Raw genomic sequence first — 230,686 nt, 5'->3', positions numbered from 1 at the left:
ATATTGTTGGTTGATAATGAGGAATAAGGTGGTACATACTCCCAAAATCGCCATCACATGAATGTAGTACATCCATTTGGCGAAACCGGCCCATGTGGATTCCTGATTGTTAGTGGATTTCCAGAAGGAAAATGTAGCAAGTAAAGAAGTAACAAAGGCCACTATGACAAGCAAGTGGCCTAAATTTCCAATGAGAAGATGCACCATTTCTTAGACGTTAACTCCCTCTTCCTGATATTTTGATGGGCATTTAAGTAAGATCTTGTCGGCAATGAATTTGCCATTTTCATAGGAGCCTACCACTACCACCTGTTCTGACCTCAAGAAATCCGTCGGCATAGGGTTAGGATGAAAAACCTCTTGCTCGAAGTTATTTTCATCGAGCATGGTAAACTTGAATGAAAGCATATCCGGGCTTGTTTGAATACCCAGGATGTCTCCGTTTTCCGCTTTTTTCAATGTACCAACCACATGGATTTTGTTTTTATTTCCATGGTCGTACATCTCTTTAGCTTCTTTGAAAGTTACATAAGCACTGGCATCTCCCGCTGTGGAAATGATCACAATGATGGCCACGGCGATCACCAGAATTCCGATGATATGTGTTTTTTTCACTTTTCCTTGTCTTTTAGTTCTTCCTCGATTTGACCGATCTTCTTATCTAAGCGAAATAGATAAAAAAACATTCCCAAAAGGATGATCAAAATGATGGCTATGACTACATAAATTTTTCCGTCACTTCGAAAAGTGTCGGCCATAGGCACCTGTAATAACAGTGATAGTATGGTTAAAAGATTAATCATCAAGCTGATGGTTGATATTTTGTAATTTGATTCTAATGCTCGCAATCCAGAACCCGAGCAAGGTCCATCCGATCACTGCCGGATAGAAAACAGTTCTTAACCGGCTATCCAGGTCATAGCTGTTGAAGCCGGGGTTTCCACCATTTCCCGGATGAAGACTATCCGTTAATCGGGGCAGGATAAACAGTAAGGGGATGATGGCTGCGAAGGCAAAAATGTTGTAGACCGCAGAAATTTTAGATCGCTGCTGCTCGTCCTGAATCGAACCTCTTAGGATGAAATATGCAAAGTAAATCAGGAGACCGATGGCAGAGGCATTTTGCTTTGGATCACTGCTCCATGGCTCACCCCAGGTAAAGGTCGCCCAAAACATGCCGGTCACCATCCCCAAAATCCCAAAGAAAACTCCTACGGTAGCCAGGCTTTGGCTCATTGTATCATTGATTTGCTTTCCCGAAGAGAGGTATTTGATCGCATGAATGACTGATCCCATGAAAAGGAACAACATTCCGAACCACATGGGTACATGGAAGTGAAGCACCCTTATCGTTTCATTCAAAATGGGTAATCGAGGTGTGGGCATAAGCAGTCCGGCGATGACTACGTAAATCAACAATATGGCACATGCCCATTTCCACCAATTCGTCCTCAAAAGATATTGCATAGCTATGATTTCCAGGTAAATGGAAACAAGATAAAAGTCAGCGCAATGATAATCATATTCACACTCACGAGCGCAATGAAGTTGGTGGATATGTCTGCCCAGCCACCGCCTAAAATGACCATTTTAGAGTTGGAAATGGCGAGGATCAGTACCGGAATAATTACCGGGAAACCTAAGATGGCCATCATGATCGACTGGTTATTGGTCTTGGAGGCCAGGGCCGAGATCAATGTAAAGGCACTGGACAACCCAAGCGACCCCACGATCAGGTTTAGGTAGAACAATGGAAGATTGCCTGTCGGCCCTCCCAAAAACAGCGAAAAAGCCATTAATGCAATGGCGAGCAAAATCAACTGATACACGCAGTGATAGACCAGCTTGGCCAAAATGATGGCTATGGGTTTTGCTGTGAAAAAGTAATATAAAGATCGGTCATCCTCCTGGATAAAGCTTTTGGCAATGGCATTTACCGAGGTAAATAACAGGATGGTCCAGAATAGGGCATTCCAAACCTCCGGTTCTATGAAGTTAGCGAATGACAGGTAGCCGATGATTACCAGTACAATAATATAGAGGATAAGTCCGGCTACCGGGTAGCGGTTTCTCCAATCGACTTGTAAATCTTTTTTTACCAGGGCAATTACTTGGTCCATCATCGCCGCAAATTTATAACCTTATGCTAAAATCGGAGTTCGATATCAAAACACTCCAATACTGTCATATCGCAATGCAATGGAGGTATCTTCCTGGTATTTTGCTAGCTCCTACCTGATTTTGGCTCACCATAAAGAGGAGGAACGTTTTTCATAAGATCAAAAGGGCAGTGTTGGAGTGTTTTTAGAGTTTATTAATCGAACTTAGGTTAAGGCATTATTGTATTACTTTGGCCTGTCTTATAAGAATGCCATTACTTTTCATGAAGGAACTAAAGATAGAAGCGCAGCCGATACTAGTGACGGGCACTGCAGGGTTTATAGGATTTCATCTAGCCAGAAGGCTATTGAGGGAAGGTCACCAGGTGGTGGGGATAGATATGGTCAATGATTATTATGATGTGAATCTGAAGGAAGATCGTTTGAAGTTGCTGTCCGAATTTGATGGCTTCACTTTTTATCGATTCAACCTGATGGAGAAAGAAAGGCTTTTTGAATGCTTTGAAAAACATCAATTTAATTATGCTGTGAATCTGGCAGCACAGGCAGGCGTCAGGCATTCTCTCACCCATCCTCAGGATTATGTCGATTATAACATTACGGCTTTCCTGAATATTCTTGAAGCTTGTCGGCATTATGGGATTAAACATTTGGTGTACGCATCTTCGAGCTCGGTTTACGGAGCCAATACGACCCTCCCCTTTTCTGTAAAACACAATATTGATCATCCGGTCTCTTTGTATGCCGTTTCCAAGAAGACGAATGAATTAATGGCCCATGCCTATTCCGTAAATTATAAGATCCCTACTACAGGTTTGAGGTTCTTTTCCGTTTATGGGCCGTGGGGCCGTCCGGATATGGCGCTATTTATTTTTGCAACTAAAATGCTCAAAGGTGAATCTATAGATGTCTACAATCATGGAGACATGCTCAGAGATTTTACTTATATAGATGACATCCTGGAGGGAATCGTCCGGCTACTGCCAAATTCGTCCTTGCCCGATCCGAAGTGGAATTCTAACAACCCTAATCCTTCTACCAGTTTTGGGCCATACAGGATATTTAATATTGGTAACAACTCTCCTGTAAAATTGATGGATTTTATCAGAGCCATCGAGGAGGTAATCGGTAAAAAGGCGGAGATCAACTTCCTGCCCTTACAAATCGGGGACGTTCCGCAGAGCTTTGCGGATGCGACTGAATTGTATGAAATGGTTGACTTTAAGCCTTCTACTACGGTGGCTTATGGCATGAAGCAATTCCTGGATTGGTTTAGAAACTATTATAATGTGTAATTTCGTGGCCGGAATGAAGCTATTCAGATGAGTAAAAGTATATTGATAACGGGCGGAGCGGGTTTCATCGGTTCGCATGTGGTGAGGAGGTTTGTCAATGAGTATCCCAACTACAAGGTTTACAATTTGGACAAATTGACCTATGCGGGAAACCTGGAGAACCTGAAGGACATCGAAGGGAAGGATAACTATGAGTTCATCAAAGGGGACATTTGTGATGGCCCTTTCATCGTTTCCTTATTTGAGAAATATGATTTTGACGGGGTGATCCATTTAGCGGCGGAGTCGCACGTAGATCGTTCGATCAAAAACCCGATGGCTTTTGTGGAGACCAATGTCATTGGAACAGTGACCTTATTGAATGCCGCTAAAAATGCCTGGCAGGGAAAGGAAGGGAAAAGATTTTATCATGTGTCCACTGACGAAGTTTATGGTGCCCTCGGTGAAGAAGGATTTTTCCTGGAAACAACTCCCTACGATCCTAAATCGCCCTACTCTGCATCGAAGGCATCTTCCGATCATTTCGTGAGAGCCTATCAAAATACCTACGGGCTTCCTGTGGTCATTTCAAATTGCTCCAATAATTATGGCCCCAATCATTTTCCGGAGAAGTTGATTCCGTTGGTGATTAATAATATTCAGCAAAAGAAGCCCATCCCTGTTTACGGAAAGGGGGAAAATGTACGCGACTGGCTCTATGTGATCGATCATGCGAGAGCTATTGACGTGATCTTCCATAAGGGGGAAAATGGAGAAACCTATAATATCGGTGGATTCAATGAATGGAAAAACATAGACCTCGTTCGTCTCTTGTGTAACATTATGGATGAGAAGTTGGGGAGAGCAGCAGGTGAGTCTGAAGGGTTGATTACATATGTGACTGATCGGGCCGGTCACGACTTACGCTACGCCATAGATGCTACCAAGCTGAAAAACGAATTGGGCTGGGAACCGTCCTTACAGTTTGAAGAAGGTTTAGAAAAGACTGTGGATTGGTACCTCAATAACAAGGAATGGCTGGAAGATATCGTTTCCGGGGATTATCAAAATTATTATAAAGACCAGTACCAATAGACCATTCATGATTTAAGGCCTGTCTGAAAAAGGTCTATCAATGAAGTCAGCGATTTTGACAATAAAAAACAAGTAAAATGAAGGGAATAATATTAGCGGGAGGATCAGGGACGAGACTGCACCCATTGACCTTGTCAGTGAGTAAGCAGTTGCTTCCGGTTTATGATAAACCGATGATCTATTACCCGTTGTCTATCCTTATGCTCTCCGGCATTCGCGAAATACTGATCATTTCTACTCCAAGAGACCTCCCCTTGTTTCAGCAGATGTTGGGTGATGGGAAATCATTGGGCTGTGAGTTTAGCTATGCTGTCCAGGAAAAACCCGAGGGATTGGCACAAGCCTTTTTGATTGGAGAAGAATTTATAGGGAATGATAAGGTGGCGCTCGTGCTGGGGGACAATATTTTCTACGCTTCCGGCCTCTCAAAAAAGCTTCAGTCCTGTGTTGATCCGGATGGTGCGGTCGTTTTTGCTTATCGCGTGAATGACCCTGAGCGATATGGGGTGGTTGAATTTGATAAAGAAGGAAGAGCACTTTCCATTGAAGAAAAGCCTGCTGAACCCAAGTCGAATTATGCGATCCCGGGACTTTATTATTATGATAATGAAGTGGTGGATATCGCTAAGAATATTAAGCCAAGTGCAAGAGGGGAGCTGGAGATTACAGAGGTAAATAACCGATACCTGCAGAAGGGGAAATTAAATGTTATGCCGCTTGATCGAGGCACGGCCTGGCTGGATACAGGCACGATTGACTCATTGATGCAGGCGGGTGAATTTGTGAGAGCAATTGAAGAACGACAAGGCCTGAAGATTGGCTGTATAGAGGAAATCGCGTATAAAATGGGATTCATTAATGAAAAGGAGCTTTTGGGACTTGCCGAACCCTTGATTAAAAGCGGATACGGAGAATATCTAAAGAACGTATTGAAATGGAAATAATAAAGACTCCACTTCAGGATTGCTATATTATCAAAGCGAATTTGTTTGGGGATGAGCGTGGTTTTTTTATGGAGTCCTTCAATCAAAAGAACTTACAGCAAGAAGGAATCGACTTTGATGTGAAGCAAGTCAACTTTGCGAAATCTTCAAAGGGAGTATTGAGAGGGTTGCATTATCAAAAGGGGGATTATTCACAGGCAAAATTGGTAGGCGTGGTCTCAGGATCTGTGTTGGATGTGGTGGTGGATATCAGACCAGAGTCCGAAACCTATCTTCAGCACTTCAAATTAGAGATAAATTCTCCGGACATACTATTTTTGGTGCCTCGTGGATTTGCCCATGGGTATAGGGTGCTGGAGGATGATACCATATTTCATTATGCGGTAGACAACTTTTATGCTCCGGATCAGGAAGGTGGCATGAGATACGACGATCCAAAACTGAATATAGATTGGGGCTCAGGCCTTGATGAGGTGCTTGTGTCAGCCAAAGATTTGGTGCATCCATTGATTGAAATTTGATTACAAAAACTTGAATATATAAATGAAAATTGCCGTAGTAGGAACCGGATATGTAGGCTTAGTGACAGGGACCTGTTTTGCTGAAACAGGAAATCATGTGACCTGCGTGGATATTGATGAATCAAAAGTTAACAAGCTTAAGGGAGGTAAAATAACCATCTATGAGCCTGGATTAGAAGTGCTTTTCGAAAGAAACGTACGCCAGGGGAGATTGGATTTTACTACAGATCTTAAAGAGGGAATCGAGGGTGCTCAGATTATATTTCTGGCCTTGCCAACACCTCCGGGAGAAGATGGAAGCGCTGACCTAAAGTATGTGCTTAAAGTAGCCAATGACCTCGGTCCTATCCTTAAGGACTATACGGTAATTGTTGATAAGAGCACTGTGCCGGTTGGTACGGCAGATAAGGTGACTGCTGCAGTTGCCAAAGGTGCAAAAGTTGATTTCGATGTGGTATCTAACCCTGAGTTTCTAAGAGAAGGGGTAGCAGTCGAAGACTTTATGAAGCCTGATCGCGTAGTGATTGGTGCCGAGTCTGAAAAGGCCCAAAAGGTGATGGAAAAGCTGTACACACCATTTGTACGTCAGGGTAATCCGATCATCTTTATGGATGTGAAATCTGCAGAATTGACCAAATACGCAGCTAATTCCTTCCTGGCAACCAAGATCACTTTCATGAATGAAATCGCTAACATGTGCGAGCTACTGGGAGCAGATGTAGATATGGTAAGAAAGGGCGTAGGCACGGATACCAGGATTGGTAAGCGATTCCTTTTTGCGGGTATCGGTTACGGTGGAAGCTGCTTTCCTAAGGACGTTCAGGCGTTGGCTAAATCAGCTGATGAGGCGAACTACGATTTCAAAATCCTGAAATCTGTGATGGCCGTGAACAGCATCCAAAAAGAGAAATTGGTAGACCCATTAAAAGACTACTTTGGTGGTGACTTAAGTGGAAAAACCGTAGCGATTTGGGGGCTGGCTTTCAAGCCGTATACTGATGATATTCGTGAGGCACCGGCATTGGAAAACATCACCAAATTGTTGAGCCTTGGCGTAAAGGTGAAGGTATATGATCCGGAGGCCATGGAGAATGTGAAGGAGATTTTTGGGGACAAGATCTATTTTGCTCACGACGAGTACGATGCCCTTGAGAGTGCTGATGCGTTGATGATCATGACGGAATGGCCGGTTTTCCGCACTCCGGAATTCGACAAGGTGGCAACATCCCTTAAAAACAAAGTTATTTTTGATGGTCGTAATCTTTACGATTTGAATCAGATGCATGAGCTAGGATTTGACTACTTCAGCATTGGGCGAAAAACCATCAAAAAATGAAAAAGAAAGTTCTAATTACAGGAGGTGCGGGTTTCTTGGGCTCCCATTTATGCGATCGGTTTTTAGCCGAAGGCTATCATGTAGTGGCGATGGATAACCTGATCACTGGTGATTTAGCCAACATAGAACATTTATTAAAAGACAAGGATTTTGAATTTCATCATCACGATGTTTCAAAGTTCGTTCACGTGCCGGGTGAGCTGGAATATATCTTACACTTTGCTTCACCTGCCAGCCCGATAGATTATTTGAAAATGCCAATCCAGACCATGAAAGTGGGCTCGTTAGGTACACATAATTGCCTGGGATTGGCGAAAGCAAAGGGTGCACGCATGTTGATCGCCTCCACTTCGGAAGTCTATGGTGATCCATTGGTTCATCCTCAAAAGGAAGACTATTGGGGGAATGTGAATCCCGTAGGTCCACGCGGAGTTTATGACGAGGCCAAGCGCTTTCAGGAGGCCCTGACCATGGCGTATCATACCTTTCATGGACTGGAAACAAGGATCGTCAGGATCTTTAACACCTTTGGACCGCGTATGCGATTGGATGATGGCAGGGTGTTGCCGGCTTTTATTTCTCAGGCATTGAGAGGGGAAGACCTGACAGCCTTCGGAGACGGAACCCAAACGAGATCCTTCACCTATGTGGATGATTTGGTGGAGGGTATTTATCGATTGCTGCTGTCTGATTACACAGGTCCGGTCAACCTGGGGAACCCTGAAGAAATTACCATCAATGAATTTGGTGAGGAAATCCTAAGACTCACCGGAAGTAAATCCAAAATCATTTATCAGCCACTTCCTAAGGATGACCCGAAACAGCGAAAGCCGGACATCTCTCTGGCAAAGGAGATTTTGGACTGGGAGCCGAAATTTTCACGTGCCGAAGGATTGAAGCCGACGCTGGAGTATTTCACCAAAAAGGTGCTAGGCTAAACGAATAGCTGGATGGACTACCGGGTTGCTGTCATCGGTCTTGGATATGTTGGATTACCACTGGCAGTAACTGCGGGAAGACAGTACCCGACTGTCGGGTTTGACATTAATTCCAGACGCATTGCCGAGCTGGAGCAGGGCGTTGACAGGACGAAGGAAGTGGATGTTCAGGAACTTTCGTTAGCCAAATCCCTCAAATTCACATCGGATTCAAAGGATCTTGGAGAGGTGAACTTCTACATTATCACCGTCCCCACACCTATTGATGCTAACAAAAAACCGGACCTGCAACCATTAGCGAAGGCAAGCGCAACGATTGCGGGGTGTTTAAAACCTGGCGACATTGTCGTTTATGAGTCTACGGTGTATCCCGGATGCACGGAAGAGTTTTGTGTTCCGATTCTTGAAAGGGAAAGCGGCCTTAAATTCAATAAAGATTTTTATTGTGGTTATTCCCCTGAAAGAATCAACCCCGGAGATAAGGAGCATCGCCTGACCAATATCCTGAAGGTGACAAGTGGAAGCACGCCAGAAGTAGCTGAAAAAGTTGATAAGTTTTATCATTCGATCATCGACGCAGGGACTTTTAAAGCCTCAAGTATTAAGGTGGCAGAAGCGGCCAAAGTCATCGAAAACAGCCAGAGGGACATCAACATCGCCTTTGTCAATGAGCTGGCACATATCTTTCACAAAATGGGGATTGATACCCGGGAAGTACTGGAAGCTGCCGGCACCAAATGGAACTTTCTCCCGTTCACACCGGGTCTGGTCGGTGGACATTGTATAGGGGTGGACCCATACTACCTCACCCATAAATCTGAAGAGCTGGGATATCATCCGCAGGTAATATTGTCGGGAAGAAAGATCAATGATCATATGGGGGCAGAGGTGGCACAACGTACCATCAAACTCATGTCTCAAAAAAAGGTGCTTGGACCGAATGCTAAAGTGCTGATATTAGGGCTCACTTTTAAGGAAAATTGTCCCGATATACGCAATACCGGAGTGATTGAAGTTCTGAATGAGCTAAAGAGTTATGCGATTGACGTGGACGTGTATGATCCTCATGCCGATCCCGGGGAAGCGAAGGAGGAATACCAGGTGGACCTGATCTCGCAGATGGATCCGGGTCATTATCAGGCAATTATTCTAGCCGTAGCTCACAATGAATTTAAAGCCCTTCCATGGGCTGAAATTAGACTTAACACAGAAGTAATCTTCGATGTCAAGGGGATATTAAGTCCCGATTTAGTAGATTCGCGCCTCTAAAGCTTTAATTATTAGGCTTTTCAAATAAAGCACATATTTCCAGTGGACCACAGAGAAAATATCATACCTCACGACCATGCCATTAAATTGGAAGATCGCATTCGAAAGAATGGCTATCGTCCGAAATTAATTTGGTTTACAGGTCTTTCAGGGTCAGGTAAATCTACCCTGGCCAGCGCATTGGAGACCTTCCTGTATAATCAGGGACTGAATACCTACATTCTGGATGGGGATAATATCCGTTCGGGTCTGAATAATGACCTTGATTTCGGGGATGCCAGCAGAAAGGAAAACATCCGACGTATTGCAGAGGTATCCAAGCTTTTTGTCGATGCCGGCCTGGTGGTGATGACTGCGTTTATCTCTCCATTTAGAGAGGACAGACAAATGGCCAGGGAGCTGGTAGGTGAGGACAATTTCATTGAAGTATTTATTGATACCCCGCTGGAGGTATGTGAGCAGCGCGATGTCAAAGGTTTATATGCCAAGGCGAGAGCAGGGAAGATCCCTAATTTCACCGGGATAGATTCACCTTTTGAAAGACCTGAGAATCCTGACATCCATGTAGAAACCGCTGGAAAATCCGTTGAGGTTTCGTTGAAAGAGATTATTGACCAATTATTATCAAAAATAAAATAGCATGAGCAGCTATAATCTTACTCACTTAAAAGAGTTAGAAGCAGAATCTATTTATGTGTTGAGAGAGGTTTTTGCGCAGTTTGAAAATCCTGCCATTCTTTTCTCAGGAGGTAAAGATTCAATTGTGGTTACCCACCTGGCAAGAAAGGCCTTTCACCCGGCTAAAATTCCGTTCCAATTGGTTCACATTGACACCGGACACAACTTCCCGGAAACCATGGATTTCCGTGATAACCTGGTTGAGGAATTGGGGGCAAAATTGATCGTCGGTTCGGTGCAGAAATCAATCGATGAAGGAAAGGCCGCTGAAGAGCGAGGTAGAAATGCCAACAGAAACGCGATCCAGACGGTGACCCTATTGGATACCATCGAAGAAAACCAGTTTGACGCCTGTATCGGAGGAGCGAGAAGAGATGAGGAGAAGGCCAGAGCAAAAGAACGTTTCTTTTCTCACAGAGATGAGTTCGGACAGTGGGACCCAAAAAATCAGCGACCTGAGCTTTGGAACCTGTTCAACGGTAAGCATCATCATGGTGAGCATTTCCGAGTGTTCCCTTTGAGTAACTGGACAGAGATGGATGTTTGGCAGTATATCCTTTTGGAGAACATTGCGATTCCATCCCTTTACTTTGCGCATGAAAGACAGGTGATCCGAAGAAGCAACACATGGCTTCCGGTTTCAGACCATATTCAGGTAGATCCTAAAGAAGAAATTGTAACGAAAAAGATCCGATTCAGAACCCTGGGAGATATCACCATCACCGGAGGAGACGAGTCAGATGCTGATACCCTTGAGAAAATCGTAGAAGAAGTAGCTGCTGCGCGCCAGACGGAAAGAGGAAACAGAGAGGATGATAAGCGCTCAGAGACTTCAATGGAAGACAGGAAGAAGCAGGGGTATTTTTAGCAGTTGGCACTGAGGCTTTTGGTTTTTGGCGTTGGCTATTAGGCATTTGGTTTTAGCTTTTGGCGTTGGCCGTTTGCTTTGGCCATTAGCTGTTAGCCATAGTTTATGCGAGATTATACTAAATATGAAATATGGAATGATGGAATTGAAATTTGCACCCTTATCTATGGATTGACGAATTCGTTTCCTGTTGAGGAAAAGTTTGGACTCATATCACAATTAAGAAGAGCATCAGTTTCAATTTCATCTAATTTTGCAGAAGGTTGCAGTCGAACTTCGGAGAAGGACTTTAAAAGGTTTATTGAGATCGCCCTTGGATCCTGTTTTGAAGTGAGAACACAATTAGAAATTGCAGTAAAATTAAAATTTATTCATACTGATAGTTTAGAGGTGTTAATGTCACGATTGGAAAAAACCTCAAAGCAGTTGAATTCATTAAGAAATAAAATAAAATGACACAAAATTCAGAGCCAATGCAAGAGGCCAAAGCTAATGCTTACCTGGATATGGAACTACTACGTTTTACTACTGCGGGTAGTGTGGACGATGGTAAAAGTACTTTGATTGGTAGATTACTTTTTGACTCCAAGTCTATTTTTCAGGATCAGATGGATCAGGTGAAACTTTCGAGTGAAAGAAAAGGCCTGGAGCATACGGACCTGGCATTGCTTACCGACGGTCTGAAAGATGAGCGTGAGCAGGGAATCACCATTGATGTAGCTTACAGATATTTCGCTACGCCAAAGAGAAAATTCATTATCGCCGATACTCCGGGACACATCCAGTACACCCGAAACATGGTGACAGGAGCTTCTACAGCCAACTGTGCCCTGATCCTTATCGATGCGAGAAATGGTGTGGTAGACCAAACCTGCCGACACTCAATCATTGCTTCACTCCTTCAGATCCCGCACATCATCGTTTGTGTGAACAAGATGGATTTGGTTGACTACAGTGAAGAGCAGTACAACAAAATCGTTCATGACTTTGAGGACTTTGCGGCCAAGCTGGATGTGAAAGATGTACGTTTTATTCCGATCAGTGCCCTGAATGGAGATAACGTGGTGAACAGAAGTGAGAAAACACCGTGGTACGAAGGTTCTACACTACTTCATACCCTTGAGCATATCCACATCTCCAGTGACCAAAATCACATTGACTGTCGTTTCCCGGTGCAAACGGTGATCAGACCTAAGTCAGATAAATACCACGATTACAGAGGCTATGCCGGCCGTATCGCAGGAGGTATCTTCAAGCCGGGAGACGAAGTAACAGCATTACCGTCCGGCTTTAGCTCAAAAATCAAATCTATTGATACATTTGATGGCCCTATCGAGGAGGCCTTCGCACCAATGTCGGTGACGATTACTTTAGAAGATGACATTGACATCAGCAGAGGAGATATGTTGGTAAGATCAAACAATCAGCCGGAGCCGAAGCAGGACCTGGAGGTGATGATCTGCTGGTTGAATCCTAAGGGTCCGATGCCTAGAGCCAAATATACTTTGAGACATACGACTTCGGACATGAAGGCGATGATCAAAGAAGTAAGGTATAAACTGGATATCAATACGCTTCATCGTAATGAAGAGGACAAGGACATCAAGATGAATGACATCGCGAGGATCCAGATCCGTACGACGAAGCCGGTTTTGGTCGACTCTTATCGCAAAAACAGACAAACCGGAAGTATCATTTTAGTTGATGACGCTACTAATGAGACAGTAGCAGCCGGAATGATCATTTAATAAAATTGTAAAATATTTAGTGTAATAATATTCCCGCTCCCGGCGGGAATCTTTTTTATATGGCAGATTATCAAAAACTATTGGAGGTGGCCAAAGCGGCGGCCATCGATGCAGGCGAAAAAATTATCGAGATCTATGAATCCGGAGATTTTTCCGTTGAGGCAAAATCGGATGACTCCCCGCTGACCAAAGCGGATAAGGCTTCTCACCATGCGATTGTTGGTTATTTGGAGCAAACAGGTTTACCTATCTTAAGCGAAGAAGGCAGCGCAGTGGCTTATGAAGAACGAAAGGACTGGGACCTTTTCTGGATGATTGATCCCCTGGATGGTACGAAGGAGTTCATCAAAAAGAATGGGGAGTTTACCGTGAATATCGCTCTCATTGCAAAGAACACACCCGTAATGGGAGTGGTCTATACGCCGGTTTTGAAAGACCTGTTTTGGGCGGTCAAGGGAGAAGGAGCCTTTAAAAACGGTAGCCAAATCTCCGTTAACGATAAGAACCTTTCCGACCCACAACTAAAAGTAGTGGCCTCCAGGTCCCATTTGAATGAGGAGACCGAACAGTTCATGAGCCGGTTGACCGATCCTGAAATCGTCTCTAAAGGAAGCTCGCTGAAGTTGTTGATGGTGGCGGAAGGTGAAGCAGATCTTTATCCTCGCTATGCCCCTACCATGGAGTGGGATACCGCTGCTGCGCAGATCTTAGTGGAGGAAGCGGGTGGTGCGGTTAATATTGCAAATTCCTCAATTCCAGTAACTTATAACAAGGAAAATTTACTGAATCCTTATTTTTTGGTTAAGGGAAAGTTATGATTTAGTCTAACGTTCCATATCACCAATATGCTGACTTATATTTGCGGCTAACTATGACAGTGATGATTAAGAACCAGCTGGCTGCCATGATGGTCATATTATGTGTGGCTACACATCTGGGTGCTCAGAATTTAGGCACATCTGCGAACCTTCAAAATATTGAGGTTGATAACTTGACAGATGAACAGCTTGAAAATTTTTTAGAAAAGGCCAAGGCCAGTGGCTACACCGAGCAACAGCTCGAGGTATTGGCCCGGGCCCGGGGGATGTCTCCGGCCCAGATTGCCAAATTGAAAGCCAGAGCCTTACAAAGAGGCGCTGCAAGTGTTTCCGGACAAGTCAATGCCGATGCTCGGGTTCGAAGGCTGCCTCAAGTGGCTGAGGAGATTAACACTGATTTTGATCCCTATGCAGATCTTTATATTCATACTGATTCCCTTGACGAGCCATCTGAAATTTTTGGCATGGCATTTTTCACCAACGGTAAACTGACTTTTGAGCCGAGCATGAATATCCCGACTCCTGAGAATTATTTGTTAGGCCCGGGAGATGAAATGATCATTGATATCTGGGGGGCTTCTGAAGTCACCTATCGACTAACAATTTCTCCTGAAGGCTCAATCCTCATTCCGAGGCTGGGACCGGTTTACCTTAATGGCTTGACTGTAGAAAAGGCAGCATCCAAGCTGGGTATAAAGCTTAAATCTATTTTCTCCAGCCTGGGTAGCAATACTTTCTATCAGGTGTCTCTTGGTCAGATCAAGACCATATCAGTTAATGTAGTTGGTGAAGTTGCAAAACCCGGCACCTATCAATTATCCTCTTTTGGAACGGCGTTCAATGCGCTGTATCAGGCCGGAGGCCCGAGCGAGTCTGGTTCCCTAAGGGAAATTTTTGTATTTAGAAATGGGAAAAAGGTAGCTGAGCTGGATGCTTACAAATTTTTGATTTATGGCGAAGGTGAAGCAATCAAACTCCAGGATCAGGATGTGGTGCTGGTGAAACCTTATGTTGCTCATGTAAAAGTTGACGGAGAGGTGAAGCGCCCGATGATCTACGAAGTAAAAGCGGATGAAACGCTGGCATCGTTGCTGGATTTTTGTGGAGGTTTTAATGGCCAGGCCTATTCCAAAAGTGTTTCGTTGCAGCGTAATGCGGAAAACTTTAAGACCATTAGGACAGTGGGTAAAGGAGCATTTGAAAGCCTGAATCTTCAGGATGGGGACGAAGTAGAGATCGTCAAAATATCAAATTATTTTGTGAACCGGGTAAGGGTAGAAGGCGCAGTGAACCATCCTGGGTCTTTTGAGCTACAGGAAGGCATGAAGCTTTCAGATGCAATCGCGCTGGCTGATGGCCTGCGAAAGGATGCTTTCCTTTTGCGTGCCCTGATCATCCGTGAAAATGAAGATTTGACATTATCCAATATACCTTTTGAACCTGTTGAAGTTCTTTCAGGGTCTGTCGACTTTGAACTGAACAGCGGGGACCTGATCAAAATACAATCCATCTTTGATCTGCGTGAGGCGCTTATTCTGACCATTGACGGAGAAGCGAGGGCACCAGGAGATTTTCCTTTTGTAAGTGGTATGACCGTGGAAGATTTAATATTACTGGCCGGAGGATTTAGCGAAGCCGCAGCACGCTCTGTGGTGGAGATCTCTCGTAGGGTGACCAGTCAGCCTGATGAGGATACGAAGGCATCTGAGGTTTACAATTTTCCGATCAGTGAAAACCTGGGACTCTCTGAGGAGGCATCATCATTTAAACTGGCACCTTTTGATCTCGTGGTCATTCGCAAATCCCCTTTCTATGAAAGACAAGCCATTGTACAGGTTGATGGAGAGGTTCAGTTTCCCGGGAAATATGCTTTGGAAAGTAAAACGGAGCGTATTTCTGATTTGATCAGACGTTCCGGTGGCTTTACAAGCATTGCTTTTGTGGAAGGGGCTTCCCTGATCCGTAAGTCGGATTACTTTGCAGCGGAAGACGAGAATAAAACGGTAGCTGATGTGAGACGGGAGGAGTTGGAAGGCTTGATAAGGCGTGATACGCTGGTAGATAGCGGAGAAGAAGAATTCAAAGAATTAGAACCGATAGGGATTGAGCTGAAAAAAATAATGGATGATCCGGGATCTGAATATGACCTGATCTTAAAGTCCGGAGATATTTTGAATGTGCCTCGCAAATTACAAACAGTAAGAGTACGGGGAGAGGTGCTACGACCAGGAATCGTGAGATATAGCAAATCATCTTCTTTGAAGCAATTTGTGGGTCAGGCGGGAGGTTTTACAGAAGATGCCAGGAAGCGAAGGGCTTATGTGGTTTATGCCAATGGGACCACTGACAAGACGAATAGTTTTTTGTGGCTTAAGAATTATCCGGATGTGGAGCCGGGAGCAGAGATTATCATCCCGGAAAAACCGGAACGGAGGAAAATGCTGCCCCAGGAAGTGATTGGCATCAGTACAGGATTGGCCACATTGGCGTTGATTATTAATAATTTGGCTAACTAACTTATGAGTAAAGGTTCTTCAATTTATGAACAAAATAATGTAGACCTACTTGAGGTGGTGAATGTTATTTGGTTAAAACGAAATTTTCTACTGAAATGGACTGGAGTCTTTTTGCTCTTAGGCTTTCTAATCGCTTTTACTACGCCCAACGAATATAAGACCTTTTGTACGCTAATTCCCGAAAATAATTCTAGTCAGATGCCAGTCGGAGGACCTATCGGTGGAATTGCATCACTTGCTGGATTTAATTTGGGCAGTATGACTGGAGATCAAGTGATGATAAATCCAAGAATTTATGGCAGTGTTGCGCAAAGCACTCCTTTCCTAATGTCTTTGTTGAGCGAGAGATTTTATTTTCCAAGCTTAAATGACTCAATGACCCTTAACAACTATTATTTAAAGCATTATAAAAAGGGGATATTGTCGAAAATAGTAAAATTTCCTTTTACGATCCTAAATTGGTTGAACAAAGAAAAGGGCAATAAAGAATTCATCAATGAGATGTTAAAGGAAGATTTAATAGTCTTAACGGAAGAACAACAGAAGATAGTGGAAGATTTATTAGGCCGTATTCAAGTCGATAGGGATGAGGAGCTCGGAGTAATCAAGATCGAAGTGGAGATGCAAGACCCTATGGTAGCCGCAAAAATCGTAAGGTTTACAAAAACTTACATCACTGAATATTTGGAAAATTACGTCCTATCCAAAAAACAAAACAAGTTAAAATATGTGTCAGAACAATATCAAAATAAAAAGCAAGAATTCGAACGGGCACAAATGGCATTAGCTGTCTTTCGAGATCGTAATCAGTACGTAAATACTTCCAGAGCAAAGTCAGAAGAGGAAGGCTTAGAAGCAAGTTACAATTTGGCTTTTAGTGTATTTGATCAGCTCGCACGGGAAATGGAACAGGTTATGTTGGAAATCAATGAAGATAAGCCGGTTTTCACCGTATTAGAACCTACCAAAGTTCCTTTAAAAAAGGCAAGTCCCAAAAGGCTAGTAATGCTCTTGATTGCCTTAATTGCAGGATTTCTCAGTGGTTCAGGTTTCGTTTTTGTCACGAATTTGGTGCTTCCTTCATTGAGAGAGGAATTGAAGGTTTAACGTACTATACTGGTGCCAATTTATGTTAAAGGATACATTCATCTCAATTTTTTTGAAGGGAATAGGCGTTTGTAGTAGCTTCTTGATTAGTGTTTATTTAGGCAGAGAGTTAGGTTTGGAGGATTTTGGAAGGTTTGAATTTATTAATAACCTTTCTGTTTTTATTTTGGTTTTGTTTTCCTTTGGCATGCCTCACATAATAACTCGAGAGGTAGCAATTGCTAAAGCGGGCAATCAACTGGAAAGAATTTCGAATATTTTTTTATCAACCCAATACTTTTGTTTGGGAATATCTGTTCTGTTATCGCTGATTCTTGTTCTTTGTTCTCCTTTCATTTCGAGTATTTTTTTTTCTGATTCCTCTATTGAGGTTCCTCTTGCCCTATTTGTAATAAGCGTAGTATTACAATCATTAACAAAGAATATTTCGGCGGCCTTAAATGGATTTAATAAGGTGTGGCAGGGTAATCTTTTTGATCAGGTGATTGGAGTATTTCTGATTTGTATTGGCATTATTTTATTCTGTTCATGGTCTGTTAGTGTGATTGAATTACTTGACATAGCGATAATTTTTCTAGGGTGTAGAATAGTTGTCTTTATTGTATCTCTAGCATATTGGAAGCATGTATTCGAGTATAGGTTTCCATACAAAAACATTCTTAAAAAATTAAAACAATCTATTTCGAGACTTTTTCTGCTCTCGATAACGGCGAATATAACTTTAGTTATTTCACCTTTTATTATTGGTTTTTTTTGTGGTGCTGAAGAGATTGGGCTCTTTTCTATTGCTCAAAAATTGGCGTTTACAACGGTATTGTTGTTGCAAATAGTAAGTTCAGTTCTTGCACCTAAAATTGCGGAAATGTACAATCAAGGAAAGAGGCATGAATTGAAGGGGCTGATTGGTCGTACCTCTGGTTTGTTACTGGTAACTGGCGCATCAATTTTAGGGATGTTTGTTTTATACGGGAAAGTACTTGTTGGATTTTGGGGGGAAGAATTCTTGAGTGCATATCCGCTTTTAATAATTCTAGCAATTGGCCAGTTTGTGAATATGGCTACCGGGGTAGTTGGCATAACTTTAATTATGACAGGTCATGATCGTATAATAACGAATATATCCGTAATCTTTGTGGTACTTTCAGTGGGCTTAAATTTAATTTTGGTTTCTGAATTTGGAGTTCAGGGCGCCGCTTATGCTATTGCTCTAGTATTAATCGTGGAAAATTTGTTTAAGTTTTTGATGGTTAAGAAACTTAAGATAGTTTGAACCCTGCAATAATGCCTAAAAAGGCAATTGATACTTATTTCATTTTTCCATTGCTTTTTGCAGTGGTTTTCATTGATGCCAAGTTCATGGGGTACGATTTGTATCTCTGGTTAATGCCTGTTTTCGTAATTGTGGCATTTGATAACCTCGATAAATTTCGGTTGGCCTTTGACCAAACAAAAAGCTTTTTGTTGGTAATACTTGCACTTATTGGTTCAGAATTAGTTAATAATGGAAGCATAAATCATATTGCGTCTATTTTAGGTTTCGTTATCCGATATGTGGATTTGCTTCTGCTTGTTTGTGTACTTAATAAGTATTATCGGGTGGGCGAACTAGATAAGCTTTGGGTAAGGATGACGCTTGCTTTAATTTTTATCGGACTATTTGGGTTAGCACTTTATTTTGTTGGTTTGAAAACAAGTTTGGTTGCCCCAGGGCATAGAGAAGGGTTAATTCCGTCCATGAGATCGCTCACATTTGAACCGAATTTCTTAGCTCAGATTTGCCTAATGACTTTGTTTTTAAATAATCTGACAAAAGGAGAAAAATCCATTTTATTATCCGGTCTGATTTTGACGTTTACTCGATCAGCGATCCTTCTTTTCATAGTGGGAAAGCTATTTACATTTTTTCAAGTCTGGGTAATTGAAAAAGCTAGAATGAGCTACCTGAATTTAATGGTTGCATTTCTAGCGATTGCTAGCAGCATAGGTTTATTTGTATTATCATATAAGTTCTTATATAGTTTTTTAGAAGAATTATTTAATAATGCCTCTGCTTTTGGTAGGTTTTATGCGTATACTATTGCCTTTGAAGGGTTTATTGAAAGCCCAATTTTTGGTAAAGGGATTTTCAGCGCCGATACCTTGTTTAGTACCCAATTTGGTAATTCACATCACATATTTGGAGCAGAGGGTTGGTTGGGGTCAGGAATAGCACAAGTTGCACATGATTTAGGAATCGTGGGATTGCTTGCCTTAGGAAATTTCTATTATCGAGTTTATCGCAAGATTAATTCTAAATATGAAAAGATAGGATTTGTTCTTTTGGTTACTGCATCAATGTTGGCATCCTATAATATGACTGAGTTTTTCATTTATGGGTATATGTCGTTTGTAATTGCAAGCGGAATTGAAAACAGTTAAATATATGCAGTTGAAAGCGTTAAAAATCGTATTTTTAGTGCCTACGGTAGATGGTTATGGAGCGGAAAGGAGTATTGCTCCTGTGATTAATTCCCTTTCTCTGAATAACGAACTGACATTAATCGTTCCTGGTGAAGGAAGGTTGGCCACTATTATTAATTTGGACCGAGTCAAAGTGATTAGGTTACCACTTTATCATTTTGTGTCAAGTAAAAATAAGCCAGCCTGGAAGGTATTTGTGCATTCAAGCATAAAAAGGATTCTAACCCTGCTAATACTAACCTTGAACTATAATACTTTAAGAAGTAGAGGCAAATATGATCTGGCCTACAGTAATACATTTACTCCTTATCTGGGCCTTTACCTGAAAAGGCTTGGTATTGCGAAACGAGTGGTTTACCACTGTAGAGAACATTTTTCAGAACAATTTGATTGGCAATTGGAAATAGATATTAAAAGGGAGTTGATCAGTTTTGATGTGTTGATTTCGAATTCGGTATTGACTCAAAATCAGTTTAAGGATTTTCCAATAAAGAAGGAGGTATTGCCAAACCCAATTTTGAAGGAAGTCATCTGTAGCAATAATTGCGAAAGAAAAAGGAATAATCGAGCAATATTCATAGGGCGATTAGACGATTCCAAACAACCGCTTCAGGCTGTTAAAATAATTCATAATTATAATGCTGTAACCGGCCAGGATATTACCCTGGATATTTACGGTGATGGAATCCAGGTAGACGATGTTGAATCAATTGCCGCTAAATTTCCAGGTAAAGTCAACCTTATAGGATATCATCCAATTGATTCAATTGAATTCGATCAGTATGATTTTGCAATTTTGCCTTATAAATTCGAGGCATTTGGTCGCATTTACATCGAGTTATTAAACAATTCGATTCCAATAGTTTCAAATAGAAATGGAAATGCCGTCAATTTAATTACCGAAGGTGTGAATGGAGCATTTTATCAAGATTCGGACTTGAAAGAGGCTGTTAGAGCCATAGACTTAATATATTCGCGAGAGTTATTTGTGAAAATCAATGGACCTGACGATACTATAACAAGAGATACTGTGGCAGGTTTTCAATACGAAAATGTGCTAAGAATCTACAATCAGTTTTTCAATCAAATTACCAGCAATTAAAATAACTTTGGAATCGATTTATCTCTTCGACCCGGCATTTGATTCAAAGGGGCACTTTTTGCGTTTTCAAGATCATTACCTGAAGCTATTAGAAAGCGAGGATTCAGAGTGTAGATTATTGCATAACAGAGTCATTGCGAATATTCAATCCAAAATGAGTTCTACACAGGGACGGCCGGTAAGGAAGTTATTTTTATGGGTTGGTCTTTTTTATAATTATATGCTTTCATTATGGAGCTACAGAAAGGAAAAAATTTTATTTCTGTCTCAGGGGAATGTTCCATTTTGGTTGTTTGTCACATTATTTGCGAAGAACTATTCGGTTTGTATTATTTCAGCCCAGTATTTCGAAAAGGGAATATTTAAAGGGTTGTTTTTAAGGGTTGTTGAAAAAGCCAAACATGTCATTTTCACGAATAGTTACCATAAAGACCAATTTTATAGAAGTGGATTGGTGGTTCATGATAGAATTTATTCAGTTGCTGAGAGAAACATGAATTTTGATCAGAAAACAATAAAAGTGCTAGGTCACATTAATGATCAAAGGAATCCGATTAAGTTGGTACGGAGTACTAATGGCAATTTCCATTTTTATCTTAAAGGCAAAGTTGATGCAGGGGTCTTAGCTGAGCTATCATCATCAGACAATATAACATTTACGAATGAATATTTAAGTGATGCTCAATATCAGGCTGAAATTGGGGTAGGTCTTATCTATGTGCCTGTTTCAAGGCAGTATTCTGATTATTTTATTTCTGGAGTTTTGTTTGATATTATTGGATCTGGAGGAATACCATTAATCGATTTTCATCCTTTATATGAAGAGTTAATTGATAATGAACTGTGTTATTCGACTTCTGATTTTTTGGAAAAATCTCAGAAAATTTCAGGTTTAGATGAGTCAGCACATCAATATTTTAAAGGGCTTAACAAACTAACATATAATAATATTTCGAAAATAAAAGAGGAATGGATTTTATCATAATTACTTCAATTTTTGAGCCAACTGAGGCCGTCAAAAAATTTGCTGAAATACAACCTAACAGGGTGGTGGTTGTTGGGGATAAGAAATCTCCGGAGAATTGGGTATGCGAGGGCGCAGTATTCTTAAGCGTGAAGGATCAAATGGAACTCTATTCAGAATTCGCCAATTCTTTGCCCTTTAATCACTATTGCAGAAAAATGTTAGGATATGTTTATGCTATTCAGAGTGGGGCAACGGGTATTGTAGATACAGATGACGACAATATCCCTTTGAGTAATTGGGGGTTCCCTAAGCAAATTGACCAGGCCCAATCAATAAATGAATCTGGATTTGTTAATATCTATAAGTTATTTACAAATCATAGGATTTGGCCTAGAGGATTGCCTCTTAAAGAGATATTAAATCTGGAGCCCTTGCCAACTTCTACTATTAGTAGACCAACAGTGGGGGTTTGGCAGGGGTTGGCTGATGAAGACCCAGATGTGGATGCGATATATCGATTGGTTTCGGATGAGCATGTAGCTTTTTCCAAAAGACCTCCGGTAATTCTTGAGAAAAACTGTGTAACTCCATTTAATAGTCAGAATACCTGGATCGATCAGACTTTCTTTCCATTGCTCTATCTGCCTACAACAGTTACTTTTCGTTATACAGATATCTTGAGAGGAATTATTGCTCAACCAGTTCTTTGGTCTGAAGATGCGCATTTAGGGTTTTTAGAGTCAACAGTGCGTCAGTTGAGGAACCCGCATGACTATATAAAGGACTTTGAATCTGAAATACCAATGTATTTAACAATTGAAAAGGCCCTTGATATAGCCATCAGCCGAAGTAAGAAGGGACAAACAATAAAGGATAATGTGTACAATATCTACGACGGATTGGCTGAAAATGAAATCGTTCAAGCCAAAGAGCTAAAACTCATCGAATTATTTTTTAGTCATATATAATTTAATGGTGAAGGTTTGGATTTTATCAAGAAACATTTTTGGGCTTTAAAGGAGAAATACAACCGTAACAATCGATTCATAAGGAGCCTCAGAAAGCAAGGAGCAAAAGTGGGCGAACGTGTACAAATAGTTGATGCGTACGGTTTTCTCTATGAACCTTGGACGGCATATTTGATTGAGATTGGATCAGACGTGATAATTTCATCGGGTGTACGATTTGTAAATCATGATAGTTCATATTCTAATATTATTAAGGGTTATGATAAGGTTAGGTATGGAGTCATTCGGGTAAATAATAATGTTTACATCGGAGTAAATAGCATAGTTATGCCCGGTGTAGAAATTTGTTCAGATGTGATAGTTGGAGCGAATTCCCTAATTAACAAAACCATTACGGAATCTGGAATTTATGTGGGTAGTCCTGCACGAAAAATATCAAATTTGCCTTTAGATGAAGAGTTGAATAAGAAAACAGTCGACAGAACAAAGAGCTTTATTGTCAATCTTCCCGGGCAATTTGAAATTCCATCTTTTAATAAAAAAGGCTTTATTCTTCAACGCGTTAGGGAAAGTTATAGAAATTGGGAGCGTTCAAGGTTTGAATCGGATGATTGAATAAAGTGTGAAAAGAAATATTCTGATTGATGCAAAATGGCTTTTTTCAGGCCCAATAAGTGGTAAGGTGGTGCTTGAAGCATATCTGTCTAATCTGATAAATTATATTGACGAGGAGAACGAGATTGAATTATTACTTGATTCAAGAGATAGGGAAAATGGTTTAAGGTATTCTGCTTTGGGTTTTAAAGTATCCTATATATGGGCTAGAATCAATTTGTTATCAAATTTATTTCTAACATTCAGGCTAAAAAGTAGAGCGTATGATGTGCTATTACTTCACAATTTCGGACCATTTCTGTCAAGGGTTAACTACGTTTTGTTTATTCATGATGTCCTGTTTGACGATTTTCCGGAGTATTTTTCTTGGATCGAAAGGGTATATTTTAAATTCATAAAGCCGTCGGCTAAGAATGCAAATGGGATAATCACAATTTCTGAAACAGAAAAACAACGTTTGATTCGGAATGGGTATGGCGGAGCAGCTAAGGTGAAGGTTTTATATAATGGTGTTGATCTCGGAAGATTTGGGCAAATAGATAATTTCAATTATCAAGATGTTAAAGCGAAGTATGGAATTTTGAAAAACTACTTATTGTATTATGGAAGACTAAATGATCGGAAAAACATATTGGGTCTAATTAATGGAACCAGAGATTTTTGTAAATCCAAGGATACGCAACTGGTAATTGCTGGACAAAAAGACTCTTTGTATTCGGAATTGAAGGCTGTCGATACCCAGCATGTTTCATTTATTGGGTATGTGCCTGATGATCAACTAGGTGTCCTTATACGAGAAGCTATGGCATTTTGCTATTTAAGCTTTGCAGAGGGGTTTGGCTTGCCTCCTTTAGAGGCTATGGCTCTTGGAACCCCAACGGTTGTTTCAAGAATTCCTGTTTTTGAAGAACTATTTGAAACGGCATCTATTTTTGTGGATCCCAATAGTTTGGAGTCCATTGAAGACGGCCTTGAGTTGCTTGATTCCGAAGGAGTAAAGGAAAACTTAATTACAGAGGGTTTGCGAGTAGCGGATAAATTTTCTTGGGGAAGAAGCTCGGAAAATTTATTTAAAATTTTAATCGAGGCGACTATATGAAAATAGCAATAATTGGTTCACGTGGTTATCCTTATGTCTATTCAGGTTATGAAACCTTTGTTAAAGAGACTTTTGAATTATTAAAAGAGAAACATGAAATCCATGTTTATGCGCATAGGCATTTGTATACCGAAAGACCTAAAGAGGTCAATGGTATTCATATTCACTATATCCCCACCGTAGATACCAAAGCATTATCTCAATTGAGTAATAGTTTTTTGGCAACCTTGCATGCACTCCTTTTTCTGAGGTTTGATATTATTCTCTATGTCAATACAGCCAATGGACCCTTTGGATTGTTGACGAAGTTATTCAGGAAACGAACTGCGATCATTACAGATGGACTGGAATGGCAAAGGCCCAAATGGAAAGGTTTTGGGGCAAGGTATTTTTATTGGGCCTCCAGGTTATCCACAAAAGTATTTGATCAATTGATTTCGGATTCGGAAGAAATGCGTAGGATTTACCTGGAAGAATTTAACAAGGATTCCGTGGTGATTGAATATGGTGCGCATTTGAAAGAAAGTCGTCAGGCGGACCGGTTAGAGTCAATAGGGATAATACCGAGAGAGTATTATCTGATTGTGGGTAGATTAATTCCGGATAATAATGCAGACCTGATCGTTGAGGCTTTTTCCAAAACTTCATCTAAAAAGAAGCTCGTCATTGTTGGTGATGTGCCTTATGAAGACGAGTATGCAAGAAATATCAAATCCTTTGCTTCGGATAAAATAATTTTTACCGGATATGTAAAGGATCAGGAATTGTTAATGGAACTCTATTCCAATGCCTATATATACGTTCATGGCCATGAATATGGAGGCACGAATCCTACTCTGCTCAAAGCATTAGCTTATGGTTGTTGCATTTTGGCGCTGGATACACCTTTTAGCCGGGAGGTACTTCTGGATGATAAACATGGTTTCTATTTCCAAAAGAAAATACAATCAATCGTCGATCAGGTTGCATTTTTGGACAATCAGGAAGGCATGATTGAAGAAAAGAGGGTGATAAGCCGAAGCAGAATCACAGAAAAATATACCTGGGAGCGCATTGCACAGGAGTATGATCATCTGTTTAAGGGCTTGGTCAACAATTAATAATATCGGAGCTCATAGAAAGCTTCTGTTTTCGTCAAAATGGGATTCTGTACATACGCTATTTATTGCATTAAAAACAAAATAATACTGTTCTAGAGAGTGATTTTGAAATTTTCGCAATAAAAATTATCTACATTCAGTTAATTCTCAATTTGAAAGTTTCTTCAGAACGGATGTCGTACATTTGTATCCGGAACCGCTATTAGGAATGACTCGCGATCATAGATTCTCTCCGTTTTTCCCCATTGTTTTTTTAATGGTGGATTTGATTTGTGTCAATGTTGGCTTTTATATGTCCAACTGGATTGTCTTTGGGGTCCATTATCCTGCCTTGGAGCCGTCTGCGTTGTTCCATTGGCTCATGAATATCTTTTGGATAGTAGCTTTCCTCTTTTTTAAGTTGGGACAAATGCCCCGGGAAAGGAAAATTCCCGAGCATATCAATGATGCACTTACTGCAGTAGTTTTCAACGTGGGAGCCTGGTTTGCCGTATGGTTCTTCCTGCGTCCGGATTACTACCCCAGGTCTCATATATTCTATGCCTACACCATTATGGGTGCCCTGTTTATTAGCTGGAGGGTGCTTTGGCTCTTCATGATCAGGCATTACCGAACCAAGGGATATAATATAAGGCTTGCGGTGGTGTTGGGTAATGGGAGATCTGTTCAGAATCTGCTCCGTACCATTGAAAAGGATAAGGGACTTGGTTACCGGCTCATTGGTGTACATGAAGACACCAACTGGACGGACCTCGGATTCCTGGACCGCTTTATCAAGGATCATCCGATAGACATCATTTTTTGTTCGATGGAGCAGTTTGACGATCGTCAGCTACAGCAGGTAATGAACCTGGCGGAAAGTCGCCTGGTCAAGCTCAAAATGATCTCACCTTTTTCTCGTCTCAGTAGCCCGAGCATGGGCGTACAGTATGTGGGTGGCTCTACCGTGCTTAACGTGAATGAGATTCCCCTTGATTACCGGATTAACCGATTTTTCAAACGTTCCTTTGACCTGTTATTTGCAAGTATTTTTGCGGTGTTGATATTTCCGTGGTTGTTACCCATTGTGGCGTTATTGATCAAACTAGAGTCCAGAGGCCCGGTATTTTTCAAACAGTTGAGACATGGACGTGGTAACCAGCCTTTCTACTGCTATAAGTTCCGCACCATGAAAGTGAATGCGGAGGCCGATACAAAGCAGGCCACTAAAGGAGATAGCCGCATTACCAAAGTCGGCGCCATCTTGAGAAAGACCAGCATCGATGAGCTTCCTCAATTTATCAATGTGATCATCGGTGATATGTCGGTGGTAGGTCCAAGGCCTCATCCGCTGAAGCTGAACGAATCGTTCGAGTCCTACATCGAGAAGTTTGCGCAACGTCATGCCATTAAACCGGGTATCACCGGGCTGGCACAGGCCAAAGGATTCCGTGGAGAGACGGCACACCATACAGATATGAGTTCCCGCGTAAGGCTCGATCGCTTCTATGTAAAAAGGTGGTCCCTTTGGTTGGATTTTAAGATCCTGGTGCTGACCATCTACTCGATCCTTAACGGGAATGAGAATGCCTATTAACGAAAGCATCAGTACTTCCTGTTAATATTTTTGGAGTTCCTCAAGGCGAATAACGCCTGCTAAAAATTAATTCGACCTCCCTTCCAACATTTTCCATTGTTTGAGGGTCGGCTGTTGGGGCATGGCTGTCGGGTTTAACGGCGGCTAGGATAAGCCCTGATATTAAGCCTATTAAAGGGATTGAAGTTATCTGCACGCTATATATTTGCAGCCAAGAAAATTGATGATGGGAAAAAGACTCTTATTCGTAGCATTACTAATCGGTATCAATATAGTTCAGGTGCTGGGTCAGATTGATCCGGACAACCTGCAGAATGTGAATGTAGACGACATGTCCGATGCGCAGATCGAGATGTACCTGGAGCGTGCGGCTGCTACTGGCATGACAGAGCAACAGCTCGAGCAAATGGCCAGAGCCCGTGGGATGAGTTCCGCACAGATTTCCAAACTACGAAAGAGAATCAGGGAGGTACAGTCAAAATCAGGAAGTACAGAAACGACCATGGCAGAAGTGGGAGAAGATCGCTCGCGTCAGATGCCTGAAAAAATTGACAAGCCGGTTGAAGTGGCGGAAGGTACCGCTGAGGAAGAGTTGGAGCTGAAGGTTTTTGGCACGGATTTCTTTAACAATAAGAAACTTTCCTTTGAGCCCTCTTTGAATGTAGCCACGCCTCAAAATTATTTGTTGGGGCCGGGTGACCAGGTGCTGATAGATATCTGGGGTGCCTCAGAGCAAAGCTACCAGTTACCTATTAGCCCGGATGGTAATGTGAACATCATGGGTGTTGGGCCCATCTATTTGAATGGATTGACCATTGAGCAGGCAGATACCAAACTAAAATCAAAATTAAGAGCTATTTACAGTACGCTTGGGAGCAATACTTACGCCCAGGTAACGCTGGGGAAATTACGTACCATCAAGGTAAACGTGGTCGGTGAGGTGAAGCAGCCGGGTACCTACACCCTGTCCTCTTTTGCTACCGCTTTCAATGCCTTATACGTGGCAGGAGGGCCATCAGAAAATGGATCACTCAGGACGATAGCGGTATTTCGTGGCGGTAAGAAAGTGACTGACCTGGATGCTTATAGTTACATCGTCGAAGGTGGTGGAGAAAACATTGCCCTTCAGGATCAGGATGTGATTTTGGTGCAGCCATATGGCATCAGGGTGGGCATCAACGGCGAGGTAAAGAGGCCGGCTTATTATGAAATGCTGGAAACGGAGACGGTGGCAGATCTCGTGAAGTTTGCGGGAGGCTTTGGCATGGAGGCCTACACCAGGAGTATCTCCCTGCAACGAAATGAGCAAAATTTCAAAACGGTCAAAACCGTCTTTTCCGGAGAGTTTGAAAGTCTCACTTTGAAGAATGGAGATTATGCAGAAGTTGGAGTGATTTCCTCAAAGTTTAAAGGGCGTGTAAGAGTAGAAGGTGCCGTGAATCATGAGGGGGAATATGAGTTTGCAGAGGGGATGATGCTATCGGAACTGATCAATGCTGCTGATGGATTCCGGGGAGATGTTTTCAGGGAGCAGGCATTGATCGTTCGTGAAAATGGAGATTTTACCTTGAGCAACATCGCTTTCAGTCCTAAGGATCTGGTAGAGGGTGGCTTTGACATGGAGCTGCAAAGCGAAGACCTGATTAAGGTGCGATCCATTTTTGATCTGCGAGAAAACTATAACATCAAAGTGCAGGGTGAGGTAAGGATGCCGGGCGAGTATGACTATTTCGAAGGAATGACAGTGGAAAACCTCATTTACCTGTCAGGAGGGTTCAAGCAGGGTGCTGCAAAGTCCTTCGTTGAGGTAGCGAGAAGAATTTATGATGACCCAAAAGGTGAGACATACAGCGCTGAGATCTTCAACTTCTCGATCAGTGCCAATCTGAAGATCGATGAGGAGGCTTCCAATTTTGTGTTGGAGCCATTTGATCTGGTAGTGATCCGAACTTCACCTTTTTTCAATACACAGAAAATGATGGAGGTTGTAGGTGAGGTGGAATACCCGGGGAAATATGTGCTGGAAAAGAAAAATGAACGTATCTCCGACGTGTTGAAGCGTGCTGGAGGTCTGAATCAATATGCTTATGCAGAAGGCGCTTCTTTAGTGAGGTTATCAGAGTACAATCCGGATTCAGAGGAGTCACGTGACGAGGTGACCGAGGTGAAGAAGCAGAAACTGACAGCCCTTTATCAACGTGATACGTTGTTGAGGGACAATGAGCTGGACTTCAAAGGTAGGGAGACCATTGGTATCTACCTGGACGAGATTGTCAGGAATCCGGGGTCCAAGTATGACCTTATCTTGAAGGAAGGAGATATTCTCAATGTACCAAGGCAACTGGAGACGATCAAGGTGAGAGGTAAGGTGCTCTATCCGAGTACCATCCATTATGATGGTTCTACCTCCCTGGGGCGTTACATAGCCAAGGCCGGTGGGTTTGGAGACCGGGCCATGAAGCGCAAGATCTATGTGATCTATGCCAATGGGACCGCCAAGAAGACGAAGTCCTTCTTATTCTTTAAGGATTATCCTACGGTGACAGCCGGAGCAGAGGTCATTGTTCCTGAGAAGCGAGAGCGTGTCCGTATGACACCGGGAGAATGGATGGGGATTGCGACCAGCTTAGGTACGCTGGCATTAGTCATTAATACATTGGTAGCTAAATAACGCAGGAATCATGAGCGAAGAAAAGCAAAGCAAAGTTACCTACGATGATGAGATTGATCTGGTGGAGTTGGCGAAACATATTTGGTCCAGAAGGAAGTTCATTGCCAAGTTTACTGGGATATTCGTACTGGTTGGTCTATTTGTAGCTTTTACATCGAAGGACGAGTATACATCAACCTGTAAGCTTCTGCCGGAGACTCAGGAAGGTGGCCTGGGCAATTTGGGTACTTTGGGAGGTCTTGCTGGACTTGCGGGTATTGATTTAAGTTCAATGTCAGGATCAGCTGGGGGTCTTTCTCCTAGTTTGTATCCTGAGTTGGTTTCAAGTAAGCCATTTATGTATTCACTCATCAATGAACCCATTCGTTTTGAGAGCTTGGATACAACCATGTCTTCCTTTATATATTTTAAAGAGGTTTATTCTCCTGGATTGTTAGGTCTCCTTTTTGAATATACCGTTGGTCTTCCTGGTAAGATAAAATCAAAGCTTAATGCTACTAAACCAGAAGTTTCTGAAGCTACTGATGGAGAGTATGTGAGACTATCAAAAGAGCAGGCGAAGATAATTGAGAAAACGATTGATAGAATTGAGATTGGGACTAACCCCGAAAATGGTGTGATTTCGGTGGAGGTTGAAATGCCCGACCCATATGCGGCCGCGGTGCTGGCTAATATGGTGGTAGACAAGTTGACGAATGAGGTAATTCGGTATAAGATCGAAAAAGCTCAAATCAGTATGGAGTTTATTCAGGAGCGTTATAGGGAAGCAGAAAGGCTATATGGTCTGAAACAACAAAAATTGGCCATATACTCAGATAGAAATAGGAATGTGACAAGTTCATTGGTACAAATAGAGCAGAATCGTCTGGAAAATGAAGTTGATATAGCCTTTGAGGTTTTTAAAGGTTTAGCAAGTCAACTGGAGCAAGCAAAAATAAAGGTTAAAGAAGAAACCCCTGTATTTACGATTTTAGAGCCTGTTGACATTCCTTCGGAAAAAAGTAATATCCGATTGTCTATTTTGATGATTGTAATGTTATTCGGAGGTTTTACGTTAAGTGCTCTTTGGGTTCTAATAGTTTCCTTTTTGGATAATGAATGATTCTGGGACAATGAATAAAAAGTTGAAAGTAGGTATTATCTGGGCCAATCCATATAATCCCAATCTAGGCGTGTCAGCGTTGGCATATTCGGCGATAGCGTTGCTCGATAAAAGTGCTAAGTTGGCGAACATTCCAATTGAGCTTACCATTATTGGCTCATCAATTACCCATAGAGATAAAGTGGTTTTGGATGGGGAGGAAATAGAATTCGATAATATCATGGCTTTTGATTATTTCTCCATTAAATCCGTGGTAAAATATATTTTGAACCCCCGGAAATATGGACTGGGCAGAATTAGCACGATGAACTTAATTCTTGATGTAGGGGAAGGTGATAGCTTTTCAGACATTTATGGAAATAAAAGGTTTTACCGAATCCTTAACTCTAAGATATTCCTGTCATTATTAAAAAAGAGGCAAATTTTATTGCCACAAACCATAGGGCCATTCTTTTCAAGTAAGGCTTTGTCTGAATCAAAAAAGGCGTTGGAGCCGATTGATCTTATATACGCCCGAGACGAACAGAGCTTCGAATATGCACAAGAAAATTTTCCAGGGAAAGAAATTAATAAGTCCGTTGATATGGCTTTTTTATTACCATTTCAACAGAGAAAATTGGAAGGTGATCTCATTAAGGTAGGGTTAAATGTTTCGGGGTTGCTTTGGAAAGGTGGTTATACTCAATCGAATCAGTTCAATTTGAAAGTGAATTATCGTGATGTGATTGAGCGAATAATAGAATATTTTCTTGGATTGGGAGTAGAGCTGCACATTATTCCACATGTTGTTGATACTTCGAAAAGTGGCGAGGGAGATGTTCCGGTATGCGAGGAAATCGTTAATAGCCATGATGGTCTCCTCTTAGCTCCGATTTTTAAAAGTGCCATTGACGCAAAGTCATATATCGCCGGAATGGATTTTTTTATTGGCGCAAGAATGCACTCTTGTATTGCAGCATTTTCCGCCGGAGTACCTGTTTTTCCGATGGCATATAGTAGAAAGTTCATTGGATTGTTTGAGCATACATTGAAATATTCATTTATTGGAAACTGCATGACGTCGAATGATGAAGAATTAATTGAAGGTGTGAAAAACGCTTTTTTGAATAGAGTCGAATTAAAGAATATTATAGCCAAATCAGATGAGGACATAATCCGTCCTAGCATCGAATCATTGATTAATGAAATGGCGGAGGAGTTGAAGAAATGAAGAAGAATAAACCTTCTGTTGTAAGAGAGATTGATAAAGTTGGTTTATGTGTCGGATGCGGCATTTGCACTTCACTGTATGGAGAAGGTAGCCATATGTTTTTGGGGGAAGATGGGTTTTTGCATCCAAATGTTACTCGCTACGATAGTAATATTGAGAATCAGATAGAGAATATATGCCCGGGGGTTAACCTGGTATGCAAGGAAGAGAAAGAGAGTTTTTCAGAATTGTATGGCCCCAGCTTAAGTATTACTAAGGCCCATTCTCTGGATAAAGAGATTAGACAAAAATCTAGTTCAGGAGGGGTTATTACTGCTATAGCCAGCTATTTATTGGAATCGTCGTATGTAGACACAATACTTCAAGTGGGAGTGGATGACGATGACTATGAAAGGAATATCTTAAAAAGATCCAGGACCTCCGCTGATGTGCTCAGTAATGCATCTTCCCGTTACGCACCCTCACTAATTTTCGATGATATCATCGAAATACTAAATGGATCGAATGAAGTGTTCGGTTTTGTTGGAAAACCGTGTGATGTGGCAACAATTAAGAGGTTTATCAAAGGGTATCCGGAATTTCAGGATCGAATTAGGGTAACTATTGCCCTCCTATGTGCAGGAATACCCAGTTTAAATGCTACCAAGAAATTGATAGCAATGAGCAATCCATCTTATCCTATCAACAATTTACGGTATAGAGGTGATGGATGGCCAGGCAACTTTTCTTTTGTGGATAACAAAGGGGTAAGGCATAGCAGAAGTTATAATGATTCTTGGGGCCAGGTATTGGGTAAGGATATCTGTTTCCGATGTAAAATTTGCCCCGATGGCATAGGAATAATGGCGGACTTTGCTGTCGGAGATGCCTGGGACACGATAGACGGATACCCGGATTTTACTGAGAGGAAGGGTGAAAGCTTGGTGATTTGTAGAACAGATCAAGCCAAAATGCTCTATACAAAAATGCTCAATACACACATTGCATCTGCTGATCTCAATAAGGAAGATATAGGGAAGATGCAGCCATATCAATTGCACAGGAGGAAATATTACTCAATAAGAGCTTTGGCCTTTACGGTATTAACAAGAATGCCATTGAATACATTTAGGTTAAGTTCTTATAGGCATGTACCCTTTAAAAAATGTTTGACAATTCTTAAGGAATTTCTGGGAACCTTCTTAAGGCTCAAAAAAAAATTTAGAGGAGTTTAATAATGAGCACCAGCAGAAGAATTCTTTCAAATTCAATTTGGGCGCTTATCTCTAAATTTTCCACCGCTGCAGTACAATTTTTTATTGTCCCCTTGCTGATATCCCATTTTGGGAAAGGAGGCTATGGCCTTTTTGCTCTGGCTTTTTCTTTGAATGCTTATTTGCGTCTAATGGAAATGGGCTTGAATAATGGTTCAATAAGATATTTTTCAATGTGGTTTGCTGAAAGCAATCTTGAAAAGATTAAGTCAGTAGCCAGGTCAAGTATCGTTTTTTATTTGGCTATAGGAATAATCAATGTTACAATACTATCGGTCTTTGGCATTTATTCGAATGTTTTTTTTGACTTTGACAATGAGTTATATTCTCAATTTTTCTACATGATGATCATCCTTTCGGGGTTTTCATTAATTAATTGGCCATCTTTTGTAGTTATTCAGATCATTACGGCTTACGAGGGAGTGGGATGGGTCAATAAAGCACAAATAGTAAGGACGGTGTTAATTGTATTAGCGACCATACTGAGCATTCACTTTGATTTTACCCTCGTACAATTTTTCTTGTTCTATTCGGCATGTGCTCTCGGACCAATTGTGGTAATTTTGGTCAGGGTTCAAACAGTAGGACTACGACTACTTGATTTTATTAGACCAAAATGGGATTGGAATAAGTTTAGAGAAGTATTCCATTATAGCCTAAATCTTTTTGCGATGGCTGTTTTTCAGCTTTCAGCTTTAGAGCTTCAGCCAATATTATTGGGTGCTCGAAGTGAAATTGGAGTTGAGAGTGTTGCGGATTATCAAATTATTAAAACGATTTCGTCCTTCCTGGTAGTGATTGGTGGGATTTTCATGCAGGTTTTACTTCCGGAAGTATCCAAGTATTATGCAAAGAAGGATTTCGAAAAGCTTAAGAAGACCGTTGAGAATGGGACACTTTACATAACAATATTTTTAAGTCTGCTTATTTTCGGTCTTGTATTGAACTCTCAAGAAGTACTGACGCTATATGTTGGAACGACATTTACGAATTTGGGAGCTTGGCTAAATGTAGCCCTGATCACCTGCTTCTATTTACATATATCCGCGATTTCATCTGTTGTATTGGCATCTGGAAAAACAAAAGTTATTGCCCTAAGCTCGGCAATTGGTTGTGTGCTTTCTTTAATATTGGCCTGGTACATGATTCCAATTATGGATTATAGGGCCGCGGTTTTTGCTTATACATTTTATATCAGCATTCAGATGTTAACCTATTATTTCTATTACATTCCTCGGATCATGATGGTCAATTCATTTAAACTTTTTTTTAAAAGGGTTGTTCCTGTTTTTGTAATATCAGCGGTTTCTTTTTTGTTGGTGAACGAATTATTTAGCCAATACTCCGGTGAGCTAAAGCCTTTGGCCAGCTTGGTGTTAAAATCTATTTTATTTGGGTTGATTTATCTTATAATGATTAGTGTGTTCCTAATTAGAACCTCCCAAATGAAACCTTTGGTTGATCTAGTTTTTAAAAAAAGGTAAAGCTATAATTTACGAAGGATGTTAAATATCAACCTGGCAATTGTTATCCCTGCATATAAGCGTACATTCTTGCGTTCAACGTTACGCTCATTAAGCAATCAGTCTAATAAAAGCTTCAATGTTTACATAGGGGATGATTGTAGTCCTCACGATCTGGAAGAGATTGTTAAAGAGTTCAAGGATCATTTAAATATCGTTTACAGACGGTTTGAGAGAAACTTAGGATCCCAAAACTTAGTCAGTCATTGGGAAAGATGTATTGGATTGACCCAAAATGAGGAGTGGATTTGGTTGTTTTCAGATGATGATCTTATGGACCCCGATTGTGTTCAGCTATTTTACGATGAGTTACAATTAAAAGATGCTGTTGATCTTTTTCACTTGAATGTGGATGTAATTGATGAAAATGATGAAATAATAGAGAGGGGTTTATGTTTTGACCATCATATGACTGTTGAGGCTTTCTTTAAAGGCAAATCAAGGGGATATATCAAAAGCTACGTGGTTGAGTATATATTTAGAAAATCCGCATATCAGAAGTGCAATGGGTTCCAATTATTTGATTTGGCTTGGTTTAGTGATGATGCAACATGGATGAAATTGGGTCTTGCAAAAGGTATCCATACCATTTCAGGCGCAAGAGTAAAGTGGAGGAGGAGTGGTGAAAATATTTCCCCTAACATATCGAATGAAATAGTGCGTAGGAAAATAGGTGCATGTATAGACTATTTTGTTTGGCTGGATCGATTTGTTGAGAAAAATGACCTTGATTTGACAGCTCGTATTAGGAACAAGGCATTTAGAAGGTTTTTGAGAGTTCCTTCTTACTACGTGCCGTATTCATATCTTGGGTCTGCACTCCTTACTTATAGAAAGCGATTAACAATAAGTTATATACATGATTGTATCTACCTCTTGTCATATCGCATAACAAAACAATTATTGACAATTTTAGGAAGAGGGTGAAAAGGTTAGTCGTTATCATTTTGATTCTAAGCACCCATATCTCATCATTTGCGAGCCTTTTGTTATATCGCTTAACTTATAACCCAATATTTTTCAAATTACCTGCTATCAATGATGTCTTGCTATTATTATTGGGCACATTGGCTATTTCGAATGGCAAGTTAAAGTTTGGTTCATTTAATTATTTAATAACAATAGGTCTAATGATAGGCCTGTTGCTTTTTGATTTTTTTGTAATTACAGGAGCTGAAATCTCATTCCGTATTATGGCCCTAAGAAAGATACTAACGCTTATTTCAGCGTTCGTTATAGGTATTAATTTATTCAAAAATTTCAATTTGTCTGAGTACCTAAAATGGCATTACATATTATTTATTCCAATTGCGGTTTTTGGCCTTTTCGAATACTTAATAGATATAACCTTTTGGGATGACCTTATGCACCTTCCGCGATACTGGCAGGATAAAGGGGATCTGTTTGCTGCGGGAAAGTTAAGTGTTGAGTCATCGGGAAAATTTTATAGTTATGACTTATATCCTTTAATAGGAGATAAAACAAGAAGAATTGTCTCCTTCTATGCAGAAACCAAGCCACTAGCGTCCTACTGTATTTATCTAATCCCTTTTGCTTATTTTTCGAGGCAATCAGCTGTTAAATTTTTTGTTTGTCCGTTATTATTGATCGTTGGAGTTTTGACTTATTCTAAGGGGTTTATTATCGTTTTTTTTATGTGCTTGTTTCATAACTTCATACCTAAAAGGGCATACTTTATTTTGCTGATTTTGATTCCCTTTTTTGTCTTTGGAGCGATAATCTATTATTTAGGTATCGGAATAGGCCCACTTTCTCACATTAGTGGACTTTACTCTGGCCTACTGATCATTTTAAAAGGTAATATTTTTGGATTGGGTTTAGGTGCCACAGGCAATTATTCGTCGCCCCTATTGGAATCACTCGGTGGGGGCGAAAGCGGTTTTGGCTCAATGATGGGACAAATTGGAATCATTGCGTTCATTTTTTATTTGTTTCTATACAAAGTAGCCAAGTCAATATTAAATCGCTATCAGAAAACGGAGTTAAAACAATATTACGTGGTTTATATTGGTTTTGTAGGTTGGGTGGTGAATTTCCTGTATTCGGAAGCGGCGATGGGATTTAGGGGAAACGTTTTTGTTTTTTTGACCATCGGTTTATTACTCTCTCAACAGCTTGATGATAAGGAGAAAGAGCTTATCGTAAATGTCAACTAAATAAATTGGTTCAGGTTTAATTAAAGATTGCTATATGATAATTTCATGGGGGTCATATATTAGAAGGTCTTGTTCAATCTCTGTTATTACAGGCTTAAGAGATATTCATATTTCCCCAACTTTCAGAAGTAAGATTTTCAAACCCCTTGATTACTTAATGGCTTTCTTTAAAACCATTGCAGCAGTCTATAAGGAACGAAAAAAAATTGAAGTAATAGTATTGGTTAGCCCTCCAAATATTATTCTTTATACGATACCATTTATCAGGGTCATCGGTTCCTTCAAAATCATACTTGATTGTCATAATGGTACCTTCTCGGACTTTTGGTCCAAAATTCCATTCTTCCGACAATTAATTAAGTCTCCAGATCTTCTTTTATTTCACAATGAAGATTTTAAAGATGAAGTCGAACAAAAATTTCATTTGGTTGACGTTTTGGCCAAGGTTGTACCAGATCCTCCAGCAATTCCTACAGGCCAGATTCAGAGGAAAAAAATACTGATACCGTACTTTGTATTTCCTGCAAGTTTTGCCAGTGATGAACCGTTAGAAGTTCTTGTGTCATATCTTGAGTCTTCTGATTTTGTAAACAACGAATGCTTTGTATACATCACAGGGCCAAAACATAAATTGGACTTGGAACTTCGGAATAGATTAGAAAGTATTCAAAATGTAACATTGACAGGGTTTTTAGCTAATCAGGAATATGAAAAATTATTTTCTGGAGCCACAGGTATTTTTTGCTTTACTACAAAGGAGAATACTCAATTATGTGCAATAAATGAGGCTATTGGATACGAAAGGGTTCCAATTTATTCAGCTACGAAAACATTGAAGAAGATGTATGGAACAATAGGTATCGCTGTTAATAAGAACCTAATCGGTCTCGATAAATGCATCAAAAATTGCATTGACAATCAAAGGGTATTACAGCGTGGAATTAAGGAGGAAAAATCGCGAAGATTAAAACTTTGGAATAAGGAGTATTATGATTTGTTTAGTTGATCTAATTAATCGTTGATCGTGTCGGAAAAGGAGATATTAATTACAATACTACTTGCTTCTTATAATAGGCTTGAATTGCTTAAAGAGTGTATCAGGAGTGTAGTAGAGCAGGATTTAATCGAATGTGAGGTGTTGATTGTGGATGATGGTTCTGACAACGTAACTATTGAATGGTTAAGAGGTTTAAAAAATGGTATTAAAGTCATTTTTCAGGAAAATAAGGGAGTAGCTACGGCAAGGCAGGTGGGATTGCATGAGGCTTCAGGCAAATATGTATTAATTCTGGACTCCGATGACTTACTGGTGGAGGGGGCAATCTCCCATTGGAAGAAGACGCTGAGTGCTTCGCCCGAGATTGATTTTTTTTATTGTAACAATCAAGAATTGTATCCCAATGGAAAGGTAAAGAAATCAGACTATGTGGAGTTTAAAGATGCTCATAGTTTTAGAAATGCCATATTCAGAAATCCTAGAATACCATATAAGCACTCCGGACTTCTCTTTAAAAGAGATTTTGCAATTGAAGCCGGTGGGTACAATAAATCATTGACTTCAAAAGTAGATATAGATTTAGTCTTAAAGTTTTTAAAGGCAGAGGGGCAATTTGGTTTGATTCCTGAACCTCTGGTTTCATTTAGGTTTCATGGTAATGCAGTGAGTCGAAAAAAGAGGGTTAAAGACTTAAATCTATGGTGGAATCTGATAGATAAATATGGTTATTCATCTTTTATGAATTTCTATTTTAAAATGGCTCGTACAAGTTGGGAACTATTAAAATTTTTATTTGAGCAATTCATTTTTTACACATCGAGTAAAAAGAATGTAACGAAATAGAATTCTTTATCTTCGCTTGATTATTTGAAGAACCTCAATGGCATCCAAGCGCTATTCCAAATATTTCCCGATCATTTTCCTATTGGCAGATCTACTGGCGTTGAATCTGTCTATAGCGCTGGCCAATGTCCTGAAGTTTGATATTCTGTTCTTTAGTCAGAACGAGTATGATCTACTTTTCCTAACGATCAATGTGTTGTGGATTGGCGTATTCTTCGGCTCCAAGCTTCATGAGATCAACAGAGAAAATCGCCTGTTGGACCATCTCAATTCAGCGCTATCAGCGCTGGTGGTGAACCTGGCCATCATGTTCGCCCTGTGGTTTGTGACCAAACCATATCATTATTCTAGGGAGCACCTGTTTTATGTATATTTCTTTTTCTCCATGCTATGCGTCATTTGGCGCTCCATCTGGCATTATAGCATCAGATACTATCGATCAAAGGGGTTCAATGCCAGGAATGTGATTATCATTGGGAAAAGCCGGGTAGGAGACGACCTTGTTAACCTGTTTGAGGTAGATAAAGGAATAGGATATAAATTCCTGGGCTACTTTGACAAGAAAAAAGATGAGGACGTCATTGGAGATTTGGAGGATGTTCAGGAATTCGCACTTGCGAATGAAGTTGATATCATATTCTGTTACCTCCCTAAATTGAACGAACAGCAGGCCATGGACCTGATCAACTTTGCTGAAAACAATTTGATCCAGGTGAAAATCATCAGTCAGTTCAGTTCGCTGGGTTTGGGGAACATGGTCATACAGAGTTATGGATCTGTCCCTACCATTAACCTGACAGCGTTACCGCTGGATAAAAAACTGAACAAAGTTGTTAAAAGGTCATTTGATCTGGTCTTTTCATTATTCATCACCATTTGCTTACTCTCCTGGCTGCTTCCGATCGTGGCGTTATTAATAAAGCTGGAATCCAAAGGCCCTGTTTTCTTTAAGCAGGAGAGAAATGGACTGAACAATCAGAAGTTTTTGATCTGGAAATTCAGAACGATGTATGTTCACGATGATCGAAGGGTGGTACAGGCCAAAAAAGGGGATAGTAGAATTACCAAATTTGGTGCTTTACTGCGAAAGACCAGTATTGATGAACTTCCACAGTTTTTCAACGTCATAACCGGTGATATGTCGGTAGTTGGCCCCAGACCACATGCGGTGCAACATAATGAGGAGTTTCGGAAAAAAATTGATCGATTTATTCAGAGGCATGCCGTGAAACCCGGCATTACAGGGCTGGCACAGGCCAAGGGCTTTCGAGGGGAAACAGCGACACTCAGTGATATCCAGGGCAGGGTCAAACTGGATCGATTCTATGTGAAGAACTGGTCGTTGCTACTCGATTTTAAGATCATCGTGCTGACGGCCATCTCCATGATCAGAAGTAATGAAAATGCATACTAGCTAAGAAAAATAGATATGAAAAAGGCGTTAATAACGGGAATAACAGGACAGGATGGGGCATACTTATGTGAGCTTCTCCTGGAAAAGGGTTACGAAGTACATGGGATAAAACGACGCTCTTCCTTATTTAATACGGACAGGATTGATCACCTCTACCAGGATCCACATGGTAAAAACACCAAAATGTTTCTTCACTACGGTGATCTGACAGATTCGATGAACCTAACCAGACTCATTCAGGAAATCCAACCTGATGAGATTTATAATTTGGGGGCAATGTCACACGTACGTGTCAGTTTTGATACTCCGGAATATGTGGCTAATGTGGATGCTGTAGGTACGCTGAGATTGCTCGAGGCGGTAAGGTTGTTAGGCATGACTAAGAAGACCAAAGTTTATCAGGCATCTACCTCAGAACTTTATGGAAAAGTTCAGGAGGTGCCTCAGACTGAGAAGACTCCTTTTTATCCTCGCTCTCCATATGGAGTAGCCAAGATGTATGCCTACTGGATTACGGTTAATTATCGGGAGGCCTATGATATGTATGCTTGCAACGGCATACTTTTTAACCACGAATCACCACTACGCGGTGAAACTTTTGTAACACGCAAGATTACACGGGCAGTTTCAAAAATGGCTTACGGACTACAGGATAGTCTGTACATGGGTAACCTGGATGCGAAGCGAGATTGGGGGCATGCAAAGGATTATGTGCGTGGTATGTGGCTAATGCTGCAGCAGGAGAAGCCGGAAGATTTTGTGCTTTCTACCGGGGTGACTACCTCCATTCGCGACTTTCTGAAAATGGCTTTTGGCCATGTTGGAGTGGAACTGGAATTTAAAGGAGAAGGGGTCGATGAGGTTGGATATGTGAAGTCTGTTTCTACGGAGGAGTATGCTTTCAAAGTAGGCCAGCCGGTGATTTACATCGATCCAAAATATTTCAGACCTACGGAGGTGGATCTTTTGATCGGAGATTCAACTAAAGCCAGGGAAAAACTTGGGTGGAAACCGGAATATGATTTACCAATGCTTGTGGAGGAAATGATGGATGCTGACCTGAAATTGTTTGCCAAGGATAAATACCTACTGGAAGGCGGGCATGATATCCTGAACCAGGCAGAATAATTTGGTGTTGACTGCAAGACATAGTGCGAGATGAATAAGGATAGCAAAATATATATTGCCGGCCATAGAGGGATGGTGGGATCAGCCATCATGAGGAAACTGATTGATTTGGGCTACAATAATCTGGTGGTTAGAACATCCAAAGAGCTGGACTTAAAGGATCAAAAAGCGGTGGCTTCTTTTTTTGAGGCGGAGCGTCCCGAATATGTTTATTTGGCGGCTGCCAAAGTAGGTGGGATCAATGCCAATAATATCTATCGTGGTGAGTTTCTTTATGACAACCTGATGATCGAAGCCAATGTGATTCATCATGCCTATACCAATGGGGTGAAAAAATTATGTTTTCTTGGAAGCTCTTGTATCTATCCAAAATTTGCCGAGCAGCCCATTAAGGAGGAAAGCCTATTGACTGATTCTCTGGAGCCTACCAATGAGCCCTACGCTGTGGCGAAGATTGCCGGGATCAAACTCTGCGAGACATACAGAGATCAATATGGTGTAGACTTTATCAGTGCCATGCCTACTAACCTGTATGGTCCGAATGACAATTATGATCTCAATAATTCACATGTCCTGCCCGCACTGATTCGTAAATTCCATAAAGCCAAGGAAGAAGGGCAGCCTGTGGTTGAGGTATGGGGTACGGGCAAGCCATTACGTGAGTTCATGCACGTAGATGACCTGGCAGATGCCTGCATTTTTCTCATGGATAATTTTTCTGCACGGGAGCACATCAATGTCGGTTCGGGTCAGGAGGTGAGCATTGGAGAATTGGCTCAAATGGTCTCCGAAGTGGTCGGATATGAGGGTGAAATCGAGTTCAATACCTCCAAACCGGATGGCACTCCGCGAAAACTGATGGACAGCTCTAAGTTGAATAAGCTGGGATGGACTCCTAAAATTGATCTCAGAACGGGAATTCAGCAGGTTTATCAAGAGGTGGACACCTCCGCCTGGTAATATTGTGACTTAAGGAATAATTCTATAAATTATTAAAAATTTTATATTTGCTAATAGCAAATTCTGAATGTCACTTTTTATTGCCATCCTTACCGGTTTCCTGCTCACTTTTATATTGATGCCCATCATTATTAAAGTGTCCAAATCAATTGACTTACTGGATATGCCGGATCGGCGAAAGGTACATGATGTAAGCACGCCTTCGTTTGGTGGGGCAGCGGTCTTTGTGGGTTTTTTAATAGCGATCATTTTATCCATTTCTTTGGCTGACCTCGCAGTTTATAAATTCTTCCTGGCGGGAATGCTCATGATTTTTCTTTTAGGAGTGCGTGATGATGTGTCCAGCTTGCAGGCAAAACAAAAATTGGCGGTGCAGATTTTGTCAGCCTTTTTAGTAGTGTACTTTTCCGAAATCAAACTTCAGGGCCTTTATGGTTTATTTGGTCTACATGAGTTGCCCTACGGTCTGCAGGAGATCATTTCCATTTTCATGATTGTGGTGCTAACCAATTCATTCAACCTGGTGGATGGTATCGATGGGCTGGCTGGGTCAGTGGCGGTGTTTATCCTGACCGTTTTTGCCTACTTCTTTTATTTTTCAGGAGAGATAGTTCTGGCGGCAATGAGTCTGAGCCTGGTAGGTGCCCTCATGGCTTTTCTGTTCTTTAACTGGTATCCGTCTCAGGTTTTCATGGGAGATACGGGATCGATGTTTCTTGGATTTATGGTCTCCGTGCTCTGTATTAAATCCATTGACCTTGCTAATATTGGTGGCTATGGGCCCTTAGTGAATGTTGAGGCGCCGGTGGCTATGGGCATCGCTCTCTTGATTGTTCCGATCTATGATACGCTTCGGGTCTTTGCCATACGAATTTGGCACGGCCGCTCACCCATGGTTCCGGATAGAAACCATATCCACCATTCCCTGTTGAATCTTGGGATGACCCATTCAACAGCTACAATAGCTTTGATCATAGCCAATGTTTCGACAGCTGCGTTGTCGCTGGTTCTGGATCAGTTTCTCCGTCAGGAATTTATCATTTTGATCTGCTTTGCATTCATGGTTGCTTTTGGGGGTACCGTTGATCTCTTTGCTTCCAGAAAGGAGCAGAGGATGGCTTCTCTTGCAGAAAAGGACCAAAAATCCCTTTATATCTCGAAATCAGCCTAGTGATTAGTTGGCAGTTATTACTTTTGTGACCTCATAACTCGAGGAAATGAAGGAAAAGATTGAAAGCTACAAGGCAGAGCTACAAAGCGCAATGGCAAAGTCCAAACAGGAACTGGAGGATTTTCGCCTGAAGTTTATCAGCAAAAAAGGAGTTATTTCTGAACTTTTCGATGAATTCAAAAAAGTCCCAAACGAGCAAAAGCGGGAGTTCGGTGCGCTTTTAAATGAATTTAAAGAAGAAGCCCAGGCAAAATTCAATAGTCTCATTGAAGCGGTCAATAACCAAAGTGCCGATGAGGTAGTAGGACTTGATCTTACTTTGCCTCCTGTACCCAGTGCAGGGTCCATTCATCCTTTGACACAGGTTAAGAATCGTATCATTCAGATTTTTGAGCGACAGGGTTTTAACGTTTCGGATGGTCCTGAGATCGAAGATGACTTTCACAATTTTACGGCACTCAACTTTCCTGAAAATCACCCTGCAAGAGAGATGCAGGACACCTATTTCATCGAAAAGGATCCTGATATTCTCTTAAGAACGCATACCTCAAACGTTCAGACGCGGTTGATGGAAAAGGGAAAACCTCCGTTCAGATCGATTATGCCCGGAAGGGTTTATCGAAATGAGGCGATCTCTGCACGTGCGCATTGTTTCTTCAATCAGGTAGAGGGGCTTTACGTCGACAAAGAAGTAAGCTTCAAAGACCTGAAGCAGACGTTGTACCACTTTGCCAAGGAGTTTTTTGGACCGGAAACAAAAATCAGGTTCAGACCATCTTATTTTCCATTCACAGAACCTTCTGCTGAGATTGATATCAGTTGCTTCATCTGTAAAGGAGACGGGTGCAAAATCTGTAAATACTCGGGCTGGGTTGAAATTGGTGGTGCAGGAATGGTAGACCCTAATGTTTTGACGAGCTGTGGAATCGATCCAAAGGAGTACAGTGGTTTTGCATTCGGTATGGGCATCGAACGTATTGCTATGCTGAAATACCAGATTGATGATATCAGGCTGTTCTCAGAAAATGATATTCGCTTCCTGAAGCAATTCTGATCCCCTTCTCAGAGCAGCTGATCAATTATTTGTTCTTCAGTATACCCATCAGCCTCAGCACGGAAGTTTCTAACTATTCGATGGGTGAGAACAGGCTTGGCAACGGCTTGAATGTTTTCTATATCAGGAGAATACTTCCCATTTAATAGCGCATGACATTTTGCGGCCAGGATAAGGAACTGACTGGCACGAGGACCCGCTCCCCAATCTAGGTATTGATTTGCCAATTCTGAGGCGTGACTGGTATTTGGTCGGGTCTTATGTACCAACTCTACTGCGTATCGAAATACGGAGTCAGGAACCGGAACCTTGCGGATCAGACTTTGGAAAGTAATAATATCCTTTTTGGAAACCACTTTTTCTAGAACCGTATCCTGATTAGAAGTGGTCTGCTTCACAATATCCAGCTCTTCCTCCATTGTAGGGTAATCCAACTTGATCATGAACATGAAACGATCGAGCTGTGCCTCCGGAAGCGGATAGGTCCCTTCCTGTTCGATGGGGTTCTGAGTAGCTAAAACAAAGAAAGGTTTATCCAGTTGATGGTGGTGTCCTCCTATGGTGACAGCACCTTCCTGCATGGCTTCTAATAGCGCTGACTGCGTCTTAGGTGGGGTACGGTTGATTTCATCCGCCAGAACCACATTGGCAAAGATGGGCCCCTTGATAAAACGAAAGTTACGATCCTGGTCCAATGTTTCTGCCCCCAGCACGTCACTGGGCATCAGGTCTGGAGTAAACTGAATCCTGTTAAATTCCAGTCCGAGGCATTGAGAGATGGTTTGGATCAGGAGTGTCTTGGCAAGCCCGGGAACGCCGACTAAAAGGGAATGACCCCCACAAAATATTGAGGTGATCAACAAACGAACAACCTCCTTTTGACCTACAATAGATTTGCTTATTTCCTGCTCCAGTCTTTCAAACGTCTCGTGCAGGTAGTCAGCAATGGCTACATCATCTTTTAGTTCTTGCATACTTTATGGATTGCTATTCTACGAGATTACAATAGTCATATTCGGGATCGACCTCAATATAAACATTGTCTCTTGCCTCACCGAAATACTCATTGATTCGTTCATTCCTTTTACTATTGAGTGTGGCATTTGCGATTTTCTGGTAGTCCTGATCCAGGTTCGCCAAATGTGGAGGAACCTTGTCTTTAAAGTATAGAATGCGATAGGCATAGGACCCATCGGGTTGTTGAAATTTTTCAGGTTTGGTAATATTGCCGACGGTCATGGTGTCTAGTGTAAAGAAAATAGTCGGGTCTAGTTGCTCTACAGAGACCCTGAGACCTCCGTCCTGATCACTAAAAAAACCACCATTTGAAGAGGTTTGTTTGTCATCACTAAAATCCTTCGCAGCCTGCTGGAACGAAATACTGTCATTCAGGATCGCTGTTCTGATACTGTCCAGCATATTTTCTGCTTTAATCATGTCCTTCTCAGATGGTCTCGGGGAAATGAGTATATGCCGTGAACGGAAGGTGTTTCCTCTACGCTCCTGGAGTTCAATAAGGTGATAACCAAACTGGGTTTCTACCGGATCTGAAAGTTCACCAGGCTGAAGGGTCATGGCCGTCGCTTCAAACTCCGGAGCAAGCTCTCCGCGACTGTAAAACGGAAGTTGGCCGCCTCGGGCAGCTGATCCGGGATCCTCAGAGTATTGTCTGGCAAGCACACCAAAATCGATTCCCTGCTCAATTTGTTCTTTGATGTCATACATCTGATTTCTCACCTTTTGCTTTTGCTCTTTACCGGCTTTAGGCTGGATCACAATCTGAGCCACCGAAACTTCAGTAGAGAAGTATGGCAATGAATCCTGAGGGATTTTGTTAAAGAACCTTTTTACTTCTATCGGGGATACTTTCAGGTCCTGAGTGATCTCTTGTTGCATTTTTTGGACGATCATCTGCTCCTTGATTTCGTCAAAGTATTCTTCCTTCAACTGGTCGATGGATTTACCATAATGCTTTTCCAATTCCTCTTCTGACCCTATCCTCGCAATGACCGCTTCCATACGGTTGTCCAGCTGCAACTGCACCATGGCATCCTCAACAAAAACCGAGTCGAGCACAGCCTTGGCCAAAAACATTTTCTCCTGCACCAACTGTTGTAGTATGGCGCATTTGACATTGGCGGTTCTAAATTCACCTCTCGAAAGGTAATCCAAATAGGCCTTCTCCAAATCAGACTTTAGGATAATATAGTCATCCACTTTAGCAATGATTCTATCAATATTCACTGGCTCCTGGCCAGTGGCCGATAGGTGGATGGTTAAGCAGAATATATTAACGATCAAAAACCTCAAAGAGGCCTTGTTGTTTTGCTTCCTCATAAATTTTCTCTTCTAATTCCTTCTGTAACGCAATTTTACGCTTATTAATTATGATGTTGACTATGTCTTCCCGAATGAATTCAAGTGGAGATATTTCATTGGAAGCTTTAAAGTCGAATATTTTCAGGAAAAAAATGTGGGTGTCATTGGAGGTTTCCGACGATTTGGTTCTTGATAGGAATTGATCCTTATTAGTCAGCGTCTCCAGTGGGGTACCATAGATCACATCGTCGAAGAACACCCAGCTGGAATCTTCAATGTATGATTTGGAGGCGAACTGAGAAATATAAGATTTTACCTCGTCCACATTATCGGTCGGATAGCTTCTCCAATCTCTTCTGAAGGTACTTATTCTTGCGGCGGTCTTGGGAACCTGAACAAAGGAACATTTCACAATGCTTTGTTTCAACAAAAAATTGTCGGACTTTTCTTCGTAGTATTTATTTATTTCCTCGTCGCTTACCTCTTCATTGAGGTTTTCATCAATGTATCCCTTGATGTAGGAATGAACGATCAGTGCATAGCGATAGTCCAACACTTTACGCTCAATTTCTGCTTCATTTAAATCAATGAATTGGGTGGATTTAGAAATCATCATTTGTTTTCTAACCCAGTCGTCAATGTATTTAGCAGCCAACTTGGCGCTGTCAGCAGCAGAAACGTTCGCGGGAAAAAGCCCATCCAGGTCGGAGCCATAAAGGTATTGATCATTGGCATGCGCAATCGGAAGCTCCGTGATGGTTTCCTTAGGACGAAAGAACTCACAACTGACTAGCAGGATGATCAACAATGGTGTAAATCTCATGAATCGATTTTCTTTGTCAGCCTGCAAATATTGCAATTCTTATCATGGGAAAACTCAACTTTGTCCATAATTCTTTTGACGAGCATAAGGCCTACGCCACCTTTTCGTTTGGATGAGACTATATCTGTTAAATCCGGCTCTACGTAGGAATTGTAATTAAAGGTAATGCCCTGATCTTTGATGATGAAAATGATCTTTTCCTTGTCGGGATGATCAATGCTAATATCGATTTGATGACTTGGATCGCATTGATTGGAATGTATGATGAGGTTGGCGCAAACTTCATCTACGGCCAACACCATCTTATGTGCCTCCAGCTCATGAATGTCAAGATCCCCCAGAACGTCCTTCACGAACTGACGAATTCTTAAAAGATTCGTTTTACTGCACGATATGGTCAACTCACGCTTCATTCAGCGCCTGCTCGGCTTCCTCTTTTGTATTGACAATTTCCATCAGATTTTCCAGGCCAAGTATTTTGAAAACATCGTAAACCTTGGGCTTCATATTGCATAGTACCAGCTTGATTTCTTTTGACTTGATTTCTTCAAGATAGGAGATAAATACGCCTAAACCCGCTGAAGAAATGTATTCCAGGTTTTCCAGGTCGACAATGATTTTTTTGGACTCATCCAGCGAGCTTTGAAGTGCATTGTCAAGTTCTATAGAAGAACTGGCGTCTACTTCGCCCTTCACCTGTATTTCCGTATGATCTGCTCTTTGCAGTTTTTTTACTTCTATCATTTCCTATTGCTCAAATTTCACTACAACGATCGTATAGTCGTCGTCAAGTTTTTCCTCTCCTAAAAATTTATTTAGATCCGTTATCAGCTTCTCTTTTATATCATTAACAGAAAGGTCAACATATTGAAGAATCGAATGCTCAAGACCTTTGGCATCATATAGTTCTCCTTTAAAGTTCCTGGCCTCTGTTATACCATCGGTATATAAGATTAAAAGATCACCTGGTTGGTAAGTGATAGTGCTTTCTTCAACGTATTGGTCAAACTCAGAGTTTCTCAATATTCCTAAACCCATCCCTTTATTGTCCAGAAAGCACGCTTTTTTTTCTGAACGGGAATAAAATATGGATGGACAATGTCCGGCACGAACATGATTGATCGTTTTCTTTTTGGTATCGATCTTCAAATAAGAGGCGGTGATAAAGGATGATCTTTCCAGGCATTTGCTAAGTGCTTTGTTAGCCTGAATGATAAAGTCTAATGCACTGAATTTTTTTTGACGGGCCAAACTGTGAAAGATGCCTTTGAGTTGTGCCATGTTAAAGGCTGCCGACGTTCCTTTTCCTGAAACGTCACCTACCATCAGGCTAAAAATACCTCTTTCAGTCTCTATAATATCGTAATAATCTCCCCCTACTTCATCAGCCGCGACACTGTAGGCTGCAATGTCAAAGGAGTCATTGTGACTGAGCTTTTCCGGCAGCAAACTTTTTTGGACATTCTTCGCAATACTCAATTGCTCCTTGTATCGCTCATTTTCCAGTGCTTCGCTGATCAATCGGATATTCTCGATAGACGTACTGGCCTGATTGACAAATGTGATACAGATATCAATCATTTCTTTGTTAAAGGCATCACTCACCTCATTGACCAGGGCAATGACACCAATCTGTTCCTTCTTGATAAATATGGGCAGCGCCACTATGGATTTGAAATCTGGATGTCTGATAGCAGAAATAGCTTTGAACGCGGACGGCTCTTCCGTGGCTCGAAAGGTGAGGGTATTTTTTATAGATTCATTTTTTACTTCATCAACTATTTGCCCAATGGTTTTCTCACTGATGAATTGATGCTTTTGAATGGGTTGGGCGTCGTTGATCACGATCCAGGCAGCATCTGCGAATACCGCACTCATGCAGCTTTCCAGAAGAAGTTCGGCCGTCTCTTCAATGGTGCTGCTGCCCTTGGTGATGTGGCTGAGCTTTTGAAAGTCCATGGCCTCTTGCAGCTTTCGTTCAAAAACGGAAGAGGTAGGAAGGTTAAACAATGTGACCAGAATACTGATTCCCGCATATAAGATGGTGAACACAAAAAGCGCCATGACAAACACCCTGTTCTGAAGGTCGAATTCAAGGGCAGCTAAGTTGGAAAAGAAATTCAGCGTGTCATAAAAGCCAAATACATAGATGGCCGATAACAAAATGAAAAGTATGCTCGTCCACTTTTGTCTAAAATTCAGATAGGCTACCCATTTTAGGTTAAAGGATAATAACAAGGCAAAAGAAGAGAGGAAGACCAGCGCAATATTGAAATTGACATTGGACCTGTTGGTAAACAGATCGAAAAGTAGCGCGGCTGCGAGAAATACCTCGAAAAAGGCCCATAGCTTGATAAGGTTTTTTGATTTCTGATACAGAATCAGACGTTTCCAAACTACAAAAGTGGAAACCAGGAAAATGACCACCAGCCCGGTAAATATGCTGTAAAAGAAGTTGATGGTTATCTCACTTTGGCTAATCGCACTATCTGCAAAAACAATAAAGAATATCCGGACAATTAGAGAGCCAATGCTTGTCACCAGTCCAGTAATAAAAACCCGCCATAGCAGGTCCACGAAATTCACACTTTCAGCTTTCGAGATGTGTAGCCGGTAAAAGAAATATACGGTTAGTATAAAGATGGTCAGGAAGATTTGTGGCACCAGCAACGGTGCATCTAGCGTCATCCTGTTCCTGTCTGCCAGTAGTTCGAAAAAACCAAAAAACAGAAATAGCAGCCATGATAGTATGGCGAGAAATAAGGTAAGCCGTATTTTGAGTTTTTCGGACAACATGGACGTCACAAAAATAGGTTTGTGCGAATGAAATAAAAAAGCCACGTCTACAGTTGGTAGAAGTGGCTTTAGCTTATGCTATTGCAATGTTTTTTATCTTCTACTGTAATTAGGAGCCTCCCTGGTAATGGTGATATCGTGTGGATGGCTTTCCGCAAACCCTGCAGCCGATATTTTCACGAACTTACCATCGAATAATTGTTCGATGGTAGAAGCACCACAGTATCCCATTCCGGCTTTAAGACCACCGGTCAGTTGGTAAAGTACTTCAGAAACAAGTCCTTTGTAAGGAACTCGTCCAACGATACCTTCAGGAACCAGTTTTTTGATATCGTCCTCAGCATCCTGGAAGTAACGGTCTTTCGAACCATCTTCCATTGCCTCCAGAGAACCCATACCACGGTAAGTTTTGAACTTTCTTCCTTCGAAGAGGATCACCTCACCAGGAGCTTCTTCTGTACCGGCTAATAGTGAGCCGATCATCACACTGCTGGCGCCAGCTACCAAAGCCTTCACAAGGTCACCCGAAAATCTTACTCCACCATCGGCGATGACAGGCACACCCTTTTTTCTCGCTGCCTTGGCAGATTCGTAGACAGCTGATAATTGAGGAACCCCCACACCTGCTACGATTCGAGTGGTACAGATGCTACCCGGTCCAACACCTACTTTAATCGCATCGGCTCCGGCGTCCGCAAGTGCTTCCGCTGCTTCATAAGTGGCGATATTGCCAACCACTAACTCTAAATCCGGGAATTGTTTTTTAACTCTTTTCGCCGCATCAATAACGCCTTTTGAATGACCATGAGCAGTATCGATACTTACCAGGTCAACGCCTGCCGTCTGCAATGCCGTAATACGATCAAATAAATCCGGAGTCACACCAACCGCGGCACCAACTCTCAATCTGCCGTATTCGTCTTTGCAGGCGTTAGGACGATCTTTATTTTTCAGGATATCCTTGTAGGTTATTAATCCTGTCAGTTTTCCTTCTGAATCGATGATCGGTAACTTCTCGATCTTATGCTCCTGAAGAATTGCCTCAGCTTCTTTGAGTCCAACCTCTGCATTAGCTGTGATCAGGTTTTCTTTGGTCATGATCTCAACGATCGGCCGGGACATCACTTTCTGAAAACGAAGGTCCCTGTTGGTAATGATGCCAATAAGCTTCTTCTGCTTATCCACAACCGGGATACCACCGATCTTATTCTCACGCATTATTTTTTCGGCGTCACCCGCAGTGCCATCCACATCAAGGGTAATTGGATCGAGGATCATACCACTTTGCGATCTTTTTACCTTTCTTACCTGAGCAGATTGTTGCTCAATGGTCATGTTTTTATGGATAAACCCAATCCCACCTTCGAGTGCCATAGCGATGGCCAAAGAAGATTCTGTAACCGTGTCCATAGCCGCGGAAACAAGTGGAATATTCAGCTTAATATTGCGGGTAAGTTGGCTGGAAGTATCAGTGTCCCTTGGGAGCACCTCTGAGTAGCCAGGAAGTAAAAGCACATCATCGTAGGTCAGTGCTTCAAAAAGAAATTTGTCATCAAATGCCATGCAAATAATAGGTTATTATTTGCGGTGCAAAGCTATCGAGTTCGTAGGTAAAAGCGAACGATAACGCAAAAATTAATTTGTGAACATGGGTGAAATCATTTCGGACCTGATCAGGCAATTTTTAGAAACATCCGCTCTGGAGGCGATAGCGGTGATTTTTGGCCTGGCAAGTGTCTGGTATTCCAAGCAGGAAAATATTTTGGTTTATCCAACCGGGATTGTGGGCGTGCTTATTGCAGTATATCTGACCCTGAAGGCAGGACTGTACGCGGAAGCGGGAATCAATTTTTACTATTTCATCATGAGTATCTATGGCTGGTACTATTGGTTGAATACAGATCAGGATAGGGACCAGGTGCCGGTCACTGATTGCAGTTTGTCCGAACATGCAATAGGGGTTTTAATTACTTTGGGTTCGTTTGGGTTAATACGATTCGGGTTGGATTACACGGATAGTACTGTGCCGAACCTGGATGCAATCACGACCGCAACGGCCATCACCGGGATGTGGTTGATGGCCAAAAAGAAACTTGAAAACTGGATCTACTGGATCATCACAGATATTATAGCCACGCCGCTGTATTTCTACAAAGAACTCTATTGGTTCAGTCTTCAGTTTTTGATATTCACTGCGTTGGCAACATGGGGATTTTTCAGTTGGAAGAAATCATTAGAATATGCTTAGAAGAATTGCGGTTATTGGTCCGGAGTCTACCGGAAAGAGTGAGCTGTGTCAGCACCTGGCGAGAATATATAACACGGAATGGGTGCCGGAATATGCACGTGTTCATTTAGACAGACTCGATCGCCCGTATGAAAAGGATGATCTTGACCTGATCGCAAAAGGGCAATTGGCCTGGGAAGATGATAAGGCAGAATATGCTGAGAAGTATCTTTTTTGTGATACCAATTTGATCGTCATCAAGGTTTGGAGTGATCATAAATATGGAAAGACATCTGATTGGATTGAGGACGAACTGAAAGGCCGCAAGTATGATTTTTATCTGCTGGCCAATATTGATCTTGCCTGGAGACCTGATCCACAAAGGGAGCATCCAAAACTGCGACAGCATTTTTTTGACCTGTATGAACAATACCTGAAGGACCAGGAATTGCCCTATGCCGTTGTCTCCGGAATTGAGGATATGCGAACGAATAATGCCCTGAGTGCTTTGCGGTCTTTTTTCCCCGAATGAATTATAGTTAGTTTTACAAAAAAGGGGTGCCGAATCCTTGTCAGAAACAAGGTAGTCAGGCTGAGATCATACCCAGTTAACCTGATCCGGGTAATGCCGGCGTAGGGACGGTCAGCGACCGAAGTATGATAACCGATGCGGGAGATTCCCCTTTCCCATATGGTTAAACTTTGAAGAAATCCACATGAAAAATTTAGCAATGACCCTAATGGGCCTCATGGCTTTTGGTTACTTACAGGCCCAAAATAGTATTTCGGGAAAAATTGAAAATCAGGAGGGTGAAGCCCTTCCGGGAGCCACAATCACCATAGACAATGGCGATAAAGGAACGACCAGTGATGGTGAGGGCAATTATTCATTGAGCGGAGTTTCCGATGGTACACAGACCATTGAAGTAAGTTTTTTGGGATACAAAACATCTGAAAAAACCTTGAATGTTTCCAAAGACGTAACCGTGAATTTCGAACTGGAGGAGGACATTTTTCAAGCGGAGGATGTGATCGTTTACGCCACACGAGCAAATGAGAAAACTGCGACTACGTATTCGGAGGTTTCCAATGAAGAAATCAATGAACGTAATCTTGGTCAGGACATGCCTTATGTACTGCGCTTTACACCGTCTATGGTGACAACCTCCGATGCCGGGGCGGGAGTGGGTTATACCGGAATGCGAATTCGTGGAAGTGATAATACAAGGGTGAACGTAACCGTAAATGGCATTCCTATTAATGATTCTGAGTCTCATGGTACCTTTTGGGTGAATATGCCTGACTTTGCTTCTTCCGTTAAAAATGTTCAGGTGCAGCGTGGGGTTGGTACTTCAACGAATGGCGCTGCCGCCTTTGGAGCAACGATCAACATGCAGACAAGCCTGCCAACAGAGGAGGCCTATGGACAGATCGATAATTCAATCGGTTCATTTAATACCCGAAAGCATACGGTGATCTACAATACCGGATTGATCAATGATCGTTGGGCCTTTGAAGGTCGATTATCCCAGATCGCTTCGGATGGTTACATCGATCGAGCGTCATCTGATTTAAGGTCCTATTACCTGTCAGGAGGGTACTATGGAGATAAAACCACGGTGAAGGCATTGACTTTTGCAGGCAAGGAAAAGACCTATCAGTCATGGTATGGAACTCCGCAGGCTAAACTGGAAAATGATGCGACCGGAATACAGGATGTGATTGATTGGGGCGGCGAATACGGTACTCAGGAGCAATTGGATAATCTATTGAATTCAGATCGAAAGTTTAACTACTACCTTTATGATAATGAGGTAGACAACTATCAGCAAGATCATTATCAATTGCATATTAATCATCAATTCAATTCCAGGCTAAATGCAACTGGTGCCCTGCACTATACCTATGGAAGAGGATATTACGAGCAGTATAGAAATGGAGATGATCTGGCAGATTACAACATCGATGACGTGATCATCGATCAGGATACGGTGACTTCAACGGACCTGATCCGAAGAAGGTGGCTGGACAATCATTTCTATGGAGGGACCTTTTCTATCAACTACAAGCAGAGAAGGTGGGCTACAAGTGTAGGGGGAGCTTACAACTTCTATGACGGGGATCATTTCGGAGAGATCATCTGGGCCAGGTTTGCCGGAGATTCGGAGATCAGAGACCGTTATTATGACAACTATGGACGTAAAACCGATTTCAACATTTATTCGAAGTCAAATTATCAGCTAGCGCAAAACCTGAACTTGTTTGTAGATCTGCAGTACCGGTATATTGACTATCATACTAAAGGAATTGATAGTGATTTACGTGCCATTGACGCCGGGGGAGAATATCATTTTTTCAATCCAAAATTTGGGGTGACCTACAGCCTGAGTAAGGATGCGAATGTTTATGCATCCTATGCAGTTGGAAACAGAGAGCCTGTAAGAACCGATTTTATTGATGCACTCAATGGGGAAACGCCTGAACATGAGACATTGAAGAACCTGGAAGCAGGGTACCGATTGAGCAAATCGAATTTCTCTCTTTCAGCGAATTATTATCTCATGAGCTACGAGAACCAGTTGGTACTGACTGGTGAACTTAATGACGTGGGTTCCGCCTTGAGAACGAATGTAGATGAGAGCTACCGAACAGGTGTAGAATTGGTCGGTGGGATAAAAATCAATAGGATGCTGGAATGGGAGGCTAACGTGACGCTTAGCAGAAACAAAATCAAGGATTTCACGGAAGTGGTTTATGATTACGGAGCAGCTTTTGATGAGTTCAATGTAGTTACCAATGACTTTAAGAATAGAGATATTGCCTTTTCTCCTAACGTGATCTCTGGGTCAATTCTAACGTTCAAGCCAATTAGTGGTGCGGCTATTGAGTTATTGAGCAAGTATGTGGGCAAGCAGTATCTTGACAATACGCAGGACAATGAGCGAGTGATTGAAAGCTATTTTATCAATGATGCACGATTAAATTATTCATTCGGGCTGGATGGGATAGACAACATTTCCCTGACTATACTGATCAATAATATTTTCGATGTGAAGTACTCATCCAATGGATACACATGGGGGTATCAGGCAGGAACCTACCAATATCAACAAAACAATTACTATCCGCAGGCAGGCAGAAACTTCCTGGCCGGGCTTTCGGTAAGATTTTAACTATTGAGTAGCATTATAAGCCAGTAACTTATACTGGTTGAGAATAGTGCGCACAGCGTATTTGGCATCCTTGCTGAAAAGGTTTGAGTCGTCGAAAAGACCACTCGCATAACCCTGCCAGATGACGCTGTGTGTTCTTCTATCAATGAAATCAATCAATAGGGTTCCTCTTTTCATCTCTACTTTCCTTTCATGATATTTGGCTTCCTCTATTTCGGCAAGGTCGTTATCATCAGGCTCATACTGACCAAAATTGTTTTCCCAATTCACAAGATCTAGTTGATCATAACCCTGTAGCTTAAGATCTTCATTGAATACTTTATAGGCAATTAGAATTGATGGCCTGTTTTCATCGAATACATACCCCTGTGAGCCCATGCGTCGGACGATTTCGTCCTTGATAAGGTGGTCACTCATTCCATTGAAGCTGACCGTATCTTTTTGATCAAGAAATGAGAAGGTTTTGTATCGGCGAAAGGTAGCACGATAGCTGTAGTCATAATCGACAATAAATTCGCGTTCAGCTGTGCACCCCGCCAGCAGGATGATAGATAATAGGAAAACCAAATTTTTCATATTTGTGCATAGTTTTGTTGCGCTACTAATGTATTTGTAGTTTGGTCAGTTAGTAGATGGTCCTCGCTCCTCTATCCACCGATTTGATTGAAATCAAATCTCAATTTAGGGGTGTGTTCATTTTGGTTGTATATAAAGATAATAAGTAAATGAACCAATAGCTAATGTCGTCCCATCACATCATACGAGATGAGCAAGAGCCTGCCTTAATTATTCACAAGGTTAACCCACTTCAGTGGCCGATTGTTTTGGAGCTACTCGGCTGGTCCCCTACCGTGATTGTATCGGAGGAGGCGGTGGATATGCTGCTGGATCATGGGCATAAAATTGATATGGTCTTTTGCTCCACGACCAGGGTGACCGAGTTTGAGCAAAAGCTGGAATCACAGGCACCAATAAAAATTCAGGGATGTAAAAGTGATGATTTCCTGGAGTTGGCCATGACATACCTTGAAGACGGAAACCATAAGGCCGTTCATGTTATTACGGCTTACGATGAACTGTTTCCTCAGCTAAAATATTTTGTAGCCACCAGGCTCGAAGTGGTCATTTTTACAGATAATCAAAAGCATATTCTTTACCGATCCGCCATTTTTAAAAAATGGTTGCCCGCATTTAGCCAGCTGGCCCTGATTCCTCTTGATGAGTCTGCTTTGGTTACTACGAGGGGGTTTGATCATGATCTTGATCAGGAGTCTGTTATGGAAGGTATTGAGTTGAAAAAGAAATTGGAGGGGGAAATATCTATCCATTTTACCCACCAGCCCGCCTTAATTACTGAAAACCTATAATACTATTTTAGACCTATTTTTCGCAGGATAAGTGGCTTGGTATGCTGTAGATTACCATTTTCATCATATGCTGACCAGGGGCTGTTCGAGATGTAAAAGAAGTGGGTTTTGGAAATATAGCCCTGTGTCGGTTCATCCAGATAGTCTACCGACTGATCATAGGGAGCATAATTTTGCACATTGGCATTTTCGACATCAATGAATAATTGCATTACCCTCATTGGCCGGGTACCATTTTGAAGGGCGTACAGGCTGTTGTGATAATAATAAATACCATCTATCCCTTTAAAAGGAGTTCCTTCAGAAAAGGTTACCCGTGTTACCTGACTTGATTCAAGATTTATCTGGAATAGCCCCAGAATGTAATCCGATACAATCAGATGATCCTGATCATCGGTAATCGTAAGTCCCTGCAGGTTGAGGGCTTGATCCGATAAGTCTGCAAGAATCAGCAATGAGTCATTTCGAACGGTGTAGATTTTGTTTCCACCGCCATCCGAAATAAATATTTTCCTCATTTTAGAAACTGTTAAATCCCTGAAATTACTGCCACCTTTGATGGTAGCAATGTGTTTCAATTTTTCTAGACCGAGGTCGTAATAAAATACAGAGGACCAACCTGATTTACTTTCATCATAGCCACTTACCTGGGGAAGCATGGAGGTACAGATCCACAGTCTTTGATTCAACTCATCCACATCCAGCCCCATCACGCCAAAAAAATCAGGATGTGCGGTCTTATCCACCAGTGTTTTGAGCTCGTTGTTTTCGTACCGGTATACTTTGCGTGCGTGGACATCACCAAAGTAAATAGTCTCTGAGATTTCATCTATTCCTACCGACTCGGGATGCTCCATCCCTTCAATGATTCGGAAGGGCTGGCTGGCAATGACCTTCTTGTTGAGCTTATTAGCAAGAGTTATGGCAGATTGGAATTCCTCTGTCTCCTTTATATCCCCAAAGTCGTCATCATCCGAGAAATTCACCAAACTGTTCATGGTCAGGTATGTTTTCAGGTTGGTGACGGCTTTTTCCGTCTGCCCATTCAGCGCAAAACCTGCAGCCATATTGTAGATGATAGGTGGGTAGAGCTCGCGAAAGCTATTGGCAATCTCCATATTCAACAAAAAGCCCTTGTAATCCTGGGCCTTATAGGCATAGATGCCCTTTTCGAAATATTGCTTAAGACTATCGATTTGTGAAAAACCGATTTGTGAGAGGAGGCATAATATGAGGACTAGAAACGGCTTCATGGGGTCACTGAATTTAGCCATTTTATGGGTGAAAAGCTAGCTCCTTTTAAGGAGCTGGCCTTCTTATCACTCTCACTGTACAATATTCCCAGCCAATCTGGCCAATTGGATGAACTCACTTCTATAGCCATATTCGTCGCTACCTCTGGATTTTCTGGCAAGCTCCACCACCTGATCATAGGTGAGGTCCCCTTTGAACTCGGAATCACGAAGCAACATTCCCAGGCTCGCTACAGAGGCAGCCCATTGAATATTATCATCTGCCCTGGTTTCATCAGACTGCTTAAGGGTTTTGGTGATCAGCTTACTCTTATCTCCATCAGGTGCTTTATACCTGAACTTGACAGTAAGGATTTCATCCGTGTCAGAAGCGGCAGTAGTAGTGTTCTGATTGATCTGCTTCTGGTACTTGAGCGGGTCTATGCTGCCCACATAATTGCTTTGAACTCCTACAGGCACAATCTCATATAGTGCTGTCACCGTGTGGCCACTACCCAGTTCTCCGGCATCTTTCGCGTCGTTGTTGAAGTCCTCGTCTTTCAGTTTGCGATTCTCATAGCCGATCAGTCGATAGGCCTGAACGTATGCCGGGTTGAATTCCACTTGTATTTTCACGTCTTTGGCAATGGTGAAGAGGGTACCACCAAATTCATTGACCAACACTTTCTGTGCTTCTTTCAGGTTGTCGATGTAGGCATAGTTTCCGTTTCCTTTATCCGCCAGGATTTCCATCTTGGAATCTTTATAGTTACCCATTCCGAAACCAAGGACGGTCAGAAATACCCCTTCTTTTCTTTTCATTTCGATCAGGTCCTCCATGGCTTCATTGCTGGAAGCACCCACGTTGAAGTCACCATCCGTAGCCAGGATCACACGATTGTTGCCACCTTCTACCAGATTTTGTTTAGCGATTTTGTAAGCTAGCAGGATACCAGCGCCACCTGCTGTGGACCCACCCGCCTGAAGATTATCCAGGGCGTCAATGATCTTTTGTTTGTCGTCACCATTAGTCGGTTCAAGCACCAAACCTGCCGCTCCGGCATAGACCACAATGGAGACCTTGTCTTTTTTACGCATTTGATTCACCAGCATTTTAAGCGATGATTTGAGTAATGGGAGCTTGTTCGGGCTGTTCATGCTGCCGGATACATCCAATAGAAAAACCAGATTGGAGGCTGGTAGATCTTCAGTAGCTATTTTTTTACCCTGAAGGCCTATCTGTACCAGGTGATGCTTTTCGTTCCATGGCGCAGGCATATAGTTCGTAGTAATGGAGAAGGGATCATTGCCCTTTGGTTGTGGGTAATCGTAAGAAAAATAGTTAATCATCTCTTCCACTCGCACTGCATCTTTGGGTGGCTTGTTTCCGTTGTTGAGGAAACGTCTGACATTGCTGTAGGAGGCTGCATCCACATCTATAGAAAAGGTGGAAAGCGGTTTTTCAAACGGTCTCAGGAATCGGTTTTCTTCAATCCCTTCGTAATCCTCGTTTCCATAATAGGGAGTAGCAACATCCTGATAAGTTGCTGGGGGGTAGCTTCTGTTGACGGCACCTGTATGGTGATAAGCTTTCTTTTCTGCCCGAACACCGGCTGCTGATCCGGCCATGTCCGGAATGGAAATTGCTTCTTCAGCTTCCATGACAACCTCTTCTAATAATATTTTTTCAGGAATCAGATATACGTTTATCTGGCGACTGGATCGGACCTTCTTTTCCTGGGTTTTATAACCTACATATGAATAAGTTAGAATGCTGGATTCGCCTTTTACGCTAATCGTATAACTACCTTTAAGGTCTGAGGTGACACTGTTAGTTGTCCCTTTTTCCAAAATGGTCACACCGGCTATCCCGGTTCCGGATTCATCAAACACAGTTCCTGTTATAGTAAAAACAGGAGCCTGGGAGGTCATAATGACCAAAGCGGCTAATAATAAAATGACTCGTTGCATATCGGTATCTATTTGATTTTGTATCCTTGAGATGAATTTGATGTCCGGATTCCATAAAATCATTGAAATAAATTTTCGTTTTATTTTTAATCGACTGATTATTAGCTAATTAATTTCATTTAGTGGGGCTTATTACCAATCATAAAAAACAACTCAACGATGAGGATCTGCTTAGGAACTTTCAGGTGAGGGGAGATGCCGAAGCGCTAGGATTCCTCTATGATCGGTACCTGCATTTGGTCTATGGACTTTGCCTTAAATACCTCAAATCCCGTGAAGCTGCACAAGATGCAGTCATGGACATTTATGAAATTCTGACACGAAAACTACCTGATCAGGAGGTGCGTTTCTTTAAAAGCTGGCTCTATATGGTCAGCAAAAACCATTGTCTGATGCAGCTACGTAAAAAGGACAATGGGGTGGTAATGGAAGAAAGTTTTATGGAATTTTTGGACGACACGCATCTCAATGATGAACCGCCTGTTGATTCAGATCTGAAAGCGTTGGAGGATTGTATTTCAGCATTGCGACCGGATCAGCAGCAATGTGTGCGGCTGTTTTATTTACAGCAAAAGAGCTATGCGGAGATTGTGGCTGCGAGCAGCTTTAAAATGAGCAAAGTGAAGAGCTACATACAAAATGGAAAAAGAAACCTGAAGATTTGCCTGGAGCAAAAACATGTCAGACGATAAGAGACCATATCGACACCTTTCGGAGGAGGAACTGAAAAAGTACCTTAAAGGGGAACTGTCTCCGAGTGAAGCCCATCGTTTAGAGCGCGAAGCACTGGATGATGACTTTGTAGGAGAGGCTATGTCCGGATGGGAGCAATTCGATGAGGAAGCATTGTCCGCTGATATGATTGAGCTACGCAGGAGATTGACTAAAAAACCGACTAGCAGTGGTATGCCATGGATGAAGGTAGCTGCTGTAGGTGCGCTGCTGTTGTTGGCAGGTTATGGGGCCTGGTTTTTTATCGAAAACAGCATAGAAGACAAGACCATTACCCAAAAGCTGGAGAAAGAGGTGGAGGAAGAGCAACCAATACAACCTCCGGTCACTGAGCAGAGAGATGAGGCAGAGGTACCTGAATCTGAAGAAGCTACAGGTGAAGAGGAGCAGGTGAGTAATGAGACAGCATTGGAAGAAGGGGCTGATCAGGAATCAGAGCCACCAATGGTTACGAGCGACGACGTCCGGGAGGAAGAGGTGCCGGTGGCTCTCGAAATAATGGATGTTGCACCTGAGGAAGAGGTGGATATGGAAATAGAGGAAGTGGAGATCATTGATGAGGCTTCAGAATTTGCTTTCAATGAAGTATCGACAGCTGAACCAGAGCCTGAAGATGAGATGACTGTGGCTAAAGAGGAAAGTATGGTGGCTGCGCAGGCAGAACCAGATGTGGATGAGGCTCTTTCGGGCAGACTGGCAGGAGTTTCAGTGAGTAGAAGCATGAAACGTAAGGAAGCAGCCCAACAACCATCAGCGGCTGTGGCTGGCGAAAATACCCAACGGGTGATTACCGGAGTGGTGTTGGATGGCGAAAGTATGGAGCCTATCCCGGGTGTGACGATCAATGTTGAAGGGGCTGTTATAGGTGCGGTATCTGATTTGGATGGGAAATACCAAATAGAAGTGCCGGAGTATGCTGAAAATCTGGTCTTTTCATTTATTGGCTATGAGTCAGAGAAGCGAACCATCAACGGTTTCAATGTCATCAATGTTGAATTAGGTGCTGATCTGATGGCTTTGGAGGAAGTGGTCGTGATCGGATATGGAGAATCGAAAAGGAGTGCTATCACCGGAGCAGTATCCACGGTGGAAATGGATCAGGCGGGATCAAGTTATCAAAATGCGGCACCTGTGGATGGTATGGATGCTTTTAAGGAATACATCCAATCGAATAAGAATTATCCTGATAGTGCTGGACAAAACGAAATTGAAGGAACGGTTAAGCTTAAACTAAGCGTTTCGTCAGGTGGAAGGATTACCAATATCGAGGTGAAACGAAGTCTTGGTTTTGGTTGCGATGAGGAGGCTATCCGTTTGATAGAGGAGGGTCCAAAATGGAACCCTGCTTCCAGAGATGGTGATCCATTGGACTCAGAAGTTACAGTTAGAATTAAGTTCCCTTAAGCGCACGGATCATGCGGTCCTTACCCTGGAAATCATGGTACAGGTCCACTTTCTGGTATCCGATTCTTTCAAGTAACTCGACTGTCTCCTTTCCATAGGACTCATGGATTTCAAAGTAAAGTTTACCCTTTGAGCTCAAGCTCTTCAAGGCTTTCTCGCCAATGGTTCTGTAAAAAATTAGTGGATCATTGTCCGGCACAAAAAGGGCTAGTTCAGGGTCAAATCCAGTGACATTTTGATTCATTTGAGATTTTTCCCCTAGCGGGATATAGGGAGGGTTACTCACTATGACATCCCAGCTTTCCCAGAGCGCCTCTTTTAAAATATCATGGTGTTGAAAGGTAACTCCCACAGCGTTTAGATCAGCATTTTCTATGGCTGTTTTCAAGGCATCCTCTGAGACATCGTAGGCAGTAACCTTTGAATTTGGGAGCTTTTTTGCCAGGGATATAGCAATGCATCCCGTTCCCGTTCCGATGTCTAATATCCGGGGTTCAGAACGCTGATGATCTTTGATAATCAGATCGACCAGCTCCTCTGTTTCGGGCCTTGGGATGAGGATGTGTGGAGCTACCTTGAATGTAAGACCATAGAAATGTGCCTCGCCAAGTATATGCTGGATAGGTTCATGTGTTTTGAGCCTGGTGATGGCATTATTAAGGCTTACTAACTGATTAGGCTTGAGTAACTGGTCGGGGTAAAGTATTCTATCTGTTTTGGATATGTGAAGAAGATCCTGAAAGAGCATCCCGGTTATAATTTCTGCCTCCCTTTCACCATGGATTGGCATTAACTCGTGCATGGTTTCTTTGTAAATTGCCCCCAGATTTTTCTCCATAGCACGAAGTTATCCAATATGACCGATCAATTGTTTATGCAGCGCGCACTTGAACTTGCCCAATTAGGTGTCGGGTCGGTAGCACCTAATCCGATGGTGGGCTGTGTAATTGTTTATGAAGGTAAAATTATCGGTGAGGGGTATCATGAGCTGTTTGGAGGTCCTCATGCCGAGGTCAACGCCGTGAATTCTGTAAAGGATGTTGAGCTTTTGAGCGAATCTACTGTCTATGTGACACTGGAGCCGTGTTCGCATTTTGGAAAGACTCCTCCCTGTGCGGATCTGCTGGTAGAGAAGAAGGTCAAAAAGGTCATCATTTGTAATGATGATCCTAATCCCCAAGTAGCAGGTAGAGGGATCAGGAAATTAAGAGATGCGGGCATAGCTGTAGAGGTTGGTTTGTTAGCTGATAAGGGCCTGGAAATCAATAAACGTTTCTTCACTTTTCAGCGGCTACACCGTCCGTATGTGGTACTTAAATGGGCCCAGACAAGGGATGGCTTTGTTGCCAGGGAGAACTTTGATAGTAAATGGATCAGCAATGCCCAATCGAGACAGCTGGTTCATAAATGGCGTTCAGAGGAATCATCAATCATGGTGGGGACCAATACAGCAATTTATGATAACCCTTCGCTGACCGTCAGGGATTGGCAGGGCAAAAATCCTGTGAGGGTCGTGATCGATCGCGAGTTAAAGCTGAGAGATGATAGTAACTTATTTGATGGAGAAGTTCAGACCCTTGTGTTGACTCTCAAGGAGAGGGAATCCACAGAGAAAGTGAAATATATCACCCTTAAGAATTTGGAACCGGAATCCATTTTGGAGGTACTTTATAATCAAAAGTTATTATCCGTTTTGATAGAAGGTGGAAGTGCGTTGCTACAAAGTTTCATCAAAGTGAACCTTTGGGATGAGGCCAGGGTTTTTACCTCTGAAACAAAATTCGAAAGGGGCATCGCTGCACCGGTTTTGAATGATGAACCTTTTGAAGAACAGAAAATAGGTTCAGATCAACTCACATGCTACCAAAATAAGTAATCATGGCAGAAGAACTTCATATAGCTACCACCGCCAGTAAAGCGGATAAGTATGAGCAGTTGATTCCGCAGATTAAGGGTCTTGTTCAGGGAGAGGAGGATCTTGTTGCCAATTTGGCGAATATCGCCGCGGCCCTCAAACAGACTTTTGGTTTCTTTTGGGTAGGTTTTTATTTAGTGAAAAATGAAGAGTTGGTTTTGGGGCCCTTCCAGGGTCCTATTGCATGTACCAGGATCAAAAGGGGCAAGGGCGTATGTGGTACGTCATGGGAGCGTGCCGAAACCATACTTGTGCCGGATGTTGATGCTTTCCCCGGCCATATAGCCTGCAGCTCTGATTCAAAATCTGAAATTGTCCTTCCTTTGATTAAAAACATGGAAGTGATTGGCGTGCTGGATATTGACAGCGATCAACTCAATGATTTTGATGAAATCGACCAAAAATACCTGGAAGAACTGCTGTCAGTTACAGGTTTCGTTTAACCGCCTCCCAATCGATGGCTAATGGTTCAATTTCGAAGCCCTCTGCCGTCACATACTCCAGTGCTTCTTTAATACGCTTATTGATATTTGGGTGCGACATCAGGAATTCCAGCCGTGCGTCCGGTTCCTCATGTTGCTCTTTCAATTTTCGGAATATGGTGGATACGTGCCTTGGACTGAGCGAGGCGTTTTCTAATGTTTTAAGGGCAAATTCGTCTGCTTTTGATTCCTGTGTGCGATCAAAGGAAGAGGATATAGTGGCTTTGGCTATTTCACCAACTAGGATAGGATCACTACCGGTGAGGATCGAAAAAACAACATTGATCCCCATTTCTTTGATGATTTTATTGACCACATGTCTCTCCTCTACATGACCCATTTCATGGGCGAGCACCGCAGCCAATTCTTCAGGGCTATCTGTGAGTTCCATGATACCTGTGAAGATGAAAATGTGACCACCCAACGTGGCAAAAGCATTAGGCATAGGCTGTTTTACCACACAGATTTCATAATCGTAGTCCGTTGGGCCAATCGATGCCAGTAGTCTCTTTTTGATTTCAAATACCGCCTGATTAATGGTGTCGTTTTCTACAACCTCATATTGGTTTTTGATATTTTGAGCCAGCAGGTCGCCGATTTCTTGTTCCGTTTCAACAGAAACAGAGAGCTCGGGACTATCCGGGATCCACTTGAACAAGGTAAAAGCTACCCAACCCAATAAAAATATCCCGACAATAATTCCGAGCTCCTTGTAGATGCCTTTGATCATTTCGGAGGTTCATTTATTGTTGATTGGCCTCCTTCATTTTCAATTTTGTAGGCCTGATGATAAGCCAGCTTACCAAAAAACAAAAAGTAATAATAACGGCCCTGTCTTGCTTTAATGGCCCCGATAATACTAAAAATGACATATAAAAGGTTTGCACCAACTACCACCCATAGATAGCCCCAATAGGCCTCAGAAACTGAAGCAAATCCTTCGATAAAAATATCCGAGTCATTAAAAGAGCCATTCTTGAAAATAATTCGAAAGGTCCAAAAGACCAGTCCGGCATTCAACAAAGTGGTCGGAATTTGCGAAAGTAAAGACTGAAGTGAATGAAATTTCACAAACCGGCTTTTGGCCCTGTTGAGGAAGTAGTAAATGATTGCTGCGATCAGGTTGATGATGGGAAGTGGCAGGCCTGCTGCCAGGGCTGCGAACATCATTAAATATGCCCCCATCGCATCCTCTCTTTCTCTCAGAGAAAGGTCATCAATTTGCTCTACAGGATGATACATTATTGTACTCATGAAATATTACTCTTGTCCTGAAAATGGAGGGTAATCATCAGTCATAAAACTGAGGTAAAGATTTACACGTGTACCCCATCTCAAGGTTCCAACATTAAACTCATGCCATGATTCCGGGTAAGAACCGGTGAAGAGTACAACCCAAAAGGCGAGGAAGGTGAGAATAAGCCCCCATAAGGTTCTAAATAAGAGCAGAAATCCATGTGGAAGTGCTACATATAGCCCCCCAAATAAGGTTTTGATCAATAACGTGCCACGGCTTAAGGACTCAGGATAGGCTACCTCAAGTGAAGTATATTCATCCTGCGCATTCACTCCGAAAGTCGGGTAGCCATCGCAAAGGTTATACATTCTGGCTTGTACACGTAGGCTCCATTGCATCAATCCAACCTGGAATTCAAAAAAGCTCTCGGGGTAACGGCCTGTGAAAAGAATGCTGAACCAGGCAATGAAGGTCAGGATGGAAGACCAGATGCTTGCAAAAAACAATAAAAATGCGTGGGGTAGTACAATGTAGAAATAGCCAAACAAGGCTCTAAGAATTAGCTCGGCCCTGGAGTAGTTTTCCTGGCGCGTTACAGATAGTTTCATATAATTACTTAATAGGTTAGTTTGCTTTGAAGATAACTCTTTTCAGGAAACCAACAAACAGGTTGTACATGAAACTATCCGAAAATGGTCGCGCTAAAAGCCTTATTTCAATTCAGCAATAACCGTTTTACCTCCATAGGAAATATCATCGATATTCACTTTGATATCAGCATCGGTGGGTAGATAAAGGTCGATGCGGCTTCCGAACCGAATAAATCCAAATTTTTCTCCTTGCTCAACGGCTTTTCCTACTTCAGAATAGAAACAGATTCGACGAGCAACAGCGCCAGCTACCTGCCTCATCATAATCTCCACCCCGGAAGGATGTTTGATGCCGATGGAGGTGCGTTCATTATCTGTGCTGGATTTGGGGTGCCAGGCTACCAGAAACTTCCCCGGGTGATATTTGTAATAACTGATTTCACCGGCAATAGGGCTTCTGTTCACATGCACGTTTAAGGGTGACATAAAAATAGAAACCTGAATCCTCTCTTCTTTCAGGTATTCGCTTTCTGTAGTTTTTTCTATGACCACTACTTTACCGTCAGCCGGGGCGAGGATTTGGTTATTATTCAACTCAATCTTGAATTCCGGATCACGGAAAAACCTGACGATCAAAATCCAGAATATGATACCGGCTCCTGCCAGGATGTATCTGATGATTTCGAATGGTATGGCCCAGTACAGGAGCGCATACAGTAATCCCAATACAACCGTGCAAATGGGAATGAGTTTGTAACCTTCTTTATGAATATTCATTGCTATTTAAAATCCTCCTCTAAACTTATAGGTTTGGGCCACTTTGTCTATTGCTACAATATAGGCAGCAATTCTCAATGAGGTCCCGTATTCCTGGGCGGTGGCATATACTTTGTCAAATGCAGTTTTCATAATGCGATCAGATCTCCTGTTTACACGCTCCGAAGTCCATTTGTATCCCAGTCTGTTTTGGACCCATTCAAAGTATGATACGGTCACACCACCGGCATTGGCCAAAATATCAGGGACGGCCATAATGCCCTTTTCGTTGATAATATCATCGGCTTTCGCTGATGTAGGGCCATTGGCTCCCTCCACGATTAATCGGGCCTTTATTTTATCAACATTATTTTTAGTGATAACATCCTCCACTGCTGCCGGTACCAGCACATCAACCTCAAGGGTCAGTAGCTCCTCGGCGTCAATTTTTTCTGCCCCTTTATATCCTTCGAGCGTACCGCCATTCTGCATTCGGTAGGCATTTGCCTCTTCAATGTTGATCCCGTGCGGGTTGTAGAATGCTCCGGTATGGTCACTGATGGCGACGATTTTTACGCCCCGTTCTGACAAAAGGGTGGCAGCCCATGATCCGACGTTTCCAAAACCTTGAACTGCACAGGTGGCTTTAAATGGATTGATTTTCATTTTTTCCATCGCAGCCATTGCTGAGATCATCACACCACGACCGGTAGCCTCTGTTCTTCCCAGTGAGCCTCCCAAAACGATAGGCTTTCCTGTGACAACGGCGTTCACCGTCATGCCCTGCGCTCTGGAGTAGTGGTCCATCAGCCAGGCCATTTCTCTCGGGCCGGTTCCCATATCAGGTGCCGGGATATCTTTGTCCGGTCCGAATATTTCGTGCATGGATTGAGTGAACGACCGTGTTAAACGTTCGATTTCACCCGGCGACATTTCTCTGGGATTACACTTTATGCCTCCTTTAGCTCCACCGTATGGGATGTCCACCACGGCACATTTCCAGGTCATCCAGGCTGCCAGGGCCTTGACCTCATCCAGGTTGACTTCCATGTCATATCGGATACCACCTTTAGATGGTCCCAGTATGTTGGAATGGATCACCCGATAGCCTTCAAACACACGGATGGATCCATCATCCATAGTGATTGGCAGGTTAACAATGACCTGTTTCGTAGGGGACTTTAATACATTGTATATTTCATCATCGAGGCCCAAATGTTGGGCAGCGATGTTGAACCTGGACATCATGGACTCAAAGGGGTTGTCCTTGTCTTTTATGGGTGCGGGTTCTATGTAAGCCATATACTTCGAACTGATATTTGGGGTTGTTGTTTATTCGTAGGCAAATCTACGATTTTAGACAGACCATTAGTTGAAGAGTTTTAAGAAAACCACAATAAATGGGATGGACAGTATTAAACTGTCAAATCTGTCCAAAAATCCTCCATGACCGGGGATCGATGCGCCCGAATCTTTGATCTCCATCGACCTTTTGAAAAGCGATTCAACCAAATCTCCATAAGTACCAACTACCACAACAATGGCAGCCACCACGAGCCATTCCCATAGATACAGGTCGGTGTGGTACCGGGACATGATGAAGGCAAATAGCACGGCCATGATCGCTCCACCCACGAGTCCTTCCCATGATTTTTTTGGAGATATTCGTTGAAATAATTTCGTCTTACCAAAGAATGTTCCTGCAAAGTAGGCACCCGTATCGCTGGCCCAAATGATCAGCAGAAGGCCTAATAGAATCTTATATCCGTATCCGCCTCCATGGAATACCACCATGTTCATCAATGCGAAAGGTAAAGCCACGTAGGTAATGCCCAGGTAGAAGATGGCAATGTTGATGATTGGGTTGTTATCCGTTTTTTTATAGAGTTTGACCACAAGACTTAAGGAGGCCAATGGGAAAAGAGCATAGTAATAGTTGCTGTTCCAGTTTTGACTCTCTATCAGGAAACTGAATACGAACATCAAACCGCCAATAATTACACCGAGCACTCTGATGGGTAGGTAGTTTTGAAGCTTCATCAACCTGTAGAATTCCCAAAGGGAGAACAGGGCTAAAGCGAAAAAAATCACAAAATAGGACCATTGGCCATAAACCAATGAGGCAATGATCACAAATGCACCCAGAAATCCCGCCAAGAGGCGTCTTCTTAAATCACTAAACTTATTCAAACCTTATTTCTTCATTTATTAATCGCAACGTTTCGATCACATCTTCAGCAGCTACCCTGACTTCATAATGACCAAATTGATACGCAGAATCTTTTTTATCAACCAATACCGGGTTCATGCCGGCATCTTCTAATACGGCTTTTACAATTTCAGCACGATACTGCTGATTGTCTTGAAATACCTTTTGCCAATTACTCATGAGTCTCCCTTAATGAGAAGTATTTGTGGAATAGATACAACATTGCCGAACCGGCCAATAAAAATACCAGAATTATATAGAATGGAGGTGTTTTATCCATATCCTCCGGACTCATTTCTATGATCTCATGATGACTGAGATAAAAAACCGTAACTGAAAAGGCATTATTCACAAAATGACCCAGCATGGCAAGTGAAAGATAGCCCGACCACCAATATAAATACCCGAAAAGAACTCCCAGCATCATTCGTGGTATGAGGCCATAAAACTGTAAATGAAAGGCTGAAAACAGGAAGGCGGTGACCCAAATAGCGAGGTGTGGGTTTTTAGTGGTAGACTGGAAAATGTTTTGAATGATGCCTCTGAATAATAATTCCTCCCCGATCGCCGGTAAAATCGCGATTACTACAATGGCGATTAGGTATTGAGAGAGGTTATCGAATTCTGTTAAATAGAGCGTTAGCTCTTCCATTTGTTTTTCCTTTTGAGCAGCCCACTGCTCAAAGCCTGACAGGAATTCTGGTAATTCCATTTGCTGGTTCCATTCTATAAAAGCACTATTGACCACCATGCAGCTCAATACCGCAATGATTGTAATGACCGCGGGTTGAAAAGCCGGTGCGGGAGTGGTCACCAACTCCAGGGGGTGAAGTTTGAGGTGTTTTCTTAAAAAAAAGACAGGAGCGACAACAAAGGCTCCAAGAGAGCTGAACCCCTGAAAAATAAGAAGTGGTACTTTGGCATCACTACTTCCGTAGGGATTTTGCAGCGTTTTCATCATGAGATCATAATCGAATCCGAAAAACGGAACTGCAACACCATATCCAAGCAAAGAAAACAGGAACAAACCTGCGATGACGTACCCAATAAGCGTTGCAAAGAGTATCCACACCACGTAAGGTTGCTCCGCTGCGGGTGTGTTTCTCAGGATGTTCTGCATAATTGATCTAACTTTGCGCCAAAGTTATATTATAAGTACTTGGTAAAAATAGGAAACATTGAAATCGGGAAATTCCCGTTGCTACTTGCACCAATGGAGGATGTAAGTGATCCGCCATTCAGAGCTGTCTGCAAAGAGAATGGTGCCGACTTGATGTATACTGAGTTCATTTCCTCCGAAGGGCTTATCCGTAGTGCTGCCAAGAGCGTGGAAAAACTGGATATTTATGATTACGAACGTCCCATCGGTATTCAGATTTTCGGCGACAAAATTGAGTCCATGCGTGAGGCTGCAGCGATTGCAGAAGAAGCTAACCCCGAAATCATTGATATCAACTACGGCTGTCCTGTTAAGAAGGTAGCCTGCAAAGGGGCTGGAGCAGGGATCTTATTGGATATTCCTAAAATGCAGGAAATGACCGCTGAGATTGTTAAATCTGTCAGCAAACCTGTGACAGTGAAAACAAGGCTTGGTTGGGATGACAGTACGATTCGTATTGTGGAGGTAGCGAAAAGGCTACAGGATGTAGGTATTCAGGCCCTGTCGATTCATGGCAGAACGAGGCAGCAGATGTATAAGGGAGTGGCCGACTGGACCAAGATAGCAGAGGTGAAAAATCACCCGGATATACATATTCCGATTTTTGGGAACGGTGATATAGACTCTCCGGAAAAAGCGGTAGAGTATCGCGATAAATATGGTGTCGATGGAATCATGATCGGGAGAGCTGCTATCGGGTACCCATGGATCTTCAATGAGATCAAGCACTACATGGAAACTGGTGAGCATCTTCCATCACCTGATCTGGTTGAACGTGTTCGTATTGCAAAGAAGCACCTGGATTTTTCTGTAGAATGGAAAGGGGAACTGAAAGGAATATTTGAAATGCGCCGGCATTATACGAACTACTTCCGTGGTATTCCTAACTTCAAACCATTCAGAACTAAGCTCGTCGAATTAGACTCTTATGAAGAGCTTTTAAATGTGCTGGATGAAATACCTGAGGCTTTTTCAACAGTGGAAGCCTGATCTTCCATGAGCGAAAGAATACCCCTTAAAGCATGGATTTTATTAATCTTATTGGCCCTGATTTGGGGGAGCTCCTTTATCTTGATCAAGCGTGGACTTTTGGGGTTGACTCCCATGGAGCTGGGAGCACTGAGAATTTTCTCAGCCGGACTGATATTGGCTCCCGTTGCACTCCGGAAATTTAGACGCGTTGAGAAGCGTCATTATAAATCTCTGATAGGGGTTGCCCTCGTGGGGAGTCTCGTTCCGTCGTTTCTTTTCGCCATAGCTCAAACCAATCTCCAAAGTGGCGTTGCAGGGGTGTTGAATTCGATCACTCCAATATTTACCATGCTTATCGGAATCATATTTTTTCAACAAAGGATCAATACCAATATTGTAATTGGGGCATTAATCGGATTTGCGGGGACCTCCCTACTTATTCTTGCAGGAAGCGAATCAACACTGGGAGATCTTAATGTCTACGCTTTATTGGTGGTGTTGGCATCGATGATGTATGGGATGAATGGCAATCTTATTAAATTCAATCTGTCAGAGGTGCATCCTTTGAGTATCGCCAGTCTTTCTTTAACCATAGGGGGCTTTATTGCCGGACTATATCTGCTTTTCTTTACTGATTTTTTTGGTTCATCCTGGACAACCGATATTGGCTTGATGGCAATAGGATATACTGTTTTGCTGGGAGTTATTGGTACGGCTCTGGCCCTGGTTATTTTTAATCGCCTGGTTCATTTGACAAATCCTGTGTTCAGTGCATCAGTCACCTACCTGATTCCGATAGTGGCCTTATTATGGGGGATAGCTGACCAGGAAATTGTGACCTGGGTTCATGTCGGAGGAGTAACGATGATATTATTCGGAGTCTATATATCCACTCCTAAAAGGAGACATAAAAAAAGCCAGAATGCAGATTCCGGCCTTTGATCTTTTCAAAATTTTCTCACTAGTAGCTTGTTTGCCGAAGTTTTGAGAAATCGAATTCCTCAAGGAATTTCTTCGCTTCATCTCGATTTTGAAATTCGAAAGATTTCGTCTCACCATCCATGGATTGAATCTCGATTCTAATCAATTCAATTTGATTATCTCCGGCAAGCCTGCCCTTACTAAGAGCAGCAAGGATATCCTCTTTTTCCAATTTGGTGGTAAGCTTCATGGTCTTGCGCTTAATTCGACCGCAGTAGCTACACTTATATTCTTTTTGAATTTCTCCGGCGGTGTCTTCAGTCGCAGGGGTAATAATTTCTTCTTTTTCCAGTTTCAATGTCTGGAAACCACATCGGTCGCACTCCAGAGCGCTCAAATGGCCTTTATACTTTTCGATTTTAGTGTCTCCGGTTGCCTCATCAATCCACACATCATAATCAACAGAGAAGGCATCTTCCTCCGCCTGCATCCCTTCATCCAGATAAGCATCTTCTTCCGCTTCACTTAATAGCTTCATCTCATTTCCGGTTGCCGGATTGATTCTGGGTTTATATCGAAGCTTTTTCAGTTTTTTATCTAATGGTCCGGGATAGTAGTATTTAAAGATCAGGAAGGCCACATAGGCATGGAGCGTTCCAAGACACATAGATATAAAAACGCGAATGATAAACCAGATGTAGCTAATTTCTACTATTTGAGGTTTTGCGCTATTCGCAATAAAGAAGATGCCCGCGGCAATGGCATAGTTAACGAGCAGATACGCTTTGATTTCCTTTTCGCTGGCAAACTCAAATTTCTCCTTGTAACCTCCAGCTGACATATACCTGATCTTATAAATGATGAAGATCAAAGCAGCAACAGCTAACGCTGCCAAAAATGCATACCACATGGCGTCATTCCACGTGTTCAAAAATTCAATGTACGCCTCCTTGTTTTCCATAATTTTAGTACTAAAAATTTATCTCACGGTGTGTAAATGATGGGCAGGCACCTGTTTTTTACCCTTCATGGTATTAAACGAAATTACTTAAAAGAATGATTTTATCAACTTTTAAGTAATTGTTGCCAGCATATTGAGCGGTTAAGATACACAAAGGCAATTAACTGGAGATAATTTTGATCGATTCATTTAATACCTCAACAATAAAACGGGACAACTGTTGGCAAATTGTTAGAGAATGTATGTTTTAAGTGTTTTAAAGCAAGAAATAGGAAAATTCTCTTTCGTTTTATTAATCGTTGTAGAAATTTATCCAGGCTAATGTTAAATGCGATTTTTTGTTTAAAATACAGACCAACCCAAAATGATATAAAAATTACAATATGTCGGAATCCCCTAAACGCTTATTAAAAGGTCAAATAAAAAGGACTCTCCTGGTAGAAACTGCATGGGAAGTGCTGAATCAGGTCGGAGGTATTTATACTGTTATCCGCTCCAAAGTGCCCACAGTGGTAAAAAAATGGGGACCAAATTATTGTTTACTAGGCCCCTACATGCCACATAATGTAGCCAGCGAATTTGAGCCTATTGAAAAGCTGGATGATGCCTTTGGCAGAACGGTAAAGAGGATGCGCGAAATGGGGTATGGTGTCCATTATGGTGAGTGGTTGATTTCAGGTAGACCGAAAGTGATTCTCTTTGAGCTTGGAACGGTAATGCCTCGTATAGGTGAAATCAAGTATGAACTATGGGAGCATCATGGTATTTCCAGCCCATCAGATGATTTCTTATTGAATGATGTTCTTGCTTTTGGCGAGATGGTAAGGATCTATCTGACACAGCTTTCTCTTGAAGCCGGAGATTCGAAAAAGGTGATCGCTCATTTTCATGAGTGGATGTCGGCTTCAGGTCTTCCGGAACTTAGAAGGACAGGCGTAAATGTGAGAACGATTTTTACCACACATGCCACTTTGCTGGGACGTTACCTTGCGATGAATGATCCCCTTTTCTATGATCATCTTCCATTTCTGGACTGGCAGCAAGAGGCGGAACATTTCAATATTCAAACAAATGCAGGTTTGGAACGGGCCGCAGCTCATGGAGCCCATGTATTTACGACCGTTAGTGATGTGACTGCGGCAGAATGTCGTCAATTGCTTGGGAGAAACCCTGACTACATTCTTCCGAACGGTATCAATAATCAAAGATTTGAAGTGTTGCATGAGTTCCAGAACATGCATTTGGAATGTAAAAAGCGTATTCACTCGTTTACGATGTCGCACTTTTTCTCTAGCTACACTTTCGATCTGGATAAGACACTTTATTTCTTTACTTCTGGTAGATATGAGTATCTCAACAAGGGATATGACCTGACACTGGAAGCCCTGGCCAGGCTGAACCATCGCCTCCAAACGGAGAAGTCGGACGTTACAGTGGTGATGTTCTTTATTACCAAGAGACCTTTTCATGGGATCAACCCTAACATACTTCATTCCAGAGCACTTCTTGAAGAGTTTAGAAGCACCATTGACGCTATAAAAAATCAGATTGGAAACCGGTTACTGTTTGAGTCTATGAACAGGAATGATAACAGGCTGCCGGAACTGAAGGAATTTGTTGATGACTACTGGAAACTAAGATATAGACGAACTCTCCAGTCATGGAAATCGGGGGCACTTCCTCCAATCGTCACTCACAACCTTCATGATGACTCTACTGATGAGATTTTGAATTTTCTACGATCATCCAATTTGGTGAATCATGAAAATGATCGAGTTAAGGTGGTTTATCATCCGGATTTTATCAACTACACCAACCCGCTCTTCAGCATGGATTATGGTCAGTTTGTGAGGGGATGTCATTTAGGTGTTTTTCCTAGTTACTATGAACCGTGGGGCTATACGCCACTTGAGTGTATTGCGAGCGGTGTACCTACTGTCACTAGTGACCTGGCTGGCTTTGGAGACTATGTGAGTGATCAGGTGCCGGATCATGATAAACGAGGTATTTACATCGTCAAGAGGAATAAGAAATCCTTCGATGAGGCGGCAGGTCAGATGGCTAACCGCATGTACAACTATATTCGTCTCAATAGGAGACAAAGAATTGACTTAAGGAATCGCACCGAAGCGTCAGCTGTTTTATTTGACTGGGATAACCTGGTTAAATATTATGAAGCGGCTTATACCAAAGCGATTGATATTAAAATACCTTAATTCCTGGCAAGGGCTTCTGCTTCATTCATGAGCGTCAGTGCTTTTTGAATAATTTCATCGTGTTCATTCAGAATCGGGAAGAAGCCCTTGTTATTCCATACGCTACGGGCAATAAAGGCTTTGAGGTAATTTTTGATGAGGGCTCCGGACTTTTTGTAATCCTTATCTACATAAGCAACTCCATTCAATTTTGCTCTTTTGATCAATTCACTAGCGATGGCTTCAGAAATAACAAATTCATTTCTGAATGTCTCGAAATCCATTTTTTCTAACCGGGATTTATTGTTTTCATAATAGTTCAGAGCAAATTCCTGGATCGTATTGCTATTGATCAATTTGGTCAGATACCTGCTGTTATTCGTGGTGTCCAGAGGAACAAAGTAATCGGGAATGATTCCCCCACCTCCGTAAACCTGACGACCATTGTCGGTGCGATAGACCAGGGAGTCATTGACTTTGATGCTGTCCTGGGTATAGACTTCCCCACTTGTAAACCTTTCATAGTATTCCTTGTGATAGTCTGTCAGGCCATTGGTGTATGGCTTTTGAATGCAGCGACCACTTGGGGTATAGTATCTGGAAATGGTCAACCTCATCGCTGATCCATCATTAAGTTCAATGGGCATTTGCACAAGGCCTTTTCCATAGCTCCTGCGACCTACAATCAGGGCCCTGTCGTGATCCTGAAGAGCTCCCGACACAATTTCTGAGGCGGAAGCAGAGCCTTCGTCCACAAGAACAATAATAGGTCCCTCTTCAAAGTCCCCTTTTATTTCTGAGAAGTATTGGGTGTTGTGTCGGCTTTCTTTCCCTTTGGTGTAAACGATCATTTGCTGTCCGCCAAGTAGTTCATCAGCCAGCTTGACCGCCGGGTTCATATAGCCTCCCGGGTTTCCGGTTAAATCGAGGATCATTTGAGACATTCCCGATTTTTGTAGGTTGTTCAGCGCCTCTTTGAATTCCATGTAGGTGGTAGCCGAGAACCTATTGATCTTGATATATCCGGTCTCGTCGTCAATCATGTAATAAACATCCACAGAATACTGAGGGATCACATCACGAATTATGGTGAAGTCAAGTAGTTCTGATTCACCTCGTCTTTTTATTTGGACCTTAACTTCAGATCCTTTCGGGCCTCGCAAAAGATTAATTACATCGCGATTGGTTATGCCTACCCCTGCGACATTTTCAGTATCAACAGTAATGATTTTGTCTCCGGGTCTTAAGCCCAGGCGTTCTGATGGCCCTCCGCTGAGTGGAGTGACAACATTGATGGTGTCATGGAAGATGTTGAATTCAATCCCGATTCCTTCAAAATTTCCTTCAAGTTGAGATTTGTTCAATTCCAGCTCTTCTGCCGGAATATAAACCGTGTGCGGATCCAGGTCAGCCAAAGTTTGTGTAATCGCTGTTTCGACAAGGTTGTCAATATTCGTTTCATCGACATAGTCATTTTCTATGTAGGCCATGACCTGTCGAAACTTGCTGATACTCTGGTGTAAATTGCTAATTACAGGTGTTGAACTACCTGCCATATTGGCTCCGATAAAAATGCCCAGACAAATGGCAACTGCAATATATATAGGTAGACGGACGGCGCTTTTCGAGTTTTTCGGTTGCTCCACAATTCAACTTTTAATTTCCACAAACTTAAAATTACTAAAGCGGAAATTAGGTTAACGCCATTTGCATGCAAATCGTTTAATTTCATACTTATTAAGTCTGTTCAATATTCTATCTTTAAAGTTCGATGAGAGTTTTTAATCAGACCATACATTCAATAGTTGATGAAAACTTTATTTATGCCCGGGCCTTGAGCCATTTGGGGATAGAGTTTTATCTGCATCCTCATAGAAGACTTGGAGAGCTATGTGAGGAAATGGGCCTGGTAAAAGAGCAAGTACTCAAAAGCTTTTATCTCTTTGATCAAAATCAAAGACTGTCATTTTCAGAACTGAATAAGTTTTCTCTGCCAATCATCATTCAGTATCTCAGACATACGCACCACACTTTTATCAAAGAAAAGCTACCGTATGTGGCTGAGCTGATTCGTCATTTGAAAGGAAAAGACGATTTGAAACTGATTTTTCCGGAATTTGTGGAGGAATTTATCCATCACATTTATGAGGAGGAGGATACTGTATTTGGGTACATCCATCAATTGGTAAAGATTGATCGAGGAATGATGAAGAACCCGGCCGGTGCCCTCTGGGAGGCTCGAAAGCTATCGCTTGAGTCGATGCATCAGGAACACCTGGAAGAAGATGAGTTGGCGGGTATCAGAGATTTAATTGAAACCTATCATGATACCGATTTGCACTGGCAGGTCATAGCCAAAGAGATCAGGGCGTTTGACAGGGAAATGATGTATCACGCTCAAATAGAGAATAAAATTCTATTCCCTAAAGCACTTCAGCTTGAACTTTCGGTAAAAGAAAAAATTCAAAAAATCAGCCAGCTTAATTAATGCCCAGAGTACTAGCAATAGACTATGGAGCAAAACGCACCGGGATAGCCGTCACTGATCCTTTGGTAATTATTGCGTCCGCTCTGACCACTGTTCCCTCCCATACATTGATGGATTTCCTCAAAGATTATTTTTCGAAGGAGGATGTTTCAGAGGTGGTATTTGGCATGCCAAAAAATACTGACGGTTCTGACACCAACGCTACCCCCATCGTGCAAGCGGCGGTCAACAGATTCAAAAAACTATTTCCCGAGAAGAAACTAATTTTGCACGACGAACGCTTTACCTCTAAGATGGCATTAGACTCCATGATTGCTTCAGGTATGAAAAAGAAGGACCGAAGAGAGAAGGGAAACATTGACAAGGTGAGCGCTACCATCATTTTACAATCTTATTTGGAAACACGTTTATGATATATCCTATTGTGCTATTTGGGGACCCGGTTTTGAGAAAGGAAACACAGGATATCCCGATAGGATCTGACATTAAGGAATTAGTAGCGGACATGTTTGAGACCATGCATGCCGCTAGTGGGGTCGGGCTGGCCGCACCCCAAATTGGGAAGGCACTTAGGCTTTTCATTGTGGATAGCACACCGATGCATGACGAAGAGGAGGAGGTGAAACCCCTTGTTGAAGCCTTTATTAACCCTGAAATACTTGAGGAAGATGGTGAGGAATGGGCCTTTGAAGAAGGATGTTTAAGTATCCCGGGGATCAGAGAGGATGTTACCAGACCGGAAACGGTGAAAATCAAATACTACGATGCTGATTGGAACGAGCACGTAGAGGAATTCGATGATATCAAGGCGCGAATCATTCAGCATGAGTATGATCACGTAGAGGGTGTGCTTTTTACAGATTACCTCTCTCCTTTTAAAAAGCGACTGTTGAAAAAGAAATTATCAGATATCAGTAAAGGGAAGGCCAAAGCAGATTACAGGGTTAAGGTTCCTTCCAAAAGGTGATGACGGATCTGTCGGTCACGATAATACAATCCGATCTTTATTGGGAAAATATTGATGCCAATCTCTCCATGTTCGAGGAGAAGATTTGGCAAATTGAAGGGAAGCAGCACCTGATCCTCCTGCCAGAAATGTTTACCACCGGGTTTACCATGAATCCATCTCCTTTTGCGGAAATCCCCAATGGCAAGACACATCGTTGGATGGCGCAAATGGCTGCACAGACAGGAGCGGTAGTTATAGGTAGCTATATTGTAAATGACCGGGGTCATTTCTACAATAGACTGCTGGCCATGAAGCCTGATGGCTCCCATCAGCAATATGACAAAAGACATTTATTCAGTCTGATGGGTGAGGAAAAAGAGTATTCTCCAGGAAAAAGCCGGACCCTGATAGCGGTGAATGGGTGGAAGATCCTTCCATTGATATGTTATGATCTTCGATTTCCGGTGTGGAGCAGAAGTAGAAAATCACCTGAGAGCGCTTATGAATATGATGTGGTTCTGTATGTGGCGAACTGGCCCAAACAGCGCATCAAATCGTGGGATGCATTACTGAAAGCACGAGCTATTGAAAACAACTGCTTTAGCATTGGAACGAATAGAACAGGTGTTGATGGCTTTGATGCGGTATACACTGGGCATTCGGGAGCTTATACTTATCTGGGAGAAACGCTGAGCTATTCCGAAGAGGAGGAGATTTTATCTTTCACTTTGTCTGCCAATGCATTGAATAAGTTCCGTAGCCGATTTCCTTTCCAAAAGGATTCTGATGATTTTACCATCGATCCGGATTAGCCAGATATTCTCTGAGTTCAGCTTCATTTTCGAAAATCAGACCTTTTTTCATTTTCATGAAGGGTGCGGTTAGTTTTGATGATCCTATGCCGATAAGCGAAACATGATCTTTTTTGATCGCATAATTGAGCACCGGAAGCCACGACCCTAATTGATCGGCAATTACCTGCTCACATATGATGGTGACCTGATCTGACTTGTCTACAAATTTTTTAGCGTATTCGACCAGGGTAGCATCCGAAAAGTTATCCATCATTAAATGCTCGTGACCTGTGAGCTCTTCGTGAAAAAGGTTGACCAGTGGACTGGTGAAGGCAAAATCCTGAGCCGATCCAATAGATTGAAGTAGTAGATAGCTTGTTTTTCCTTTCATGAAAATCGTTCAGATATATTTGCTGTAATGATGGACAATTTTATTGAGTTTCTCTATTCCAAATTTCTACAAAGCGACGGTGTTTCCATAGACACAAGAACGGTGGAACCCGGAAATCTCTTTTTTGCGCTGAAGGGCCCCAACTTTAATGGTAACAAATATGCCGCCCAGGCATTGGAGAAAGGGGCTGCTTATGCAGTGGTCGATGAAAAGGAAGTTGCAATTGATCCTAGAATTATTCTGGCCCCCTATTCGGGTATGGAAGCCCTGCAGCAGTTAGCTGTTTTTCACCGGAGTAGGTTCAAAAGAAGAGTACTTGGAATAACCGGATCAAATGGGAAAACGACAACCAAGGAACTGGTGTCAAGGGTATTAGATAAGAAATTCATTGTTCATGCCACCCGAGGGAATTTAAATAATCACCTTGGCGTGCCGATCACAGTTCTTCACATACATCCACAAGTAGAAGTAGCGATTATTGAGATGGGGGCCAATCATGTAGGTGAGATTGCTGATTTATGTAAGATTGCCCAGCCGCATTATGGGCTCATTACCAATATTGGAGAAGCGCACACGGAAACATTTGGTGGGATAGATGGAGTCCTTAGGGGGAAAAGTGAATTGTTTGATTATCTAAGAGGCACCGGAGGCAAACCTTTCATCAATGTATTGGATCATCGACTTCAAAACATGGCCAAGCGGTTTGAGCAACCAATATTATTCCCTGGAGAAGATGTCAAGCTGTTAGGAGCCACGCCTTTTGTAGAGTTTGAAATGAACGGAACAACTGTCCAGACTCAGCTAATAGGGGCTTATAATTTTGGAAACATTGCATCTGCTGTTGCCGTGGGAAGGGAATTTGGAGTGTCGGACGATTTGATTGCCCAGGCTATTGCCGAATACCGACCTGAAAACCAAAGGTCGCAGATTCTTCAAAAAGGTAATACAACAATCATTTTGGATGCGTATAACGCCAACCCAAGCTCGATGAAGGCCGCTATTGATAACCTTAAGAATATGCCCGGTCCTAAAGCGGTGGTGTTGGCTGACATGAAAGAAGTGGAAAATTCGGCTGAAAAACATGGGGAACTGGGTGCATACATTTCCCAACAAGAGTTTGATAAGGTGATTTTTATGGGGCCTGAAATAAAAGCTGCTCATGAAACCTGCAAGGACAGTTTATGGTTTGAATCTCTGGAAGCGTTGAAATCCGCTCTGAACAATATGTCATTTAATGGAGAAACGGTGCTTATCAAAGCTTCAAGAAGCATGAAACTGGAAACTATTGTAGATCTAATTGCCTAGCCATGGATATTAAAAATATTACCGCTTTTCTTACCGAGTTACAATCCAACAATAATAAGGAATGGATGGATGCCAATAATAAATGGTATCAGGAAACCAAAGGGCAATTTGAGGAACTCGTGGCTCATCTGTTGGGAGGAATTACACAGTTTGATCAAGGCCTACAGGGGTTGGAACCGAAGAAGTGCATTTTCCGGGTGAATAGAGATGTTCGTTTCAGTAAGAACAAGGATCCTTATAAAACCAATTATGGTGCAGCCATGGCCGAAGGGGGGAGAAAATCTGGTAACCCACTATACTATTTTCATTTGGAGCCGGGTAGGGCTTTTGTGGCTGGGGGAGTTTACATGCCTGAGGCGGATCCTCTGAAAAAAATCCGACAAGAGATTGATTATAACCCGGAGGAATTAAAAAGAATTGTTGAGCAACCTGATTTCAAAAAAGCTTTCGGAGGGATTCAGGGAGAGGGGCTGAAAACCGCTCCCAAAGGCTACCCGAAAGATCATCCAAATATTGAGCTGCTAAGACGCAAAAGTTTCATTGTGGTTCATGATCTGAGTCCTGTAGAATTGAGGTCAGAATTCATTGTGGAGGCCAGTTTGAGTCTATATAAATTGATCAAACCTTTCAATGATTACCTGTCTGTGGCGATCAGTTAAATTTTTTTGATTTTTTTTCAAACCGCGTTTGCAATAGTCTTCAACTATACTAGATTTGCACTCCCATTTGAGGGGCTCTTAGCTCAGTTGGTTCAGAGCACCTGCCTTACAAGCAGGGGGTCACTGGTTCGAATCCAGTAGGGCCCACATACAAAACCCAGACTTTTCGGTCTGGGTTTTTTCATTTTAAGGTGTTTTGGGTCATTTCGATTATGGAATCAGTATTCAGTACGACCTTCAACGCCAAATCCACTAATCATTTAATATATCTAATATTCAATCTTCAGAAGTAGAATAATCTTAGTTATTAAAAAAGAGGATGTGCGGCTGAGTGTCCACGAAAAGCGTGGCCTTTTTGAGGCCTGGTTGGGTGGTTCTTTGAGGGAGAAAAGGGCTTTTTTCGTGGTGCCTTTTTCTTGCTTCGTTCTTTTGGTCAAGCAAATGAATGAAGGATATCCCTGGAAAGGAAATGTCGTTACCAGTCCGTCATATTACTTAATGAGCAGAATGGCCCCTCTGATATATTGCTTATATCTGCGAAGATGAAGGGCATGCTGATCTAGCATTGAAATACTATTCACTTCAGGTGTTGTGTCAAAGACACAGATGGTCATTAATAATTTTTTGAGCGTAGTCGCAAAAACAGGTAAAATAGCCAGTAGTTTAATCGCTTTATGCCCATCTGATCTTGGAAATTTGTTAAAAGTTAGATGACCTGTTAAGCTTTTCCTTCAAGCAGTTGACTGGCAATCTCAATTGAGGTAACTTTTGGTTTGATAAAAACCACCATCAATGCGATTAATTTTTGTTATTGCCGCCACGCTTTTATCGTTAAGACCGATTTACGCTCAAATTGAAGATTCCACGGTATTAAAAAGTCTTGAATTTCTCGAAGAGGCACTAACCTATAGTTACATGAATAAGGATGACGGTACCTGGTGGGTGAATCGTTTCTCTTTTGACGAGGAAACCCAAAAGGCACATTTCAGAACTTCTTCTGCTGAAAATCCATTAAAAATCAACGGCAAACGTCGTGTTCATCGTATTTTCAGTTTTTCCGATTTAGATCCCTATTCTATTTACGTACAGCCTACCGAAATGAATTTGGGACTGATTGTCGAAGGAAAGCTAATTAGCCTGCCAACTGTAAAGAATGATCAGTTGATCACCAAGCAACTAAATGGTCAGACGGTTACACCACAAAGTGTTTTGCTCATTCCTATTCCAACATCCATGGACAGTGCATCTGATATCACCAACCAGATTATTGAGGCCTTTAAAGTGGTCATACTGGATGCAACAAATATCGAAAAGGAAGAGGATAGTAAGAAAAACATGGAACTCGTTTTCGAGACGATGATGGGGGATCATTTGGCAGGAGATCTTAACCGCTATACCATTCGCAAAACTGATTATGAATTACGCTTCGCTGAATATTTGAATCGTCAAAAGATTCTGGGTGGGACCTTCGGGTTTGATCCGGCTAAAGATCAATATTATGAGGATGTAACACGTGAAAGTGGGCAATCTATGACCCGCTTCTATAAGATCGACCCATCTAGAGAGGAACTTGTTCTGAAAGGGATTGGTGATGCTAAAAAGCTCAGCATAGAACTGATCAATAAATCGATGTATTTGATCAAAATCAATGAAGAGTATCAGGTATTTCACCCAAGGAACTCAAGGAGGCAAAGTGAAGATGCGGCAAAATCACGATAGCCGTGTAACCTGATTATAAGTCTAGCACAAACTTGTGTTCTTTAAGAGATTGATACACTTCTTCATCAAACCGGTAAAGCTTGGCTGCACGGTGAGAAACGCCATCCTGCTTTTCTTCACAATCCACCAATAATTTCATTCCGAGGATTTTCCTTCTGAAGTTAGGTTTGTCCAGCTTAATCTGCAAGATGGATTCGTAGAGGTTTTGAAGCTGAAGTAGTGTAAACTTTTCAGGTAGCAGGTTAAATCCAATAGGCTCTTGCTTGACCTTGCCTCTTAATTGGGTCAATGCATAATCCAAAATTTTCTGATGGTCGTAGGGGAGTTCAGGTATTTCCCGGATGGAAAACCAATTCGCATCGGAGGCGGTGTATCCTGCTACGATGTCGACATCCCCAGCACGGATCATCGAATAATATGCTACGGTTACCACCCGTTTCGTGGGGAAACGATTCACAGCACCGAAAGCCTGAAGTTGTTCAAGGAAGTTATTCTCTACCCCTGTGAGCAAGTAGAGTATTCTATAGGCAGCCTCATCGAGTGATTCATCATAAGTGATCCATCCTCCGGGCAATGCCCATCGACCTTTGCTAATACCTTCGGCATGCTCAACTAATAGAACCTTTAGCTCGTCCGTAAATCCAAAGATCACACAGTCAATTGACAGGTCTTCCATTATGTTTTGAGGAATGCTCATATTCTTAATTTCTCCAATTCGCTTACGAAGCTAAAGTTAAAAATATTTTTAAACATATAGTCAATATGACTATAACTTATTATATTTGATTTCAAATTGACCCGAATATGTATTTTCTTGGATATGATATAGGTAGTTCCAGCATTAAAGCGGCCATAGTTGATGGATCAAATAACCGTCCGGTAGCAGTGGTGAACTACCCTGAAACAGAAATGAATATTGACAGTCCAAACCCGGGATGGGCTGAACAAGACCCGGAAATGTGGTGGGAAAACGCCATACAGGCGGGTAAAAAAGCTGTAGCAGCTGCCGGGATTGACGCCAAACAAATTGAAGGAATTGGCATTTCTTATCAAATGCATGGTTTGGTCACTGTTGATAAAAATCAAAAGGTGCTGAGGCCCTCTATTATATGGTGTGATAGCCGTGCGGTGGAGATTGGTAATAAAGCTTTTGATGGCATCGGGCATCAGCAGTGTTTTTCTAGCATGCTCAATTCTCCGGGGAATTTTACAGCTTCCAAGCTAAAATGGGTGAAGGAGAACGAACCTGCACTTTATGAGCAGATTGATCGGTTCATGCTTCCCGGTGACTATGTTGCGATGAAGCTTACCGGAGAGATTAATACTACCATCTCGGGTTTGTCAGAGGGTATCATCTGGGACTTCCAAACCAATGCCCCTTCAAAATCTTTATTTGATTATATGGGCTTTGATGAGTCCATGGTCCCGGAAGTGAAGCCAACATTTAGTGTACAGGGAGAGGTAAGTGCATCGGCGGCAGAAAAGCTTGGAATCAGAAAAGGGATTCCCGTGGGATATCGGGCCGGAGATCAGCCAAATAATGCCATGTCACTTGGGGTATTGTCATCCGGGGAAGTGGCTGGGACCGGTGGTACGTCAGGGGTAGTGTATGGTGTAAATAGTAAACCTGTTTCTGATGCTCAGAATAGGGTAAACAGCTTTGCTCACGTCAACTATACGCCGGAAACACCGAACGTTGGAGTGCTACTTTGTATCAATGGATCCGGTATCCAGTATCGTTGGATCAATCAGCAGGTAGCGACAGAGGGTACCTCCTATTTCGATATGGAGAAAATGATGTCTGGTGTGCCTGTGGGAGCGGATGGATTGAGGATGTTGCCATTTGGTAATGGCGCGGAGCGAATTCTAGGCAACCGTGATATTGGGTCACACATTCAGGGTCTTCAATTTAACCGTCACACCAAAAAACATTTATTCAGAGCAGCATTAGAAGGCATAGCATTCTCCTTTGCTTACGGTATTGACATTATGACCTCTTTGGGTATGGATATCAGGTCCATGCGTGTTGGAAATGATAACCTCTTCCAGTCAGAGATATTTAGTAATACCATTGCCACGCTTATGGATGGTAGCATTGAAGTTGTAGAAACCACAGGGGCAGTTGGGGCGGCAAGGGCTGTAGGTTTTACCGTCGGGCATTTTTCCAGTCTAAAGGAAGCCATGTCTGGGGACAAAGTGCTTAAGACCTATGAACCGCAAAGTGAGAAAGCTGAATATGAAAAAGCATATACGCTGTGGAAGCAAGACCTTGAAGGAATTTTGAATTAAAGACATATTAAATAAAACAACATGAGTTCTGTAACATTAGGAGAAAAGGAGTATTTCAAAGGTATTGGGAAGATCCAGTTTGAAGGCAAGGAGTCAGATAACCCGTTTGCATTCAAATATTATGATGAAAACAAAGTAGTGGCCGGTAAAACGATGAAAGACCACTTCAAATTTGCTGTGGCATACTGGCACACGCTGTGTAATACAGGAGGAGACCCATTTGGTCCGGGAGTGAAAGCATTTCCATGGGCGGTTTCGTCAGATGCTATTCAAAATGCAAAAGACAAAATGGATGCTGCGTTTGAATTCATTACCAAAATGGGGATTCCATATTATTGTTTTCACGATTATGATTTGGTAGATGAGGCAGATACTTTGGCGGAGTCTGGTAGTAGGTTAGATGCAATTACAGACTATGCCAGGGAAAAGCAGGCTGCATCAGGCGTGAAACTACTTTGGGGTACGGCTAACCTATTCTCTCATCCAAGATATATGAACGGAGCGGCTACCAACCCGGATTTTAATGTGGTTGCTTATGCTGGTGGACAGGTGAAAAATGCGCTTGATGCCACGATCAAATTAGGCGGTGAGAATTACGTTTTCTGGGGTGGTAGAGAAGGATATATGAGCCTGCTTAATACCAACATGAAAGCAGAATTGGATCACCTGGCAAGATTCCTTCATGCGGCAAAGGATTATGCAAGAAGTCAGGGCTTCAAGGGGAACTTCTTCATTGAGCCTAAGCCAATGGAGCCGTCAAAACATCAATACGACTTTGATTCGGCAACAGTGATTGGCTTCCTAAGAGAGTATGGTTTGATGGATGATTTCAAACTGAATCTTGAAGTAAATCATGCGACCCTGGCACAGCATACCTTCCAGCACGAAGTGCAGGTAGCGGCTAATGCAGGCCTGCTTGGCAGTATGGATGCTAACCGAGGGGATTACCAAAACGGATGGGATACGGACCAGTTCCCTAACAATGTATATGAGCTGGCGGAGGTTATGCTTATTTTCCTTGAGAACGGTGGTCTTCAGGGTGGAGGTGTCAACTTCGATGCAAAAACCAGAAGAAACTCTACAGATTTGGACGATTTGTTCCATGCCCATATTGGTGGAATGGATGTCTTTGCCAGAGCCTTGATGTTAGCAGATGCAGTTCTGAGCAAGTCAAAATATAAAGCGTTAAGAGCAGAGCGATATGCTTCATTTGATTCCGGAGATGGGAAAGCGTTCGAGGATGGTAAGTTAACACTTCAGGATCTGGCTGGGCTGGCTGCAAAAAATGGTGAACCCAAGCAGACCAGTGGCAAGCAAGAGCTTTTCGAAAACATACTGAATCAGTTTTTGTAAGGTTTTGGATAAAGCAAATACAAATAAAGGCGCCCGAAGGGCGCCTTTTGTATTTAATTCAATCTGAAATTGATGGGTATAGTTTGTCGAAAGCGTACCGGTCTGCCTCTTTGTTTGGCAGGTTTAAATTTAGGTGCATTTTGAAGCACCGCTTTTGCAGCTTCATCACAACCAAATCCTATCCCTTTCACCACTTCAATATTGGTAATAGCTCCCGTTGTATCAATCACAAAGCGGATAAAAACTTTTCCTTGAACGTCCTGATTGATTGCTTTTCTCGGATACTTCAGATTTTGGGCAATGTATTCATAGAAAGCGGGCATTCCTCCGGAAAACTCAGGTTTGGACTCGACAATGCCTTCATAAAAATCAGGCTCTTCTACTGGTGGTCCAGCGAAAATGGGGGGATCTCCAATGATATCAACAGGCTCTACATCTACTGACTTCGTATCCTTGGGCTCTGGTGTTTCTGACTCAGTGAAATTAGGAGTGGGGCTTGGTTTAGGAATATCAATTTTCGGTTTTTCGACCGGTTTGGGTGCTTCAGGGGGCTTGATTTTGGTGATCGGAGGGTAGTAAGGTTCCTCGTAAGGGTCGAGAGGAGGTCCGATTTCCAAGGGGTCGATCTCACTTTTCCATTCGAAAGCAACCAGAACCAATGACATAGCAATCACCAATCCAATAAAGAAATGTAATGGACTCCGGCGTTCCAGGTCGACCGATTTGTTCTTTTTTAGTTCCATAATATTAGGGGCTTATTTTCATTAAAAACGTAGTGAAGAACGGAACTATTGTATTTTTAAAAAACATGAGAGAGAAGGACGGGTAGAATTATATTTGAGCTATGGAAGAATGGCTGGACACATTGGATCAAATGGGGAATATTCTCTTCACGGTTGTACTAGGGCTATTGTACATCATTACTCGTAAGTTGATTTCGAGAAATGTGAAGCGCTATGGACGGAAGAGAGACTTTTCGCTCTCAAGGGTGAAGTATACTATCAAGTATCTCCACTTTATATTTTTCGCCATTTATTTGATACCTGCAGGCTTCGTGTGGGATATATCTTTTAAAGGCCTCTCAGTCTATTTTGTAACGTTTTTTACTGTTGCAGGTATCGCTCTTTTCGCTGCCTGGTCTATCTTAAGTAATATCACCGCCTCAATCATCCTGTTCTTTTATTTTCCCTATAGAATTGGATCCAGAGTAAGAATCATGGATGGCGACAACTCGGTCGAGGGGTTGATCTATGATCTGAATTTTTTTTCTATCCTTATTAAAAATGAGGAAGGGCAGTTGATTACCTACCCGAATAACCTGGCTTTACAAAAGGCGATTGTAATCTTGTCAGACCCTAAATAGATTTGGCAATAAAAATTTTTGGATACTGAGGCACTTTTATAAATTTCATACTGTTAAATATCACCCGTTAAATACTTAAATCTCAATGAAGGAAGAAATCGAAAAAGAAATTGCAGAACTGGAAGCTAAGCTTACAGGCAACATGTTTGAAGACATGGAGTTGAAAGACAAAATTCACAACTTGAAAATGAAGCTTACTGGGACCAGACCCATGAATAGTGAAATCGAGTGTGTGGGTTGCGGTAGCTGAGCCACATTGAGAGATATAGACCATTAACAGAAGCTGGATCATTGAGATTCAGCTTTTCGTTTTTACTGTCCTAAATTTTTAATACGATCCGGGGTGTAAACAGGATCTTCAGAGGCAGAAATGTCTATACCGATTTCAATAGATGAAGCTTTCCACCCGTCATGAAATTTAGATAAAGCGACCTTTTGGATGGGAATGCCATCATTAATTAAAGTGTATACAACTAGCTGCAGATCTTCAGGAGTAACATTATCTCCATAATAAATAGCATTCGATTTTTGATCCTCGGCCTGGCCCTGAACAGGTCTTTCATGAATGTAAAATCCAAGACTTTCCAGGTTATACACTTTGCGGCCATCAGCTTCCCGTGTATAATATCGAACGATAATGTCGCGCCGAATATCTCCTTCGGCCAATTGATCCAGAATTCTGGCCTGATATGCTGTCTTTAACTCCGTGAAATAATCAGAAACCGGAGCAGGTGTCTCAGAGGATTTCGCCGGCTTCTCATTTATCTCTGCTACAGTGGATTCAGGTTTAGATTCAACTTCCGCCATCAGCGTTTCTTCATTCAGTTCCTGATTTCCATTAGCGCTTAAGGTGCTATCAGGCCTTTTAAACTCTGGATCTAATCTTGTAAATGGTTTGAATTGTAGGTCCGAGATGTCAACAACACTTGCCAGTGAATTTTTCGAGGAAATTTCTTCTTTGTTGGTCTTATAAAAATCACCATGGCTCTGGTTGGTGAAGGAATGACTATCATATACTCCAGGAATTTTGGAGTCCAGAGTGAAGCTCGCTCCCATCACCGCGAGCACGAAGATGAAGTAGTAGATAAATTTAGTAGGACTATCCGGTTCCATGATCAGGTGATCATACGTTACTTAAAATTAACAATAATTCTAAGCTATCAATTCCTTTTATGTTTTTCGTGTTCTTAGGAATAAAAAAAGCCCTTCATACTGTGAAGGGCTTCAATTTCAATTTTTAAATGGTTTTAGTCCTTCTTCGGCGCCTGTTTTTTGTAAAACTCCAGAACTACCGGAGTGGCAATAAAGACAGATGAATAAGTACCCACAAGAATACCTATTAACAAGGCAAACGAGAACCCTTTCAACACCGCTCCTCCAAACAGGAAGAGGATGATCACAACAATTAATGTAGTTATTGAGGTGATAAGCGTTCTGCTCAAGGTACTGTTGAGAGACTCATTGAAGATACCTTTTAATTCGGTGCCTGTCCCTTTTAATGCAAGGGTTTCCCTGATTCTATCGAAGACAACCACGGTATCGTTGATAGAGTAACCAATGATGGTCAGGATGGCAGCAACAAATACCTGATCAACCTCGAACGAGACACCTAGTAAACCAGCAATGGCAAATGCTGAGATTACAAATAATGCATCGTGGAACAAGGCGATTACCGCTCCCAATCCAAATTGCCACTTTCTGAACCTAAGAACGATATAAAGGAAAATAAGGATTAGGGCAATGATTCCGGATTCATAAGATGAGTTTTTGATGTCATCTGCAATCGTGGCACCAACTTTTGATGAGCTCGAAATCGTAAACTGGCCATCAGTCAATTCACCATCACCATCAATATACTGAAGCGATTGAGACTCACTAATACCTTTGATCAAGGCCTCCTGAACTTTAGCGTCAGCTTCGTCGGATTCGTCTTCAATCAAGTAACTGGTGGTCACTTTAAGGATGTTATTGGCTCCAAAGGTTTTTACTTCCGTACCTTCATTTTCAAAATAGGGAGAAAGTGAAGTTTTTACCTGTGTTGGCGCAATATTGTCATCAAAGCTCACGACATACGAACGACCACCCTTAAAATCTACACCTAGGGTTAGTCCCTGGATGAGCATGGCTATGATACCTGCAGTAATGAAAGCACTACTAAAAATGTAGGCCATCTTTCTTTTGCTGATAAAATCAAGGTTGATGTTGGTCAAAGCATTCTTTGAAAATGCATTGGCAAAAGAGATTTTAGCATGATCTCCTTTTTTAGAGAATGCCTCAACGATAACTCTTGTGATAAATACCGCACTAAAGAAGGAAGAGCCAATACCGATCATAAGGGTAATAGCGAAACCTTTGATAGGTCCCTGACCGAAGATGTAAAGGATCATACCTACAATGAAAGTAGTCAGGTTTGCATCGAAAATAGACCAGTAGGCCTTGCTATATCCACTTGAAATGGCAGCCTTCAATCCAGCACCACTGCGAAGTTCTTCTTTGATCCTCTCGAATATCAGGACGTTTGCATCAATGGACATACCAATAGTCAATACGATACCCGCAATACCCGGAAGCGTTAGTGAGGCACTCAACTGTGCCAGGATTCCCAGGATGAAGAATACGTTAAAGAACAATGCGACATTGGCGATGAGGCCACCTTTTGCATAGTAGACAACCATGAAAATGATAACAATAGCCAATCCGGCCACAATTGAAGTGACTCCTTGTTTTTGAGCTGCTTTACCAAGCGTTGGTCCGATAACCACATCCTCTACAATAGTGGTAGGTGCAGGAAGTGCTCCTGCCTTAAGGATGTTCGCCATATCTTCAGCCTCTTCGAAGGTGAAATTACCCGAAATAGAAGAACGTCCGTTTGGAATTTCACTCTGAACATTTGGTGCAGAGTACACATAGTCATCTAGTACAATAGCAATTCGACGTCCTACGTTGGAAGCAGTCAACTGCTTCCATTTTTTCGCTCCGGCAGCATTCATTTGCATGGATACCGCTGGTTGAGCTCTTTCATCAAGATCTTGTCTTGCGTCGGTGATTACTTCTCCTGTTAAAGGAGCTTTTCCACTTCTTGGTGTTTTGATTGCATGAAGTTCAATCAAATCCGCAGTGCTTCCACTTTGTGCTTTCATTGGCTTCACTTCCCACAAAAATTTCATGGTAGATGGGATCAATGCCCGTACTTCAGGTTTTTGCAACAATCGGTTGATTTTGGAAGTATCCTTTACTTCGTAGATTAAACCATATTGAGATCTAAGTAGTGCAAAAAGAGGTGACACCTGTTGGTTGAAAACAGAATCTTCCTTACTCTGAACCAGTGAATCTTCTTCCAGAAGATCAGCGGTCGCTGACTCTTCCATACTATCTGAAGTGCCATCATCACCCAAAAGATCTGAAAGGTCATCAGATGAGGACGCTGTCCCCTGATCTTCGGATGTTTCTAACGCTGCTTCAGTTTGTGATGATTTCATCAATACTTCGTTAGCAGCCTGAAGAACTGGTGCGACTTCTTCAATATTGTAAACTTCCCAGAACTCCAGTTTTGCCACTCCTTGTAAGAGTTTTCTTACCCTTTCAGGATTGTCAACCCCTGGCAATTCAATTTGAATTCTACCAGTACCCTGTAATCTCTGGATGTTTGGTTGAGAAGTACCAAATCGGTCAATTCTTGTTCTTAGAATGTTAAATGAACGATCAATAGCACCTTCAACTTCGGTGTTGATCATCTCCAATACCTCTTCATCTGAAGTGTTTCGGCTTACTCGGTCTCTGTTTGAAACAGTCGCGAAGATGCTTGCAAGGTTTTTGTCCGGAGCAGCTTTTTTAAATTCTGAGTAGAATTCATCAACAAAATTAAGCTGTGTGCCTCGCACATTGTCTTTAGCCTGTTGTAACGCAGCTACAAATGCCGGGTCAGTATTATTGTCACTTAGGTTTTTAATGATGTCAACTGGCGAAACTTCCAGTGTCACGTGCATACCACCCTGAAGGTCAAGACCGAGATTTAATTCGGTTTCTTTTACGTCCTGGTAAGTATACTCTAACCCTAGTAGGTCATATACCGGCTCACCCCAGATGGAGTCAAGGTATCGCTGTTTTTCCGCATAATTAATATTGCCTTCAACATCAGTGTTGGCCTTTGTTGCTTTCTTTTGGATTGATTGCGCTACAAATGTGAATGACAAATAGTAGATGCACAGCAAGGAAATGATGATGGTCAATGAGACCACAAATCCTTTGTTTTTCATGATTTGATAATTTGAATTTGTAAAGTTTTAATGTTACTCACACGATGGTGTGAAGAAGCCTTTTAGGGCCGGTAGAGAGAGGAGTCAAAGGGACTCCATTCAATCAGGGTGCATTTGGTGATATGATCCGCTGAAATAGAATTCTGAAAACTTTGAGTGACTTGGTAACAACCTGATCTTTAATGTGAGAGGACTCGATACTTTCCTCAGATTCTGAGATTTCTTCAATTAGAAATACCTCATGATCCACATTGATCTGGCTGGAGTAATTGATCGCATCAATGGATTTGATCACCACTTCATCCGAAGATTCATCCTCCGAAGGAACTTCAACCTGATCAGATAGATTGATATCTGTCGAAATACTCAGCTGCATGGTGTACAGCCCGGTCAGTATTCCCACAATGAGGGTGATTCGTTGAACCAGGGTCAATATGTTGTTGTTGCCTTTTTTCAAAGTGCGACAAATGTAGTCAAATACCTACTAATGAAAAGTTTATAGGTTGAAATTATTGATCGACCTGCTTCTTTAAAAATGAAGACACCACTGCGAGGGCATAATCAAAGTTATTTTGATTAGGTATGATGAGATCTGCCTCTAATTTATAGGGTTCGATGTATTTCTTATAAGAGGGAGTGACATGATGCTGAAAGCGATACAATACATCTGAAAGATCGTAACCTCTTTCTTTGGCATCCCTTTCAATTCTTCTGGAAAGCATGAGATATTCAGGTGCTTCCACATACAGTTTCAGGCCCAATAACTCTAGAATTTCCTCGAAGCAGAAGGTGAAAATTCCTTCAACAACGATTACCGGACAAGACTTTATATGAATTGTTTTCGGGTTTCTGGAGCTATTGTTAAAAGTGTATTCCTTAATGGTGATATCCTGCCCAGACTTTAATTTGCTTAGGTCCACGTAAAAACGTTGTCGATCCAATGATTCCGGTAAATCGAAGTTCTCAATGCCTTTCTCGTCTTTGGATTGTTCATGGATAGGCTTGTAATAATTATCCATCGAGAGGACACTCACGTTTTCTTCTCCCAGTGCCTCAACGAGCTTGTGAAGAAATAGTGTTTTGCCGGACCCACTACCGCCTGTAATTCCAATAATCAATGGACTTTTCATCTTAGAGGGATGAAAGATAGCTGATAAATTTATCGAATGCCCGGCCTCGGTGAGAGATTGCATTCTTCTCTTGAGCGCTCATTTCAGCAAAAGTCAAGGACTGATTTTCAGGGACAAAAATTGGGTCATACCCAAAGCCACAATTACCCTTTAGTTCTGTGATGATGACACCTTTGGCTTCCCCGGTGAATTGTTGCTTCTCACCATCGGAATTGATATAGGTAATGACCGTTTTAAAAGCGGCTTTTCTATTGTCATTTCCATCAAGGTTTTTCAAAAGGAGCGCAATATTATCCCGGTCATTTTTTTGTTCTCCGGCATAGCGTGCGGAATACACGCCCGGTGCTCCATTTAATGCTTCGACCTCAAGACCGGTATCATCTGCGAAACAGGGCATGCCAAGCTTGTCAAATACGTATTGGGCTTTGATTGCTGAATTTTCCTCGAGCGTTGATCCTGTTTCAGGAATTTCCTCATGAAGTTCAAGGTCAGATAGGCTCACCAGTTGAATTTGCGCTGGCGCTAGTTTCTGAATTTCGGAAAGTTTATTCCGGTTATGGGTGGCAAAACAGATTTTCACCATGTGCTATTCAAGGTGCTTGCGAACACCGGTTACAAATACCTCCGTAGAAATAATCTGGTCAGAGACATCCGATGAGACAAAATAGCTATAAGAAGGATAGATCATGATAACATGCCCACCTATTTGCAGGTTTGGGAAGGTCCTGGCAATAATACGTCGGTAAGGGGCATCACGAGGGTCGCCGTTACCAAAAAGTAGTGGAACAGTCCAGGATGATCCCGCGAGAGTGAATTTGACAGGAGCCAGGTTCACAGCTTCTATAGTGTCATATAAATCGTACTCAAGTGCCACCGACTGAATATTAGTTCCCAACACAGTGTCGTTGGCCGTATTGATGATTTTGTAATTAAAAGATACAATATCATCAAACTCCAATGTGTCTCCGGACCCTTTTTCAAGTACAGCATAGATTACATTATCCACTGTGGTATCCAGTAGGGAGGCATCTAATCCTTTTTTGGTAATGTAGTCAGCCATTGCCGTACTGTCCATGACAAATTGGGCATTATTATCAAAGGGCGTTCTGACGTCCAGATCCTTACAACTTTCCAGAGTCATTACTCCGACAACTGCGGTGATAAATAGTACTCTGAGTTTTTTGATATTCATATTCTTAAAGAAGAATTTCGTTTAAAATTACTTTTCCTTGATGGTTGGGATCAGACTTTTGAATTTTTCCACGGTTTTTTCCAGACTATCCTCCGAATGACCTCCGGAAGCATTTTTATGTCCTCCACCATCAAAATGTTCGGCTGCAAAATTATTAACCGCATAATCACCCACAGATCTAAAGGATAATTTGATCTCTCCATCTCGTTCCATGATGATTGCTGAGACCTTCATGCCTTTTATTGATAAGGCATAGTTTACAAGTCCCTCAGTGTCACCTGATTTTAGGTTGAAGCGAATGTGATCATCAGCACTAATAACAAAATAAGCTACCGGGTAATTCTCATCTACTGTTAATTTTTCAGCGAGGGCATAGCCAATAAAACGTAAACGATTAATTGAATTCGTGTCGTATATATTTCGGCTTACTTTATTTACATCGGCTCCTATATCGATGAGCTCCGCCACAGTTCTATGGATCTTCGATGAAGTAGACGGGAATTTAAAGGATCCGGTGTCAGTCATGATCCCGGCATATATGCATTCCGCGATGTCGACATCTATATCATCTTTTCCGTCAAGCGCTTCGATAAGGTCATAAATGAGCTCGGCCGTAGCTGCTGCTGTTTGATCCCAAACATCATAATCCGCATCGATTTCGGGATTCAGATGATGATCAACCAATAATTTTTTTCCTGGGGCATTCTGAACAACCTCTCCCAGGTTTTTGATTCGATTATAACCTGAAAAGTCCAGGCATGCGATCAGATCGGCAGCATTGATTAACTCCTTAATATGATCAAAGCTATTTGGACAATTTACGATGACATCATCATGCCCCGGCATCCAAAACAAGAACTCAGGATACTCGGTCGGTGAAATTACCTGGACATCATGACCATTCTTTTTCAGGAACAGGTATAACCCTAGTGATGAGCCGAGTGCGTCAGCATCCGGGCTTGCATGTGTCGTAATAACGATTTTTTTACGGGAGCTCAGAAACTCCTTTAAGAGCTGGATGTTATGCATTGAAAATCAACCCGCTGGCTTAAGTTAGACCGCAAAACTCTCAATAAAACCTATAAATACAAAATGACCGGGGCGAGAGGATAATGTGTTACTTTTGCTCAGAATTTCAAAAAACCTAAAAAGTATCAATAAGAAATGGCAGGGAAATTAACCTTTACGATGATCAAACCGGATGCGTTTGCGGAAGGAAACAGCGGGGCAATCTTGAAAATCATTGAAGAAGCGGGGTTTGCCGTTAAGGCGATGAAGCTTACCAAATTATCTCCAGCGAAGGCGGGAGGATTTTATGCAGTGCATAAGGAAAGACCTTTTTTCAATGATTTGGTTAATTATATGTCTTCCGGACCAATAGTGGCTATCGTGCTTGAAAAAGACAATGCCGTTAGTGACTTCAGAAAGTTAATTGGAGCAACAAATCCTGCAGAAGCTGCCGAAGGGACTATTAGAAAACTTTATGCAAAGTCCATTGAAGCCAATGCCATTCATGGATCAGATTCTGACGAAAACGCATTGATAGAAGCATCCTATTTCTTTTCAGAGTTGGAAAGATACTAAGGCTTAACCAGCGAAAACTTTTTTGAGGTTTTAGGCGAAAGCTTAAGACCTCAAATTTTTTCTACCCAAAAATTATTGAATCCATCACCGATATGTAGGGTGATCTCGCCTAGCTGAAGCAATTCAAGGATGGCAAGAAAGTTGAAGATTACGATGATTTTTTCCGGCTTTTCATTCACTATATCTATAAATGATACGCGTCGATCTTCTTTGACAATGAGTCGCTGGATGATATAATCTTTTTGCCCTGAGATGGTATAAGGAAACTGAACTACCTGATGGGTGGGTTTTGACTGTTCATATTCAAATCGCCGCATGACCTTTTGGAATACCCGCATCATTTTGTAAAGGTCCAAATCCTGCATTTCGGCCTCCACGTCAATTTCCTGAGATAGTTTTTTGATTTCCTTCATCAGGTTGCCGCGTCGCTCCATATCCAGCCGCTCGGTTTCCATTCTGGATAACTCAGCAATAACCGATTTGTAGCGCTTATATTCCAGAAGGTGCTTAACCAATTCTTCTCTGGGATCTATTTCGTTCCCTTCTTCATCAAGTACCGGGCGTGGCAGCAGCATTTTAGCCTTGATCCGCATCAGAGTGGCTGCCACCAGAATAAACTCGCTTGCGACCTCGACACTCAGCTGCTCTAATTGATGCAGGTAGTCAAGAAAATCTGCTGTGATTTTGGAAATGGGTATATCGTAGATATCAAGCTCGTCCCGCTCGATAAAAAACAGGAGGAGGTCAAAAGGTCCCTCGAAAAGGGGGAGCTTGATCTCAAAATTTTTGTTTGTGGTTTCCAAGATTTCAAATTTACTTCACAATGACTCTGAAAGAGAAGTAATAAAACTAAATTTGTGCCTTGCTCTACTGAAAAAACATGAGCATTTGAAAAAACAAAAAGGACTCAACCAGTGTTGTCCTTTTCATTGATCATGAAAATCCAACAAGGAGAACTACTATCTAAAATTAATTCCCCAGCAGACTTGAAGAAGTTGGAGGAGAGTCAATTAGCTCAGCTTTGCGAAGAGTTGAGGGATTATATCATTGATCATGTTTCGATTTATGGAGGTCATTTCGGCGCCAGTCTCGGTGTTGTTGAGCTTACTGCCGCGATTCATTACGTTTTCAATACGCCTCAGGATCAGGTGGTGTGGGATGTTGGGCATCAGGCCTATGGCCACAAGATTTTAACAGGCAGAAAGGAGCGTTTCCATACCAACAGGTTTTATGGAGGGATTTCAGGTTTCCCAAAGAGGTCAGAAAGTGAGTATGATGCATTTGGAGTAGGTCATTCGTCGACCTCTATTTCGGCGGCACTTGGGATGGCCTTTGCTTCCGAAATAAATGAAGAAAAGGATCGACATCATATTGCGGTAATTGGTGATGGGGCCATGACAGGTGGTCAGGCATTTGAGGCAATGAATCATGCAGGTGATTCTAACAAGAATTTGTTGATTATTCTGAATGACAACTGCATGTCGATTGATCCCAATGTGGGAGCGCTTAAAGATTATCTGACGGATATCACGACATCTCAGACTTTCAATAAGTTTAGAGATGATATGTGGAAGATTTTGGGTAAGATCAGCAAGTTTGGACCCAATGCACGGGAAATTGCGGCTAATGTAGAAACAAGCATCAAGTCGTTTCTTTTGACTCAAAGTAATCTTTTTGAGTCTCTAAACTTAAGATATTTCGGTCCTGTTGATGGTCATGACGTGAATCACCTTGTTCACATATTGAATGACCTGAAGAAAATACCAGGTCCAAAAATCCTTCATTGTGTGACCATGAAGGGTAAGGGCTTCAAACCAGCGGAGGAAAATCAAACCAAGTGGCACGCCCCGGGCAAGTTTGATAAGATCACAGGAGAGATCCATAAAAAAGTGCCGGATCAGCCACAACCTCCCAAATACCAGGATGTATTTGGTCATACACTAGTGGAGCTGGCGAAGCAAAACGACAAAATAGTTGGGGTGACCCCTGCTATGCCTTCTGGTTCGTCCATGAATATCATGATGAAAGAAATGCCTGACAGGGCCTTTGATGTAGGTATAGCTGAGCAGCATGCTGTAACTTTTTCAGCAGGGATGGCGACACAGGGATTGATTCCATTTTGTAATATATATAGCACCTTTATGCAGCGTGCTTATGATCAGGTAGTTCATGATGTTTGTATTCAGAAATTACCAGTTGTTTTTTGTCTTGATAGGGCAGGACTAGCAGGTGCTGATGGTCCGACGCACCATGGAGCTTATGATATTTCCTACATGAGGTGTTTGCCTCACATGGTAGTTGCAGCTCCCATGAATGAATCTGAGCTCAGGAATTTGATGTACACTGCTTCTGAGCATCGAGATGGACCATTTACGATTCGATATCCACGTGGAACTGGTGTGATGCCGGAATGGAAAACACCTTTTGAAAAAATTGCAGTAGGAAAAGGCAGAAGGCTGGTGGCAGGTGATGAATTGGCGATCCTAACCATTGGTCATATAGGCAACTATGCTACGGAAGCTGTTGCTCTGCTGAATGATGAGGATATTTCTGTGTCACATTACGATATGAGGTTCGCCAAACCTTTGGATGAGGCCCTGCTTAAGGAAGTATTTGAAAATCATTCTAAGGTCATCACTGTAGAGGATGGAACGATAGTGGGTGGCTTCGGTTCTGCCGTGCTTGAATTCATGGCGGAAAATAATTTTCATGCTAACGTGATACGTCTTGGAATACCGGATAGAATCGTTGAGCACGGTGAACAGCCAGAACTCCATAAGGAATGTGGGTATGACGCCCAGGCCATTTATGACACGGCCCTTAAGTTGCTCGAGAAAGAGAACGCCCTGATATAATTATTCAAACTTTTTGGTCGGATTGACAGTTTTAGTGAGACTATTCCATTGTTATTGACATAGAATAGATCAAAAAAATATTGTTATAGTACAATAAATGGGTTACCTATTTCATTATTATGGTATACATAACTGTAATTAATTAACGGTTCCTTATTTATATTTAATTCAAGAACAAATGGATACTAATATTGGACTCATGAAATCACAAGCCGAACTCCTGTTTGAAGAATACAAAAAAGTGAGAAATATTGATTTGAGTTTGGATCAATTTACCTACCTCCTAAACCTTTACCCATCTTTGATTGTATGCATGAGTGATGGCGTACTGGACAAAGAGGAATGGGATGGCGTAAACAAATTGGCTAAAGGTCTTACCTTGAATTTTTGTGATGACCTAACACCAGATGAGTCGGATAGAATGGAGCAACGCTTTAAGAATGAATTTCTGTACCTTCTTGAGAATATCGAGAAATGGAAAAAGAAATTCTTAAACGCGCTAAAAAGTCATATCGAGGATAGCGAAATGGATAAAGAATTCGTTTTGGAATCCATGTATTTGTTTGCCAATGCAGCGGATGGCATCTCTGATGTAGAGCAGGATGCTATTAATGAGCTTGCTGATAGGCTAGCACTAAATCATTAAAGTAGTCAATGACTGGTTTCAGATCTATATTTTCCGGATCTGAAATATCCTCAAGAGTGTCTAAAGCCTTTTGTTGTAGCCTTCCAATGTTTAGGCATTGGCTATAAGGTAGATCTGAGAAGGTCACCATCGAATAAAGAGGTAGCCAGGTCACGGGAAATTCCTGTTGTAACCTGGCTTCTACCTTTTTACGATTTAAAAAGGTTTGGCTGGCTACCTTATCACGCATTTCAATGAAGTTTGTGAGAGCCAGAGTCGAAATGGCATCAGTATCAGCTTTTCTTGACTCATGGAATGTTTCCAAAACAGCCTCCCAGTCAAACTTATAGGCTTCCAGTGCTTTAATTAGCAGACGACAATCTTCGAATCCGGCATTCATACCCTGACCGTAGAATGGAACAATGGCATGCGCAGCGTCACCAATGATCATGCTATTGTTTTTAGACCAGCACTCTGTTTCGACAATGTGCAGGTTAGAGGTAGGGTTTCTGTGAAATTGCTCAATTAAGTTTGGAGCAATTTTATAGACATCAGGAAAGTTCGTTTTAAAGAACTCGTCTATTCTTTCGTCTGTATCAAGCTGTGCAAACGACCTTTTTCCTTCCAGGGAAAGGAAGAGTGTGCAGGTAAATGTTTTATCCGGGTTTGGCAAGGCAATGAGCATAAACTCTCCTCTTGGCCAAATGTGTAGATAGTTGGGCTCGAATACGAATTCATCGTTTTCGGGCACAAGATTCAATTCTTTGTATCCATAGCCCAGGCTTGTGACCTTCGACTTGAACGACTGGTCTAGTTCATATGCTTTTCGCAGAGAAGAAAAGGCCCCATCTGCACCAATCAAAATGTCTGAACTTTCGACATGCTCTTGTCCTTCGTAGCTGATCAGTACGCGATTACAGGAAGTATCAACCTGAACGCATTTATGATTGAAGAAGAACTCTACACCGGCTTTTTCAGCCTCATCACAAAGTATCCGGTTTAGTTTGGCTCTTGAGATGGAGTTAATCGCCTGACCTTCCTTGCCATATGCTTGAAAATTCAGTTCTCCCTGAAGATCATGCATCATACGGCCTTCCATAGGAATGAGGTCGTGTCTTACGCTATCGAATACCCCGGCTTCTTTCAAGGCATGGATACCACGATGGCTTAGAGCGAGGTTGATAGACCTACCCTCGTGAATGAGCGTTTTGCGCGGGTCGCTTCTTTTTTCGAATACCTTAACTGAGTAGCCTTTTTGAGTAAGCATTAAACTCAGTAATGATCCTACGGGTCCTCCGCCGAGGATATTTATCGTCTCTCTTCTCATTAGCACGCAAAAATACCCCTCAGTATCGAATAAAAGTCCCAAACATCCTCAAATCTGTTATAAAGAGGTGTTGGAGCCACTCGAATAACGTTGGGTTCCCTCCAGTCAAGTATAACACCTTTTTCAATTAACTGTTCGAATATCTCCTTTCCATCCTGAGTTAGAAAGATTGATAACTGACAGCCTCTTTGCTCCGGATCGGTCGGGGTAAGGATTTTAATTCTCTCCGAAACAACAGGGTCTGACTTCAACAGAAACTCCAGAAACCCAGTCAATTGAAGGCTTTTGTCCCTCAATTTTTGAATTCCTGCTCTGGCAAATACATCTAACGAAGCCCTGTGAGCGGCCATGCTCAGGATATTCATATTACTAAGCATCCAGGCATCTGCTCCTAAGGCCGGCTTAAAATGATTGTTCATTTCGAACCGGGTCTTAGGCTCATGTCCCCACCACCCTGTCAGTTTAGGGAAGTTTGGATCTGCGCTGTGTTTTTCGTGAACAAAGATCCCTGAAACCGATCCAGGGCCTGAATTCAGATACTTGTAGGTGCACCAAACCGCGAAATCCACGTCATCTTCATGCAGGTTCATCGGTATATTTCCAATAGCATGTGCATGATCAAATCCTGCAAAGGCACCCACTGAGTGAGCAGCTTCGCTGATCGCTTTCAAATCAAAGGATTGGCCGGTATAATATTGAATGCCCGGTAGCAGTACCAGCGAGAGAGAGTCTCCTGCCTCTTTTATAGCCTGAACGATTTCCTCTGTGGTATATAATTCGCCTTGTCTTGGCTTAAGACAAATCAGGTTTTCGTCTGGATCCACTCCCATGCGACGCATATGGGATTCAGCTGCATAGTGATCTGATGGAAACGCCCCACCCTCAATAAGAATCTTCCTGCGCACACCATTCGGTTGATAGAACGAAGCCAGCATCAGATGAAGATTGGTGGTGAGGTTATTCATACTTACCACCTCTGTGGTCTTGGCTCCGACCAATGCTGCTAGGGTTTCTTTAGTGTGCTCATGGTAGCTTACCCAGGGGTGTGATCCACTGAAGTGGCCTTCAACAGCGTTTTCTTGCCACGATTTTAGTTCTTTCTCCAGATAATCTCTGGTATTTTTTGGTTGTAGTCCCAGTGAATTCCCACATAGGTAAATGGCATCTCGTCCATTTCTTTGTGGAAAATGGAATTCATGTCTAAAGGACCGAAGTTCATCATTCCGATCCAATGCCTTCGCAAAATCCAGATCCCCTTTGTATTGCATTAGTTTGTAAACCTTTTATCGGCTTCCATCGTTTTTCCGCAGTTGGAGCAGGTTCTCAGTTCTTCTGATGAATAGAATTCTTTAAATCGGGGAAGAAAATCTTTCTCAATATTGGTGAGGTGAAAATAGGTGTCATGCAACTTTTCATTGCATTCATCACAGTACCACTGTAATCCATCTTCATGCTCTTCCAACCGCTTCCGCTCAATCACCAATCCAACAGAATGGGCAGGTCGAATGGGGCTATGTGGGATTTTGGCTGGGAGCAAGAACATTTCTCCTTCCTTGATATTGATATCTACCGCCTTGCCTTCTTCTTGTATTTTCACAACTATATCACCTTCCAATTGATAAAAAAGTTCCTCCGTCTCGTTGTAGTGATAGTCTTTTCTTGCATTGGGACCACCTACTATCATCACAATGTAATCTCCGGCATCAGCATAAAGATTTTTGTTGCCTACTGGGGGTTTTAGCAGGTCTCTGTTATCTTCTATCCACTTTTGAAGATTGAAAGGTCTTTTTACAGGCATAGCATTATATTTTTGTTCTCTTCGTTAACCAATTTAATATGAAAATCGATCTGCATGGCCATCACGCGGTGGTATGTGGTAGTTCTCAGGGCATAGGTGCCGGGATTGCTACAGAACTTGCGCGGGCCGGGGCCAAAGTTACGGTAGTTGCCAGAAATGAATCCAGGCTTAAGGAATTATTAGAAGAGCTTCATGGGGATCACCATGAGATGATTGTGGCCGATTTTACCAATACGGTTGACGTAGTTGATTTGGTGAAATATATCCAGTCGAAGACTCCTGATATACTGGTTAATAATACAGGGGGGCCTGCTCCGGGGCCCATCACAGAGGCCAGGGTTTCCGATTTTGAAAAAGCACTGAATATGCACTTATTGACCAGCCATCAACTGGTTCAGGCATGTCTTCCGGGAATGAAACAGGCGGAGTATGGAAGAATCATTAATGTAATATCTACAAGTGTGAAGATTCCAATCAATGGACTCGGGGTGAGCAATACCACAAGGCATGCCATGGCCGGTTGGTCTAAAACACTGTCTAATGAACTGGCGCCATTTGGAATTACGGTCAACAATATTTTACCCGGATTCATACAAACAGACCGGTTGTCCTCCCTTATTGAAAAACTAGCGCAAGATAATAAGGTCCCGCACGATGATATGTCTGATCAGATGAGGGCAACAGTGCCTGCAGGAAGATTTGGACGACCGGAAGAGATAGGCTATTTAGCAGCTTTTTTATGCTCAGGTTTTGGAGCTTATATCAATGGTGTCAGTGTTCCTGTTGATGGAGGGAAGACAGGTACGATTTAAGGTTCTTCTATATTAACCAAAAAGGCCCGACAGTTGGTTGACTATCGGGCCTCAGGGTTAGGTTGGCAATTAAACTTATGCTGAAGCGCCTTCTCCGGCTCTGAGTTTAGCGATTTTGAATGATTTCCTTTGCTTGTGTCCGCAATAGCCACAAACGTAGTATTTCATCAATTCGCCCTCTTCTACTTCGCTTGCCTCTTGAATAATTTCTTCTCTTTCTACTTTCAATGTTTGGTAGTTACACTCATCACACTGAAGCGCATGAAGTCTACCGTTGTATTTCTCAATTTTAGTAAAGCCAGAGATTTCGTCAATCCATACGTCATAATCAACTGAAAACGCATTTTCCTCAGCCTGCATACCTTCGTCAAGGTAAACATCCTCCTCTTCTTCACTCAAAAGCTTCATTTTTCTTCCATCAGGGGAAAGACGAGGAGAATATCTAAGCTTTTTTAAACGCTTCTCAATAAAGAAAGGATAGTAGAACTTTAGTACATTCTGAACAACCACGCCAATAATCATGGCCATCATACCAGAAACGAATATTCTAACGAAAAACCATAACCAGGTTGTTTCCGTCACTACGGTATTAATATATAATGCTATGCCTGATAAAACCAGTACAAAACCATACCAAAGCAGATTAATCTCATGCATGTTGATATAGTCGTATCGTGTTTTGAAATCTTTAGTGAACAACAATTTTAGATAGTGTCCAAGGAGGATTAACACACCTACACCCATGAGAGCATAAGCGAGTAACTGGCCATACATGTTCCAGGTGCTTAGTAGGCTTGGTGAAATTGCTTCAGTCATATCAGATTTTTGATTAAGCGGATTAACCGACGATTTAATTTTTTTTTACAATTTGACCCAAATATCGGGAAATCTAAAAAGTGATTGTAAAATATTAAAAAATAAATTCTTAGTCAATAAATAAATGTTCTACTACAGTGAATGCTGTACTTTCCATTACAATGTTGAAAGTACTAAGAATCAATTTAATATCTTGTAGTTGTGTTTTAATTTTTTAAACCATAATGAGGTTAGCAGTTTGCCCAGACCCCTGTTCTTTTTTAATCGCCGTTAACTTTATAATTTCGTTTGTATGAATCGTCAGCAATTAGTTCTGGTTTTCCTTGTGCTGCTCATCGTTATGGTGGGTTGTAGTAAAGGCGGTGAAAATGGTCCTTCCGGACCGGTTGCCAACATTGATTTGGTATCAGGGGGCTCCTCATTTGGGGCGCTGGACAGTGTTACCCTTTTGATCAACATTCAGGCAAGAAGCGGGTTGGAAAGTGGAGAATTGGCAGTTAACGTCAATAATAGCCGTGTAGAGACGCTCATGGAATACGCTACTGATAGCACATTCGAGGGCATCAGCGAAGAATTTACTTTTGCTATTAATCCGGATTATGCAGGTAAAAATATTGCGATAAGCCTTTTTATTACGGACTTGACCGGACTTACAGCAGATGATACATTGGCTTTAAGTATTGTTGAATCTGCGATTAACGTGGTTTATCAGGATACTTTGGGCTCCTTTGGGGGGCTTACTTACGGAAGCTTTTATGATGTGGTGGATGACAGTACCTATTTCAAAGGAAACCTAAGCTCCACGGAGATGAAGTTCAGGGTCGATTTGGTGTATTTCAATACCAAAGAAATGGGGCATGTACTGGCAGCACCATCCAATATTACTGCGGAAGTTGCATGGGGTGATGCCGTCGCTGGTCAGAGTTGGCCGCTAAACGGTGTTGAAAATGAAACAGTGCTTTATGATTTGGGGACAGAGCTTGATTTCGATGGTATAGCCACAGCTACTCAAATTGATGGATTGGTTCCGGGCTCTGTAGCTGTTGATAGTGTTAAACAGTTATCAGCAGGCCATGTCATCGGTTACGAGTTAGCATCCAACAGGGGTGTATATAAAGGCCTGATCAGGGTAAATCATGTTTCGGGAAGTGAATCCGGGGCCACATTATCCTTTGATCTAAAATCTCCAAAATAGATTTCAATTAAATATTTATTATGAAAATTTTTCCAGTGAGCGCAATTGCGCTACTCATTGTATTCTTGGGATGTTCTGGCCCTAAGAAGAAAGAGCAGTCTGCATCTACCGAACCTACAGATGAAGAATTAATGCAAAAGGCTGATGAATTGGCTCATCTGTTCATTATTGCAGATGGTCATGTGGATCTGCCGTACAGAATGAAAAAGGCCGGTTTTATTCTTAAGAAGGAGGTGATGGATGTGACCGTGGAGACCACAGGGAATTTTGATTATATAAAGGCAAAAAAGGGAGGACTGGATGCTCCGTTCATGTCTATTTATATTCCGGCTTCCTATCAAAAGACCGGGATGGCCAAGTCATTTGCTGATTCACTGATTGAAATGTTATCGAAAATTCCGGCGGCTTTTCCGGAGAAGTTTGCTCTGGCAAAAAGCCCAGCGGACATTGTGAAAAATTTTGAGGCTGGGGTCATCTCTTTGCCGTTGGGTATGGAGAATGGGGCGCCTATTATGGATGATGTAGATAATGTAGACTACTTTTTCGATCGTGGTATCCGCTATATTACCCTGACCCACTCAAAGGATAATCAGATTTGTGACTCATCTTATGATACCACCTATATGTGGAACGGTCTCAGTCCTTTTGGAGAAGAGGTTGTTAAAAGGATGAATGAGGTCGGTATCATGGTAGACATATCACATGTGTCTGATAGCGCATTTTATGATGTGATGAAAATCACAAAAGCTCCGGTAATTGCTTCTCACTCCTCTTGCAGGCACTATACCCCAGGCTTTGAGAGAAACATGTCGGATGATATGATCAAAAAGCTTGGAGAGAATGGTGGAGTCATCCATATCAATTTTGGTTCGGAGTTCTTATCCAAAGAATCCCGCGACAAGTTTGATATGATGGAAGCGCATCTAATCAACTACAGAATGGAAAACGGCCTGGAGCTGACGGATTCAGCATATATAGATTACGCTTTTCAATATGCAATTGATCAGGATGTGTTTGCAGATGTGGAGATTGTGGCTGATCATATTGACAGAGTGGTAGAGTTGGCGGGGATTGATCATGTGGGCTTTGGTTCTGACTTTGATGGAGTGGGAAACAGCTTGCCTAATGGACTTAAGGATGTTTCCATGTATCCAAATATCATTTTTGAGCTTCTCAAGCGCGGTTACACTGAAGAAGACATAGAGAAAATTTGCTATTTGAATACCTTCCGGGTTTGGAATGAAGTAATAAAAGTCGCAGAAGATATCTAGGCTATTTGTCGGATCTCAACTGTCGAATGAATTTGGCCCATGCGAATGGGTTTCCAAAGTTATTGTATGGAGTTTGGTATTTGTAACTATTAGCCATGGCCTGACGCTCCATGACCTCACGGTAGTTAGAGCTGGCACTTGAAGGTAAATTTTTATAAGCTCGTGCCATATATTCGGCTGCCAGCCAGGCTTGCATGTTAGCGTAGTCTTCACTTTCGGGCAATTCAATGGTCAGGACGGCCTTCTTGAACATTGACTCTGTAGGATAAGGGAATATCTCTACCTCTTCAAGGAATTTGATATCCTCTTGCATGGTCAGGAGCAATTTTAAACTATGGTCAGCCTCATGATGAGGGATAACAAACGTGCTGGGTTTGAAGCCAACCGCACTAAACACAATGCTGTCGCCTTCGATGACGGGCATGGAGAAAAAACCATAAGGGTTGGAAGTGGTTCCTCTCCCCGTTTTCGGAACATAAACATGGACTCCCGGAATAACTGCGGCGCTATCCGGGGTGAAGACAACACCGGTAAACTGAATTATTTTTGGCTTATCCTGAGACTGAGCATTGAAAAAGCAGAAGAAAATAATGGAAAGTGCTAAAAGTAGTCGCAATTGCTAGTGAGTTTCGCTCGGTTTTTGAATACTTCAACGTGAAAAGTATAACTTTTGTCAAAAGTAACCAGAAAAAATTATGAGGTTAAAGAATTTCTCCCTCACCTATGGAACCCAAATTTTTAAATGTTTCGGAGAAGAGGCAAGGGTTCGGATCATTCATTTGTTATATCGAAATGATGAATTGTCCATTTCTGACCTGGAATCAATTTTAGATTTTACGCAAAGTAAAACCAGCAGACATATAAATTATTTGAAAAATTCGGGTCTGGTAAACGCCGAGAAAAAGGATCAATGGGTCATGTATAGTATCAAGGATGAAGTATATGATATGGTTGCCAGAATTTTTGACTTCCTGAATAAGGACGTTCAACTACAGAAGGACCAGGAAATTTATAACGTGATGAATTCCAATCGGGAGTTAGCGTCCAATAAGCTGCTCAGCAGAGACTATAGAAATTGAAAAACGTCAGACATATATTTTTTGATTTGGACCACACCTTGTGGGATCACGATTCCAACGCTCGAAAAGTGCTATCAGTAATGCATGAAAAGTTTGAGATAGGCTCGTTTACAGGCATGTCCAAAGAAAAGTTCATTGAAACCTATACGAAGGTGAATGATTCTTTGTGGGATCGCTATAATCAGGGACAGATTGAGCGAGAATATTTGAGAAAGGAGCGTTTTAGGATCGTTTTGAAAAAATGTGGGACAGAAGATGTGTCCCGGTCTGATGAAATGAGTGATTACTACATCAAACACTGCCCGCGGCAAAAAGGGCTTGTAGAAGATGCGGATATTATTCTGAATTATTTAAGTAAGAAATATAAGATGAGCCTCATTACTAATGGCTTTGAGGATATTCAGCAAGTGAAGGTAAAATCAACCGGACTGGACAGGTATTTTGAAAAAATGTACACTTCTGAAGCTGTAGGTGCGAAGAAGCCGGACCCAAAAATTTTTGAATACGCACTTACCGATCAGTCGCTGGAACCCCATGAGGTGGTAATGATCGGAGATAATTTAAAGACGGATATCAAAGGTGCTTTAGGAGTTAATATTACTCCAATTTTTTTCAATCCTTTAGGAGTGGTTAAATCGGATTGTGAATGGCAGATATCACGTTTACAGGAACTGATGAAAATACTCTAGCCTGCTCTTATTTGTTACCTTTGCAATGAAATCAAAATTGATTGAATTATGCCCAAAGGAACATTTTACATTCCCCAACCTATCAATGAACCTGTAAAATCATATGCACCGGGAACTCCCGAAAGAACGGAGCTGAAGGAGATGCTAAAAGAGCTACGAGAGAAGGAGTTGGATCTTCCGATGTATATCGGTTCAGAGGAAGTCAGAACAGGGAATAAAGTGAAAATGTCCCCGCCTCATGATCATCAGCATGTGCTTGGGTATTTTCACGAAGGCGATGCCGGTCATGTGAAAATGGCTGTTGACGCTGCTCTTGATGCCAGAGGCAAATGGGCGACATTGTCTTGGGAACAAAGAGCCAGTATCTTTTTAAAAGCTGCTGATTTGATAGCCGGACCCTATAGGGCAAAAATTAATGCAGCCACGATGTTGGCGCAATCAAAAAATCCGTTTCAGGCTGAGATTGATGCAGCGTGTGAGTTTATTGATTTCCTTAGATTCAATGCATATTTCATGCAGCAGATCTATAATGATCAGCCAAATTCTGCTTCGGGCATCTGGAATCGTCTGGAGTATCGGCCACTGGAAGGTTTTGTGTTTGCGATTACCCCTTTCAACTTTACCTCGATAGCGGGTAATCTTCCTGCGGCTCCAGCACTTATGGGAAATGTGGCCATTTGGAAACCTGCCTATTCACAAGTTTATTCAGCGCAGGTGATTATGGAGGTTTTCAAAGAAGCTGGTCTTCCTGATGGTGTGATCAATATTATCTATGTGGATGGTCCGGTTGCGGGTGATGTTATTTTCAAGCATCCTGATTTTGCCGGGCTGCATTTTACAGGAAGTACGGCGGTATTCAAATCATTGTGGAAGACCATCGGACAAAATATTGACCAGTACAAAGCGTACCCGAGAATTGTAGGGGAAACAGGAGGGAAAGATTTCGTGGTTGCACATCCATCAGCAAATGCTAAACAAGTGGCAACTGGTTTGGTTAGAGGAGCTTTTGAATTTCAAGGTCAGAAATGTAGTGCGGCATCTCGAGCGTATATTCCGGCAAGTCTCTGGGAAGAAGTCAGAAAATATATGATTGATGATTTGAAGGACATCAAAATGGGAAGCCCTGAAGACTTTTCTAACTTTTTCAATGCAGTCATAGATAAGAGAGCATACGATAAAATCAAATCTTACATTGAGCAGGCGTCTAAGGATGGAGATGCAGAAGTGATATTCGGTGGAAATTGTGATGATTCAGTAGGCTATTTCATTGAACCTACTTTAATTGAAACCAAGGATCCGAAGTACACGACGATGTGTGAGGAGATTTTTGGTCCTGTGCTAACGGTCTATGTCTATGAAGATTCCAGGTTCGAGGAAACGCTGGATATTGTAGATAGTACTTCCCCTTATGCACTGACCGGAGCCATATTTTCTACTGATCGCTATGCAATAGATCTTGCTGCCAAAAAGTTGCAAAATGCTGCGGGTAACTTTTACATTAATGATAAGCCTACCGGAGCGGTTGTGGGACAGCAGCCATTTGGTGGAGCGAGAGGATCAGGTACTAATGACAAAGCTGGCGCCGCGATGAACTTACTCAGATGGGTGAGTGCGCGTACCATCAAGGAAACGTTCGTTCCCCCTACGGATTATAAATATCCGTTTTTAGCGGCCGAATGATAAGAAAGTATTTGTGTGGTTATTTTTCTTCTTTTTTTGCGGACCACACTCTTTCCATGATGATAAAGACCACTACCAGTCCTATTCCGATCCATGTAAGAGCCATATTCATGCTGGATTTCTTTATATAAATATAAGACATTGATTTTCAATATCCTACAAAGTGACCGGTATCTATTATGATTAATAGAAGGCGGAATCAATCACTGGAATTGGCAAAATACAAAAAACAATACTCCGAGGCAATCGGTTACAAATATTACTCGTTATTCATGGCTAATCAGGAATTATTTGGGTTTGAATCGGGTAGTTGTTTTGTCCTACAAAGGGGAACACCCTTTTAAGCCTCGAAAGGAGTGTTGGTGTTTTTGCTATGGTTTGCTGAATTTTTTTTAGGGGTCCGATTAGGGCGGGCGGCTAGCCCACGAACCGGATCAATCGGAAAATCTGTGGGGTACTTGAAAAAAAGCAGAAAGCCTCTAAAGACTTTTGTCAACTCTGTCTCTGATCTCTGCGCTGAGAGAAAGGAAGGGACTTCTAACCTCACAATGTGGCTTTTTATAAAGAACAATCGTCCCACAGAGCATTGCTTGATCCCTAGAAGGTGTTCGAGCCCTGAATTCTTAAACGGCTGTAAATAAAAAACCTGACCATTATTTTGATCAGGTTTCATTTTTCAGCTCCTCCTCTTGGGCTCGAACCAAGGACCCTCTGATTAACAGTCAGATGCTCTAACCAGCTGAGCTAAGGAGGAATTTTCACTTCATTTCTGCAACGTGCTGCAAAAAGGATTGCAAACTTAAATGTCTGTTAAGACATCTGCAAAGGCTTTCTATTAAAAATTTTACAGTCAAATAAAATCAGTCAAAAAACGACATAATGACATTAAAATTGATTGTTTTTTGCCAAAAACAGACATAATGACATTTAATTATTGAAATATTGGAGCTGGTACAGATTTCGTTTAAGGCAGAGTGTATTTGATGTTAAACAAAAATTTTAAAAGCCATGACACTTATAAAGTATAACCAAAATGCGAAACCTGCTACATTCGGAAGCTTTGTAGACAGATTTTTCAACGATGACCTATTTGGTTCTAAATGGAACTCAAATTTCTCTCCTAAAGTAGATATCGCCGAAACAGAAAAGGCATTTGAAATTCAATTCCACGTGCCTGGAATGAAAAAGGATGATATCAACATTGATATTAGTGACGATAGACTTACTGTATCAGGAGAGCGTAAATTCAGTAATGAAAAAAATGATAAGAATTTCCACACTGTAGAAAGTCACTATGGATCATTTAGCAGATCTTTTTATCTGCCTGATAATGTCAATGTGGAAAAAGTAGAGGCCTCTTACAAGGACGGCGTGCTAACTGTGGAAATTCCTAAGGATGCGAAAAAGGAAACAAGAAAAACTGTTAGCATCAAGTAACAATGCGTTGTATCAATAGACTAGGGCGAGAAATTCTCGCCCTTTTTGTTAATTACTGTTAAACCTGATAAGATTTCATGTTGGTGCGGGATTTGCATACAACAATCAGGTATGAACATCAGTATAATAGGTATTGAAAGATTTTGACGTTATGAATAGAAAGACATTTTTAGCGATGGTACTCTCATCGTTTCTAGGGGGAGCCATCGCAATCGGGGGATATAGCTTAATTAAGGAAGATGCTCAGCCGAACATTGTGCCGGCAGGAAATAGCACTCAGAGTCCACTGAGCTTTACCAATTATGTATTTGATTCGGCGGACTTTATCGTTCCGGAGGGGTTGAACTTTGTTTACGCGGCTAAATCAGCGACGCCAGCAGTGGTGCACATTCAAACAACCTATTCTTCTACTGGAAATGGGTTTTCCCGCAATCCAATGGAAGATTTCTTTAAAGAATATTTTGGTGACCGCTATCCTAGACCAGAGGAGGGTCATGGGGCAGGTTCCGGGGTGATTTTTACCTCTGACGGATACATAGCTACGAATAATCATGTCGTTGAAGGAGCATCCAAAATTGAAGTATTGTTGAATGACAATAGAAGTTTTGAGGCTAGCCTCGTAGGTACTGATCCTGATACAGATCTGGCCCTGCTAAAAATTGAAGGCGACAATCTGCCAACGATCAAGTTTGGGAGTTCAGACAATATTCAGGTGGGTGAATGGGTATTAGCCATAGGGAACCCATATGAGTTTACCAGTACCGTGACGGCAGGGATCGTAAGTGCAAAATCCAGAAATGTAAGAATGCCTGTCAATGCAAATTCGAGATACCGGATTGAGGCATTTATCCAAACAGATGCGGCGGTAAACCCTGGTAACAGTGGTGGGGCCTTAGTAAACCTGAATGGAGAGCTCGTCGGAATCAATACGCTCATTGCTTCTCCAACCGGAAGTTTTACTGGGTATTCTTTTGCAGTTCCTTCAACCCTGGTGAAAAAAGTAATTTTTGATTTAAAAGATTTTGGAGCAGTTCAACGTCCATTATTAGGCATTAGTATAGAAGATATGAGCGCGGCCATTGCTAAAGAAAATGATCTGGATGTGCTTAAGGGAGTTTATATCGGTGGTGTTGGAGCGAACTCAGCTGCCGACGATGCCGGGCTTGATGTTGGGGACGTGATCATCGCGATAGATGGAAAACCAGTTGGAAATGTAGCCCAGTTGCAAGAGCAGGTGGCCTTAAATCGTCCCGGAGATGAAATTGAGGTGACGTTCATTCGAAAAGGTAAAACCAGAACTACTATAGCTACTTTGAAGAATACGAACAATACCACTCAAATAGTGGAGGCACAGAAAACCTATGATGTGGAAGGGTTGAAGGTGGAGCCGGTTTCTGATACAATGAAAAAGGAGCTGAATATTGAGTCAGGAGTTCAACTGAAATCAATTGAAAATAAAAAGTGGTCAGATGCCAATATCAAAGAAGGTTTTATCGTGACTAAAATCGATAGAAAACCGATTAAAACCCCGGATGATCTGTATGCCTCTCTTCGAAGCGCAAAAGGACAGGGGATACTCATTGAGGGCATTTACCCCAATGGAGAAAAATCTTATTATGGAATAGGTTGGTAAGTTGTTTTTCATACATAGTTGGTAGCCCCCGTTTGTCAAAAATGGGGGCCTTTTTTGTTGGCGCAATGCCTAAATTTGATTCACCAAATAAAACAGCTGGTTATGCAAAACACCCCTGAAATTTCTAAAATTCTTCAACGGCTTGAAATCGATGTTACAAACCCGGGCGCGGCCATTGGCGGGCAATGGATAAAGAACTCGGGACCTATAATTGAAAGTCGATCTCCTGTAGACGGTGAGCTCATAGCTTCTGTATCAGAAGTGGCGGACGAGCAGTATGATCAATTGGTATCAGGAGCACAGGAAGCCTTTAAGGAATGGAGAAGAGTGCCAGCTCCCAAGCGAGGAGAATTTGTACGGCAGGTAGGACTGGAACTAAGAAAGGTAAAGGATGATCTGGGCACCCTTGTTTCTTATGAGATGGGAAAATCCCTTCAGGAGGGTTTAGGTGAAGTTCAGGAGATGATCGATATCTGTGACTTTGCAGTAGGTCTTTCAAGGCAACTCTATGGTTTGTCCATGCATTCCGAGCGGCCTGCACATAGAATGTATGAGCAATGGCATCCGATAGGCATTGTAGGGATTATCTCAGCCTTTAATTTCCCCGTGGCCGTCTGGTCCTGGAATGCAGCACTTGCATGGGTATGTGGTGATGTATGCATTTGGAAACCGTCTGAAAAGACCCCTCTAACGGCCATAGCCTGTCAAAAAGTTGTGCAGCGTGTAATGCAGCAAAATGATGTTCCGGATGGAGTGAGCTGCCTGGTAATTGGTGAGGCCGTAGTCGGTAAGAAAATGGCGGAGGATGCCAGAATCCCATTGATATCCGCTACGGGTTCAACACGCATGGGTAAATCAGTTGGTGAAACTGTTGGAGCTCGTTTGGGTAAAACTATTCTTGAGCTAGGGGGAAACAATGCAATTATTATCACTGAAAATGCAGATTTGAGTATTGCCATTCCTGGTGCGGTGTTTGGTGCAGTCGGAACTGCCGGTCAGCGATGCACTTCCACCCGAAGGCTGATTATTCATGAGTCAATTTTTGAAGATTTTAAGAATCTTCTGGTTAAAGCCTATGCTCAATTGAGAATAGGAACACCTTTAGATCAAAAAAATCATGTGGGGCCATTGATTGATCAGGATGCGGTAAAGTCCTACCAGCACGCTCTTCAGCTGATTGCGGATCAGGGAGGGAAAGAAGTAGTAGCCGGTGGTGTACTCTCTGGTGCGGGTTACGAGTCAGGTTGTTATGTGAAGCCTGGCATTTTCGAAGTATCCAATGAGATGGAGGTGGTACAGACCGAGACGTTTGCGCCTATCCTTTATTTGATCAAATATTCCGAACTGGAGGAGGCGATCGCCATTCAAAATGGCGTCCCGCAAGGGCTCTCATCCGCCATCATGACGACCAATATGCGGGAATCCGAAATGTTCCTTTCACAGGAAGGATCTGATTGTGGAATCGCGAATGTCAATATTGGAACTTCGGGTGCTGAAATAGGTGGCGCCTTTGGAGGAGAAAAAGAGACCGGAGGAGGACGGGAATCTGGCTCCGATGCCTGGAAAGCATATATGCGAAGACAGACTAATACTATTAATTATTCACAGGAATTGCCGCTAGCACAGGGAATTAAATTTGATTTAGGATGATGGAAGTAGCAGGAGAAAAGGGGCTTCTTATGAAGCGTTGTGAGGAGATATTGAATGAGCGCATTGATAAAGCGAAACAGGAAATTCAATCTTATTCTGAGCAGTCCGGAGAGGAGACTAAAAGCAGTGCGGGGGATAAATATGAGACCACTCGAGCGATGTTGAATCTGGAAAAGGAAAAGATTGCCATGCAACTTGACGAATCCCTGAAATTAAAAAGGGCTCTGGATCAATTGAAGGGTGGCAAGCTGTTGAAAACGAATAAGGGCAATTTTTTCATTTCCGTGGGAATCGGGTCTTTCAGCCTGGAAGGTGAGAATTATTTTGCCATTTCGCCTGTAGCTCCTATCGGAAAGCTGCTATCAACGGCAAAAGTAGGAGACTCTGTTGCATTTGGGCCCAACACCTATCAGGTACTGGAAGTAGTGGACTAAGCCATTAATGTTTCGAGCAGTTTTTTCACATCGATAGGCTGACTACCATCAAGGAAAATATATTCTTCTTTATTGCCCTTAGTCTTGCCGTATTTATTGTAGCTTCTCCATACATGCCTGGCATACCATCCTGGTTCCTCAGTCCATCGCTTGTCAGCTGATTTTCTGTTTTGGAAGGTGTTTTCATCGATTTCCAAAAATAGTTTTTTGTCATACAAGCTTCTGATGGATGCGGGATAGAAACTGAATAGTCCCTCGACAATGACAACATCCGCGGTGGATTTTTCAACTTTTGAAATGAGGGAATCCCATTTGACAGTGTTAGGTCGTTCCCAGTCCGGGACGCCTTCGATCTTTGTGAGTGCGTGCTTCGGTTTTACAAAATCATCCTGACAGAAAACCTCAACACTTTTCTTCATTTTTTTCAGGGCTTTTGTCATGTTTTCCGCAAGAGTGGTTTTACCTGCCCTGCTGATGCCCCCTATTCCTATTAGCATAACCTAAAACTAATTCACAAATTCAAAACTATAAAGCCCTTGCCATGCATTAAATGTTGTGTGTCAGTCAATTATTTAGATTCTGGCCTGATAGGTGTATAGATCATAATACCTGCCTTGCTTTAAGATGAGTTCGTCATGAGTACCTTTTTCTGCAATTCTACCACCTTCGATTACCAGAATTTGGTCGGCTTTCTTGATGGTGCTGAGTCTGTGAGCAATGACAAAAGAAGTCCTTCCTCTCATGAGCCTTGATAAACTTTCCTGGATAAAACTCTCACTTTCGGTATCAAGATTGGAAGTTGCCTCATCAAGTATGAGAATGCGTGGATCTGCAAGTATTGCTCTGGCAATAGCGATGCGTTGTTTTTGCCCTCCTGAGAGCTTTACACCTCTTTCCCCTATTAGAGTATCCAAACCTTTTTCAAATCGGTCGGTAAACTCATCTACGTGAGCCGCTTTCACGGCGTCCTGTAGTTCGGTCTCGCTTGCATTGGGTCTGGGGAAAAGAATATTTTCCCGAATGGTGCCTTCAAATAAGAAATCATCCTGAAGTACCACTCCCAGCTGGCTTCTATAGCTTTCCAGGGAAATTTTGGATAAGTCCTCTCCATCTACCAGAATGGAACCTTTTGCTGGCGAAATAAAACTGGCCGCCAGGCTGGCGATGGTAGATTTTCCTGAACCTGAAGTCCCAACGAGTGCTGTGACCGACCCGGAAGGTGCTAAAAAAGAGATGTCATGAATAACATGCTTATTGTCTTCATAGGCAAAGCTGACATTGTTAAAATCTATATCTCCTTTGATTTGTGGTATTTGGATATTGCGAATCGCAGGATCTTCTTCCAGTTCGATATTCATTATTTCTTCCATTCTATCAAGTCCTGCAAAAGCTTCGGTAAGCTGGCTGCCAATATTGCTCATTTGTACGATTGGAGCGATCATGAAACCGAGGTAAAGGGTGAAAGACAGGAAGTCACCCAGCGTCATTTGATTATCAATAATCATATAACCACCTATACCCATAATTCCTGTGCTGGCCAGACCCAATAGAAAAGTGGCAGAGCTTGTAACCATACTTGTAGAAGTAAGACTCTTTTTGATGTTCAGAAAGAGTTTCTCAACTCCATTTTCAAATGTTGTAACCTCTTGTTGTTCGGCGTTGAAACCCTTGATCACCCGGATCCCATTAAGGGTTTCTGTCAGTCTTCCTGTTACTTCGGCATTGATCTTTCTCCTTTCCCTGAAGATCGGACGGATATAGCCAAAAGCTTTTATGGAGATGAAGCCGAATATTGAAACCGGGACTAATACATAAAGTGTCATCCAGGGGCTGATATTTATCAACAAAACCAAAGAAATGATAGCTGTGAGGGTCCCACCAAAGAGTTGTACCAACCCGGTTCCTACCAGGTTTCGGACCCCCTCCACATCCGACATGATCCTTGACACCAGCTCGCCTGACTTCGCATTATCAAAAAAGCGAACGGGCAGATAAATGATTTGCCTTTGTATTTTAACTCTTAGCTGAGAGATCAAATGTTGTGCCTCCACGCTCAATATCCGGGTGAGCAGGAAGGATGTGATTGCCTGGACTACAATAGCGCCAAGAACCACGACCAAAAGCAGCTTGAGCATTTCTAAATCACCGTTCGCCACCACGTCATCCATGAGATACTTACTGGCACCTGGCAATACCAAACTTGCCAAACGGCTTAAGATGATCAGTAATAACCCTACCGCAACTATTTTTCTTCTGGGCCAGATGATGGTTTTGAAGACATGTCCAATGGTGACTTTTGATTTACTCATGATATTATAGACGGATTGATATTATAGACGGATTGATCCCTAAAATATGCTATTCAACGACAAAATGTTTGACAGACTAACGAAGGGAGCTATTTAAGGTTTATCAATAATTAAATTTAGACTTGTCTAAAAAATTAATAAGTTATACTTTTGTAAAAATTTCGATAAATAAAATACATGCGACTTTTTATATCTGCTATTGCGCTACTTCTTTCTATCAACCTTCTAGGCCAGACCAGATCCGTTTCTGGTACTATTAAATCTCAAGGTGAAGCCTTACCCGGAGCAACCGTAAGGATACTTGGACAAGGGGGTGGCACAGTAACTGACCCCAATGGAAGATTTACCCTGGAAGGTATTGCTGAAGGCAATTATAAAGTGGAGGTAAGATCTATCGGACTAAAACCTCAGGTGATAGCTGTAAACCTGAAAGATCGTTCAGTGTCGAATCTGGCGATTGAGATGGAAGAGAGTGTTCTTAACATGGATGAGGTAGTAGTTACCGGAACGATGCAGCCAACCTTTGTTTCCCAATCTCCCATAAAAGTGGAGGTTATTACTTCACAGCATATCAATACTTATCTACCGGCGGCAGCCAGTGGATTGGTGGAAAGTGTTTCGCTGATCAATGGCGTACAGGAAGTTGTGGCCTGTGGTGTTTGTTTTACCAATAGCATTAGTATCAACGGGCTTCCAGGTCCCTATACAGCAGTTCTAATGGATGGAACCCCCATCTATGGGAATTTGGCTTCGGTATATGGGCTCAATGGTATTCCCAGTATGATTATTGATCGCTTCGAAGTGATCAAAGGTCCTAGCTCTACACTCTATGGCTCAGAAGCCGTGGCAGGGGTGATCAATATTATTACTAAAGATCCGAAGTCCCAGCCCACCTTTTCCATTGACGTGATGGGTACCTCTCATCTTGAGTCCTTTGGTAACCTTGCTTTTGCTCCCAAGTTCAAAAAAGTGAATGGTTTTGTGGGGTTGAATTATGCCTACATCAATGATTTTGACGACGTAAACGAAGATGGGTTTAGCGATATGGCTAGTTTAGATCGTTTATCCCTGTTCACGAAATGGTCTGTGGATCGCAAGAGTAATAAACCATTTTTTGTGTCTGCCAAGTTTTACTATGAGGATAGAAGGAATGGTGTTGAAGAATTTTTGGCGGACCGTAATTATAGGAGCCTGCGAGGAAGTGACCAAATTTATGGAGAGAGTATTTACACCCATAGAGCTGAAGTTTTTGGTAAGTATGGTTTGAACGGATTTGAAAATTCCTGGCTCAATTATTCATTCAGTGTTCACAGACAAGACAGTTATTACGGAAGTGATTACTACAAAGCCGAGCAGAACATTGGCTTTATCAATTGGGCCATCAATAAAAAGTTTGGCAATCATGATCTCCTTGGAGGGGCTACTTTAAGGTATCAGGATTATGACGATAATACCGTAGCTACGGAAGTAGATAAAGGTGGTGAAACAACCAACAAGCCTAACGAGCAATGGATCATGGGTGCATTCATTCAGGATGAGTGGAGTATCGGAAAGAAATGGACGGTGCTGACAGGTTTAAGGTCAGATCACTATGAAGAGCATGGCTTGATTCTGGCTCCAAGGGTTAATGTGAAATACAAACCTGGACAATGGACCACCTTGCGATCGAATTTTGGTACCGGATTTAGGGTCGTTAATTTGTTTACAGAGGATCATGCGTTTCTTTCAGGACAAAGGCAAGTGGTCATTACAGAAAGCCTTAAGCCAGAACGTTCGTACAACTGGTCGCTCAATGCCAATCATGTATATACCATTGGAGCAAGTCAGGGTAGTATTGACATAGATGGATATTTTACCTATTTCACGAATAAGATCATTCCAAATTATGATCAGCCAACTCAAATCATTTATGAGAACACGGATGGTCATGCGATTACTAAAGGAATAGGTGCGACGATCAATCAGGAATTTACTTTTCCATTGGCCTTCAACCTTTCGGTGAACTTGCAGGAGGCTACGGAAACAGAAAAATCTGACTCAGGAGAAAACGAGACTTTAGATATTGAATTTTCACCGGAATGGAGCGGTATTTTCACTGCCAATTATCGATTGAAAAAAGCGAAGACAACACTTTCATATACCTGGAAAATGACAGGACCCATGAGCTTGCCTGAGGTTTTTGATCTTGATAGTTCTGGAGAAATGATGACCACGGCAAGGCCAACGAAATCTTCCTCATTTGCTATTCATAATTTCCAGCTCAATAAGGTTTTGAATGGTGGTTTCGGTGTGTATTTGGGTGTACAGAACATTTTCAACTATATCCAGGAGTATTCTCCGCTTGTGGGTTACAATGACCCTAATGCAGCCCCTGGCTTTAGCTCGAACTTTGATACCTCGTATGCCTATGGACCAGTTCATGGAAGAGAGTTCTACCTGGGTATAAACTGGAAGATTGATTAATTCCCTGATGGAATTTCAGCCAAAGTGAAGGTGTTGTTAAATGTCTTACGAAGCTCCTCACTGTAGGTAATTGGGTCATTCTGTGAATACCATTTAAAGCCTTCTTTATAGGTGATGTCAATCTTGACTTCCCATAAAGAGGCATTTTTTTGACCTTGGATGGTACCGCTAAGTACCACAAGTGTATCTCTGAATGGGCAGAAGCAATATGATTTATAAATGATTCCAATATTCCCTAGCTGCTCATCACTGTAGAAAAAATGTTCGTTCCCTCCCGGTACTTCAATGAGAAAGTCCTCTGAATACTCGTCATCGGCAACCATTACATTATCCTCCTTTTCGTAGTGTCTGCTGAAAACAAGGTTATTCCCTTCAAATACATAAGGATAGGTATCCGCTATTAAGGCATTTTCATAATAGCTAAGCTCAAGTTTTGATGGGTTAACCTCATCTCTGCATGAGGAGAGCAGGGAGATGGCAATGACGATTATGACGAAGAACCTGTGCATAGGTGTTTGCTTTTTCTATTGACACGAATCAGGTGCTGATGGTTGTCATAAGCTTTCTAAAATTGGGTTATGCACTTTATTCAAAATTTCCACTAAATTCGCCCCTCTATAGGGGCAATAGCTCAGCTGGTCGGGTCGCGTAGATTAGAGTACCATGCTGGCAATTCCTATAAAACACAATGCCATTTTGTGTTTACAAAATGGGGCATTAGCTCAGCTGGCTAGAGCACCACGCTGGCAGCGTGGGGGTCATCGGTTCGAATCCGTTATGCTCCACCGAAAGCCAATCCGAAGGGATTGGCTTTTTTCATTTGAAGGACACCTCCTTCACAGGAATATCGAATTTATCACCAACTTCTCTTAAGGCGTTTTTTAAATTGATAGAGACTTTATCATTACTTCTGAACTCGAAGACCTCGTTACCTGTCGATAGTTCAAAATCGATTCTGTAGGATCCTAGATTAATTTTCCTGACTTCCTGCAAACCAAGAATTACCGTATTGCTGAAAAGGGTCTTTCTCATGATGACTTGATTATCTCTGATCTCAAATCTCGGAGTGATACTGGTATTAGAAAGGATGACCACAGCATAGAAGAGAAAAAAGAGATCCCCTGCTACAAAGAAAAGGCTTTCAAATAACCCTTCCTGATTAGTGAATTTGTTCCAACCCACATAGAGGTAAAAAGCGGAGATTCCACAAAAGATAATTCGAGCCCAGGTTGGATTCAGGACTCCGGTTTTTAATAAGACAATCTTATTCATTGGGTGAATGTTGAGATAATTTAAGAGTGAAGTATTGCTATTTTATCACTCTTTTAAATTTTTTCACATTGCTTTTGTAGTAGTCGGTATTCAAACTGGACTCCACTACTCCCCTGGAAGACGAGGCATGAATGAATTTGATATCGTCTCCGTTCACTGCTGTGATGAGTCCGCTATGATACCACTTGTTTCGTTTCTCCTTGAATTTAAAATAGACCAGGTCACCGGGGCGAATGGACCCCCAGCTTTTGGTGTTTCCGATTTTTGATTGCTCCTCAGCTGTACGTGGAAGTCTTATATCAATAGCTCTATAGCAATTAAAGATCAGACCAGAACAATCCAATCCACTTGTGGATGTTCCACCATATACATAAGGTGTCCCAATATAGGCCCGGGCCTGCTCTATGACCTTGTCAATTTTTTTCTGCTTGCGTTTGGTTTGTGCTATACTGGCGGTACATATGATAAAAGCTAAGAAGATAAGTAAAAGGCGTTTGTCCACTATCAAGATCGATTAACTGTTCAAATGATTTTTACAACATAAATTTAAGCCAATATGTGTGGGATAACGGGAATTTTTGCTTTTAATCCAATTGGCCGGATGCACCTCATCCATTTGGAGGAAGCTACAAGGATCCTTGCAAAACGCGGGCCAGATGCTCATCAGACGTGGTTTGACGAGGTAGTAGGCTTAGGTCACAGAAGGCTTTCCATTATAGATACTTCCGAAGCGGCGAACCAGCCAATGAAAGATTCCACAGGCAGATACACCATCGTTTTCAATGGTGAGGTATATAATTTTCGAGAGCTCAAAAAAGAGCTATCAGATCAAGGGGTTTCGTTTACCACAACGTCAGATACAGAGGTTCTGCTATATGCCTATATTATTTGGGGAAAGCAATGTGTTGAAAGACTGAATGGTTTTTTTGCATTTGCCATCTACGATGCAGAAGCAAAGCGCCTGTTTGCGGCCAGGGATCGTTATGGCATTAAACCCTTCTATTACCATGCAGATGAGAATAGGGTGCTATTTGCTTCAGAATTGAAGTCCCTGATGGCCTTCGGTGTGCCGAAGGAATTAGATAAAGAGTCGTTACATCTTTATTTTCAACTCACCTATATTCCTGCCCCGCATACTATTTTCAAAGGCGTACAAAAACTACGACCCGGACATTCGTTGTCCATTGAAAATGGTGAGGCTTTAACGGAAGCTTATTATAGCGTCCCTTATCGGGAAAAGCCTGCTATTCAGGATTTTGATGCGGCGAAAAATCAGTTGGAAAGAGCGCTGCGCCAATCAGTCCATGATAGATTAGTTTCTGATGTCCCTCTTGGCGCGTTCCTGAGTGGAGGGATTGACTCGTCTATCATTGTAGCCCTGGCCTCTGAACAAATAAAGGACCTTAAAACTTACAGCATTGGGTTTAGGGATAATAAGTACTTTGATGAGACAGCCTATGCTGAACTGGTGGCAAAAAAATACCACACTGACCACCACACTTTTAGTTTGACGAATGATGATCTGCTTCAGGAAGTTCAGGGAGTTTTGGACTACATTGATGAGCCTTTTGCAGATTCTTCCGCACTTCCGGTCTCTATATTAAGTAGAAAAACAAGGGAGCATGTTACGGTCGCCTTGTCTGGGGACGGTGCTGATGAGCTCTTTAGTGGATATAACAAGCACAGTGCGTGGCTGCTAAGTCATCAAAAAAGCAAGTCAAATTGGGTTGTGTCAGCAGCTTCAGGCTTGTGGAAGGTATTACCAAAATCCCGCTATACGGCCTTTGCGGATACCATCCGAAAACTGGATAAATACGCTCGGCTACTTAATCTCAGCCATGCAGATAAGTATTGGTTTCTGGCCAGTTTTGTTGAAGATCAAAAAATATCAAGGCTGCTTACCAGTGATCAGTCATCGGATCCTGTACGACTTGCGGCGATAAAAGGTGAAATCCTGAAGAATATACGTTCTGAGGACATCAATGAGGTATTACTTACTGATTCTCAACTGGTGTTGGAGGGTGACATGCTTACCAAGGTGGATCGTATGTCTATGGCGAATAGTCTGGAGGTAAGGGTGCCGTTTCTTGATCCTGCAGTTGTGGAGTTGGCTTTTAATATGCCGGGAAGTTTTAAAATATCGGAGTCAGGCAAGAAAAAAATCCTTCGTGAAACTTTTAAAGATTACCTGCCTGCAAAACTGTATACTCGACCGAAGCATGGATTTGAGGTCCCTTTATTAGACTGGTTTAAAAGGGAATTGAAGGGAAAACTCAATGAAATGGTGTTCGATGAAGAAAAAATCAGAGAGCAGGGTGTTTTTGAATGGAATGAGGTAAAAAGGATAAGGCAAAAGTTGTATTCATTTGATCCAGGTGACATTCACGTACAGGTCTGGTCACTATTAGTTTTCCAAAACTGGTATGACAAATATTTCTCTTAATGCGTCAGCCAGGCGTTGAACATCCAGATATTTTTCTGATGCGAATTGACCAGCGCAATCATCATATCCTCTGTTTCCTTATCTCCCAACTCCGCCGCCATGTCTTTTACCTTATTTTCTTGTTTGATCAGCGATTGAAGCTGTAGTAATAATGCTTTGACTATTTCGGTGTCTTCTGACAGGTTTTGATACTCCATCAGCGTACTGGTCTTCAAATAGTCTGAAAAGCAATGAAGTGGCTCGCCCCCGATGGATAGCAGATGCTCAGCTAGCTCGTCAATAGTGGTGAATGCTTCAGTATAGAGTTCCTCGAATTTTGTGTGAAGTTCAAAGAACCGTTTTCCTTTAATATTCCAGTGAAATCCACGAGTGTTTTGATAGTAAATATGAAAGTCACTGAGTAGCTGGTTGAGTTCGAGGTGAAGATTTAAGTAAGACATGATTTATTGAAATTTTAGAAAGGTCCAAATTTTTCAACTCTCAAAAAAATCCTTTGTTTACTTTTTTACGATCAAGAATAGATCAACGTTTTGGTCATCTACATCATTTAAATAGAAATCATCCTGATTAATGCTTAGAACCAGATCGTTCGACTGGTTTTGAAGTTTATTTCTATTTCTTCTATTCAAAAACTCATAAGGCAATCTTAGCAAGGCTGCAGGCAATCGGTGCTGAAGATCAAGTACATCCCATCGCATGATTTTATTTACAGAAACGCGGTTTTGTTCATGATATTCAGTCATTCGCTCGCTCATACCAATCCCTTTCATTTCCACATGATCAAAATATTTTGAAGCCAGAGCAGTCAACTCTTCAGCAATATATTCACGTTCGTGCCAGGGGTTTCTTGAGAGGGTTTGCTTATTGTTTGGGGTTGAAATCAGTGCGGTTCCTCCAGGCTTTAGGACACGATGAATTTCTTCAAGGAAAAGGGCGTCTTCCTTGATGTGCTCGATTACCTGAAAGGTTACGATCGTGTCAAAGCTATTGTCTGGTAGTTTGAAAGGAGGAAAAACACTGCTTTCGAATTGATATTGTGGGTATTTTTCAGACAAATGGTCAATGACACCCTGAATTTTATCAAGGCCCAGGTAACTCGTGGCTTTGGGAGCCAGCAACTCGACACCGCGTCCTTCTCCACATCCAAGCTCAAGTAGGTCCCCCTGAATGAATGGGATGGCCACATGATAAGCTTTCAATAATCTCTGATGTATTGGATTATCAGATGGAATTTGGTCAGAAGCGATTTCGGTGGTATATACGCTCATTCTTTTTTTCGACAAAGAAACCAAATTATGGTTAACTTTTCTAGCTATGCGGCAAACACTCAAAATCTACCTTTGTGGTCTTATTTTTTTGATCGTTGGAAAGCTCTACGCCCTGGATCTAACCAAAATTAACCTGGAGTATCATTATGACGTGAACGCCCTCGTTCGATTTGAATTTAGAGTTGTGCAGAATGACAGCTCCATGATCCTTTTTTGTAAGACAAAAACTCAGGTTAACAAGCAATATGGGACCATGTTGTTATTGCAAAATGCCTATAACACAGAGGCGCATGATACCCTGAGCTCTTACACCGTTGATACCTTATTTTCTGAGCCTAAGAAAAATATGGTGAGGTTGAAGTTTGATCGAGAGGTAAAGGGAAAATTGCTGATCATTGCTTTCTCGGATCCTTCGGGAGGCGATCTCTTTTTTGACATCCCACTATTTTCCCCACTTGGATACCCGGATTTTTATCCGATAAACGAGGACAGCTTACCAATCATTTCCAATTATGTATCAAATACTGGTGTTCAATTTCATGGGGCGTCAAACACTACTTTTCACGTTTATGAATATGATCAGGAATTCTTAGGAGCAGATCCGCCAATGGGAGCCATGAAACCTCTTTCTCCGACCTTATCAATTGATAGCTCCTATGTGTTTAATAAAGGGTTGGATAGCCTGGAACAGGATCATTTTTATTTATTTCAGGGGGATTCGCTGGATCAGACTGGAATAACGCTGCTTAAGGTGCCATTCTATTTTCCTAAAACAAAGAAACTGGATGATCTTTTAGGACCTCTTCAATACATCACTACTTCTGAGGAAAACAAATCACTTCACCAACCTTTCTCAAACCCCAAGATTTCCTTTGAAAAGTTTTGGATCAATACCTATGGAACGAAGTTCAGAGCCAAAGGAGCGATCAGGAGTTTTTATAATATGGTTCAGGAGAGCAATGAATTATTTACGGACTATAAAGCGGGGTGGAAAACGGATCGGGGGATGATTTATATTGTTTACGGTAAGCCGGATTTTGTTACCCGGGATAAAGGAATAGAAATATGGAAATACACCAGCGGCATTGAGTTTGAATTCATCAGAATTTCAACTCTCTTTGCACCCCTCATTTATTCACTCAAACGCGATATCAAATACGAAAATCAATGGTATGATCGCGTGGGGGAAATAAGAAACGGTTGACATGGCAAAGCAGTTAGAGAATCTGATTTACGGAATTCGTGCAATAATCGAAACAATCCAGGCGGGCAAGGATCTTGAAAAGGTTTTTGTTCAAAAGGGTTTAAAAGGAGACCTTATCAAGGAGCTGCTGAATCTAGCTCATGAAAGAACAATTCCGGTGTCCACAGTCCCAATTGAGAAGATCAATCGATTTACACGCAAGAATCATCAGGGTGCTGTGGCCCTGGTATCTCCTGTGCAATATCATAAGCTGGATCAGGTTTTACCCGGACTTTTTGAGCAAGGGCTTACTCCAATGATACTGATGTTGGATCGGATTACTGATGTTCGAAACTTTGGTGCAATTGCACGTTCTGCCGAATGCATGGGTGCACATGCGATTGTGATCCCTACAAAAAATGGTGCTCAGATTAACGCGGATGCCGTGAAGACTTCAGCGGGAGCCTTGAACTTCCTGCCTGTATGCAGAGAGAGAAATTTGATGGACTCGCTTCGTTTCCTTCAGGACTCCGGACTACAAGTGATCTCTTGTTCAGAAAAGGGAAAGCAACTGATGAAAGAGGCTGACTTCACCCTTCCTTGTGTCATTGTTATGGGAAATGAGGAAGAAGGAGTATCTCCAGAGATACTCAGTCTTAGTGATGAAGTGATGCAGATACCGATGACTGGTCAAATTGCCTCGCTTAACGTGTCGGCGGCTGCAGCCATGATGCTATATGAGGCTGCTAACCAACGACTGGAGTATAATATCAAATAAATTTATCTCCTTTTGACAGTTTCACATCGTGCACAAAGTCACGGAAGATCCCTGAATCCTCTTTTTTACAGATAAGCAACACATCTTCAAAGTCTGCAACCAGATAACCTTCCATTCCCTGAGTTACAACGAGTCGCTTGTTTTTGCTGAGGATATAGTTGTCCTTACAATCATAGGTTAGCACATCGGCCTCAATGACATTGTCGTGTTCGTCCTTGTCCTTGATTTCATGTAATGCATTCCAGGAACCCAGATCGGACCAGCCAAAATCTCCGAGGACCACGTTGACATGATCTGATTTTTCCATGATAGCATAATCCACAGAGATGCTTTTGGAAGTAGCATAGGCATGAGCAATAAATGTTTTTTCCTCTTCCGAGAAGTATTTTCCTGATCCATCCGAAAAGGCTTTTGACAAAACCGGTTGGTATTGCTCAAGAGCTTTGATCACCGCTTTTACTGACCACACGAAAATCCCTGCATTCCACACGAAATCCCCACTTTCGAGAAACTGCTTTGCCAGCTCAAGTTCCGGTTTTTCGGTGAAGGTTTTCACCGGTTTGATCACATCGTCGTGATCACTATCGAATTGGATGTACCCATATCCGGTTTCCGGTCTGTTAGGCTGTATGCCAATTGTTATCAGTTTTTCGTCATCGCAACCATCCACTGCGGATTTTATGGAAGTAATGAACGCTTCCTCGTTAAAGATCACATGATCCGAGGGAAGTACCACCATGATGGCATTAGGGTTTTTCTCCCTGATTTTATAGGCTGCATAAGCGATGCAGGGAGCCGTGTTTCTCTTACAAGGCTCAAGGAGAATGTGGTCTTTTGATAATTCGGGCAACTGCTCATCCAACAAATCCTCATAGATCATATTTGATACTACCCAGACGTTTTCGTCAGGAACAATCGATTTAAATCTATCGTAGGTCATTTGCATTAATGACCGGCCTGTGCCTAACACATCTAAAAATTGCTTGGGTTTGTTATTTCTGCTATATGGCCAAAAGCGGGTTCCTGTCCCACCAGCCATTATAACCACGTGGATGTTTTTATTCATTAATGTGATTTTTATCGAATCAGGATGATTTTTGAAGAATTTGAATGTAAATTCGTTACAAATATATGCCTTTAGGTATTCCCCGCTACTTATCAGGAAATTAATTGATCATGGGCAATTTAAGTGCCGCCAAATGATCACCTTGATGTCAATTTTTATTAATTTATAGTTCAGAACATCAGTATTATGTTGATGGACACCAATACAGCCACCAGACTCAAAGACACGTTGAAGCGCGTGTTTGGGTACGATAACTTCCGAGGTAATCAGGAAGCGATTATCGAAAATGTAATGGAAGGTAAGAACACCTTCGTGATCATGCCTACCGGAGCAGGGAAATCTCTGTGCTACCAGTTACCAGCCATCATGAAAGGAGGAACGGCCATCGTCATTTCTCCGTTGATCGCCTTGATGAAAAATCAAGTCGATCAAATGAATGCCGTAGGGATCAATGCGAGGTTTCTCAACTCCACATTGAATAAAACCGAGATGAACCGGGTGAAGCGAGAGACTTTAGCCGGGGACGTAAAGCTTCTATATGTAGCCCCTGAGTCATTGACCAAGGAGGATAACATTAACTTTTTAAAAGAAGCGGAGATCTCTTTTGTGGCGGTAGATGAGGCTCATTGTATTTCTGAATGGGGTCATGATTTCCGTCCTGAGTACAGGAAGATCAAAAGTATTATCGGAACCTTTGGAGATATTCCACTTGTAGCACTCACGGCTACTGCCACTCCCAAAGTTCAGCTGGATATTCAGAGGAACCTTGCAATGGAGGGTGCGAATATCTTTCAGTCCTCCTTCAATCGAACCAACCTCATTTATGAGGTCAAGCCCAAGAAACAGGCTAAAAAGCAGCTCATAAGAATTGTGAAGGAGCATAAGGGGGAGTCAGGGATTGTGTACTGCCTGAGCCGGAAGAAGGTAGAGGAAATCGCTGAATTGCTTAAAGTGAATGGTGTGAAGGTGGCTCCCTATCATGCCGGATTGGATGCCAATGTAAGAATGGCCAACCAGGACGGATTCCTCAATGAAGATATTGACGTAATTGTAGCAACCATTGCCTTCGGAATGGGTATTGATAAACCTGATGTAAGATTTGTTGTGCATTACGATGCTCCTAAATCTATAGAGGGTTATTACCAGGAGACAGGTCGTGCAGGTAGAGATGGCCTGGAAGGAAAGTGTATTATGCTCTACAGCTACAATGACATTATTAAGCTGGAGAAATTTAGTAAGGATAAGGCTGTTTCGGAACGTGAAAATTCCAAGTTCCTATTGGAGGAAATGTCCCTTTACGCTGAATCAGCTGTATGCCGACGCAAACAGCTACTTCACTATTTTGGTGAAGAATACAATGTGGAAAATTGCGAGGCTTGTGATAATTGCCAGCATCATCAGGAGACCTTTGATGGGACAGAGGATGTGAAAAAGGTGATTAAAGCGGTGGTTCAGACAGGACAGCGCTTTAACCTCAACCATGTATCTGAGGTATTAAGGGGTATTAAATCTGAACATGTAAAGAGCTACAGTCACGACAAGCTGGAGGTTTTTGCCAAAGGCGATCATATGGATGATCACCATTGGAAGTCTGTAATTAGGCAGACGCTCCTGAATGATTTTATTGAAAAAGACATAGACAACCCCGGGGTTTTCAAGGTTACCGATAAAGGCGAGAAATTTTTAATTGACCCTTATGTAGTTGAGCTTTTCAAAGATCATGAATATGAATCTGAGGGCGAGGAGGAAGAGATAGAAAGAGAGGTAGTTAATACCAAAGCCTATGATAAGGTGCTGTTTGATATGATTAAGCACCTGCGCAAGGAAGTAGCCAAGAAAATGGATCTTCCCCCATATGTGATTTTTCAGGATCCGTCCATGGAAGAAATGGCCACCTTATACCCTACTACGATAGACGATCTGATCAAAATTGTTGGGGTTGGTGAAAGTAAAGCAAGAAAATTTGGTAAGCCTTTCTTAGAACTCATCGAAAAATATGTAGATGAAAATGACATCATTACTGCTTCTGACGTACTGGTAAAGAGTTCGGGGATGAAGTCTAAGAACAAGATCTTTATCATTCAGCAGATTGACAAGCAAATGGATCTTGATGAGATAGCAGAGGCCAAGGATATGAAATACGAAGACCTGATTAAGGAAATCGAAAATATCTGCTACGGAGGTACGAAGCTGAACCTGGATTATTACATCGACCATGTTCTGGATGATGAGCGTCAGGATGATTTGTATGATTACTTCCTCAATGCGGAGACGGATAGTATCAAAGTAGCGATGGAAGAACTCGGAGAATTCTACAGCGAAGATGAAGTTCGGCTCATGCGTATCAAGTTCATGTCCGAGTATGCGCATTAAGCAGTGATTTCTTAGATTAATAAATTCAGACCGTCTAATTTTGGGCGGTTTTTTTATGCAAAAAAGAATTTGATGAACGTACTAATCATAGGCTCTGGAGGAAGAGAGCATGCCATCACCTGGAAAATCAAGCAAAGTCCTCTTTGCGAAAAAATATACGTGGCTCCCGGAAATGGAGGTACAAAGGAAATTGCCATTAACCTTGATATCAATGTCAAAGATTTCTCAGCTGTCAGAAAGGCGGTGGTAGACTATGAAATTGGACTGGTCGTAGTGGGTCCGGAGGAACCATTGGTGAATGGTATGGTTGATGATCTCAAAACCAATGAAGAGACCAAAGGCGTGTTGGTGATTGGTCCGGCTCAGGCGGCCGCGAAGCTGGAGGGTAGTAAGGAGTTTTCTAAGGACTTCATGACGAAATATGGAGTTCCAACAGCCAAGGCAAAGACATTTGACAGTTCAAACATTCGGGAAGGTTATCAGTTTCTGGAAGAACTAAAGCCGCCTTATGTTCTGAAGGCAGATGGCCTGGCCGCCGGTAAAGGGGTACTGATTACAGAGGATCTGAGTGAGGCAAAAGCCAACCTTGATGATCTAATTCTCAATAAGCGATTTGGAGATGCCAGTGCAAGGGTACTTATCGAAGAGTTTTTATCAGGAATCGAGCTATCGGTTTTTGTATTGACAGACGGGAAGGACTTCGTGGTACTCCCGGAGGCAAAAGACTATAAGAGAATCGGTGAAGGCGACGAGGGACCTAATACTGGTGGAATGGGGGCAGTAAGCCCGGTGATCTTTGCTGATAAGCAGTTCATGAATAAGGTAGTGGAAAAGGTGATCAAGCCTACAGTAAAAGGGATTGAGTCTGAGGGAATGGATTACTGTGGATTTATTTTCTTTGGCTTGATGAACAACTCCGGTGAGCCTGAGGTGATTGAGTACAATGTGAGGATGGGAGACCCTGAAACGGAGGTCGTAATGCCCAGGATCAAATCAGATCTACTCGAAGTATTGATTGCTGCTGCAGAAGGCAGATTGAATGAAGTAAAATTGGAGCTTGAGCCATTTACAGCCACGACGGTGGTAATGGTTTCCGGAGGATATCCGGGAGATTATGAAAAGGGTCGAGAAATAAGCTTCAAGAAGGACGTGAAAGGTTCAATTCCATTTCATGCCGGAACTGCGATCAAAAATGATACGTTGGTTACCAATGGAGGGCGAGTGATTGCGGTTACGGGACTGGGTAAGAACATGGGAGAGGCTCTCAATAGAAGTTATTCAGGAGTGGATTTGATTGAATGGGAAGGTAAAAATTATCGTAAGGATATTGGATTTGACCTACAGCGACTAGGTCAGTAGGATACTTCGCACTCTTGAGTATATTTGATAGATTTTCAAGAAGGAATAATACTAAAGAAAGAAGATGGGATGTGCATCGTGTGGTGTTACTGGTGCTGATGGCGAGGTAAAAGGCTGTCAAAACAACGGCGGTTGTAGCTCTGGAGGCTGCAACAAGCTGAATGTATTTGACTGGTTGCAACACATGGAGCATCCAATAGAGGCGAGCTACGATGTTATTGAAGTACGCTTCAAAAATGGCCACAAGGAATTTTTCAGAAATTCAGATAATCTTGACCTTACAACGGGTGATGCGGTGATTGTAGATGTTCCTAATGGACACCACCTTGGCCACGTTTCGCTTCAGGGAGAACTTGTACGCCTTCAAATGAAAAAGAAAGGGGTAAAGGATAATGACGAGGTCAGGAAAGTCTATCGTATTGCCTCCCAGAGAGATATTGAAAAGTATCGTGAAACAAAGAACCGGGAGATGCCGACTTTGTATCGTACCCGTCAGATTATTGAAGATTTACAATTGAGTATGAAACTCACCGATGTTGAGTTTCAGGCCGACAATACAAAAGCCACATTCTTTTATTCTGCGGATGATCGGGTCGACTTCAGGGAACTCATCAAAAAACTGGCTTCTGAGTTTAAGATTAGAGTTGAAATGCGACAAATCAGCCTTAGGCAGGAAGCCTCTCGACTGGGAGGAATTGGTGCTTGCGGCAGGGAGTTGTGTTGCTCAACCTGGCTAAGTGAATTCAAAACTGTAGGTACCCAGGCTGCGAGGTATCAGAATCTTTCCCTCAATCCAGGAAAACTTTCAGGGCAATGTGGCAGGCTTAAGTGTTGTCTCAACTATGAGCTGGATACCTACATGGAGGCACTCAAGGACATTCCTAAAGTCGATAGACCTCTACTGACTGAAAAAGGAGCAGCTAAGCTGCAAAAAACGGATATTTTCAGGAAGACCATGTGGTTTGGCTATGATGGAGAAAATAGCTGGTATGCTGTTGACATTGATCGGGTCAACCATATTTTGGCTATGAATAAAGAGGGCAAAAAGCCGGATAGCCTTGTCACAGATAAGGAAGAGCAGGAGAAAGAATCGGGTGCTCTGAATAGCGACCTTGAAGCTATGGATAAGAAATTTTCATCCTCGCGAAAGAAAAAGAAGAAAAAAAGAAAAAACCGTAATCGCGGTAATCAAAACTTTAAAAAACCAGGCAACCAAAACCAGAATAATCAGAAATGAGGTATCTGACTTTAATTGCACTGCTAGCAGTGCTTTTTTCTTGCGATCCGAAAAGGGTTTATGAAGAAAATCAAGAGATCGTGGGGGAGTTTTGGTATGTAGATTCACTCAAGTCTTTTGAGTTTGAGGTTCCTGACGCTACATCGCGCTACAATCTTTACGCAAATATTACTCAGCAATCAGATTACCATTTTTACAACTTGTACTATCGATACTACCTAAGGGATTCTACAGGTAAAGAGTTAGTTTCTGATCTCGCAAATATCGATCTTTTCCATCCAAAAACCGGTGAGCCACTGGGTGATGGTCTGGGGGATTTATTTGATAACAGGGATAAAATCCTGTCTACTTATGAGTTTCCATATGCGGGAAAGTATAAAATCTCTTTTCAGCAGTACATGAGAATGGATAGTCTTCCGGGCATCAAGAGTGTCGGAGCGAGATTAGAAGTGGCCGACTAATTATCACTATTAGTCCCTAAAAGACCTCAGTTCGTCCAATACATAAAAACAAGATACAAGTATTACGTGTACACCTTTATAGCTTTGTAATAGAAGCTTAACCAATGGGCAATATTTCATTTTTGCCCTTGAATTGAACTTTGTATAAGTTTGCATCCTGATGAAAGGACTAATCATTAGATTTTTTCTTCCCTTTTACCTTTTCCTGCTCGTCGGCAGCAGTCATCTTTTTGCCCATGCTGATCAGGATTCCCAATCACCAATTGTATCTCAAATTGATGCGGATGATGCGACGTTTTCATCAGATGTTGAGAGTTTAGTCCTAAAGACGCCTGTCCACGAGAAGAAAAGCAGTAGTTCAGATTCCGGGGCAGCCGAAAATGAAGAAGAAAAGGAGGAGAAAGATGAACGTGAAAGGGAGCGTGCATCCTCTAAACAAAAGATCGGTGGAAGCACCTACTTAAGTTCGGGTTATTATTCTGACCTTTCCGGCGATTTTTTCCGATATATTTCAAAGAGCCTTTCAATTCGAAAGCATCACAGCACTTTTTTTGCCTTTAGTCCTGAGAAATCACTTAATGTCATCTACGGCATTTTCAGGATATAGTACCCAAACAGTGGGCTAGAGATTAAATAGCCCGACCCTCATTCGTTAAGCTATAACGTACGAGCGATTTGCGCTCCGGTGTCCCTAAGAACACTGAAAAACACTCATACTACGTATTTTTTTTAAGAAAGTAAAATAATAATGAACAAGATCATTACGCTCATGGGATTGTGTATCATGTTAAGCTATACAAGCTGTAACTCGCACAAGGAACATCATGAGGCTGCTTCAAATTTCATGGTAACGAGTCCTTTGAAAAAGGACACCACCATTATTAGAAATTATGTCTGTCAGATCCATTCTGTTCAGCACATTGAATTAAGAGCCCTGGAACGAGGGTATTTGGAAAAAATTTATGTTGATGAAGGGCAATTCATCAAGAAGGGGCAACTGATGTTCCAAATCATGCCAAGGCTGTATCAAGCCGAGCTACAACGTGCTGAGGCCGAGGCGAATTTTGCGGATATCGAATATCAAAATACCAAGCGCCTTGCTGAAAGTAATGTGGTAGCACCCAATGAATTAGCCCTTGCAAAAGCAAAGCTGGATAAGGCCAAAGCTGAGTTGGCCCTGGCTCAGGTTCATTTAGATTTTACTCAAGTGAGAGCTCCTTTCGATGGGATCATGGACCACTTCCATGTCAGATTGGGAAGTTTGGTTGAAGAAGGAGAGTTACTGACTACCCTTTCTGATAACCATGAGATGTGGGTGTACTTCAACGTACCTGAGGCAGAGTACCTGGACTATAAAATCAAGGTGACACAGGATAGTGCATTGATAGTGAAGCTGATGATGGCGAATAATAAGCTATTTGGCTATACCGGTGAGGTTAATACCATCGAAGCAGATTTTAACAACGAGACAGGAAATATTGCTTTTCGTGCCACTTTCCCTAATCCTAAGGGTCTCTTGAGGCATGGAGAAACTGGTAATGTACTTGTTTCCGCACCGTTGAAAAATGCGTTAATTATTCCGCAGAAAGCCACTTTCGAAATTCTTGATAAGAAGTACGTATTTGTGGTTGGAGAAGACAACGTGATACATTCGAGACAGATCGTTGTGGGAGCTGAATTACCTCATCTCTATGAAGTAAAGGCAGGCTTAAAGGAATCTGATAAGATTTTGCTAGAGGGTCTGCGAAAGGTGAAAGACAGCGATCATATTTCCTACGACTTTTTGGATCCGGAGGTAGCGATTTCGCAGCTCGATCTCCGTGCTGAGTAATATTATTCACCTTTAAAAAGTAGAAAAATGTTTTTCAGTAGAATAATACATAGACCCGTATTGGCGATAGTCATTTCGGTCATTCTTCTATTCACGGGATCTTTAGCAATTAAAAATTTACCTATTTCTCAATTCCCGCAGATTGCCCCTACCACGGTGAATATTTTCATTGCCTATCCGGGGTCCAATGCGGAGGTACTGGTTAATTCGACACTTATTCCACTTGAAAGAGCCATCAATGGTGTTCAGGGGATGAGGTATATATCATCGGATGCTACAAGTGCCGGAGAGGCAACCATTCGTGTCATTTTTGAACCGGGAACTGATCCGAATCAGGCGGTGGTCCGCGTAAAAACAAGGGTGGATCAGGTGATGCCATTGTTGCCGCCTTTGGTGCAACGAGAAGGGGTGATTATTACCCCTATTCAGCCGAGTATGTTGATGTACGTCAATCTTTACAGTACCAATAAGGATGACGATGAGAAATTCCTCTACAACTACGCCAATGTCAACATGATCCCGGAAATCCAGCGGATCAAAGGGATCGCCCGGGCACAAATCCTGGGTAGTAGACAGTTTGCGATGAGGGTTTGGCTGAAGCCTGACCGAATGCGTGCCTACAGGATTTCCGCTGAGGAGGTGATGGAAGCCATGATGGAACAGAGTATCATCGGTAGGCCTGGTAGATTGGGTAGGAGTTCAGGAAAACAGGCCCAATCACTTGAGTATGTCCTGGTGTATCAGGAGCGATACAATAAACCTGAGCAGTACGAAAATATTATTATCAGGGCGAATGAAGAAGGTCAGAACATTCACCTAAAGGATATTGCAGAGGTAGAGTTGGGTAGTGAATTTTTTGATATCTATTCCAACCTGGATGGCTATCCAGCGGCTTCTATCGTTCTCAAGCAGACCGTAGGAAGTAATGCCTCACAGGTTATCGAAGAGGTCAAGGCCCAATTGAAAGTAATGGAGGATGACTTTCCTCCGGGAATGGATTACAAGATCAGTTATGATGTATCCCATTTCCTGGATGCTTCTATTGAGCAGGTGACCCACACGTTGAGGGATGCCTTTATCCTCGTGGCTATCGTTGTTTTCTTATTCCTTGGGGACTGGCGCTCTACCTTGATTCCAATCATTGCCGTTCCGGTATCCTTGATTGGGGCGTTTTTTGTGTTGCAATTGTTTGGTCTATCCATCAACCTGATCACATTGTTTGCCCTGGTTTTAGCGATTGGTATTGTGGTGGATGATGCCATTGTGGTTGTGGAGGCTGTACATGCCAAAATGCATGAGAAGAACCTTTCCGCATACAACGCAGTGAAGCAAGTGATGGGAGAGATCAGTGGGGCAATCATCGCCATTACCCTTGTGATGGTATCAGTGTTTATTCCAATTGCTTTTATGCCTGGTCCGGTGGGAACATTTTATCGACAATTCTCCATTACAATGGCCAGTTCGATCATCCTTTCTGCCATCGTGGCGCTTACGCTTACTCCGGTGCTTTGTGCTATGTTGCTCAAAAGCGATCATGGCAAGAAGCGTAAAAGTTCGCTGATGAAGGGATTCCTGGACAAGTTCAACAACGGGTTCGAGAAGCTTACAGGCAGATACGTTGGCTTATTAAAATTAATCGTGAACAGGCGAGTAGTCACATTCGGGATGTTGGCACTTTTTGGCGCTGGGATATTTTTTGAAAATCAGGTGCTTCCTTCCGGGTTCATACCGAATGAAGACCAGGGAACCATCTATGCCATCATTCAAACACCTCCGGGAGCTACATTGGAGCGTACCAACCAGGTGGCGCTGGAGCTTCAGGCAATATGCGAGGAGGTCGAAGGGATTGAGTCGGTATCCGCTCTTGCAGGATATGAGATCATGACTGAAGGTCGGGGTTCCAACGCCGGCACCTGTCTGATCAACCTAAAAAACTGGGCAGACCGTGAACATTCAGTTCATGAAATCATGGAGGAACTGGAAGAGAAAACACGCGATCTGGGAGCTATTGTGGAATTCTTTGAGCCGCCAGCCGTTCCGGGATTTGGCTCTTCCGGAGGATTTTCGATGAGGTTGTTGGATAAAACGAACTCAACAGACTACCATGAGTTTGAGAGGATCAACAATAATTTCATGGATGCATTGCGCGAGCGTGAGGAGATGACAGGATTGTTCACCTTCTATGCAGCCAATTATCCGCAATATGAACTGGAGATAGACAATCAGGTGGCTATGCAGAAAGGTGTATCTATCGGAAAAGCCATGGAAAACCTGAATATACTTATTGGAAGTACCTATGAACAAGGTTTCATTCGATTTGGACGCTTTTTCAAAGTTTATGTGCAATCCGGGCCTGAATACAGAAGGTATCCGTCGGATCTGGAAGAGCTTTTCGTTAAAAACGAAAGAGGCGAAATGGTGCCATATTCTTCCTTCATGAAGGTGATCAAAAGACAAGGACCGAATGAGATCACAAGGTACAATTTGTATAATTCGGCTTCTATTCGAGGGTTGCCAGCACGGGGGTATACGACTGGAGATGCCATTGCTGCCATTCGTGAGGTGGCTGAGCAAACTCTGCCAAGAGGCTATGATATCGCATGGGAAGACCTGTCCTATGATGAAGCCGGTCGTGGGAATGAGGCTCTTTACATTTTCATCGTGGTTCTGATTTTCGTCTACCTTGTACTAGCGGGTCAGTACGAAAGCTTTCTTTTGCCACTTGCAGTAATATTCTCTCTCCCAATAGGGGTTTTTGGATCTTTTATGATGCTTAAAATGATGGGACTGGCAAATGATGTGTATGCTCAGGTTGGTCTGATTATGCTGGTAGGTTTATTAGGAAAAAATGCTGTTTTGATCGTCGAATTTGCAGTTCAGAAGCATCAGCAGGGAGCCTCCATTTTTGATGCCGCCATTGAGGGAGCAAGGGTAAGGTTCCGACCTATCTTGATGACATCATTTGCATTTATTGCAGGATTGATACCGTTGGTGATTTCTCATGGAGCCGGTGCCGTTGGTAACAAGACGATTGGGTCATCTGCCATGGGGGGTATGCTTCTCGGAACAGTTTTCGGGGTTATTATCATCCCGGGATTGTATTACGCATTCGGCAAATTAATCGAAGGTAAGAGCCTCATTATTGATGAGCAGATTGAGCCGTTGTCAGAGGAGTATGTAGAAAACATAAAAGAGAGGGATAGGATTTGGCATGAAAGACACAAAGACCAATTCCACTCGGATAGTGATGACCTGTCTAACTGAAGAAAGAATTAAGTCATGTTTGAAAAAATAATATTTAAATGCCTTGGGGTCGGCTGTTTAGCACTGAGCTTTTCAGCTTGCACTCCAACTTTAGTTGAACACGCGGTGAACACGGAAGTACCTGTGGGTTATAATGACTCGCAGGATACTTCCAATATCGCGGAAATGAAGTGGAAGGAATACTTTACTGATCCTTATCTGACTGCGTTGATTGATACAGCTCTAAGTAATAATCAGGAGCTGAATATTATGTTGCAGGAAATTGAAATTTCCCGAAATGAAGTCCAGGCGAGAAAAGGAGAGTATTTACCCTCGGTGGGTATTGGCGCGGAAGTTCAGGTTGACAAGGTTGGTCGTTATACCAGAAATGGTGCGTTGGAAGCCAATAATGAAATTAGGCCTGGTGAGGAGTTCCCCGAGCCATTTTCGGATTATATGATTGGGGCTTTTGCCAATTGGGAAGTAGATATATGGCGAAAACTTCGCACAGCAAAAAAATCGGCCTATAAGAGATACCTGTCTTCGGTTGATGGCAGGAATTTTATGGTAACCAATTTGGTGGCGGAGATTGCAAATTCCTACTATGAATTGTTGGCATTGGACAATCAGTTGGCGATCGTAAAGCAGAATATTGAGATTCAGCGGAATGCACTGGAAATTGTGAAGTTGCAAAAGCAATCTGCAAGAGTGACCGAGCTCGCCGTTAGAAGGTTTGAGGCCCAGGTGCTTAATACCATGAGCCTGCAGTATGATTTCCAACAGCTGATTGTAGAAACTGAGAATAGGATCAATTTTCTTATTGGTCGATTTCCTCAACCAATAGCCCGAGACTATGATGTTTTTAGTGAATTGGCAACTGATAGTGTTCAGTTTGGTGTTCCTTCTCAACTGTTGCAGAACCGTCCGGATATCAGGCAAGCTGAACTTGAGTTGCAGGCGTCCAAATTGGATATTAAGGTGGCTAAAGCAAATTTCTATCCGTCATTGGGCATTACAGCAGGCATTGGTTATCAGGCATTCAATCCCAAGTTCTTGTTGAACACCCCAGAATCTATGCTCTACTACCTGGGAGGAGACTTGATGGCGCCACTGGTGAACCGAAAGGCGATCAAAGCGGCCTATTTCAATGCCAATGCTAAACAGGTACAGGCAGCATACGATTATCAAAGGACAGTGCTTAACGCGTACATTGAAGTTGTTAATCAATTGTCGAATATTCAAAATCTTCAGAAAAGCTATGATTTAACGGCAAGACAGGTTGAGGCGTTGACGCAATCTGTGGATATATCAAATACGCTTTTTAAGTCGGCCAGAGCGGATTATATGGAGGTGCTCCTTACCCAGCGGGATGCCCTTGAATCCAAGTTTGATTTAATAGAAACGAAGATGAAACAAATGAATGCTAAAGTGAATATCTACCGTGCACTTGGCGGTGGATGGAATTAAATAAGCAGATGCTGATTGAAGTTGGAAGCCCCGCAGCCGAAAGGCGTGGGGTTTTCTTTTTGTGATGAATAGAGCAACCAGGCACGCGAATTAGCTGGAAGTTCTTATTACAAACTTTCTCAGTTTTTCTTCAGCATGTGCTTTATCCAGCCAGTATTCTCGGCTGTAAAATTGAACAAATGGCCAGTGCTTCTCTGTGAACTGGTCCATTCTGTCGCAATAGGCATCCTTACTTGAAAGCGTTTCGTAAAACAAGTCATCATCGGTAAGAACAAGACCTTGATAATGGCCTTCGTTTTTGGCGGTTAAGTCAGCAAATGGAAGTTCAGATTTGAGCTGAGAAGCAGTATCAACTTTCTCCAGCTTTTTCTTCAAATACCATTCGGGATTATGTGTGTCACCATGGTTTGGTGCTGGTTTCCACTTCCCCTCACTTACATCATGCGCGAAGTCAAGATAGGCTCTCAAAAGCTTGGGACCCTGGTTTTTGGTGCCTTCCGTTTTCATTTCAGAGGGCATAAGGCTTGTTACCAGGTAGATCTCCTCCCTTGCACGGCTTACGGCCACATTTAAACGATTTTCACCGCCCGCCTGATTGAGACTTCCAAACTTAAGTTGAAGTTTCCCATCCTTATCGTGACCATAAGCTGTAGTGAAGATGATAACATCCTTTTCATCACCCTGCACGTTCTCAATATTTTTCACGAAGAAAGTGTCAGGCAGCGTAAATTCTTCGTTGGCCTGTAGATCATCCAACAGGTCCAGAATGTGGCTTTGTTGACTCACATTGAAAGTGACGACGCCAATTTCCTTCTGTGGGTTTTCCTTTAGAATCCTTTGAACCAATTTGACTACAGTACTGGCCTCTTCTCGATTAATGCTGTCTTCCCAGGTTCCGTTCACCTTGATGAAATGGATGGGATTTTTCATTTCAGCTACATGACGATAATCCGGTAGTACTTTGAGTTTGTTATTGTAGAAATGCTCGTTAGAAAATGCAATCAGTTCAAGAGACTTGCTTCGGTAATGTCCCTGTAGGCTTACTTCGGGCAAGTATTGTTTGCCCAAAGAAAGTAATGAGTCGACTTCAAGTTCGATCAGGTCTTCATCCTCCCATCTTACCCGGTAAAGGTCGTTGGGTTGAAGTTGCTTGTCATCTCCGGCTATGACCACTTGCTTGCCACGGTACATGCCGGGGATACCCCGTTCAGCAAAGCACTGGGAGGCTTCATCAAATATGATGATATCGAAAATCTCCTCCATTGGGAAAATGGCCGATGCGGATTCAGGAGAAGCCATCCAGCAGGGAAGAAGTGCAAATAGCTCCTCCTTGTACTCATGGATCACTTTCCTGATAGGCCATACTTTTCTTTTTTTGGTTACCTGGTGGTAAAGCTCGCGATAGGTCACCATGTTATTTTGGCGGTTGAACTCCACCTCATGGTAAGTGCGTTCTCTGGCCTTCAATAGCAGGATCTCTTCACTGACTTCTTTTTTCTCCCGGACGGATTCCTGCAATTCCTGAGACAAGTGGTTCATTTTTAAAGAAGAAACAGCCCTGAGAATAGGGAATTTAGCTTCGATGTGGTCGATCCAGGCTAAGGCAATGCTATTTTGTAGAACTTCAATGATCTCTTCGGGGCCTTCACAGGTCGAAATTAGGTTTTCAATGATTTTAATCTCTGAGGAGGACATAGAGGACTTAATCTTATCATACTCGACCAGTGAGTCAAAGGAGCTGGTAAGTTCTTTATTGATCTCTTGAGCAGAGACCTTTCCGAGCATCAATTGACGGATTTGTTTTTCATTGAGATATCGGCTCCAGAGCTTTTGCTGCGTAGGCACCTGATCCAGGAAATTACCAAGCTTTTTGAGTAAGCTGACATATGATGCTCGTGCATGTTCTTTGCTGGGTGCAAAGTCTGAGAGCGTCCTGATCCCATGGGCGATGTCATTAGATCTGAAGGCCAGTTTTTGATAAAAAAACCAGTTTTGTATGTCGATGATCCTGAATGACTTAGGAAAATCGATCAGCCACTTTCTTTCCTGTATTTCTGAAAAGAGGTGTTCAAAGTTTAACCGGTTGTCAATGCGGTCGAGTAGTACCTCAAACCCCTGCCGATCACTCTTAAGTCTATTGGTAATCAGGATCCGGGTGATAAAGATTTTGTCTTTCGAGAAAAGCTTCCATTTGACCCAACTAAAAATGTTTTTTCTGGCTTTTATGGCGTGCTCCAGTGATTCCTGAAATCGTCCCAAATCGCGCGCCGGAAGTGAAGTCTCCACACCTGAACCCTTAAAGCAGTTCATCATGATACGTTCCTGATCTGTCAGCCAGGGTGGCCTCTCCGTCTCATGCTCCTGCATGAGTTGAAAGTATTTGAATACTGTTTCGTTGTCCAGATTGGTAATGAGCTGCTCCAGATTTTCTCTTTGAGTCAAAAAGTGCAGACAGGTCTCATAGTCCATTGGGCTCGTAAGAAATGAGGCTGATTCTTTCTTAAGCTTTTCCTGAAAATCTCCGGCCTGGGTGATGATGTCTTTTATTTTGCTGAGGTCACCCGCGGTGAAGTGGGAATAATTGGGGCGGTTATTAAAAAATGAATGATCAGAGAATTTGGTATGATAATCCAGGTATTGTCTGAATTTTTGAATTATGCCTGGAACCTCCTGGTAATGGAACTGCCGATAATCCTGATTGAGTGAGATGTGCTGCTCATTAGGGTCAGAAATAAGGTAGAGTTCCTTAATGGATTTACCTGATTCAGCTTCATCGAAAAGAGCCCGCTTGTATTCATCCAGCTCTTCTACTGTCTGATCAATTTTTCGACTGGACTGCTGAAAGGTTCTTTCGAGGTAGATCGCATCCAGTCCATTGTTTTTTTGTTTGTAGGCATCAATATTGTCAATTTGACGTGCTACCTGATCAAAGATACTTTTTCGATCGTTTTTGAAATCATGAACCAGGCCCACAAAATCATGCAGTTCCTTGCTCTTAAGCCTGTTGAAGACAACATCAAGTGCAGCTTTTTTCTGGCTGATTAAAAGAACATTCTTTCCTCGGGCTATGTAGTCGGAAATGAGATTACAAATCAATTGAGATTTTCCGGTTCCCGGAGGCCCCTGGATCACCATGGAATTTCCATTTTTCACCAATCTCAATGCTCTTTCTTGTGAGGCATCGCAATCAAACGGCGTAAAGGTATTTTCTTCTTTTACCTTGTCGGAAAATTTTGTTTTGCTCTCGGCTTCAGGGTTTTCTTTTCTCCTGGAAGTAAAGAAATCAGCTAAACTTTGCTCTACGGGGCTTGCAAGTAATTTTAGGTAGTCAGGTACCAGGTATGATCCTGCCTGGGGAAAAATACCCAGCACCGCCTCAGGATATAATTTTAGCTTTCCTGTCTTCTCCTCTTTATTAAGTTCGGCCTTTTTGTAGTTTCTAAAAGAGCTCAGTTTGTCAACGAAGTTGTCCTGATTAAAATTTATTTCCAGTTGACTTTGCTTGAGTATTTGGTACAGTTTTGTTCTGAAGACAGTCGCATCATCATCAAGGTCTGACAATATGGTTTCCACCAATTCCTCATCTACGGGCACTTGATTGTAATGGGCATAGGCCAGCAGAAATGTCTTGTTGAAAGTGATGTTTACCTGGTCTCGAAGCTGTAATGACCATTGGTTTTTTGACAGAGAAAGAGTGACCGGAAAAAAAATTAGAGGCGCACGTACCAGGGTGTCATCCACAAATTTTCCTCTAATAAATGGCCATCCTACATAAAGGTCCCTCGCTCCTCGCTCCTGGAAAATGAACTTTTCAATTCTGTCAATTTTTTTTAATCGCTCGGCCAGCTGATTTCCACTTCCATCATGGGTATCGATTTGTTGTACCAGAGGGATGCTTCGCTTTTTAGCAATCAGTTGCTCGATAATGTTAAAGCTGACATCATTTATCGCATGATCAAACGCATGAAGATCAATGGATTGATCTGAGATTAAGCGTAGAAATAGTAGTGACCGGTTATTGCTGGAAAGGTTAGTGAGCCTTCTCAAATAAGATTGCAAAACTTTCTCCATTACACCTTTTTAGTCCTCAAGAGAAAGATAAGGATATAATTTTTGATAGAGGCTATCCGTCATCAACTTAAGTGACAAGAGCTCTTCAATGTCCTTGTATCTTCCATGAACCTTTCGGTAATTAAAAATGTGCTTCGCAAGTGAATAATTGATATATGGATGGGTCATAATATGTTTTATACTATCCGCATTTAATGGAATGGTTGGAGTAACCTTTCCCCTGATATAAGTCCATTTTTTGATAGAATCTGCGACCTCGTGCTTGAGTCCGTAGACTTCATAGAGTTGATCTGGCTGGTTAAAGCCACCCAAACGATTCCTGTATTTTACAATTCGCTCTGATAATACCGGACCGACCCCTTTAATTCTCATCAACTCTTCCGATGTGGCAACATTTAAGTCGAATGATTTCATTTCGATCGTTGCCTGCGTGTATGAATCACGCTCAGATTCATATGAGTTGCTGACTTCGCTGAGGCGCTTGTTTGCCCGATTATCTTCGTCGCGATATTCGGTTTTCTTATAGCTGGCTAAAATTTTCTTATCGTATTCTTTGTTCTTTTGCTGTATGGGAAAGGTTTTTCTTTGAATCGACTGTTCAATTTTATGAGCCCAGGAAAGAAATTCCTCTCTCTCAGACGGAGGAATTAACGGAGTGGATGCATAGCGGTGTATATAAATTCGAGGTAAAATGGCAATGGAAAGTATAATGAAAAGCAAAACAAACATGCCGTTCATTTCACCTCTGGAAAGCCCAAAGTGCGCAATGAGCCAACTTTTTATGTGTTTCATGATAAACGTCAGGTCAAATAATGAGCCTTCTCCATGTTATTTAAGGAGAGCCTGTTATATTTTTGCAAACATCTTTTAAAGGTAACATTGAAGAGTTTTAAATCCATAGGAATTTCGTATAAAACGGCGAGTCTTGAACTTCGTGAGCAAGTGACGTTCACAGAAGATTCAGCCAAAGCCTTTATGCGTCGGGCCCAGGAGGTACTTGGTCTCAACGAGATGTTAGTGCTTTCTACCTGTAACCGAACGGAAATTTATTACACTTCTGATGAGCGACTGAAACTGCAACTCTGCACTTTGATGGACATCCATCATGGTTTGAAAGAACCTTCTGCTAATCATTTTGATGACATGGAGGGTGAGGAGGCAATCAGGCATTTGTATGAGGTGGCCCTCGGGGTGGACTCAATGGTGCTTGGAGATATGCAAATTACTAACCAGGTAAAGTCTGCATATCAGTGGTCAGCTGATGAAAATATGGCGGGTCCATTTTTGCATCGCTTACTACACTCCATTTTTTATACAAACAAGCGCGTTGTACAAGAGACGGAATTGAGAGATGGAACAGCTTCGACAGCTTCTGTTTCTGCTGATCTAATTAAAAATTATATTGGAGCTTTTTCAAGCCCCACCATTCTGATTTTAGGCTTGGGAGAGATTGGCCAAACAGTAGCGGAAAATCTCAAGGGCGTAGAAGCGGAGGTTCGTGTTCTTAACCGAACAAGAAGCAAAGCTGAAGCATTAGCCACTCAATTGGGTTATGTTGTTGGTGAGTTTGATAATCTTCAACAGGAAATTAATAAAGCTAATGTGGTGGTATCGGCGATTCATGCAGAACATCCAATCATCACTAGTGAAACATTAGCGGAGCACCACCTGCCGAAGTTAATGATCGACTTATCAGTGCCTCGTAGTATTGACGATAGTGTCGAGTCACAGGGTGTAGTTCTTTACAATGTTGATCAGTTGGAGCAGCGAGCGTGCAAGGCTTTGGAAAGAAGACAAAAAGCCCTTCCTTCTGTTATTACAATAATTGAAGAGTCTCTGGGTGAATTACAAAATTGGGCTCAGGAAATGGAAGTTTCCCCTACGATCAAAAAGCTCAAAAATGCCCTCGAAGAAATTCGCAAAGAAGAGATGTCAAGATACCTTTCAGGTTTATCGGACAAGGAAGTTGAAGTTCTGGATAAGGCCACCAAGGGTATTATTCAAAAAGTAATGAAACTTCCGGTGCTTCAGTTGAAGGCCGCATGTAAGCGGGGCGAGGCAGAAACTCTCGTAGAAGTTCTCAATGATCTTTTCAACCTGGAAAAAGAATCTAGCGGAAAGACCGCGCGTTAACCGGTCGATCTCCTATGCTTCACAGGTTATTTATCACATCCATATTATTAAGTTTTATAGTCTCGCTCTTGAGTGCTGAGGCTTTTCAGGTGATTCGTTCTGGTTCGCTCGAAGGATTGGCAGATGATCAGGGACAAGTTCTTATCCCTCCTGTATATGACGCAATTGGCTGGTCCAATCAACAAACCACTGTGCATGGTGAGTTAATTGGCTATAAAGAAGGAGAAGGATGGGGACTAATATCGGTTAAGAATAAAAAGCTTACTTCACCCCAGTTCACCATATTGGTTCCTTTTGATGAAACGCATGTAAAGGCAGCTATTAAAGGGAGGCTTTCAAACCATCTATTCCATGGCTTAATTGACAAGGATGGCAAGGTCACGGTCAATTTCGAATACTTTTCTATTGACAGGCTATCCGATAAGTCATTAAAGGTTTCTGAATATCGTGATCGCTCAGTTTTCTACGGTGTGTTGAACGATGAAGGACATGCAGTGGTGCCCAGAGAATTCCATGATGTGGACACCATGGGTACAATGTATATTGCGCGGCTTAGTCAAAAACAGAAATTATTCTCTTTCGACGGGGTGCCCGTTTTAGATTTTTGGGTCGATGAAGTCAGTAGAGTGCCTGAAGGGGTTCTTTTGAAGAAAGAAGGTCGTTACGGTTTGGTGTCTCTTGATGGTCAATTGATCCACAAGGTGGCTTTTAAGCATATTGATGCTCAGAATGCACGCCCATTTCAAACCTGGAAAATTGAAGGGGCAGATGACTCCTGGGAGGTAAGCTGTGATTCACTTACTCGAAACTCAAATGGGTCATGGACGGCCTATTTGAATGGTCATGAACATTTGCTTTCGGCAGAAGCCATGAAGTTTGCAGGATTCAATGAATTCCGTCTGGCAGACAGTAAGGGTAATGTGCTGTTGATGCAGAATCAAAGTAACCTGAAGTGGGCGGTCTTCAATCATAAATCAGAGACTCTTGTATCAGGAAAAGACAGTGTTTTTCTGGATAGTTCCTACTTCTATGTCCAGGAAAAAGACAAATGGGATGTTTACAATTTCTTTGGTCGCAAGCTCAACACGCATCCCCTTGATCAGGTAATGGGCAGCCAAAAGCGAATGGTTGGAGTTCGCAGGCACAAGTATTGGGGCTGGATGAATTTCACCGGTCAAAAACAAATTGAATTTAAGTTTGATAGTATAAAGGCCGGACTGAGTGAGGACCAGTTTGCTGCTCAATATGTTGGGAAATGGGGAGTTGCCAATTTTGAAGGTGAATATCCTATTCTGCCAGAATATGATCGCATAGAATGCCATGGCAGGTATTATGTGGCTTATAAAGGAAGAGCAGCTCATATCTTCAATGCCAGTGGAAAGCACGTTTACGTTACTGCTTCTGATGTTTCCGGAGATAAAGTGCTTCGACTTGAAAATGAAGGAAAAGTGGGGGCCATTTTCTCGGATCAAAATATTTTTTATCCGGTTTATGACAGCATTCAACCTATAGGAGATTATTTCGCTTTATACTCCGATGGATTTGCTTCTGTACAAGATCAGGAAGGGGAACAGGTCTTTAATTTTCAGGCTGGAATTCAGGAGGTTTATGGTTTCTCAGAGGATTTCTTTTTGATCCGAAAGGATCAAAAGTTTGGTTTAGTAGATTCTGAGGGACGCTTATTGATTGTCAACCGATACGATGGGGCTCAATGTTTTTCAGAAGGACGAGCGGCGGTTTCGTTGATTGGTAAATGGGGTTTTGTGGACAAGCAGGAATTGCTCAAAGTACAGCCCTTTTACAATGAAGTAAGCGCCTTTAAAAACGGCAAAGCGATTGTCAGAAGGGGCTCGAAGTACGGGATTATCGACAAGGATGGGCGAGAAGTCCTGAAAATGGAATGGAATAATATATCGAGACAAGCTACCGGTAACTACATTTTGGAGGATCAATATGGCCGATACGGGATGGCCAACATGGATGCTGAAATAATACTATCACCCCTTTTTGAAAGTATCGAAGATGTGGGGAATGATCAGGTGATTGTCCAAAAGTCAGGAAAAAAAGGAATTATGACTTACGATGGCTATACAGTCACTCCTTTTAAGTATGATAGAATCGAAGTCTCAGGCGATCAGGTCTTACTGCTCGAGCATCAACTTTATTAACCCACAATTACCTCAATAAGGTCTTTATTAAAGTATTTCGCTGCTGTTTGACGAATGTCCTTAGCGGTGCAGGATTCCAGTTGGTTGAGGAATCCAATCCAATATTGTTGGTCTAATCCAGCCAGGTTGTTTTGCACAATGTGCTGCATCGAGTTGAAACAATTATCAAAGGACATCAGCCATTTTCCCTGTAAATAGCTTTTGAGTGTGGCTAATTCTTCCTCGGAAGGTGAGGTGGTAGCTAGTGTCTGAATCTCTTTTTTTATCTCATTTACTGCGAGATCAGCTTTTTCCTTGAGAACATCGGTGCCAATCGTCCAGTAGCTACCATCTTTCAGATGCACAATGCTGGAGTGAATCCCATAGGTAAGTCCCTTTTCTTCCCGGATATTTTTCATCAGCCGCGACCCGAAGAAACCACCAAGTAGTTCGTTGGTAATATGCAGCAGGTGAATATCCGGATGATTCTTATCGATGATCTGACCTCCCATTCGGAGACTGCACTGAACAGCGTTCTCCCAAATTATGTGCTCTCCTGAAGAGGAAATCGTCTTATTCGAGGAAGTGTTGGCCGTGTTATAAAACTGTAAAGGTTTGAGTGCCCCATTGAGTAACTCTATTTCGTTTTGAGAAACATCTCCTGCGAGAAATATGGAGGGCTGCGTTAGTAATCCATTTTGATAGAACTTCAGCACTTCTTCGTGAGTGGTGGATACGACCTCCTCAACGGATGAGATTCTACCATAAGGATGTTGAGCTCCAAATACCTTTTCTCTGAATTTCAGGCTAGCAAAAGCATTGGTCTTGGCATGTTGCTGCTTGATTTGTTGGGTCCGAATGTTTTTAGCCTTTTCAAATTGTCGCTCGGGGTAGATGGATTCGTTGAGCAATTCGACGATCAAATTCAACTGGCTGTTGAAGTATTTCTTAAGGCAATAAAGCCTTATATGGACATGGTCCAAACTTGGTCGAATTTCTAAATGGCTCCCGTGAAAATCCAGAAAAGAAGCAATTTCTGCGCTGGATTTTTCTCGGGTTCCCTCCATGAGCATTTTAGCAGCCAAATAAATGGTGCTGTTGTTTTCAGTGGAGCGGCTAACAGGAAAGGCCAGATCCAGCATAATTGCCGGTTGATCATGCTGTGTCAGCACTACCAGTTCCATTCCCTCCGAGATTGGGATGATCTCTGGACTGGGTAGGTTAGGCTTTGATATTTTCTCTGCGGCTGGTGCTACGGATCTGTCGAGCATAGTTCCGGACTATGATTCGTTTTTGTCCATGTTAAACTGGAAAGAAAGACGTAACGTGTCGCCAAGAGGGTGGTCCTTTTTCTGTGGTACTAGATAAGAGAAGTCCACACCAAAAACCTGGTATTTGAAACCGACACCGGCGGTGAAAAACTTACGGTCTCCTTTGTTCTTACTTTCTGTAAAGTACCCTATACGAACCGCAAAGACATCCTGATAGTTGTATTCTGCGCCGACGGAGATCATTACCTCTTGCATTTCTTCAACAAAACCATCAGGAGCATCACCAAATGATCCAAAGGTGCCTGCCATTAAAGTTCTGTTTGGATCTTTTCCTTTTGCTATTACAAACTCCCCTGTACTCGGATCGATTACCGGATCTCCATTGTTATCCAACTCATAGATTGGAGGTGTTGGCACCAGGAGCTTACTAAAATCTAATAGTAGCGTGATAGAGTTGTATGGGTCAAGATTGGATTTGAACGCTGATCCCAGTCTCAAGGTCGTAGGGATGAAGTCCTCATTGCTCTCGTTACTGTAATTGATCTTTTGCCCAAAATTACTTAGGGTAGCTCCGAAAGCTAGTTCTGAATCCGTACCTGAAAAAATAATAGGTTGTTTGTAGTAATACCCAATATCTACTGCCACACTGGTACCGGCTTTTGCATCCGTGTTTCCAGTGATATTTCCGGCAATGTTTGACCAGATAAATCGCCCCGTAACCCCAACGGACATTTTTTCAGTCAATTTCCTTGAATAAGTACCGTCCAATGCTAATTCATATGGATTTTCGATATTTAATGGATCTCCATTCTCACTTGTAAGCTGGATTTCACCGAGATCAAAATACCGGAAGGAAAATCCAAAACTTTGGATTCTGTCAATTCTTTTATAGAAGGTCAGGTAGTTCAACGACATGTCATTGATAATCTTTCCTAACCAGGGTGAGTAGGAAAAGGATACTCCAAGGTCTTTCTCAATAAACGCAAGTTTTGCGGAGTTCCAGTAATTACTGTAAACATCTGGGCTAGAAGCAACGCCAGCATCTCCGAGAGCTGATCCTCTACTATCCGGGGCAAAGCTTACAAAGGGAACAGCAACGGTTATAGGATTTCTGCCATCATCCTGTCCGGTTATCTTTTGGTTGTTGGTCTGCGCAGCAAGTGCCAGGGGGGTGAAACCCGCAGCGATGAGTATGATCCTAAAAAGGCGATACTTCATGAAAATATTGTTTTAAAAAGTTTGCAAAGATACTTAATTATTGATTAGCAGTCTCTGAATTACCTCGTTGTTTGCACCATCAATTGTACTAATTACTTTTAATCTATAGAAGTACATTCCATTCTTTACCCGGTCTCCGTTATTGTTAGTCATTAGCACAGTCAGATCGTCAACCTCCAGATTGGCATCATCAATAGCAAATGTCCATTTGTTAACTTTCCCTCCCCATTGGTCATATAGATCAACAATCACAGTGAGTCCTTCACCAAGACGATCATGCTCGAAGGCAAAGGTCGTGCTGCCATCGCTAGCAACAGGGTTCGGAAAGTTCATTACGTTAAACAGGCTTATTCTCGGTTTATCAGAGACTTTAAAGTCAACTGATTTTATAGTGTAATTATTGTGTGTGTCCCAAACCTTTAATTCTCCATGATACCTTCCGGCAGGCAAATTATTAATAGGATAAACGATTTTTCCGGTAGTGTAATCATCTCTTGAAGCCGTGTAGTAATCGTTTAATTCCAAAGTCAGCGTATCATTGAGCGTTAGGGTCAGGTTTTGATTAAACCCATTGGTGCTGATGTTAATGCCGTTATTGTCAGATAATTCGGCAATGAACAGGCTACTCGGGCCAACAACATCCCCGTTTTGGAAGGATGGATCATTCAGGTAAAGTGATATTTCCGGAGGGGTATTATCGATTTCAAATTCACCTGTACCACCTATCACGAAATCTCTCGCACCACCATTGGCGTCTAATAGCTGGTTATCAGCCATTGCATAAGCGGTGATTTTCCCTTTTTGATATTTGTAGGAGGAGTTCTTCGGTAGTACGAATGAAACTTCAAATGACCCATTAGTGATACTCACCTCGCCTCGAAATAGCGCATTATCCTGTTCTGAATATTGGAAGGGGTCATTGACCTCACCTTCAATGGAACCATAAGTGGGGTTGTCTAAACCCAGAGTGATCTTTTTTCTTGGGATGTCCCAAACAGTGATTGAGGCATAACCATTGAAATCATTATCAACTGTAGAAGAATCCAGATAAACATTGCCGGTAAGCGTGTAGGTGCCCAGTGCACTCAATGTGTCAGATTCCAGGCTATCAAAACGGATTTCATACTCAGGGTAATTGAGACGAAGCATGGGATCCCCTAACAGGGCGAAGTTTCTATTAATAGGCCCTCTAAGGCTGTTGTTTTTAGTGATTCTTACGATATCGCCGAGACGTGGATACTCGCCCTTAATCCTTTGAAATGCTGCATTATGAAAAGCTTCGTTCACGGGGTAATTGGTATGAGCGAATACTGCTCTGGTGGTACTTAATAAAGCAATTGCACCTCCATTTGGATGTGTTAGTAGTCGTTCTCCGCCTGATTTCTCGAGACTGGTGGACGGGTCGTCATACACTCCGAAAATACAGGTTGCAGTCACAAAAAGTGGGAGTTTATGCCGGTTGGTAAGGTCAGAGATCCATAGTCGATCCACAACAGATTCCTGCATTAAGTCATTATTTCCGCCATGTCCCAGGTAATCCAAAATAAGGACGCCATCCTCAAGTCTTTTCTTGATGGCAGCTCGCATGTCCGGACTTTGACGATCCGGTTGCTGGAAGTTGTCGATGTACAGGCGCTTGGCATTGTACTGAGGGTGGTCATCAAACAAAATTTGATTCAGCTTCTCGGAATCCTCCATATGTTGATTGCCATCTCCATCGTCAGCCATATAAGCAACAGCAGTTCTCCAGGACCCGAAGGCATTTTTGCTGGTGGAATACCGAATAATTTTGTTTACCACATTGGTGGCGTCTTCGAGACTATGAACGGGGATTCTTCCCACGCCTATTTCCAGGGTATGGTCAACGTAGGTTCCGGGAATAGGAGTGCCACTTGGGTATTGATCACCTTCATACCAATCACCCTCGTCCTCTTCAAAGAAGCCATAATAATCATCCGATGAATGGCTATAAAGCTTGTGGATGGACTCTCTTGATTCATAGACAGGGACAAAGTTTTCTTTTTTTAATCTGTCGTCAAGTCCTTTATAGTCAAAAGAAGCGTCCCCGAAAAGCAACGCATACCTTAATTGCGCCCCCTGATCATAAACATATTTGAGGTAATCTCTGATGGCCGTGAGATCCTGCATTCCCGAAGCGAACTCATTATAGATTTGTCGGGTGGTGACCACTTTTACAGATAGTCCGTCATAGGAGGCATGAAAATCGGCCAGTCTTTGAGCCTCACTTAGGAATTCCGGGGCACTGACGATGATAGCATCAACATCGACGTTGGCCTTGAGGTTTTGGTTTGCAATGCTCCCGCTGGCTTTGGGTGTCGGACAAGTGTTTACCTGAAAAGCAATGTATTCACTAAGAAGACCTGCATTGCTTTCTGTAAAGGAAATGGTATTTCCATTCTGATTATAGGCCTGAACCTTTGGGTTGATGGGATCTGTAATATTCCAAATAGCGACATTACTTTTGCCCAGAGAATTGAGATTGTAGGTCGCTGTATTTCCTATGGCTTGCCTGCTTCTGAATTGCATTTGGTCATCATATAAAGCCAGTGTTCTCTTAAATCCCAGATAGAAATAATCAATGTGCCCTGCACTGTTTCGGCCGTTGACTCTATTTTCATTGAAATAAAAGAGTAGAGATAGAGACTCAGAAGTGTTGTTATCTATGGTAAAATCCAACGGGTATTCAATCGCACGATCAACATAGGTTTGATCTAAAATGGGACTGACCAGTTGATTGGCCAAAAGTGAACTGTTGAGGAAAATATCAAAGGACGCATCAAAGAGTGAGGCTCCCAATAGGTTCATTTTGATGCCAATAGAATCTTGAATACCTGGAACCGAGTATTGAAATGCCTTTGAAATATCACCACCGAACGATGTTGTCAAAGGGAAGCTATACCAGATTCTACCAGAGTTTAGGATGTTATCCTCTTCAGATTTATGTGCGATGTAATCATCAAATTCAGTAATGGGAGTACCGGCTGGTGAACCAGCAGGGATAGCGCCGGCCCTGATTCCAACAGTTCCACCGAAAGTCAGCAAATAGTAGGTGGTATCTGAATATGGATTATTAACAAAGTCGAGAGAGCCGTCCTCCTGAAGCTTCAATTTATCAGGGCTATTTCCATAAAAGAGAAAATAATCTCCTTCATTAAAAATACCGTCATTTTCCCCTACTGCGACGATAGCGTTTTCCGGAGGATCATCATATCTGAAGATACTATTGGCTTGGGGAAGTGGGCCACCGCCGGCGTGTCCATAGAGTTTTACCGTTCTGGGGTCAATTGATGCCGGATCGACCTTTAACTGGTTGGCAAAGAAATTTCGATCCAGCTTGTAAGCGCCATTTTCAGTTATCCCAATTTTAAACCAGGGGCCTTCAGAGAGAACACTCTGGGCATGGCTGACATAGAATATCAGTGTGACGGTAAAAAAAAGGAATGCTCTCATTCTTGCTATCCAACGCATTTCAGTCCACAAAAGTATGAGGGATCAATTTAAACGCTCTTTTTAGAGATAAAATTCCCGAGAATTGAAACGATGATGTAGGTAGGTATGATATAGACGACACCAGATTTTCCTAAGATCAGGATCAAAGCCAAGCTCATAATGATCAAAAGGTATCGCCATAAATTTTCTTTGAAACCAAAGCTGCTAAACTTCAACGCGAGCATTGGAATATTAGATACCAGCAAAATGCAAGAGGCAATAGCCAGTACGATTAGCTGCCAGCTTTCTAAACCATTGGGAAGGAATCCCATGGACGTAATCATAATGGCATTTGCGGGTGTTGGTAGACCGATGAATTGATCAGCTTGTCGAGTATCAAGGTTAAATTTGGCCAGTCTCAAGGCAGAAAATGGAGCAATCAATATCGGAACATAGGAGAGTATTAAAGGATCTATGCCCGTTTTGGCCAAGGCTGCCTGCAAGTATATGGCTGGTAAGAGCCCAAATGAGATCATATCCGCCAGTGAATCCAGTTCTTTGCCCAACTCGGATTTGACATTCAAAAGCCTGGCTGCAAAGCCGTCAAAAAAGTCAAAAGCCGCAGCTACAATCACAAAGTAAATGGCATTCCACAAGTCTCCTTTAATGATAGAAATACATCCCAACGCTCCTACAACAAGGTTAGTGCAAGTCAAAATGTTAGGAATGTGTCTCTTCATTATATGATTAGCCTCTTACAAATGGGTTGTTAACTTTTTCAAAACCGATGGTGGTTTCGGGACCGTGTCCTGGATAAACCACCGTGTCCTCCGGTAAGGTATATACTTTTTGCTTTATGTTATTGAGCAGGGTGTCATGATCGCCTCCGGGAAGGTCAGTTCTGCCAATGCTTTGTCTGAAAAGTACATCGCCACCGATCAATACTTTTTCGTTTTGGAAATAAAATAGCTGGTGTCCTGGTGAGTGCCCTGGTGCTTCAATGATAGAGCACTCTTCATTTCCGACCTTAAGGGTATCTCCTTCCTTCATCAATTCATCGGGTTCACCCTTAGTATAGCCATGAATACCATATCGTGATGCGACCACCGATACGGACTCATAATTGGCAGCTTCATTTTCTGGTATCCACAAAGGACATTTGAAATGATCCTTTAGGTAATAGTTGCCAAGAACATGGTCCACATGACAGTGCGTATTGACAATTTTTACAACTTTAAGGTCTTCGCTCGCCACAAAACCAATGAGCTCATCCCTCTCGTATTTTTCATAGCATCCCGGGTCTATGATGATTGCCTCCTTTGTCTCATCCCAAAGAAGGTAGGTGTTTTCATAAAAAGGGTTAAATACGAAAGATTTGATATTCATCATTGATCTTGGTGCTTGAATTCATGCAAATTTGTACAAAATATACGAGTGTTGAAGAAAGTTGATTTTTTGATTGTAGGTCAGGGAATAGCAGGTTCTTTGCTGGCTCTGGAGCTTATGTCCAATGGCAAGAAGGTGCATGTTCTGAACAAGGAAACGGAGCATACATCCTCCAAAAAGGCCGGTGGACTCTACAATCCAATCACTGGCAGACAAATGGTCAAAACCTGGATGGCTGATGATCTTTTTCAGGACCTGCAAGCTTTTTATGATCGGTTAGAGCAACGCCTTGGGGGTAAATTTCACTATCCTAAAACCATCTATCGGCCATTTTTTTCAGTAGAAGAACAGAATGACTGGCAGGGAAAAGCAGGGTCGAGTGATTATTCGGCCTATTTGAAGGCAATTAGAACCAATAGCTTAAATGTTCCTGGGATTAAGGATCAGTTCGGAGGGCTTGAGTTGAAAAAATCAGGTTCGGTAGATCTTCCGGCACTTTTAGAGAAGGCGAAGGAATATTTTGTTTCCAATCAATCCTATTGCGCAGGGGAAATGGTTTTTGGTGATCTGGTCATTGAAAACTCGGGTGTTAAATATCAGGACATACAAGCGGAAAAAGTCATTTTTTGTGAGGGGCCTGATGCTGTCAATAATCCTTATTTTGACTGGCTTCCATTTAAGCCTGTTAAAGGAGAGGTGTTGGAAGTGGATGTTGATTTGCCATCAGATAGGATATTCAATCGTGGTGTTTTTATGCTGCCAAAGAATGGTTACTTCAAGGTAGGTTCCACTTATGATCATAGCACACTGGATCATAACCCGACAGCTAAGGGAAAACAAGAGTTGATTGACCGACTATCCAAACTAATGGAGTTGGAATTTGAAATTGTAGGGCATAAAGCCGGGGTGCGACCAGCTACCTATGATCGAAGGCCGTTCATAGGAATGCTGGAGGATCACCCGCTCATCGGAATTTTTAATGGGTTCGGTACAAAAGGGGTTTCGCTCGTGCCATATTTCGCAACCCAATTTGTAAATTACTTGTTAAGAGATGAAGGCCTTTCTCCGGCCGTTGATATCCGGAGAGTTGAAAAAAAATGAGATACTTCAAGGAAATATTATTGATTGGGACTTTCCTGATGGTGGGATACTTATCTCATGGCCAGTATTATTATACTGAATTTGGTCAGAACCGAATTCAATACAAGAAGTTCGATTGGTATTTCTACTCCACAAACAACTTTGAAGTATACTACTATGCCGGGGGGCATGATTATGCCCGTCAGGCCATGGCCTACCTCGAAGATGAGTTCACCGAGATCACGGATATTTTGGGTTATGCTCCCTACGCCAAAACAAAGATCTTCATATATAACTCTATACAGGATTTACAGCAAAGTAATATTGGTATTGGCGGTGATGTATTTACCATAGGAGGAAAGACTGACTTCGTAAAGCTCCAGGTGGAAATACCCTATCCCGGGACAAGCGATGGCTTTAAAAGTTCCATCAATCAGCGCCTTTCCAGAATATTGATTGAAGACATGATGTATGGGGGGAGCCTGGCAGAAATATTCCAGAATGCTTATCTCCTTAGCCTGCCCGCCTGGTTTATGGATGGTGCCTCTCGTTATTTGGCCTATGGCTGGTCAGATGAGATGGATGACTATGTTAGGGATTACCTAGTACGTAGAAAGATTAAGCGGTTTGTGAAAGTTCAGGGGGAAGATGCAGCCATACTGGGTCAATCTATCTGGAATTTCATTGCCGTAAAATATGGAGAGAGCAATATCTCTAACATATTGAATCTGACCAGAATCATTCGAAATGAAGAGAACAGCATTGCCAGTACTCTCGGTCTTTCGTACAAGCAGTTCCTGGAAGATTGGCAAAACTATTACCTCCTGCAGGAGGAGGAGATCAAACAAAATTATATAACCCCTGACAAGGAAAATGAGCTTACTTCCTCGAGGTATTTTAAGGCTCGGCTTGGTCACGTGAAAGTGAATAAAACCGGAAATCTGGTTGCATACACCTATCATAAGAATGGCAAATTTGATGTGATCGTAGCCGATTTGAAATCGGGCAGGCAGCAGAAGGTTATGCAGGGAGGTTACCTGATCAATGGACAGGAAGTAGACTATAACCTACCCTTGATCGACTGGCAAGCTGATGAAATATTGGGGATACTATATTACAAACGTGGCGATCTGATATTGTCTACGCACAATTTGTCAACCGGGCAAAAACTCGATAAACCATTGGAAAGGTTCAATCAGGTAAAAAGTTTCTCCTTTAACCACAATGGCAAGTTGGCGGTGCTCAGTGGTGATATTGACGGTCAAAACGATATTTTCCTGATCAGTATGAGAAGGAATGCGCTGAAAAGAATCACAGATGATACTTACGATGATATTGATCCTGTTTTTATTCCCGGGACAGCTGCGGTGATCTTCAGTTCAAACAGGAAGTCAGATTCTGTTGAGGTGAGCTCACCTTCAATACAAGACATTGGACAGCTCTATAATTTGTTTTTGTTCGATTTGGACACATCAACAACCCGGTTCCAGCGCTTAACAAGTACATATGGTAAGGACACCAGGCCCATTGTGAAAAATGAATATGTGGTCTACTATTTATCGGACCTAAAAGGGATCAATAATGTCTATAAATATAGCTTCCTAGATTCTCTATCCTACCAGGTGAGTGCCTATAAAAATGGCATTCGTGATTATGATTTATCTGCTAGTAGTAACAACCTTTCTTACATAATGCTGGATGATGGCCGGGAAAAGGTTTATGTAGAAATGAACCCTGATTTGGATCAAAGGATTTTTACTCCGCAAACTGGCCGGAAAAGATTGGAACAAGCACGGATGGTAGTCAGCAAAATGCAAAACGTTTATGTTGACCCCAATACGCCATTATATCCGGTAGAGGAAAAGAAACCTGAAGTAGAGGTTGAGGACCTCAAGATACCGGTAGAAGATTCACTTCTAATGCCTGATGAGTTCCTGTTTGAAGAAGATACCGTGAAGAAGGTTGATCAAACAGATGCTTCGGAAATTGGTGAAGCAGAGGAGGACAATATAGAAGGAGAAGATTTTATTGATATTAATAATTATGAATTTGAGGATGACGATCGTCCGACCTTCAAGCCGGAGTCTTTCTTTAGCAACTACCAGAAGTTCGAAAAGAAGCGTACGGTGGTTGGTCCCATTGCCTATGAGCCACGGTTTAGTTTTAGCAATGTAGTGACCTCAGCGGCTGTTGACCCTTTGCGGGGATTTTCCTTTTTGGTGGAATCAGAAGTGAGTGATATTCTTGAAAATCATAGACTGACAGGCGGGTTACTTGCCACAAGTGATTTCAAAAGCGGTGATATTTTCGCTCAATATGATTACCTGAAATATTGGATGGACTTCAGGGTTAGGCTTGATAGAAAGACCTACCTTTTCATGTTCAGCCCTGAAAATTCAAGCAGTTCCGATAACGAGTCCAGACAGAAATATGTATTGGATAAATGGGAGGTTTCTGCCGCTATTCCAGTGTCAAACACTGTTCGTTTTGAGTTTTCACCATTCGTTGCTGTCACCAGTTTCCAGAATCTTCAAAGTGACTATGTGATCAGAAATTCCGCAGCCTCAGGGTTTGCAAAAGACAACAGAACTATTTATCCGGGCATTACTACCTCGATGGTCATCGACAACACAATCGAAAGGGGCTTTAATATCCATCAGGGAACACGTGGCATCGTGGAGTATAGCAACTACAAGTCGTTATGGGATGATAGTAGAAGCTTTTCTAAGATTAAAGTCGATTTGAGGCATTATCAAAAAGTTCACCGTGAAATAACCCTTGCTACCCGAGCTTATTTTGGGAAATCGATGGGCAACAACCGGCAGAAATTTTTGATTGGAGGGATGAAAAACTGGATATTCCAGCAATATGCCAATCAGGGAACAGAGGACCCACTGGTATTAAGCAATACCCTGGAAAATTCGAATATTCTATTCACTGAGTTTGTGACCAATCTAAGAGGCTTCGACTATAATGAAGCATTTGGTACCAATGCATTTGTGTTCAATGCCGAGCTTCGGGTGCCTGTATTCCGCTATTTTTCCAGAGGGCCGATAGCCTCTAACTTCCTCAGGAACTTCCAGTTAGTTGGTTTTTATGATTTGGGGACTGCATGGAATGGGAAGGCACCAGTTGCAGGGCACAATGCGGCTCTAACAAAAAAATACCATGAACCCGGCTCATTGTTCAGTGCAGAGATAGCGAGTTTCCAAAACCCATGGCTCGCTGGGTATGGCTGGGGTCTGAGAACCGTCCTGTTTGGGTACTACATTAAGTTGGATATAGCGAAACCAATTCAGGATTATCAAATTGGATCTAACAGATTCTATTTCACAATTGGTTTAGATTTCTAACTTTGCGCATGCTATTATCCATGACAGGGTATGGATCCGCTGAAGTTTCCACGCCACAGTACAACATTAAGATTGAGGTAAAATCACTCAACAGTAAATTTCTAGATGTTATTTTAAGGTCTCCTCGTGAGCTTGCGGATAAGGAACTAGAGATCAGAGGCCTAATCGGTCAGTATTTGAAGCGAGGAAAGGTGAATTTCTCAATTGAGATCCAACCCACGGAGTCGGCGGAACCTAATGTGCATATCAACGAAGCACTTTTTAATGCTTACTATTCTAAATACCTGGAGTTAGCCAATGGCTCTTCTGCCAATACGGATGAGATCTTCAAACTGGCACTACAATCGCCGGAGGTAATTTCGAGTAATGATGCTGTTGAGTTTTTGGCCTGGGATCAGGTAAAAAGCGCAATCATCTCCGCACTTGAAAAATGCAATGAGTTTCGAGCTCATGAAGGGAAAGTCCTGGAAGAAAAATTTCTGGAGTATGTATCGTTGATCAGAGAAGGGTTAAAGCAGGTATCAGATCAGGATGTACATCGGGTAGAACTCATCAGGGAGCGACTTCAGGCTGGTCTGGAGGACATCAAAGAGAAGGTTCAGGTGGATCAGAATCGTTTTGAACAAGAGCTGATCTATTACATTGAAAAACTAGATATTACTGAGGAGAAGGTTCGCCTGGCTAAACACCTTGATCACCTTGAAGAGGTAATGGGTCATACAGAATCAGAGGGCAAGAAAATGGGGTTTATTTCTCAGGAAATTGGCCGGGAAATCAACACTATTGGAGCAAAAGCCAATGATGCTGTCATTCAAAGGGCCGTAGTTCATATGAAGGACGAATTGGAAAAAATCAAGGAACAGTCTTCCAACATATTATAAACTTATGGGCAGGATGTCTACCTGCCCAATTCAGATTTTACATGCTTATTTGAAAGGGCACTGCCAGATTGCCCCAAAGCAATTGTACTAAACCATTATCACCAATTGATATAGAGAATTTCTCTGTGAATTCTTCTGAACTCTTTGGCGAAACAATAACTCTTAGAGCGTCTTTTGATGAGTCATATTTATAGGCACCCCATTGGTCCCAAACCTCATTGAAGATCAAAGTCCATTCGTCTTCATTATTGATGGTGAAGAAACCGTATTTTCCTTTTGGAAGTTTTTCGCCTTCAATCATCACATCGGCTGAAACTTCTATCCAGCTCGCTTCATTGGCCCCTGTTCTCCATACTTTACCTATCGGTGCGAGGCTATTGAGATCACGACCCTTAAGTGATGGCTGACTATAATCAATGGTAATTGTTGTGCCTTCAACGATATTGGACACCTGGTCCGGAGGACTTGGGCGTTTGCTTTTATCCTTTTGAGCTAAAAGCGTCTGTGTGCCACAAAGTATCATAATCATCATCGCAAGGAAATGTACCTTCTTCATTTTCGGTAGAATTTTAGTTTTAAGAAATATTATCGTTTAGACGGATAAATACGCCGAAAGGTTGATGGTGATGATGACAAAATGTGTCCGGACTAGTAGAAAAAGTGGAAATGTTTAAATTGTAAGAAAAATGATCACCGATGAAAAACCTAATATCCCCATTTTGGATTGCTGTTCTAATATTTTCGTGCTCGGAAGTAAGTAAGGAAAAGCGACCTCTCGTTAAGGAGGTGAGTCACAAAGTGGCCGAAATTGACGCCAATCACAGGGTGCAAATTATCGAAGATGATTTCCATGAAGGAGACTCCGTATATAAGGTGAGGGGGTATTTCATGGAGGGAATCTTACTTAAATTAGTTGGGGTACTCTATACGTCAGATATTGAACGGGATGATTATTTCTATTTTGAAAATGGGGCGCCTATCTTCTCAGGGCATGTGGTCGTATCCAAAGAGAGCAAAAAGGCGGCGGAGTATAAATATTACTATGGAAATGATGGTTATGTGGAAGAGGCGCTTTTTTGGGAGGATTTTTACACACAGGGAAGAAGGTTTCCACATGAACATTTTAATGAATTTGAACCAGATCGTGATTCTCTAAAGCGAGCTGAAGAAGAGCGCCTTCAATACTTCTTAGGAAAACTTGAGATGGAAGGGTATGAAGTTAGGCACCTCAATGAAAATCTAGACGCAAACGCAACAAGATAAATGACATTAGAGGAAGCACAGAATCAGGTGGATCAGTGGATCAGGACGATAGGGGTACGCTATTTTGGAGAGCTAACCAATATGGCAATTTTGACAGAGGAAGTTGGGGAACTGGCCAGAATAATGGCTCGACGGTATGGTGAACAGTCATTTAAAGAATCTGATAAGGGAAAAGACCTGGGTGATGAAATGGCTGATGTGCTTTGGGTGCTTATTTGTCTGGCAAATCAAACCGGAGTAAATCTTACGGAAGCCTTTCAAAAGAACGTGGAAAAGAAAACGAAAAGGGACGCTGATCGTCATCAGCAAAATGAAAAATTGAAGTAGATGGAAGTAGCTCTTACCACTCCGGCCTTACTTTTCCCGGCCATCTCTTTGCTTTTGTTAGCCTACACCAACCGGTTTCTGGCTATTGCCAGTCTGATCAGGCAGCTTCATGGGAAATACCTTCAAAACAAGGAGGGAGTTGTAGCTGGGCAGTTGAAGAATTTGAGGCGGCGGGTTTTTCTTATTCGCCTCATGCAATTCATGGGGGTTCTCAGCCTGATTTTATGTGTTTTGGCAATGATTTTCATCTATGCGCAATTGTCAGTAGTAGGAAGTGTCATTTTCGGAGGTTCACTATTATGTTTTTTGCTTTCTTTGCTCGTTTCATTGAGAGAGATCCAATTGTCCACTCGGGCCCTTGAGTTAGAGATCAGTGATATGGAGTTAGGATCAAAATACGAATTTTAGAATTATGAGTTACCTGGTAATAGGCAGAGACGGTCATGATGCGGCCGAAAGAAGACAAGCACAAAGACAGGCTCATCTGGATAGTGTGGCAAAATTGAAAAGCGAAGGAAAAATCCTTTACGCAGTGGCCATGTTAGAAGAGGGTAAAATGGTAGGTTCCGTGATGGTGTTCGACTTTGAATCTGTTGAAGAACTAGAGGTCTGGAAGGCTAATGAGCCTTACATCACTGGCAACGTATGGGAAACTGTGGAGGTGATGGAGTGCGCCGTACCCCCTGCTTTCAAATAGTGATCTGAGCCATTATTTCAACGAGATAATTCCGTTTTTACAAACGGGGATAATATCAAATTCATCTAGCTGCATGCAGTAGGTGAGGTCTTTTTCAATGCCAAAAGAAGCTAGCCTGTGCGCATGAGCAGAAGTTTGTGCCACAGCACATAAGTCGTGTTTGCTGTTTTGATAAACATGACTGGCCAATAGTGCGGCATCACCGTGACTTTGATAATTATCCAGGAGCACTTCAATTAGTGCTCCCGCAAAAAGAGTGTCCTCGAGGTTTACGGTGCCTTTCCAGCCGGCACAATGGATCACTACATCCTTGTTTGAGGCTTTCAGATAATTGGCAATAGCCGATAGGTTAAGGAACGCACCAATGAGGATTTCATCTGCGCCTTCAGATTTTACGATGGCCTGAGTGCCATTAGTTGTAGAAACGGCAATTTCTTTTCCCTTCACCATGTCACACATGTACTCGAAAGGAGAATTTCCAATATCAAAACCTTCCACTTTTATGCCACCCCGCTCCCCTGCCATAATGCGTCCGGATTTGCCTTTTTCAAAGCATTCATTGACCTCTGCAACAGGATGTATAGCATTGACCCCTGTGCCCATGCCGGCAACCATACACGAGGTCGCGCGGAATATGTCGACAACGACAGCAATTTTTCCCTTAAGCTCGAATTGGTGAATAAGCTCGGGGGTGAGACAAACTTCTACTTTATTCATGATGCAACGAATGGAGGTTTTGAAACCTCTGCTTTAACTTTTTTATCTCTAATGGAAATGAAGATCTCTGATCCTGAGGTGTGATAGCCTGTCTTTACATAACCAAGCCCTACCCCAATGTTTAGTTGAGGGCTCATGGTGCCTGAAGTCACATACCCAATTTCCTCACCGGATTCATTCAGTATACTATAGTCATGTCGCGGTATACCTCGCTCAACCATTTTAAAACCTACCAGCTTTTTTCCGGTACCCGCCTCTTTCTGAGTCCGGAGCTGCTCGGCGTTAATAAACTCTTTGGTGAATTTGGTGACCCAGCCAAGTCCAGCTTCTATCGGAGAGGTGGAATCGTTAATATCATTTCCATAGAGGCAATAGCCCATTTCTAAACGAAGTGTGTCACGTGCCCCCAGACCAATAGGCTTGATATCATATGGCTCTCCTGCTTCAAAGATTTTATTCCACACGGCCATGGCATGCTCTTTTGGTACGTATAGCTCAAACCCACCTGAACCGGTATATCCAGTGGCTGAAATAATCATTTCCACATCGGCGAGTATCCCCTTGGTGAAGTGGTAGAAGCTTATTCCCGATAGATCGATGTCTGTCAGCTTTTGGAGCACTTCAATAGCTCTGGGACCTTGTACCGCAAATAATGCGATGTCTTCAGAGATATCAATCATGTCAGCTCCAAAACGGTTTTGAGCACTGATCCAGTTCCAATCCTTTTCAATATTAGAAGCATTCACAACCAACATGTATTCCTCATCATCTAATTTATAAACAATAAGGTCATCAACTATTCCTCCTTTATCATTGGGGAGGCATCCGTACTGCGCCTGGCCCACGGTGATTTTGGAAATATCATTGGAACAAACCCATTGGAGTAAATCGAGAGATTGCGGACCCTTGACAATAAATTCTCCCATGTGTGAGACATCAAATACACCAACACCTTGCCTTACGGTCATGTGCTCTTCTTTGTCAGAAGAGTATCTCACTGGCATTTCGAAGCCTGCAAAAGGAGTCATTTTTCCACCGATTGCGACATGATGTTCGTGAAGTGGGATTCTTTTCATGTGGGATTTCTTTTTAGAATTTCATTTTCACAGCAACCGGGCAATGATCGGACCCGTGATATTCATTGTAAATTTCAGCACTTCCCAGCTGATCTTTCAATCTTTCGCTTAATAGAAAATAATCTATCCTCCAGCCCACATTTCGTTCTCTGGCTTGAAATCGATAATTCCACCAACTATATTTTATCTCTTCCGGATGAAGTTCTCTGAAGCTATCGAAAAAACCCTCTGCCAGTAAATTGTCCAGTCCATCGATTTCTTGCTGGGTATAGCCCGCAGATTTGTTGTAGTTAGCCTTTGGTCTGGCGATGTCTATTTCTTCGTGAGCAACATTAAGGTCTCCACAAACAATGACCGGCTTTTTTTCATCAAGTGCCGTAATATGGTCCTTAAATGTTTCGTCCCAGTCCTGTCGATAGTCCAATCTTTTTAAGCCGTCCCCTGAATTTGGGGTATAGACTGTAACCAGGTAGAACTCATCGAATTCTGCGGTGATCACTCTGCCTTCCTGATCATGTTCTTCTACTCCCATGTCATAGGTGACGTCAATGGGTGCCTTACGTGTCAGTATGGCAGTGCCTGAATAACCTTTTCGAGCTTTGGATGAGTTAGTATAAAACTGATAATCAGGGACAGTTGCTAATGCTGTTTTCACATCTTCAGGTTGTGCTTTAGTCTCCTGAAGGCAAATAATGTCAGCATTCATGGCTTGCACATTTTCAATGAAATCCTTTTTCAGGATGGCTCTAATACCATTAACATTCCAGGAAACAAGGTGTAGTTCAGACATGTCAGTTTCAGTTTTGGCAAACTTAAAAAAATGACAATTAGCATGGCCTTCTGGAGGGATTTAAATCCTGACAATACCATCGATTGCGCACAAGAAATAATTGTACTTTCTTTAGAGGATATGTTCACTGAAGCCAGTATGGATTGATTGGATATTGTCTAGCGAAGATTTTTATTGAAAATTTCGCAATTCGATAGTGCTTTTGATTTCGATTTTTATTAGATTAGCAGGTAGCCATAGACTATAATTAACCAACCAAACCAACCCAGCGCTATGATAGACATTTTAATTGAACCTACGCAAACGACCCCGTTTGTGAAGATCGACTCGGACGAAGGTCTGATTTCCTTTAAGGGAAAATCATCTCCCGAAAATTCTCTAGGCTTTTATCATCCAATTATCGACAAGATCAAAGTTTTGTTTGCTGATACTGATAAGCCGATTAATGCCAATTTTTCGTTTCGTTACTTTAACACCAGCAGTTCAAAATGCCTTTTCGATTTATTTAAAGCTTTGAGGCAAATGATGATAGAAAATGGTAAGGAGATAATCATTAATTGGTTCTACGAAGAGGATGATGATGATATGATGGAGACGGGTGAAGATTTTTCAGACCTATTGGACATCGATTTCAACCTGATTCCTGTTGAGGATATTTCGGAGATATCACTACGTGAAGCCGTTTAAGCAATCCACCTGTTTCGCTAGAACTCTCGCTTCTAAATATTAAACGCAATTCAAATTAGGGTCTGCAAGGTGAAGTGCCTTGATTCCTGTATGGGAAAAGTTCGTCAACTACAAACAACCGAAAGTTTTATTGGTGAGCCTCATTGAATTAGTGTCCCCTCTGCCAATTACACCATATCCTATTGGTGAAATTCACAGCCCTTATATTCCCATTCATCACATGATTTCTTGGACTCCATCTTTATTGTTTGAATAGCTCTCATCTTACAAATATCTTTGATGACGATCAGCTTATAATTGACCAGTTATGATAGATATTTTTATTGAATCTACACAAACCACTCCGCTTGTGAAGATTGATTGCAGCGAAGGCCTTATCTCATTTAAAGGCAAGTCATCTCCTGAGAATTCTTTGGGCTTCTATCATCCCCTTATAGAAAATATCAAAACCTTATTTGCTGATATCGATAGGCCTATCAATGCGAATCTCGCATTTCGATACTTTAATACCAGTAGCTCCAAATGTTTGTTTGATCTATTCAAAGCCTTGAAGTTTTTAATGGTGGAAAAAGCGAGGAATGTCAAAATAAATTGGTACTACGAAGAAGACGATGAGGATATGATGGAAACAGGGGAGGACTTCGCCGACTTGCTGGATATCGAATTCAATATGGTTCCTGTTGAGTACATCTCTGAAATAACCCTTTCTAAAGCGGTATAACTCTTTCCAAGGGGCTGACTTGGGAATTGGCTAGAACAATCGTTGTAAAAACCTTCCTGACATTCAATTAATATCCGATAACAGTCGTATTCTGTTGGTAGTTTAAACGTTTGCGCAATCAATTCATACCCATTATTTCCCCATTCATACCGTCATTTAGGAGGGTTCATCGATATTTTTTGAAAACCGGTTTACGTGTCTCTAACTTTCATTTAAATCAGCTTAAAAATTGAACCGCCTATGTTAGATGTCTTAATTCAGCCGACGCGTACCACGCCATATGTGAAGATGGATTCTGAAGAATCTATTATTGTATTCACCGGAAGGTCCTCACCAGAAAACTCGCTTGAGTTTTATCATCCGCTAATTCAAAATATCCCAAAGTTATTTTCTCAAAGCTCTGAGCCGCTTACAGTGGAGATGTCACTTTCGTATTTCAATACCAGCAGCTCAAAATGTCTTTTTGATCTTTTTAAAACCCTTAAAGTACTTTCCAAATCCGGAAAGGAGGTGGTGATCAATTGGCATTATGATGAGGATGATGAGGATATGCTGGAGACCGGTGAAGATTATTCAGATTTATTGGATCTGGAATTTAACTTCATTGAAGAAGATGAAGTGGGCCATGTCTCCTTCGCATAATTTTCCGAATTGAAATAAATCCATTTAATATGTTGTTCGTTATTTCGATAAAAATCGAAGGATGAAATACGCATGGAGATCATTGTTTTTCGCGGTAACCATTATACTCTCTGGATGTGCTGCCGTACCCATGACTGGGCGATCACAACTAAGCCTGGTGGATAATGATGAGATTTTCCCCATGAGTTTCAAGCAATATGAGCAGGTCAAAAGTGAGAATAAGGTCATTAAAGGTACAACCGAATCACAGATGATCGAGGAGGTTGGCGTTCGCATGCAAGTGGCCGTGGAGAAATATTTTGAGAATGAGGGGAAATCCGAATATCTGGACGGATATGCATGGGAGTTTAACCTTATCGAAAATGATGAAACTGTGAATGCCTGGTGCATGCCGGGAGGGAAGGTGGTTTTTTACACCGGCATTCTGCCCATTTGTGAAAATGAAGAAGGCATAGCGGTTGTAATGGGGCATGAAATTGCCCACGCAATTGCCAATCATGGGCGTGAACGAATGAGTCAGCAGAAAATGTCTAATGTGGGGTTGACCGCACTGGCGGTAGTGCTGGGGGTGGGTGGCGGCTCTGCAATCACCAATGAAATGATCATGCAGAGTGCGGGAGCAGCGACTTCACTTGGGATACTCAAGTTTTCACGTAAGCATGAATCTGAGGCAGACAAAATGGGGCTTTTCTTTATGGCTATGGCGGGCTATGACCCAGAGGAAGCACCGGAATTTTGGGAGCGAATGACCTCCGGTGACGGACAGTCTCCTCCTGAGTTTATTTCTACTCACCCCTCTCATGACACCAGAATTAAAGACCTTAATAAGAACATGCAGGAAGCGCTAACCTATTACCATGCTCATTGATGATATTGCGTTGAATGTCATTTGCAGCCAATGATTGTTTCGGTTGGCCGACCTACCGCCACATAAAATTCTAAAAATCTGGTTTTCAACCATTAAAACATTCAAAAAGTGGTTTGATCATCCTTCCAGATTCACTAGTTTTGCCCCCGCTTATTTTTAACGACACAATGGATTTACGATCTACAAGAATCAAAAACATGGCCGAATCGGCCACTCTAGCGATGGCTGCAAAAGCCCGCGAGTTGAAGCAGAAAGGTATAGATGTGATTGGACTGAGTTTGGGCGAACCGGACTTTAAGACGCCTAAGCACATCTGTGAAGGAGCCAAAGAGGCAATCGATGAAGGTAAATACTTTGCCTATCCTCCGGTAAACGGATATTTGGATTTGAGAGAGGCGATCAGTGAGAAGTTTAAGAAGGAAAACAATCTTGACTATTCTCCTGATCAGATCGTTGTTTCAAACGGAGCCAAGCAATCTATTGCTAATGTGTTTTTGGCGTTGCTTGATCCGGGAGATGAGGTGATCGTATTTTCTCCATACTGGGTGAGTTACAGTGCACTTGTAGAGTTGGCAGAGGGTAAATGTGTGTTTGTAAAGGGAGGCATCGAAAATGATTTTAAAGCGACTGCTGAACAGGTAAAGGCAGCGATCACAGATAAAACAAAAGCAGTGATTTTCTCTTCACCATGTAACCCGACAGGTTCGGTGTTTACAGAAGAGGAGCTTGCGGCTATTGCCAAGGTGTTGGAGCCACATCCAAACATCGTTGTGCTTTCGGATGAGATCTACGAATTGATCAACTACGGAGGAAAGCATGTCAGCATTGGTACAATGCCTGGTATGATTGAGCGTACGGTTACTATCAATGGATTTGCGAAAGGGTTTGCAATGACCGGATGGAGAGTGGGGTACATCGGTGCACCATTGTGGGTGGCGAAAGCAGCTAATAAGATCCAGGGTCAGCTGACTTCTGCAAACTGCTCCATTGCCCAGCGTGCGGCTTACACAGCTTTGACGACTTCGCTGGAGCCTTCTTACGAAATGGTTAAGCAGTACGAAAAGAGAAGAGAGCTGGTACATGGACTTTTATCTGAAATCCCCGGACTGAAGGTAAACAACCCGATGGGGGCGTTTTATTTCTTCCCGAATGTGAGCAGCTATTTCGGAAAGTCTGTAGGTGACACCAAGATCAATAATGCCACAGATCTTTGTATGTATCTACTGGAAGATGCCCAGGTTTCTGTAGTAACAGGTGACGCTTTTGGGGATCCTGAGTGTTTCAGATTGTCATATGCTGCGTCTGAGGAAGAGCTGAAAACAGCGATTTCAAGAATTAAGGATTCATTGGCAAGACTTTCATAATCGAGAGTTTTCAAAATATAGTCAACAACAAAAAAACGGGACATTTGTCCCGTTTTTTTGTTTCACCCATCTTGTCAGATTCCAATAAGTTTAAAAATTTGTTGAAATTGATGTTTCAATCAGGAATTAGGTAGCTCATAAATTAAGAGCCTGATACGGGATTGTTGTATTATGAATGGGAGCCGGCTTTTACCATTGGTATTGTTGTGTCTGAGTTTTTCTGCTCAAGCATTAAATCTTCCTGTGGGTGTCATTGACCTGAGGGAAAAAGATTTCAATAAAAATGAAGTACCACTCGATGGTATATGGGAATTTTACTGGCAGCAACTTCTAACACCTGATAGTGCCTTCGAACGGAGTGAGTTAGTTCCCTTCCCGTCTGTTTGGTCCGGTATTCCCGATCGAGATCTCCCTAACAAGGGATTTGCCACCTATCGTGTAAAAGTTCTTTTGCCGTTAAATGACCACAGCTATACGCTTCACGTTGAGGATATGTTTTCAAGCTTTGGCCTGTTTTGGAACGGGCAGCAGATTCTCGCAAATGGAAAAGTAGCTACCACCAGGGAACAGTATCAGCCTCAATGGAAGCCTGATTTCATAGAGTTGAGGAATGTACGGGACACCAATGAGTTGGTGCTTCAAATTGCCAATTTCGATCACAGAAAAGGGGGCTCTTCTCAAAGTTTGACTATCGGTGAGTCAAGCATGATGAAGGCAAAGTTATTTTCACTGTGGACCTATGATCTGTTGCTTACGGGTAGTTTGCTTATTGGCGGGCTCTTTTTGCTGGGGTTATATTTTTTCGGGCATCATGATAAGGCGATTTTCTATTTTGCGCTGTTCTGCATTGTCTACTCATACCGCGGTATTGGAGCTGGGTTTTATGAATTGCATCACCTCATTGACTGGTCATGGTATCTTCTCTCACGGCTGGAATATATCACGCTTTTTGTCAGCGTTTTTCTGTTTTCCAGGTTTGTATATAGCCTTTATCCCGAGGTGATCAAAAAGGAAATCTTTACTGTCCTTAATGTGATCTGCATTGGCTTTGCTGTCATGGCTATATTCACACCTGCCTCTGTTTTTACCTTTTTGATGACACCATTTCTGATGGTAACGGCGGCTTACATTGGTGTGGCCTTTTATATCTACATTTTGGCTTATCGAAAAAAGTTGATTGGGTCACAATATGCTTTGGGGAGCACCGCAGTAGTTCTGGCCATATTAATGTATGACATGCTTATCTATTTTAATTTTCTAGAGCGTGTCGAATCGGTAAATTTCTGGGGGAAGGAGCTGTTCCTTTTTTCCCAATCACTCATACTATCCTATCGGTTTGCTTATACCTTAAAATCTGAGAAGCACAAGGCGGAAAAGGCCTCTCAGGCGAAATCAGAATTTTTAAGCACAATCAGTCATGAAATACGAACCCCTCTCAATGCGGTAGTCGGTCTTTCTCACTTGCTATTAACTGAAAACCCTCGGGATGACCAGAGAGATAACCTATTATCCCTGAAGTATTCTGCCGAGCACCTGACTGCTCTCATTAATGATATACTTGATTTTAATAAGCTGGAATCAGGATCAGTAGAGTTTGAAGAGATGTCGGTAAACCTACGTGAACTGGGAGAGAGGATTGTTAATATTTATTCTCCCAAGGCTGAGGAGAATTACCTTCATCTGGAGTTTGTGTGCGATGATCGGATAAACTCCAGTCTGCTGCTAGATGCTACCAGGCTTTCACAAATCTTGAACAACCTGATTGATAATGCCATTAAGTTTACGAGGGAGGGGTCTGTGGTACTTCGCATGATCATGGTAAAGCAAAACAATACAAGCCAGAAAATCAGATTTGAAGTATCAGATACCGGGATAGGAATTCCATCGGATAAACAGGCAGTAATTTTTGAGAGGTTTACTCAAGCCAGTTCTTCTACCACTCGAGAATTTGGCGGTACCGGTTTGGGACTGTCGATAATAAAAAAATTACTGGAACTTCAGGGATCTCAAATAAAACTAAGTTCATACCCCGGGGAAGGTTCAACTTTTTACTTCACACTGAAGTTTACGATTGATGATTCCAGGAAACTTCCCGCTGATGATGAGGTTGTTATGGATGAGGCACAATTACAAGGTAGAAAGGTACTACTTGTAGAGGATAACAAGATCAATGTGGTGGTTGCAAGCAAATTCCTGACCAAATGGGGGATAGCTGTCGACCATGCAGAAAATGGTGAAGAAGGGGTTGAAAAAGCCTCATCGACGTCCTATGATTTGATTCTGATGGATTTACAAATGCCTGTGATGGATGGGTATGAAGCCTCCAGGCTGATTAGAGAAAAGGACACGAGCATTCCAATCATTGCTCTTACGGCGTCTGCGCTCTTTAGGGTGCAGGAAGGAATCTTCGATGCGGGGATGAATGATTTTGTCTTAAAACCATTTGATCCTCAGGAGCTGAAAAGAAAGTTATCGAAGTTTTTGCCCGAACCTGCCGATTAGGTGGAATGGGTTAACATAAAGTATTGAAAGTGTTAGTGTTACCAATTCTTGGTGTTTTTGTCTTTTTCAATAATATTACCCTTGTAACCCAGCTACAGGCAATAAGAGTTAATGAGGCACCTGGCGATTACATAAAATGAATAGGCACACTTTTATTCTATTAATTATAACATTGTTGAGTATCGCAGATGTTCAGGCTGAGGCGATACGCGGTGTGCTTGATTTGTCCAAAGAAAGTTTCAAAAACCAAACCTATGATCTGGATGGAGAATGGGAGTTCTACTGGGAGGAGCTGGCGCTTCCGAATATTTTGCCATCGAGAAATAATTACATCGAATTCCCATCGCTATGGAATAATTACGTCATAGAAGGCGAGGAAATTGGTTCATTTGGATATGCCACCTACCACTTAAGAGTGGTACTCCCGGATACTAGCTGTTCCTATACCTTACATGTTGAGGATATGTATTGTGCTTTCAACTTGTTTATCAATGGCGATCTGAAGTATACAAATGGAGTAGTAGGGAAGACCAGGGACGAGTACAGGCCTGAGTGGAAACCAGATTTTATTCATCTCGGTCCCTTGAGTGATACACTGGATATTGTACTCCAGGTATCCAATTTTGATCATAGCAAAGGGGGGGCTTCAGAGGGTATGGTTCTGGGGTCCGAGGAAGATATGGTTCATGAGGAAAGGGGGATCGTGGCGTTGGATTTGTTACTAACGGGTAGCTTGTTTATGGGAGGACTTTTCTTTCTGGGACTCTACTTATTTGGTCACCATGATAAGGCTATTCTATTTTTTGCATTGTTCTGCATTGCTTATGCATATCGAATTATTGGGTTTGGGTATTATGTTCTCCATGCGCTTTTTGATATTCCCTGGTGGCTTTCTGTCCGTTTGGAATATTTGGCCCTCTTCATAAGTGCTTATCTGTTTTGCAGTTTTGTGCAAAATCTTTATCCTGAATTGGCTAAAGGGTGGCTCTGGAAGGCATTAAATATTATCTGCTGGGTATTCTGCCTGATCGTGCTCATCACGCCGCCTGTATTTTTCACAAGGCTGGTTACGCCTTTCTTTGCGTTGTTGATGGTATACCTGGTTCTTACGGTTCGTGTTTACTATCAGGCCTATACCCGACGTTTACTTGGGTCCACTTATGTGTTAATCAGTACCACGGTTGTTTTTGTGGTTTTCACTTATAATATATTCGTGTATTTCGGTTTGCTGGAATCCATGATGATCGCCACTTTTTTGGGGTATGTGCTATTCTTTTTCTCACAATCCCTGGTTTTGTCTTTTCGCTTCGCTTACACATTGAAAGCTCAAAAGGAAAGGGCCGAAATCGCATCGCAGGCTAAGTCAGACTTCTTGAGTACCATCAGTCATGAGATTCGGACTCCTCTCAACGCAGTCGTAGGCCTATCGCATTTATTGCTGGCAGAGAACCCGCGAAAGGATCAGGAAGAAAGCCTGACTTCGTTAAAGTATTCAGCAGAGCACTTAACCACATTGATCAATGATATTTTGGACTATAATAAGCTGGAGTCCGGGACAGTGGAGTTTGAGGAAATGAATGTGAATCTGAAGGAGATGAGTAATCGTATCCTGAAGATATATACTCCAAAGGCAGAAGCAAAAGGGCTTTATTTGAAGAGCGAGTGTGATCATACTGTGAAGCCAAATCTTTTACTTGATGCTACCCGCTTTGCTCAGGTTATTAATAACCTGGTAGACAATGCGATCAAATTCACAAAGGAAGGAGGCGTGACGATGCGTATGAAGGTGATTACCGAGGATCAGGATGAGCAAACCGTCAGGATTGAGGTGGAAGATACCGGTATGGGAATTCCTGCAGACAAGAGAGAGCTGATTTTCCAGCGATTTACCCAGGCTAGCTCCTCTACCACCCGAGAGTATGGAGGCTCAGGATTGGGTCTATCTATTACCCGAAAGCTACTGGAGCTACAGGGAGTAAAAATTAAGGTGGATTCCGAAGTTGGTAGGGGCTCAACCTTCTATTTCATACAAACTTTCCCCATTGGGGATCCTTATGAGGTGGAGGGTTTTGTGGATAATGTGTCCGAAAGTACCAGGCTTGCTGGTCGGTCAGTCCTGTTAGTAGAGGATAATCAGCTGAATGTAATGGTGGCATCCAAATTCCTTAGTTCCTGGGGGCTTGAATATGATTTGGCCAGTAATGGTCGTGAAGCCGTTGAAATGGCTGAAAATAAGCTATACGATTTGGTGCTGATGGACCTGCAGATGCCGGAAATGGATGGGTACGAAGCCGCCAAAAGGATTCGTATGCAAGATGCAAACATCCCCATAATAGCGCTGACAGCCTCTGCTTTATTTCGGGTTCAGGATGGGATCTCTAAGGCAGGTATGAATGATTTTGTGACCAAACCTTTTGATCCCAAGGAACTAAAACGAAAAATGGAGAAGTATATATTTAGGGCTTCTCGAAGTTCTGCACCGTCTGAATAAAGTGTTTGACTTTGTCTGGGTCAGTATCCGGATAAACGCCATGTCCCAGGTTAGCAATGTGAGCATGCCCATCGAATCGCTTCAGCATTTTATGTGTTTCAGCCGTGATCATATCATAGTCACTGTACAGTAGACATGGATCAAGATTTCCCTGCAATGTTTTAGTTGGCAGTAAGGCCTTAGTGCCCTCTATATCCATGTTCCAATCCAGACCAACCGTACGGCAATCCACATTGTTCATATCGGCCAGTGCAAAGAAGGCTCCTTTTGCAAAGACGGTAATAGGAACTTCCCTTATCTCCTGACAGATTTGTTGAATATACTTTAATGAAAACTCTCGGTATTGATCCGGAGGCAATACCCCTGCCCAGGAATCAAAAACCTGTACCATGTCAGCGCCCGCAGCGATTTGTCCTTTGAGATAGGCAACGGTGCTTTGGGTGATCAGGTCAAGTAGTTTATGAGAAAGTTTTGGGTCCTGATAAAGCATTCTTCGTGCTTTGCTGAAGGTCTTACTACCTCCACCCTCTACCATGTAGGAAAAGATAGTCCATGGAGCTCCCGCAAAACCAATAATTGGTACACGTCCATCCAAACGTTTCTTGGTGATTTTGATGGCATCAATGGTGTACTGAATATCCTCATCTGAGGCAATCTTAATACTGGAAAGGTCTGCTTCCGAACTAATTGTTTTTGGAAAATGGGGTCCTTTTTGCTCCACCATTTCATATTCCAATCCCATTGCTTCTGGTATGACCAGGATATCTGAAAAAATGATTGCAGCATCTACCCCCAGCAAATCCACCGGTTGGATCGTCACCTCAGCAGCCAGCTCGGGCGTTTCAACCAGTTCTTTGAAACCGCTCACGCTTGCACGTACTTCTCTATACTCTGCCAGAATCCTTCCGGCCTGCCGCATTACCCAAACAGGAGTTTTTTCAGTTTTCTCTCCTCTTGCGGCTCTCAGTATCAGATCATTCTTCAATTGCATGCCGCAAAGATAGCCAAACAGGTCACTTTAGAATGTTTTTAAAAAAAGCTGTAAAAGGTCAATCAGGGAAGGATAATAAAATCTTTGATAAGCCAGCTGGCGTACTTTAAAATCAGGGTAAGCACTACGGAAAAAACCCCTCCAAAAATCCACATCCAGGTAATAATCTCATTCTTTTTTCCACCAAGAGCGTTGGCGAGGATGGTTCCACCCGGAGGTGAAAGTAGCAATGGGGTGAGCAGGGCAATTCCTTTTACTCCATATTTATTCCATATTGTCACAAAGCGTCGGTTTCGTTTAGTAAAGACCTTTTTTTTCTTCCTGACTCCGAATACTCTAATGGTCAGCGCTCTGATCTCTTCTCCGAAATGGGTGATAAGATAGACTGTCGACATCATGCCTGCCGTAGTTAGAATGGCAATAACGGGAATGCTCATACCAAAGGACAAACCCAATGAGGGGCCAAAAATGAATTTGAGGCCTGAGAGCAAATAGACAACCAAGTATTTCCAAATCTCCGACATGCGCTGGCGAATTACAGCTTGAAATTATACGAAAATCCAATGCCGTCGGCTTATGGCTAGGTTATATTTGCTGCTCTTAACAAAAAAATGAAATTACTCGAGCAACTTGTAGCGGTTCATGCACCTTCCGGAAGCGAATTCCGAATGACCAATTTTGTGCTGGACTATGTGAAAAAGCAAAGCAAAAAGTGGGCAGTAACTCCGAAGGTTTTGGCCGGATCTGAGCTACATGATAATGTCATTTTGGTATTTGGAAAACCGAGAACGGCCATTTTTGCTCACCTCGATTCCATTGGATTCACAGTGAGATACGAAAATCAACTGGTACCCATTGGAGGTCCGGAAGCAGAGAATGGTTTTGTGTTGGTGGGAGAGGATAGCCTGGGGCCGATTGAGTGCAAACTCAAAGTGGATAAGGAACATCACTTATTCTATGATTTTCCCAGGGGAATAGATACGGGAACAACGCTTACCTTCAAGCCGGAGGTTAACATCAGACGAAACAAGATTACCAGTCCCTATATGGACAATCGCCTGGGAGTGTACAGTGCCTTGAAGGTGGCTGAGACTCTAACTGATGGCATTATTGTCTTTAGTACCTATGAGGAGGTAGGAGGTGGTTCGGTACCGATGTTGCTGGACTATATCCAATCACATTTCCCTGTTAGCCAAGCGTTGATTTCTGATATTACTTGGGCTACTGAAGGCGTTCAGCTAGGGGGTGGAGTGGCAATCTCCCTAAGAGACCGTCATATTCCCAGACGTTCTTTCTTAGATAAAATTATAAAGTTGGCCGATGAATCGGAGGTTCCTTATCAGCTTGAAGTGGAATCGTCCGGATCAAGTGATGGACGTGAGGTGCATATGTCACCCTATCCAATTGATTGGTGCTTTATTGGTGCCCCGGAAGAAAATGTGCATTCCCCAAAGGAGACTGTGCATAAGGATGACATTGATGCTATGATTCGCATGTACGAATACCTAATGAAAAGACTATGAGTAAACGATTGCAACTCGGTGACTTAAGTTTTGAGTCTTACATTGGTAAGAAGGAGATCAGGAAGACCGTAAAGCAGCTGGCAAAAGCGATCAATAAGGATTATTCTGGTAAAGAGGTCATCCTTGTTGGTGTTCTTGATGGCGTGGTATTGTTCCTGGCAGACTTGTTGAAGAAGTTGGACCTGGAGATTAAGCTAGAGTTGGTCAGGCTTAAATCGTACCATGGAACAAATAGCACAGGAACGATTGAGGAGGTTGTAGGTTTGAAGGCAGACTTAAAAGGCAGGCATGTGTTGGTGGTGGAGGATATTATTGATACCGGCCAAACTTTGTCAGTATTCCTTCCGAAGCTGGAAAATCAACGGCCGGCATCTCTTGAAGTAGCCTCTTTGCTACTTAAAGAGGAGGTATTTGATAAAAAATTCCCCGTAAAGTATGTCGGGAAGAAAATAGAAAACAAATTTGTGGTCGGTTATGGCATGGATTATCAGGGACTTGGGAGACAATTGCGGCAGATTTACGCCGTTTCTGACTGAGTGATAAACCTGAAGATTCAGCTATATTTACCCTCTTTTTTAAATTAAGCAACATGTTGAATATCGTATTGTTCGGCCCTCCGGGAGCAGGCAAAGGCACCCAGAGCGAAAATATCATTGAAAAGTATCAACTGGTTCATATCTCAACAGGTGACCTTTTCCGCAAACATTTAGGCGAAGGGACTGAGCTGGGCAAGTTGGCTCAAGGCTTTATGGATCAGGGTAAACTTGTGCCGGACGAAGTAGTCATTGGCATGGTCGAGGACAAAATTCAGGAAAACCTTGACGTGCCGGGTTTTATTTTTGATGGTTTTCCAAGAACTGTCAATCAGGCCGATGCACTGGATAAAATGTTGGCGAAACATGATCTTTCTATTTCCGGAATGGTGGCCCTGGAGGTTCCGGAGGATGAGCTAAGAGCTCGTATTAAAGAGAGAGCCAAGACCTCAGGTAGGGTAGACGATCAGGATGATGATAAGATCACTACTCGAATCAAGGTTTACCAGGACGAAACAGCACCGGTAGCAGGCTATTATAAGGCTCAGAGTAAATTCAACAGCATCAACGGTGTGGGAAGCATCTCCGAGATCTTCGATCAAATCGCCGGAGTAGTTGATGTGCTTCCTGTCTGATAGAATCCTTTATGGAATCCAACTTCATCGATCACGTAAAATTTTATGCCCGTTCCGGGGATGGTGGAGCTGGTTCCGTCCATTTTCGTAGGGAAAAGTTCGTTCCAAAGGGTGGGCCGGATGGTGGTGATGGTGGCCGTGGAGGTCATATTATCCTTAAGGGTAACGCCCAGCTGTGGACTTTGCTTCACATGAGGTATAAGCGCCATGTCAAGGCCGATCATGGAGTGGCCGGTGAAGGTGGTAATCGCTTTGGTGCCAATGGTGCTGACATTGTGTTAGAAGTGCCACTGGGTACCGTTGCTAAAGACGCTGAGACGGGAGAAGTCGTCCTTGAAATCCTCGAAGATGGTGAAGAAAAGATCTTGCTCGAAGGGGGTATGGGCGGATTGGGTAACTCGCACTTTAAGACCCCAACTAATCAGGCGCCAAGATATGCCCAGCCGGGAATAGAGGGCGTCGAAAAATGGGTCGTGCTTGAGCTAAAAATCCTGGCTGATGTTGGCCTGGTAGGTTTCCCGAATGCAGGAAAGTCAACCCTGCTTTCAGTAGTTTCTGCAGCGAAGCCGGAGATAGCAGATTATCCTTTCACCACACTGGTGCCCAACCTTGGGGTGGTACCCTATCGTGACTACAAATCTTTTGTGATAGCAGATATTCCCGGAATTATCGAGGGAGCGGCAGAAGGGCGTGGGCTCGGGTTGAGATTTCTGCGCCATATTGAGCGTAACTCCATGCTGCTTTTCATGATACCTGCTGATGCGGAAGACATCCAGGTAGAATATAACATCCTGGTTGGGGAGTTGGAAAAATACAATCCTGAACTGCTGGATAAGCAGCGATTGCTGGCCATCACCAAGTGTGATATGTTAGATGAGGAGCTTATTGAAGAAATGAAAGCAGAACTTCCCGAGATCGAAACATTGTTCATCTCCAGTATTTCCGGATTGGGTATTCAGCAGCTTAAAGACAAGATCTGGGTGAGCTTGAATGGGTGATGGAAGGTTAAATCTAGCTGTTTATTTTCCAGGTGATTTTACGTGTTGACTTGTATTGAATTATTTCATAGATTCAATGCATCACTATTTATGTCTCCTATGAAACCTGCGCTATTAACACCATTGTTTTGTGCCTTGATTTTTCTTGGATGTGATAAGGGGGAGGATGAAATCAAGCAAGAAGAAGTTGTTGAAATGGTAGTGGGGTCAGCTGGGGGATCTGTAAAGAGTTCTGACGGAGTTGTTTCCATATCGATACCAGAAGCAAGTTTAAGTGAAGATGTTACCATAACAATTGAAAAGGTGTCGTCACCCCTGAGTGGGAATATTGGAGACACCTACAAGTTTGGCCCAGAAGGGATTGAATTTGATACCGCAGTAACTATTTCCTTTAACTACAGTGAGGACAGTGTTGCTTCTAATGAGTCTGATCTAGGTGTGTTCTTCGTTAATGGCGATAGCTGGGAATATATACCGACGGAAATAGATTCTTCAGGAAACATAGTAAAAGGGTATGTGGATCATTTTACGACTTTTGGAGTGTTGGTGGCTCCAGTCATTTCAACCATATTTGATAATTTGTGGGATGTGACTCTTAATTACCCCAATGATGTTTCATGGCATGCTGATGTTGATTTTTACGTGGAATCCCCAAAAGCATACACGAAATATGATGAGCCGGACTATCCGGGGCTTTATTTAAGTTTTGGTGATCTTTCTCTTTTGAGGATAACCTACAATGATGTTGAAATATTGAAGGTGGAAATTGTGTGGGACATTGGGGCTGGTGAGAAGTATGTTTACACCGGAACGGTTAATAGCTCGGCGAAAACCATGGAAGGTACCCATTTAGGACCCGGAACCTGGTCTGCAGTAGTTAAGTGAGCCTTTCACCGATCATGAAATCCTTTTCCTTCCAGAATTTTTGGAATACATTTTTCAATCCTGGATTCGCGGGTGCTGGATTGCTTGGGTTGGGAAAAATGTAGGATGTATCCTCGCTGGCGTCCGGTTGTCAATGCCTCAAAAGCAGATTTTATATCCGGATTCTCTGCAAACTTGTTTTCAAGTTCTTCGGGATAGACCAGCTCATTTTTCTCCTTAAAGTCAATGGTCAATCCGGCTTTTTCAATTTCTATTGCTTCGAACAGATAAGCTTTCAGTTTAGATTCCTGTTCTATAATTTGTTTTATATCGGTGAATTTGATCAATCGAGCTGATTGGGAATTCTCGCCCGGTTTTTCCAATAGCTGTGAGGCATCCTGTATTAGGGCGCCTTTAAAAAAACTGATTGACGCATATTCTTTAAATGCGCTGACAATGCAAATGTTTTTGCCTTGATAGGTGTAGCACGGCACATCCCATTTGATTTCCTCAATTAGACCACAATTAATCACAATACTTTTTAGCGCTTTTAACTCGGCACTCCAGGAATGTACCTTACATTGAGGGGTTCCTCCTAAATTGCATCGTCCGCATCCATTGGTGAGGTAATCTTCTACGGTAGTTGGCGTTACTCTTGGCATAATCCTAAGATCTATTCGTCATTCAATCCTTTTCCGCTGAGAATGTGATCCCAATATTTTTCAATTCGTGACTCGCGTGTTTTTGACTGTTTGGCCTGCGAAAAATAAAGAAGGTATCCTCGTTGCCTTCCGGGAGTTAGCCTCTCGAACGCTCCTCGAAAATCCGTATTTTCATCCAATGCCTTTTGAAATTCTTCCGGCATGTTGAATTCTTTGGTCTTCTTGAGCGGAACTTTTAAGCCAGCTTTCTCTACCTCTATGGCTTCAAAAACATAGGCTTTGATAGTACTTTCCTGATCAACGATTTCCTGATATTGTGTAAAACGAAGCTGACGTGCTGATTGCACATTTTCCGTTTGTTGAACAAGAATGTCTTCAGTGTCCTTCAACAGGACTCCTTTGTGGAATAACAATGCACAATATTCTTTAAAACCATGAATAAGTACCACATTACTCTTTTGGTAGGTGTAGCACGGAACTCCCCACTTGAGCTCTTCTATAAGCCCACAGTCCAGCATTATTTCCCTTAGCTTATTGTATTCAGGTTGCCACTCACCGTCTTTCTCGAAAAAGAAATCAACTTTTGGGTTTTTCATAACTACAATTTAAGAAAGGACATTTTTATGTTGGCATTTTGGGTGGAATAATGAGGGCGTTTGTCATATTTTTTAGCGTGGGTTTCAGGCTAGGTTGTGAAGCAATGCAAAGGATGATCTCGTTTCATTATCAGAAAGATTTTCTATTGAAAAATGATGTAAAACAGTAAATTTCCGGCTCTGAAAACAGATAGATTCATTACAGCCATTTATTGCATTTGTTATGACTAAAACCATTCGAAAGACTTTACCGCGTGATGTTAGCCTTGGGATTCTTATCATCATTTTTGGGCTCGTGTTTTTCCTTTCTGGTCAGCTTTTCGAGACGAGACAGTCGGAAGTGGGAGGACTTATTCATAACCTCTATTTTGGCGAGTTTCTGGTAAGTACAGCGGTGATAATCATGGTTTTGATATTATGGGAAGAGCTGTTATTTCCTGTTAAAATTCTACCAGCGGATGATGGGCTTGTTTTTCGTAATCATAGAACCAAACTCAAAATCCAGGCTTTCATCTACCTGACCATTCCTGTTATTGTGGTTTTTCTTTATTCGACATTTGAGGTCAACCTATTTAGGTTTTTTGCATGGGCAGGGGTTTGTCTGGCCCTGCCCGTCGCGGGGAAGTTGGTTTCAGGGATTAATAACTACAACGATTTTCTTAAGTTGACTGGTAGCGTTATTGAGTACAAAAACAATGAGCTAGAGGGTGCGTTTGTGATCAATGACATCAAAAAAATGGAGCTTACAAAAGACGATACGGGTGATCTTCAGAAACTCAATCTTGACTTAGCAAATGGTGATTCTGTTATTATAGATCTGGATGAAATGGAATTGGAAGCCTATTATGAGTCTATCGAGGAATATATTCATACTCATTATTCCAACTTATTGAAATAACAGCCGGCGTGGGTAAGTCTATTTCTCTTCTTTGAGTTCTTTAATCTCTGCAGTCAGTAGATCTATTTTTGCCAGAAGCTCTCTCATGACAGGGTTGGATGAAGAGGAGTTTCTAAGTTCTTCTTCACGAAGACCGAATACTGTGTCTAACCGTCCAATGATCAGTGAAAGTCCTATGAATATTATAAAGAGGATCGGCGCGGAAACGATTAAATTTTCAAAGATCAATTGACCCACGGAGGTGTCTTTATAAGCTTCTAAAAGGACGAAAACGATCATAAGGAATTGGGCATACCCGATATACATGCGGGCCCTGTCGATATAGACCTTCCATCTTATTAGCGATTTTTTATTGGCTTTGATTTTACTCATTAGTTTGTTGCTTTAACGTTTTCTGATATAGTAAATAATGACACCGGCTTAGAAATTAGAAAAGGGAATTCCGATTGTTTACGATGGAGATCGATGTCAGGTTGATCTCCCTGGCACTCAAATTCATTTTAAGCATCCTTTAATTGCTTCTATATAATCTAGCCTCCCATGGTTGCAACTTTAATTGCTCTTGACCTATTATATCATCAGTTCTTTCCGTATTACAAAGGATTAGATTATAGCCTTTGAATTCATTATTGATGTCAAAGCTGACTGCTTCATCGGACATATTTAGCACTACGAGATAGGTGTCACCTACACCACTTCTGGTATATGCGAATACCTGGTTATTATCAGGGTCAATATCCAGATATTCCCCATATATCAGGCTTTCATTATCTTTACGGATATCCAAAAGCCGCCTATAAAAGTGGAAAACAGAATTTGGATTCCTTATGTCAGTCTCTGCATTGATTTCATCATAATTTGGGTTCACACCTAACCAACTATTTTCACCATCTGTGAATCCTCCCAAAATTGTGTCCGACCACTGCATCGGTGTCCTTGCGTGATCCCTTCCCGATTTGTTTAGCTCAGCCAGATAAGTTTCGGCACTGACTCCACTGGCTAATACGTCATCATAATTTCCCTTGATTTCAACATCATCAAACTGCTCAAAAGAGGTAAAAGGGTAGTTGGTCATACCGATTTCCTCCCCCTGATAAAGGAAAGGTGTTCCGCGTTGGGTAAGGAGGAGCATGGCTAGCAGCTTTGCAGAGGCCGCTCTATATTCTGGCGAGTCATTTCCAAATTTGCTTACGCTCCTTGGGTTGTCATGGTTGGTTAGAAATATAGTGGGCCAATGAAACCGGTCCAGGGCACTTTGCATAGTAAATAAGGCTTTCCACTCGTTGAGTTTCCATTCATTTTGAGTCCAATTATCTCTGCCTATTCGAGCTATATCAAATAAAAATGCCAGGTCTATTTCATTTCTTCGCTCGTCAGTCATCCGCTGGGTTAATTCAGGACTTACTCCGAAAGCTTCTCCAACTGTCATCACATCATAGTTCGACAAAACTTTCCTGTTCATTTCATTTAAGAATTCATGTAAACGTGGACCAGAAGCATAAATCCACTCTGGATGATTTAGCATTTCTTCATCCATTTCCGGGAAGTCTTGATGCTTTGAAATCAAGGGGATGACGTCCATACGGAAGCCATCAACACCTTTATCCAACCAATAACGCATGATATCATAGACTTCCTCCCGTAGTTTAGGGTTTTCCCAATTCAGGTCAGGCTGTTTTTTGGCAAAGTAATGTAGGTAGTACTCACCATCAGGACCGGCCTGCTCCCAGGCGGATCCACCAAAAAATGAAGGCCAGTTGTTAGGTTCTTTACCGTTATTCCCCGGCTTCCAGATGTAGTAGTCCCTATAAGGATTCTCCTTTGAAGACATACTTTCCTGAAACCATCTGTGTTCATCGCTAGAGTGATTTACCACCAGATCAATGATTAATTTGATGCCTCGCTCATGTAACCCGTTTAATAATTGATCAAAATCATCCATGGTACCAAACTCCTCCATGACCTTTCGGTAATTACGAATGTCGTATCCATTATCCGCATTAGGGGAATCAAAATGTGGGCTGAGCCAGATGATGTCTACACCAAGGGTATCCAGATAATCTATTTTAGAAATAATACCCTGAATATCTCCAATGCCGTCACCGTTGGAGTCCATAAACGATCGTGGATATATTTGATACACCACTTGCTCTTTCCACCATTCTCGTTTAACCATATCCTCACATTCATATTGCACGTCCTGTTTGTTGCATGCTAGAAGGATAATTATTAGCAAAAAGTGGTTTTTCATGGATGTATATTTTGATTAGATCACAGCCGCATATAATGGGCAATGATCAATATCCTTTACGCACCTTTTATTAGAAGAATAATCGACCCTTTTACTTCCTTGGTACTGAATATACCAGTTTTCACCATACAAGTCAAGCCAATTGCCAGGCCTTAAGGTCATAAAGGTTGGTAGAGGAGGTTCGGTTAAGCCAAAATGATCAGCTAATTTTCGGAAGGGAAAGATGGTTGGTAAGTTATTTGTTTTACCGAATGCGAACTACAAAATTTTCTTTTCGAGATATTCACGAACTGTCAAAGCCGCCTGTTGCAAATACGCTATGTGTTCTTGCTTTCCGAATTGCTTATAATCATGTTTCAATTCGGTCAATTCCAGGTTGTCGTGTTTCAACCATTCGTGCATAATTTTTTTTTTTGAATTGGGCCTCGCCTAAAGGTGCTTACTTGTCTGATTTGTCTGGCATTTACATTGAGATGGTCTACATGATCGCGATTATCCAAGTCTTTTGATTCGTCATCCGGCAGTTTGTCGTTTTTAATAGTCACATAAGGCAGAGAACCAGACTCAAACATTATCTCGACCTCAATTGGGCCTTTTGAGTAAACAGTCCAATGTTCACGGCTTATGCATGTGTTTTTTGTAAGATTGAATCCAAAATCAGGCACTAGAAAGTCAAATTCGTTCTTGATTGTTTCGATATGCGTGATGAATTTTTCACTTTCCGAAAATGGGATGCTCGTGGTTCCATCATTTGATTTTTTGGAATTCTCTGTCGCTTTAGCATAATTCTTAAGACCCAGATTTTTTTGAAAAATGTTCATCTGCTTTTAATAATCGGATGAGTAGCTAAATGTTTGGAGGACAATGCAGGTAGTCATTTAAATAAGACTGAAATGAACTCATCCAACTCATCTCTATTGAGTGGTTTCATGAAGTAATCTGCTATAAGTCCTGAACTTATGGCATCATCAATTTGATGGGTTTTGGTATAACCCGATAATATAACGCTCGGAATATTGCGATCAAGTTTTTTCGCCTTGGAGAGAAACTCCAGACCGTTCATTGAAGGCATATTCATGTCACTGATAATCAATCGAATCTGATCGTTTTTTTTCAGTATTTGCAGGCCTTCTTCTCCTGATTCCGCAACTATTATCTCGTACTTGTTCTTAAAGGTTAATTGGAAAAGTTGAAGATTAAACACTTCATCGTCGACGTATAAAATTTGGGCTAATCTATCGTCCTTCATTTTTCAAAAGCTTACGGGTAATTCTATTTTTACCTCTGTTCCTTTATTTTCTTCCGAGCTGTAATTGATGACTCCTTTATGCTCTTTAATAATCTTGTATACAATAGACAAACCTAAACCTACACCTTTTCCCGGCTCTTTGGTAGTAAAAAACGGGTCAAAAATTTGTTTGATTTTTTCTTGACTTATTCCAGAACCAGTATCTGAAATAATAATTTCGAGCATTCCATCTATAATTCTGGTTGAGATAATAATGTGTCCTTTTTCATCAATAGCTTGGGCAGCATTCATTATGACATTAAGGAAAACCTGATGCAGATTTTCTTCATTACCGAGAAGGATAAAATTGTCTGAGCTATAGTTTTTGGTGACATCACATTTGTATTTTATCTCATGGTTTAGAATCAATAAGGCATTATCAATAATTTCATGAATATTACAGGGTCTTATTTCCAGACTCCCCTTCCTACTAAAGGTATTAAGACTTTTAACAATTGATGAGGCTCTGGTGATTCCAATACTCATTTGTTCAATGACCGCAGACAGCGTCTCTGATTCAATCTTCTCATTTTTAACAATAGATTCAATGGCATACAGTCCGCCCTGTATAAAATTAAGTGGGTTATTTATTTCGTGAGCAACACCTGCGGTAAGTACCCCAAGAGAAGCCATCTTCTCCGAATGAACCAATTGAACTTGTGTTTCTTTGAGTTCCTGAATCAAATTGTTTAGCTCCAATTTTTGATCCTCTAATCTCTTGTTTTGGACTTGCAGCTCATCAGATTGACCTTCAATTTGTCTCTGACGTTCCTCCAAAAGCACATTGTTCTTCTTGAGCAATTCGTTGGTCTTTTCTAACTCTGAAGTCCGTTTTTCTACCAGTGATTTAAGTACAGATCGTTGTTTGTTTATTTGGTTAACTCGATAATAGTATAAAGCAAGTGCCCCTGCAACTACCAATATGAAAAGACCAAATTTGAAGTACCAGGTCTGCCAAAAGGCCGGTTTAATAAATATTTTTATTGAGGTTCCTTCCTCATTCCACACTTTGTCATTATTGGATGCTTTCACTTTGAAAACGTATTCTCCCGGGTCCAGATTGGTGTAGGTAGCGTCCATTTTACTTCCTACATAGTTCCACTCTGTTTCAAAACCTTCCATAAAATAGGCGTATTGATTATTTCCCGGATTGGTATAATTGATGGTTACAAATTCAAATGAAAAAACTGATTGATGCCTTGTTAAAACAATATCGTGAGCCTCGCTAATGTGCCTGTTAAGAATTGAATCTGCGGATCCGTAAGTCACCGACTTGTTAAAAACCTTGAAGTCTGTTAAGTACACGTTCGGAACAAAATCATTATCTGCTAAACTATCTGGGAAGAAGGAATTAAACCCCCGGTATCCGCCTATATATATTTCTCCCTTTCGAGTTTTTAATGCGGATAGCTCGAAAAAAATATTGCCCTGAAGCCCATCATTTTTGAAATAGTTTCGAAATTCATTAGTCGACTGATTAAAATGACTTAGGCCATTATTAGTTGTGATCCATAAATCTCCTTGATTATCCATGGTTATAGAATGAATCGCATTATCCGGAAGGCCGTTGGTCTCATTATAGACACTTAATACATTCCCATCCATATCGAAGAGAAATAGTCCGTTGTTTAAGCTTCCGGCCCACAATTTTCCATCCAGGTCTCTGCAGAAGGTTCTAATATTATTATCAGGAAAATTATTGTAAACTTTAAAGGACTCTGTTAAGCTGTCATAAAGGTTTATCCCATTGCCTGTGCAAACCCAAATATTTCGTTGATCATCTTGATGTATGGACCATACCAGGTCGTGACTTAGTGAGCCAGGAGTCCCCGGATCAGCACGGAAGCTTTTGAACACACCTTCCGTTTTATTAAACAGGTCGATTCCATTGATAAAATATGCTATCCAAAGATTGTTATTATGATCAATCTTTAAATTCCAAATGGAATTATTTGAAATGCTTTGTTCGCCATTTCCAGGTAGGTATGAATAGAATTTACCTGTTGCTGGTACAAACCGATTGAGTCCGGTGGCCCAGGTGCCAATCCAAAAATCATGATCGTTGTCTTCTTGAATACAGCGAATCACATTACCACTGATGCTAAAAGGGTTGGAAGAATCATGCTTATAATTTTTGTATGTGCCGGTATTTGGATTGTATACATCGAGTCCGCCGCCGTCCGTTCCTAGCCAAATGAGCCCTTTTGATCCTTCATATATCCAGCCAATGGTATTTCGTAATCGGGCAGATTGATCTGATGCATCATGATCAATCAGGTTAAATTTATATTTCTTCGGGTTGTAATAATTAACCCCACCTCTGGAGGTTCCAACCCATAATATGTTCTCCTTATCTATATATAAACTTCGAACCCCCTGACTATTTAATCCATTAGTGTTACAGTCTTCGCATATGAAATTTCTGAAGGTTTCACTCGTTTTATCAAACTGAATAATCCCTCCCTGATCGGCTGATAAAAGAATATGATCATTATCCTCTATAATGATGTCAGTTATTACATCTACGTCGCTATCATTCATCAAATGATTGTCATCAAAATGTTTAAACTCCCCGGTAACAGGATCAAAGCAATAAAAACCATCCCTGTAAGACATAAGCCAGATGGTACCCTGATGATCAATACAGAATTTCTTATAGGATTGATCACTTAGATTGGGTGTTGGGTCTTTGAAATACTTAAATTTTCCAGTTTTCGGATTAAAGGAAAAAATCCCGGAGCCTCTATTAGTAACCCAAAAAATCCCATTTGAGTCCTTCTTGACGGATGTTAAATTGTTTCTGTCGTTGATATCTCCATCACCAATATTATCAGGGATCAGGAAGCGTTGAAAATTTTTAGTTTGTGGTATCCACTTATTTAACCCTCCATCAAACCCTGTAGCTATCCAAAGGTTACTATCATTGTCCATCAGCATATCAGAAATGACGTTGCTGGTCAAACTTGAGTTGTCTTCGGGGTCATTATAAAATGTGGTGAAGGAATCGAATCCGGAGTTATAGAGATTCAGACCATTTCTGGTTCCGACCCACACATTGTGCATGTGGTCCTCAAATATGCAAAAAATGCTATTGTTGCTAATGGACCCCGGCTTGTCCTCGTCTTCTTTGTAAGCTGTTACGGTATATCCGTTAAACTTATTTACTCCATAATCACCAGTTCCGATCCAGAGGTAATCTTTGCTGTCCCGGAAAACATACTGGACGTAATTATCTGATAAGCCATCATCCGCAGTGATGTAGTCAAATGATAGCGAACGATTCTGGCTATATGCAATTTGAGCAATAAGAAGAAATGCAGAAAGATGCAGTAATTGATGATAATGAATGGTCCTCATCATATAGTACCTTAATCCACCAAATGGGCCATGCTGGTTCCTAAATGCCTCGAAATGGTGATAAATCAGAATTTAAGAAAAATTCTGTTAATAATCGTTTCGTTAGCTCGACTGCCGTTCTGAACTACTGTTTATCGACTGTTTGCGAGATGGGTGGACCTTATTAATTCAGTTAATTCCATTCCAATGCTCCGCGCTCTGTCCAGTAAGAATCCGGAAGCATCTTCAATGAGACCAATATATCTAATTCATACTCATTCAGTTTAAGGTGAGCCGCCTGAAGGTTAGAAACCAGATGCTTTGCAACCGCAGCGCCGCTGAGTACCATGGAAATAAAGGGTTTTGAAAGGATATATGCTAAGGCGATACTGTCGATACCTACCTGATGTTTTTCTGCCAGTTCATATAATTTTGAATAGTAAGGAGCCGAATGATTTCTGCTTGTCAGTCTACCGTTGGCTACACCTTCCTTCACGATCACCTGAATACCCAACCCATGGGCTTGGTTGAGTACTTTCTCACACGATTGTTCGAGGATGTTGTAAGTCACCTGGACCGCATCAAAAAGTCTGGTACCATCAACTTCTACATCCATAGCAGCTTTGATTACATCAGCCTGTTTAGTGCCACTCACAGACAACCCGATGCTGTAACCTGTTTCCTTGATCTGCCTGAGGCGGTTTAATACGTCAGTATTTTCCAACACCCCACTTTCAAAAGTGGCAGAGTGTATTTGGTATAGTTTGAGGTAAGGATCCAGTCTTTCTTTACTTTCCGGCCATTGCTGGTTGAGGCGCTCGATGGTGTGTTCTTTAATTTCGTGATTTTCAGCATCAATTTTCCATCCGGCAGTATAATAGTATCCCCATTTGGATCCTACAACGACATCTGTATGGCGACGGGATTGGAGCCATGAGCTGAGAAATATTTCCGCTTTGCCGTAGGACTGGGCGGCATCAAGGTACCTGACTCCTTTTTCGTAGGCCAGGTCCAGCATATGGTGAGTTTGCTGTTCCATTTTTGACTCTTCATAGTCATGGGAGAGATCTTCGCTATGCCCAAGGTTGATATATCCGGGACGTCCCAGGGCCGCCAGTCCAAGTCCCATACGTGAAAGGTTATTTTCAGATTGTTTTAAAATCATCTTTTGGTTTTTGGTGAAAATAAAAAAGGGTTCCCAAAATCAATTTCAGAAACCCCTTGAGTTACTTTAAGTAAACCTACTTTTTTGACCCTTCGATAATTGCTTCTACCACTTCAGGGTTCAATAGGGTGGATGTATCTCCTAATTGATCCATTTCTCCAGCTGCAATCTTACGCAGAATCCTACGCATGATTTTTCCCGAACGCGTCTTCGGTAATCCCGGTACAATTTGGACTTTGTCCGGTTTCGCAATTGGCCCAATGATTTTACTAACCGTCTGGATGATCTCATTGCTAAGGTTTTCAACGGTACGACCTTCCATATCACAAATAGCAAAAGCATAGATGCCTTGTCCCTTCACATCATGTGGGAAGCCTACCACAGCAGACTCGATGACTTTCGGGTGTTCGTTGATAGCATTTTCTACCTCAGCCGTTCCCATCCTATGACCAGATACATTGATGACATCATCAACCCGTCCAAGGATTCTCAAGTAACCGTCATGATCTCTTTTGGCGCCATCACCGGTGAAATACAAGCCCTTGTAGGTGGAGAAATAAGTTTGCTTGCAGCGATCATGATCGCCATAGGTTGTACGGATAATTGACGGCCATGGAAATTTAATGCAAAGGTTACCCTGCACATTATTTCCGGTCAGTTCATTGCCGTCAGCATCTACGATGATTGGTTGAATACCAGGCAGAGGTAAAGAGGCATGCGCTGGTTTATTCGGTGTGATTCCCGCCAATGCAGAGATCATGATACCTCCGGTTTCTGTCTGCCACCAGGTGTCTACCAGGGGACAGTTACCTTTTCCGATATGGTCATGATACCAGTGCCATGCTTCTTCGTTGATCGGCTCTCCTACTGACCCGATCACTTTCAATGTTTCTAGAGAGTAAGGTTCGATCGGCTCCAGTCCATAAGCTTCCAAAGCGCGAATGGCTGTTGGGGCAGTATAGAATTGGTTGACTTTATGTTTATCTACGATCTCCCAGAACCTTCCGGCATGCGGATAAGTTGGTACACCTTCGAACATTAATGTTGTGGCACCAGCCAGCAATGGACCATACACAATATAAGAGTGTCCTGTGATCCAGCCTACATCTGCTGTACACCAGTAGATGTCTCCGGTCTGGTATTGAAATACATTCACAAACGAGTAATAGGTATAGATCATATAGCCGCCACAGGTGTGCACCACGCCCTTGGGTTTACCTGTAGATCCAGAAGTATACAGGATAAAAAGCATGTCTTCAGCATCCATCTCCTCAGCAGGGCATTCTGTGCTTTGACCTTTAATGACATCACTCCACCATAGGTCACGGTTAGATACCATGGCAACGTCCTGTCCGGTCCTTTTTAGAACGATGACTTTTTCTACACTAGAGCAACTTTCCAATGCTTCATCCACCACGCTTTTTACGCCAATTTTTTTGGTTCCGCGGAAATTTCCATCAGAGGTCAATACCATTTTGGCATCACAGTCATTGATCCTGTCCGCGAGGGAGCTGGCAGAGAAGCCTGCAAACACTACCGAGTGCACCGCGCCAATCCTGGCACATGCTAACATCGCGATGGCTGCCTCCGGGACCATAGGCATATAGATAATCACACGATCACCTTTACCGACTCCCTGAGCCTTCATGGCATTGGAAAACTGGCATACTTTTTCATAAAGTTCTTTATAAGTAAGAGTGATGTGCTCTTCGCCGGGTTCGTTGGGCTCCCAGATAATGGCTGGTCGGTCGCCCATGATAAATAAATGTCGATCGAGAATGTTCTCGGTTATGTTCAGCTTTCCGTTGACAAACCACTTGATATCGGGTCCTTCAAAGTCCCAATCCAAAACTTTGGACCAGGGTTTTTTCCAGTGAAACGATTCAGCTACTCTGCCCCAGAATTCCTCTGGTTGGAGCACGCTTTTTTGATATTCGTGTATATATCCGCTTAAGGTTTGAATCTTGTGACTCATTGGTTATTAGTAGTTTTTGGGTTCTAATCTAAATTTAATGAAACGGGGTATCCTTCTGCTGTTTTATCCCTATTTTCTGCCTAATGGTGTGTGGCTGCTCCAGCGCCACGTGGGTACCGAATACTTTCCACCATCTCCTGCACGTCTTCCGGTGGTGCCGGGTAAAATCTGGAAATTCCGAAGGAGATAATAAAGTTGATCAACATCGCGATGCTGCCAAATCCCTCGGGCGAAATCCCAAACCACCACTCTTCTTTGGTACCTCCACCAAATAAGCCAAGTTTAAATTTCATCATGTAGAAAAGCATCAACAGAATGCCGACGACCATTCCGGCGACGGCGCCTTCTTTGTTCATACGCTTGTCGAAGATACCCAGGATAATGGCAGGGAAGAATGATGCTGCAGCAAGACCAAAGGCAAGCGCAACCACGGCGGCCACAAATCCCGGAGGGTTGATTCCGAAATACCCGGCTACCACAACAGCCAGTACCGATCCAATCCTAGCCCACAAGAGCTCCCCTTTCTCTGAGATGTCCGGTTTGATCTGCTTCTTGATCAGGTCATGAGAGATGCTCGCAGAAATCACAAGTAGTAATCCTGCGGCAGTTGATAGAGCTGCGGCAAGTCCTCCGGCGGCTACCAGGGCGATGATCCACCCGGGTAGATTTGCGATCTCGGGATTTGCCAGTACCATGATATCACGATCGATGGTCAATTCATTTTTCTCCTGATTGCCCACATACTGGATAACACCATCATCATTTTTGTCTTCAAACACGATGAGACCGGTTTCTTCCCAGTTGCTAAACCATTCCGGAACCGAAGCATAGGGTTGCTCAGACACTGTTTGGATCAGGTTGGTTCGGGCGAAGGTGGCAATAGCTGGCGCTGTGGTATATAGGATCGCGATAAACAGTAGTGCCCATCCGGCAGATTTTCGGGCATCGCTAACTTTCTTTACAGTAAAAAATCTCACGATGACGTGAGGAAGACCTGCCGTGCCAACCATCAGTGCTAAAGTGATAGCGAATACATCGATCATGGATTTTGATCCTTCAGTATAGGCAGCAAAACCTAATTCGCGGTGTAATCCGTCAAGCTTGTCAAGCAGGTAGGTTCCGTCTGCAACCTTACCCCCAAATCCCAGTTGTGGAAGCATGTTTCCTGTCAATTGGAAGGAGATAAAAAATGCGGGCACCATAAAAGCGAAGATCAAAATGCAGTATTGTGCTACCTGTGTATAGGTAATTCCCTTCATTCCGCCCAGGGTGGCATAGAAAAGCACCATGATCATTCCAATATAAACGCCAGTTTCTACTGGCACTTCAAGAAATCTTGCAAATACCACCCCAACACCGCGCATTTGTCCTGCAACGTAGGTGAATGAAACAATGATAGCACAAATGACCGCCACAGTTCGGGCAATGTTAGAATAGTAACGATCGCCAATAAAATCGGGCACGGTGAATTTTCCGAATTTCCTTAGATAGGGAGCCAGCAGGAGAGCGAGCAGGACGTATCCTCCCGTCCAACCCATCAGGTAAACTGCGCCATCATATCCCATAAAGGAGATGAGTCCCGCCATGGAGATGAAGGAAGCCGCCGACATCCAGTCGGCCGCAGTAGCCATCCCATTTGCCAGGGGAGAAACACCTCCACCCGCAACGTAGAAGTCTTTTGTTGAGGCCGCTTTGGCCCAAATAGCAATAAGAATGTATAGTGCAAACGTTAAACCAACGATCACAAAAGTCCAGGTCTGTACAGTCATTATGGGATTACTTTTCGTCTACGTCAAATTCCTGATCCAGCTTGTTCATCAAGCGGATATAAACATAAATGAGGATCACAAAAACAAAGATGGATCCTTGCTGAGCGAACCAGAAGCCTAGTTTGAAGCCACCTAATCTGATGTTGTTAAGTGCGTCAGCGAAGAGAATACCTGCACCGTAGGAAACGATAAACCATACGGATAGCAGGATTAATAAATACTTTAGGTTTTTAGCCCAGTACTTTTTGAGTTGAGTGTTACTCATGGTTAATATGTTTAGGTTCCAATAAACCCCAAGTTTAACCAAGAAAAGTAAAAGAATGGGTTTGTGATTTAATTTATCATAATTCACCACCCCTATTTAAGACGATAGTTGACCTTTTTTAGATGAAAACGTTTTCGGGATGTGACTATATCAAATATTCCGATGCAATCGCTACTCCTGCTCCAAGCGCGCTCACCAGGATTTTTCGGCTACCAAAATGGTGATCAGGACTGGACTCTACGAAAATTGTCGTGCTGATATGAAGGAAGCTTCCGGATACGATCGCGAACAAAATGAGCATATGGTCATGAGACAACTCAAGAATGGAACTGCTCAGCAAAAGTCCAATCGGAGATGCCATACTAAAGAGCAGTAAGATCAGCCATTGTGATAGCGTAAATTTCCCGTTTGTTTTTAAGGTGGTCATCAATGCGAAGGCAGCCGGTACTTTGTGAAGTATGATCCCTGTCAATAATGAATGCGATTCGTGAGGCCCATGAAACGGAGAATCATGCGTTAACATGGCACCTTCTAACAATGAATGAATCGTCAAAGCGAGAACCATCGACCACTTTGTGGTAGTGGTGAGGTGATGGCCTTTATGAAAATGCCCGTGTTCGATGCCTGATGAAAAGTATTCCAGAAACTGCTGTAGGAAGAAACCAAGCAGAATGTACAGCCCAATCCTCATTGGATCCTGTCCAAAAGAGAAGATTTCAGGCAGTATGTGAATAAGAGTAATGGCGAAAAGGAATGAACCTGCAAAGATCAATGGGTATTTGATCGTCTTCGGTTCAAAATCTATTGAATTAGAGATCAGTCCACCCGTGAGTGTACTTATAAAGAGAATGGCGATGATTAGGATCATAGTTGAGTGAGGAATATCAACCTCTCGGATTTTTCACTTTTGTATTTTTTGAGGTTATAGTTACCAAAGATCTCCTTTACTTTAAGCCCGGCTTCCTGGAAGTAATCAAGAAAATCTACTCGTCTTATGGCACGAACCTTTTCCTGAAAGTACTGGATATCACCACGATTGTTCAATACAATATCTTTTAAAATAAATTCACCGTCAAATTTACGGCTGATATTAAACTTGATGCCATCAATGATCTTGGTTTCGGCTTCCACCAGGTCATTAATTACTACATAGGGGTTTAGAAAATCTATCAGAAAATATCCACCAGGTTTCAATCCTCTGGTAATCGCTTTGATCGCCTTGATGTCTTCTTCCCGGCTGTCGAAATAGCCAAAACTGGTAAACAAATTTACCGCAAAGTCGAAATAATGCTCCCTGAACACTTCCCGCATATCGTGCTGATAAAAATGAAGTCGCTCATTGCCTGACTCTCGAGCAGTAACAAGGTTTTGTTCGGATAAATCAATTCCGGTAACGTCAAAGCCTTTGGAGTTGAGGTAAATGGCATGTCTTCCCCGACCACAAGCCACGTCCAAAAAGTGGGCATCCTCTTTTGGCTTAAGCTTCTTGATCAGGTTGTCGATAAACTGATGCGCCTCCCTTTCATCTCTTTCATTATAAAGGACATGATAATAGGGGCTGTTAAACCACTCTCCGAACCATTCGCGCTTATTCATCGAGTTTATTCATTTCGATTAAAGGTTGGAGACCTTCCGATGTATAACTACTCAGCGTACCATCTGGTTTCTGATAGATTAGGAAAGCTTCAATATCCAATGCTTCTACTAAAGATATCGAACTATCCTTGCCGATCACCATAAATGCCGTGGCAAATGCATCCGCCGTCATGCAATCTGCAGCAAAGACCGAAGCACTCAATAAGTTGTGATTGGTATTGTATCCGGTTCGGGGATCAATGGTGTGGGCAACGATCCGATCTCCTACTTTGTAGTAATTTCTGTAATTACCGGAAGTGGCTAATGACAGGTTGTCTAGGTGCACGATCGCCAATAGTTTTCGCTCATCCATCTCTACCATTGGGTCTTCTATTCCAATAGACCAGATTTTCTCCTTATCATTCAGCCCTTTGGCGCTCACTTCTCCCCCGATCTCCACCAGGTAGTTGCTAATGCCTCTTGAATCAAGCAGCTCTCCAACAAGATCCACCGCATAACCTTTAGCGATGGCACTAAAATCCAGATACATGCTGGTGTCCATCGTTACCTTTTGAGCATCAAAACTGATTCTTGCAAATCCCACTTGAGACAATAGACTTTTGACTGTGTTGCTATCCGGAATGGTTAAGGCCTTATCTGCCCCGAATCCCCATGCCCCCACCAGCGGGCCGACAGTCGGGTCGAAAGCCCCATTGGTAGCATCATTAATGACCTGACTTTTATTGAGCACCTGACGAAACATTTGGCTGGGCTCATCAAGAGTTCCGGTATTATTCAAAGTGGAGATTTCAGAGTTAGGAATGTAGGTAGAAAGAGATTGGTTAAACGCACGTAGCAGAGAGTCAATTTGGCCTTTTTTCACCACTTTATCTTCACTCAGGTACTTCACATTATAGCTGATCGTACCCATTGTCTGGCCGGTAATATGAAAAAGACTGGTTTTGGATGAAGTAACTACTCTGTAGAGCGCACCCAGTACCACTATTAATACAATACCCCTGAAAAAGATTTTCCTAGTTGTCAAAACCTAATTTTATGCAATATTAAAACTGAATTTCGAGTGAAGAATATCACGCTGTATAAAACTTCGATAACTTTACCTCAAACCACAAAACTCTTTTGGTAAAGGAAACAATATAAGTCAGTACATGCGCGAGGACTACCTAAAAAGTGAAAGTGATGGGATGGATTCATCGGAAAAGGAGTTTGAAAGAGCGCTTCGTCCATTAAGCTTTGATGATTTTGCCGGACAAGACAAGATCGTAAACAACCTGAAAGTATTTGTTCAGGCGGCCAAGCTAAGATCCGAGCCATTAGACCATGTGCTGCTTCATGGACCTCCCGGGCTAGGTAAAACCACACTTTCAAATATCATCGCCAATGAGTTGGGATCGGGCATAACAGTTACTTCCGGGCCTGTTCTGGATAAACCCGGAGAGCTTGCAGGCTTATTGACAAATCTTGAGGAAAATGATGTGTTGTTCATAGATGAAATTCATCGTCTGAATCCCGTGGTAGAAGAGTACCTCTACTCAGCTATGGAGGATTATAAAATTGACATCATGCTGGATAGTGGACCGAATGCACGAACGGTCCAAATAGGTTTGAATCCTTTTACGCTGATAGGAGCAACGACCCGCTCGGGTTTGTTGACCTCTCCTTTGCGTGCGCGTTTTGGGATCAATTCGCGCTTAGAATATTACGATGCCAAATTGCTGACTTCTATCGTTGGCCGGTCTTCTGATATACTACAGACGCCGATCGATGAGGAGGCAGCCTATGAGATTGCACGCAGAAGTAGAGGTACCCCGAGGATTGCCAACAACCTGCTGCGTCGTACACGTGATTTTGCGCAGATCAAAGGGGACGGAGCTATCACCCTAAACATCTCTAAAATGGCACTTGAAGCCCTGGATGTGGATGATCATGGACTAGATGATATGGATAACCGAATTCTCACTACTATTATCGAGAAGTTCAAAGGCGGTCCGGTAGGGCTTGGTACTATTGCTACGGCTTGTGGCGAGGAAGCAGAAACTATAGAGGAGGTTTACGAACCGTTTCTGATCATGGAGGGCTATATCAAAAGAACTGCAAGGGGACGTCAGGCCACTGATCTAGCCTATAGACATCTGGGGATACTGCCACCGCAACAAAACGGGCAGCTTTTTTAGTAGAAGCATGCACATGCCTGAAGGGCACTTTGCGATTTAAATCCGAGTTACTTACATAACTACTGAGTTCATCATGAATATCATTACCATTGAATTTTGTTCACAATGTCGCTGGATGCATCGGGCTACCTGGATGATGCAGGAGCTTTTTACCACATTTGAACAGGAGGTGATAGAAATCCGGTTGAGGCAAACAGCCGGAGGTAATTTCAATATCTATGTGGATGACCAGTTACTTTTTTCGCGAAAGGAAAATGGTCGTTTCCCTGAAATCACCGAACTGAAGCAATTGATACGGGATCAAATTGCTCCTGATATGAGTCTAGGTCATTCAGATAAGAAATAAAGCCCGTTACCTTTGTTGAGGTGAGTCTATCAGAAAATACACGAATCGTTAAGTCCATTGCCGGGGAACTGGGTTTCAGCTTTTGTGGTATTTCCAAAGCAGGCCTTTTGACTGAGGAGGCCAATCAACTGGAAGAATGGCTTGCCCGAGGTTATCAAGGAAAAATGGGATATTTAGAAAATCATTTTGATAAGCGCCTCGACCCAACGAAACTCGTTCCCGGTGCAAAGTCAGTTGTTTCTCTGATATACAATTATTTCCCCACTCACCATCCAGAGGAGGATACCTACAAGATTGCAAGATACGCGCAGGGACAGGACTATCACTTTGTCATCAAAGACAAGCTAAAAACTTTCATGCATAGGATCGAAGAAGAGATTGGATCGGTTGAGGGACGGGTGTTTGTAGACTCGGCTCCCGTTCATGAACGAGCATGGGCCAAAAAGGGAGGACTGGGCTGGATAGGTAAAAACAGCTTGTTGCTCAATCGTGAGATGGGTAGTTTCTTTTTTTTGGCCGAGTTGATCATTGATCTGGAACTGGAAGCTGATGGTCCGATGAAGGACTACTGTGGTACCTGTACTGCCTGCCAGGATGCATGCCCAACGGATGCCATTCCAGAACCCTATGTGGTCGATGGGAGCAGATGTATCTCCTATTTGACTATTGAATTGAAAGATGAAATACCTCAGGAATTTCAGGGCAAAATGCAGGATTGGGTGTTCGGCTGTGATATTTGTCAGGAGGTTTGTCCCTGGAATCGCTTTGCCCGGCCTCATAAAGAACCCGCGTTTGAACCTCAGGGTTGGGAGGAGTTTACCAGGCAGGATTGGGAGGAGATGACCGAGGAGGTGTTTCGCAAGGTATTTAAGAAATCAGCCGTGAAACGCACCAAGTTTGCCGGATTGAAGCGTAATATTCGCTTTAATCATTAATTTGCGCTGGATTTTGAAAGAAGGGTTATGACGGATTACTCGAAACTCAATGCGATCTTATTGATCCACTGTGCTGACCGTAAGGGTTTGATTGCTACAGTGACCAGGTTTCTTACTGACCATAATGGTAACATCGTGGATTTGGATGAACATGTGGAAAAAGAGAATGGCATATTCCTGATGCGCGTGCAATGGGATTTGGAGGGATTTGATATTGAAAAGGGAAATATCCAATCGGTTTTCGAAGAGGAGGTAGCCAGTAAACACGACATGACCTGGCAGCTGCATTTTACAGACAAGCTACCCCGTATGGCCATCTTCGTTTCAAAAAGCTCGCACTGTCTCAATGATATCCTCGCAAGACATTATTCAGGAGAGTGGCAAATCGAAATTCCGGTCATCGTATCTAACCACAGGGATCACGAACAGATCGCTAAGAGACACAGTATTCCTTTTCATTATTTTGAGGTGACAAAGGAGAATAAAGCTGAAGTAGAACGTCAGCAGCTTCATTTACTCAAGGCTTTGAAAATTGACTTTATCGTACTTGCGCGGTACATGCAGGTGCTTAGCGATGATTTTATTGGTCAATATCCTAATAGGATCATCAATATTCATCACTCATTTCTACCTGCTTTTGCAGGAGCTAAACCTTACCACAGGGCGCATGAAAGGGGCGTGAAGATCATCGGCGCTACCAGTCACTATGTTACAGCTGACCTGGATGCAGGCCCCATTATCGAGCAGGACGTGGTAAAGATTTCACACAAGGATTCCGTAAGTGACCTTGTCCGAAAAGGAAAGGACCTTGAGAAGATCGTTCTATCCAGAGCTATTTATGTTCACCTTAAGCGCAAAGCGCTGGTATATGACAACCGCACGGTAGTTTTTGATTGATATTTAATCCGGGATTGTAAATCGGTCTTTTCTTAAGCCGATTCGCAAAATTCCATAATGCCCTCTTTGATCCGTTTGAAGGTTTCCTTGCGGATCTCATCATTCTCTTCAAGAAGTGTAATTCTGAATCCAAGTAGATCAGAGCAAAAGGAGGAAATTGGAACAATACAAACCTGCTTGGCTGCCAACAGGTAATAGACAAATTTCTTATCTAATGGCATACCCGGCTCAAGCCACTTGTCCAATAGTTGAGCAAGCTTAGGATCGGAGATTTCCAGCTTTTGATTTTCGTTTAATACTCCCGGCTTGAAAATCATGGTATTATAAAACGCCCCGTTGGTCTGATTGAAAGTGATGTATGGGACATCTCCAAAAATTTCATTGAGGTAAGCGCTGCGACTGCCAATATGCTCGTTGGTCTCCTTAATAAAATCCGGATAGCGTTCATCCTGCATAATCTTTGGAATCGCCTTCTGAGGTAGCTTCGTTGAACTGACCTCAATCATTTTAGCATTGTCAATAGTCTGACACAGTCTGGCAAACTCAGCGTCTGCCTGTTGATTATAGTATTCAGCCCATCCGCATCTTGCTCCAGGCCATGGAAACTCTTTAGAAATTCCCTTGAGCGAAATTCCCGGAACATCTCCGATAACCTCTGCCAGCGTCACGGTCTTAGCTCCATTATAAATGATGTTCATATAGATCTCATCACAAATAATGAAAAGGCCGAATTCTCTGGCAATGTCCACCATGCGCTCCAGAATCTCCTTCGGGTAAACCATACCCGTAGGATTGTCGGGATTGATGATCAGGATGCCGACAACACTTGGGTTGTATTTTACTTTTTGATAAAGGTCATCCATGTCCGGGTACCAGGAGTTTTCCGGGTCCAGCTTATAGGTGATAGGGTGATGGTTTGCATGGCCAGCCTCTGCTGAGGAGTGTGTAGAGTATGCAGGAGAAGGCCCTATCACTCTTGAAGTGGGTAACAGGTATTGATAGATCTTTTGAATGGCATCTCCCAAACCATTAAAGAAAGTGATGTCCTGAGGCGATATCTGAGCGCCTTTGCGCTGATTGTTTAATTCTGCTAAAAACTGGCGCGTTTGTAGTACCCCTTTGGAATGGCTATAGCTATAGGTGTCGTCTTCATGAAGTAATCCTGAGATGACAGATTTCATCCATTCCGGAAGCTTGCGATTCTTCTGAATAGGGTCTCCAATGTTTTCCCAAAAAATAGGATAACCAAGCGCCTCTATCTGCTCTGCTTTTCTTACGATTCCCCTGATTTCATAAGAAAGTTCACTAGCTCCGTCCCGTAATAATTTTTGTCGCATGCCTCTAAAAATTTCAGGGTACGAAGGTAATTGAAATCCAAGGTTATCTGAAAAGTGGATTTAATAATATTATGTAGAAGGAGTTAATAGGTCATTTTCATATGTATGGGAGTGCTCGCTGAAATTATGATACTCATTGATTAAAAATGCCAGACTTTCATTACGCCTTAAAAAGTTCTAGTTTTGCGCCTCATTATCAAATTTTAGCCCTTATGGCCCCATCTGGCTAAAAACAAAACAAACCATAACATGAAAGCATACTTCCAACTCTTTGACCTCAAGCAAAAAGTCAACTATAAAAATGAGATATTGTCAGGTCTCACAGTAGCTCTGGCTTTGATACCAGAGGCTATTGCCTTCGCATTGATTGCGGGCCTATCTCCGTTGACGGGACTTTATGCTGCCTTTGTGATGGGCCTGATCACCTCTATTCTGGGTGGTCGTCCGGGAATGATTTCCGGTGCTACAGGTGCTGTAGCCGTGGTAATAGTGAGTCTGGCAATTTCACACGGGGTTGAATACATTTTTGGAGCCGTCGTTTTGGCTGGTATTATTCAGATAGCTGCAGGAGTGCTCAGATTGGGTAAGTTTATTAGGCTGGTACCCCAACCGGTAATGTTCGGGTTCGTTAACGGTCTGGCCATTGTAATCTTTATGGCCCAGTTGGATCAATTTAAGGTTATGAATGATGTTGGTGTCCTGGAGTGGATGACCGGCGGACAGCTTTGGATGATGCTGGGTCTGGTGTTTGTAACCATGGTGATCATTTGGGGGCTACCGAAATTGACCAAGTTCGTTCCTGCTTCGCTTTCGGCTATTCTGGTCGTTTCAGCAATTGTTATTGGACTGGATTTGGATACAAGGACGGTTGGTGATATTGCTTCAATTCAGGGAGGGTTTCCTCCGTTCCATATTCCAGCCATTCCTTTCGATTGGGAGACTTTGCAAATTATCTTTCCTTATTCATTGATCATTGCTGGAGTTGGGCTTATAGAAAGCTTGCTAACACTTAACCTGATAGATGAGATCACCCAAACAAGAGGAAGAGGTAACAAAGAATGTGTGGCCCAGGGAACCGCAAACATCCTTTCCGGTCTATTCTCCGGTATGGGAGGATGTGCGATGATTGGTCAGAGTTTGATCAATATATCAGCTGGTGCGCGTGCCCGACTGTCCGGGATTGTTGCGGCGGTGATGCTTTTGGTCTTCATTATGTTTGGTGCGAGCCTAATTGAGCAACTCCCAATGGCGGCTTTGACAGGGCTAATGATCATGGTATCTATTGGAACCTTCGAGTGGGCGAGCCTTAAGACTGTGGGTAAGATGCCACTGCATGATGTGATCGTGATAGTTTTGGTGGCTTTAATTACTGTGCTGCTACATAATTTGGCGTTGGCTGTATTGATCGGCGTTGTTGTATCAGCGCTGGTATTTGCCTGGGAAAATGCCAAGCGAATTCGAGCCAGAAAATATGTAGATGATCAGGGAGTGAAGCACTATGAAATCTTTGGTCCGCTATTCTTTGGTTCTGTAACGGCCTTCAATGAAAAATTTGATGTGAATAATGATCCGGACGAAGTGATCATAGATTTTGCGGAAAGCAGGGTGGCAGACATGTCAGGGATTGAAGCACTGAATAAAATAACTGAGAGGTATTCCAACTCAGGTAAAACTCTTCACCTGAAGCACCTGAGTCCGGATTGCAGAAGGTTGCTCAAGAATGCTGAGAAGCTGATCGATGTAAATATCATTGAAGATCCTATCTACAATGTGATGGCAGATAAAGTGAGCTAGTTTCTGCCTGCATGCTTAACGAGTATTTTATTATCAGACATTCAGTCTTTTCGTATATTGAAAGCAAAACTGATTACATGAAAACGGTTTTGCTTTTCTTTTTTTGTCACCTCACCATTATTCAGGCCTGGGCCCAGAATGCACATCTTCAGGTTGTAGCCGAACAGGATCTGATGATTTTTGTGGATGGGATCTATAGAGGTAGAACCACGGCGGAAGTGGGAGGTTTGGTTGTTGAGGATCTGACACCCGGGGTTCACAATGTAAAAATGGTCAAAGAAGGCAGTGAACCTTTTAAGGGACAGGTAAATCTTACGGCCGGACAGGTTTTTACGTACAAGCCTGGTAATCCGTTTAACCCGGAAATCATCATCACTCAAAGTGGTGCAGAAGCCATTGCCGAGCGAGGTACCGGGAGCCTTCTAATACAGTCCTTCCCTGTGTCCATTCAAATTCGGATTGCCCAGTTGGATATGGTTAGTGATAAAACGAGGTATGAATGGAAGGCAGATAAAATTCCAACCGGGACCTATGAAGCCTTATTCTATGCTGAGAATGGTTCAATGAGCGGAATCCTCGAAATTAAAGAGGACAGTATCACTCATATTCATGTGAATGTGGCCGATAGTATCCTTGAGGTTGCCTATACTGAAAGTCAAAATAAACCCGGTGATTATCAAACCATCAATAGCCAGCGGAGCAGATCGACATTCGATAGCTTGACATTCGGTTACCGTTTACTTCGAGCGTATGATTTGGAGTTCGAGTATTTGAATGATACTTTTTTTGTTGTTCCGGAACTCCAGTTAGCGATAATAAACGTAAAAGATCGGCAGGATGAAGGAAGGTATGTGGATAATAATGGAGCCTACTTTATTCAACTAAAAGATGGGCGTACCTATCGTTTTGGGCAAAAAATATTGGAGGTTTATTACGATGAAAAATCTTCATCACTCATTACGCTCGTCAAAAACCTTTTTGGATTTGAGGTGGGCGTTCAGCACCCTTTGATTAATGGTTTTGTGGTTGATACTGAAATTCAGCAAGGGTGGAATAAGGCAACTTTTGAGGAGCAGTTGTCAAAACATGAAAAGGATTGGGTGAAGGGCGAACAATTTAAGTTTCAAAGCGTCACACAATCACAGCCAGGTCGAACGAATCAAATGAGTTCCATTGTCTATGGTAAATACGCTTTTGTTGATGGATATATCCTGCTTTTCGAGTCGTCTCAAATAAGCGCGAATCAGCGAATAAGTCCTGCAGGCGACTTGACAATCTTTCAAAAATAAAACGTCTCTTAGCTTCATGATTGGGTAAATGAAGATATGCCTGCATGCGGGTATGATGTGACACAGTTTCTATGCTAAATTTGCGGTTTCGTTCGTATTTCTGTCATCTTGTCATAAGAATACCCTTTGGCAAAGAAATTGACAGACGCACAGCGTCTAAAACCTTAATAGAAGTATGCAAAAAGATAAAGTGGAAGAAAAGGAGCAGGCTGAAATAAAAGAAGAAGTGACTCAGGATCAAACCCAACAAACTCAATCTGAGGAGGCTAAAGAAGAAGCGACCGAGCAAGTCGAGGAGCCGGATGAACTGGAGCAGTTGAAAATTGAGGTGGCAGAGTCGAAGGATAAATACCTTCGATTGTATTCTGAGTTTGAAAATTTCAGAAGAAGAACTTCAAAGGAGAAACTAGAACTGATCAACTCGGCAAACCAAAATCTGATGTCTGATTTGATTCCGGTATTAGATGATTTTGAGCGTGCGATAAATTCCCTGCAGGCGAGCGAGGGGTTTGAAGCAGCCAAAGAAGGTATGGACCTGATCTATAACAAGTTCAAAAAGACTTTAGAAACAAAAGGTCTGAAGAAGATGGAGATCGAAAAGGGGACAGATTTCAATGATGACTTTCATGAGGCAATCACACAGATCCCAGCCGGTGAAGAGATGGCCGGAAAAGTGGTGGATGTAGTGGAGAACGGATACTTCTTAAATGACAAAGTGGTTCGATTTGCGAAAGTCGTGACCGGAGCGAATTCATAATATGGCAAAGCGAGATTATTACGAGATTCTGGGTGTAGAAAAATCTGCTTCCAAAGACGAGATCAAAAAGGCTTATCGTAAAGTCGCGATCAAATATCACCCGGATAAAAATCCGGATGATAAGGATGCGGAAGAAATGTTTAAGGAAGCAGCCGAGGCCTATGAAGTGTTGAGCAATGATGAAAAGCGTCAGCGCTATGATCGCTTTGGACACCAGGGTGTTGGCGGTGCTGCCGGGGGTGGATTCGGTGGCCATCATATGAACATGGAGGATATTTTCTCTCAGTTTGGTGACATCTTCGGTGGAGGAGGAGGAAGCCCATTTGACAGTTTCTTTGGTGGTGGCGGCCGAAGTGGCGGTCGTAGAACTCGGAAAGGAACCAATCTTCGTATCAAGCTAAAACTAAACCTTCAGGAGATTGCTGCTGGAGTAGAAAAGAAGATTAAGGTAAACCGATTGGTGGTTGACCCTGAAACGACTTTCAAAAATTGTACGACCTGCCAGGGTACTGGTCAGGTACGAAAGGTGATGAATACCATGTTGGGTCAGATGATGTCCACATCCACATGTCCTACCTGTGGTGGTGCAGGACAGATGGTAGACCATAGAGCACCGGGCACTGACAGCACCGGTATGAAGCGCTCAGAAGAGGTCATCAGCATTAAAATTCCGGCTGGAGTAGCAGAGGGTATGCAGCTGAGCATGTCTGGAAAAGGTAATGAAGTAGCTGGTGGAATCCCTGGCGATCTGTTAATTCTTATTGAAGAGATTGAGGACGATACGCTTAAGAGAGATGGGAACAATGTGGTTTATGAACTTTATGTGAGTTTCATTGATGCTGTTCTGGGATCTTCAATAGAAGTTCCAACCATTGATGGAAAAGTCAAAATCAAAATTGAGCCAGGAACTCAAAGTGGTAAGATATTGAGGCTAAGGGGCAAAGGGATCAAAGATGTGGATGGCTACCGTACAGGAGATCAGCTTATCCATGTCAATGTATGGACCCCAAAATCGTTGTCAAAAGAGGAAAAGGAGCTACTTGAAGGGCTACGTGAATCCAAGAATTTTGAGCCAAGCCCGACCAAGGGGGAGAAGAGTTTCTTCGAAAATATGAAAGAATTTTTCGGCGCATAGCTAATATTACGCAACATAGATCAAATCATTTCGTATTATCGGACATGTTGCGGTTGGCATTTACTGTGGCGTTAGGCCTTTTGTTTTCAGTCAGTTATGGACAATTAAAAAAGTTTTACTCCTTGCAAAAATGCTCGGGGTATGACACGGTAGACTTTTCCCTAAAAGCTTCTGCCGGTAATTGTCTTATAAAACAGGGGGAGCCTGAAAATGGTCCTCTGAACATCTTCGGCAATCCCGATCTGGATAAGGTTAATCCATCTTTTCGAGCAAACATTGATGATAATACCTGCAAAGTGAACCTTTCATTGCAGGACTTTAAAACGACCAGTTTGAGTGACGGAATTTTCTTCGCCATGCTCGGTGGAGCCAATGAGATGGAAAACAATCTTTGGAAGATTCTCTTTGATACGGAGAAGGTTTACAAACTGGATCTGGACTATGGGTTTGGTATGGCGGATGTCAACCTGGATGGTACGCTTGTCAAAGGTATGAAAATTCGATCCGGTAGTGCGGATGTTCTGGTAGATTATGAACAGCGGGAACCAAACCCTATTGCAATGGACACTTTCCTGGTGAAAGTTGATATGGGTTCTTTGGTAGCCAAAAATGTAGACTGTGCGAATGCCGAACATGTTATTGCCGATATAGGATTTGGAAGGGCTCTTCTTGATTTAGGTCAGGCGCGTAACAGGAAATGCATGGTTCAGGCAACGGTAGGCGCAGGCAACCTGGACATCTTCCTTCCGGCTAAAGATGTTCCGATCATCATACACATTAAGGATTCACCATTTTGTGGTGTTCAGATTCTGGAAGGGTTTGAGCAGGTAGAAAAAAACGTTTTCGTAAACATGGATTACTCAGCCACCGCACCAAATCTGCTTACTTTTGATCTGGACGTAGCCCTTGGTAAGGTAGTCTTCCACTACGCAGAATAAACTCCATTCTCAATAAAGAAAGTTGATCAAATGATCAACTAATGATTCGTAATTGGCCTTTTAGACCGGATGTTTCAATATTCCTTTCATTAATAAATACTGGGCCACCACGTAAGTCGTGATAACAAAAAATCCAGCTAAAGGGATATCTATTACGAATTTATTGATGGCTAAAATGGAATCTGAGATCACAAAAAGAAAAGCACCGATGAATGCCAGTTGGTAGCTTTCTGTGTTTGTGCCCCATCTTCTTAGTCTGGCGACACTTGCCATAGTGACAATACATAACCCATACACTACCACAGGTAACACCATGTTCCCCGCATTTCTAATCAGTGCAAAAAGCAATAATCCTGCATACAGTAATAGGGGTATTAATGGTCGATAGCTGAATTTTATTTTTTGAAAGCTGGCATTGTACAACGCAAATGTATAGATGACCTGAGCCACTAAAAAAGCGCCCAGCCCTCCTAGGAAATAGGTTGGATCTGACGCTTTCAATAAAACCACATCTCCAATCCAGGAGAATATCAAGGCTCCCGCCACCATCAACCTTGGAAGCGTGATCACGCCTTTTGAATAGATGAACAAAAAGTAAATCAAAAGTGGCATGAGCAGCGGCTTGGTGTAAAGGTTCACCTGAGGCCAGTCCACAGCTAATGACAAGGCATTGGTAACAGCGAGTCCAAAATACAGTATGGTAACGGTGCGGATCATGGTAGAGGTTTTGAAGGCAAAATAGCGGAAGTCTGTTTAATCTTCATTGTAGAATTACTTACCGTAGTGTGTTGAAGGGCCAGGTTTAAGGTCTCTGAGAGCGCAAAAGCTAATCCGTTTTATTAAAAATAAGATAGACCATAGCAATGATCGCCAGGGCGCCACACCCTCCGAAAACAATCGAGAAGTTTTCAGATTGACCCGCATATATCTGGCCTGCCAGCATAGCGCCCATTCCTATGCCAATTTCCAATGCCATAAAGAGCGTAGAAAATCCTCTGCCTCTGTTTTGGATAGGTGAGAGGTCCGCCGCCCAGGCAAAAAGTGCCGGAGATGAAAGACCATACCCTGCTCCGAAGATCAGTGCACCCACAAGAAAATGAAAGGCATTGAGCGCAAATCCAATATAAGTAGAACCAATTCCAACAATGAGCATAGCTGCAATAGTGACTTTTCTCCTTCCAAAAAGATCCGAAAACCTGCCTCCAAAAAGTCTCGAAATAAGAGAAGTAAAGGTGAAATAGGAGAAAAAGAGTCCCTTGTTTTCTATTCCATGAAAAGTGCTTAAATCAGGCGCCAGGGTTAGTGAAGCCCCAAACGAGAAGGTCACAAGCATCATCACTACTGAAGGAACGACAACCGCTGGTTCGAAAATCTCAGATCTATTAAGCTTGAGCAGACCTGGCGAAAATTTTTGTTTGTTTTCAACCGTTTCTTTCATCCCTGCCAGTACTGCAACCGAAAAGAGGGCAACCAAACCACTTGAATAAAACAGAACCTCTATCGAGAAATTGTTAGCGATTGCCCCGCCGACATAGTTTCCAATTCCCATACCGGTCATCCCGAAGAGGCTCAGGATGCCCATACCCTCACCACGCCGGTTCAGTGGTACGATATCAGCGACGTAAGCAGCAGTTCCGGTCGGTTTAAAACCAGTAGAAAACCCATGCAAAAACCGGATAGCGAGGAATATATAGATGTTCAGGAAAAATGGGTAAAAAAACGAGACCACTGCTGTTACTGCTGCTCCGAAGACCATCACCGGGATTCTTCCCCAGGTATCAGTAAGCTTGCCACTGAAAGGTCTCGAGATCAGTGCCGTGAGGGTGAAAAAAGTAATATGCAGCCCAATAAAATCCTCTCCACCCATTTTTCGCATGAAATCAGGGAGTTCAGGAAGCACCATATTAAAAGAGCCAAAGAACAGAAACGAACTAAAGCTCAGGAGCCAAAATTGACGAGAATATGCTTTTAACATTAGCCTATAGTTATCAGTCCGAAATAATCAGTCATCGGTATGGACTGATGACTGACCACTGATGACCTTTAACTATTCTTCTACTTCCTGCTGCATAAGCAAGAAGGCTTTGATGTAATCCATCAAATCACCATCAAGTACATTTTGCACATCTGTTCGCTCAAAACCTGTGCGTGCATCTTTGATGAGCTTGTATGGGTGGAGTACATAGTTCCTAATTTGTGAACCAAAGTCAATAGCCTTCTTACCGGCCTCAACTTTGTCACGCTCTGCACTCCGTTTTTCTATTTCCAACTGGTACAACTGCGACTTCAGCATCTGCATGGCTCGTTCACGGTTAGCAAGCTGCGAACGTTCCACCTGACAAACTACCACGATACCCGTTGGTTTGTGTGTCAATTGGACCTTGGTTTCCACCTTGTTCACGTTCTGCCCACCAGCACCTCCACTTCGAGAGGTTTGCATTTCTATATCATTCGGATGGATGTCAATCTCAATAGTGTCATCAATCACCGGATAGACGTAGACGGAAGCAAAAGACGTATGTCTTCTTCCACCGCTGTCAAATGGAGAGATCCTCACCAATCGGTGAACGCCGTTCTCAGACTTCAGGAATCCATACGCTAACGGTCCTTCAAACTCAAGGGTTACAGATTTTACACCGGCTACATCGCCAGGTTGAAAGTCTACTTCCTTGACTTTATAACCTTGCGCTTCTCCAAACATGATATACATACGCATCAGTATACCCGCCCAGTCGTTACTTTCGGTTCCACCGGCACCAGGTGTGATCTGTAGCATACAGGATAGCTGATCCTCTTCGCTGGAAAGCATTTTCTTCATTTCCAGTTCCTCTACAAGCTTCTGCGCATTTTCATAGGCTGACTGCACATCAGCCTCTGTGCCTTCTCCTTCTTCAAGGAATTCCTGTAAAGTTTCAACTTCCTCCACGGCAGTCTCTACAGTTTCATAGCTATCGGTCCAGGCTTTTTTGCCTCGTATGATTTTTAGAATTGATTCGGCTTTTTCGGCATCATTCCAGAAATCCGGCTGGGCCGTTACCAGTTCCTCTTCTTCTATCTCTTTCTTCTTCTTATCGTAGTCAAAGATACCTCCTCAAGGCCGAGACGCGGCTCTTCAAGTCTTTCAACTGATCTGATGTCATGATGTTGAATTTATAGGGTTTGAATTATTAGAGGGCGAAGTTATATAGAATATTGCTGTCACAATAGAAAACACGCGGTATTAGATTTGATTTTCACCAATGGTAAATAACCTGCCAATAGATATAAAAAAAGCCATGAATTTCATTTCATGGCTTTGATTAGGTTAGGTTGAGATATATCGTTATTCAATAATCTTGATGAGACCCATTTGATCTTCACTTACTGAGATTAGTTTCCAGCCAGAAGCTTCTTTTGCATCGTCTTTGCTGGCATAAACTTTCCATCGATAAATACGACCAATTGAAAGGGTTGGGCCTGTATAGGCAACAGAAGTAAATGCTGCATCTACATTACCTTCCACTTCTTTTGCAACGGGCTCTACTGTAGTGTCAAAACCTCCCCAGATTACTTCTCCGTTCACATCAAGGAGCTCAACTACATAATCTGAAGTACTGGAATAAGCAACCCATTTGAAGGTTAACCCTGTACGGCTCACTTCCACTGGTACGATTTCATCGGGGCTATTAGTAGGGCTATCCAGCGATACGGAATTAGTCAGAGCAAAATCCAGAGATGTAGATGAAGACGAATTCTCCACCGAAGCGGTACCGCCACTAACCACTACTTTTGGATCGCCAAACTTCACGATGAAGTCAGGATCAACTACAAGAGTGTCATTGTTGTAGCTGGCACGAGCCAGATATTCACCATCAGGAATGTTATCAATAGTAAAGGCCCCGGTTGTTGTCACTGTGAGACCAGGAATAACCTCGCCACTTATAGGATGCACTAAAGAGACATCAACTGGTTTTCCACTTGTTGCCAGGAATTTCACAGTTCCGCTTAAGCTTGCAGTACCGCCTGAAGTGAAGCTGATATTAATGTCCGATGTATAAGCATTGGCTGTGGTAGTTGCTTCAACAGTTTCTGAGCTATAGCCACTTAGCCAGCCCTTAACTTGATAGGTTCCTGCAGGAATATTGATAATGCTGTAGTAACCGTCGGCATCAGTAGTGCTGGTGTATGCTTCTGTGCTATCTGCTGAACTAGCAATCACCAAAACTCCGGCAAGGCCGTTATCACCTTCTGTCACCCTTCCTTCTATCGCACCACCGTCTACTACAGCACTTGTGATGAGATCGTAGTCAAGCGTAACGGTCTCTCCTGCGATAATTGTAAATGGGATAGCAGAAACCCCTGGGGCCGGTACCTCCTGAAAGCCAAGTTTGGCGAGTCGCAGGTAATAAGTTCCAGGGTCTAGTGTAATAGCATAGGCACCATCTGAATTAGTTGAAGTGGTTGTACCAATCGCTTCGTTGCTGTTGGCGTCAAAAACACTGATTTTCACGGCCTCAAGTGCAGAAGAATCTGCCTGGGCGGTCACAATTCCTTCAACACTTCCTTGAGTGGGACCATCATCATCTTTATTACAAGAGGACAGGATTACAAGTCCTACTGCACAGAGCAACAGGGCGAATTGTTTAATTCGTTTTAACATACTGAGTTGGTTTAATTATAAAATGAACTTGGTATAGACGGTCCAAGCTTCATCTCATTGAAGGGTATAGGCCTTTCCTTCTGAGTAGAGAGTAAGTGGGCAGTAAATGTATGATATTTTTTTAGCTGAACGGAGATTTAGGCCAGGTTTTTTCATGACATATACCATGGTTTTGATGATAAGTATAAGGCTAGGATGCTGCTGCGAATCAGGGATACTTCTATCGACCGCAATAAATATAGAAAGGGCAAAATTGCCGTTGCATGGTAACTGGATTAACCCTCAAGAGAGGATTTGCAGGATTGACTGAATTTATTCATTGAATGATGTAACATATTGAAAGGTAAGGAGTTAATATAATGGTAACCCAAATTTTGAACGTAAAAATTATTAACGACCATGGATTTACAACTTAAAGGAAATTGGAATCAATTGACTGGAAATTTGAAAGAAAAATATGGTGAGCTTACCGACGATGATCTCAAAATCGCTGAAGGAAAAGTTCAGGAACTCGTGGGTATGTTACAGCAGAAAACAGGAAAGACTGTGGAAGCTATTATGGAAGAATTAGTTGAACTGGATTCTAAAATTATTTAGTGGTTGGTTATATCAACGAAAGCAGGTTCTATGAACCTGCTTTTTTTGTTTGTAGGCCGTGAATTTTGATCCTCTTCTCTTCCATTAAATTACACCCATGATAACAGCAACGGTGAAGCAATTGAAGGATGAGCTAAAGGTTAAGGATAAGGAGGAATTATTATTCTTATGTTTGACTTTGGCTAAGTTTAAGAAAGAAACCAAAGAGTTGCTTACCTATTTACTTTTTGAGTCGAGTGATGAAATGGGGTTTATTTCGGGAGTCAAAGCTGAAATTACAGAGGACTTTATGGAGGTGAATACATCCAGCATTTATTATGTAAAAAAGAGTGCCAGAAAGATTCTTCGAAATACTAAAAAGTATATCAGGTATTCTAAGAATAAACAGACAGAAGTAGAGCTGTTGATACATTATTGTCGGGAGCTGATTCAGGTAAGTCCGTCGGTTATGAGAAGCGTAACTATGAAAAACTTATACCAGCGACAACTAGATCAAATTAAAAAGAGCATCAAAAACCTTCACGAGGATTTGCAGCACGATTACGCCTTGGAACTTGAACAGCTTTAAAATTTGATTTTTTTAATCGATGGTAGAGCCTCAGATAAAACGCATCCAAGCAAAAAGGCTGATTGGCATGTCGCTTGAGATGTCATTTGCAGATAATAAAACTGTCGAGCTATGGAGGGCATTCATGCCGCGAAAATCAGAAGTGTCCAATGCTATTGATTCCGATCTTTTTTCAATCCAGATATATGATCCCGATTTTTTTAAAACCTTTAATCCTAAAGGGAAATTTAGGAAATGGGCAGCTGTTGAAGTCAGTGAGGTGATTATGGCCCCACACGGCATGCAGGTGTTTGATTTACCTTCAGGAGAATATGCGGTTTTTCATTATAAGGGAAACCCACAAGAAGGAGCAAGCATGTTCCAGTATATATTTGGTGTCTGGCTGCCAAAATCGGGTTACGAATTGGATGACAGACCTCACTTTGAGGTGCTGGGTGCAAAATATAAAAATAATGATCCGGATTCTGAGGAGGAAATATGGATTCCGGTATGGGCCAAAGTTGGCTAAGGATTTCCAATTAACTCGATTGCAAGGGGTATGTCCGGGTAAGTGTGTACGATGAATAAAAATATAAAGCCAACAAAACCAATAGTTGTTAAAGGCCGGGTCATGTATTTTGTTCTGAATTTCCCTGAAAGGAGTAAAGTCACAGCCAAAACATCAACGGAGACCCATAACCACATTTGAATCATGGAGATTACATCATATTGGGTGTTTGAATCCCCAATTTGGGAAACGGTAAAAGCGGTGTTCCAAAGTTATCCATTCAGGACCGATCCCACGAGAAGTACAACAACTGCCATCAACCCTAATGGAATTCTGAATATCATTAGGGTAATGGAGACTAATAGAATTAATTGGAAAATGATGTGTTCCTGAAAGCTTATCCAAAAATCTGAGGCTGATGTTACACCTTCAGGAAAAACAACCGGAGTCACAATAAACCAGGTAATCAGGCCTGAAAGGATGAACTTTATGATCAGGCCCGTCCCGATTATGGTCTCGTTCTGCAACGCTTTTACCATGTAGTACTCTTGAGGTTATAAACCGCTCGCATGATATCCTTCTGAGAGATTTGCCCCAGGAGCTTACCATAGCTTACTACCGGAAATCTTCTGATGCGCATGTCGAGAAATTGTTTAGCGGCATCAAAAATATTCATCTCGGGAGCGATGCTTACAACCTTTGTGGACATGTGATCTTTCACTTTGCCGGATAAGCTGGGCATATTGTTGTATTTACCGCGGACTACCTCTTTCATACAGTCTCCTTCAGAGATTACGCCAACTAATTCACCATCATCGTTTACAACTGGAGCACCAGAAATCCTGTTTTTCAACAAGGATTTGACAACCTCATCCATTGCTGTTTCGGGGTGGAAAGTGATGAGTTTGGTGGACATATAATCTGCTACCGTAACCGCAGGTAGCTCGTGTGTTTTTGGCTGCTCCATTTGCACGCCCTTATAGCTTTTTACCATGATAGTTATGTTGTTTTAGTCTAATAAATTAAGGAAATCCATTTTTATATCCTAATTCTGAGTCGCAAGAGATTTGCGAATTTCAATTTGTTTTGAATAAAACGTAATGATGAGAGACTTAATATGTTAACCCATAATTAATGATTAAGTAAGCTTCTGATTCAGTAAATGGTCATTAATTAGATTTTATTTGTCACAGGTTAACTTTATGTTGTGAAGGTTAATAATAAAATTGTCTACCAAAATCTGACAAAGCTTTTTGAGGAAGCTCCAGTCTATGAGCTCAATAATAAAAGCAAATGGGTTATTTTTAGTGACCTTCACATGGGGGATGGGGGCTCCACTGATGACTTCAAAGCAAACTCAGATCTCTTTTTGACAGTACTGGATAGACACTACTATGAAAATGGCTTTTCGCTCATTCTTAATGGCGATGTAGAGGAACTTCAAAGATTCTCACTTAAAAAAATCCATAAGCAATGGGCCAATGTCTTCAATGTCTTCAGAAAGTTTTCTGAGAATAGGGAAATGTTAAAAACCATCGGGAATCATGATCTAAAGATTGCTATGATGGAGGACTATCCGTACAATTTCAATCATCTGGAGGCTTTCCGGCTGAAACATCAGGATAACGATTTGTTCGTGTTCCATGGTCATCAGGCATCCAAAAAATTCCAAAAACATAATCAGATCATAGGCCTTACATTGAAGTACCTGGCCAATCCTCTTGGGATCAAGAATTATTCAGTGGCACACGATAGCCGCAAGCAGTACAATATAGAGAAGCGAGCTTATGGCTATTCAGCCTATCACAAAATTGCTTCTATCATTGGTCATACTCATCGGCCACTTTTTGAATCACTTCACAAGGTGGAGCGTCTTAAATATAAAATAGAACAGCTCTGTCGGGAATTGGCCAAAAGAGGGAAACATGACAAGGAACTAGAGGCAAGTATCAAAACCAATAAGAAGGATTTAAAGAAGTACTATAAAAAAAATGAAGACACAAATTTTCAGAACTATGTGTACAATACCATCTTTCATATTCCTTGTCTTTTTAACTCAGGCTGCGTAATTGGTAAGCGGGGAATCACCTGTTTGGAAATAGAGGAGGAAAAAATACGCCTTGTTCACTGGTTTGATATGAAGATCAGCAAGAAGTATTTGCAGAAATCAGGATATGAGCCGGAGCAACTGGGTGATACAGATTATTATCGCATGGTTTTGAATGAAGAGTCACTTGACTACATTTTTACCAGGATTAAGTACCTGTCTTGATGGGTTCTATTAGCAACACGTTATTTCTGGTTTTTTTGATTTTTGTTTCTTGTATGGATCGATACACATCAATTGATTTTCAAGGGCATAGAGGAGCCCGTGGGCTGATGCCCGAAAACTCTATTCCGGCTTTTCAGAAGGCTGTGGAATTAGGTGTGAGCACACTTGAAATGGACGTCGTCATAACAGGTGATGGACAGGTTTTGGTAAGTCATGAACCATACATGAATGGATTGTTTTGTCTGGACCCGGAAGGAAAGGTAATCCCTGATGCTAGGCAAATGGAGTATAATATTTACCAGATGTCCATTGAAGAGGTCAGGCGGTATGATTGTGGTTCAAAGCCGCATCCCGATTTCCCTGATCAGATTAATATGAAGGTGGTCAAGCCTCTGTTGTCGGAGGTGTTTAATGTGATTGAACCAATAACAAATGAAATCAGGTACAACATTGAAATTAAGAGTGAGCCGCGGTGGGACGGAGAATACCATCCTGAACCAGCGGAATTTTCAAAACTTGTTTATGACGTAATAGACGGGAGAATAGACTGGAGCAGGGTAACTATTCAGTCTTTCGATTTTCGTATTCTTCGGTATTTTCATGTCGCCTATCCCAATGTCCCTCTTGCTGTTTTGGTTGAGAATGATCAGTCAATCGAGGAAAACTTAAAATCACTAGGATTTTATCCTGCCATATACAGTTGTGATTACGTGCTTCTTGCAAGGAGCGATGTAGATTCGCTACATGAACTTGGAATCAGAGTTATTCCCTGGACGGTAAATGATAAAGAGGAAATGGATAAACTCATTAATTGGGGGGTAGATGGGATCATTACTGATTATCCTAACAAGATGTGACCTGATAATTGGGTTAAGAGCTTAATAAATTGTAATTTGTATATAAATCTTAGATCTGCTTGAAAATTGAATCTTTATTGCGAGTAAAATCGTAAAAGAAGAGTTACATTTTTAATAAGATTATCGCCTGAGCAAATGAGGACATTCACCGGCCTTCTTATCTCATTTGCATGCTGTTTTCTTGCAACCGCTCAATCGTTCGATGAATTGAATGATGGGATAGAACTCAGTATGAACAAAGGACTCTGGATCAAAGCAGAGTCTCAAATAGAGTATTGCCTCCAAAACTATGACATTGATTCCCTGACTCGTTCAGGTCTCCTTCATAACCTTGGCTATTGTGAGGTGGAGCGTGGGGACTATGTGAGTGCGAAATATCACCTGGAACAGGCACTTGCAATCAAAATTCGACACTACGGATACAAGAACTTTGACTACGCAGAGACTGCAGAGCTGTTGGGTGATCTCTCTATACAAATTGGAGATTATGAACGAGCTAAGAAATACCTGCATGAAGCCAGCGATTTGATGTTGTCGGAGTCTGGTGCTATGAGTAAAAAGTATATGACCTCACTCATAAATCTGGGGAGATTTTATGAGACTATTGGGATCTACAGTACTGCTGAGTTGTATTATCAGAAGGTCAATGAGATTGTTGGGTATTCCTATAGCGAAATCTCTCCTGAGCATGCGAATATCCTGAATCATTTGGGGAGCGTTTTGATAAAAAGCAATCAGCTAAACAGAGCGGAAAACCATTTGATTGAGGCGATATCGATTTATCAAAAACTGGGGCCGAAATATGCTTTGTCATGTGCTGAGGTTATAGAAACTATGGCCACCCTCAATATGAAAAAAGGGGATTTTGCCAGTGCTGAAAAACTCCTATTGGAAGTTGAGCAGGTATTGAAATCCACCGAGGGTATTCAGTCTGAGATGCTAGCTAAAACCCTGAATGGTCTGGGGATTCTTTATCTCGAGCTGGTCAATTTAGAAAGATCCAAAGGATATTTCTCCGAAGTCATTAACCTAATTAATGTAGATGCGTCCGGTGTTCAATATGCCACAGCTATGAATAATCTGGCGGCAATTGCCAGAATGGAGGGGGATTTTGCTCTGGCCAAGGAATTATTCTCTAAGGCGCTGACGATTTACCAAAAAATATATGGCACAATGCACCCTAACTATGCCAGCGCACTGAATAATCTGGCAAGTGTGGAACGCCTTTTAGCCAACTATTCAGAGGCAGAAGCACATTATAAAAAAGTAATGGAAATAGACCGGGCTATCTATGGTGAAGATCATCCACAGTATGCTACCTCTATCAATAATTTAGGAGTCTTATATACGACCATGGGCAAACCACAACAGGCGGGCACCTATTATGAACAAGCTTTGGATATAAGAAAAAGATCTCTCGGGATCAATCATCCGGCTTATGCGAAATCTTTAAATAAACTGGGTCTTCACTATTTCTCTCAGAATGATCTTAGAGGAGCCCAGAGATGTTTCAAAGAGGCAATTGATATTCACATAAAGCAGATATCTACCATATTCCCAACTTTCACTTCAGAGGAGAGAAACCTGTTTTATGCCAACATCAGGGAGGATATTGAACGCTACAACTATGTTGCTTACAAACTTCTAGGTGAAAATCCTGAGCTGGTTCAGGATATACTGAATTACCAAATTGCAACAAAGGGGATACTGTTTACTTCCTCTGAACGGATACAAAGTACCATTCAAAGCAGCTTTGATAACAATCTCATAGATCAATATGAAAAATGGGCAAGGGCAAAGACCAGATTAGCGGGCCTTTATCAAATTGGAGAACATAAGTTGCGTGATTATGGTATTGATCTAAAAGTTGAAGAACGTGCGCTGGAGCGAATGGAGAAGAACCTCCTGCTGAGCTCGGATCTATTTTCAGGCCTTTTTCCGGAAGAACGGATTGACTGGCGGGATATCCGCAGAAGTTTAAAGCCTGACCAGGTGCTGGTACAGATCATTAGGTTTAGAGAATTTGACCATCAGCTTGGGGCATCCAGAAACCTCATTGGTTTCACAGATAAGGTCAATTATATGTTTGTAATTGTTCGGCCAGATACTTACCTCAACCCTGAGTATATAGTTGCTGAAAATGGAGCTGCGCTGGAGGCAAAAGGGTATTCGCTTTACAATAATTCCATGAAGTATGACGTGGAGCTCCATACCTCGTACCTAAACTATTGGTCCGAACTTGATAAAAAGCTTGATGGTGTAAAAAGTGTGGTGGTTTCACCGGATGGAGTTTATTTCAAAATGAACCCAAATGTCTTCAAAGTGGATCGGGATAATTATGTCATGGATAAATATTATGTGGCATATATCACTAATAGTCGGGACATTATGAAGCATACAAGACAATCTGATGTGACCCAGCCAACGGCCACATTAATCGGTAACCCAACTTTTGGAATGCCGGAAGGGAGATACAACCTTAATTTAGAAGACCTGCCGGGAGCTCAAAATGAGGTCAACATCATCTCGGATATGTTGTTAAAAAAAGACTGGAATGTCAGGTTATTGGTAAATCAGGATGCCAATGAGTTTAGACTTAAGAACTCGTATCACCCCACAATCCTACATATAGCTACCCATGGTTATTTTGAGCAAGATGATATGCTACAACAAAAGATCACTCCGGGCGCGCTGCCAATGTTCAAATCGGGGTTGTATTTGGCTGGAGCTATGGAGGCATATGGTAAATATGTTATGGGAGAATTTCAGGACTCTGATAATGACGGTATACTCTCAGCTTACGAAGCGGTAAACCTGAATCTTCAAAACACCAGGCTCGTTGTATTGTCTGCTTGTGAGACTTCACGTGGAGGGATAGAGTCCGGAGAAGGAGTTTATGGTCTTCAAAGGGCGATGATGGTAGCCGGAGCACAAAATGTAATAACCAGTCTTTTGAAAGTTGACGACGGGGCGACGCAATTGCTGATGACCTATTTCTATCAGGAATTTATGTCAAGTGATAATGTTATGGAGGCACTGAGATTGGCACAACTTAGAGTGAGGGAAAAATATCCTGATCCACGTGTGTGGGGAGCCTTTCTGTTAACGGGAAATGGATAAGTTTATGGGTCTATCAAAGAAATTTTTTACTCTGACAATATTAGCCCTGCTCGTGCAGGTTTCATTAGCACAAGATTTAAACCGGTCTTTAGTATTTCGTGAAGGGGGCAAGCTCTTCGAGATGCAACAGTATATAAAGGCGATGCGGTTTTATAAAGAAGTACTGGATCAGGAGCCCACTCATTTAGGAGCACTGTTTCAGATGGGAGAATGTTACCGCCTCACCTTTGATTATGAAAGTGCTACTCATTATTACGAGCGTGTGGCAAAATCAAAGGACCGAAGGTTTCCTCTGGCTAAATACTACTATGCCCAAATGCTCAAGCAAGCCGGTGAATTCAATATGGCTTTGCAGGAGTATGAAGAGTTTATAGATAATCTTCGTAATGAATTTCAGCACGAGAGCAATGAATACCGGGTTTATTACAACCAGGCAAAAATTGAGAAGGAGGGCTGTCTCCTGGCCTTAAATGATCTCACCAATCCGAAGCCGGATCACGGGTTTCGCTTGTGTAGTGATGTTAACACCGAATATATGGATTTTGCTGCATTCAGCTATGGCAATGAGCAATATATGTGTTTGACATCTTCTCGTACCAGTGGTAAGGGGAATTTAATTGACTATCGTTTTGGAGAGTCATTCGCAGATATTTTTCTGTTTAAAAACGAAGGTGGACAATGGCAGAAATATGTCGATGATAGCCGATTGGAAAAGATGATCAATACCAAGTGGGGGGACGGTTCCGGGTCTTTTAACAGAGATGGAACAAAATTCTACTATACAAATTGTAATGAAGAGCTTGGCGACTTCTGCCACATATATGTTTCGGTCTTAAGAGATGGTCAATGGTCTACCCCAGTGGCGTTGGGTGAGGCGGTTAATTTGTATGGCTATGATTCAAGGCACCCCAATATTACTCCAGGGGGTGATACGCTTTTCTTTGCCTCCAACAGACCGGGTGGTGAAGGCAATTATGACATCTGGATGTCACTGAATGCGGGTGGTGAAAACTGGAGTCAACCTATTAATCTGGGGTCACAACTTAATACTCCTTTTATTGAGGTAGCTCCGTTCTTTGATCCTGAACAAAAGGCATTATTCTTTTCGTCGGATGGTCACAGAGGGTATGGTGGGTTTGATATTTACATGGCAAAGGGGAACTCATTTTTTGATCCTGAAATCTTCAATCCCGGCTCCCCTTTTAACTCGAATAAGGATGAGGTGTTCATCACAATGGGTAAGAATAAAGGGTATTTGTCCTCCAATAGAGAAGGTGGCAAAGGGAAGCTGGATATTTACGAATTTGATATTGAAAATGAGGAAGAAATTATCACCGAGATTTCCCTTGACCAGTCGGTAGCAGGTAGAAACTCGGTTTTCTCCGATGATTTTGATTTCGATTATGATGAAGTAGCGACCATCAATGAGATAATTTCAATGTTCATGGCGGCCAGGATTGTGGACGTTGAACTTGCATTAACAAGTGATCTGGCAAAAGTTTATCGGGGGTTAAGCCTTGATGATAAGGAGCGGATCAACCGTATTATTTTCGCACGCATCCGTCAACTCAATGAAAATGATCTACAGGCTTTCAGAGTTGAGGATGAGATGTTCTATCAGGACCTCTCCAGTTCGGATAAAGGACATTTGGATCGGCTGATACTAACCTATATTGAAGAAAATGGACTCTCATTAAGTATCGGAAATACGAGCGTCGGAGAAGAGCGATTTTATAGTTCTTTGGAACGAGAAGAGAAGGAGCGTGTTGATCGCCTCATTGCCACAAGAGTAAAACAGGCCAATACCTATGAATATGAACCAACTACGTATCAGGCCCTCCCCAAGGCAGATAGAGCCCAGGTTGATCAGATAGCCTACAAGTATTTTGAGGATAAAACGATTCTTGATCGGCTAACCATTTCACCTACTCAGATGTATTATTTACGAAATCTCACACCTGAGAAGAAGTTGGAGGTTTATCAGTCAGTTAAAGAAAGGGTGATGGTCATGTCTGAGGACAATAAATACAAACTTCAGGAAGATGATCGGATTTTTTACCAAAATCTAACCAGTGAGCAAATCAGTGCGGTAAGAGAGATAGCAAATGCTTTTATTGTAGCCGATTTGGAAACGATCTCTGAAGAATTGGACCCTAAGGTGCTCAATGTATATAGCCTGATGAACCAGACTCAGCAAAGAACTTTAAATCGTGTTTTGGCGAAGATTATAGAAAATACGATAAAAGGGGATCTCTACTATGCCGAGTCTAATCTGACCGAAGAAGCGAAATTGATGGCCCAGGGCATCGTGCCTGAGCGCATTGGTACATTTATGGATAAGCAGACGAGCACGATTGAGTTGACTCGTGACAAGGAAAGAATTGAACGTTTTCTAACAGTTTCTGCAAAAAGCTGGATATCATCTGATCCTGTATACGTCAAGCCGCTATTGGTTCCTCAAACATTAGTTGCTGCAAATACTGTCGAGGCTCCATCTAATCAGACACCCGGACTCACTCAAAATAATGAGCAAAATAAAAATTCGGGCTATGGTGGCACCTCAAATTCCGGAAAAAACTCCACCGGCCTGATGAGTGCCAATGGTGCTGAGTCCCGACAGAATGAACAAAATGCTTCGCAAAAAATGGAGCCTGAGGCACAGGCGGTAGGCCCAACTCTTCCGACTAATGCTTTGAGTTTTTATGAAGAGATGTCAGTTGATCAACAATTGACAGTTGACCGCATTGTGGCAATGGAGTACATGAATCGAGCTTATTCGAACCCATCCATTCGTCAGGAGGATGATCAGTTTTTAAAAGATGCTTCTAAGGAAGAAAGGAAATATATCAAATTGCTATCGGATCATCTTAGAGGGGACTTATCTCAGGTTGAGGGAGATGAGTTGGCATTGAATGAGGCTTACACTTACTACTCAAGCCTTTCCCCTACCCTTAAGACCAAATGGAATAGACTGGTAGCAAGAGGGGCTCTTGTTGAAACGTCGGTAGGGAAATACAAAATATCTCCTTCCGATGCTGCTTTCAGGATGAGGCTGGGTGAGGAGGAGCGTGAGAGTCTAGCGAGTATTCAGGAATTTAGGTTTGCAAATGAAAGTTTTTTGGCTGAGGACCTTCACCTGGGATCTGACGAGATGGTGTCTGGCATGGCGAGCTATGAAGTGGCACAGTTCAATAATTCTGAATATAATAATGTATCCATTAAAGGACTGTTAATCAATAATCAGGGTGGTGCGCCTATCGCAGACTTCCCCTTGCAGGTTGTTAATGAAGAAGGGAAAATGCTAGCTAGCGTAACTACTGGTAAAAATGGAGTTTTCCTTTTTGAAGGTCTTCCGAAAGGTGAATTCAAGGTAGTATCGGGACTGGAAAGTGAAGCAGGTAAAACCAGTGTGTCGGTCGTCGTTAAAGATCTGAAAGTAATGGCTGCGAAAACACCGAGTATGGTGGCGGTTGAGGAAACCCCAAGACCTGAAGAGAAGACCCCTCAAAAGATTAATCCAATCGTTGAAGAGGAGCAGAGAGTGCAGACTTTGTCATCCTATGATTTGCTTTTTTATGAAGAAAAGACAGCCGAACAGCAATTGACTGTTGATCGAATACTAGCGATGGAGTATATCAACCGAGCCTATACAGATCCAATTCTTCGTCAAAAGGATGATCAGTTTTTAAAAGATATATCTAAGGAGGAAAGAATTTACATTAAGTTATTGGCCGATCACCTGAGCGGCGATGTTTCAGTCGCGGAGGCTGATAAACTGGCATTGAATGAGGCCTTTACCTTCTATTCGAACCTAGCTCCAACTCTTAAGAGTAAATGGAATCGGCTGGTGGCCAGGGGAGCTCTGATTGAAACATCTACCGGGAAGTTTAAAATATCTCCATCTGATGCTGCCTTCAGGATGAAATTAGATGAGGCTGACCGAAAAAGCCTTGCTAATATCCAAAACTTCAGGTTTGCTAACGAAAGGATATTAAGTGAAAATCTTGCTGTTGAGTCAAATGATCTGGCATACAGCAAGGTCAATTTTGGAGTGGCAAAATTTAATAACACGGAATACAATTACGTTTCTGTCAAGGGCCGGTTGATCAAAAATGAAGATGGAACTCCAATGGCAGATTTTCCATTGCAAGTCGTGAATGAGACAGGTAAAATTATTGCTCGTGTAACTACCAGCTCAAATGGAGATTTTGCCTTTGAGGATCTTCCTCGAGGTGAGTATAAAGTGGTGTCGGGGCGTGAAAAGGAAACCGATAAAATGAGTGCTTCATTCTTTGTGAAAGATTTGAAGGTAATGGGAACGGATGAAGGTAGTTTCATGTATACCCTGAAAACCAATATCTACTTTGACTTTGGTTCGTCTGACCTTCGAAATGAAGCATATGTGAGTCTTCGTGAAATAGCGGAAATATGTAAGAAGCAGGATGTCTACATCCAGTTAAGGTCACACACTGACAATGTGGGTAATGAGGATTACAACCTACTGTTGAGTGATAAAAGAAATGAACAAGCGATCAGTCTGTTGAAGGCCCAGGGGGTCTCAACAGAAAAAATGGAATGGTTAGCCATGGGGAAATCTAATCCTGCCGCTTCGAATAAAACAGCCTATGGTCGCCAATTCAACCGAAGAATAGAAATTTCCCTTAAGTCGAACAATCCAATCGAGTATGAGCCGGCAGAAGTATTTATAGTTCGACCCAAAGGAACGTTGTTTAGTATAGCCAGGAATTTCGGAGTGGCCATTAGTGACATATTGAAAATCAATGGCATGACCGATAATAGTTTAAAAGCTTATCAACCACTTCGCATACCGAACCCGAATGGAATGCGACCTAACCTGGACATGCTGGTAGAACTAGGGCAATCTGTTGCCGATTCTCATAATATTTATGTTGTGAAAGAAGGCGAGACTATTCGGAATATTGCGGATAAATTCAACATCCCATATGAGCTTATCATTGAAATGAATGAAATGAAAGGAGAGGCCGTTCGAACTGGCCAGGAGCTCAAAATATACGTTCGGAATTTCTAGAAAAGTGGGTTGGATATTTTTCTTATTCGCCTTTCTTTAGAAATCGTGTATTGCATCGATAACTCCACGTGGTTATTTGAATACCGAACCTGGTCATCTGAGAATAACGTGCTGTTTAGGTCATAGCTTACCTTCATGCTAAAGGCGTTATAGTTTATCCCAATGAGGAAAATATATGAGTCTCTTAATCGGTACCATGTTCCTGCTACGACTTTGATGTCTTTTCCTGTACCAAAAGTATTTTCCCGCAGAGAGTACCAGGCATAAAGTCCTCCATCGAAATTATAATTTCTTCTTTGGTACTGTAGGAGGATATTGGGTAGGATATTGAATTTTCTTCTCTTGAATTCGATACCACCATGATACTTGTAAAGCATTGGAGCCCTGCTTCTTTCTAGTCTGGAAAACGATTTATAAGGTTGATTGAGGTTCGTAACTGAAAAGCCTGAAAATGCACTGTAATTGTACAGGGTGAAGTTTCTTTCACGATTGTAGTAGTACATGGCTCCGGCGTTTACAATCAGATGATTAGAGGTGGTGTTAAACTCATCTACCGGAACGGGTTGCTGATCATCGAACCCATAATACGGGTTATAATTAGAGCCCCATTGAAGTTGATCATAATTGGATCGATAAAACTCATATCCTGTTTGAATACCTATGGCAATGACCTCAGCATTTAGAGCTCCAATGGAAATGTTGTGTGCATAGTTGAAAAGCAGTCCTGAAAGATCAAAAATGCCCTGAAATCCTGATCGATTTTGATAGGCCATCATTCCAAATCCTGCTTGTGGCAAATTGTCTACCTTGTTAATCAGAATTGGGAATGTTGCTGATACCTGGTTCGTTTCATTGAGCACAGAGTTGTTGCCAAGAGATTTTCTGAAGTTGACAAAGAAAGAGGGCTCGACGTAGATTGCCGAAAATGCCGGATTGAGATATAATGAAGTTGAAAAGTACTGCGAGAATTGCAGCTCCTGCCCGGATACCTGTAGCCCCTGAAGAAAGAATAAAAGCGATATGATCAGTAGCTTAAATCTCATCGTTTCAGCAATATGGGTGCTTTAAATAGTTTGACATCCTCAGGATTACTTTGATAGGCGTATTTGGCCACAATAAAATAAACCCCGGTATACTCCTCTTTTCCCTGAAGGTTTCTGCCATCCCAGCCCTGGGTAGTGGCCTCTTCAAATGAGTTGGTGCTGTAAACCAGCGTACTAAAACGATTATAGATTTCCAGTTTAAATGGACTTTCAGCAATCTTCTCACCAAATACACGGTACCGCTTATTGGTAGGGTCCGATGCAGATGGTGCAAATACATTTGGGAAGTAGATTTGACCAGCAGGGTTGATCTGTGGTGCCAGGGCCACTGCAAAATATTTTGCTCCCGGACTGCCAAATCGGGCATATCGGCTGCTCGAAATCGTTCCTTCAGTAACAGAATCTGTGTTCGCTAAATAATCAACACCCAAAGAGTAATAGATCCCTCCTATGGAATCGGAAATTACTACCACAGGAGATTCATATCTTCTTCTTATATCATTTTCGATTTCAAAATTTTCCAGGTCTTCAGCAATAAAATCGATCTGAATCAATGCGCTGTCAAGGGAGCCGTTTCGAAGATCCACTCTCCAGGCGTTTTCAGGGGAAACTCCTACCAGATCGGTGTTTGGCAAAGGACTGGTCACTGATTGATGAATCAAGCTAACACCCACTTCAGGATTGATCCCTTTTAGATCTATAAGTTCGATGGTTCCATAAAAACCTCCTGACCCTACAGGAAATATCCTGTTACGAGTACCTCGGGCAATAAGCTCACCTTCAAAATAGGAGCCCGAACCGAAGGTATGAGTAATCGATGCTGTACGATCAACAATCAAATTAGTACCCAGGCTGGTCGTTAGTATACCGTCTCGAAAATTCAGAGATTCAGTGACTTTGGTAGAGTCCCCGCTTAAAGTGACCGTTCCGATTTTATTTACCTCAATAGAATTGATGAGGAGGTAATTGTTGGTGATTGTTTGATCATTAGCTCCTAAAAAGGTCATTTTCCCGAGTGAGGTATTGAAGGTTCCCGTACTGGTCCAGTCTCCGAAGAGCAAAATTTCACCATCATTGATAAAAAAACCATCATTGGTAACATCTCCAAAAGCGACCATTTCAGCATCTCCCTTCACTTCGAGCCTTCCTGAGTTTAGCACTTCGCCAGTAGCCGTGATTCCCGCACCTGCTGTAGCAATCAGTTCTGCTCCGGGTGGAATATAGAGTTCTTGAGCGGAAAGATTTAATCCGCTAAGAACAAGGGACAATATGGTCAATCTTATCCTCATCAGTTAAGTGACCTGTTTAGTTCTACCCATGATGAAAGGGCACTGCTCCACATCAAGGAGATGGTTGAACCTAGTTCAGTGTCCAATGGCGTCCAGTTTCCGGCTATTTTTAGATTTCCTGAGTCTGCTAATGAAACAGCCATACCTGTAACGGAATTGTTACTTGAAATCAGAATGAGAATAAGCATCTGTCCATCGGCAACACCATTACTCAAAGTGATCGGAGTGCTCAATCCGGTGTCGGTATCCTGAATGTTGATCACAGACCTGCTTCCTACTGTAATTAAATTGCTTGATGCGGATGATGCAACTTCTGTATTTGTTGTGATTGTCACTGCGCCTCCTACGGATAAGGTCCCACCAACATTAGCATTATTAGCTATAGATAGACTGTCATCAATATTGACAGCACCGTCAATGTCAGCATTACCAGCTACATGGAGACTATCACCACTGCTAACCAATGAGCTCGCTTCAATTAGCCGTCCTCCTAGGCTATCAGCACTTACGTCATTGAGGTTGGTCATATTTGCTCCTCCTGCATCATTTCCGGAACCAAGTACCTGAGATAATGTGGCTGTGGATTCAACGGCAGTCTCCAAACTTTGGAGTGCTGAGGTAATCGATGCATTATCCGGTATGGTAGAACCGGTAAACGTAGTTCCGAAGTCCCCTGTATTAGCCGGTTGTCCGGAAAGAGTTACCAGGCTGTCGATATTTTCTTTAAAGACAAGGGAATCCTCATCGGCCTCGGTTTCTATGCGGTTCTCGAAGTAGAGTGAATCCACATTGTCTTTAGCGATGATGGCAGCGATCTCGGCGCCCAGTGCAGTGGAATCTTCATCGACCTGTGCCTCGATACGTGTCTCAAAGTAGATGGAGTCAGTGTTGTCCTTAGACTGAATAGCCGATATGTCGGTTCTCAGTGCGTTGGCTGAATCCAGCACGAGTGTATGCAGGAAGGTAGAATCCTCATCGGCCTCGGTTTCTATGCGGTTCTCGAAGTAGAGTGAATCCACATTGTCTTTAGCGATGATGGCAGCGATCTCGGCGCCCAGTGCAGTGGAATCTTCATCGACCTGTGCCTCGATAC

At 42.2% G+C, this 230,686-nt stretch carries 210 protein-coding genes, 3 tRNA genes and 1 riboswitch (1 of these 214 cut by a window edge); of the genes, 124 read left to right on the top strand and 89 right to left on the bottom strand.

Annotated features, from left to right (window positions below):
- The 5 genes in view from ccsA (NXR94_RS01065) to NXR94_RS01045 are tightly spaced (at most 14 nt apart) and all read right to left on the bottom strand, a layout consistent with a single transcriptional unit that may run on beyond the window.
- Positions 1–207, bottom strand: partial view of a cytochrome c biogenesis protein CcsA gene (ccsA, locus tag NXR94_RS01065; protein WP_258102703.1) — the 5' portion only. 2,313 nt of this gene lie to the left of the window's left edge; the window shows 207 of its 2,520 coding nt (coding positions 1–207); it begins with the start codon at positions 205–207; the stop codon falls past the left edge of the window.
- Between the two features lie 3 nt (positions 208–210).
- Positions 211–615, bottom strand: a complete 405-nt coding sequence (locus NXR94_RS01060) for a cytochrome c maturation protein CcmE (protein WP_258102702.1) — start codon at positions 613–615, stop codon at positions 211–213.
- Positions 612–803, bottom strand: a complete 192-nt coding sequence (locus NXR94_RS01055; protein ID WP_258102701.1) for a CcmD family protein — start codon at positions 801–803, stop codon at positions 612–614. Before NXR94_RS01055 ends, NXR94_RS01060 begins: the two co-directional genes overlap by 4 nt.
- Positions 796–1,455 carry a cytochrome c biogenesis protein CcsA gene (gene ccsA / locus NXR94_RS01050; RefSeq protein ID WP_374987994.1) on the bottom strand — a complete coding sequence of 220 codons (660 nt, stop codon included), beginning with the start codon at positions 1,453–1,455 and terminating at the stop codon, positions 796–798. Before ccsA (NXR94_RS01050) ends, NXR94_RS01055 begins: the two co-directional genes overlap by 8 nt.
- Positions 1,456–1,469: 14 nt before the next feature.
- Positions 1,470–2,123, bottom strand: a complete 654-nt coding sequence (locus tag NXR94_RS01045) for a heme exporter protein CcmB (protein WP_258102699.1) — start codon at positions 2,121–2,123, stop codon at positions 1,470–1,472.
- A 260-nt stretch (positions 2,124–2,383) separates the two neighbouring features.
- Here NXR94_RS01045 and NXR94_RS01040 point away from each other — a divergent pair, with 260 nt between their 5' ends.
- The 37 genes from NXR94_RS01040 to pheS all read left to right on the top strand — a co-directional run bounded on the left by NXR94_RS01040 (position 2,384) and on the right by pheS (position 44,622).
- Positions 2,384–3,415 (top strand): NAD-dependent epimerase, encoded by a 1,032-nt coding sequence (locus tag NXR94_RS01040; protein WP_258102698.1) that lies wholly within the window; start codon positions 2,384–2,386, stop codon positions 3,413–3,415.
- Between the two features lie 27 nt (positions 3,416–3,442).
- Positions 3,443–4,489: a dTDP-glucose 4,6-dehydratase gene (gene rfbB / locus NXR94_RS01035; RefSeq protein ID WP_258102697.1), complete on the top strand. Its 1,047-nt coding sequence runs from the start codon at positions 3,443–3,445 to the stop codon at positions 4,487–4,489.
- Positions 4,490–4,566: 77 nt separating this feature from the next.
- A complete protein-coding gene (gene rfbA, locus NXR94_RS01030) occupies positions 4,567–5,433 on the top strand; it encodes a glucose-1-phosphate thymidylyltransferase RfbA (protein WP_258102696.1) in 867 nt (288 codons plus the stop codon).
- Entirely contained in the window at positions 5,424–5,954 is a 531-nt protein-coding gene (rfbC, locus tag NXR94_RS01025; protein ID WP_258102695.1) for a dTDP-4-dehydrorhamnose 3,5-epimerase, read from the top strand. Before rfbA ends, rfbC begins: the two co-directional genes overlap by 10 nt.
- Before the next feature lie 22 nt (positions 5,955–5,976).
- Positions 5,977–7,290 carry a UDP-glucose/GDP-mannose dehydrogenase family protein gene (locus NXR94_RS01020; protein WP_258102694.1) on the top strand — a complete coding sequence of 438 codons (1,314 nt, stop codon included), beginning with the start codon at positions 5,977–5,979 and terminating at the stop codon, positions 7,288–7,290.
- Entirely contained in the window at positions 7,287–8,228 is a 942-nt protein-coding gene (locus NXR94_RS01015) for a UDP-glucuronic acid decarboxylase family protein (RefSeq protein WP_258102693.1), read from the top strand. The genes NXR94_RS01020 and NXR94_RS01015 overlap by 4 nt, the downstream gene beginning before the upstream one ends.
- Before the next feature lie 12 nt (positions 8,229–8,240).
- A complete protein-coding gene (locus NXR94_RS01010) occupies positions 8,241–9,497 on the top strand; it encodes a nucleotide sugar dehydrogenase (protein WP_258102692.1) in 1,257 nt (418 codons plus the stop codon).
- Positions 9,498–9,539: 42 nt separating this feature from the next.
- Positions 9,540–10,136 (top strand): adenylyl-sulfate kinase, encoded by a 597-nt coding sequence (gene cysC / locus NXR94_RS01005; RefSeq protein ID WP_258102691.1) that lies wholly within the window; start codon positions 9,540–9,542, stop codon positions 10,134–10,136.
- A 1-nt stretch (position 10,137) separates the two neighbouring features.
- Positions 10,138–11,043, top strand: coding sequence for a sulfate adenylyltransferase subunit CysD (gene cysD / locus NXR94_RS01000; protein ID WP_258102690.1), 906 nt, complete (start codon positions 10,138–10,140; stop codon positions 11,041–11,043).
- Between the two features lie 105 nt (positions 11,044–11,148).
- Positions 11,149–11,499: a four helix bundle protein gene (locus NXR94_RS00995; protein WP_258102689.1), complete on the top strand. Its 351-nt coding sequence runs from the start codon at positions 11,149–11,151 to the stop codon at positions 11,497–11,499.
- A complete protein-coding gene (gene cysN, locus NXR94_RS00990) occupies positions 11,496–12,791 on the top strand; it encodes a sulfate adenylyltransferase subunit CysN (protein WP_258102688.1) in 1,296 nt (431 codons plus the stop codon). Before NXR94_RS00995 ends, cysN begins: the two co-directional genes overlap by 4 nt.
- A gap of 59 nt (positions 12,792–12,850) precedes the next feature.
- Positions 12,851–13,609, top strand: a complete 759-nt coding sequence (cysQ, locus tag NXR94_RS00985) for a 3'(2'),5'-bisphosphate nucleotidase CysQ (RefSeq protein ID WP_258102687.1) — start codon at positions 12,851–12,853, stop codon at positions 13,607–13,609.
- A 62-nt stretch (positions 13,610–13,671) separates the two neighbouring features.
- A complete protein-coding gene (locus tag NXR94_RS00980) occupies positions 13,672–16,125 on the top strand; it encodes an SLBB domain-containing protein (RefSeq protein WP_258102686.1) in 2,454 nt (817 codons plus the stop codon).
- A gap of 3 nt (positions 16,126–16,128) precedes the next feature.
- Positions 16,129–17,232 (top strand): hypothetical protein, encoded by a 1,104-nt coding sequence (locus NXR94_RS00975; protein ID WP_258102685.1) that lies wholly within the window; start codon positions 16,129–16,131, stop codon positions 17,230–17,232.
- Between the two features lie 22 nt (positions 17,233–17,254).
- A complete protein-coding gene (locus NXR94_RS00970) occupies positions 17,255–18,502 on the top strand; it encodes a lipopolysaccharide biosynthesis protein (RefSeq protein WP_258102684.1) in 1,248 nt (415 codons plus the stop codon).
- An 11-nt stretch (positions 18,503–18,513) separates the two neighbouring features.
- A complete protein-coding gene (locus tag NXR94_RS00965) occupies positions 18,514–19,650 on the top strand; it encodes an O-antigen ligase (protein ID WP_258102683.1) in 1,137 nt (378 codons plus the stop codon).
- Positions 19,651–19,654: 4 nt separating this feature from the next.
- On the top strand, positions 19,655–20,794 hold the full coding sequence (locus NXR94_RS00960; protein WP_258102682.1) for a glycosyltransferase: 1,140 nt from the start codon (positions 19,655–19,657) through the stop codon (positions 20,792–20,794).
- A 154-nt stretch (positions 20,795–20,948) separates the two neighbouring features.
- A complete protein-coding gene (locus NXR94_RS00955; protein WP_258102681.1) occupies positions 20,949–21,779 on the top strand; it encodes a hypothetical protein in 831 nt (276 codons plus the stop codon).
- Positions 21,764–22,729 carry an STELLO glycosyltransferase family protein gene (locus NXR94_RS00950; protein WP_258102680.1) on the top strand — a complete coding sequence of 322 codons (966 nt, stop codon included), beginning with the start codon at positions 21,764–21,766 and terminating at the stop codon, positions 22,727–22,729. Before NXR94_RS00955 ends, NXR94_RS00950 begins: the two co-directional genes overlap by 16 nt.
- Positions 22,730–22,744: 15 nt before the next feature.
- Positions 22,745–23,344, top strand: a complete 600-nt coding sequence (locus tag NXR94_RS00945) for an acyltransferase (protein ID WP_258102679.1) — start codon at positions 22,745–22,747, stop codon at positions 23,342–23,344.
- Positions 23,345–23,351: 7 nt separating this feature from the next.
- Positions 23,352–24,443: a glycosyltransferase family 1 protein gene (locus NXR94_RS00940; protein ID WP_258102678.1), complete on the top strand. Its 1,092-nt coding sequence runs from the start codon at positions 23,352–23,354 to the stop codon at positions 24,441–24,443.
- Positions 24,440–25,543 (top strand): glycosyltransferase, encoded by a 1,104-nt coding sequence (locus tag NXR94_RS00935; RefSeq protein ID WP_258102677.1) that lies wholly within the window; start codon positions 24,440–24,442, stop codon positions 25,541–25,543. The genes NXR94_RS00940 and NXR94_RS00935 overlap by 4 nt, the downstream gene beginning before the upstream one ends.
- A gap of 208 nt (positions 25,544–25,751) precedes the next feature.
- Positions 25,752–27,119, top strand: coding sequence for an exopolysaccharide biosynthesis polyprenyl glycosylphosphotransferase (locus NXR94_RS00930; protein WP_308706253.1), 1,368 nt, complete (start codon positions 25,752–25,754; stop codon positions 27,117–27,119).
- Between the two features lie 223 nt (positions 27,120–27,342).
- The gene (locus NXR94_RS00925) at positions 27,343–29,790 is read left to right on the top strand and encodes an SLBB domain-containing protein (protein ID WP_258102674.1); all 2,448 of its coding nucleotides are present in this window, start codon (positions 27,343–27,345) and stop codon (positions 29,788–29,790) included.
- 10 nt (positions 29,791–29,800) lie between these two features.
- Positions 29,801–30,892, top strand: a complete 1,092-nt coding sequence (locus tag NXR94_RS00920; RefSeq protein WP_258102673.1) for a Wzz/FepE/Etk N-terminal domain-containing protein — start codon at positions 29,801–29,803, stop codon at positions 30,890–30,892.
- Between the two features lie 10 nt (positions 30,893–30,902).
- Positions 30,903–32,102: a polysaccharide pyruvyl transferase family protein gene (locus NXR94_RS00915; protein WP_258102672.1), complete on the top strand. Its 1,200-nt coding sequence runs from the start codon at positions 30,903–30,905 to the stop codon at positions 32,100–32,102.
- Positions 32,099–33,316, top strand: coding sequence for a Coenzyme F420 hydrogenase/dehydrogenase, beta subunit C-terminal domain (locus NXR94_RS00910; protein ID WP_258102671.1), 1,218 nt, complete (start codon positions 32,099–32,101; stop codon positions 33,314–33,316). Before NXR94_RS00915 ends, NXR94_RS00910 begins: the two co-directional genes overlap by 4 nt.
- Before the next feature lie 380 nt (positions 33,317–33,696).
- Positions 33,697–34,839, top strand: a complete 1,143-nt coding sequence (locus NXR94_RS00905) for a polysaccharide biosynthesis C-terminal domain-containing protein (RefSeq protein WP_258102670.1) — start codon at positions 33,697–33,699, stop codon at positions 34,837–34,839.
- 18 nt (positions 34,840–34,857) lie between these two features.
- Entirely contained in the window at positions 34,858–35,805 is a 948-nt protein-coding gene (locus tag NXR94_RS00900; RefSeq protein ID WP_258102669.1) for a glycosyltransferase family 2 protein, read from the top strand.
- 338 nt (positions 35,806–36,143) lie between these two features.
- The gene (locus NXR94_RS00895; RefSeq protein ID WP_258102668.1) at positions 36,144–37,055 is read left to right on the top strand and encodes a hypothetical protein; all 912 of its coding nucleotides are present in this window, start codon (positions 36,144–36,146) and stop codon (positions 37,053–37,055) included.
- A gap of 157 nt (positions 37,056–37,212) precedes the next feature.
- Positions 37,213–38,061, top strand: a complete 849-nt coding sequence (locus NXR94_RS00890; protein WP_258102667.1) for a hypothetical protein — start codon at positions 37,213–37,215, stop codon at positions 38,059–38,061.
- An 18-nt stretch (positions 38,062–38,079) separates the two neighbouring features.
- Positions 38,080–38,895: a glycosyltransferase gene (locus NXR94_RS00885; RefSeq protein WP_258102666.1), complete on the top strand. Its 816-nt coding sequence runs from the start codon at positions 38,080–38,082 to the stop codon at positions 38,893–38,895.
- A gap of 37 nt (positions 38,896–38,932) precedes the next feature.
- Positions 38,933–40,309, top strand: coding sequence for an undecaprenyl-phosphate glucose phosphotransferase (locus NXR94_RS00880; RefSeq protein WP_258102665.1), 1,377 nt, complete (start codon positions 38,933–38,935; stop codon positions 40,307–40,309).
- 15 nt (positions 40,310–40,324) lie between these two features.
- On the top strand, positions 40,325–41,437 hold the full coding sequence (gene gmd / locus NXR94_RS00875; RefSeq protein ID WP_258102664.1) for a GDP-mannose 4,6-dehydratase: 1,113 nt from the start codon (positions 40,325–40,327) through the stop codon (positions 41,435–41,437).
- Between the two features lie 30 nt (positions 41,438–41,467).
- Positions 41,468–42,397: a GDP-L-fucose synthase gene (locus NXR94_RS00870; protein WP_258102663.1), complete on the top strand. Its 930-nt coding sequence runs from the start codon at positions 41,468–41,470 to the stop codon at positions 42,395–42,397.
- Positions 42,398–42,464: 67 nt separating this feature from the next.
- A complete protein-coding gene (locus tag NXR94_RS00865) occupies positions 42,465–43,568 on the top strand; it encodes a glycosyltransferase family 4 protein (protein ID WP_258102662.1) in 1,104 nt (367 codons plus the stop codon).
- A 46-nt stretch (positions 43,569–43,614) separates the two neighbouring features.
- The gene (gene pheS, locus NXR94_RS00860) at positions 43,615–44,622 is read left to right on the top strand and encodes a phenylalanine--tRNA ligase subunit alpha (protein ID WP_258102661.1); all 1,008 of its coding nucleotides are present in this window, start codon (positions 43,615–43,617) and stop codon (positions 44,620–44,622) included.
- Between the two features lie 8 nt (positions 44,623–44,630).
- Here pheS and NXR94_RS00855 read toward each other — a convergent pair whose 3' ends face one another.
- The 7 genes from NXR94_RS00855 to guaB form a co-directional block, all read right to left on the bottom strand.
- Positions 44,631–45,596 carry a MoxR family ATPase gene (locus NXR94_RS00855; protein WP_258102660.1) on the bottom strand — a complete coding sequence of 322 codons (966 nt, stop codon included), beginning with the start codon at positions 45,594–45,596 and terminating at the stop codon, positions 44,631–44,633.
- Between the two features lie 13 nt (positions 45,597–45,609).
- Positions 45,610–46,959, bottom strand: a complete 1,350-nt coding sequence (locus NXR94_RS00850) for a peptidylprolyl isomerase (protein ID WP_258102659.1) — start codon at positions 46,957–46,959, stop codon at positions 45,610–45,612.
- Positions 46,913–47,764 (bottom strand): peptidyl-prolyl cis-trans isomerase, encoded by an 852-nt coding sequence (locus NXR94_RS00845; RefSeq protein WP_258102658.1) that lies wholly within the window; start codon positions 47,762–47,764, stop codon positions 46,913–46,915. Before NXR94_RS00845 ends, NXR94_RS00850 begins: the two co-directional genes overlap by 47 nt.
- Positions 47,761–48,177, bottom strand: coding sequence for an ATP-binding protein (locus NXR94_RS00840; RefSeq protein ID WP_258102657.1), 417 nt, complete (start codon positions 48,175–48,177; stop codon positions 47,761–47,763). Before NXR94_RS00840 ends, NXR94_RS00845 begins: the two co-directional genes overlap by 4 nt.
- Positions 48,167–48,508, bottom strand: a complete 342-nt coding sequence (locus NXR94_RS00835; protein ID WP_258102656.1) for an STAS domain-containing protein — start codon at positions 48,506–48,508, stop codon at positions 48,167–48,169. Before NXR94_RS00835 ends, NXR94_RS00840 begins: the two co-directional genes overlap by 11 nt.
- 3 nt (positions 48,509–48,511) lie before the next feature.
- Complete coding sequence (locus NXR94_RS00830; protein WP_258102655.1) at positions 48,512–50,452, bottom strand: GAF domain-containing SpoIIE family protein phosphatase; 1,941 nt, start codon at positions 50,450–50,452, stop codon at positions 48,512–48,514.
- A gap of 201 nt (positions 50,453–50,653) precedes the next feature.
- The gene (gene guaB / locus NXR94_RS00825; protein ID WP_258102654.1) at positions 50,654–52,123 is read right to left on the bottom strand and encodes an IMP dehydrogenase; all 1,470 of its coding nucleotides are present in this window, start codon (positions 52,121–52,123) and stop codon (positions 50,654–50,656) included.
- Positions 52,124–52,208: 85 nt separating this feature from the next.
- On the opposite strand from guaB, the gene pnuC reads away from it, so the two are divergent.
- The 3 genes from pnuC (at position 52,209) to NXR94_RS00810 (ending at position 55,960) form a co-directional block, all read left to right on the top strand.
- Positions 52,209–52,808 carry a nicotinamide riboside transporter PnuC gene (gene pnuC / locus NXR94_RS00820; RefSeq protein ID WP_258102653.1) on the top strand — a complete coding sequence of 200 codons (600 nt, stop codon included), beginning with the start codon at positions 52,209–52,211 and terminating at the stop codon, positions 52,806–52,808.
- Positions 52,801–53,319: an ATP-binding protein gene (locus NXR94_RS00815; RefSeq protein WP_258102652.1), complete on the top strand. Its 519-nt coding sequence runs from the start codon at positions 52,801–52,803 to the stop codon at positions 53,317–53,319. The genes pnuC and NXR94_RS00815 overlap by 8 nt, the downstream gene beginning before the upstream one ends.
- Before the next feature lie 12 nt (positions 53,320–53,331).
- Positions 53,332–53,444: riboswitch (TPP riboswitch) on the top strand.
- A 59-nt stretch (positions 53,445–53,503) separates the two neighbouring features.
- Positions 53,504–55,960 (top strand): TonB-dependent receptor, encoded by a 2,457-nt coding sequence (locus tag NXR94_RS00810; RefSeq protein WP_258102651.1) that lies wholly within the window; start codon positions 53,504–53,506, stop codon positions 55,958–55,960.
- Here the strand turns inward: NXR94_RS00810 and NXR94_RS00805 are convergent, their stop codons facing one another.
- Positions 55,961–56,536: a DUF4136 domain-containing protein gene (locus NXR94_RS00805; protein ID WP_258102650.1), complete on the bottom strand. Its 576-nt coding sequence runs from the start codon at positions 56,534–56,536 to the stop codon at positions 55,961–55,963.
- A gap of 164 nt (positions 56,537–56,700) precedes the next feature.
- Between NXR94_RS00805 and NXR94_RS00800 the strand changes: the two genes are divergently transcribed.
- On the top strand, positions 56,701–57,327 hold the full coding sequence (locus NXR94_RS00800) for a hypothetical protein (RefSeq protein ID WP_258102649.1): 627 nt from the start codon (positions 56,701–56,703) through the stop codon (positions 57,325–57,327).
- 2 nt (positions 57,328–57,329) lie between these two features.
- Here NXR94_RS00800 and NXR94_RS00795 read toward each other — a convergent pair whose 3' ends face one another.
- Both NXR94_RS00795 and NXR94_RS00790 read right to left on the bottom strand, forming a co-directional pair.
- Positions 57,330–58,580, bottom strand: a complete 1,251-nt coding sequence (locus tag NXR94_RS00795) for a YncE family protein (protein ID WP_258102648.1) — start codon at positions 58,578–58,580, stop codon at positions 57,330–57,332.
- Between the two features lie 72 nt (positions 58,581–58,652).
- The gene (locus NXR94_RS00790) at positions 58,653–60,530 is read right to left on the bottom strand and encodes a von Willebrand factor type A domain-containing protein (RefSeq protein ID WP_258102647.1); all 1,878 of its coding nucleotides are present in this window, start codon (positions 60,528–60,530) and stop codon (positions 58,653–58,655) included.
- Positions 60,531–60,652: 122 nt separating this feature from the next.
- Here NXR94_RS00790 and NXR94_RS00785 point away from each other — a divergent pair, with 122 nt between their 5' ends.
- Complete coding sequence (locus NXR94_RS00785; protein ID WP_258102646.1) at positions 60,653–61,222, top strand: RNA polymerase sigma factor; 570 nt, start codon at positions 60,653–60,655, stop codon at positions 61,220–61,222.
- A complete protein-coding gene (locus tag NXR94_RS00780) occupies positions 61,209–62,666 on the top strand; it encodes an energy transducer TonB (protein ID WP_258102645.1) in 1,458 nt (485 codons plus the stop codon). The genes NXR94_RS00785 and NXR94_RS00780 overlap by 14 nt, the downstream gene beginning before the upstream one ends.
- On the opposite strand, the gene prmC is transcribed toward NXR94_RS00780, so the two are convergent.
- Positions 62,653–63,504, bottom strand: coding sequence for a peptide chain release factor N(5)-glutamine methyltransferase (gene prmC / locus NXR94_RS00775; RefSeq protein ID WP_258102644.1), 852 nt, complete (start codon positions 63,502–63,504; stop codon positions 62,653–62,655). The two genes, NXR94_RS00780 and prmC, sit on opposite strands and share 14 nt — an antisense overlap.
- A gap of 18 nt (positions 63,505–63,522) precedes the next feature.
- Between prmC and ribD the strand changes: the two genes are divergently transcribed.
- Positions 63,523–64,542, top strand: a complete 1,020-nt coding sequence (gene ribD, locus NXR94_RS00770; RefSeq protein ID WP_374987989.1) for a bifunctional diaminohydroxyphosphoribosylaminopyrimidine deaminase/5-amino-6-(5-phosphoribosylamino)uracil reductase RibD — start codon at positions 63,523–63,525, stop codon at positions 64,540–64,542.
- Positions 64,543–64,544: 2 nt separating this feature from the next.
- Positions 64,545–65,024, top strand: coding sequence for a GAF domain-containing protein (locus NXR94_RS00765; RefSeq protein WP_258102642.1), 480 nt, complete (start codon positions 64,545–64,547; stop codon positions 65,022–65,024).
- Here NXR94_RS00765 and NXR94_RS00760 read toward each other — a convergent pair.
- The 8 genes from NXR94_RS00760 to NXR94_RS00725 all read right to left on the bottom strand — a co-directional run bounded on the left by NXR94_RS00760 (position 65,008) and on the right by NXR94_RS00725 (position 70,975).
- The gene (locus NXR94_RS00760) at positions 65,008–65,793 is read right to left on the bottom strand and encodes a M48 family metallopeptidase (RefSeq protein ID WP_258102641.1); all 786 of its coding nucleotides are present in this window, start codon (positions 65,791–65,793) and stop codon (positions 65,008–65,010) included. The two genes, NXR94_RS00765 and NXR94_RS00760, sit on opposite strands and share 17 nt — an antisense overlap.
- Complete coding sequence (locus tag NXR94_RS00755) at positions 65,790–66,317, bottom strand: DUF4870 domain-containing protein (protein WP_258102640.1); 528 nt, start codon at positions 66,315–66,317, stop codon at positions 65,790–65,792. The genes NXR94_RS00760 and NXR94_RS00755 overlap by 4 nt, the downstream gene beginning before the upstream one ends.
- Before the next feature lie 6 nt (positions 66,318–66,323).
- Complete coding sequence (locus NXR94_RS00750) at positions 66,324–66,908, bottom strand: DUF4389 domain-containing protein (protein ID WP_258102639.1); 585 nt, start codon at positions 66,906–66,908, stop codon at positions 66,324–66,326.
- Between the two features lie 102 nt (positions 66,909–67,010).
- The gene (locus NXR94_RS00745; protein ID WP_258102638.1) at positions 67,011–67,667 is read right to left on the bottom strand and encodes a phosphatidylserine decarboxylase family protein; all 657 of its coding nucleotides are present in this window, start codon (positions 67,665–67,667) and stop codon (positions 67,011–67,013) included.
- Between the two features lie 6 nt (positions 67,668–67,673).
- Positions 67,674–68,948, bottom strand: a complete 1,275-nt coding sequence (locus NXR94_RS00740; protein WP_258102637.1) for a Glu/Leu/Phe/Val dehydrogenase — start codon at positions 68,946–68,948, stop codon at positions 67,674–67,676.
- 66 nt (positions 68,949–69,014) lie between these two features.
- The gene (locus tag NXR94_RS00735) at positions 69,015–69,803 is read right to left on the bottom strand and encodes a phosphatidate cytidylyltransferase (RefSeq protein ID WP_258102636.1); all 789 of its coding nucleotides are present in this window, start codon (positions 69,801–69,803) and stop codon (positions 69,015–69,017) included.
- A gap of 25 nt (positions 69,804–69,828) precedes the next feature.
- On the bottom strand, positions 69,829–70,035 hold the full coding sequence (locus NXR94_RS00730; RefSeq protein ID WP_258102635.1) for a DUF2007 domain-containing protein: 207 nt from the start codon (positions 70,033–70,035) through the stop codon (positions 69,829–69,831).
- Entirely contained in the window at positions 70,028–70,975 is a 948-nt protein-coding gene (locus NXR94_RS00725; RefSeq protein WP_258102634.1) for a CPBP family intramembrane glutamic endopeptidase, read from the bottom strand. The genes NXR94_RS00730 and NXR94_RS00725 overlap by 8 nt, the downstream gene beginning before the upstream one ends.
- Before the next feature lie 39 nt (positions 70,976–71,014).
- On the opposite strand from NXR94_RS00725, the gene dusB reads away from it, so the two are divergent.
- Both dusB and NXR94_RS00715 read left to right on the top strand, forming a co-directional pair.
- Positions 71,015–72,004 (top strand): tRNA dihydrouridine synthase DusB, encoded by a 990-nt coding sequence (gene dusB / locus NXR94_RS00720; RefSeq protein WP_258102633.1) that lies wholly within the window; start codon positions 71,015–71,017, stop codon positions 72,002–72,004.
- 6 nt (positions 72,005–72,010) lie between these two features.
- The gene (locus NXR94_RS00715) at positions 72,011–72,928 is read left to right on the top strand and encodes a DMT family transporter (protein WP_258102632.1); all 918 of its coding nucleotides are present in this window, start codon (positions 72,011–72,013) and stop codon (positions 72,926–72,928) included.
- A 19-nt stretch (positions 72,929–72,947) separates the two neighbouring features.
- Here the strand turns inward: NXR94_RS00715 and NXR94_RS00710 are convergent, their stop codons facing one another.
- The gene (locus NXR94_RS00710) at positions 72,948–73,868 is read right to left on the bottom strand and encodes a hypothetical protein (protein ID WP_258102631.1); all 921 of its coding nucleotides are present in this window, start codon (positions 73,866–73,868) and stop codon (positions 72,948–72,950) included.
- 383 nt (positions 73,869–74,251) lie between these two features.
- Here NXR94_RS00710 and NXR94_RS00705 point away from each other — a divergent pair, with 383 nt between their 5' ends.
- Positions 74,252–76,084 (top strand): glycosyltransferase, encoded by a 1,833-nt coding sequence (locus NXR94_RS00705; protein WP_258102630.1) that lies wholly within the window; start codon positions 74,252–74,254, stop codon positions 76,082–76,084.
- Here NXR94_RS00705 and NXR94_RS00700 read toward each other — a convergent pair.
- Positions 76,081–77,709, bottom strand: a complete 1,629-nt coding sequence (locus tag NXR94_RS00700) for a S41 family peptidase (protein ID WP_258102629.1) — start codon at positions 77,707–77,709, stop codon at positions 76,081–76,083. The two genes, NXR94_RS00705 and NXR94_RS00700, sit on opposite strands and share 4 nt — an antisense overlap.
- A gap of 125 nt (positions 77,710–77,834) precedes the next feature.
- Between NXR94_RS00700 and NXR94_RS00695 the strand changes: the two genes are divergently transcribed.
- Genes NXR94_RS00695 through NXR94_RS00680 form a run of 4 tightly spaced genes read left to right on the top strand, consistent with a single transcriptional unit; the run spans position 77,835 to position 80,312 of the window.
- Complete coding sequence (locus tag NXR94_RS00695) at positions 77,835–78,551, top strand: iron-sulfur cluster repair di-iron protein (RefSeq protein ID WP_258102628.1); 717 nt, start codon at positions 77,835–77,837, stop codon at positions 78,549–78,551.
- Complete coding sequence (gene ruvX, locus NXR94_RS00690; RefSeq protein ID WP_258102627.1) at positions 78,551–78,964, top strand: Holliday junction resolvase RuvX; 414 nt, start codon at positions 78,551–78,553, stop codon at positions 78,962–78,964. Before NXR94_RS00695 ends, ruvX begins: the two co-directional genes overlap by 1 nt.
- Positions 78,961–79,518 (top strand): peptide deformylase, encoded by a 558-nt coding sequence (gene def, locus NXR94_RS00685; RefSeq protein WP_258102626.1) that lies wholly within the window; start codon positions 78,961–78,963, stop codon positions 79,516–79,518. The genes ruvX and def overlap by 4 nt, the downstream gene beginning before the upstream one ends.
- Complete coding sequence (locus NXR94_RS00680; protein WP_258102625.1) at positions 79,518–80,312, top strand: nitrilase family protein; 795 nt, start codon at positions 79,518–79,520, stop codon at positions 80,310–80,312. The genes def and NXR94_RS00680 overlap by 1 nt, the downstream gene beginning before the upstream one ends.
- Here the strand turns inward: NXR94_RS00680 and NXR94_RS00675 are convergent.
- Positions 80,293–80,685 (bottom strand): hypothetical protein, encoded by a 393-nt coding sequence (locus tag NXR94_RS00675; RefSeq protein WP_258102624.1) that lies wholly within the window; start codon positions 80,683–80,685, stop codon positions 80,293–80,295. The genes NXR94_RS00680 and NXR94_RS00675 overlap by 20 nt on opposite strands.
- A gap of 27 nt (positions 80,686–80,712) precedes the next feature.
- Between NXR94_RS00675 and murF the strand changes: the two genes are divergently transcribed.
- The 4 genes from murF to NXR94_RS00655 all read left to right on the top strand — a co-directional run bounded on the left by murF (position 80,713) and on the right by NXR94_RS00655 (position 84,368).
- Positions 80,713–81,990, top strand: coding sequence for a UDP-N-acetylmuramoyl-tripeptide--D-alanyl-D-alanine ligase (murF, locus tag NXR94_RS00670; RefSeq protein WP_258102623.1), 1,278 nt, complete (start codon positions 80,713–80,715; stop codon positions 81,988–81,990).
- Between the two features lie 2 nt (positions 81,991–81,992).
- Positions 81,993–82,649 (top strand): DUF2461 domain-containing protein, encoded by a 657-nt coding sequence (locus NXR94_RS00665; RefSeq protein WP_258102622.1) that lies wholly within the window; start codon positions 81,993–81,995, stop codon positions 82,647–82,649.
- Between the two features lie 72 nt (positions 82,650–82,721).
- Positions 82,722–82,796: transfer RNA gene (locus tag NXR94_RS00660), tRNA-Val, on the top strand.
- A gap of 645 nt (positions 82,797–83,441) precedes the next feature.
- Positions 83,442–84,368 (top strand): hypothetical protein, encoded by a 927-nt coding sequence (locus NXR94_RS00655; RefSeq protein WP_258102621.1) that lies wholly within the window; start codon positions 83,442–83,444, stop codon positions 84,366–84,368.
- 13 nt (positions 84,369–84,381) lie between these two features.
- Here NXR94_RS00655 and NXR94_RS00650 read toward each other — a convergent pair whose 3' ends face one another.
- On the bottom strand, positions 84,382–85,044 hold the full coding sequence (locus tag NXR94_RS00650; RefSeq protein WP_258102620.1) for an NUDIX hydrolase: 663 nt from the start codon (positions 85,042–85,044) through the stop codon (positions 84,382–84,384).
- Positions 85,045–85,172: 128 nt separating this feature from the next.
- On the opposite strand from NXR94_RS00650, the gene NXR94_RS00645 reads away from it, so the two are divergent.
- The gene (locus NXR94_RS00645) at positions 85,173–86,657 is read left to right on the top strand and encodes a xylulokinase (RefSeq protein ID WP_258102619.1); all 1,485 of its coding nucleotides are present in this window, start codon (positions 85,173–85,175) and stop codon (positions 86,655–86,657) included.
- Between the two features lie 21 nt (positions 86,658–86,678).
- A complete protein-coding gene (gene xylA, locus NXR94_RS00640; protein ID WP_258102618.1) occupies positions 86,679–88,010 on the top strand; it encodes a xylose isomerase in 1,332 nt (443 codons plus the stop codon).
- Positions 88,011–88,063: 53 nt separating this feature from the next.
- Here the strand turns inward: xylA and NXR94_RS00635 are convergent, their stop codons facing one another.
- Entirely contained in the window at positions 88,064–88,753 is a 690-nt protein-coding gene (locus NXR94_RS00635) for an energy transducer TonB (protein WP_258102617.1), read from the bottom strand.
- A 101-nt stretch (positions 88,754–88,854) separates the two neighbouring features.
- Between NXR94_RS00635 and NXR94_RS00630 the strand changes: the two genes are divergently transcribed.
- Positions 88,855–89,373 carry a mechanosensitive ion channel family protein gene (locus NXR94_RS00630; protein WP_258102616.1) on the top strand — a complete coding sequence of 173 codons (519 nt, stop codon included), beginning with the start codon at positions 88,855–88,857 and terminating at the stop codon, positions 89,371–89,373.
- 85 nt (positions 89,374–89,458) lie between these two features.
- Positions 89,459–89,623 (top strand): hypothetical protein, encoded by a 165-nt coding sequence (locus tag NXR94_RS00625; protein WP_258102615.1) that lies wholly within the window; start codon positions 89,459–89,461, stop codon positions 89,621–89,623.
- 62 nt (positions 89,624–89,685) lie between these two features.
- Here NXR94_RS00625 and NXR94_RS00620 read toward each other — a convergent pair whose 3' ends face one another.
- The 7 genes from NXR94_RS00620 to NXR94_RS00590 form a co-directional block, all read right to left on the bottom strand.
- Positions 89,686–90,486: a hypothetical protein gene (locus tag NXR94_RS00620; protein WP_258102614.1), complete on the bottom strand. Its 801-nt coding sequence runs from the start codon at positions 90,484–90,486 to the stop codon at positions 89,686–89,688.
- Positions 90,487–90,620: 134 nt separating this feature from the next.
- Complete coding sequence (secDF, locus tag NXR94_RS00615; RefSeq protein WP_258102613.1) at positions 90,621–93,629, bottom strand: protein translocase subunit SecDF; 3,009 nt, start codon at positions 93,627–93,629, stop codon at positions 90,621–90,623.
- Between the two features lie 103 nt (positions 93,630–93,732).
- Positions 93,733–94,086: a hypothetical protein gene (locus tag NXR94_RS00610; protein ID WP_258102612.1), complete on the bottom strand. Its 354-nt coding sequence runs from the start codon at positions 94,084–94,086 to the stop codon at positions 93,733–93,735.
- Between the two features lie 52 nt (positions 94,087–94,138).
- Positions 94,139–94,759 (bottom strand): uridine kinase, encoded by a 621-nt coding sequence (udk, locus tag NXR94_RS00605; RefSeq protein ID WP_258102611.1) that lies wholly within the window; start codon positions 94,757–94,759, stop codon positions 94,139–94,141.
- A gap of 1 nt (position 94,760) precedes the next feature.
- Positions 94,761–95,342 carry an RdgB/HAM1 family non-canonical purine NTP pyrophosphatase gene (gene rdgB / locus NXR94_RS00600; RefSeq protein WP_308706252.1) on the bottom strand — a complete coding sequence of 194 codons (582 nt, stop codon included), beginning with the start codon at positions 95,340–95,342 and terminating at the stop codon, positions 94,761–94,763.
- 3 nt (positions 95,343–95,345) lie between these two features.
- Positions 95,346–95,951: a hypothetical protein gene (locus tag NXR94_RS00595; RefSeq protein WP_258102610.1), complete on the bottom strand. Its 606-nt coding sequence runs from the start codon at positions 95,949–95,951 to the stop codon at positions 95,346–95,348.
- Between the two features lie 27 nt (positions 95,952–95,978).
- The gene (locus NXR94_RS00590) at positions 95,979–96,980 is read right to left on the bottom strand and encodes a bifunctional oligoribonuclease/PAP phosphatase NrnA (RefSeq protein ID WP_258102609.1); all 1,002 of its coding nucleotides are present in this window, start codon (positions 96,978–96,980) and stop codon (positions 95,979–95,981) included.
- A 135-nt stretch (positions 96,981–97,115) separates the two neighbouring features.
- On the opposite strand from NXR94_RS00590, the gene NXR94_RS00585 reads away from it, so the two are divergent.
- Positions 97,116–97,535: a nucleoside-diphosphate kinase gene (locus NXR94_RS00585; protein WP_258102608.1), complete on the top strand. Its 420-nt coding sequence runs from the start codon at positions 97,116–97,118 to the stop codon at positions 97,533–97,535.
- A gap of 50 nt (positions 97,536–97,585) precedes the next feature.
- Here NXR94_RS00585 and NXR94_RS00580 read toward each other — a convergent pair whose 3' ends face one another.
- Positions 97,586–98,338 (bottom strand): ScpA family protein, encoded by a 753-nt coding sequence (locus NXR94_RS00580; RefSeq protein WP_258102607.1) that lies wholly within the window; start codon positions 98,336–98,338, stop codon positions 97,586–97,588.
- Between the two features lie 132 nt (positions 98,339–98,470).
- On the opposite strand from NXR94_RS00580, the gene dxs reads away from it, so the two are divergent.
- Positions 98,471–100,390 carry a 1-deoxy-D-xylulose-5-phosphate synthase gene (gene dxs, locus NXR94_RS00575; RefSeq protein WP_258102606.1) on the top strand — a complete coding sequence of 640 codons (1,920 nt, stop codon included), beginning with the start codon at positions 98,471–98,473 and terminating at the stop codon, positions 100,388–100,390.
- Between the two features lie 178 nt (positions 100,391–100,568).
- Entirely contained in the window at positions 100,569–101,036 is a 468-nt protein-coding gene (locus tag NXR94_RS00570) for a hypothetical protein (protein ID WP_258102605.1), read from the top strand.
- Here the strand turns inward: NXR94_RS00570 and NXR94_RS00565 are convergent.
- Genes NXR94_RS00565 through NXR94_RS00555 form a run of 3 tightly spaced genes read right to left on the bottom strand, consistent with a single transcriptional unit; the run spans position 100,999 to position 104,140 of the window.
- Positions 100,999–102,342: an NAD(P)/FAD-dependent oxidoreductase gene (locus NXR94_RS00565; protein ID WP_258102604.1), complete on the bottom strand. Its 1,344-nt coding sequence runs from the start codon at positions 102,340–102,342 to the stop codon at positions 100,999–101,001. The genes NXR94_RS00570 and NXR94_RS00565 overlap by 38 nt on opposite strands.
- Positions 102,342–103,610, bottom strand: coding sequence for a kynureninase (kynU, locus tag NXR94_RS00560; RefSeq protein WP_258102603.1), 1,269 nt, complete (start codon positions 103,608–103,610; stop codon positions 102,342–102,344). The genes NXR94_RS00565 and kynU overlap by 1 nt, the downstream gene beginning before the upstream one ends.
- Positions 103,610–104,140, bottom strand: coding sequence for a 3-hydroxyanthranilate 3,4-dioxygenase (locus NXR94_RS00555; RefSeq protein ID WP_258102602.1), 531 nt, complete (start codon positions 104,138–104,140; stop codon positions 103,610–103,612). Before NXR94_RS00555 ends, kynU begins: the two co-directional genes overlap by 1 nt.
- A gap of 38 nt (positions 104,141–104,178) precedes the next feature.
- Here NXR94_RS00555 and NXR94_RS00550 point away from each other — a divergent pair, with 38 nt between their 5' ends.
- Complete coding sequence (locus tag NXR94_RS00550; RefSeq protein WP_258102601.1) at positions 104,179–104,952, top strand: SDR family oxidoreductase; 774 nt, start codon at positions 104,179–104,181, stop codon at positions 104,950–104,952.
- Between the two features lie 75 nt (positions 104,953–105,027).
- On the opposite strand, the gene NXR94_RS00545 is transcribed toward NXR94_RS00550, so the two are convergent.
- The gene (locus NXR94_RS00545) at positions 105,028–105,768 is read right to left on the bottom strand and encodes a hypothetical protein (RefSeq protein ID WP_258102600.1); all 741 of its coding nucleotides are present in this window, start codon (positions 105,766–105,768) and stop codon (positions 105,028–105,030) included.
- Positions 105,769–106,060: 292 nt separating this feature from the next.
- On the opposite strand from NXR94_RS00545, the gene NXR94_RS00540 reads away from it, so the two are divergent.
- Both NXR94_RS00540 and NXR94_RS00535 read left to right on the top strand, forming a co-directional pair.
- The gene (locus NXR94_RS00540) at positions 106,061–106,963 is read left to right on the top strand and encodes a hypothetical protein (protein WP_258102599.1); all 903 of its coding nucleotides are present in this window, start codon (positions 106,061–106,063) and stop codon (positions 106,961–106,963) included.
- Positions 106,964–106,983: 20 nt separating this feature from the next.
- Positions 106,984–108,234, top strand: coding sequence for a dipeptidase (locus NXR94_RS00535; RefSeq protein WP_258102598.1), 1,251 nt, complete (start codon positions 106,984–106,986; stop codon positions 108,232–108,234).
- Between the two features lies 1 nt (position 108,235).
- Here NXR94_RS00535 and NXR94_RS00530 read toward each other — a convergent pair whose 3' ends face one another.
- Positions 108,236–108,850 carry a carboxypeptidase-like regulatory domain-containing protein gene (locus NXR94_RS00530; protein WP_258102597.1) on the bottom strand — a complete coding sequence of 205 codons (615 nt, stop codon included), beginning with the start codon at positions 108,848–108,850 and terminating at the stop codon, positions 108,236–108,238.
- A 79-nt stretch (positions 108,851–108,929) separates the two neighbouring features.
- Here NXR94_RS00530 and NXR94_RS00525 point away from each other — a divergent pair, with 79 nt between their 5' ends.
- Genes NXR94_RS00525 through pruA form a run of 3 tightly spaced genes read left to right on the top strand, consistent with a single transcriptional unit; the run spans position 108,930 to position 111,682 of the window.
- On the top strand, positions 108,930–109,313 hold the full coding sequence (locus NXR94_RS00525; RefSeq protein ID WP_258102596.1) for a metalloregulator ArsR/SmtB family transcription factor: 384 nt from the start codon (positions 108,930–108,932) through the stop codon (positions 109,311–109,313).
- A complete protein-coding gene (locus tag NXR94_RS00520) occupies positions 109,310–110,002 on the top strand; it encodes a YjjG family noncanonical pyrimidine nucleotidase (protein WP_258102595.1) in 693 nt (230 codons plus the stop codon). The genes NXR94_RS00525 and NXR94_RS00520 overlap by 4 nt, the downstream gene beginning before the upstream one ends.
- Positions 110,003–110,050: 48 nt before the next feature.
- Entirely contained in the window at positions 110,051–111,682 is a 1,632-nt protein-coding gene (gene pruA / locus NXR94_RS00515; RefSeq protein ID WP_258102594.1) for an L-glutamate gamma-semialdehyde dehydrogenase, read from the top strand.
- 680 nt (positions 111,683–112,362) lie between these two features.
- Here pruA and NXR94_RS00510 read toward each other — a convergent pair.
- Positions 112,363–112,436 (bottom strand) — tRNA-Asn (locus NXR94_RS00510).
- Between the two features lie 254 nt (positions 112,437–112,690).
- Between NXR94_RS00510 and NXR94_RS00505 the strand changes: the two genes are divergently transcribed.
- The 4 genes from NXR94_RS00505 to NXR94_RS00490 all read left to right on the top strand — a co-directional run bounded on the left by NXR94_RS00505 (position 112,691) and on the right by NXR94_RS00490 (position 116,836).
- The gene (locus NXR94_RS00505; protein WP_258102593.1) at positions 112,691–113,119 is read left to right on the top strand and encodes an Hsp20/alpha crystallin family protein; all 429 of its coding nucleotides are present in this window, start codon (positions 112,691–112,693) and stop codon (positions 113,117–113,119) included.
- 151 nt (positions 113,120–113,270) lie between these two features.
- On the top strand, positions 113,271–114,752 hold the full coding sequence (locus tag NXR94_RS00500; protein WP_258102592.1) for a Do family serine endopeptidase: 1,482 nt from the start codon (positions 113,271–113,273) through the stop codon (positions 114,750–114,752).
- A 102-nt stretch (positions 114,753–114,854) separates the two neighbouring features.
- Positions 114,855–116,402 (top strand): aldehyde dehydrogenase family protein, encoded by a 1,548-nt coding sequence (locus NXR94_RS00495; RefSeq protein ID WP_258102591.1) that lies wholly within the window; start codon positions 114,855–114,857, stop codon positions 116,400–116,402.
- On the top strand, positions 116,399–116,836 hold the full coding sequence (locus NXR94_RS00490; protein ID WP_258102590.1) for a 3-oxoacyl-ACP synthase: 438 nt from the start codon (positions 116,399–116,401) through the stop codon (positions 116,834–116,836). The genes NXR94_RS00495 and NXR94_RS00490 overlap by 4 nt, the downstream gene beginning before the upstream one ends.
- Here NXR94_RS00490 and NXR94_RS00485 read toward each other — a convergent pair.
- Together NXR94_RS00485 and NXR94_RS00480 are read right to left on the bottom strand one after the other, a co-directional pair.
- Positions 116,833–117,333 (bottom strand): uridine kinase, encoded by a 501-nt coding sequence (locus tag NXR94_RS00485; RefSeq protein ID WP_258102589.1) that lies wholly within the window; start codon positions 117,331–117,333, stop codon positions 116,833–116,835. The two genes, NXR94_RS00490 and NXR94_RS00485, sit on opposite strands and share 4 nt — an antisense overlap.
- Before the next feature lie 75 nt (positions 117,334–117,408).
- On the bottom strand, positions 117,409–119,145 hold the full coding sequence (locus NXR94_RS00480; protein ID WP_258102588.1) for an ABC transporter ATP-binding protein: 1,737 nt from the start codon (positions 119,143–119,145) through the stop codon (positions 117,409–117,411).
- Between the two features lie 177 nt (positions 119,146–119,322).
- On the opposite strand from NXR94_RS00480, the gene NXR94_RS00475 reads away from it, so the two are divergent.
- Complete coding sequence (locus NXR94_RS00475) at positions 119,323–121,608, top strand: TonB-dependent receptor (RefSeq protein ID WP_258102587.1); 2,286 nt, start codon at positions 119,323–119,325, stop codon at positions 121,606–121,608.
- Here the strand turns inward: NXR94_RS00475 and NXR94_RS00470 are convergent.
- Positions 121,605–122,117, bottom strand: a complete 513-nt coding sequence (locus NXR94_RS00470) for a hypothetical protein (protein ID WP_258102586.1) — start codon at positions 122,115–122,117, stop codon at positions 121,605–121,607. The genes NXR94_RS00475 and NXR94_RS00470 overlap by 4 nt on opposite strands.
- Positions 122,118–122,319: 202 nt before the next feature.
- On the opposite strand from NXR94_RS00470, the gene NXR94_RS00465 reads away from it, so the two are divergent.
- Positions 122,320–122,393, top strand: a tRNA-Ala gene (locus NXR94_RS00465).
- Positions 122,394–122,424: 31 nt separating this feature from the next.
- Here the strand turns inward: NXR94_RS00465 and NXR94_RS00460 are convergent.
- Positions 122,425–122,880 (bottom strand): hypothetical protein, encoded by a 456-nt coding sequence (locus NXR94_RS00460; RefSeq protein ID WP_258102585.1) that lies wholly within the window; start codon positions 122,878–122,880, stop codon positions 122,425–122,427.
- A 37-nt stretch (positions 122,881–122,917) separates the two neighbouring features.
- Positions 122,918–123,382, bottom strand: a complete 465-nt coding sequence (locus NXR94_RS00455; RefSeq protein WP_258102584.1) for a C40 family peptidase — start codon at positions 123,380–123,382, stop codon at positions 122,918–122,920.
- Between the two features lie 54 nt (positions 123,383–123,436).
- Here NXR94_RS00455 and asnB point away from each other — a divergent pair, with 54 nt between their 5' ends.
- Positions 123,437–125,323, top strand: coding sequence for an asparagine synthase (glutamine-hydrolyzing) (gene asnB / locus NXR94_RS00450; protein WP_258102583.1), 1,887 nt, complete (start codon positions 123,437–123,439; stop codon positions 125,321–125,323).
- On the opposite strand, the gene NXR94_RS00445 is transcribed toward asnB, so the two are convergent.
- Both NXR94_RS00445 and NXR94_RS00440 read right to left on the bottom strand, forming a co-directional pair.
- Positions 125,320–125,763 (bottom strand): Dps family protein, encoded by a 444-nt coding sequence (locus NXR94_RS00445; RefSeq protein WP_258102582.1) that lies wholly within the window; start codon positions 125,761–125,763, stop codon positions 125,320–125,322. The two genes, asnB and NXR94_RS00445, sit on opposite strands and share 4 nt — an antisense overlap.
- A 57-nt stretch (positions 125,764–125,820) precedes the next feature.
- Positions 125,821–126,591, bottom strand: coding sequence for a class I SAM-dependent methyltransferase (locus NXR94_RS00440; RefSeq protein ID WP_258102581.1), 771 nt, complete (start codon positions 126,589–126,591; stop codon positions 125,821–125,823).
- Between the two features lie 46 nt (positions 126,592–126,637).
- On the opposite strand from NXR94_RS00440, the gene NXR94_RS00435 reads away from it, so the two are divergent.
- Together NXR94_RS00435 and rlmB are read left to right on the top strand one after the other, a co-directional pair.
- Positions 126,638–127,795, top strand: coding sequence for a GWxTD domain-containing protein (locus NXR94_RS00435; protein ID WP_258102580.1), 1,158 nt, complete (start codon positions 126,638–126,640; stop codon positions 127,793–127,795).
- Between the two features lies 1 nt (position 127,796).
- A complete protein-coding gene (rlmB, locus tag NXR94_RS00430) occupies positions 127,797–128,552 on the top strand; it encodes a 23S rRNA (guanosine(2251)-2'-O)-methyltransferase RlmB (protein ID WP_258102579.1) in 756 nt (251 codons plus the stop codon).
- On the opposite strand, the gene NXR94_RS00425 is transcribed toward rlmB, so the two are convergent.
- Positions 128,545–129,618 (bottom strand): mannose-1-phosphate guanylyltransferase, encoded by a 1,074-nt coding sequence (locus NXR94_RS00425; RefSeq protein ID WP_258102578.1) that lies wholly within the window; start codon positions 129,616–129,618, stop codon positions 128,545–128,547. The two genes, rlmB and NXR94_RS00425, sit on opposite strands and share 8 nt — an antisense overlap.
- Before the next feature lie 192 nt (positions 129,619–129,810).
- On the opposite strand from NXR94_RS00425, the gene recQ reads away from it, so the two are divergent.
- From recQ to NXR94_RS00385, 8 genes are all read left to right on the top strand, one after another.
- The gene (gene recQ / locus NXR94_RS00420; RefSeq protein WP_258102577.1) at positions 129,811–131,991 is read left to right on the top strand and encodes a DNA helicase RecQ; all 2,181 of its coding nucleotides are present in this window, start codon (positions 129,811–129,813) and stop codon (positions 131,989–131,991) included.
- Between the two features lie 72 nt (positions 131,992–132,063).
- Complete coding sequence (gene purD, locus NXR94_RS00415; protein ID WP_258102576.1) at positions 132,064–133,350, top strand: phosphoribosylamine--glycine ligase; 1,287 nt, start codon at positions 132,064–132,066, stop codon at positions 133,348–133,350.
- A gap of 64 nt (positions 133,351–133,414) precedes the next feature.
- Positions 133,415–134,587 carry a regulatory iron-sulfur-containing complex subunit RicT gene (locus tag NXR94_RS00410; RefSeq protein ID WP_258102575.1) on the top strand — a complete coding sequence of 391 codons (1,173 nt, stop codon included), beginning with the start codon at positions 133,415–133,417 and terminating at the stop codon, positions 134,585–134,587.
- Complete coding sequence (locus tag NXR94_RS00405; RefSeq protein WP_258102574.1) at positions 134,584–135,048, top strand: gliding motility lipoprotein GldH; 465 nt, start codon at positions 134,584–134,586, stop codon at positions 135,046–135,048. Before NXR94_RS00410 ends, NXR94_RS00405 begins: the two co-directional genes overlap by 4 nt.
- Positions 135,049–135,208: 160 nt before the next feature.
- On the top strand, positions 135,209–135,655 hold the full coding sequence (locus tag NXR94_RS00400; RefSeq protein WP_258102573.1) for a hypothetical protein: 447 nt from the start codon (positions 135,209–135,211) through the stop codon (positions 135,653–135,655).
- 141 nt (positions 135,656–135,796) lie between these two features.
- On the top strand, positions 135,797–136,879 hold the full coding sequence (locus NXR94_RS00395) for an efflux RND transporter periplasmic adaptor subunit (protein WP_258102572.1): 1,083 nt from the start codon (positions 135,797–135,799) through the stop codon (positions 136,877–136,879).
- A gap of 27 nt (positions 136,880–136,906) precedes the next feature.
- Positions 136,907–140,143, top strand: coding sequence for an efflux RND transporter permease subunit (locus NXR94_RS00390; protein ID WP_258102571.1), 3,237 nt, complete (start codon positions 136,907–136,909; stop codon positions 140,141–140,143).
- A gap of 15 nt (positions 140,144–140,158) precedes the next feature.
- On the top strand, positions 140,159–141,589 hold the full coding sequence (locus tag NXR94_RS00385; RefSeq protein ID WP_258102570.1) for a TolC family protein: 1,431 nt from the start codon (positions 140,159–140,161) through the stop codon (positions 141,587–141,589).
- A gap of 90 nt (positions 141,590–141,679) precedes the next feature.
- On the opposite strand, the gene NXR94_RS00380 is transcribed toward NXR94_RS00385, so the two are convergent.
- Both NXR94_RS00380 and NXR94_RS00375 read right to left on the bottom strand, forming a co-directional pair.
- Complete coding sequence (locus NXR94_RS00380) at positions 141,680–145,660, bottom strand: AAA domain-containing protein (protein ID WP_258102569.1); 3,981 nt, start codon at positions 145,658–145,660, stop codon at positions 141,680–141,682.
- Positions 145,661–145,669: 9 nt separating this feature from the next.
- Positions 145,670–146,452: a helix-hairpin-helix domain-containing protein gene (locus tag NXR94_RS00375; RefSeq protein ID WP_258102567.1), complete on the bottom strand. Its 783-nt coding sequence runs from the start codon at positions 146,450–146,452 to the stop codon at positions 145,670–145,672.
- An 87-nt stretch (positions 146,453–146,539) separates the two neighbouring features.
- Here NXR94_RS00375 and hemA point away from each other — a divergent pair, with 87 nt between their 5' ends.
- Together hemA and NXR94_RS00365 are read left to right on the top strand one after the other, a co-directional pair.
- A complete protein-coding gene (gene hemA, locus NXR94_RS00370; RefSeq protein WP_258102566.1) occupies positions 146,540–147,793 on the top strand; it encodes a glutamyl-tRNA reductase in 1,254 nt (417 codons plus the stop codon).
- A 14-nt stretch (positions 147,794–147,807) separates the two neighbouring features.
- On the top strand, positions 147,808–149,961 hold the full coding sequence (locus NXR94_RS00365; RefSeq protein WP_258102565.1) for a WG repeat-containing protein: 2,154 nt from the start codon (positions 147,808–147,810) through the stop codon (positions 149,959–149,961).
- Here NXR94_RS00365 and NXR94_RS00360 read toward each other — a convergent pair.
- From NXR94_RS00360 to NXR94_RS00340, 5 genes are read right to left on the bottom strand one after another with little or no spacing between them, the layout of a single operon-like run.
- Positions 149,958–151,211: a pitrilysin family protein gene (locus NXR94_RS00360; RefSeq protein WP_258102564.1), complete on the bottom strand. Its 1,254-nt coding sequence runs from the start codon at positions 151,209–151,211 to the stop codon at positions 149,958–149,960. The two genes, NXR94_RS00365 and NXR94_RS00360, sit on opposite strands and share 4 nt — an antisense overlap.
- A 9-nt stretch (positions 151,212–151,220) precedes the next feature.
- Positions 151,221–152,429, bottom strand: a complete 1,209-nt coding sequence (gene porV / locus NXR94_RS00355; RefSeq protein WP_258102563.1) for a type IX secretion system outer membrane channel protein PorV — start codon at positions 152,427–152,429, stop codon at positions 151,221–151,223.
- Positions 152,430–152,462: 33 nt separating this feature from the next.
- A complete protein-coding gene (gene porU, locus NXR94_RS00350) occupies positions 152,463–155,900 on the bottom strand; it encodes a type IX secretion system sortase PorU (protein WP_258102562.1) in 3,438 nt (1,145 codons plus the stop codon).
- A gap of 47 nt (positions 155,901–155,947) precedes the next feature.
- Positions 155,948–156,619: a CDP-diacylglycerol--serine O-phosphatidyltransferase gene (gene pssA / locus NXR94_RS00345; RefSeq protein ID WP_258102561.1), complete on the bottom strand. Its 672-nt coding sequence runs from the start codon at positions 156,617–156,619 to the stop codon at positions 155,948–155,950.
- Between the two features lie 7 nt (positions 156,620–156,626).
- On the bottom strand, positions 156,627–157,268 hold the full coding sequence (locus NXR94_RS00340; protein ID WP_258102560.1) for an MBL fold metallo-hydrolase: 642 nt from the start codon (positions 157,266–157,268) through the stop codon (positions 156,627–156,629).
- 48 nt (positions 157,269–157,316) lie between these two features.
- On the opposite strand from NXR94_RS00340, the gene NXR94_RS00335 reads away from it, so the two are divergent.
- From NXR94_RS00335 to NXR94_RS00325, 3 genes are read left to right on the top strand one after another with little or no spacing between them, the layout of a single operon-like run.
- Complete coding sequence (locus tag NXR94_RS00335) at positions 157,317–158,366, top strand: FAD-binding oxidoreductase (protein WP_258102559.1); 1,050 nt, start codon at positions 157,317–157,319, stop codon at positions 158,364–158,366.
- A complete protein-coding gene (locus tag NXR94_RS00330; RefSeq protein WP_258102558.1) occupies positions 158,363–161,698 on the top strand; it encodes an outer membrane protein assembly factor in 3,336 nt (1,111 codons plus the stop codon). Before NXR94_RS00335 ends, NXR94_RS00330 begins: the two co-directional genes overlap by 4 nt.
- Positions 161,699–161,706: 8 nt before the next feature.
- A complete protein-coding gene (locus NXR94_RS00325) occupies positions 161,707–162,579 on the top strand; it encodes a YicC/YloC family endoribonuclease (protein WP_258102557.1) in 873 nt (290 codons plus the stop codon).
- 37 nt (positions 162,580–162,616) lie between these two features.
- On the opposite strand, the gene NXR94_RS00320 is transcribed toward NXR94_RS00325, so the two are convergent.
- Entirely contained in the window at positions 162,617–163,135 is a 519-nt protein-coding gene (locus tag NXR94_RS00320) for a DUF2911 domain-containing protein (RefSeq protein ID WP_258102556.1), read from the bottom strand.
- A gap of 140 nt (positions 163,136–163,275) precedes the next feature.
- Between NXR94_RS00320 and NXR94_RS00315 the strand changes: the two genes are divergently transcribed.
- The 4 genes from NXR94_RS00315 to NXR94_RS00300 are packed head-to-tail and all read left to right on the top strand — an operon-like array spanning position 163,276 to position 164,866.
- Entirely contained in the window at positions 163,276–163,842 is a 567-nt protein-coding gene (locus NXR94_RS00315; RefSeq protein ID WP_258102555.1) for a hypothetical protein, read from the top strand.
- Positions 163,843–164,169: a nucleotide pyrophosphohydrolase gene (locus tag NXR94_RS00310; protein WP_258102554.1), complete on the top strand. Its 327-nt coding sequence runs from the start codon at positions 163,843–163,845 to the stop codon at positions 164,167–164,169.
- Positions 164,170–164,577: a DUF2721 domain-containing protein gene (locus NXR94_RS00305; protein WP_258102553.1), complete on the top strand. Its 408-nt coding sequence runs from the start codon at positions 164,170–164,172 to the stop codon at positions 164,575–164,577.
- 4 nt (positions 164,578–164,581) lie between these two features.
- On the top strand, positions 164,582–164,866 hold the full coding sequence (locus tag NXR94_RS00300) for a YciI family protein (protein WP_258102552.1): 285 nt from the start codon (positions 164,582–164,584) through the stop codon (positions 164,864–164,866).
- Between the two features lie 12 nt (positions 164,867–164,878).
- Here NXR94_RS00300 and NXR94_RS00295 read toward each other — a convergent pair whose 3' ends face one another.
- Genes NXR94_RS00295 through NXR94_RS00285 form a run of 3 tightly spaced genes read right to left on the bottom strand, consistent with a single transcriptional unit; the run spans position 164,879 to position 167,449 of the window.
- Positions 164,879–165,583, bottom strand: coding sequence for a 2-phosphosulfolactate phosphatase (locus NXR94_RS00295; protein WP_258102551.1), 705 nt, complete (start codon positions 165,581–165,583; stop codon positions 164,879–164,881).
- Positions 165,580–166,659: a glycine cleavage system aminomethyltransferase GcvT gene (gcvT, locus tag NXR94_RS00290; RefSeq protein WP_258102550.1), complete on the bottom strand. Its 1,080-nt coding sequence runs from the start codon at positions 166,657–166,659 to the stop codon at positions 165,580–165,582. The genes NXR94_RS00295 and gcvT overlap by 4 nt, the downstream gene beginning before the upstream one ends.
- Positions 166,660–166,672: 13 nt before the next feature.
- The gene (locus NXR94_RS00285; RefSeq protein WP_258102549.1) at positions 166,673–167,449 is read right to left on the bottom strand and encodes an exodeoxyribonuclease III; all 777 of its coding nucleotides are present in this window, start codon (positions 167,447–167,449) and stop codon (positions 166,673–166,675) included.
- A 273-nt stretch (positions 167,450–167,722) separates the two neighbouring features.
- Here NXR94_RS00285 and NXR94_RS00280 point away from each other — a divergent pair, with 273 nt between their 5' ends.
- From NXR94_RS00280 to NXR94_RS00250, 7 genes are all read left to right on the top strand, one after another.
- A complete protein-coding gene (locus NXR94_RS00280) occupies positions 167,723–168,136 on the top strand; it encodes a DUF1987 domain-containing protein (protein ID WP_258102548.1) in 414 nt (137 codons plus the stop codon).
- A gap of 307 nt (positions 168,137–168,443) precedes the next feature.
- Positions 168,444–168,857 (top strand): DUF1987 domain-containing protein, encoded by a 414-nt coding sequence (locus NXR94_RS00275; RefSeq protein ID WP_258102547.1) that lies wholly within the window; start codon positions 168,444–168,446, stop codon positions 168,855–168,857.
- Between the two features lie 240 nt (positions 168,858–169,097).
- A complete protein-coding gene (locus NXR94_RS00270; RefSeq protein ID WP_258102546.1) occupies positions 169,098–169,499 on the top strand; it encodes a DUF1987 domain-containing protein in 402 nt (133 codons plus the stop codon).
- Positions 169,500–169,560: 61 nt separating this feature from the next.
- Entirely contained in the window at positions 169,561–170,367 is an 807-nt protein-coding gene (locus NXR94_RS00265) for a M48 family metallopeptidase (RefSeq protein WP_258102545.1), read from the top strand.
- A 167-nt stretch (positions 170,368–170,534) separates the two neighbouring features.
- Entirely contained in the window at positions 170,535–171,731 is a 1,197-nt protein-coding gene (locus tag NXR94_RS00260) for a pyridoxal phosphate-dependent aminotransferase (RefSeq protein WP_258102544.1), read from the top strand.
- A gap of 171 nt (positions 171,732–171,902) precedes the next feature.
- A complete protein-coding gene (locus NXR94_RS00255) occupies positions 171,903–174,233 on the top strand; it encodes an ATP-binding protein (protein ID WP_258102543.1) in 2,331 nt (776 codons plus the stop codon).
- A 175-nt stretch (positions 174,234–174,408) separates the two neighbouring features.
- On the top strand, positions 174,409–176,724 hold the full coding sequence (locus tag NXR94_RS00250; protein WP_258102542.1) for an ATP-binding protein: 2,316 nt from the start codon (positions 174,409–174,411) through the stop codon (positions 176,722–176,724).
- On the opposite strand, the gene hemE is transcribed toward NXR94_RS00250, so the two are convergent.
- On the bottom strand, positions 176,690–177,715 hold the full coding sequence (gene hemE, locus NXR94_RS00245) for a uroporphyrinogen decarboxylase (RefSeq protein WP_258102541.1): 1,026 nt from the start codon (positions 177,713–177,715) through the stop codon (positions 176,690–176,692). The genes NXR94_RS00250 and hemE overlap by 35 nt on opposite strands.
- A gap of 62 nt (positions 177,716–177,777) precedes the next feature.
- Entirely contained in the window at positions 177,778–178,239 is a 462-nt protein-coding gene (locus tag NXR94_RS00240) for a hypothetical protein (RefSeq protein ID WP_258102540.1), read from the bottom strand.
- Positions 178,240–178,326: 87 nt separating this feature from the next.
- On the opposite strand from NXR94_RS00240, the gene NXR94_RS00235 reads away from it, so the two are divergent.
- From NXR94_RS00235 to NXR94_RS00215, 5 genes are all read left to right on the top strand, one after another.
- Positions 178,327–179,238 carry a M20/M25/M40 family metallo-hydrolase gene (locus NXR94_RS00235; RefSeq protein WP_258102539.1) on the top strand — a complete coding sequence of 304 codons (912 nt, stop codon included), beginning with the start codon at positions 178,327–178,329 and terminating at the stop codon, positions 179,236–179,238.
- Positions 179,235–179,774 (top strand): hypoxanthine phosphoribosyltransferase, encoded by a 540-nt coding sequence (gene hpt / locus NXR94_RS00230; protein ID WP_258102538.1) that lies wholly within the window; start codon positions 179,235–179,237, stop codon positions 179,772–179,774. Before NXR94_RS00235 ends, hpt begins: the two co-directional genes overlap by 4 nt.
- Before the next feature lie 53 nt (positions 179,775–179,827).
- A complete protein-coding gene (locus NXR94_RS00225) occupies positions 179,828–180,406 on the top strand; it encodes an adenylate kinase (protein ID WP_258102537.1) in 579 nt (192 codons plus the stop codon).
- A gap of 11 nt (positions 180,407–180,417) precedes the next feature.
- A complete protein-coding gene (gene obgE / locus NXR94_RS00220; RefSeq protein WP_258102536.1) occupies positions 180,418–181,404 on the top strand; it encodes a GTPase ObgE in 987 nt (328 codons plus the stop codon).
- Positions 181,405–181,503: 99 nt separating this feature from the next.
- Positions 181,504–182,289 carry a hypothetical protein gene (locus tag NXR94_RS00215; protein WP_258102535.1) on the top strand — a complete coding sequence of 262 codons (786 nt, stop codon included), beginning with the start codon at positions 181,504–181,506 and terminating at the stop codon, positions 182,287–182,289.
- A gap of 5 nt (positions 182,290–182,294) precedes the next feature.
- Here the strand turns inward: NXR94_RS00215 and NXR94_RS00210 are convergent, their stop codons facing one another.
- A complete protein-coding gene (locus tag NXR94_RS00210; RefSeq protein ID WP_258102534.1) occupies positions 182,295–182,930 on the bottom strand; it encodes a YdeI family protein in 636 nt (211 codons plus the stop codon).
- An 11-nt stretch (positions 182,931–182,941) separates the two neighbouring features.
- On the bottom strand, positions 182,942–183,526 hold the full coding sequence (locus NXR94_RS00205) for a YdeI family protein (RefSeq protein ID WP_258102533.1): 585 nt from the start codon (positions 183,524–183,526) through the stop codon (positions 182,942–182,944).
- A 223-nt stretch (positions 183,527–183,749) separates the two neighbouring features.
- On the opposite strand from NXR94_RS00205, the gene NXR94_RS00200 reads away from it, so the two are divergent.
- Entirely contained in the window at positions 183,750–184,424 is a 675-nt protein-coding gene (locus NXR94_RS00200) for a heavy metal transporter (protein WP_258102532.1), read from the top strand.
- 18 nt (positions 184,425–184,442) lie between these two features.
- On the opposite strand, the gene NXR94_RS00195 is transcribed toward NXR94_RS00200, so the two are convergent.
- From NXR94_RS00195 to NXR94_RS00135, 13 genes are all read right to left on the bottom strand, one after another.
- Positions 184,443–184,796 carry a hypothetical protein gene (locus NXR94_RS00195; RefSeq protein WP_258102531.1) on the bottom strand — a complete coding sequence of 118 codons (354 nt, stop codon included), beginning with the start codon at positions 184,794–184,796 and terminating at the stop codon, positions 184,443–184,445.
- A 139-nt stretch (positions 184,797–184,935) separates the two neighbouring features.
- Positions 184,936–186,675 carry an alpha-glucosidase gene (locus NXR94_RS00190; protein ID WP_258102530.1) on the bottom strand — a complete coding sequence of 580 codons (1,740 nt, stop codon included), beginning with the start codon at positions 186,673–186,675 and terminating at the stop codon, positions 184,936–184,938.
- A gap of 258 nt (positions 186,676–186,933) precedes the next feature.
- A complete protein-coding gene (locus NXR94_RS00185) occupies positions 186,934–187,077 on the bottom strand; it encodes a hypothetical protein (RefSeq protein ID WP_258102529.1) in 144 nt (47 codons plus the stop codon).
- Entirely contained in the window at positions 187,062–187,496 is a 435-nt protein-coding gene (locus NXR94_RS00180; RefSeq protein ID WP_258102528.1) for a hypothetical protein, read from the bottom strand. The genes NXR94_RS00185 and NXR94_RS00180 overlap by 16 nt, the downstream gene beginning before the upstream one ends.
- A 53-nt stretch (positions 187,497–187,549) precedes the next feature.
- Positions 187,550–187,924, bottom strand: a complete 375-nt coding sequence (locus NXR94_RS00175) for a response regulator (protein WP_258102527.1) — start codon at positions 187,922–187,924, stop codon at positions 187,550–187,552.
- 3 nt (positions 187,925–187,927) lie between these two features.
- The gene (locus NXR94_RS00170; RefSeq protein WP_258102526.1) at positions 187,928–191,323 is read right to left on the bottom strand and encodes a two-component regulator propeller domain-containing protein; all 3,396 of its coding nucleotides are present in this window, start codon (positions 191,321–191,323) and stop codon (positions 187,928–187,930) included.
- 169 nt (positions 191,324–191,492) lie between these two features.
- Positions 191,493–192,464: an aldo/keto reductase gene (locus tag NXR94_RS00165; protein WP_258102525.1), complete on the bottom strand. Its 972-nt coding sequence runs from the start codon at positions 192,462–192,464 to the stop codon at positions 191,493–191,495.
- A 76-nt stretch (positions 192,465–192,540) separates the two neighbouring features.
- The gene (gene acs, locus NXR94_RS00160) at positions 192,541–194,439 is read right to left on the bottom strand and encodes an acetate--CoA ligase (RefSeq protein ID WP_258102524.1); all 1,899 of its coding nucleotides are present in this window, start codon (positions 194,437–194,439) and stop codon (positions 192,541–192,543) included.
- 80 nt (positions 194,440–194,519) lie between these two features.
- Positions 194,520–196,208 carry a sodium:solute symporter family protein gene (locus NXR94_RS00155; protein ID WP_258102523.1) on the bottom strand — a complete coding sequence of 563 codons (1,689 nt, stop codon included), beginning with the start codon at positions 196,206–196,208 and terminating at the stop codon, positions 194,520–194,522.
- A gap of 7 nt (positions 196,209–196,215) precedes the next feature.
- A complete protein-coding gene (locus NXR94_RS00150; RefSeq protein ID WP_258102522.1) occupies positions 196,216–196,473 on the bottom strand; it encodes a DUF4212 domain-containing protein in 258 nt (85 codons plus the stop codon).
- A 145-nt stretch (positions 196,474–196,618) separates the two neighbouring features.
- Positions 196,619–197,341 carry a ZIP family metal transporter gene (locus NXR94_RS00145; RefSeq protein WP_258102521.1) on the bottom strand — a complete coding sequence of 241 codons (723 nt, stop codon included), beginning with the start codon at positions 197,339–197,341 and terminating at the stop codon, positions 196,619–196,621.
- Positions 197,338–198,069, bottom strand: a complete 732-nt coding sequence (locus tag NXR94_RS00140; protein ID WP_258102520.1) for a bifunctional 2-polyprenyl-6-hydroxyphenol methylase/3-demethylubiquinol 3-O-methyltransferase UbiG — start codon at positions 198,067–198,069, stop codon at positions 197,338–197,340. Before NXR94_RS00140 ends, NXR94_RS00145 begins: the two co-directional genes overlap by 4 nt.
- Positions 198,062–199,093: an FAD:protein FMN transferase gene (locus NXR94_RS00135; RefSeq protein WP_258102519.1), complete on the bottom strand. Its 1,032-nt coding sequence runs from the start codon at positions 199,091–199,093 to the stop codon at positions 198,062–198,064. The genes NXR94_RS00140 and NXR94_RS00135 overlap by 8 nt, the downstream gene beginning before the upstream one ends.
- Before the next feature lie 124 nt (positions 199,094–199,217).
- Here NXR94_RS00135 and ruvB point away from each other — a divergent pair, with 124 nt between their 5' ends.
- From ruvB to purU, 4 genes are all read left to right on the top strand, one after another.
- On the top strand, positions 199,218–200,243 hold the full coding sequence (ruvB, locus tag NXR94_RS00130) for a Holliday junction branch migration DNA helicase RuvB (RefSeq protein ID WP_258102518.1): 1,026 nt from the start codon (positions 199,218–199,220) through the stop codon (positions 200,241–200,243).
- A gap of 73 nt (positions 200,244–200,316) precedes the next feature.
- A complete protein-coding gene (locus NXR94_RS00125) occupies positions 200,317–200,589 on the top strand; it encodes a SelT/SelW/SelH family protein (protein ID WP_258102517.1) in 273 nt (90 codons plus the stop codon).
- Positions 200,590–200,609: 20 nt separating this feature from the next.
- Positions 200,610–201,524 carry a tRNA epoxyqueuosine(34) reductase QueG gene (gene queG, locus NXR94_RS00120; protein WP_258102516.1) on the top strand — a complete coding sequence of 305 codons (915 nt, stop codon included), beginning with the start codon at positions 200,610–200,612 and terminating at the stop codon, positions 201,522–201,524.
- 27 nt (positions 201,525–201,551) lie between these two features.
- Positions 201,552–202,421, top strand: coding sequence for a formyltetrahydrofolate deformylase (purU, locus tag NXR94_RS00115; protein ID WP_258102515.1), 870 nt, complete (start codon positions 201,552–201,554; stop codon positions 202,419–202,421).
- Between the two features lie 32 nt (positions 202,422–202,453).
- On the opposite strand, the gene NXR94_RS00110 is transcribed toward purU, so the two are convergent.
- Positions 202,454–203,758 carry a pyridoxal phosphate-dependent aminotransferase gene (locus tag NXR94_RS00110; protein WP_258102514.1) on the bottom strand — a complete coding sequence of 435 codons (1,305 nt, stop codon included), beginning with the start codon at positions 203,756–203,758 and terminating at the stop codon, positions 202,454–202,456.
- Between the two features lie 249 nt (positions 203,759–204,007).
- Here NXR94_RS00110 and NXR94_RS00105 point away from each other — a divergent pair, with 249 nt between their 5' ends.
- The 5 genes from NXR94_RS00105 to NXR94_RS00085 all read left to right on the top strand — a co-directional run bounded on the left by NXR94_RS00105 (position 204,008) and on the right by NXR94_RS00085 (position 209,671).
- The gene (locus NXR94_RS00105) at positions 204,008–205,552 is read left to right on the top strand and encodes a SulP family inorganic anion transporter (RefSeq protein WP_258102513.1); all 1,545 of its coding nucleotides are present in this window, start codon (positions 204,008–204,010) and stop codon (positions 205,550–205,552) included.
- A gap of 77 nt (positions 205,553–205,629) precedes the next feature.
- Positions 205,630–206,841: a hypothetical protein gene (locus NXR94_RS00100; RefSeq protein ID WP_258102512.1), complete on the top strand. Its 1,212-nt coding sequence runs from the start codon at positions 205,630–205,632 to the stop codon at positions 206,839–206,841.
- A 175-nt stretch (positions 206,842–207,016) separates the two neighbouring features.
- Entirely contained in the window at positions 207,017–207,598 is a 582-nt protein-coding gene (locus NXR94_RS00095; protein ID WP_258102511.1) for a nucleotide exchange factor GrpE, read from the top strand.
- Between the two features lies 1 nt (position 207,599).
- Positions 207,600–208,733, top strand: a complete 1,134-nt coding sequence (gene dnaJ / locus NXR94_RS00090) for a molecular chaperone DnaJ (RefSeq protein ID WP_258102510.1) — start codon at positions 207,600–207,602, stop codon at positions 208,731–208,733.
- Between the two features lie 122 nt (positions 208,734–208,855).
- A complete protein-coding gene (locus NXR94_RS00085; protein WP_258102509.1) occupies positions 208,856–209,671 on the top strand; it encodes a hypothetical protein in 816 nt (271 codons plus the stop codon).
- A gap of 60 nt (positions 209,672–209,731) precedes the next feature.
- On the opposite strand, the gene NXR94_RS00080 is transcribed toward NXR94_RS00085, so the two are convergent.
- The 4 genes from NXR94_RS00080 to NXR94_RS00065 form a co-directional block, all read right to left on the bottom strand.
- Positions 209,732–210,388: a lysoplasmalogenase gene (locus NXR94_RS00080; protein ID WP_258102508.1), complete on the bottom strand. Its 657-nt coding sequence runs from the start codon at positions 210,386–210,388 to the stop codon at positions 209,732–209,734.
- A 109-nt stretch (positions 210,389–210,497) separates the two neighbouring features.
- The gene (locus NXR94_RS00075) at positions 210,498–211,646 is read right to left on the bottom strand and encodes an MFS transporter (RefSeq protein WP_258102507.1); all 1,149 of its coding nucleotides are present in this window, start codon (positions 211,644–211,646) and stop codon (positions 210,498–210,500) included.
- A gap of 72 nt (positions 211,647–211,718) precedes the next feature.
- Positions 211,719–212,811, bottom strand: a protein-coding gene (gene prfB, locus NXR94_RS00070; protein ID WP_258102506.1) for a peptide chain release factor 2 whose coding sequence is annotated in 2 segments (ribosomal slippage) — positions 211,719–212,750 and positions 212,752–212,811 — 1,092 coding nt in all. Because the reading frame shifts where the segments join, the coding sequence is not laid out codon by codon here.
- Positions 212,812–212,993: 182 nt separating this feature from the next.
- Complete coding sequence (locus NXR94_RS00065; protein WP_258102505.1) at positions 212,994–214,310, bottom strand: collagen binding domain-containing protein; 1,317 nt, start codon at positions 214,308–214,310, stop codon at positions 212,994–212,996.
- A 399-nt stretch (positions 214,311–214,709) separates the two neighbouring features.
- On the opposite strand from NXR94_RS00065, the gene NXR94_RS00060 reads away from it, so the two are divergent.
- From NXR94_RS00060 to NXR94_RS00050, 3 genes are all read left to right on the top strand, one after another.
- Entirely contained in the window at positions 214,710–214,907 is a 198-nt protein-coding gene (locus tag NXR94_RS00060; protein WP_258102504.1) for a CsbD family protein, read from the top strand.
- A 97-nt stretch (positions 214,908–215,004) separates the two neighbouring features.
- Positions 215,005–215,475: a hypothetical protein gene (locus tag NXR94_RS00055; RefSeq protein ID WP_258102503.1), complete on the top strand. Its 471-nt coding sequence runs from the start codon at positions 215,005–215,007 to the stop codon at positions 215,473–215,475.
- A gap of 19 nt (positions 215,476–215,494) precedes the next feature.
- Positions 215,495–215,983 carry a GyrI-like domain-containing protein gene (locus tag NXR94_RS00050; RefSeq protein WP_258102501.1) on the top strand — a complete coding sequence of 163 codons (489 nt, stop codon included), beginning with the start codon at positions 215,495–215,497 and terminating at the stop codon, positions 215,981–215,983.
- 251 nt (positions 215,984–216,234) lie between these two features.
- Here NXR94_RS00050 and NXR94_RS00045 read toward each other — a convergent pair whose 3' ends face one another.
- Both NXR94_RS00045 and NXR94_RS00040 read right to left on the bottom strand, forming a co-directional pair.
- Entirely contained in the window at positions 216,235–216,501 is a 267-nt protein-coding gene (locus NXR94_RS00045) for a hypothetical protein (RefSeq protein ID WP_258102500.1), read from the bottom strand.
- Entirely contained in the window at positions 216,495–216,956 is a 462-nt protein-coding gene (locus NXR94_RS00040) for a CBS domain-containing protein (protein ID WP_258102499.1), read from the bottom strand. The genes NXR94_RS00045 and NXR94_RS00040 overlap by 7 nt, the downstream gene beginning before the upstream one ends.
- A 213-nt stretch (positions 216,957–217,169) precedes the next feature.
- Here NXR94_RS00040 and NXR94_RS00035 point away from each other — a divergent pair, with 213 nt between their 5' ends.
- From NXR94_RS00035 to NXR94_RS00020, 4 genes are all read left to right on the top strand, one after another.
- Positions 217,170–218,234 carry a hypothetical protein gene (locus tag NXR94_RS00035; protein ID WP_258102498.1) on the top strand — a complete coding sequence of 355 codons (1,065 nt, stop codon included), beginning with the start codon at positions 217,170–217,172 and terminating at the stop codon, positions 218,232–218,234.
- Positions 218,235–218,287: 53 nt separating this feature from the next.
- Positions 218,288–219,091, top strand: a complete 804-nt coding sequence (locus tag NXR94_RS00030) for a glycerophosphodiester phosphodiesterase (protein ID WP_258102497.1) — start codon at positions 218,288–218,290, stop codon at positions 219,089–219,091.
- A 135-nt stretch (positions 219,092–219,226) separates the two neighbouring features.
- Complete coding sequence (locus NXR94_RS00025; RefSeq protein ID WP_258102496.1) at positions 219,227–222,211, top strand: CHAT domain-containing protein; 2,985 nt, start codon at positions 219,227–219,229, stop codon at positions 222,209–222,211.
- A gap of 121 nt (positions 222,212–222,332) precedes the next feature.
- Positions 222,333–227,261, top strand: coding sequence for a LysM peptidoglycan-binding domain-containing protein (locus NXR94_RS00020; RefSeq protein WP_258102495.1), 4,929 nt, complete (start codon positions 222,333–222,335; stop codon positions 227,259–227,261).
- On the opposite strand, the gene NXR94_RS00015 is transcribed toward NXR94_RS00020, so the two are convergent.
- The 3 genes from NXR94_RS00015 to NXR94_RS00005 all read right to left on the bottom strand — a co-directional run.
- A complete protein-coding gene (locus NXR94_RS00015) occupies positions 227,258–228,304 on the bottom strand; it encodes a PorP/SprF family type IX secretion system membrane protein (RefSeq protein WP_258102494.1) in 1,047 nt (348 codons plus the stop codon). The two genes, NXR94_RS00020 and NXR94_RS00015, sit on opposite strands and share 4 nt — an antisense overlap.
- Complete coding sequence (locus NXR94_RS00010) at positions 228,301–229,593, bottom strand: gliding motility-associated C-terminal domain-containing protein (protein ID WP_258102493.1); 1,293 nt, start codon at positions 229,591–229,593, stop codon at positions 228,301–228,303. Before NXR94_RS00010 ends, NXR94_RS00015 begins: the two co-directional genes overlap by 4 nt.
- Positions 229,593–230,686 (bottom strand): hypothetical protein (locus tag NXR94_RS00005; protein ID WP_258102492.1); only part of this gene is annotated, 1,094 nt, incomplete at its 5' end. The genes NXR94_RS00005 and NXR94_RS00010, both read right to left, overlap by 1 nt.

It is taken from the genome of Marinoscillum sp. MHG1-6, from assembly GCF_024714475.1.
In the GTDB taxonomy this organism is placed as follows: Bacteria; Bacteroidota; Bacteroidia; order Cytophagales; family Cyclobacteriaceae; genus JAMZMI01.
The sequence above is the reverse complement of the archived record's forward strand: the minus strand, read 5'-3'. Positions and strand labels throughout refer to the sequence as shown.

Excerpts from the sequence above, each read along its gene's own strand:
- NXR94_RS01055 (WP_258102701.1), bottom strand. The coding sequence starts at position 803 with ATGATTAATCTTTTAACCATACTATCACTGTTATTACAGGTGCCTATG.
- NXR94_RS01045 (WP_258102699.1), bottom strand. The coding sequence starts at position 2,123 with ATGATGGACCAAGTAATTGCCCTGGTAAAAAAAGATTTACAAGTCGAT.
- NXR94_RS01040 (WP_258102698.1), top strand. The coding sequence starts at position 2,384 with ATGAAGGAACTAAAGATAGAAGCGCAGCCGATACTAGTGACGGGCACT.
- rfbB (WP_258102697.1), top strand. The coding sequence starts at position 3,443 with ATGAGTAAAAGTATATTGATAACGGGCGGAGCGGGTTTCATCGGTTCG.
- rfbA (WP_258102696.1), top strand. The coding sequence starts at position 4,567 with ATGAAGGGAATAATATTAGCGGGAGGATCAGGGACGAGACTGCACCCA.
- rfbC (WP_258102695.1), top strand. The coding sequence starts at position 5,424 with ATGGAAATAATAAAGACTCCACTTCAGGATTGCTATATTATCAAAGCG.
- NXR94_RS01020 (WP_258102694.1), top strand. The coding sequence starts at position 5,977 with ATGAAAATTGCCGTAGTAGGAACCGGATATGTAGGCTTAGTGACAGGG.
- NXR94_RS01015 (WP_258102693.1), top strand. The coding sequence starts at position 7,287 with ATGAAAAAGAAAGTTCTAATTACAGGAGGTGCGGGTTTCTTGGGCTCC.
- NXR94_RS01010 (WP_258102692.1), top strand. The coding sequence starts at position 8,241 with ATGGACTACCGGGTTGCTGTCATCGGTCTTGGATATGTTGGATTACCA.
- cysD (WP_258102690.1), top strand. The coding sequence starts at position 10,138 with ATGAGCAGCTATAATCTTACTCACTTAAAAGAGTTAGAAGCAGAATCT.
- NXR94_RS00995 (WP_258102689.1), top strand. The coding sequence starts at position 11,149 with ATGCGAGATTATACTAAATATGAAATATGGAATGATGGAATTGAAATT.
- cysN (WP_258102688.1), top strand. The coding sequence starts at position 11,496 with ATGACACAAAATTCAGAGCCAATGCAAGAGGCCAAAGCTAATGCTTAC.
- cysQ (WP_258102687.1), top strand. The coding sequence starts at position 12,851 with ATGGCAGATTATCAAAAACTATTGGAGGTGGCCAAAGCGGCGGCCATC.
- NXR94_RS00980 (WP_258102686.1), top strand. The coding sequence starts at position 13,672 with ATGATTAAGAACCAGCTGGCTGCCATGATGGTCATATTATGTGTGGCT.
- NXR94_RS00975 (WP_258102685.1), top strand. The coding sequence starts at position 16,129 with ATGAGTAAAGGTTCTTCAATTTATGAACAAAATAATGTAGACCTACTT.
- NXR94_RS00970 (WP_258102684.1), top strand. The coding sequence starts at position 17,255 with ATGTTAAAGGATACATTCATCTCAATTTTTTTGAAGGGAATAGGCGTT.
- NXR94_RS00965 (WP_258102683.1), top strand. The coding sequence starts at position 18,514 with ATGCCTAAAAAGGCAATTGATACTTATTTCATTTTTCCATTGCTTTTT.
- NXR94_RS00960 (WP_258102682.1), top strand. The coding sequence starts at position 19,655 with ATGCAGTTGAAAGCGTTAAAAATCGTATTTTTAGTGCCTACGGTAGAT.
- NXR94_RS00955 (WP_258102681.1), top strand. The coding sequence starts at position 20,949 with ATGAGTTCTACACAGGGACGGCCGGTAAGGAAGTTATTTTTATGGGTT.
- NXR94_RS00950 (WP_258102680.1), top strand. The coding sequence starts at position 21,764 with ATGGATTTTATCATAATTACTTCAATTTTTGAGCCAACTGAGGCCGTC.
- NXR94_RS00935 (WP_258102677.1), top strand. The coding sequence starts at position 24,440 with ATGAAAATAGCAATAATTGGTTCACGTGGTTATCCTTATGTCTATTCA.
- NXR94_RS00930 (WP_308706253.1), top strand. The coding sequence starts at position 25,752 with ATGACTCGCGATCATAGATTCTCTCCGTTTTTCCCCATTGTTTTTTTA.
- NXR94_RS00925 (WP_258102674.1), top strand. The coding sequence starts at position 27,343 with ATGATGGGAAAAAGACTCTTATTCGTAGCATTACTAATCGGTATCAAT.
- NXR94_RS00920 (WP_258102673.1), top strand. The coding sequence starts at position 29,801 with ATGAGCGAAGAAAAGCAAAGCAAAGTTACCTACGATGATGAGATTGAT.
- NXR94_RS00915 (WP_258102672.1), top strand. The coding sequence starts at position 30,903 with ATGAATAAAAAGTTGAAAGTAGGTATTATCTGGGCCAATCCATATAAT.
- NXR94_RS00910 (WP_258102671.1), top strand. The coding sequence starts at position 32,099 with ATGAAGAAGAATAAACCTTCTGTTGTAAGAGAGATTGATAAAGTTGGT.
- NXR94_RS00905 (WP_258102670.1), top strand. The coding sequence starts at position 33,697 with ATGATGATCATCCTTTCGGGGTTTTCATTAATTAATTGGCCATCTTTT.
- NXR94_RS00900 (WP_258102669.1), top strand. The coding sequence starts at position 34,858 with ATGTTAAATATCAACCTGGCAATTGTTATCCCTGCATATAAGCGTACA.
- NXR94_RS00890 (WP_258102667.1), top strand. The coding sequence starts at position 37,213 with ATGGCTTTCTTTAAAACCATTGCAGCAGTCTATAAGGAACGAAAAAAA.
- NXR94_RS00880 (WP_258102665.1), top strand. The coding sequence starts at position 38,933 with ATGGCATCCAAGCGCTATTCCAAATATTTCCCGATCATTTTCCTATTG.
- gmd (WP_258102664.1), top strand. The coding sequence starts at position 40,325 with ATGAAAAAGGCGTTAATAACGGGAATAACAGGACAGGATGGGGCATAC.
- NXR94_RS00870 (WP_258102663.1), top strand. The coding sequence starts at position 41,468 with ATGAATAAGGATAGCAAAATATATATTGCCGGCCATAGAGGGATGGTG.
- NXR94_RS00865 (WP_258102662.1), top strand. The coding sequence starts at position 42,465 with ATGTCACTTTTTATTGCCATCCTTACCGGTTTCCTGCTCACTTTTATA.
- pheS (WP_258102661.1), top strand. The coding sequence starts at position 43,615 with ATGAAGGAAAAGATTGAAAGCTACAAGGCAGAGCTACAAAGCGCAATG.
- NXR94_RS00855 (WP_258102660.1), bottom strand. The coding sequence starts at position 45,596 with ATGCAAGAACTAAAAGATGATGTAGCCATTGCTGACTACCTGCACGAG.
- NXR94_RS00850 (WP_258102659.1), bottom strand. The coding sequence starts at position 46,959 with ATGAGGAAGCAAAACAACAAGGCCTCTTTGAGGTTTTTGATCGTTAAT.
- NXR94_RS00845 (WP_258102658.1), bottom strand. The coding sequence starts at position 47,764 with ATGAGATTTACACCATTGTTGATCATCCTGCTAGTCAGTTGTGAGTTC.
- NXR94_RS00840 (WP_258102657.1), bottom strand. The coding sequence starts at position 48,177 with ATGAAGCGTGAGTTGACCATATCGTGCAGTAAAACGAATCTTTTAAGA.
- NXR94_RS00835 (WP_258102656.1), bottom strand. The coding sequence starts at position 48,508 with ATGATAGAAGTAAAAAAACTGCAAAGAGCAGATCATACGGAAATACAG.
- NXR94_RS00830 (WP_258102655.1), bottom strand. The coding sequence starts at position 50,452 with ATGACGCTAGATGCACCGTTGCTGGTGCCACAAATCTTCCTGACCATC.
- guaB (WP_258102654.1), bottom strand. The coding sequence starts at position 52,123 with ATGGCATTTGATGACAAATTTCTTTTTGAAGCACTGACCTACGATGAT.
- pnuC (WP_258102653.1), top strand. The coding sequence starts at position 52,209 with ATGGGTGAAATCATTTCGGACCTGATCAGGCAATTTTTAGAAACATCC.
- NXR94_RS00815 (WP_258102652.1), top strand. The coding sequence starts at position 52,801 with ATGCTTAGAAGAATTGCGGTTATTGGTCCGGAGTCTACCGGAAAGAGT.
- NXR94_RS00810 (WP_258102651.1), top strand. The coding sequence starts at position 53,504 with ATGAAAAATTTAGCAATGACCCTAATGGGCCTCATGGCTTTTGGTTAC.
- NXR94_RS00805 (WP_258102650.1), bottom strand. The coding sequence starts at position 56,536 with ATGAAAAATTTGGTTTTCCTATTATCTATCATCCTGCTGGCGGGGTGC.
- NXR94_RS00800 (WP_258102649.1), top strand. The coding sequence starts at position 56,701 with ATGTCGTCCCATCACATCATACGAGATGAGCAAGAGCCTGCCTTAATT.
- NXR94_RS00795 (WP_258102648.1), bottom strand. The coding sequence starts at position 58,580 with ATGAAGCCGTTTCTAGTCCTCATATTATGCCTCCTCTCACAAATCGGT.
- NXR94_RS00790 (WP_258102647.1), bottom strand. The coding sequence starts at position 60,530 with ATGCAACGAGTCATTTTATTATTAGCCGCTTTGGTCATTATGACCTCC.
- NXR94_RS00780 (WP_258102645.1), top strand. The coding sequence starts at position 61,209 with ATGTCAGACGATAAGAGACCATATCGACACCTTTCGGAGGAGGAACTG.
- prmC (WP_258102644.1), bottom strand. The coding sequence starts at position 63,504 with ATGGAGAAAAATCTGGGGGCAATTTACAAAGAAACCATGCACGAGTTA.
- ribD (WP_374987989.1), top strand. The coding sequence starts at position 63,523 with ATGACCGATCAATTGTTTATGCAGCGCGCACTTGAACTTGCCCAATTA.
- NXR94_RS00765 (WP_258102642.1), top strand. The coding sequence starts at position 64,545 with ATGGCAGAAGAACTTCATATAGCTACCACCGCCAGTAAAGCGGATAAG.
- NXR94_RS00760 (WP_258102641.1), bottom strand. The coding sequence starts at position 65,793 with ATGATCAAAGGCATCTACAAGGAGCTCGGAATTATTGTCGGGATATTT.
- NXR94_RS00755 (WP_258102640.1), bottom strand. The coding sequence starts at position 66,317 with ATGAGTACAATAATGTATCATCCTGTAGAGCAAATTGATGACCTTTCT.
- NXR94_RS00750 (WP_258102639.1), bottom strand. The coding sequence starts at position 66,908 with ATGAAACTATCTGTAACGCGCCAGGAAAACTACTCCAGGGCCGAGCTA.
- NXR94_RS00745 (WP_258102638.1), bottom strand. The coding sequence starts at position 67,667 with ATGAATATTCATAAAGAAGGTTACAAACTCATTCCCATTTGCACGGTT.
- NXR94_RS00740 (WP_258102637.1), bottom strand. The coding sequence starts at position 68,948 with ATGGCTTACATAGAACCCGCACCCATAAAAGACAAGGACAACCCCTTT.
- NXR94_RS00730 (WP_258102635.1), bottom strand. The coding sequence starts at position 70,035 with ATGAGTAATTGGCAAAAGGTATTTCAAGACAATCAGCAGTATCGTGCT.
- NXR94_RS00725 (WP_258102634.1), bottom strand. The coding sequence starts at position 70,975 with ATGCAGAACATCCTGAGAAACACACCCGCAGCGGAGCAACCTTACGTG.
- NXR94_RS00715 (WP_258102632.1), top strand. The coding sequence starts at position 72,011 with ATGAGCGAAAGAATACCCCTTAAAGCATGGATTTTATTAATCTTATTG.
- NXR94_RS00710 (WP_258102631.1), bottom strand. The coding sequence starts at position 73,868 with ATGGAAAACAAGGAGGCGTACATTGAATTTTTGAACACGTGGAATGAC.
- NXR94_RS00705 (WP_258102630.1), top strand. The coding sequence starts at position 74,252 with ATGTCGGAATCCCCTAAACGCTTATTAAAAGGTCAAATAAAAAGGACT.
- NXR94_RS00695 (WP_258102628.1), top strand. The coding sequence starts at position 77,835 with ATGAGAGTTTTTAATCAGACCATACATTCAATAGTTGATGAAAACTTT.
- ruvX (WP_258102627.1), top strand. The coding sequence starts at position 78,551 with ATGCCCAGAGTACTAGCAATAGACTATGGAGCAAAACGCACCGGGATA.
- def (WP_258102626.1), top strand. The coding sequence starts at position 78,961 with ATGATATATCCTATTGTGCTATTTGGGGACCCGGTTTTGAGAAAGGAA.
- NXR94_RS00680 (WP_258102625.1), top strand. The coding sequence starts at position 79,518 with ATGACGGATCTGTCGGTCACGATAATACAATCCGATCTTTATTGGGAA.
- NXR94_RS00675 (WP_258102624.1), bottom strand. The coding sequence starts at position 80,685 with ATGAAAGGAAAAACAAGCTATCTACTACTTCAATCTATTGGATCGGCT.
- murF (WP_258102623.1), top strand. The coding sequence starts at position 80,713 with ATGATGGACAATTTTATTGAGTTTCTCTATTCCAAATTTCTACAAAGC.
- NXR94_RS00665 (WP_258102622.1), top strand. The coding sequence starts at position 81,993 with ATGGATATTAAAAATATTACCGCTTTTCTTACCGAGTTACAATCCAAC.
- NXR94_RS00655 (WP_258102621.1), top strand. The coding sequence starts at position 83,442 with ATGCGATTAATTTTTGTTATTGCCGCCACGCTTTTATCGTTAAGACCG.
- NXR94_RS00650 (WP_258102620.1), bottom strand. The coding sequence starts at position 85,044 with ATGGAAGACCTGTCAATTGACTGTGTGATCTTTGGATTTACGGACGAG.
- NXR94_RS00645 (WP_258102619.1), top strand. The coding sequence starts at position 85,173 with ATGTATTTTCTTGGATATGATATAGGTAGTTCCAGCATTAAAGCGGCC.
- xylA (WP_258102618.1), top strand. The coding sequence starts at position 86,679 with ATGAGTTCTGTAACATTAGGAGAAAAGGAGTATTTCAAAGGTATTGGG.
- NXR94_RS00635 (WP_258102617.1), bottom strand. The coding sequence starts at position 88,753 with ATGGAACTAAAAAAGAACAAATCGGTCGACCTGGAACGCCGGAGTCCA.
- NXR94_RS00630 (WP_258102616.1), top strand. The coding sequence starts at position 88,855 with ATGGAAGAATGGCTGGACACATTGGATCAAATGGGGAATATTCTCTTC.
- NXR94_RS00625 (WP_258102615.1), top strand. The coding sequence starts at position 89,459 with ATGAAGGAAGAAATCGAAAAAGAAATTGCAGAACTGGAAGCTAAGCTT.
- NXR94_RS00620 (WP_258102614.1), bottom strand. The coding sequence starts at position 90,486 with ATGGAACCGGATAGTCCTACTAAATTTATCTACTACTTCATCTTCGTG.
- secDF (WP_258102613.1), bottom strand. The coding sequence starts at position 93,629 with ATGAAAAACAAAGGATTTGTGGTCTCATTGACCATCATCATTTCCTTG.
- udk (WP_258102611.1), bottom strand. The coding sequence starts at position 94,759 with ATGAAAAGTCCATTGATTATTGGAATTACAGGCGGTAGTGGGTCCGGC.
- rdgB (WP_308706252.1), bottom strand. The coding sequence starts at position 95,342 with ATGGTGAAAATCTGTTTTGCCACCCATAACCGGAATAAACTTTCCGAA.
- NXR94_RS00595 (WP_258102610.1), bottom strand. The coding sequence starts at position 95,951 with ATGAATATCAAAAAACTCAGAGTACTATTTATCACCGCAGTTGTCGGA.
- NXR94_RS00590 (WP_258102609.1), bottom strand. The coding sequence starts at position 96,980 with ATGCATAACATCCAGCTCTTAAAGGAGTTTCTGAGCTCCCGTAAAAAA.
- NXR94_RS00585 (WP_258102608.1), top strand. The coding sequence starts at position 97,116 with ATGGCAGGGAAATTAACCTTTACGATGATCAAACCGGATGCGTTTGCG.
- dxs (WP_258102606.1), top strand. The coding sequence starts at position 98,471 with ATGAAAATCCAACAAGGAGAACTACTATCTAAAATTAATTCCCCAGCA.
- NXR94_RS00570 (WP_258102605.1), top strand. The coding sequence starts at position 100,569 with ATGGATACTAATATTGGACTCATGAAATCACAAGCCGAACTCCTGTTT.
- NXR94_RS00565 (WP_258102604.1), bottom strand. The coding sequence starts at position 102,342 with ATGAGAAGAGAGACGATAAATATCCTCGGCGGAGGACCCGTAGGATCA.
- kynU (WP_258102603.1), bottom strand. The coding sequence starts at position 103,610 with ATGCAATACAAAGGGGATCTGGATTTTGCGAAGGCATTGGATCGGAAT.
- NXR94_RS00555 (WP_258102602.1), bottom strand. The coding sequence starts at position 104,140 with ATGCCTGTAAAAAGACCTTTCAATCTTCAAAAGTGGATAGAAGATAAC.
- NXR94_RS00550 (WP_258102601.1), top strand. The coding sequence starts at position 104,179 with ATGAAAATCGATCTGCATGGCCATCACGCGGTGGTATGTGGTAGTTCT.
- NXR94_RS00545 (WP_258102600.1), bottom strand. The coding sequence starts at position 105,768 with ATGACTGAAGCAATTTCACCAAGCCTACTAAGCACCTGGAACATGTAT.
- NXR94_RS00540 (WP_258102599.1), top strand. The coding sequence starts at position 106,061 with ATGAATCGTCAGCAATTAGTTCTGGTTTTCCTTGTGCTGCTCATCGTT.
- NXR94_RS00535 (WP_258102598.1), top strand. The coding sequence starts at position 106,984 with ATGAAAATTTTTCCAGTGAGCGCAATTGCGCTACTCATTGTATTCTTG.
- NXR94_RS00525 (WP_258102596.1), top strand. The coding sequence starts at position 108,930 with ATGAGGTTAAAGAATTTCTCCCTCACCTATGGAACCCAAATTTTTAAA.
- pruA (WP_258102594.1), top strand. The coding sequence starts at position 110,051 with ATGCCCAAAGGAACATTTTACATTCCCCAACCTATCAATGAACCTGTA.
- NXR94_RS00505 (WP_258102593.1), top strand. The coding sequence starts at position 112,691 with ATGACACTTATAAAGTATAACCAAAATGCGAAACCTGCTACATTCGGA.
- NXR94_RS00500 (WP_258102592.1), top strand. The coding sequence starts at position 113,271 with ATGAATAGAAAGACATTTTTAGCGATGGTACTCTCATCGTTTCTAGGG.
- NXR94_RS00495 (WP_258102591.1), top strand. The coding sequence starts at position 114,855 with ATGCAAAACACCCCTGAAATTTCTAAAATTCTTCAACGGCTTGAAATC.
- NXR94_RS00490 (WP_258102590.1), top strand. The coding sequence starts at position 116,399 with ATGATGGAAGTAGCAGGAGAAAAGGGGCTTCTTATGAAGCGTTGTGAG.
- NXR94_RS00485 (WP_258102589.1), bottom strand. The coding sequence starts at position 117,333 with ATGCTAATAGGAATAGGGGGCATCAGCAGGGCAGGTAAAACCACTCTT.
- NXR94_RS00480 (WP_258102588.1), bottom strand. The coding sequence starts at position 119,145 with ATGAGTAAATCAAAAGTCACCATTGGACATGTCTTCAAAACCATCATC.
- NXR94_RS00475 (WP_258102587.1), top strand. The coding sequence starts at position 119,323 with ATGCGACTTTTTATATCTGCTATTGCGCTACTTCTTTCTATCAACCTT.
- NXR94_RS00470 (WP_258102586.1), bottom strand. The coding sequence starts at position 122,117 with ATGCACAGGTTCTTCGTCATAATCGTCATTGCCATCTCCCTGCTCTCC.
- NXR94_RS00460 (WP_258102585.1), bottom strand. The coding sequence starts at position 122,880 with ATGAATAAGATTGTCTTATTAAAAACCGGAGTCCTGAATCCAACCTGG.
- asnB (WP_258102583.1), top strand. The coding sequence starts at position 123,437 with ATGTGTGGGATAACGGGAATTTTTGCTTTTAATCCAATTGGCCGGATG.
- NXR94_RS00445 (WP_258102582.1), bottom strand. The coding sequence starts at position 125,763 with ATGTCTTACTTAAATCTTCACCTCGAACTCAACCAGCTACTCAGTGAC.
- NXR94_RS00440 (WP_258102581.1), bottom strand. The coding sequence starts at position 126,591 with ATGAGCGTATATACCACCGAAATCGCTTCTGACCAAATTCCATCTGAT.
- NXR94_RS00435 (WP_258102580.1), top strand. The coding sequence starts at position 126,638 with ATGCGGCAAACACTCAAAATCTACCTTTGTGGTCTTATTTTTTTGATC.
- rlmB (WP_258102579.1), top strand. The coding sequence starts at position 127,797 with ATGGCAAAGCAGTTAGAGAATCTGATTTACGGAATTCGTGCAATAATC.
- NXR94_RS00425 (WP_258102578.1), bottom strand. The coding sequence starts at position 129,618 with ATGAATAAAAACATCCACGTGGTTATAATGGCTGGTGGGACAGGAACC.
- recQ (WP_258102577.1), top strand. The coding sequence starts at position 129,811 with ATGGACACCAATACAGCCACCAGACTCAAAGACACGTTGAAGCGCGTG.
- purD (WP_258102576.1), top strand. The coding sequence starts at position 132,064 with ATGAACGTACTAATCATAGGCTCTGGAGGAAGAGAGCATGCCATCACC.
- NXR94_RS00410 (WP_258102575.1), top strand. The coding sequence starts at position 133,415 with ATGGGATGTGCATCGTGTGGTGTTACTGGTGCTGATGGCGAGGTAAAA.
- NXR94_RS00405 (WP_258102574.1), top strand. The coding sequence starts at position 134,584 with ATGAGGTATCTGACTTTAATTGCACTGCTAGCAGTGCTTTTTTCTTGC.
- NXR94_RS00400 (WP_258102573.1), top strand. The coding sequence starts at position 135,209 with ATGAAAGGACTAATCATTAGATTTTTTCTTCCCTTTTACCTTTTCCTG.
- NXR94_RS00395 (WP_258102572.1), top strand. The coding sequence starts at position 135,797 with ATGAACAAGATCATTACGCTCATGGGATTGTGTATCATGTTAAGCTAT.
- NXR94_RS00390 (WP_258102571.1), top strand. The coding sequence starts at position 136,907 with ATGTTTTTCAGTAGAATAATACATAGACCCGTATTGGCGATAGTCATT.
- NXR94_RS00385 (WP_258102570.1), top strand. The coding sequence starts at position 140,159 with ATGTTTGAAAAAATAATATTTAAATGCCTTGGGGTCGGCTGTTTAGCA.
- NXR94_RS00380 (WP_258102569.1), bottom strand. The coding sequence starts at position 145,660 with ATGGAGAAAGTTTTGCAATCTTATTTGAGAAGGCTCACTAACCTTTCC.
- NXR94_RS00375 (WP_258102567.1), bottom strand. The coding sequence starts at position 146,452 with ATGAAACACATAAAAAGTTGGCTCATTGCGCACTTTGGGCTTTCCAGA.
- NXR94_RS00365 (WP_258102565.1), top strand. The coding sequence starts at position 147,808 with ATGCTTCACAGGTTATTTATCACATCCATATTATTAAGTTTTATAGTC.
- NXR94_RS00360 (WP_258102564.1), bottom strand. The coding sequence starts at position 151,211 with ATGCTCGACAGATCCGTAGCACCAGCCGCAGAGAAAATATCAAAGCCT.
- porV (WP_258102563.1), bottom strand. The coding sequence starts at position 152,429 with ATGAAGTATCGCCTTTTTAGGATCATACTCATCGCTGCGGGTTTCACC.
- porU (WP_258102562.1), bottom strand. The coding sequence starts at position 155,900 with ATGAGAGCATTCCTTTTTTTTACCGTCACACTGATATTCTATGTCAGC.
- pssA (WP_258102561.1), bottom strand. The coding sequence starts at position 156,619 with ATGAAGAGACACATTCCTAACATTTTGACTTGCACTAACCTTGTTGTA.
- NXR94_RS00340 (WP_258102560.1), bottom strand. The coding sequence starts at position 157,268 with ATGATGAATATCAAATCTTTCGTATTTAACCCTTTTTATGAAAACACC.
- NXR94_RS00330 (WP_258102558.1), top strand. The coding sequence starts at position 158,363 with ATGAGATACTTCAAGGAAATATTATTGATTGGGACTTTCCTGATGGTG.
- NXR94_RS00325 (WP_258102557.1), top strand. The coding sequence starts at position 161,707 with ATGCTATTATCCATGACAGGGTATGGATCCGCTGAAGTTTCCACGCCA.
- NXR94_RS00320 (WP_258102556.1), bottom strand. The coding sequence starts at position 163,135 with ATGAAGAAGGTACATTTCCTTGCGATGATGATTATGATACTTTGTGGC.
- NXR94_RS00315 (WP_258102555.1), top strand. The coding sequence starts at position 163,276 with ATGAAAAACCTAATATCCCCATTTTGGATTGCTGTTCTAATATTTTCG.
- NXR94_RS00310 (WP_258102554.1), top strand. The coding sequence starts at position 163,843 with ATGACATTAGAGGAAGCACAGAATCAGGTGGATCAGTGGATCAGGACG.
- NXR94_RS00305 (WP_258102553.1), top strand. The coding sequence starts at position 164,170 with ATGGAAGTAGCTCTTACCACTCCGGCCTTACTTTTCCCGGCCATCTCT.
- NXR94_RS00300 (WP_258102552.1), top strand. The coding sequence starts at position 164,582 with ATGAGTTACCTGGTAATAGGCAGAGACGGTCATGATGCGGCCGAAAGA.
- NXR94_RS00295 (WP_258102551.1), bottom strand. The coding sequence starts at position 165,583 with ATGAATAAAGTAGAAGTTTGTCTCACCCCCGAGCTTATTCACCAATTC.
- gcvT (WP_258102550.1), bottom strand. The coding sequence starts at position 166,659 with ATGAAAAGAATCCCACTTCACGAACATCATGTCGCAATCGGTGGAAAA.
- NXR94_RS00285 (WP_258102549.1), bottom strand. The coding sequence starts at position 167,449 with ATGTCTGAACTACACCTTGTTTCCTGGAATGTTAATGGTATTAGAGCC.
- NXR94_RS00280 (WP_258102548.1), top strand. The coding sequence starts at position 167,723 with ATGATAGACATTTTAATTGAACCTACGCAAACGACCCCGTTTGTGAAG.
- NXR94_RS00275 (WP_258102547.1), top strand. The coding sequence starts at position 168,444 with ATGATAGATATTTTTATTGAATCTACACAAACCACTCCGCTTGTGAAG.
- NXR94_RS00270 (WP_258102546.1), top strand. The coding sequence starts at position 169,098 with ATGTTAGATGTCTTAATTCAGCCGACGCGTACCACGCCATATGTGAAG.
- NXR94_RS00265 (WP_258102545.1), top strand. The coding sequence starts at position 169,561 with ATGAAATACGCATGGAGATCATTGTTTTTCGCGGTAACCATTATACTC.
- NXR94_RS00260 (WP_258102544.1), top strand. The coding sequence starts at position 170,535 with ATGGATTTACGATCTACAAGAATCAAAAACATGGCCGAATCGGCCACT.
- NXR94_RS00255 (WP_258102543.1), top strand. The coding sequence starts at position 171,903 with ATGAATGGGAGCCGGCTTTTACCATTGGTATTGTTGTGTCTGAGTTTT.
- hemE (WP_258102541.1), bottom strand. The coding sequence starts at position 177,715 with ATGCAATTGAAGAATGATCTGATACTGAGAGCCGCAAGAGGAGAGAAA.
- NXR94_RS00240 (WP_258102540.1), bottom strand. The coding sequence starts at position 178,239 with ATGTCGGAGATTTGGAAATACTTGGTTGTCTATTTGCTCTCAGGCCTC.
- NXR94_RS00235 (WP_258102539.1), top strand. The coding sequence starts at position 178,327 with ATGAAATTACTCGAGCAACTTGTAGCGGTTCATGCACCTTCCGGAAGC.
- hpt (WP_258102538.1), top strand. The coding sequence starts at position 179,235 with ATGAGTAAACGATTGCAACTCGGTGACTTAAGTTTTGAGTCTTACATT.
- NXR94_RS00225 (WP_258102537.1), top strand. The coding sequence starts at position 179,828 with ATGTTGAATATCGTATTGTTCGGCCCTCCGGGAGCAGGCAAAGGCACC.
- obgE (WP_258102536.1), top strand. The coding sequence starts at position 180,418 with ATGGAATCCAACTTCATCGATCACGTAAAATTTTATGCCCGTTCCGGG.
- NXR94_RS00215 (WP_258102535.1), top strand. The coding sequence starts at position 181,504 with ATGAAACCTGCGCTATTAACACCATTGTTTTGTGCCTTGATTTTTCTT.
- NXR94_RS00210 (WP_258102534.1), bottom strand. The coding sequence starts at position 182,930 with ATGCCAAGAGTAACGCCAACTACCGTAGAAGATTACCTCACCAATGGA.
- NXR94_RS00205 (WP_258102533.1), bottom strand. The coding sequence starts at position 183,526 with ATGAAAAACCCAAAAGTTGATTTCTTTTTCGAGAAAGACGGTGAGTGG.
- NXR94_RS00200 (WP_258102532.1), top strand. The coding sequence starts at position 183,750 with ATGACTAAAACCATTCGAAAGACTTTACCGCGTGATGTTAGCCTTGGG.
- NXR94_RS00195 (WP_258102531.1), bottom strand. The coding sequence starts at position 184,796 with ATGAGTAAAATCAAAGCCAATAAAAAATCGCTAATAAGATGGAAGGTC.
- NXR94_RS00190 (WP_258102530.1), bottom strand. The coding sequence starts at position 186,675 with ATGAAAAACCACTTTTTGCTAATAATTATCCTTCTAGCATGCAACAAA.
- NXR94_RS00185 (WP_258102529.1), bottom strand. The coding sequence starts at position 187,077 with ATGCACGAATGGTTGAAACACGACAACCTGGAATTGACCGAATTGAAA.
- NXR94_RS00180 (WP_258102528.1), bottom strand. The coding sequence starts at position 187,496 with ATGAACATTTTTCAAAAAAATCTGGGTCTTAAGAATTATGCTAAAGCG.
- NXR94_RS00175 (WP_258102527.1), bottom strand. The coding sequence starts at position 187,924 with ATGAAGGACGATAGATTAGCCCAAATTTTATACGTCGACGATGAAGTG.
- NXR94_RS00170 (WP_258102526.1), bottom strand. The coding sequence starts at position 191,323 with ATGATGAGGACCATTCATTATCATCAATTACTGCATCTTTCTGCATTT.
- NXR94_RS00165 (WP_258102525.1), bottom strand. The coding sequence starts at position 192,464 with ATGATTTTAAAACAATCTGAAAATAACCTTTCACGTATGGGACTTGGA.
- acs (WP_258102524.1), bottom strand. The coding sequence starts at position 194,439 with ATGAGTCACAAGATTCAAACCTTAAGCGGATATATACACGAATATCAA.
- NXR94_RS00155 (WP_258102523.1), bottom strand. The coding sequence starts at position 196,208 with ATGACTGTACAGACCTGGACTTTTGTGATCGTTGGTTTAACGTTTGCA.
- NXR94_RS00150 (WP_258102522.1), bottom strand. The coding sequence starts at position 196,473 with ATGAGTAACACTCAACTCAAAAAGTACTGGGCTAAAAACCTAAAGTAT.
- NXR94_RS00145 (WP_258102521.1), bottom strand. The coding sequence starts at position 197,341 with ATGATCCTAATCATCGCCATTCTCTTTATAAGTACACTCACGGGTGGA.
- NXR94_RS00140 (WP_258102520.1), bottom strand. The coding sequence starts at position 198,069 with ATGAATAAGCGCGAATGGTTCGGAGAGTGGTTTAACAGCCCCTATTAT.
- ruvB (WP_258102518.1), top strand. The coding sequence starts at position 199,218 with ATGCGCGAGGACTACCTAAAAAGTGAAAGTGATGGGATGGATTCATCG.
- NXR94_RS00125 (WP_258102517.1), top strand. The coding sequence starts at position 200,317 with ATGAATATCATTACCATTGAATTTTGTTCACAATGTCGCTGGATGCAT.
- purU (WP_258102515.1), top strand. The coding sequence starts at position 201,552 with ATGACGGATTACTCGAAACTCAATGCGATCTTATTGATCCACTGTGCT.
- NXR94_RS00110 (WP_258102514.1), bottom strand. The coding sequence starts at position 203,758 with ATGCGACAAAAATTATTACGGGACGGAGCTAGTGAACTTTCTTATGAA.
- NXR94_RS00105 (WP_258102513.1), top strand. The coding sequence starts at position 204,008 with ATGAAAGCATACTTCCAACTCTTTGACCTCAAGCAAAAAGTCAACTAT.
- NXR94_RS00100 (WP_258102512.1), top strand. The coding sequence starts at position 205,630 with ATGAAAACGGTTTTGCTTTTCTTTTTTTGTCACCTCACCATTATTCAG.
- NXR94_RS00095 (WP_258102511.1), top strand. The coding sequence starts at position 207,017 with ATGCAAAAAGATAAAGTGGAAGAAAAGGAGCAGGCTGAAATAAAAGAA.
- dnaJ (WP_258102510.1), top strand. The coding sequence starts at position 207,600 with ATGGCAAAGCGAGATTATTACGAGATTCTGGGTGTAGAAAAATCTGCT.
- NXR94_RS00080 (WP_258102508.1), bottom strand. The coding sequence starts at position 210,388 with ATGATCCGCACCGTTACCATACTGTATTTTGGACTCGCTGTTACCAAT.
- NXR94_RS00075 (WP_258102507.1), bottom strand. The coding sequence starts at position 211,646 with ATGTTAAAAGCATATTCTCGTCAATTTTGGCTCCTGAGCTTTAGTTCG.
- NXR94_RS00065 (WP_258102505.1), bottom strand. The coding sequence starts at position 214,310 with ATGTTAAAACGAATTAAACAATTCGCCCTGTTGCTCTGTGCAGTAGGA.
- NXR94_RS00060 (WP_258102504.1), top strand. The coding sequence starts at position 214,710 with ATGGATTTACAACTTAAAGGAAATTGGAATCAATTGACTGGAAATTTG.
- NXR94_RS00055 (WP_258102503.1), top strand. The coding sequence starts at position 215,005 with ATGATAACAGCAACGGTGAAGCAATTGAAGGATGAGCTAAAGGTTAAG.
- NXR94_RS00050 (WP_258102501.1), top strand. The coding sequence starts at position 215,495 with ATGGTAGAGCCTCAGATAAAACGCATCCAAGCAAAAAGGCTGATTGGC.
- NXR94_RS00045 (WP_258102500.1), bottom strand. The coding sequence starts at position 216,501 with ATGGTAAAAGCGTTGCAGAACGAGACCATAATCGGGACGGGCCTGATC.
- NXR94_RS00040 (WP_258102499.1), bottom strand. The coding sequence starts at position 216,956 with ATGGTAAAAAGCTATAAGGGCGTGCAAATGGAGCAGCCAAAAACACAC.
- NXR94_RS00030 (WP_258102497.1), top strand. The coding sequence starts at position 218,288 with ATGGATCGATACACATCAATTGATTTTCAAGGGCATAGAGGAGCCCGT.
- NXR94_RS00025 (WP_258102496.1), top strand. The coding sequence starts at position 219,227 with ATGAGGACATTCACCGGCCTTCTTATCTCATTTGCATGCTGTTTTCTT.
- NXR94_RS00020 (WP_258102495.1), top strand. The coding sequence starts at position 222,333 with ATGCAACAGTATATAAAGGCGATGCGGTTTTATAAAGAAGTACTGGAT.
- NXR94_RS00015 (WP_258102494.1), bottom strand. The coding sequence starts at position 228,304 with ATGAGATTTAAGCTACTGATCATATCGCTTTTATTCTTTCTTCAGGGG.
- NXR94_RS00010 (WP_258102493.1), bottom strand. The coding sequence starts at position 229,593 with ATGAGGATAAGATTGACCATATTGTCCCTTGTTCTTAGCGGATTAAAT.